Raw genomic sequence first — 220644 nt, forward strand, 5'->3', positions numbered from 1 at the left:
GGGGCGTTCCCGGCGGCGGCCGCCGCCGCGTACGAGCTGCGGCGCAGCAACGCCCGTACCCGCGCGAAGAGTTCGTCGAGTTCGAAGGGCTTGACCAGGTAGTCGTCGGCGCCCGCGTCGAGGCCGGTGACGCGGTCGCCGACCGTGTCGCGGGCCGTGAGCATCAGGATCGGGGTCGTCGTACCGGCGCCCCGCATCCGGCGGGCCGCCGTCAGGCCGTCCATGCGCGGCATCTGGATGTCGAGGACGACCAGGTCGGGCTGGTACGCGGTCGCCTTCTCCAGCGCGTCCGCGCCGTCCACGGCGACCTCGGTGTCGTACCCCTCGAACGCGAGGCTGCGCTGGAGTGCTTCGCGTACCGCCGGCTCGTCGTCGACGATCAGGATGCGCTGGGTGTCACGGTCGCCTTCGGCGGGGCTCATGGGCTGGATTCCTCGGGTGCGGTGGGGCGGGGGGACAACGATCGGCTGGTCGCAATCAGCCTCGCATGTTTCCCGGCCGGTGCGTGAAGAGGGGAGGAAGTGAGAAAAAGGGTGAGATCAGCCTCGCCCTCAATCCTCGATGAGATCAGCCTCGCATCGTCTGGAGGCGGCTCAGCGGCACCTTGCGGTGGTGCGGGCGGGCCGCGTTGGTGCGCAGCCCCATCAGCTCCGGGGCGGGCGCCAGTTCCGGTGCCCGCGCGGCCGGCGCGTGCAGTTCGTACGCCACCCCGAGGGCCAGGCCGAGACCGGCCGCTCCGGTGTCGGTCACCGTGTGCGAAACCTGCTTGATCATGACGTACTCCCTACTGATCACTGCTGATCACTACTGGCCACTGAACTCGGACCGCTGGACTACGGACTCAGCTGTCGGAGCCGCCCGCTCGCAGCGAAGCCAGGTCCGCCTTGACGGTGTTGATCGGGATGGCGAAGCCGATGCCGATGCTTCCGGCCTCGGACGACGAGGAAGAGGAGTCCGAACTGGACGAGTACATCGCGGAGTTGATGCCGATGATGTTGCCGTTCGCGTCGATCAGGGCGCCGCCGGAGTTGCCGGGGTTGAGGGACGCGTCGGTCTGGATCGCCTTGTACGTCGTCGTGGACGAACCGGTGTCGCCGTTGAACTGCTGGCCGCCGAACTGGAACGGCCACTGGCCGCTGCCGCCCGAGTCCTGGCTCTGGCTCTGGCTCTCGTCGGTCGAGACGGTCACGTCACGGTTCAGGGCGGAGACGATGCCGCTGGTGACCGTGCCGGTCAGACCCTCGGGGGAGCCGATCGCGACGACCGTGTCGCCGATCTGGACGCCGGCGGAGTTGCCGAGGGTGGCCGCCTTCAGGCCGGAGGCGTTCTCCAGCTTGAGGAGCGCGAGGTCCTTCTTGCTGTCGGTGCCGACGACCTTCGCGGTGTACGACTTGCCGTCGCTCGTCTTGACCTTGACCGAGGTGGCGCCGGAGATGACGTGGTTGTTGGTGACGACCTCGCCGCCGGAGGTGATGATCACGCCGGCGCCGGTCGACGAGCCGTTGCTCAGGGTGGCCTCGACCTCGACCACGCTCGGGCTGACGGTCGCGGCGATCGTGGCGACGTCGCCCTTCTTGCTGGAGGGCACGACGGCCGTGGTGGTGCTGGAGGTGGCGACGGTGTCCTTGCCGGTCAGCTCCTGGAAGGCGTACGCCGTACCGCCACCGACGGCCGCGGCGACGATCGCCACGGCGGCGAGCAGCGCGAGCGGACCCCGGGTGCGCTTCTTGGGCTTGGGCGCCTCGCCCTGGACGTGGGTGAGGAGAGCCGTGTCGCCGCCGCCGTGGCCGCTGCCGTCAGCGGCGAGAGCCCCGCCGTCACCGCCATACGCCCCGCCGTCACCGCCGTACGCTCCGCCGTCGGCGCCGAAGGCGGCCTGCGGGGCGGGCGAGGGGGCGGGAGCCTGAGCCGGCCAGCCGGTCGCGGCCGGCTGCTGCGTCTGCTGGACGGGCTGAGCCTGCGGTACCGGCTGAGCCTGCTGCGCCGGCTGGTAGGCCGGCGGGGGCGGCCACTCCGGGTTCACGGGAGAAGAGGCGTGCTGCTGCTGGGGGTACGCCTGCGGCTGGTCGCCCTGGGGGGTCTCGTACTCGCCGCTGCGGCGGAAGCTCTCGGTCATGGAACAGAGCCTGTCGCGGGATCATGAGAGGTACCTGAGTGCCCGCTGAGAAGCCCGACAGAACCTCGTATGCCCGATATAAAGACGCCAGATCCCCGGAAACTCGGGGAATCCAGAGGGTCTCAGCCCTCGCAGCCGCAGGACTGCCGTATCACCAGCCGCGACGGGAACACCTTCAGCCGCTCGCGCCGCGAACCCGCCACCCGCAGGCCGTCGTCGAGGACGAGGTCCACGGCCGCGCGGGCCATCGCCGGGCGGTCCGAGGCGATCGTCGTCAGCTTCGGGTCGGCCAGGGCCGCTTCCTTGATGTCGTCGAAGCCGATGACACCCAGCTCGCGCGGTACGTCGATGCGCAGCTCGCGCGCGGCCCGCAGCAGGCCGATCGCCTGGTCGTCGGTGGAGCAGAAGATCGCGGGCGGCCGCCGGGGTCCGGAGAGGATGCCCAGGGCGACCTGGTAGGCGTCGTAGCGGTTGTACGGGGCCTCGAAGAGGCGGTCCTCGGTGGGCAGGCCGGCCTCGGCCATCGCGCGCCGCCAGCCCTCGACGTGGTCGGAGACCGGGTCACCGACGGACGGCGTCTCCGCCGTACCGCCCATACAGGCGACGTATTCGTAGCCGTGCTCAAGGAGATGGCGTACGGCGAGCTGGGCGCCGCCGAGGTCGTCCGTGACGACGGCCACGTCGTCGATCGCCTCGGGGCGTTCGTGGAGGAGGACGACGCGGGCGTCCCACGCCTCGATCTCCGCGGCGGCGTTGTCGTTCAGCGCGTGGCTGACGAGGATCAGGCCGGAGACGCGCATTCCGAGGAACGCGCGCAGGTAGTGGACCTCGCGCTCGCCCACGTAGTCGGAGTTGCCGACCAGCACCATCTTTCCGCGCTCGGACGCGGCCTGTTCGACCGCGTGCGCCATCTCCCCGAAGAAGGGCTGGCGCGCGTCCGGCACGATCAGGCCTATGAGGTCCGTACGCCGCGACGCCATGGCCTGGGCCACCCGGTCGGGTCGGTACCCCAGTTCCTTGATCGCGGCGAGGACACGCTCGCGCGTGGCCGGGGCAACCGGCCGGGGTCCGTTGTTGATGACATAACTGACGACGGCAGTCGACGTCCCTGCCAGCCGCGCTACATCATCCCGAGTCACCTTGGCCACGCGCGGAGTCTACGCGGATGGACCCGCTCTGGGCAGGGCGTTTCGAAGCTTCTCTCAGCTTCCGCGCACCATCTCCGCGCGGAGGCGACACCGACAAGCGACGCCCTGCCCGGATGCGGTTACGCCTCGGCCGGGATCTCGGCGGCGTCCAGCGCGGCCGAATCGGCCGTACCGTCCGCATCCTCCGGCTTTGCGTCGGCGAGAGCGGCGCTTGCCTTGAGCTTGGCCTCCTCGCCGCCCCGGTCACCCTTCTCCGGGGTAACGAATCGATAACCGACGTTCCGGACGGTCCCGATCAGCGACTCGTGCTCGACTCCGAGCTTCGCGCGCAGGCGTCGTACGTGGACGTCGACCGTCCGCGTACCGCCGAAGTAGTCGTAGCCCCAGACCTCCTGGAGCAGCTGCGCGCGCGTGAAGACGCGGCCCGGGTGCTGGGCGAGGTACTTGAGGAGCTCGAACTCCTTGAAGGTCAGGTCGAGGACCCGGCCCTTGAGCTTCGCGGAGTACGTCGCCTCGTCCACGGAGAGATCGCCGTTGCGGATCTCCATGGGGGAGTCGTCGTTGACGATCTGCTGGCGGCCCATGGCCAGGCGCAGTCGCGCCTCGACCTCGGCCGGTCCCGCCGTGTCGAGCAGTACGTCGTCGATGCCCCAGTCGGCGGTGACGGCGGCGAGGCCGCCCTCGGTGACGACGAGGATGAGTGGACAGCCCGGACCGGTGGACCGGAGGAGCTGACACAGGCTGCGCACCTGGGGCAGGTCACGGCGGCCGTCGATCAGGATGACGTCGGCACCTGGGGTGTCGACGAGAGCTGGGCCTTCCGCCGGTGCCACGCGCACGTTGTGCAGCAGCAGGCCAAGGGCCGGAAGCACCTCCGTAGACGGCTGGAGGGCATTGGTCAGGAGCAGCAGAGAACTCATATGTCTGGTTCCTCCTCGGTCCCTGCGAGGACGTATGCGGCACTGCGGCATTGCGGCGATGCTCTGTGCTGACGGGGGCCTTGTATCACCGGCGGCCACCTGTGGTTTCCCGTGGTGTACCGCTTCGTATACAACGCTCCCGAAAGCACAAAAGGACCCGGGGGCTTCGCTGCCCGAGTCCTCTGTCCAGCAGAATAGCCCACATGAGCGCTGGTACGGCAGGTCATGTGGCACGATCCACCGTTCGTCCGAACTCTGAGACGATCAGACGTACACCTTTGCGGACGTTTCTGCACACCGACGACGGGGTGACGATCGATTCCGTATACGAACCGGGAGCGGCCGTATACGACGCCTCCCGGTCACCTTCCGGTGATCCGGTGTTCGTCGTGGCGCACGGTTTCACGGGCGATGTGGACAAGCCTCATGTACGCCGGGTCGCCGAGGCGTTCGCGCAGTACGGGGCCGTGGTCACCTTCTCCTTCCGGGGTCACGGCGCCTCCGGCGGACGCTCCACCGTGGGCGACCGCGAGGTGCTCGATCTGGCCGCGGCGGTCGCCTGGGCGCGCGAGCAGGGGCACGCGCGCGTGGTCACCGTCGGCTTCTCGATGGGCGGTTCGGTGGTGCTGCGGCACGCGGCGCTCTACGGCTCCCGGGCGCACGCCGACGGCCGGAGGCGCGAGGGGCGCACGGAAGCGCACACGGACGCGGTGGTTTCCGTGAGTGCGCCGGCCCGCTGGTACTACAGGGGGACGGCCCCCATGCGAAAGCTCCACTGGCTGGTGACCCGCCCCGAGGGCCGGCTGGTCGGCCGCTACGGCCTCAACACCCGTATCGAGCGCAGGGGTTGGGACCCGGTACCGGTCTCCCCGGTCGAGGCGGTCCCGCGCATCGCGCCCACCCCCCTGCTCATCGTGCACGGCGACCGCGACGGCTATTTCCCCGTCGACCACCCCCGGATGCTGGCCGAAGCCGCCGCCGACCACGCCGAACTCTGGCTGGAGCCGGGCATGGGCCACGCCGAGCACGCGGCCGCCGACGACCTGTTGGCCCGTATCGGGCGCTGGGGCAGTTCACAGGACAGTTAGCCTGACGGGTGTTGACGCCGAGTCCGTCGACACCGATCTACCGAGGAAGCGAGCACATGCCAAAGGTCACGGTGCGCTACTGGGCCGCCGCGAAGGCCGCGGCCGGCATCGCCGAGGAGCCGTACGACGCGGTCACCCTCGCCGAGGCCCTCGCAGCCGTCCGCGAGCGACACCCCGGGGAGCTCGCCCGCGTACTGCTGCGATGCTCGTTCCTCGTCGACGGTGACCCCGTGGGCACCCGCGGACATGAGACGGTACGGCTGGCCGAGGGCGGCACGGTCGAGGTGCTCCCGCCGTTCGCAGGAGGATGAGCGATGAGCAACCAGCCGTATGAGGGCTACGACGAGAACTACGACGCGTACGCCCAGCAACAGCAGCCCCAACAGGCCCAGGCGCAGGCACAGGCGTGGCCCGGGCACCAGCAGCAGGCGTACGACGATCCGCAGGCGGCCCAGCAGTACACCCAGCAGTGGCAGGGCCAGACCTGGGACACCCAGGTCCACCAGGCCATGCCGCCCGCGCCCGCTCCCGCCGCCGCGGACACCGCGTACCTGCCGCCGCAGAACCAGCAGGCACCCCAGGCCTACGACCCCTACGCGCAGGCCCAGGCGTACGCCCAGCCGCCCAGACCCGAGGTGCAGCCGCCGGCCGTCCCCGAGGCTCCTTCCGCCGGAGAGGGCTACGGCCCGCCCTCCCTCGCCGGCAACGCCCGGATCACCGACGCCCAGCGGGCCCGGCTTGAGGGCCGTTCGCCGATCATCGAGCCCGGGATGCAGCCGGCCGCCCTCACCGCCGTACTGGGACTGCTGCTCGCGGTCACCGCGCAGGCCGGGTCGTACGCCCTCGTCGTACCGCTCGTCATCCTTCAGGCGGTGACGGCCGCGGGCTGGTTCCGGCTGAACGGGATGTGGCCCGCCCGGCAGGGCATCGCGCTGGCCTTCGCGGGCGCGCTCGTCGCGGACGGGGCGCTGCTCGCGGCCGGGCGGGAGAACGGCCCCGCCGCGATCCTCGGCACCCTCGGTGTCTGGGTCCTGCTCTCCCTCGTCATGCAGCTGCGTTCGCACGCCGACCCGGACACCCGGATCACGAGCCTGATGGCGACGGTCGCCTCGGCGGCCCTGGCCATCGTCGCGGCCGGCCACCTCGCGGCCGAGCCGGACGCGGTGACGGTCGGCGCGGCCGCGGTCGCGGTGGCGATCCTGGCCCGCGCGCTGCCGCTGCCGACCGTGGCGTCGGTCGTCGTCTCGCTCCTGGCCGCGGCCGGTGCGGGTATCGCCGTCGGCGGGATGACGGGCATGGGCGCGAAGGGCGCGCTGCTCGGCGCGGGTGCGGCGGTCTGCGCGCTGATCGGCCACCGGGTGGCGAGCTACGACTACCCGTCCCGCTTCGTCCACTTCACGGCCGGTGTGGCCCTCCCGCTCGCCGCGGCGGCCCCGGCGGTGTACCTGCTGGGACGGGCGCTCGTCTAACGCGGGCGGTCAAGTGCCGTGTCGTAGGGGGTAGTTAAGAGCCCTGTCACAGGTGATCGACAATTTCGCGATACACGTGTCCGACAGGACTACTCTCGCGCTGGGCGGCCACTAGGTCGTCGTACCGCTTTCGTCGACGACCACCGGGTGGGGATCTCCGTACATGCGCGGGCTACGAATACTTCTGATCGTCGTGGTGATTCTGGGTGCCCTGTTCGTGGTCGTGGACCGGGTCGCGCTCCACTTCGCGGAGGAGGAGGCGGCGTCCAAGGTGAAGACCAGCGAGAACCTGGCCAGCACTCCCGACGTCTCCATCAAGGGCTTCCCCTTCCTCACCCAGGTCGCCTCCGGTGAGCTGGACGACGTGGAACTCGGCGTCGGCCAGTACGAGGCCCCGACCGGCAACACGGGCGCCTCCGGCGGTGCCACCACGATCCGGATCGACGACCTCAAGGCCGACATGAAGGACGTCAAGTTCTCCGGCGACTACAGCTCCGCCACGGCGGCCAGTGCGACGGGCACCGCGAGCATCTCCTACGACCAGCTGCTCAAGGCCGCCAAGTCCGCGCCGACGCCCGTCTTCACCGGTGTCACGGCCCAGATCGTCAGCCTCTCCGACGGCGGTGACGGCAAGATCAAGGCCGACATGAAGGTCACGGTCACGGGCGTCGGGACGACCACGTATCCGGTGCTCAGCACGGTCACCGTCGTGGGCAACACGGTGAAGGTGCACGCGGACAACCTGCCCAAGCTGGTCGTCGACCTCGCCGACTCCCGGGTCCGCTCGATCACCGACTTCCAGCAGACGCTCGACCAGCTGCCGGGCGGCGTGAAGCTGGACAGTGTGCAGGCCGCGAAGAGCGGTGTGGACATCAAGGTGAAGGGTTCGAACGTCAGGCTGGCCGGGTAGGTCGAGGTCCGGGTGGGCAGCTTCTGTCCGAGGGGCGAGACGTCGATGTCCGTGCGGCAGGGGAATTAACCGCCGCGCAGGCCCGGATTCCCGGTCGTAGGGCCTCCAGTAGCTTTCCCGTCTCACATGACGGACGATCGCGTCTCAAAATACGACACACCGGTGACATGTCCGGCGATCCGTCCCTACGATCGACCCTATGAAGCGCCAGGCGGACGACCTCACGAAGCGGCGGGCAGTAGACCTGTGCCGCGTCGCCGCCATGCTCTGTCGCACTTTCTGAGCGGAAGCGCAGGCTTCTGTCTTCCCCCCCCCCCGTGCCCCTGATCAGGGGCACCCGCGCGAGCGCGCACCCCTCTCTCACGCACCGCACCGCCGTAACTGCCCCGGAGGAGAAAAGCATGAGCCGCAGTGACGTCCTGGTCGACGCCGACTGGGTCGAGGCCAACCTCGACAACCCGAGCGTGGCGATCGTCGAGGTCGACGAGGACACGTCCGCGTACGAGAAGAACCACATCAAGAACGCGATCCGGATCGACTGGACGAAGGACCTCCAGGACCCGGTACGCCGTGACTTCGTCGACCAGGAGGGCTTCGAGAAGCTCCTGTCCGGCAAGGGCATCGGCAACGACACGCTGGTGATCCTCTACGGCGGCAACAACAACTGGTTCGCGTCGTACGCCTACTGGTACTTCAAGCTCTACGGCCACGACAACGTCAAGCTCCTCGACGGTGGCCGCAAGAAGTGGGAGCTGGACGCCCGCGAGCTGGTGGAAGAGGTCCCCTCCCGCCCCGCCACCGACTACAAGGCCAAGCCGCAGAACACCGCGATCCGCGCGTTCCGCGACGACGTCGTGGCCTCCATCGGTACGCAGAACCTGGTCGACGTCCGTTCGCCCGACGAGTTCAGCGGCAAGCTGCTCGCGCCGGCGCACCTTCCGCAGGAGCAGTCGCAGCGTCCGGGCCACGTCCCGTCCGCCCGCAACATCCCGTGGTCGAAGAACGCCAACGACGACGGCACCTTCAAGTCGGACGACGAGCTCAAGGAGCTCTACGCCGAGGAGGAGGTCGACCTCGCCAAGGACACCATCGCGTACTGCCGTATCGGCGAGCGCTCGGCCCTGACCTGGTTCGTGCTGCACGAGCTGCTCGGTGTCGAGAACGTCAAGAACTACGACGGTTCCTGGACCGAGTACGGCTCCCTGGTCGGCGTTCCGATCGAGCTCGGCGCCAACAAGTAAGCAACCGCACCACCGCTGCGACCTGAAGGAAACCAAGACATGTGTGGAGCGAAGGCCGGCGGCCCCGACGCCTCGACGATCAAGCCCGGTGAGACCACCATCCAGGGCCAGGTGACGCGCAACGGCGAGCCGGTGACGGGCTACGTCCGTCTCCTGGACTCGACCGGCGAGTTCACCGCGGAGGTCCCGACCTCCGCGACGGGCCAGTTCCGCTTCTACGCGGCCGAAGGCACCTGGACCGTCCGCGCCCTCGTTCCGGGCGCCACCGCCGACCGCACGGTGGTCGCCCAGACGGGCGGCCTGGCGGAGGTCGCGATCGCCGTCTGATCACCGTCTGACGGCAGAGTCTGACCGCTGAGGGGCCGCACCTGTTCTGGGTGCGGCCCTTTGGCGTGCTCAGGCCTACCCTTGAAGGATGCTGGCACGTCGTCGTCGCGTGTACTTCGTCATGATGGGCATCTGCATCGGGCTCTTCGTCCTGGCCTGGGGAGTCGTGCGGATCTGGTCGGTGCCCGCGGCCGTGGGGATGTGTGTGGTCGCGATGCTGATCCCGCCGGTCGCCGCCATGGTCGCCAACCGGCGCGGCCCCGACGACCGTTGGTGGGACGACCCGTCCGGCGACCCCAAGTCCGACGAGTGGTGGGACGAGCTGGACGGCAAGAAGCGCCGCCAGTAAGGGAAGCGGCGAGCGGGTAGAGGGCGGGAATGTCGCCTACGAGACTGTCCACCGTGGTGCTCGACGCGCGGGACGCGCACGAGCTGGCCGGCTTCTACCTGCGCCTGCTCGGTTACGTGATCCGGGCCGAGGAACCCGACTGGGTCCTGATCGGCCCGCCCGACGGCGGCACCGGCCTCTCCTTCCAGACCGAGCCGGAGTACGTCCCGCCGGAGTGGCCCACCAGGAACCCCGGCGAGCAGCAGATGATGCTGCACCTCGACATCGAGGTCGACGACCTGGAGGGCGAGGCCGAGCGGGCCGTACACGAGGGGGCCACGCTCCACGCCCACCAGCCGCAGGACGACGTACGGGTCCTGCTGGACCCGTCCGGCCACCCCTTCTGCCTGTGGCGACAGGAGCAGGGGGTGTGACCGAGGGGCGTCAGGCGGCTCAACCGGAGGCGGGCCGCAGGTTGTTCATGAGCAGGCCGAGGGTGAACTCGAAGCGGTCGGGGCCGGTGCCGGAGATCAGCTCGGCGGCATGGCGTCGGGTCTGCGGGAACTTCTCGGCCGGCAGTGCGGTGAAGCGGTCCAGCAACTCCTCGTGGCTGAGCACCCATTCCGGATCCTGGTGCCGGCGCCGTTGTCGGACCAGTGACTGTTCCAGTGCGTAGGCGCTGACGTAGAGGGACAGCGCGTCGCGGGCCCATCCGGCCGTCCTCGGTTCGATGCCGCCCGCGAGCAGGATCGCCAGGATTCCCTCGCCGACCCGCAGCGTGTCCAGGCTGGTCGGCACCATGGCCAGCGCGGCGCGCGAGACTCCGGGGTACTTCAGGTACAGGTCGCGGATCTGCGTGTACACCCCGACCAGTTGCCCGCGCCAGGCGGCCGGGTCCGGTTCGGGGAGCACGACCTCGGCGTAGAGCCTGCCGATCAGCAGGTCGTCGATGTCGTCCTTGTTGACGATGTGCGCGTACAGCGACGACGGGCCGGTGCCGAGCACGGCGGCGACCCGGCGGATGGTCAGCGCGTCGTACCCCTCGGTGGCGACGACCTCCAGGGCGGCGTCGGTGATCCGCTCGACGGTGATCGGCTTCTTGCGGGTTGCGCGGCGCTCACGGGGATCGCGGCGCTCGCGGGGATCGGCTGGCATGCCCACCACCCTACCTTGACACGAACTTAGTTCGTTGAGTAGAACTTAGATCGCAAGAACGAACTAAGTTCGTCAAAGAGGACTTGGTTCGTGTCGATATCCCGGAGGTACGTCATGCGAGTGTCCGTAGTCGGAGCCGGTCTGGGAGGCCTCGCTCTCGCGCAGGGGCTGCGTGGTGCCGGCATCGAGGCCGACGTGTTCGAGCGCGACCCGGGGATCGTCGCCCGGTTCCAGGGCTACCGGCTCGTGCTGAACCCGACCGGTTTCCAGGCGGTGCGCGACTGCCTGCCGACGCGCTGGCACCCGCTGCTGGACGAGATCGTCATGGACGCCTCCGCCGAGCAGCTGGTCCTTGACCCGCGGCTGAACGAGATCGGCAGGCTCGGCGCGGGCCGGACCGGCATCGTGGTCGACCGGCAGGTGCTGCGACACCTGTTGCTGACCGGCCTCACCGTGCACACCGATGCCGCGCTGACCGGCTACGACGTGCTGGCCGACGGCACTGTCCAAGCCCGGTTCGCCCACCGCGACCCGGCCACCGCCGACCTGCTCGTCGGCGCGGACGGCGTCACCTCCGCGGTCCGCGGGGTGCTGTCGCCGCGGACCGCCCCGACCGACACCGGCGTCCGGTTCGTCATCGGCCGCACCCCGCTGACCGACGAGTTCGCCGGCCTGTCCAAGGCGTACGGCTCGAAGATCGCGGGCGACGGCGTCAGCCTGCTGCTCGGCGCGATGCGCTTCCGCACCCCGCCGAAGCAGGCCGCCGAGCAGCTGGCCCCCGACGTCACGCTGCCCGACATCGGCGACTACGTGCGCTGGGCCATGATCCTGCCGTCGAACGGTTCGCTGGAGGATCTGACCGCGCAGGACGCCGTGCTGTCCAGGATGGAAGGCTGGCACCCGGAGCTGCGCGCGCTGATCGAGCAGGCCGACCCGGACAACAGCACGCTGCTGTCCATCCGGGTGGTCAAGCCCGGTGAGCGCTGGGCGTCCGGCCCGGTCACGCTGCTCGGCGACGCGATCCACGCGACCTCCCCGACCGGGGGCAACGGCGCGAACACCGCGCTGCGCGACGCCGACCTGCTGCGCCGCTGCCTGATCGATGCCGACGAAGGCCGCCGGGATCTGCTCGGCGCGGTCGGCGACTACGAGCGGCAGATGTTCGAGTACGGCGCGGATGCCGTGCGCAGCAGTCTTGAGAAGCTGCCCGCGTTCGCGCCTGAAGCGAAACTGTCCTGAGGCGTTCCGGGTGTTGATGCGGACGCCTACGCACTCACGTCGTCGCGATGATCGCCATCAGCAGGCCGCCGATGCACATCGCGGTGAGCGCCCCGGTCCAGAAGGCGTCCTCGCGCAGGGCCCGGGGTGCGCGGAACCGTCGTCGGCGGCGGGTGGGTACGGGTGTGGGTGTGGGTGCGGCTGGTGGTGCCGGGGGCTGCTGCTGTCGTACGACGGGCAAGGGCGGCGCGGGTGGCATGAGTGGGGGCGGTACCGCCTGGGCCGGGGGGACCTGGATCAGCTGGTGAGGGCGGGGACGGTTCATACGGGGTGGGCCTCGCTGCGGTGTTTGCGGAGCAGGACGTTCGCGTCGGTCTCGGCGCTGTAGTCACGCGCCGTGCGTGCGGCGGCCCGGACCTCGGCCAGTTCGGCGCACCCCGCGCAACCGGGCGCCGGCTGCGGCGGTACGGCGACCAGGAACGGGGCGTCGGTCCGCGCGCGGTGGTTCGCCGCGCGGACCCCGGCGCGTAGGCGCTCCGCGTCCGTGGCCGGGCGAAGTGACCCGGGGTCGGCCTGCCATTCGCGCCCACCGCCCACCGGACGCAACAGCGCGTAGGGCCCCGCCTTGTCCTGGTACTCGCCGACCGTGTCGGTCGCCGGGTCGTAGAGCAGCGTTCCGGGTTCCATCGGCGCCTCCTCCTCTTCCTTTTTGTGTAACTTCCATACAGAATGCGACAGTTGGGCTACTCTGTGCAGTCCTGGGTGTGTTACGAGGATGGCCCAGGTCGGAGGCGGACGCAGCGCCAACGGGTTCAACTTCCGCGCCTGGCGCGCCAAATTCCACAAATTCCACAGCATCAGGAGGTCGCGATGCCGCAACGGCTGGTGGTCACGGCGCTGAGCCATGAGCCCAGGAAGCGGTTTGCCGAGGAACTGGTGAGGTTGAGGCGTGAACGGGGCCTGAGTCTGCGGGAGTTGGGGAAGGCGTTGGGGTGGGACGCGTCGCAGTTCGGGAAGATGGAGCGTGGGGGCACGCTGGGTGGGCCCGAGGTCGTGCAGGCGTTGGATCAGTTCTATGGGACGGCGCCGCTGCTACTCACCTTGTGGGAGTTGGCAGTTGGTGATCCGACGCAGTTCAAGGAGCAGTACCGGCGGTACATGATTCTGGAGGCCGAGGCGATGAGCCTGTGGCACTACTCCGTGAGCGCCCCGCCAGGTCTGCTGCAAACGGACGGGTACGTGCGCGAAGCGCTCGCGGTGGGTTGGATCAAGAGCCACGAGTTGGACCAGCAGGTCGAGGCACGTGGAGGGCGGCGAATGTTGCTGGAGGGGGAGGATGCGCCCTCGTTCCGAGCCGTCCTCTCCGAGGCGGTACTGCGCACGCCTCTGCGTGATGTGAGGGCGTGGCGGGAACAGTTGGAGCACCTGGCGGAGATGGCGCAACGCCCGAACATCACCATCCAGGTGCTGCCGTTAAGCGTTGGCCCGCACGGCCTGATGAACACCGCCGTGAAGTTCCTGCGGCTGCTGGACGGTCGCACCATCGCCTACACCGAGAACGACCTGCGAGGCGAACTGATCGAAGAAAACGCCTCAGTTGAGGAGCTTCAACGTAGGTACGATTCGGTGCGTGACCTGGCGCTGTCTCCGGCCGAGTCGCGAACGTTCATCCTGAGGATGTTGGAGGAAGTCCCTTGCGAGCCATCGACCTAAACGGTGTGACGTGGCGGAAGAGCAGCTACAGCAACACGAGTGGCGGCGACTGCATCGAGGTGTCCGACGACTTCCTGATCGCCGCCGACTGGCACAAGAGCAGCTACAGCAACACGAGTGGCGGGGAATGTATCGAGTTCGCCCCCAACCTCCCCGCAGTCGTCCCCGTCCGTGACACCAAAAACCCCACCCACGGCACCCTGGTCTTCGGCGTGGACGCCTGGGCGGAGTTCGTAGGCTCGGTCAAGGGGCGGGCTCAGTAGACCAACGCCTGCGTACCGTCGGCCATAACCTCCTGTACGAACACCTGCGCCCCGGCGATCCGTACGCCCTCGATGACATCCTTCTCCGTGATGTCCCGCCGGGCCGCGCACTGCGTGCACAACGTGACGCGGCCCGCGGCCAGGATCGAGTCGATCAGGTCGGGCAGCGGGGCGGCATGCGGGAGTTCGAACTCGGCGGCGCGGCCCGGCAGGGCGAACCACGCGGACTCACCGGTGAGCCAGAGCGAGACGTCCACTCCGCTGGCAACGGCGACGGCAGCCACCGTAAACGCCTGTGAGCAGCGTTCGGGGGCGTCGGCCCCTGCCGTCACCTTGATCACGAGCTTCTTCGACATGACCGAATCGTAATCAACTCCCATACAACTCCATGCGTCGGCCACGGGTCTCCTGTGCGCGCATATGGAATGCGCACGTCATGTTCCGTGGGGGACGTCTTGGAAGTACCGGAAGAATCCATCGAAGAAGTACCGGAGCCGGAGCCGGAGTTGGGCCCGGAGACAGAGCCGGAGCATCAGCCGGAGACAGAGCCGGAGTCGGGGCCCGCGCCCCGCCCGCGCCGCCGGGGCCGTACCACCCTCCTCATCGCCGTCGCCGCCGTGCTCGGGGTCGTAGCCGGTACCTGTACGGGTTTCCTCGTCCAGGCGAACCGCGCACCCGACAAGCTGCCCTCGCTCTCGCAGGCCACGCTCACGCAGGCGAAGGGGCCGGCTCCCGAGCCCCTGTCCGCCGCGCAGGACCGCAAGGTCAAGGTCGACGGCGACCTGCGCAAGCTGCTGCTGAAGAAGCCGAGCGGGGCGAAGACCGCCACCTACTCGCTGGGCAGCGACGGGTGGCTGGACCTGGCCGAGTACTCCGAGATGTTCACGGAGCCCGACGAGGCCTTCGGCTACCAGGTCGACAAGGAGTTCCGGCGAGCCGCCGTCACCCAGTGGGGCGAGGGCACGCGCGACGTCCGGATCGTCCTGGAGCAGTACCGCCAGGTGACCGACCTCGGAGCCTCCGACACCGTCACCGACTCCTTCTACTGGGCCGAACGCAAGTCCCACACCAGCAGTTGGGCCATCCCCGGCACGGGCGACGGAATGGCGTACGTCCACGGCGCCTCGGCCGACGGCGTGTACAGCGCCGAGGCCCACGCCTGGCGCGGGGACGTCGCCCTGGAGATCTGGGTCTACGACACGAAGCCGATCCCGAAGAAGAAGATCATGGATCTGGCCGAGCGGCAGATGGAGCGGCTGTGACCGAGAACCAGTCCGGAGAGGTCGGAGAGTTCGGAAAGGCCGGCGAGGTGGGCGAGGTCGGCGAGGTCGGCGAGGTGGAGTTCGTGGAACCGCCCGCGCCCGCAGCCGCGCCCGAAGCCGAAGCCGTACCTGGAGCCGAGGCCGAGCCCGAGGCCCCCAAGAAGCCCGTCCGCAGGGGTCGTATCGCCGCGGTCGCCGGCTCCGTCCTGCTCGCCCTCGCTGTCGTCGGCGGGGTCGGATACACCGTCGTGACCGTGAACGGCGCCGACCGGGACGCGGGCGCCCCCGTGTGGAAGTTCCCCAAGGACCCGGCCGAGCACAAGGCCGCGCCGGCGAAGGGACTGCGGGGCGTGCTCCAGCCGTACACCGCCAACGGGTACGTCCGCGGGCCGGACATCGCCGAGTTCGGGAACGACGCCGAGCTGACCGGGCGCGAGGCCACGGCTCTGCGCAAGGAGGAGTTCAGCGGCCTGCCCCGCTCCCAACGGCTCCTGCTGGAGAAGCAGATCGACCGGGAGCAGATCAAGGGCCTGGCCATGCGCAGCTACCTCTATCCCGCCGCCGACGAGATCAGTACGTACACCGTCGAGGTCCAGCTGGTCCAGATGGACGAGAAGGCCGCACGGAGCCTCACCACGTACGAGAACGAACTCCTGGGCACGGTGACCGTGTTCCGCAAGGGTCCCGCCGTCCCGGGCCACAAGGACGCGAAGTGCTTCCTGCCGAAGTACGAGGCCGGGGAGAAGCTCAGCGACATGCTCTGCTTCGCGTCCGCGGGCGACGTCATGGTCACCCTCAACGCGTCCGGGACCAAGTCGATGGACACGAAGGAGATCGCGTCGTTCCTGAGCGATCAGCTCGACCGCATCAAGACGACGGGGGAAGCGGTATGACCGAGCAGCGAGACATGGCGACTCCAGAGGAGACCCTCGCGGCGACTCCGGTTGAGACCCTCGCGGCGCCTCCGGCGGAGACCTCGGTTGAGACCCCGGCCGCAACTTCGGCCGCGATCTCGGTGGAGACACCGGTGGAGACCTCGACGGAGGCTATGGTCGCGACCTCGGCGGAGACCCCGGCCGCGATCCCGGAGCCGACCTCGGCGGAGACCTTGGCCGCGACCCCGGTGGAGACTCCGGCCGCGACCTCGGCGGAGACCCCGGCCGCGATCCCGGAGCCGACCTCGGCGGAGAGCCTGGCCGCGATGCCGGCGGAGACCCCCGCCGCGACCTTGGCCGCGATCACGGCCGAAACCCCGGCCGTGATCCCGCCCATGCCGGAAGCGCCTCCGCTGGTGCCCGTGCCGCAGGCCCCGGTCCGGGTGCGCAAGGAGCGGCGGGTGCTGCGGGGCATCCTGCGCTGGACCGCGGCCGTCGTGGTGTTCGTGGCGGCCGGGGCGGGAACGGCGTACGGCATCACGCAGATGAAACGGACCGACGTACCCGGTCTCGCGACCGCGTCGGACGGGCGCTGGGACTACCCGGAGATCGTCATGCCGCCGCTGCCCTCCGGCAGCCCGGGTCCGTTCGCCGCGGACAACAAGGCGAATTCCCACTACGCGGACCTGCGCGCGCTGGTCCTGCCGGCGCCGAAGGGCGCCAAGGCGGACGCGTCGCTGCGCGGCACGGACGGCTGGCTGCCGACGAAGACGTTCCTCGCCCAGTACGCCGACGCGGACGACCGCAAGGAGCTCGGCCAGAAACTGACCGACGACGGCCTCCGCCACATCACGTCCCGCGGTTGGACCACGCAGGACGGCACGCACACTCGCATCTACCTGCTCCAGTTCGACACCGCGATCGCCGCCGACGAACTGTTCTCGCCGGGTCTCATCTCGTACGACAGCCCGGTCTACGCCCTGACCGGCGCCCCGGCCACCAGCTACAACGACGCGATCAAGACCGAGATCCTCGCCAAGAACGTCAAGGCCTCGGCATACACCGAGGACAAGCCGTACGGCGCCGAGGAGGTACGTCAGGCCTACCTCTCGGCCGGCGACACCCTCGCGCTGGTCGTCCAGTCCCACAAGGGAGTCGCGAAGGCGGTCCCGTTCGAGCAGACGCTGACGCTCCAGAGCCAGCTGCTCGACTAGCCGTACCTCACCGTGAGCACCGGGCCCCAGCCGCGTAAGCTGGGGCCCGGCCCTGTGTACATGCGTACCGCACCACGCTCATCCGAGGAGCACCCGTGTTGGAGATCTTCTTCGAAACCCTGCTTGTCCTGGTCTGCGTCGGCGTGCTCGCCTTCGCCGGACTGAGCGTGAAGAAGCTGTACCAGGGCCAGCGCTGACCCCCACCGAGGAACTGCTGACGTCATGATCGAGATCCCGTCCGACCTCCACAAGGACCTGGTCCCCCTCGTCTTCCTGCTCGGCGACTGGGCCGGCGCGGGCGTGCACGACTTCCCGGGCTCCGAGAAGTGCAACTTCGGCCAGGAGGTCTCCTTCAGCCACGACGGCCGTGACTTCCTGGAGTACCGCTCCCACACCTGGGTCCTGGACAACGACGGCAACAAGGTCCGCCCCCTGGAGACCGAGTCCGGCTTCTGGCGCATCGACGCCGACCGCAAGGTAGAGGTCACGATGACCCGCGACGACGGAGTCGTCGAGATCTGGTACGGCGAACTCGCCAAGCAGAAGCCCCAGATCGACCTCGTCACGGACGCCGTCGCCCGCACGGCCGCCTCCGGCCCGTACACCGGCGGCAAGCGCCTCTACGGCTACGTCAAGAGCGACCTCATGTGGGTCGGCGAGAAGCAGACCCCCGAGGTCGAACTCCGCCCCTACATGTCCGCCCACCTGAAGAAGATCGTCACCCCGGACGACGTCGAACGCTGGGCGAAGGCCCTCCCGGACGACATGCCGGACGACGGGATCGCTTTCTTCAAGTAGCTCTAGACTTCCAGTGTGGTGAGCACCGACTGGAAAAGTGATCTGCGGCAGCGCGGCTACCGGCTGACCCCGCAGCGGCAACTCGTGCTCGAAGCCGTGGACACCCTGGAGCACGCGACCCCCGACGACATCCTCATCGAGGTGAGGAAGACGGCGTCGGGGGTCAACATCTCCACGGTGTACCGGACCCTGGAGCTCCTCGAAGAGCTCCAGCTGGTCAGTCACGCGCATCTGGGGCACGGGGCGCCGACGTACCACCTCGCCGACCGGCATCACCACATCCACCTGGTCTGCCGTGACTGCACGAACGTCATCGAGGCCGATGTCGAGGTGGCCGCCGAGTTCCGGGCCAAGCTGCGGGACACGTTCGGGTTCGAGACGGACATGAAGCACTTCGCGATCTTCGGCCGCTGCAAGGACTGCGCGCTGAAGAATCCGACCGGTAAGACGTCAGCCGAGTCTTCAACTACCGAGTCGTAGGCTTACCCGTATGAAGAGCCCCCTGTTGTCCCTGCCCGGCGCCGTCTCCGCCGAAGGAGTGGACGAAGGCGTCGCCGCCCACTACGGCGACCTGTTCCGTGAGCAGCGCACCCTCGCCGACGGCACCGGTTTCGTGGACCTCTCGCACCGCGGGGTCGTCGCCGTCACCGGTGACGACCGGCTGAGCTGGCTGCACCTGCTGCTCACCCAGCACGTCAGCGACCTCCCCACCGGCGTCGCCACCGAGGCGCTGATCCTCTCCGCGCACGGCCACATCGAGCACGCCCTGTACCTCGTCGACGACGGCGCCACGGTGTGGATGCACACCGAACCCGACACCCAGGAGGCGCTCATCGCCTACCTGGAGTCGATGAAGTTCTTCTACCGCGTCGAAGTCACCGACCGCACAAGCGAGTTCGCGGTCGTGTACGTCCCCGCCGGCTCCATCGCCGAGGTCCCGTCCGGTGCCGTCGTACGCGAGACGCCGTACGGCCGCGATCTCTTCCTCCCGCGCGAGGACCTGGAGTCGTACGCCGAGAAGTCGGGCCCCGCGGCCGGCATCCTCGCCTACGAGGCGCTGCGCGTCGAACACCACCGCCCCCGCCTCGGCTTCGAGACCGACCACCGCACCATCCCGCACGAGCTGGGCTGGATCGGTACGGCGGTCCATCTCCAGAAGGGCTGCTACCGGGGCCAGGAGACGGTCGCCCGCGTAGAGAACCTGGGCAAGCCCCCGCGCCGTCTCGTCTTCCTCCACCTCGACGGCAGCGAGGTCCATCTCCCGGGCCACGGCACGGAGTTGAGGCTCGCGGAGGAGGGCGCGGAGGGCCGGAAGATCGGTTTCATCACGACGTCCGTACGCCACCACGAGCTGGGGCCGATCGCCCTCGCCCTGGTGAAGCGGAACGTACCGCTGGACGCGCCGCTGCTGGCCGACAGCACGGCGGCCGCCCAAGAAGTCGTCGTAGAACCGTAGGACCGTAGAACCTCAGGACCTTTTAGAGGCCGGCTTAGAGGCCGGCTTAGAGGTCGATCACCACGGTGAACGGGCCGTCGTTCGTGAGGGAGACGCGCATCTGGGCGCCGAAGCGGCCCGTCGCCACCGTGGCGCCCAGGGAACGGAGTTGGGCCACCACCTCGTCGACCAACGGCTCCGCGATGTCGCCGGGGGCGGCCGCGTTCCAGGTCGGCCGGCGGCCCTTGCGGGCATCGCCGTAGAGCGTGAACTGGCTGATGACGAGGAGCGGGGCGTCGATGTCGCTGCACGACTTCTCGTCGTGCAGCATGCGGATCGACCAGAGTTTGCGGGCCAGTTGGGCCGCTTTCTCCTTGGTGTCCTCGTGGGTGACGCCGACGAGGACGCACAGCCCTTCGCCCTCGATCGCCCCGACCGTCTCGCCGTCGACCACGAGACCCGCGCTGTCCACTCGCTGCACCACTGCTCGCATGGGCTCCATGATGCCGTGCGGGCGGGAAGGGCTCCGAGGCGGCCGTAGGAGGGCCTATTTTTGCTCCTTAACCCCCCATCTGGGGCCGTTCGGGGGCACTCGGTCACATAGCGGCCAGTTGGGGTGGCACGATGCTGTCCACACGCCGGTCGAGGGGACGGTTGAGGCACATGAGCACACCGAGTACCGGGCAGAGCCCCGGGCCTGTCTCGCTGATCCGCGCGGGAGGACCGGCCACGCGCCGTCCGCCCGTGCAGCGCGTCGACAGCCCGCTGCTGCCCGCCGAACCGCCCGCACCCGACCTGACCGTGCTACGGCTCCCGGCGCTGCGCGCGCTGCGCCGCGACGCCCAGCGCGACGAGGCCGACCTGAGTTACGTACGACGGCTCCTCCAGGGCCGGATCGACATCCTGCGCGCCGAACTGGCCCGGCGTTCCCCGGCGGGCGCGGCGTCGGTGGTCGACCGGCTGTCGGAGATTCTCACCGACGCCCCCGCCCGCCACCGCTCCTCGGCCCGGCACGTCACGCTGGGCACGCCGCACAGCGAGGAGTACCGGCTGCTGGCCGCGGAGATGCTGGCCGAGGTCGAACTGTCCGATCTGGAGGCCCGCACAGACCTGGAACTGACCACGGCGATGGGCCGCCTGGTGCGCTACGAACAGCAGGTGTCCCGGCGCCGCCAGCTCCTCCAGCACACGGCCGACGGCTGTAGCGCGGAGATCGCCCGCAGGTACCGTGAGGGAGAGGCACAGGTGGACGACCTGCTGACGTGAGGGGCCCGGTGTGACGACTGAGGATGCGGGTTTTACGCGGTTTGCGGGGGTTTCTGACACACCCCCTCCGGTGCTCGCGGAGGTCGTCCGCTCCGGCTTCGTGGAGAGCTGCCACCGGGGCAGCCTGGTGGTCCTGGCGGCGGACGGTTCGGTGGAACTGGCGCTGGGTGACGTGAAGACCCCCGTCTTCCCCCGCTCCTCCAACAAACCCATGCAGGCGGCGGGCGTCCTGCGCGCGGGCCTCGACCTGACCGGCGAACGCCTCGCGATCGCCGCCGCGAGCCACTCCGGCGAACTCTTCCACCGAGATCTCGTACGCCGCCTGCTCGCCGAACACGGCCTGGACGCGGGCCAGTTGCAGTGCCCGCCGGACCTCCCCCTCGACCCCGTCGAGCAGGAGACGTACCTGGCCTCGGGCGCCGTACGCGACCGCATCGCCATGAACTGCTCCGGCAAACACACGGCCATGCTGGCGGCGTCCGCCCAACGGGGCTGGCCGCTGGATTCCTACCTGGACCCCGAGCACCCGCTCCAAAAACTTATCCACAGGGTTGTGGAGGAAGCGTCGGGCGAGCGGGTCGCGGCCGTCGGTACGGACGGTTGCGGCGCCCCACTCCTGGCCATCACCCTGACGGGCCTGGCGCGCGCGTTCCGTTCCTTCGTCCTGGCGGAGCCGGGCTCGCCGGAACGCAGGGTCGCCGACGCGATGCGGGCCCACCCCGAGTACGTCGCCGGCACGCGCCGCCCCGACACGCGACTGATGCGCGCGGTACCGGGCCTGCTCTCGAAGATGGGCGCGGAGGCGGTCCAGGCGGTCGCCCTTCCGGACGGGCGGGCACTGGCGTTCAAGGTGGAGGACGGGGCGGGGCGGGCGTTGGGGCCGGTGCTGGGGCGGGCGCTGGATCTGATGGGCGTGTCGGCCGGGGTGTTGAGGAAGGTGGCTGTGCTGGGTGGGGGGCGTGAGGTGGGGGAGATTCGGGCGGTGTTTTAGGGGCGGGGGTTGGGCCACTCGCTTTTTTGCCAGTGTCGGGCTTCCGCGGCCCGAGTAAAGGGCGCTCCCTGCGGTCGCGTCGCCTGCGGCGATTCCGCTGCGCTCCACCCTTGACTCGGTCCGCTCCAGCCCGTTTCAGAAGCGAGCGAGCGGCCCGGAGGAACGGGTGGCCAAGGTGGGGAGGCCCTTGCCTGTACTGCGTTGGCGGGCCGGTGCGAGGGGTGCGCGGTCGCGTCTCGCCGGGTCGGCTCAGCGGCCAGCGGTGGGTGGGAGGGGGGTGCTGGAAGCCGGGGGTAAATCTAACCAGTGTCGCGGGCTTTGACTGGTTAGGGGCGGGGCGTGCTTCTGCCTTTCACCCCGGTCGCTTTTCAACGGCGCGAGCATCACCCAGCCCGTCCGCCTTTTGAGCCGGGCCGGCATCACTCAGCCCGTCCGGCGTTTGAGGACGAGGCCGTTCAGGCCGAAGGGGGGTCTGGGGGCGCAGCCCCCAGGGATGGGACGGGTAGGGGCGGCGGGGGCGAGAGAAAATCCCCGAGACACCCCGCCGCTCGTACACCTAGCGTGATCCCATGACCAGTCACCCCCAGGATCTCGCCGTCCGCCCCATCACAGAGCCCGAGATCCCCGACTGGATCCGCGCCCTGAACACCGGTTTCCTGCGCACCCCGTCCGTCTCCGACGAAGAGCTCACCGACCGCACCAGCTACATCGACCCGCCCCGCACCCTCGGCGCGTTCGACGGCACCCGCTGCGTCGCGACCTTCCGCTCCTTTCCCCAGGAGCTGACGGCGGTGGGCGGCAGACCGGTCCCGGCCGACGCCATCACCAACGTCACCGTCACCACCACGCACCGCCGCCGAGGCCTCCTGACCCGCCTGATGGCCCAGGATCTGGCGGCGGCGAAGGAGCGCGGCGACGTCGTAGCCACCCTCATCGCCGCCGAGTACCGGATCTACGGCCGCTACGGCTTCGGCCCCGCGACCTCGATGACCCAGTGGGAGATCGACGTCGCGAGGGCCGGCCTGGACCCCCGTTGGTCGGCCCCGGAGGACGGCGGCCGTATCGACCTGGTGGACGGCGAGGACGTACGCAAGCTCGGCCCCGAACTGCACGAGCAGCTGCGTCGCACCCAGCCCGGCGCGATCAACCGCGACGACCGCTGGTGGCAGGTCAACACCGGCGTCGTACTCCTGACGCGGGCGTCGTGGACGGAGCCGTTCTACGCCGTCTACCGCGCGGCGGACGGCGAGGTGCAGGGCCTGGCCGCGTACGTCTGCGACGACACCTGGAGCGACGCCAAGCAACCGCTCGACACGGCGACGGTGAAGGGGCTGATCGCCACGACGCCGGCGGCCGAGCGTGCCCTGTGGCACCACCTCTGCTCGATCGACTGGGTGGCGAAGGTGAAGTCGGGCTGGCGTGCCCCCGACGACCTGCTGCCCCTCCTCCTGCCGGACCCGCGCGCGGCCACGATCACGACCCAGGCGGACTGGCTGTGGGTGCGGGTCCTGGATGTCGTACGGGCCATGGAGGCGCGGTCGTACGAGGGGGAGGGCACGTTGGTGTTCGAGGTGCTCGACGGGGCCGGGCTCGCCGGTGGTCGCTACCGGCTGGATGCCTCGGCGCAGGGCGCGTCCTGTACGCCGACGACGGAGAGCGCCGAACTCACCCTCGATGTACGGGAGTTGGCGACGCTGTGGCTGGGCGACGAGTCGGCGGTGCGGCTCGCCGCGCTGGGCCGGGTGCGGGAAGAACGAGCGGGCGCCGCCCGTGTGGCCGACGCCCTGCTGCGTACGTCCAGGCGGCCATGGTGCCCGGACATCTTCTGATCCTGAACGACCTTTCCGCTGGTGCCGGTTGATGGGCTGGACTCATCCGTAGCTGTTCAGTTGTGGTTGTGGTGCCGGCCGCCGGGCTCTCGGCTCCCCTCCAGGAGAGAGACCCAGGCGGCCAAGTTAGCCAAGTTGGTGACCAACTCTCTTCTAGTTATCTCCTTTTGGGTACGTCTCATAACCACCTTTCCGTGAACTGCCCAAAGATGGCGGGAAGTTGTAGTGTTTGGTCGTGGACCCGGAACACGCCACCGTCAATGGACGGACGAGGTCACCACGGCCACAGTGGTCACATCGCGAGCTGGCCGACGAGCTGCGCACCCGGATCAGGTCCGGTGTACTGCGGCCCGGCCAGCGCATGCCCACCCAGGCCAAGCTGGCGGACGAGTTCGGCGTCGAGCGCGGGGCCGTACGGCAGGCACTGCGCATCCTTCAGTCCGAGCGTCTGCTCACCAACATGTCCAAGGGCAGCCCGGCGACCGTGTCCCCCGACCTCAACCTGGCCCTGACCGGCCCGGGAGCCCCGCCGCAGCCCACGATGGTGGGTCTGGGACCGCGCATATCGGAGGCCTTCGCGCAGCCGCACGTGGAGATCGAGGCGCTGTGCCTGACGGCCGTCTCGCTCACGCTGGCCATCGGCGAACCGCTGCGTCAGATCCACGCCGGACGTCTGAAACCGGCCAAGGTCGACGTCCGGGTGCTGCTGCCGAGCAGCGACATCGAACTCGCCTTCCCCTCCCGCGTGGACGCCCCGGCCGACGGCCGGCTGCAACGCCGTTGGCTGGCCCAACGCAACGCCCAGGGCCAGGTGTTGAAGCACAACCTGCTCGCGTTACGCGCGACGCACGGCATCGACGTGCACGTCACCTTCCGTGCCCTGCCCTTCACCCCGCCCGTGAAGCTGTACCTGCTCAACGGCTCGGAGGCGCTCTTCGCCTACTACACGCTGACCCAGCGCGAGGCGGAGATCGGCCACGAGCAGGTGGAGATGTACGACGCGGAGGGCACCCAGTCGATGCTGTTCGCCTTCGACCAGGGCGCCGGGCTGCGGGACACGACGTTCGTGGAACAGTCGCACCTGTGGTTCAACGCACTGTGGGAGACGATCAGTTCGGAGCTCACGCTGACACCCGCGAGCTGATCGCCTCCCGCAGTGGCTGACCTGACGTGACCTTGGGGGCGGCCTTCGGGTCGTACGGGTCGTCGTACGGGTCACAGGGCCGGACCGGTGACCAGCAGGGCCAGTACGACGGCCCCGATGGAGCTGATGGCCGGGCTCTTGGCCTTGATGCCGATGGAGAGCAGTAGCAGGCCGATGATCCCGGTGGCGCCGTACTTCCACTGGACGATCTGCTCGAAGCCGACGACGAAGACGGCGGAGAGGAGGGCGATGGCAGGCACGGTGGTTCCCCCTTCGGGCTGTGGAAGCAAAACTTCCACCAACTTGGAGAAGTTGGCAGCCAACTCTGCTTAAGTTGTTCCCGATTGGCACCTACTCACACCTACTTACAATCAGGTTCCAAACAACTCCCCTTAGATGGGGCAGAGTTATACCGTTTGGTCGTGACCCAGGAGAACGTGGCAGTGAACGGCAGCAGAAGCTTCTCGCCCCAGGAGATCGCCGACGCCCTACGCGACCGCATCCGCACCGGCGACCTCAAGGCAGGAGACCGCCTGCCCACCCAGGCCGACCTGGCGGAGGAGTTCGGGGTCGAACGAGGCGCCGTACGCCAGGCACTACGCCTCCTCCAGGAGGCGGGCCTCCTGACGAACGTGAGCAAGGGGAGCCCACCGCGGATCGCGGAGCTGAACCCTGTGCCGGGTGAGCCCCAGCCGACCATGGTGGCCCTGGCACCACGCCTGTCCGAGGCGTTCGCGGAGCCACACGTACGGCTTGACGCGGCCTGTCTGACGGCCGAGAACCTGATGCTGGCTGTGGGGGAGTCGGTCCGGCTGATCCACGAGGGCCGTGTCCGCCCGACGTCGGTCGACGTCCGTGTGCTGCTTCCCTCCAGGAAGATCGCCCTGGCCTTCCCGGTGTCGGTGGAGGACCACGGCGACGATGATCCGGTCCACCAGCGCTGGTTGACGATGCGCAACGCCCAGGCGCAGGTTCTCCAGCACAATCTCCTGGCCCTGCGGGCCACGCACGGCATCGACGTTCATGTCACCTTCCGTGCACTGCCGTTCACCCCGCCGATCAAGCTGTATCTGCTCAACGGGGAAGAGGCGCTGCTCGGTTACTACGTCCTCGACGAGCGAGAGGAGGAGTACAACAGTCAGACCCTGGAGATGTACGACACCCTCGGCTCCCACTCCGTCCTCTTCTCCTTCCTGCGGCAGGCCGGTCAACGGGACGCCGCGTTCGTGGAGCAATCGCAGAAGTGGTTCAACGCCCTCTGGGAAACCATCACTACGGACCTGACACTCTCCTAGTGACTCCTGATACGGCGCAGACTGAACCGGTGACAGCAGAGACCGAGAAAGAGACAGAGCGAGAGACCGAGAACCTGCGGGAACTGATCACGCGTGCACATGTGGTGCTCTGGGACTTCGATGGGCCGATCTGCCGGCTCTTCGCGGGACACAAGGCGGAGCGGGTGGCCGCCGAAGTGGTGAAGTGGCTGGCGGGCCGCGGCCTCCACAACCTGCTCACGGACGAGGAACGGAAGACCCTGGACCCGCAAGTGGTACTGCGAGCCGTGGACCGCCGGCATCCCGGCAGCGACTTGGTGGCGGAGCTGGAGGAGCGTCTCACCCAGGAGGAGATGAGAGCCGCCGCCTCCGCGATGCCCACCGCCTACGCCGACCCCCTGATCCGCACCTGGGCCGCGGTGGGATCCCGACTGGCGATCGCCACGAACAACTCCCCCCGGGCGGCCCGCGCATACCTGGCGAGCCGCGGTCTCCTCACCTGCTTCGCCCCGCACATCTACGGCCGCACCCAGAACCTCCACCGCCTCAAGCCCGACCCGCACTGCCTCAACCGGGCTCTGAGTGCCATGGGGGCCGCACCGGCCGCCGCTCTGATGATCGGCGACTCCCCCTCGGACTTCGACGCCGCGAGTGAGGCCGGGGTCCCGTTCCTCGGCTACGCGCGTAACGAACGCAAGGCGAAGCTGTTGAGGGAGGTCGGAGCGGAGCACGTTGTGGGCTCTTTGGAGCCCCTGCTGCTGATGCTCCGGCGATAGGCGGGTCGATGCGATTCCGTGTTCGCCTGACCGGAGTTGGTTTGCCGACCGGCGGGGTGCGGTAGCTACGGCGCGGGACGGGGACGGGGACGGACGAAGGCAACGGCAAGGAGTTCCGCCGGGTCGCGGAGGAGCTCCGGGTCCGGATGGCGGACGGGGTGTATCCGCTGGACTCCTGCCCGCCGACGCGGTCGGCGCTCGCGGCGGAGTTCGGGGTCTCCCGGAACACCGTTCAGCGGGTCATCAAGGAGCTGTGCAACGAAGGCTGGATCGAGTCCCGGCAGGGCACGGGTTCACGCGTCATCAAGAACCAGCGCATACAGTCCTGGTCGCCCAGGGCCAGCCGGTCACGCCACGCACTGACGCTCAGGCGGAGCGGATCCGCGCCAAGGACATCGCCCCTCAGCGCATCGCCCTGCGCGTGCTGCTGCCGACGGAGTCGATGACCCTGCCGTATCCGCGGGCCAAGGACGACAAGGACGATCCGCGTCTGCAGGACCGCCTGCACCGCATCACCAAGCGGCACACGGAGTCGTTGTGCGATGTGCTGGTGGCTCTGCGGGCCGAAAACCTGGTGCTGTCAGTCGAGTTGGAGATCCGGCACACGCCGCTGACGCCGACCTTCAAGCTGTACGTGCTCAACGGTGCCGAGGTATTGCACGGCGCCTACACGGTCATCGAGCGCGCGGTGGTCCTGGACAACGGAGACAAGATCACGGCGCTCGACGTCCTGGGTTTAGGCGCCACCCTCACCCACCACGTGAAAGACGGCGACCCGGCCTCGCCGGGGTCCGTCTTCGTGGAGGCCATGAAGACCTGGTTCGAGTCCGTCTGGACGCGGCTCAGCGAGTAGCTCTCCTAGGCCTGAGTCATCAGCAGAACGAAGATCACGGCTCCGGCGGACAGGCAGACCGTGTTGCGTTCCTTGAAGCCGACTCCGAGAAGGAACAGGCACAGGATGCCGAGCGCGCCGTAGCGCGTCTGGAGCAGTTGTTCGAGACCCAAGGCGCAGATGGAGCCCAGCAGTTGAAAGAAGATCACGACTCCCCCAAACCATCGCTTCCCGAGAAGCGATCAACTACCCGTCCAATTGGACTGGTTGACGTAATTAGGTTGTTCCCTGGCCTGCTGATCCCTTAACCGGCAGTCAAGTTGGCGGGGTGATTTGACTGGAAGTGGTTTGCTCGGAGGCGATGAGAGGTACGGTCGCGGTGTGAGTGACGGCACCCTGGGCGATGGCGGCGGCAGAGAGTTCGAGCGCGTCGCGGGTGAGCTGCGGGCGCGGATGAACGACGGCACCTACCCCAAGGGTTCGTTCCTGCCTCCGCAGCGTGAACTGGCCGAGGAGTTCGGGGTCTCTCGTGACACCGTGCAGAGGGTTCTCAGGGAGCTGAGGAGCGAGAGCTGGATCGAAACACGCCAGGGAAGCGGTTCCAGGGTCCTCAAGGGCCAGCAGGTCCAGTCCCCGACGAGCAGCGGGATCGTCGCGCTCCGCCCACTCATCGATCGCGCCTTCGAGCAGCCTGAAGTGACCCTGGACGTCTTCACGTTGACGTCTGAGTCCCTGGAAGGGCACATCCGCATGCAGGCGGAGCGGATACGGGCCAAGGGGATCGCCCCGCAGCGCATCGCCCTGCGCATGATGCTGCCCGCCGATTCACTTGAACTCCCTTACTGGCGTACCGGGCAGCCGGCTCAGGACAAGCGTCTGAAAGCGCGGTTTCTGAACATCGCAAGGTGGTACACCGAGTCTCTGCGCACCACGCTGAGAGATCTGCAGACGACGGAGCTCGTGCCCTCCGTGGATCTCCAGATCCGCCGGAGCCGACTGGTGCCGCAGGTCAAGCTCTATCTGCTGAACGGGGCAGAGGCGGTGTTCGGCCCGTACAAGGTGTATAAGCGGTCCATTGAAATGGAGGACGGTGAAGTGATCGAGGGCGTTCTCGATGTCGAGGGCTTGGGAGCGGGTCTCACTCACCACGTTAAAGACGCCGAAATCAACTCGCAGGGAACGGTGTTCGTGACGGACATGCAGGAGTGGTTCGACTCCGCATGGGAAAACCTCACCGACTAGCCCGAATCTTCTCGGCGGCCGCGATGACCGAAAGATGCGTGGAGACCACGGCGTCCGCGCCGCCCTCTTCCATTTCCCTGGCCCGCGTTTCTTTTCGGGTGTATCCGATGAACCAGGTGCCGGCCGAACGAGCCGCTTTCAGATCCGTGATCTGATCGCCGATCAGGATGCACGAGGAAGCGGGAAGACCGAGGTGTTCGAGGGCTCGGTCCACGCAATGGGGATCGGGTTTCATGCGGCGGGCATCAGACGGGTCGCGGCCGAATACGCCCTCGAACTTCCCCTGGAAATCGGGTTGTTCGAGATATCTGCGGATCGGGCCCTCGGCGTTGTTGCTCACGATCACCATGGGCATGCCGAGTTCGTGCAGCAGATCCACGAGAGTGACGACGTGCGGGGTGCGTACGGCGGTCCGGAGCGCGTCGGTCTCCTGCTCGGTGACGATCGTCTCCGCCAGCTCCAGCGGCTCCGGCGAGAACTTCTTCGCGGCCGGCTGTTCGTACATGTCCCTGAGGCGGCGGAGGATGTCGTGCGAGTCGTTGCAGGACTCGACATCCGGATCCAACCGGCCCTGGTCCCCCGGATCGCGCCAGCCCCAGTACGGCCGTGCCGCCTCCTTGACCTGCTCCGCGACCTCGTCCGTGGGTACACCGCGGAAGAGGTCGCAGACGGGTCCGTCGAAGTCGAACAGCACGGCACGGGTCTTGGTGAGCAGGCGCAGCAACACGTCCTGGTCGTCGGGCGCGTCGGCCACGTCGGTCATGGGGCTCCTAGTCGTCGCGACAGTCTGTCCCGGAGGGGGCCGCGTTCTCCACTGTTCCCATGTTCCAACGACCGGGATCCGGCCCGGGCACGTACTCCCAAGTCCGTCGTCGCGTCGAGTGAACGTACGTACCGTCGTCCGCGGCGGTTCAATGGGCGGGTTCTCCACCGGTGCTCGAAGCCGGTGGAGTAACGTGCCCCATCCCTTACCTCATCGGCTCCACCGGAACGGGCTGAACGCAACGAATGACATCCCAACTCTCCGGCGTTCGGCGGCGAGCCGACGAACTGGGCGGCGTGAACGGCGTGGTCAGAGGCCCTCTCAAGGGCTACCACCATGAGACCTATGTGCTGTTCATGCCTGGCGAGACGCGCATTGTGAAGTTCCGGGAGCCGCGCGAGGCGATCCTGTGGTTCGACCGCAGATGCTTCCGCTCCGAGGAGGATCTGCTGCGCGCGCTGCAGGGGAAGCTCGGTCGCATCCCCGCCATTCACGATGTCGAGGGCATGGCGCTGCAGGGGTTCATCGAGGGTCGGACCCTCAAGGCGCGTCCCTGGGGCGACCGGAGAATTCCTGAGGCGGTCCTCGACCAGATCGTCGATCTGTTCCAGGAGATGGCACGGATCACGCCGGGCATACTCGATGTGGAGCGGCGCTGTCAGCCCGAGGACAGGGCCGAGGACGGCGACTGCGACGGCTTCCTGGAACGTCTGATCTTCTTCGTCGAAAAGCAGGTCTACGAGAAGAACCACCCGGGTTTCGGGAGGCTCTTCGAAGACCTCGGTATCGGCGGTGAGGTGTTCGTCCAGCTGAGAAAGAACGTTTCCGGACTGAGGGAACGTGACTTCTGCCTTCTGCACGCCGATCTGCACCGGGAGAACCTCGTCCTCGACCTGTTCGGCCAACTCTGGGCCATCGACTGGGAGTTGGCGATGTTGGGGGATCCGCTCTACGACTTGGCCACCAACCTCCACCTGATGTCCTATCCGGCGGACCAGGAACGCCGTATCGTCGAGGAATGGGCCAGAGTTGTCCACCGGGTGCGGCCCCGCAGTGCACAGGGCTGGGAGCAGGACCTGGAACGCCTTCTCGGCTTCAAGAAGGCGCAGTCGGTATTCACCGATGTCATTCGGCTGTCGCTCTCCCTGCGTGACGGACCGAGAATCAACTGGGTCAGGCTTCCGTCGGTGGTCGGGAAACTGCAGGCCATTCTGACCGCTGCCGCAGGCCCGTTGGGGCTGGCCGAGGTTCCGAGCAGATCCCGGATCGCGGCGGCGCTCGTCCGCTAACATCAGAAGTCCGCGAGTCTGTGTCCGCGTATTGAGACCGCGAAGATCCTTCCTGAATCGTGCCTCTCCATCTGCTTCTATGTCTGTCCTGCTTCGTCAGCGGTACGAGCACACTCGGAGTATCCAGTGGGCATACCTCGTGATCCCCGCCGCCCTGACCTGGAGGCGTTCAAGACGAGCGCCGTGAATTTCGGACGGGCCGTGAGCGGCCACCACAACCAGAACTACGTGCTGGCGGTGACAGACGGTGTGGCGCAGTTGGTGGGCCGCCCGGTCGGCACGTCCGTGACCGTGCGGATACCGCGTACCGATGCTCTGCCGGTGGTGATCCGGACCTGGAAGAACGAGGCGGAGATCCTCCGGGCCATCAAGGACGTGCTGCCCCATGTGCCCGAGTGTCTGATCGAAGGGGACGGTTTCGCCGTCCACAGCTATGTGGACGGCGTACCGCTCTCCAGTGTCTGTGGGAACGGGAAGCCGGTCGACGCGCTGCTCAGGAAGGCGCTGGTGGGTCTCCTGGCCCAGATGGCCCGGGTCCGCAGTGGCGCGTTGCCGCCCAGGCCGTCGCTCTGGCCTGGCAACCACACGGACAGCCAGGGCTTTCTGCGCACGCTGTCCTTGATGGCGGACAGCCAGATTCGCAAGCCCAACTGGCCCCATTTCGGTGGCCTGTTCGCGGCCCTCGGTATTGCCGAGGACGCCCTGATCCGGCTGGCCGAACGGGTACCCGCCATGGCGCGGCGGCCGTACAGCCTGCTCCACGCGGACCTGCACCGAGACAATCTGATCATGTCGTACGCCGGTGATCCGCCGCTCATCTGCGTCGACTGGGAGCTGGCGACCTACGGCGACCCGCTGCACGATCTCGCGACCCACCTTGTCCGGATGCACTACCCGTCGTACCAGTGGGACGAGGTGGTCGACGCCTGGGCGCACGCCATGCACGCCGTCCAGCCCATGGCTGTCAGGGGTGTGGCGAAGGATCTACGGCACTACGTCGCCTTCGAGCGGGCGCAGTCGGTCTACCCGGACGTCATGCGGGCAGCGAAGTCCCTGGAGGAACTGTTCGACCAGAAGAGCCTGGACGTCGCGACGGCGGCGGTCCGACGGGCCTTGGAGGCGGGCGCGGAGCCGCTGAGGCTCAGTCATGTCCCGGGCGAGCGCGAGATCGAGCGGATCCTGTTCCGCTGGCAGGTGTCCGCAGTGGCCCGCGGGACCGCACGGCCGCCCGGTACGGCCGACAGAACGGCGATCGCCTGGAAACCGGACCCGCGCGTCCCGGAGCACGCCGACTTCCCCTACACCGCCGTCAGGGACGCCTTGTTCCTGGAAGGCGCGGCCCCCGCCGGCCGGGTGTTCAAAGGCACCGCGCATCTCAATACCGCGGTCCGCGTACCAGGTATCGAATTCCCCGTCGTGGTGCGGCGCAACGTGGGGAACGTCCACCGACGAGAGCGCTGCTTCCTCAGCGAGCACGCTGTGCTGCAGCTCATCGAGCGGTCGCACGCGGCGGTAGCGGTACCGAGGGTCCTGGCACAGGGTGAGAGCCACTCCGAATGCGCCGTCGACATCCGGACGTACTCCAAGGACCTGTTCGCCATCCATACCTACGAGGGGCCGGCCGACCCCCGTCAGCAGCCCAGCCACCCGGTGTACGGGCTGCTGCCCCACGAGGCGGACGGGCTCGTCGACCAACTCCGCGCCTTGACCGAGGTGGACTATCTGGCGGTCGATCCGGTCGCCGACGGTGGTGGGTTCTTCTGCTGGCTGACCGAGCAACTTGTCGATCTGGTAGGGAGCTTGCCGAAGGAGTCGCAGCAACTGGCCCGGTTCGTGGGCCTACCCGACGCTCTACGACTTCAGGAGATCCTCTCCCGGTACACGGTGAGCAGCCGGGCTTCTGCCCTGCTCCACGGGAACCTCAACCCGTGGAACCTGATACGTCGTGACGACGGTCTGGCGCTGACGATCATCGACTGGGACATGGCTGTGGTCGGTGACCCGCTCTACGACCTGGTCCGGCACATGCACCTCACGCCGACCCGGCAGGAGATCCGTGAACGGATGTTCCGTCGCTGGGACCGTCACCTGCCCGCCGCCTACACCAGAGACTGGCAAAAGGACTGGTGTGTCTATCGGTGGATCGAGATCGTGCGGTCCGCGTACGTGGATCTCGATCGTCTCGTCACAGGAGGAAGCCTGGACGCTCCCAACGTCCGCCGCGCCGTGGACTCTTACGCGATGACCCTGGCGGCGGCCACCGGTTCCCTCGGCCTGACCGTCCGCCGAGGAGCCAACCCCTATCTCGCCCGCGCATTGGCGTAGGGAGACGATGACTCCACCGGCGGCGCGCTGCCCAGCCTGCTCGGCTAGGGAGCCGCGTCGAAGAGCGGGATCAACTCCTCTTCCTCGTACGTCAGATGCGCCTCCAGCTCTGTCGTCAGCCGTTCCACCTCGGCGCCGATCGTCGTCGGGTCCGTGTTCGACGTGAGCGTCTCGCGCAGTTCCTCCACCAGCGCTGCGATCCGTTCGTGTTCTTCGCGGAGGCGGGTCAGGGCCGGGGCGGCGCCGGGGTGGCGTTCGGCGATGAGGGGGAAGAGGGCGGTGTCCTCGCCGGTGTGGTGGTTGTGGAGGCCTTGGCAGAACGTCAGGCAGTTGACGCGGAGTTGGGCGCCCAGGGTTGTTGTGCCGGTGGCCAACTCGCTGCGGATCAAGGACAGTTCGCGGCGGAACGCGTCGTGGACCACCTTGATGGCCTCGCCGAAGGACGTCGCGTTGATGTTTCCCGGGCCGCCCTGCGCCACGCTGTGGAGGGCTACGACCGGGATGATCCGGTCGGTCTTCTCCTGGTACGCCGCCCAGCCCGGGTCCGCCTCCACGGCTCGGGCGAAGAGCTGGTCGCGTTCCGCGCCGGTGAGGACCACGGCTCGGGCCTCGTAGGTGAACACGCCGCTCTCGACGGTGACTTGGGGGTGGGCGACGAGGTTGTGGAACCAGTCCGGGTGCCGGGCGGAGCCGGCCGCCGAGGCGATGACGAGGACTCTGTCGCCGCCGTCGGGGAGGTAGCCGACGGGGGTGGTGTGCGGGGTGCCGGTGCGGGCGCCGGTGGTGGTGAGGAGGAGCAGGCGGGCGCCCTCGAAGTAGCCGCCCACGCGGCCCCGGTTGGCGCGGAACTCGTCGATGATCTGCTGGTTGAAGTTGTTGGGCATGCGGTGGTGATCTCTTCTCTCTGTCGCTGCGCGGTGATGACTCGAATTGACTTCGACTTCGACGCAGTGACAGACGGCGGGCCTCTGGCCCGCCTCGGCCTCATTCAGAGGCCGGGTACCCGACTCGTTCACGGCACAGGGCCGACCCGGCAGTCATGAGGGGGACGATAGCGTCCGTCGTATGACTGATGCCATCGAATTCGAGGACATCCCTACGACCACCCTCGCCGATCTGCTCGGCCACGAGCAGGTGTTGGACCTCGGCATCCGGGCGTTGTGGGGTCCGGTGACGCGGCTCGCGGGGCCGGCCTTCACCGTGCGGTGCCCTCCTGGCGACAACCTCATGCTGCATGCGGCGATCTACCGTGCCGAGCCCGATTCGGTCGTCGTCGTGGAGTCGGGTGACGTGGAGTACGCGCTCGCCGGGGGGAATGTGTGTGCCGTGGCGCAGCAGCGGGGGATCGCCGGGTTCGTCGTCGACGGGGTGATCCGGGACATCGGGGAGGTGCGGGCGTCCGGGTTCCCCGTGTTCGGGCGGGGGGTCGTGCCGATCCCGGGGGTCAAGAAGGCCGTACTGCCGTTGAACGGGCGGGTGCGGTGCGGGGGAGTCGCCGTCGACGCCGGGGATGTCGTGGTGGCCGACGAGGACGGGGTGGTGGTCGTGCCGGGTGCGCGGCGGGCCGAGGTGCTCGCGGGGGCGTTGGCGCGGTTGGCCCAGGAAGGTGCCGAGAGCCTTGACGAGTGGGAGGCCGCGCATCGGGCGCGGGTCGACGGGATTCTGCGTGCGGGCGGGTTCGAGGAGTGACGTGCGTGGGTGGATCCGAGGGGTGACGTGCGTGGCGTAGGAGCGGAATGTGTCCGATCCTGTTGCCGATGCTTCTCTTCCTCGATGTCGACGGGACGCTGCTGCCCTTCGGTGCGTCACGGCCGTACCCGGTGTACGAGCCCGGCTTCGCGCCGCCGACGGCCGCCGCACCTCCCCTGCTGACCCGGATCGACCCCGCGCTCGGGTCGCGGCTCGCCGCGCTGCGGTGCGAACTGGTGTGGGCGACGACCTGGATGGACGACGCGAACGTGTGCGTCGCACCCTGGCTCGGGTTGCCCCAACTCCCCCTGGTGGACTGGCTCGACCCGGCCGAGGGAAGCGAGAGTACGACCGGCGGCCGTCTGCACTGGAAGACCCGGTCGCTCGTCGCCTGGGCCGCCGGGCGCCCTTTCGTCTGGGTGGACGACGAGATCCGGGACGCCGACCGCGACTGGGTGGACGCCCACCATCCCGAACGGGCGCTGCTGCGGCGCGTCGACCATCGGTACGGGATCACGGAGGCCGACTTCGACGCCATGGAGGCGTGGTTGGCGGTCAACCGGTAGGAGGGGGTGGGGGGTTGGAGGCAGGCTTGGAAGGGGCTTGGAGGGGGGCTCGTCGGCGTTCTTCAGAACGGGGGCTCTTCCGTTGCCAGTTGGAGCAGCCACTTCGCACTCTCCGTCGCGCCCGCCGCCCGCGTCTCCTCGGACGCGCCGGGGAAGTGCCGGCCCCAGGAGACCGCGCGGCCGATGACGCCCAGCCGTCCCGCCAGGGTCAGTGCGCGGTCAAGTTCCTTGCTGGTACGGCCGTTTCCGGTCCAGGGTTCCAGGTAGGCGTCCCGTAGGCGGGGCAGCGACTCGGGGCCGTAGCGCTCGGTGACGCGTCCGGCGGGGACCAGGAAACTGCAGAACGGGTGCGAGACGGCCGCGTCGCCCCAGTCGAAGAAGGTGAAGCGGCCGGGCTCCGGGTTGAACAGCTGGCCGTCGTGCAGGTCGGCGTGGTCGAGCGAGTCGGGGATGCCCAAGTCGGCCAGTTCTTCGCACCAGTTGAGCAGGCGCGGCCGTAGGGCATGCAGGCTCGCGGGGTCGACCGCCGTGACGGACCGGATGAACTCCACTGTCTCGTCGAAGACTTGGGGGAGTGCCGTCGTTCGGGCGCTGGGGACGCCGAGTTGTTCGAGGTCCTTGGTGTACGGGACGAGGGCGCGCTGCATCGTGGCGTACTGGCGCAGCGGTTCTTCCCAGGCCCGGGGGTCGGCGGGGGCGCGGTCGAGGACCTGCCGGAAGAGGTCGCCGCCGTCGGGGAGCAGGGACCAGCCGCGGTCGGCGTCGACGGAGAGGGGGTGCAGGACGTACTCCGGGACCCAGCGGGCGAGTGCGGCGGTGAGCGGCGCCTCGAAGGCGCTGGCGGGGGGATTGGCCTTCAGCCATACGGCGGCCGTGGTGGACTCGGGGGCGGTGGCCTCGGCGCCTTCGACCGGGATGCGGACCAGGACGGACCACGGGCGGAGGCGTACGCTCCGGCGGGCTGTCGCGCTCTCGCGCAGGCCCCTCGCCGCGAGTTCGCGGCCTGCCCAGCCGAGGGCCTCCGCCCGCCAAGTCGCCTGGTCCCAGGGTGTCTTGGCGTTCTCGTACTGGCCCCGGTCCGTGATCACCGTTGTGTCGTCGTGCATCGCGTCATTCCAGCAGCGGGGCCGCCCGGGTTCCATCGATTTCCGCGCGGTAGCGTGCCGATCATGGCGGACTGGGAGCTACGGCCCGCGTCGGCGGCCGACGTCGAGGCGATCGCCGAGCTGCGCGCCGTCGTACTGCGCGGTGATCTGGAACGGCTCGGGCGCTACGACGCGCGGCGCGTGCGGCAGCGGCTGCGGGACGGGTTCGAGCCGGGGTGCACCTGGGTGATCGAGGTGGGCGGGGCGTTCGCGGGGTGCGTGGCGCTACGGCCGGACGCGGACGCCCACTGCCACTGGCTGGAGCATTTCTATGTGGGCGCGCAACACCAGGGGCGCGGGATCGGTTCCGGGGTGCTGGCGGAGCTGCTGGAGCGGTGCGACCGTGACGGCGTCCGTGTCGTACGGCTGAACGTGTTGCGGGGGAGTCCGGCTCGGCGGCTGTACGAGCGGTACGGGTTCGTCGTCGAGGCCGAGGATCCGGTGGACGTGTTCATGGTGCGGAGGGAGCGGGAGACGGCCGCCTGAGCCGCGTCTTCGGCATCCGGCCCGGCCTGACATTCGCGGGGGCTGTGTCGTCGTACGGGTATGAACACAACAATCCGGTACGTCAGCCTCGGTCTGCTGGCCGTGGTCAGCCTGTACACAGGGCTGTGGGCCTATTTCTCGCCGACGGGGTGGTACGCGAACTTCCCCGGGCTCGGACTGAGCTGGCTGCCCCAGCTGGGCCCCTACAACGAGCACCTCGCCAAGGACGCGGGGGCGATGTTCCTCGCGCTGGCCTGTCTGACGGTCGTCGCGCTGCGACAGGTGCGGAACACCAGGCTGGTGCAGACGACGGGTGCGGTGTGGCTGGTCTTCAACGTGCTGCACTTCAGCTATCACGTGCAGCACCTCGACATGTACGGGACGCGTGACCAGGTGCTGAACGTGGTGTTCCTGGCCGTGCTCGTACTGCTGGCGGCGGTGCTGCTGGTGCCGGTGCCGGAGCGTTCCGGGCGGCGGGGTGACAACCGATGAAGGCGAGGGCCGGCAAGCGGGTGGCGGTGGCGGGCGGTACCGGGCTGGTCGGGCGGTACGTGGTCGAGGAACTGGTCGCCGCCGGGCGGGAACCGGTGGTGCTGAGCCGGTCGCGGGGCGTCGACCTCGTCGCGGGCGGCGCGGGGCTCGATGCCGCCCTGGACGGGGTGGACGTGGTCGTCGACGTGAGCAACGTGACGACCATGAGCGCGCGGAAGTCGGTCGCGTTCTTCGACGCCGTCGGGCGCAATCTGCTCGACGCGGGGGAGCGGGCAGGCGTACGGCATCACGTGGCGCTGTCGATCGTCGGCATCGACCGGGTCGGCCTCGGCTACTACCGGGGCAAGCTCCGCCAGGAGGACGTGGTGAGGGGCGGGCCGGTGCCGTGGACGGTGCTGCGCGCGACGCAGTTCCACGAGTTCGCGGAGCAGACCCTCGAACGGGTGCCGAAGCCGTTCGCGGTGGTACCGCGGATGCGGACCCAGCCGATCGCCGCGCGCGAGGTCGCCCAGCACCTGGTGAAGCTCGCGACGGGGCCCGCTCAAGGCATGGCCCCGGATCTCGCCGGGCCGCGCGTCGAGCAACTCGTCGACATGGTGCGGCGGTTGCTGCGGGTTCGGGGGGAGCGGCGGGTGGTGGTGCCGGTGCGGATGCCGGGTGCGGTGGGGGCGGCCATGACGGGGGACGGGCAGTTGCCGGTCGGGGGTGGGGCGCGGGGTCGGCAGACGTTCGAGGAGTGGCTCGCGCGTGATGTGACGCGGGGCGGCCGGCCGTCGGTACGGGGAGGATGATCGCCGCTGTGTCCACTTCGCCCGGATCGTCGCAGGATCCCACCCTCGGTTCCCTCATGGCCGAGCGTCGCCGGCTGCTCAACCTCGGCTACCGGATGCTCGGTTCGGTGCAGGATGCCGAGGACGTCGTACAGGAGACGTACGCCCGTTGGTACGCGCTGTCCGAGGAGGGGCAGCGGGCGGTCGACGCGCCGATGGCCTGGCTGACCCGGGTCGCCTCGCGGATCTGCCTGGACCAGTTGGGGTCGGCGCGGGCCCGGCGGGAGCGGTACACCGGTGAGTGGCTGCCGGAGCCGGTGCGGCATGGAGCCGGGTGGGCCAGTACGGGGGCTACGGGCGCCGACGATCCCGCCGACCGGATCACCCTCGACGAGTCGGTCAGCATGGGGATGCTGGTGCTGCTCGACTCGATCACTCCCGCGGAGCGCGTCGCGTTCGTCCTCCACGACGTCTTCGGCCTGCCGTTCACCGAGATCGCCGAGACGGTGGGCCGTACGCCCGCCGCCTGCCGCCAACTCGCCTCCTCCGCCCGCCGACGCCTGGCCCACCGCCCGCCCCGCAGCGGTACGGCGGAGGAACACGGCCGCGTCGTCTCCGCGTTCCGCGAGGCCTGCGAGACCGGGGACCTGGAGGCGCTGGTCGCGCTGCTCGACCCGGCCGTCGAGTCGCGCAGCGACGGGGGTGGCAAGGTGCGGGCGGCCCTACGTCCCGTCATCGGCCGGGACAAGGTGGCTCGCCTCTTCCTCGGGCTCATGCGGCGGGAACCCGACGTGGAACTTGTAGAGGAGGACGTCAACGGGACGCCTGGGGTGGCGGTGCGGATCGGTGGGACTACGTTCGCCGTGCTCGCCGTGGGGGTGGGGGACGGGTTGATCACCGATTTGTGGCTGGTGGTCAACCCGGACAAGTTGCGGGCTTGGAATGGGTACGGCGACGGCGAGGCGTAGGGAGTGGGGGTGGGGGCGGGTGGGAGAGGAAGTCATTGATCCGTGCGTTGTCGGGAGAGACAGTGCCGGTGTGGACATCGATTCCTTCTGGGAGCTCGTCGAGGAGTGCCGGCGGCAGACGCGGGGCCGGGACGAACGGCTCACGTGGTTGCGCGACGAACTGTCGCGCAGGCCGCTGACCGAGATCGTGCGGTTCCAGGTGTGTCTGGACGAGGTGACGTACGAGGCGTCCACCCGGGAACTGTGGGCGGCGGCCGACCGGATCTTCGGTGGCCGGTGCTCGGACGACGGGTTCTGCTACTTCGGGCTGTGGATGGTGGGGCTGGGCCGGGACGTCTTCTCCCGGTCGGTGACCGATCCCGACGCCTTGGCCGACGCCCCGGAGGTGCGCGGACTGGCCGTCCGCCCGCGGGAGTTGTGGGACGACGACTGGCCCGAGTGGGAGCCGCTCGACTACGTCGCCATGGAGGCGTACGAGATCACGACCGGCGTCGACGATGACGGCGACGCGTTCTATGACGCCGTCGAGGCGGAACAGAGCGAGGGGAACGGCAGTTCAGGGCTGCTCGGTGGACGGCGGGACGTGCGGAGCGAGGGCGAGGCGGCACGCGGGCTGCCGAGACTGGGCGTGCTGTTTCCTCCGAGGCCGCTCACGTCCGGCGCCGTGCCGGACGAGATCGGCGCCACGTGACGGTGCGGCGCCCCCACTCGAGGTGTCTGCTCGGCCGGGAACTGTCCGGTCTCGGACAAGTCCGGGTGAACGGCCTTCTTGGTCAGACGTGGAGTTCGGGCGGAAAGCCGGTCCAGCGCAGTTCTTCGGGGAGGTGCCGCATGTCGTTGTAGAACAGGACGGAGGACGGCCTGCCGGGTGCGTAACGGATGGCTGTCAGGGCCGCGTTGCCGTGGTTGAGGCCCATCCAGCGCCACTCGGGTGCGTCGAGGGCGGCTCGGATCAGCCAGCCGATGAGGAAGTTGTGGGTGACGACCAGTTCGTGGCGGGGGCGATCGCCGTCGACCGGGCCCGTGAACTCCGCGAGCGCTTCCCGGGCCAGTGCCGGACCGCGGTCGCGCTCCTCTTCCGGGACCTGGGCGAGGAAGCCGAGCATGGCTTCGGCCGAATCCGGCGGCAGTTCCTCCTTCGCGGGCAGGTGGGGGACGTAGTCGCCGGCCGGTTCCGACGGGTGCAGGGGTACGGCGTCGAGCTGTGCGCTGATCAGCTGGGCCGTCTGCCGCGCCCGAGGCAGCGGCCCGTGGTGTATCGCCGAGAGCGGGGCGCTCCGGAGCCGTTCACCGAGCAGAACGGCTTGGCGCCGGCCGCGTTCCGTCAGGGTCGTCTCGTCCGCCGACGCTTCACCGTGCCGAGCGAGGTAGAGGTATCGAGCGGCTGTGTGTGTCATGGTCCGGGCTCCGTCGTCATCCGTGATCTTGGTTTGTTCGTCAGGGATGGACGCTGAGTTCGCTGCGCGTAGTTCCGGCGCGGTTGTTGTGGCTGGCGCGGCTGCCCTGCTGTCACCGGTGGTCGGCAGCGCCCGGCCAGGATTCCTGGCATCGACGGTGAGTTGCCGTCATCCGATGCCTGACGCCTTGGTGAACCGGGTCACCAGGGAGACGAACCGGCCGGAGTCCTGGACGAGCATCGCGTGGCCGGCGTCAGGGAACATGACCAGCTTGGCGTGCTTGGCCCGCTGAGCGATGATGCTCGCGTTTTCGGGCGGGGTGATCTTGTCGAGGGAGCCGTTGGTGATCAGCATCGGGATGGTGCTGCCGGGCAGCTTGTCCCAGGTGCCCTCGAAGGACTCGTACGCCTGCCCGGCCTGGTATTGACGCAGCAGCGTCTCGTCGCCGACCTTCTCCGGCGGGATCAGGCCGAGCTGCTCGATGTACGCGGTCCGCGCGGCGGTGGCGTCGGCGGGGAAGAGCAGGTCCATCATCTGCGGCCCCGTGGTCCTGGGGCTGTTGAGCTCCTTGGCCACGGCGGGCGCCGTGTTGACGGCCTCGCTGCCGCCGAGGTCGCCGCCGGTGCTCACGAGCGCGCTGATCGCACCCGGGTGGAGCGCGGCGACGGTCAGGCCGATCTCGCCGCCCATCGACCAGCCGAGCAGTGCGGGGTGGCGTAGACCCAGCGCCTTGATCAGACCGACGGTGTCGTCGGCCATGAGCGGAATGGTGTCGGGGACCGAGGTGTCGTCGGTCGTGTAGCCGACGCCGCGGTTGTCGAAGACCGTGACGTGGTAGTGCCGGCCGAGCCGGCTCAGCAGGTCGACCGTCCAGTCGCTCATGGTGCCGGTGTCGCCCATGACCATGACGAGGTCGGGGCCGGAGCCGAACTGGCGGTAGCCGATCTTGATGCCGTCGACCGGGATCCGGCGCACGGGCCCGAGGAACGCGCCCGGCCCGCTCGGGGCGGAGTCCGGGAGGACGGTCGACGCCGCCGTGGTGGCGGTCATCGCCGTGGCCCGCGTGCTCGGCCTGCTGCTCGAAGCGCCGGTCGCGTGCCCGCCGCCGGACGAACAGGCGACCGCTCCGAGGGCCACCGTGGCGACGGCCACGGCCAGCCGGGGCAGGGTGCGGGCACGCGGTGTGCGGTGCGATGTGGACATGAGGGACCTCCGTGCTGATCGTGTGCGGGTGGGGGGTTGAGCAGGATGAGATGAGCTGGGGGGCCGGTGCGCGGGTCGAGCGCCGTGCCGCGGGCTTTTCCGTGGGCTGTTCCGCGGCTCAGGCGTAGGCGCCCGGGCGGTGGGCCGGCTTGTTCGCGTCGCGGCCGGCCCGTGCCTGGAGCAGCTGGCCGCGGATGACGATCGTGCCCAGGCGGACGACGACCTCGCCGACCGCCATCAGGAGCAGAGCGACGACCCAGGCCTGGGCGCTGGTGATGGTGTGCGCGGCGGAGAAGCTGGTCAGGTGCGCGGCGCCGGAGGCATGCGTGGACCACACCGCGAAGCCCAGGCGGAAGCCCATGCTGATGATCCAGAGTGCGGCCGCGCTGCGCGATGCCTTGATCAGCACGTGCCCGTCGGCGTGCCGGACGCGGGTGAGCAGACCGCCGGCGAGGCCGAGGAGGACCCCGGTGGTCGCGAAGATCACGGCCAGCGGCACGTCGTTGCCGGCGGTCGGGATGTCGGTCAGGTAGTTGCTTGCGGCCCAGGCGATCATGCCGAGCGGGAGCAGGATGGTGCGGGTGGTCAGCCGCTCCTCGCGCAGCTGGCGGAGAACGATGAGCAGGAGCGCGATGTCGATGAACCAGTCGGTCGTTGTCATGGGTAAGAGCATTCGCCGACGCGCCCCGAACTCCTTCAACCCAGGGGTGTAACCCGGGTTGAGGTCCGCGCCGCTACCGCTCGGTGTTGTCGACCAGGCCGAAGCGCCAGGCCCAGGCGATCAGCGCGCCGCGATCCTCCAGCGCCAGCTTGGCCAGGACGTGGTTGAGGTGCGTTTTCACCGTCGCCAGGCTGACGACCATCTCGCGCGCCACCTGCCGGTTGTTCAGCCCCTTCGCCAGGAGGCGTACGACGTCGACCTCCCGCCTGGTCAGCCCCTCGGCCTCGGGAGGAAGCGTCGCCGGCGAGGACGCGGGCGCGGCGGCGGGCGCCTTGGGCTCCGTCACGACGAGCTGCACGAGCCGCCGCTGCACGGCCGGGTCGAGGACGGTCCGACCGGCCGCCACCTCCCGGACCGCGGCCAGCACCGCCTCGCCGGTCGCGTCCTTGGTCAGGTAGCCGAGTGCGCCGGCCCGCAGCGCGGGCATCACCGCGTCGTCGTCGGCGAACGTCGTCAGGATCAGCACCCGTGTCCCGATGCCCGCCGCCAGTATCCCGGCCGTCACCTGCGCGCCGTCGAGCCCGGGCATCCGCAGGTCGACGAGGGCGACGTCGGGCCGCTCCGCCACGGCGAGCCGCACCGCCTCGTTCCCGTCGCCGGCCTGCCCGACCACCTCGATGTCCGCCGCCGAGGTCAGCAGCAGCACCACCCCGTCCCGCACCACCGCCTGGTCGTCCGCGACCAGCACCCGAATCGTCACGCGTCCGCCTTCCCGTCTGCCGTCATGCCGCCTGCGTTGGTACGAGGTGCGGTGGTGCCGCCCGCTGCGGCACCATCCTCGGAAGCGGTGTCCGCCGCGCCGCCATCGTCTTCTACGACCGGCACACGGAGCGCGATCCGCCAGCCCGGTCCCTCGGGCGCGGGTCCGGCGGTCAACGAGCCGCCGACGGCCTCGATCCGCTCGGCCATGCCGCGCAGCCCCGTGCCGCTGCCCTGTACTCCCGACGGGCCGCGACCGGCCGGCAGCCCACGGTCCCGTACGACAGCGCGCATCTCGGAGCCCTCCCACACCAGGTCCACGTCGATGGCACTGCCGGTCGCGTACCGCGCCGCGTTCGTCATGGCCTCCTGCACCGCCCGGTACACCGCGTGCCCGGCCTCGGGTGTGAGCCGACCGGTCCGGCCGCTGACGCGCAGCCGCGCCTCGCCCGGAAAACCGCTGGTCAGGGCGTCGATATCGGCCACGCCCCGAAGCGGTACGGAACGCAGCGCACCCACCGCCGCGCGGGCCTCCTGCACTCCGTCCCGCGCGAGCTCGGCGGCGCGGTCCAGCGGCCCGGTCAGCGTCGCCGGAGCACCGTCACGCCGCGCGATCGCCCTGACCGCCTGCAACTGCATGGACAGTCCGGCGAGGCTGTGCGCGAGCACGTCGTGCATCTCGTGGGCGATCCGCCTCCGCTCCTCAAGGGCCGCCGCCTCCTGCCGGGATGCGCGGGACGCCTCCACTTCGGCCAGCAGCGCGACCGCGCGGTCCCGCTCGGCCTGGAGCGCGGCGTGCTCGATCGAACGGTCGGCGAGCAGCCACACGCCGACGGCCGACAGCAGGCCGGCCACGCTGCCGAAGATCACCATGACCGCGACGCCGAAGCCGACCGCCAGCAGCGCGACGCAGGCGTTGCGCACCGGCCCGGCCGGGACGCACATCGGCAGCACGGCGGCGGCGGCCAGCACGGGAACCTCGCCGAGCCCGGCGGGCACGAGAGCCATGATGGCGAAGCCGGTCCCGATGGTCAGCGCGACGCCGAACCAGGTCAGCGGCGTCGGCAGGGCCCGGCCACTGAGCACCATGCCCAGCTCCGCGCAGAGCCCGAGCACGGCGACGACGACCTTCAGCGCCGTCCCATCGGCCGCGATCACCGAGACCACCACGCAGGCGATCAGCGCGCCCGCGCCGATCACGTCACCACGCTCGAAGATCCGGCGGCCGCCGGGACCGGCCGGGGACCGGATCAGGCCGGGCCACATACTCACCATTCCCGCGCTCCGTTCGCCATCGGCCCGCTCCCGCCGTCCGCGCACTGCGCGTCCCACACGTGACCACGGCTACGTCGAGCACGACCGACGCGGGTGCACTGACGGCCGGCGGCGCACGGCGGCGAGCATATACGTGGCGTCGGCACGCGCCTCGCCGCGCTCGGCGACCGGCCTGGAACGTGGCGTGGCGCACTTTTGCAAGCAGATGCTTGCAATAGTTAGCGGGGGTGGTGCAAGGTGGAGCCATGGCAACGCTCAACGTCGGCAATCTCGGGGAGTATCTGCGTGAGCAGCGGCGCAACGCGCAGCTGTCTCTGCGGCAGCTCGCCGATGCCGCCGGGGTGTCGAATCCGTATCTGAGCCAGATCGAGCGCGGGCTGCGCAAGCCGAGCGCGGAGGTGTTGCAGCAGGTCGCCAAGGCGCTGCGGATCTCCGCCGAGACGCTGTACGTGCGAGCCGGCATCCTCGACGCCGAGCGGGACCGGGACGAGGTCGAGACGCGTGCCGTCATCCTCGCCGATCCCACGCTCACCGAACGGCAGAAGCAGGTGCTGCTTCAGATCTACGAGTCCTTCCGCAAGGAGAACGGGTTCGAGATCGCCGACGGGAGCGAGGGCATGGGCCCCGGTATGACCGACGGCAGCGACGCCGAACCGCCGGAGCGGACGGACGGTCGGGGCGACGGCGGCGACAGTGCCGCGCCGCACGAGACCGCCGACTGACCCGCGGACGTACACAACACAAAACCCTCAGCTGATAGCAACCGGGAGGACCATCACCATGGCCATCACCGATGACCTGCGCAAGACCCTGAGCGACCCCACCCCCCTCTACTTCGCCGCCGGCACCGCCGACCTCGCGCTCCAGCAGGCCAAGAAGGTTCCCGGCCTGGTCGAGCAGCTGCGTGCCGAGGCGCCGGCCCGGATCGACGCCGTGCGCGGCACCGACCCCAAGGCCGTGCAGGAGAAGGCCGCCGCCCGTGCCAAGGAGGCCGGTGCCAAGGCCAAGGAAGCCGGCGCCAAGGCCAAGGAGGCGCAGGAGACCTTCCAGACCAAGGTCAACGAGTTCATCACCAGCCTCGACGGCGACCTCAAGAAGCTCGGCAGCACGTTCGACGCCGACCTGAAGAAGTTCGGCGAGTCCGCCCAGGACTTCGCGCTGCGCGGTGTCGGCGTCGCCGCCGAGTACGCCGTCAAGGCCCGTGAGACGTACGAGAAGGTCGCCGAGCACGGCGAGCAGGCCGTGAAGACCTGGCGTGGCGAGGCCGCCGACGAGATCGAGGAGCTCGCCGTCGCCGTCGAGCCCGACCCTGCGCCGGTCGCGCCCGTGTCCGAGCCCGTCGTGGTGAAGACCGAGACCCCGGCCCCGGCCGCGCCGGCGAAGAAGCCCGCCCCGAAGCCCGTCGCGAAGAAGGCCCCGGCGGCCCGCAAGACCACCGCCAAGAAGACGACTCCGCCCGCCAAGTAGCACGCGGGTACGGATCAGGCAGGACGCGGATACGGATACAGAACGGGCCGGGCACCTTCGGGATGCCCGGCCCGTTCTACGGGTACGGTGGCCGCGTAGGTGTCGGGAGAGAGCGGGCGGTGGGCAAGCATGCTGATGTTGGGCTTCGCGGGGTTCCTGGGTCTCTTGAAGATCCTCCTCATGGGCCTGGCCGCCTTCGGGCTGGCCGACGCCGCGTTCCGGCGTGAGGACGCCTTCCGCGCCGCGGGCAAGCAGAACAAGGTCTTCTGGCTGATCATCCTGGGCATCACCCTCGTGGTGAGCTACCTGTTCTCGGTGCTGGCGATGCTGCCCATCGCGGGCGCGGTCGCGAGCATCGTCTACCTCGTGGACGTCCGGCCGGCGGTGAAGCAGATCTCGGGCGGCGGGGGCCGCCGAAGCGGCGGCTCCAGCAGCGACGGCCCGTACGGCCCGTACAACGGCGGACGTTGACACCGTCGCCGTAACCCCGCCTACCAGGGCTGTTACGGCGTCCGGTCCAGCATCACTACGGCCACATCGTCCGTCAGCTCGCCGCCGTTGAGGTCGCGGACCTCGTTGACCGCCGCGCGGAGCAGTTCCTCGCCCCGCAGGCCCTCGGCGAGTTGGCGGCGGACCATGGCCACCATGCCGTCCTGGCCGAGCCGTTCGCGGCGGCCCTCGCCGACGCGGCCCTCGATCAGGCCGTCGGTGTAGAGCATCAGGCTCCACTCCGCGCCCAGTTCCACCTGCATCCGCGGCCAGCGGGCACCGGGGAGCAGGCCGAGGGCGGGGCCGTTGTTGTCGTAGGGGAGGAGTTCGGCCGGGCGGCCGGGGCGGGCGAGCAGCGGGGACGGGTGGCCGGCCAGGCAGAGGCCCGCGCGGCGGCCGTCGGGGGCGATGTCGACCGTGCAGAGCGTCGCGAAGATCTCGTCGTCAGAGCGCTCGTGCTCCAGGACCTGTTGCAGCGTGCCGAGGAGCTGGTCGCCGCAGAGGCCCGCCAGGGTGAGCGCGCGCCAGGCGATGCGCAGTTCCACGCCGAGCGCGGCCTCGTCGGGGCCGTGGCCGCAGACGTCGCCGATCATCGCGTGCACGGTGCCGTCGGGGGTGCGCACGGTGTCGTAGAAGTCGCCGCCGAGCAGCGCGCGGGAGCGGCCGGGGCGGTAGCGGGCGGCGAAGCGCAGCGGGGAGCCCTCCAGGAGGGGCGTGGGCAGGAGGCCGCGTTCGAGGCGGGCGTTCTCCTGGGCGCGCAGCTTGGACTCGGTGAGCTTGCGCTCCGCCCTGTCCGAACGTTTCCGCTCCACCGCGTAGCGGATCGCGCGGCTCAGCAGCCGGCCGTCCAGCTCGTCGCGGAAGAGATAGTCCTGGGCGCCGACCCGGACCGCCTCGGCGCCGCGCTCGGTGTCGCCGGACGCGGTGAGGGCGAGGACGGCGTGGTGGGGCGCGATCCGCAGTACGTGCTTGAGTACGGCGAGCTCGTCGTCGGTGCCGTCGCCGGCCCGGGCGGGGGCGGGCAGCGCGAGGTCGAGCAGGATGCAGTGGACGTCGTCGGTGAGCAGCCGCTCGGCCTCGGTGAGGTTGCGGGCGGTGCGGACCCGGATCGGCTTGCCGGTCGGGTCGAGCAGCTCGGGCACGACCGGCGAACCGCCGGGGTCGTCCTCGATCATCAGCAGGGTGAGGTGACCGGTCGGGGTGCCGTGGGCGTGGGCCTGGGCAGCGCAGGGCGTGGGGTCGGCCTTGGTGCCCGCCTTGTCGGTGGCGGCGGCCGTGTCCTCGTCGACCGTGTCCTGCGTGCGCGGAGCCTCGGTGGCTTCGGAAGAGGCTCCGGAAGTGGCTTCGGTGACGGCTGCGGAGCTGTCGCCGGAGATGCCTCCGGAACCGTCTCCGGAGGGGCCGCCGACCGCGGGTGCGGACTGCGCCGGCGTCTGCGCCTGACCGTTTTCCGCGGCCGGGATCGCTCTCTGCCGCGGTATGGGTGCGGGCATCGTCCTGGTTCCTTCCCTCCCCCCGAGGGCACGGCGGGGCGAGGGACCTCGACCCACCGACGGGGACCATAGCGGTAGTGGGCGCCGTAAAGGAATGGGGTGAGACACGTCGCCTGGCAGGCGGCCACTGTCATATGCCGTGTTCTGTACCGCAGTTGGGCAGGGTGGCCCTTGCCCGGGGATGACGAAGGTCACGCCGGGAGGGCGTTTGGCGCGGAAGCTGCGTGCGCCAGGTCACGTGGTCCGGGTCACCGGTGCCGTACGGAAGCCGTGCGCATCACCATGGACAAGCTGGGGACAAGTCACGCATCAGGGCGCACAACACCCAATATCGGCATCGAACCCGCCCCCGCGACCGTCACCGTCCGCCCCGGCCGCGGGGCGTGGATGATCGCGCCGTCGCCGATGTACATGGCGACATGGCTGGCGTCGTCGAAGTAGATGATGAGGTCGCCCGGGCGCATGTCCTTCACCGCGACGTGCGGGAGCTGCCTCCACTGCTCCTGCGAGGTGCGCGGGATCGGGTCGCCTGCGCTCGCCCAGGCCTGTGAGGTCAGCCCCGAGCAGTCGTACGACGACGGGCCCTCGGCGCCCCACTCGTACGGCTTGCCGAGCTGGGCCGTCGCGTAGGCCACCGCCGCCTTGCCCTCGGCGGACGCCTTGCCGCTGACGTCCTTGAGGGCGCCGGAGTCGAGCCACTCGGTCTGCGCCTTCAGCGCGGCCTGCCGCTCCAGCTCGGCCAGCCGCGCCTTCTCCTGCTTCTCCAGCTGGGACTCGAGCTTCTCGGCCGCCGCGATCTGGGTGGTGACGTTCTTCTTGGCGGTGGCCTTGGCCTGGCGGTTCTTCTCCAGCTTCTCCCACTGGGCGGAGGCGTCGGCGGTGTACTGCTTCAAGTCCTGCTGGGTGCGCGTCAGTTCCGCGATCAGGCCCTTGGTGGCGCGCTGGCCCTGGAGTATCCGGCCGGTACCGTCGAGGAACGCCTGCGGGTTGTCGCTCAGCAGCAACTGCGCCTCGTCCGGGATCCCGCCCGTGCGGTACTGGGAGCGGGCCGCGGCACCGGCGCGGTCCTTCAACTCGTCCAGCTTCTCCTGGCCCTTGACGATCTTCTTGGCCAGCTCGACGATCTCCGCGGACTGCTTCTGGGCCTGCTCCTCGGCCGCGTTGTACGCGTCCGTGGCGACGGCGGCGTCGTGATAGAGCGCGTCGAGCTTCTCGCGTACGGCCTCAAGGTCCTTGTTGGTCACGGGAGTTGGGGACGCGGTCGCGGACGGGGTTGGTGTCGGGCTCGCGAACGCGGTGGCGGGTGCCGCGAGTACGGTGACCGCGCAGACGACCGTGATGGCCGTCGTGATCAGGACGCGCCTGCCCGTGCCCATAACCCTGCCCCCACACCTGATTTACCGTCAGTAACTTACGGATGCCTGGGGGATCGTGCCATGTCCGCGCGCAAAGTGACAGAGGTAGTACTTCGGTACAGCTTCCGGCACTTCCCCCCTTCCCTGCCCGTCCCCGCCCCTGTCGTAACGATCTCCCCGTACATGTGACGAACAGCTCACGGAGATCGTTCCCCGCGGTTTCCCCGCAGGTCAGGGCGGTGCCCGGATTCACCCGCGCGGCGCCAACGCCCCCCAGGCCACGGTCACTTCGCCCTGCCGCCAGCGCACCGGCCCGTCCGTCACCGGCCAGTCGGCGGTGAGGTCCCGCACCGCGCGCATCCAGCGCTGGCGCGCGCCGTAGGAGGCGTAGGGCGCGGCGGCGGCCCACGCGCGGTTGAAGTCGCGGAGGAAGGCGTGCACCGGTTCGCCGGGCACATTGCGGTGGATGAGGGCCTTCGGGAGGCGCTCGGCGAGGTCGGACGGCCGCTCCAGGGAACCGAGCCGCGTCGCGAAGGTGACCGTGCGCGGCCCCTCCGGCCCGAGCGCGACCCACACGTGCCGCCGCCCGATCTCGTCACAGGTCCCCTCGACGAGCAGCCCGCCCCGGGAGCCACCCCCCGCCGGCGCGAGCCGTCCGCACAGCCGCGCCCAGACCTCGGCGACCTGCGCCTCGTCGTACTGCCGCAGGACGTTCGCCGCGCGGATCAGCGACGGCCGCTGCGGAACCGGGATCTCGAACCCCCCGTGCCGGAAGGCGAGCCCCTCCCGCTCGTACGGTTTCGCCGCCGCGACCCGCGCCGGTTCGATCTCGACACCGACCACGCGCGCGTGCGGGGCGACGGTACGCAGGCGCGCCAGCAGTTCTACGGCGGTCCAGGGCGCGGCGCCGTAGCCGAGGTCCACGGCGACGGGATCGCCGGCCCGCCCCAGCTCGGCGCCGTGCGTCGCCGCGATCCAGCGGTCCATACGGCGCAGCCGGTTGGGGTTGGTGGTGCCGCGGGTCACCGTTCCTATGGGGCGGGTGGCTGCGCGGGCTGTCATACCTAGAGGGTAGGCGGCGGCTTCTACGGAGGTGTCGCTGCGGGAGCCCGGCCGGGGTGGTCAGTGCGAGCCGCGTGCCGCCTTGCGGCGCAGGGCGACGACGATGCCGCCGCCGGCCGCGACCAGGGCGGCCGCCGTACCCGCGAGCGCCGTGGTGCCGTCGCTCGCGCCGGTCTCGGCGAGGCGGTCGCCACCGCCGGCGGGTGACGGGGCGCCGCTCGCCGCGGGCACGGGGCTGCTGCTCTCGGCGGAGGACGGGCTGGAGGTGGGGCTCGGGGTCGTAGAAGAGCCGGAGGAGGGTGTCGGCGACGTCGACGGCTGGGCGGACGCGGAGGCCGACGCGGAGGCGGAGTCGCCGCATGTCACGTCCGGGACGACGACCATCGGCGTGATGTCGTCGTCGACCTGGTCGCCCGCCTGGACGTGGACCCGGAAGGTCTCACCGGCGTACCAGTCCAGGGTCTTGAGGTCGACGCTGACGCCTTCGGCGGTCGGGTGCGCGATGGTCTCGGTGTCGACCCACCGCTCTCCGCCCGGCATGTTCAGCTGGACGTACAGGGTGATCTTGGCCGGGGTGCCGGTCGCGTCCTTGTCGGTGACGCGGATGACGCCGTTGTCCTGGGCGTCGCAGACGGGCGTCGCGGTGAAGTCGCCGATGCTGCACGCGAGCGCGGTCTGGGCGGCGGCGACGGAGAGCGCGGCCGCGGCGGCCGAGGTGCCTATGACGCGGGCCGCTCTGGCGGCGCGAGGAGAGAGGGACACGTTTGTCCTTACGTTGAGGAGCCCGGGGCCGGACATGCCTACAAGACCTGTGGGCCCGCTGTAAGGGTTGTATCGCCGCAGGTCAAGACGTGGCGAAGGAGTGGTCGGCGAAGGCTCTGGGGATGGTCAACCAACGGTCATGGCCATGATGTGCCGACCGTTCGGACGGTCCGCCGGTGCATAGGTGGGCCACGCAGCACGCGCTCGAACGGTTGAGCGATCCCCGGCAATGGCTCGGTAAAATCCTCATGCGCCGGAATGAGAATCCCGCCCCCCGATGTTGCACACGCGTGGAGGGAACCGCACACCCTCCCTCAGGCATGCCCGCAGCGAGGAGGAACGCCACGTGAGCCAGTACGGCAGCAGGCTCGGGCGGCGTTCCGCGGCCTCGTCCGCACGGCTGAGGCTGCACCGCAAGCCTCGCCGTGTTGCCATGCTCTCCGTGCACACGTCACCGCTGCACCAGCCCGGCACGGGCGACGCGGGCGGCATGAACGTCTACATCGTGGAGCTCGCGCAGCGCCTCGCCGCGATCAACATCGAGGTCGAGATCTTCACGCGCGCGACCACGGCCGTCCTCCCCCCGACCGTCGAGCTGGCGCCCGGCGTGCTCGTCCGGCACGTCGACGCGGGGCCGTACGAAGGTCTCGCCAAGGAGGAACTCCCCGCCCAGCTCTGTGCGTTCACGCACGGAGTGATGCAGGCGTGGGCCGGCCACCGCCCCGGGTACTACGACCTCGTCCACTCGCACTACTGGCTCTCCGGCCACGTCGGCTGGCTCGCCGCCCAGCGCTGGGGCGTCCCCCTCGTGCACGCCATGCACACCATGGCCAAGGTCAAGAACGCCAGCCTGGCCGACGGCGACACCCCCGAACCCGCCGCCCGCGTCATCGGCGAGACCCAGATCGTCGCGGCCGCCGACCGCCTCATCGCCAACACGGCGGAGGAGGCCGACGAACTCGTACGGCACTACGCGGCCGACCCCGCCAAGGTCGCCGTGGTCCACCCCGGCGTGAACCTCGACCGCTTCCGGCCGGCGGACGGCCGAGCCGCGGCCCGCGCCCGCCTCGGCCTCCCGCAGGACGCCCTGATCCCGCTCTTCGCGGGTCGCATCCAGCCCCTGAAGGCGCCGGACGTCCTGCTGCGCGCGGTCGCCGTGCTCCTCGACGAGCGGCCCGAGCTGCGCTCGAACATCGTCGTGCCCGTCGTCGGCGGCCCCAGCGGCAGCGGCCTCGCCAAGCCCGAGGGCCTGCAGAAGCTGGCCGCGCGGCTGGGCATCGCGGACGTCGTACGGTTCCGGCCGCCGGTCGGACAGGAGCAGCTCGCGGACTGGTTCCGGGCCGCGTCCGTCCTGGTCATGCCGTCGTACAGCGAGTCCTTCGGGCTGGTCGCCATAGAGGCGCAGGCGGCCGGTACGCCGGTGCTCGCGGCCTCGGTCGGCGGCCTCCCGGTCGCCGTGCGCGACGGTGAGACCGGCTTCCTCGTCCAGGGCCACGACCCCGCCGCCTATGCGCGCGTGCTGAGCACTCTCGCCGACGACCCGCACCTCGCGCCCCGCATGGGCGAGGCCGCCGCCCGGCACGCGCAGTGCTTCGGCTGGGACACGGCCGCCGCGGCCACGGCGGACGTGTACGCGGCCGCGGCGCAGGCCCACCGCCGTCACGTACGCTCGCACCATGGGTGAGGCAGCGGCGGATCAGGACCGGGCGGCGCAGGTCATCGAGGGTTTCCTCAAGGATGCCGAACTCGACTGGGAGAGCCCGGAGTCGGGCACGTTCGTCGTCAAACTCCCCGGCACCCGCAAGCTGTCGACGACCCTCTCCCTCCTCGTCGGCCGCCACTCCCTCTCGCTCAACGCCTTCGTCATCCGCCACCCCGACGAGAACGAGACGGCCGTCCACCGCTGGCTCCTGGAGCGCAACCTCAAGCTGTACGGCGTGAGTTACGCGGTCGACCAGCTCGGTGACGTGTACGTCACCGGGCGGCTGCCGCTGTCCGCCGTCACCGAGGCCGAGATCGACCGCCTCCTCGGCCAGGTCCTGGAGGCCGCCGACGGCAGCTTCAACACCCTCCTGGAACTGGGCTTCGCCTCCGCGATCCGCAAGGAGTACGCGTGGCGGGTGTCGCGCGGGGAGTCGACGCGGAATCTGGACGCGTTCACGAATCTGACCCAACGGCCGACGAGCTGACCTCGATCTGACCCCTGTTCGACCTCTTCCCTGCGACTGGGGCCTCGTGGCATGCTCACCGCCAGCACATTTCTGAACGTCGTTCACATCCATGAAGAGTCGCGTGGGAGGACGTACGTACATGAGCCACACCCGTCTCACCAGACGAACCCTGCTCGGAAGCGCGTTTGCCTTGGCGGTCCCCCTGCCGAAACAGGGACCCGAGGGATCTGGGGGATCCGGGGAATCTGGGGGATCCGGGGGTGAAGTCCCGTCCCTCTGGCGGGAGTTCACCCGCACCCCTTTCACCCACCCGCAGATTCCGTACATCGGCAGGGCGGGCTGCCGCACCCGGCACAGGGGAGGTCACTCGCCCGTCCTCGACGTCCGTCGCTACGGCGCGGTAGCGGACGGCGTGACCGACTCCGCTCCCGCGATCAACCGTGCCATCGCTGCTGCCGGCAGGGCCGGCGGTGGCACGGTTCTCATCCCGCCCGGCACCTTCCGCATCGACGACGTGATCCGTGTCGGGCACTCGAACGTGGTGGTCAGGGGCGCCGGCAGCGACCGTACGAAGCTCTACGCGACGAAAAATCTGACGGAGCTGATCGGCGTCTACGGCTCCCGTTACGGCGGCGACAAGTCGTCCTGGTCCTGGGCCGGCGGCCTCATCTGGCTTGCTCCTGCGGCCCGTTGGGACTCACTGGTCGGCGCGATCAGGGCGAAGGCCTGGCCCTTCGAGGGCTGGACCGGCAACAGGCGTGACGAATGGCGGCAGTTGACGACCGTCGAACCGGCCCGGCAGGGCGCGTGGACGGTGACGGTGGCGGACGCCTCCCAACTGAAGCCGGGCGGACTGGTGTTGCTCCGCCTCGCCGACGACACCGCCCACACCCTCCTCCAGCACATGGCGGGCGGCGGCCCCGGCCCCGAGGCGTACTACTGGGCCGACAAGACGAAGCTGCTGTCGTACGTCCCCTACGAATGGCCCGTCCGCATCACGCACGTCCACGGCCGGAGGGTCACGCTCGAACGCCCGCTCCCGCTCGACGTACGCCCCGAATGGAACCCCCAACTGACCACCCACGTACAGGAGTTGACGGGCTCGGGGGTGGAAGGCCTGACCCTGGAGGCCGTCGAGACCCCGCAGCAACCGCACCTCCTCGACAAGGGGTACAACGGCGTCGTCCTCCAATGCGCCTATGACTGCTGGCTCGACGACGTGACGGTCCGTCATGTGGACAACGGCTTCGGCCTGGTGGCGGCGTCGGCGTGCACGCTGCGCGGTACGACGGTGGCGGGCCGCGGCTCCCACCACCCCTACTTCTGCCGCGAGGGCTCGCACGACAACCTCGTCGAGGACTTCACGATCGAGGAGCGCACGGTCCCGGCTCCGGCCAACACCCAGCTCCACGGCATCAACGTCGAGGGCCTGTCGTCGTACAACGTCTGGTCGCGCGGCGACATGCGCATGGGCACCTTCGACAGCCACCGCGGCCTGCCCTTCGCCGACGTCCGCACCGACATCACCGTGCACAACGACGGCCGCCACGGCGGCGACGCGAACGCCGGTCCGCTCTTCGGCGCCCGCTTCACCCACTGGAACATCCGCGTCACGAACGGCCGCGCGGGCCTGATGAAGATCGACCAACTGGCGCCGTACAGCGCCACGGTGGGCCTCAACGCGGTCACCGAGTTCGACCAGATCGACGTCCCCGACTTCACCGGCGACCTGCACGCACGGCTGGAGCTCTACGGCACGACGGGGGTCGTACGGCCGCGGAACCTGTACGAGGCGCAGCGGGAGCTGTGACTCAGATCTGGCGCAGGACGTCGTAGCCGATGAAGTCGAACATGCTGGTGCCGGTGGGGAGTTGGCGGGGTTCGCCGGTGAAGCGGTGGGCGCCGACGGACTGGGGGATCGAGGGGTCGGAGACCCACAGGCGCTCGAAGCCGCGCTCCTCCAGCCAGGCGCAGACCTGGGGGACGAGGTCGGGGGCGATGTCGCGGCTGCGCGTCCACACGAGCGTGCCGCCCGTCCGGCACAGGGCGGTGCAGTGGTCGAGGACGCGCTCGACGTCGGCGTCGGAGATGTTGCCGAGGAGGCCGCACACGAGGACGAGGTCGGCGGGGGCGAGCCCGGCGTACTGATCCGTCAACGAGGCGTCCCCGGCGACGACTTCTACTCCGGAGAGGCCGGCGGCGCGGGCGGTCCGGGTCGCGACGTCCACGTTCCGCTCGTCCAACTCGACCAGCCGGGCGCGGACTTCGGGCCCGCGGGGGTGGTCCGCCAGTACGCCGATCAGGTCGTGGCCCTGTCCGGCGCAGAGGCTGATCGCGGTGAGCGGGCCCGCCGGGGCGGTGTCGAGGGCGAGTCGGAGGCGTTCCTGGATGAGGGCCAGGCGGCGGCTGAGGTAGGAGTCGGGGGAGTCGTAGGCGTCGTGCCATTCGTGCCAGTCCATGCGCGATTCCATGGGCCGAGGCTAGCCGCGGAGTTGATGTTCGTCGCGCGAATAACGCCCCGGCGTGACCCCCACCAACTTCCGGAAATGGCGGGTGAGATGGGACTGGTCGTAGAACCCGGTCACCGTCGCCACCTCGCCCGGCGGGCGGCCGTCGAGGAGGAGCCGGCGGGCGCGGTCGACGCGGCGGGACATCAGGTACTGGTGCGGTGCGATGCCGTACGCCCCGCTGAACGCCCGTACCAGATGGGCCGGATGGGCGTGCACGAGCCGCGCGGCCTCGTCGAGGGTGATGCCTTCGGTGACGCGTTCGTCGAGGAGTTCGCGGAGGGTGCGGGCGAGGACGGGGCCGGAGGCGGGGGAGGGCGCGGCGGACGGCCGTAGGTGGGCGTGCAGCCGTTCGGCGATGAGCGTCAGCCGGCTCTCGGCCTCCAGTTCGTCGCCGGGGTGGTCGAGCGAGGTGTGCAACTGGCCCACGCGCAGCCGCAGTTCGGGATCCCGGAGGTCCGGCTCGTCGACGGCCGAACCGATGAGGGTGTCCGGGAGATGCGTGCCGTCGAGATAGAGGACACGCTTGCGGAAGCCGTGCGGGGTGGCGGGCGAGCCGTTGTGCGGGACGTGCGGCGGCAACAGCGTCACCGTGTCGTGCGGGGTGCCGTGCTCGTGCCGGTCCAGGTCGTACCGTACGGCTCCGTCGTCCACGATCAGCAGCGTCCACGCGTCGTGCACGTGCATCGGGTACGCGTACTCGGTGAAGTGGGCGTGGAAGACCTCGACGACACCGGGGATGCGGGGCCGCCAGGCGGAGACTTCCTGTTCGGGGCGGCCTGGGCCGGGCTGGCCCGGGCCCTGTTGCGGGGCCATGCAAAGAACGTACAAGACGGGGGCGTGAGGCGGTCGGCAGTCTCGATGCATGAGCACTGACACGACCACTGCCCCGACCACCGACACGTTCACCGAACCGGTGCGCTTCGACACCAAGATCGCCGTCCTGCTGCGGGAGGACCTTGAGCCCTGGCAGCGGCTGAACGTCACGTCCTTCCTGGTCAGCGGCCTGGGATCACAGAGTCCCGAGGTGATCGGGGAGCCGTACGAGGACGCGGACGGGGTGCGGTATCTGCCGATGTTCCGCCAGCCGGTGATGGTCTTCGAGGCCACGAAGGAGGTCCTGGTGGCGGCCCACGGCCGGGCCCTGAGCCGTGCGCTGCCCCGGTCCGTCTTCACGTCCGACCTCTTCACCACCGGCAACGACCGGGACAACCGGGCGGCGGTACGGGCCGTCGCAACGGCTGAGCTGGATGTGGTGGGGCTGGCGGTGTATGGGCCGCGGAACGGGGTGGACAAGGTGGTCAAGGGGGCGCGGATGCATCCGTAGGCCTGCTTCTTCTTAGGCCGTGCTGACCTCGGGCTTCGTCGCAGCCGGTGTTTCCATTTCCACGGTTGCCGGTCCGCTCGCCGGAAGCCCCCGCATCAGCGCCCCGTACCCCACCGCCGCCCCCGTCCCCACGACCGCGCACAGCCCCCACAGCCACTCCGCCCCGAACCGGTCGATGACGAAACCGGACATCAGCGGGGCGATGAGCGCGGCGACCGCCCAGGACAGGGTGTACATGCCCTGGTAGCGCCCGCGTCCCTGGACTGGGGAGAGGCGGACCACGAGACCCGTCTGGGTCGGGGCGTTGATCATCTCGCCCAGGGTCCACACGCACACCGTGAGGGCGAAGACGCCGACCGAGCCTGCGAACGCGGTGAGCCCGAAGCCGTAGCCCGCGAGGATCGAGGAGACGACCAACAGGCGTTTGGCGTCGCGGTGTTCGATGAGGCGGGTGACCGGGATCTGGAGGACGACGATGAGGAAGCCGTTGACGGCGATCGCGGTGCCGTAGTCGGCGGGCGTGAAACCGGCCTCGCCCATCGCGACCGGCAGTCCGACCGAACCCTGCTGGAAGACGAGGGCGACGAGGAAGGAGAGGCCTACGACGCTCATGAACCGCCCGTCGCGCAGGACGGTCCCGAGGCCGACCGAGTCGGTGGCGCCCTTGGCGCCGTCCGTGGCGACGGTGGGCCGGGACTCGGGCAGCCGCAGGAACACGACGACCGCGCAGACCGCCGTCATCCCCGCCTCCAGCAGGAACCCGGCGCGGTAGCTGACCTCGGCGATGAACCCGGCGGCCATGGAGGAGATGGCGAAGCCGAGGTTGATGGCCCAGTAGTTGAGCGAGAACGCGCGGACCCGGTCCTCGGGGCGCACGATGTCGGCCATCATCGCCTGCACCGCCGGGCGGGACGCGTTGCTCGCCGCCCCGACGAGGCACGCTACGGCGGCGATGGCGACGGGGTCGTGCACGAAGCCGAGCAGCGCCACGGACGCGGCGGTCGACGACTGCGCGATGAGGAGGGTGGGGCGGCGCCCGAGCCGGTCGGTCATGACACCCGAGCCGATGGACGAGACGACCCCGCCGAGGCCGTAGAGGGAGGCGACGAGACCGGCGTAGGTGGCGGAGTAGCCGCGGTCGAGGGTGAGGTACAGGGCCATGAAGGTCGAGACGAACGCCCCGAGCCGGTTGACGAGGGTGCTGGTCCACAGCCACCAGAACTCGCGGGGGAGGCCGGAGACGGTTTCCCGGGCGGCGCGTCTCAGGGCGGCGAGTGACATGGATCGATCCCCCACGGTCGGACAGGTGGCTTGTAAGCGGCTACGGCCGCGAGCACAACTTACGAACGGGACGGCTCGGGGGACCACTCAATTAACAGAAGCCGTCAACTGTGGGGCTGGAAGGCAGGCGCCAGGCGGTGGCCCGAATGCGTGGATTACGCTCTGAGGCATGGCCGACGCACCGTACAAGCTGATCCTCCTCCGCCACGGCGAGAGCGAGTGGAACGCGAAGAACCTGTTCACCGGCTGGGTGGACGTCAACCTGAACGAGAAGGGCGAGAAGGAGGCGGTCCGCGGCGGTGAGCTGCTCAAGGACGCCGGCCTGCTCCCCGACGTGGTCCACACGTCCCTCCAGAAGCGCGCGATCCGCACCGCGCAGCTGTCGCTGGAGGCGGCGGACCGCCACTGGATCCCGGTCCACCGTTCCTGGCGCCTGAACGAGCGCCACTACGGCGCCCTCCAGGGCAAGGACAAGGCCCAGACCCTCGCGGAGTTCGGCGAGGAGCAGTTCATGCTGTGGCGCCGTTCCTACGACACCCCGCCCCCGCCCCTTGAGGACGGCACGGAGTTCTCCCAGTCGGGCGACCCGCGCTACGCGACGATCCCCCCGGAGCTGCGCCCCCGCACGGAGTGCCTGAAGGACGTCGTCGTCCGCATGCTCCCGTACTGGTACGACGGCATCGTCCCCGACCTCCTCGCGGGCCGCACGGTCCTGGTCGCGGCCCACGGCAACTCGCTCCGCGCCCTGGTCAAGCACCTCGACGGCATCTCCGACGCCGACATCGCGGGCCTGAACATCCCGACGGGCATCCCCCTGGCCTACGAACTGGACGCGTCCTTCAACCCGGTCAAGCCGGGCGGGACGTATCTCGACCCGGACGCGGCGGCGGCGGCGATCGAGGCGGTCAAGAACCAGGGCAAGAAGAAGTAGGGTTTGTGATCATGCCTCCCACCTGCGCAAACGGCGCTGGCGGGAGGCATTTTCATGGTCTGGGCCCACTGTGGGCCCTCAGCGCGGGGGCTCTTGCATCGGTCGGAGTGCCTGAGCGAGAGCCTTCCGGGCACGGTCCCGACTACTCGGCATGAGGTGCGCGTACACCTTCAGCGTCAGCCCCGGGTCGGAGTGCCCGAGGTACTCGCTCACGGCCTTGATGCTCTCTCCCGCGTCCAGCAGAACGGACGCGTAGAAGTGCCTCAGGGCGTGCATGCCGTGCTCCCGCGCGGCAGCGTGCTCGCGGCTCTTGGCCTTCGGGATGACGCCCGCCTTGGCGAGAGCGGGCTTCCAGTGGTCCTCGTTCAGCGACGTACGCCAGACGTGCCCGCCGTTGGGCCCGCTGAAGATCAGACGCTTCGTCACGGGCTGGCCGTTCGCTCGCATCCACGGCAACGTGATCTCCACGGGCGGGAAGCGCTTGATGTGTTCCTTGAGCGCTTCCGCCACAGGATCGGGCAGAGGCACGTCACGGAGCTTGCCGCCCTTCGGGGGCGCGAACACCGCCTTGCTCAGGCTCAGTTTGAGCTGCTGCACCACGTGCAGGATGCCGCTCTCGAAGTCCACCTCGTCGACGCACAGCCCGAGGATCTCGCCTTGCCGTAGTCCGCAGCCGGCGCCCATGTCCACCATGGGCCGGAAGCGTTCGACCATCGCGGCCCGCATGGCGACGACGCGTTCCGGCTGCCAGGGGACGACGCGGCGCATGCCCATCTCGGGGAGCGCCACCGTGCGCGAGTTGCAGGGGTTCCGGCGAAGGTAGCCGTCCTCTACGGCTGCGGAGAGCACGGCGCGGACGTTGGAGAAGATCACGCGGGCGTAGGCGCCGGACATGCCGGACGCTTCGAGCTGCGTCACGAACTCGCGGATGTGGCTGGGCTGGAACGACCCCAGCGCACGCGACCCGATGCGCGGGAAGGCGTGCAGCTTGAGTTGGGACTGCATCGAGGCGCGGGTGTTCGGGTCTCCGCTCTGGCTCGCGAGCCACCCTTCCGCGAACTCCTGAAACGAGGTCTTGGACGCGTTCGGGTCGATGTAGTCGCCGCGAGCCACGTCCGCAGTGGTTTTGCTCAGCCACTGCTCAGCGAGCCGCTTCTGTCCGTCGGGGAAGGATTTGCCCTTGCGCTTGCCGTCGGGGGCGAAGTAGCGGGCCCGGTAGCGCATGCCGGTTCCGTAGCGCTCGGTCTTGGCTCGGGTGGTCTTGCCGTTGGTGTCGGTTTCGGTCTTGTACCAGCGGTCTTGGATGCTGCCTGCCATGGGGGCTGACTCTCTTCTCGGTAGCAGGGCGGGGCGGGACCAGGTGGGCGCCGTCCGGCCGGTTTTGGGGTGTGCTGGGCCAGGCCCGCTACTTGCTACGGGCCTGATCACTGGGGGTTTGGGTTGCTAGTGGGGTTGCTACCGGTAGCGGGTGGGGGTGCTACCGGTAGCGACCTTGGGGGCGTCTCGCCGGGCGCGAGTTGGGCCCGTTTCGTGGTGCGGCCCGGCGGGGTCGCTTGTTGCTTCGCCGCTGATCAGTGCGGGTTCGGGTCGCTAGCCGGGTCGCTTGCGCAAGCGAGGTCCGTCGCTTGCGCAAGCGGGCTTTGGCGGGGTGTCAGGGAGGCTGAGACATGGGCTGTCGGGTGGCTTCCTGAAGGAGGTTCGGCGGTGTCGGGGGTGCGCCTCCCTGCCTCCCTGAGGGGGCGTCTGCGCTGATCAGGCAGAGGGAGGCGGGCCAGGGAGGCGGTGAGGGAGTTCTCCCTGCCTCCCTTGGCCGGCGGGATGTGCCTCCCTGCGCTGACGGCCGGACTTCTAGCAACGGGAGGTGACCTCTCCGGGGGTGTATCCGGGCCGGATGACGGTTCCGCGGAAGGGGGTTGCTAGGTGCTAGACCGCAGGCCGGGGGCGGTTTCGGTTGCTAGCCGGGGTGCTAGGTCTAGCAGCGGAGGGTGCTAGACCTAGCAGCCGTTCAGGCCGCGTCTTCGAGGGCGGTCCGTTCGGCTTCCCACGCTCGTACGGCGGCCGGGTTGAAGCGGAGGTAGCGGCCGACGCGGAAGCCGGGCGGTCCGATGCGCTTGCGGCGCCACTGGTAGACGGTCTCGACGCTCGGGAGGCTGAACAGGGTGACCAGGTCTTCGGGGGTGAGGTAGCGGTCCGGCAGGCCGCCGCGCAGAGTGGCGCGCGGGTCGGCCGGTTCGTCGGTGGTGGCCATGGATTTGGTGACTCCTCGTGTCCGTGGCGGGGTGCGTGGGAGTGGTGCCGGTCGCCGTACTAGAGAGTTGGTGTATCGCAGCGTCCGCAGCGCCCTAGCGTCCGCACGGTCGCGTTGCCGCAGGCCAGATGGGGTGAGAGATGCGGACGCTGGTGCGGACGCTGTGGACGCTGGACGGCTCTAGCGTCCGCAGCTTCGACGTGTCCGGGCCGCTGGTGTGCGGCCCGGCCCGGCAGGTGTTCCGGCTACGTCAGGGCTGTTCAGGCGGGGTTCTGCCCTCCCCGAGCGGGGCCGCCTCCGGCCACAGTGGGCCCTGTTCGGGTGCGGACGCTGTCTCGTCCTCGGGTGCCGCACGGGCCAGGGTCAGCAGCTTGTGACGGGTCCGGTCGCGGCTACGCTGCGTGTCGTCCACCGTGATCCCGATGGAGCGGAGCAGCGGGGCGAGGCGCTTGACGCGTCCGCTGGCGCGGGTGGCGTCCTTGGGCCAGTTCGGCGGCCGGACCGGCGGCGCGGGCAGTGCCTCCAAGAGCGCTCCGGCGGTGCCCTGCCAGGTACCGGCCTGGTCGACCAGGTGGGCGATGGCCATCGCGAACAGGTCGCCCTCCAACGCGTCTGTGGCGACGTTCGCCGAGGTCGCGAGGTAGTCCGCGAGGGTGTTCCAGCCCTGGGTTTCGTCGACCGCAGCGAGGACGCGGGCGAAGTCGGCCATGCGCGGCATCGTGTCCAGCCGCACCGACGGCAGGACCGCGAGGACGCAGGCCAGCACGTCGAACAGGGCCCCGAGCACGGCGGGCCGGACGGCCGCGAAGGTGGCGTCCAACTCTTCCTCGGAGCGGCGCCGGTCGTCGTCGATGAGCTGCAAATCGAGCAAGAGGACGCGTTCGGCGAGGTCGCCCGCGAGAGCTCCCGCGTCGATCGTGGTCAGGGCCAGCACCCGCCGGAAGGTCAGCACCACCACGTCGTCATCGGTGTACAGGGCCCGGTCGACGACTCCGTCACCCGTCACGGCCTTGCACAGGGTGTCGGAGAGCCACGGCGGGATGGTGCTGACGTTGTCCAGGCACAGCGCCCATGACGCGAACGCCTGCGTGTTCCAGGCCTTCGGGTCGCGCGGCTGGCTGCGCTTGGCGGCCGGGGACGGGTCGACGAGGTTGATGAACAGTTGTGCCGCCTTGGACTTGCCCGTGCCCTGCTCCCCCTTGCACACGAGGGCCGGGTGCGGGATATCGGGAATCCAGGCCGCGACCAGCCACGCCACCAACTGGTGGAAGGTGGGTGTGTCCATGTTGAGGAGGGCGTGCAGTTTGGCCAGGCCGTCGCCGTCCAGCACGGGCGGGGGCATCGGGGCCATGGCTCCGGAGCGGCGGAAGAGCACCGGGGCCCGGTCGACGACGTTCCAGCCGGTTCCGGTGACGACGACCGTGCGGCCGTCGGTGCTGCCGAGGTCGACCACGACCGCGCCATCCTCAGCGCGTCCTACCCGCAGGTGCACGGGCACCGGGTCGCCGTCTTCGGCGAGGCCTTCCAGGACGGTCATGGCGTCCGCGAGCGCGGACTGTGAGGCGACCTCGCCGGGGTAGGCGTCCGCGAACTGCCGGGCCAGCCGCTGGCGCAACCCGCCCTTGTTCCGCAGTGGGAGTGCGGTGTTGGGGCCGTCCAGGGCGACCGCGTAGGGACGGCCGTCCGGCGAGGTGACGAACCGGTACTGCTCACGCGCCATGGCCACGATCCGCGCGGCAGCGGGAGGCGGCTTGCCCCCACCGTCACCGTGCTCGGGTCGACGCGGCGCCGTACGGGTCGGGTCGACCGTGGCCCGACTCTTGCCGGGGTGGGCGTGCCCGTTGACGGGCCGGTCGGATCGGGTGCTCGTCACGCGAACACCGCCTCTCCGGTCGGGCCCACGCACGACCGCACGGGGCGGGGCGCGCGCAGGCAGTCGGGTCGGATCGAGGGATGGCGCACAGCCGCACGGCAGACCGGTCGGGCCCCGTGGCCGGTGCCGTGACGTTGGGTGTGACGCAGCTCGTCACGCAGGTCACGGGTAGACCGTTCGGCGATCGGGTCGGGCGACCACACCGCCTCAAAGGCCGACTGGTTGGCGTGCGCGAGTCGGGCCAACAGGCGCCAGTCGATCGGGCCAAGGGTCGGCCGACCCGAGTCGGCCGACTGCGTGAGAAGCAGCGCGATCGACAACGGCAACCGGTCGGCCTTGGCGTTGTTGCACGGGGCGCACGCCAGTACCAGGGCGGCGGCCGACCATGTGCGCCACAGCGAGAGGGGCGCCACGTGGTCGAGGGTGGCCTCGCTCAGGTCCGCGAACGGGCGGCGGCAGTAGGCGCACCGCTGCCCGTGACGGCGGGCGAGTTGCTCCTTGCGGACGCGGCGGCGAGTGGAGTTGAGCATCGACTTGTGCGCCACGGCTACCACTCCGCCCGTACCGGCCGCTGCCACATGCCGTCAGGACCGGCCGGCGGGGTCAGCCCAACCAGGTAGCCCCCGCCGTCCAGGCGCACGATGAGCGGCGCGGGCTGTTCCCGGTTCCACTGCACGAGGTTGAAGGCGAAGAGGCGACGGAGGTAGTTGGGCAGTGCCTGCTTGTACAGCCACTCCCGATCCCGGTCGCGGTCGGTCCCGCCCAACTCGCCGGACATGACCGCTCCCAGCCGGATCAGGGTCTCCGTCGGCACGGCCGTAACTCCCTCATGGATGGCGCGGCCCAACAGCATCTTCCGGAGCGGGAGTTGGCGGAAGTCGTCCATGCGGTAGCGGTCCAGGCTGGACAGGTAGACAGCCACACCGACCTCCCCCGCCGTCATCGGCCGGGAACGGGCGCCCTCGTACCAGAACGACAGGGCCAGCCGGTAGGCGAAGCGGCGGCACGCGGCCACCTCCGGCCACTCCACCGGATCGGCGTCCAGGCTCTCGAAGGTGTCGGTCACCTCTGCGATCCCGGCCGGACCGAGCGTGTTCACGGCGGCCGTCAGCGCGGCGTACAGGGCGTCATTGCTCGGCACCGGCAGCGCCAGGTTGTCGGCGCCGGTCTCGAACAGTGCGGCGGCGACCTCGTTCGGGGTCAGTTCCAGCCCGGCCACGGGGACGGTGGGGAAGTCGTCGCCTTCCCGGCGCCGGTCGATCTCCGTGAGGGAGACGACCGGCATCGGGGCAGGCTGCACCTGCGCGTACAGCGCGTCCAGGGTGCTGGTCACGCGACCACCCCGAAGATCCGCGCGATCGTGCGGCGCAGCTTGGGCAGGTACCCGGCGGGCAGCTCCGGGCCCGTGGCCGGGTCGGCGAACATCTCGCGGATGCGCTGCGCCCACGTGGCCACCTCACCGGCGCCGCCGTAGGCCAGGGCGAAGCGCACGGTCTCGGTCACCGCAGCGTCGTCGTCCAGCTCGTCGGGGGTGAGCACGCCCGTTCCGGCGAAGACGACCAGGCCCATCAGTTCATCGGCGGTCGGATGCACGGCAACGCGGATCTCAACCCGCGTCTGCCAGTCCTGCGGCTCGGGACCGCCGAACAGGTCGACCTGCGTGCGCAGACGCGGCGCAGAGACCGGCTCGCCCGGAACCCCGGTCACCTCGGGGAAGAGACCGAGGACGGAGGCGCCGAACAGGTTCGCGATCAGCGGCTTGTAGAAGGTGCCGGGCATGGTCTTGCCGGACTCCCAGCGCTTCCACTGCCGGATCATCGTCTCGTCGTCCGGCAGCGGTTCGGCCGACACCGTCCGCAGCTCACGGACCGCGTCGCCCTGCGACCACTGACGAACCTGCCGAGCGGCAAGGATCTGCTGAGCCCACACGGGCCGCTCGTCAGTCGCTGCCTCGGATGCGAGCGGAGAACCAGCGAGTACAGGCATCATGGGTGTGCCCCTTCGAGGGTCAGGGAGCGGCTATCTGCTTGGCGGTGGAGGCCGCTCCTTGCTGTTTCCTGGCGTTCACCAGGACTTTTCGCGTTCAGTGCACACCGGACAGCGGACTCCGATCGACCGATCCGACCGGCGGGCACATCCCTAAGGTTCCCTAGGGCACCCTATGGTGTCAAGGGGTACAGTAGGCAACGCGTCCGCTGAGGCAAGGGAGACAGAGAGATGTCGGATCAGGCCGACAATCGAGCGCCGTACGCGCAGATTGCCGCCCACTACACGGAGCTGATCACGTCCGGCGAATTGGAACCGGGCACGCTTCTGCCGAGCATCAAGAACCTCGCGCAGGAGTGGAAAGTCAGCACCGCGACCGCCGAAAAGGCGTTGCGGAAGCTCCGTACTGAAGGGCTTGTCAGGGGGATTCACGGCATCGGGACCGAGGTACTGGACCGGCCCTCTCCGATGTCTTCCGGAGCCCAGCGACAGGACCGAGGCCGCCACAGCGGTTCAAGCTGGGGATCCGGCGAACGGTCCGACTCCCACCAAGCCGCAGTGGTGTCGGCCCCCGCAGATGTGGCGCGGGCACTGGATGTCGCAGCCGGTTCGGACGTGATCAGGCGCCGTCGCGTGTATCGCGACCGGCACGGGATCGTCGCGCACTCCACGTCATGGATTCCCACGCGGTACGGGGACTTGATCCCGGCGTTGGCGAAGAGCGAGCGCTTGACTGGCGGAACGTCGCTACAGCTCATCGCGCAGGCCACCGGCCGGCCGATTACCCATCGGATCGACACCGCGTCGGCGCGCCTACTCACGGCCGAGGACGCGCAGCTCTTGGAGTTGAATCCCGCGAGGCCGCCGACGGAGCCGGTAGTCGTGATGACTGCGAAGTTCGTCGACAGCGAGAGCAACGTTGTGGAGTACGGCGTTGACCTCGGGGGTCCTGGCCGCACCTGGCGCACCGAATCGGAAGTCACCCAGTGACGGCCGACGACGACGCCCCACGGCCGTTCTGTGTCCTGATGGCAGGACTCCCCGGCTCAGGCAAGACGACGCTTTCCCGCGCTCTCACAGCCCGCGACTTCGTGAGGCTTTGCCCCGATGAAGAGATGTTCCGCCGACATGGCGTGTACGGGGTCGACTTCCCGCGAGGCGTCTTTCCGACCCTCGAACGCCCGATCCTCGAAGAGATCTCCGGGGAATTGCGCGAGCTGCTCTGGTACGGGCATGACGTGGTGGTCGACCACGGCTTCTGGACACCTGACGACCGCGCCCATTGGCGTTCGATCGCGACCGACGCCGGAGCAAGCACGGTGCTCGTCTACCTGGAAGCGAGCCACGAAGAACTCTGGGCCCGTGTGAGCGAGCGCAATGCGCGGCATGCGGCCGATCCAAACTCGATCTACTTCGCCGAGAGCGACCTGATCCGCTACCGAAACCGCTTCGTTCCTCCGGGGTCAGACGAGCCGCACCTCTTGTACGACGGTGACCCTGATTCGGTGCTGAAGGCACTGGACGAAGCCGCTCAGCAGGACAAGGGATAGAAGGTGCGGCCTACGGCCGCGCGACCTTTGGCAGCGCGCTGCGCTCGCGCGCGACGATCGGCGCCGGGGCAGGGCGCCGTTGTGCTCGCTGCGGCGGCTGCTCTGCGCAAGCAAGAGGAGCACGGCGCGGCGTGGTGCTCCTCTTGCTTGCGCAAGCGCTGAAGAGACCACCCTGGCGCGGGCGGGGGTGGCCTCTTCAGCGCTTGCGCCCCGCAGCGTCCGCTAGCGTCCGCAACCGATCCTCCCCTAAGAGCGGCCCTGAGCTGCGCAAACGCACTCTTAGTAACAGAGCGTGTCCGGACGCTGCGGACGCTAGCGGACGCTAAACATTTTGTTTAGCGTCCGCAGGAACAGTGCAGGTCAGACGGGGTGCGCGATGCCCGGCGGACGCTGCGGACGCTATTTTCCTCAAATCTCTAGTAAGAGAGAGAAGGAAGGCTCTTCAGGAAGGGGCAGGATCGCGGTGCAAACGCCCACCCGCCCCCACCTGAAGAGCCGTGGTGAGCCACACAGAACGGGACGGGCCCGGCGGCATTCACCCGCATCTACGGCCTGCCCCTTGGAAGGCCTACAGGGCGGCCTTTACCGGCGGGGCGGTCGAGGTTGCCCCATAGGTACAGGCCGCCCTCACTCGCGCTCAGGACGGCCTTCCAAGGGGGGACGGCGCTGGCCCAAACGACGGCCCCCGCGCGAGCGCAGCGAGCCGCCAAGGAGTGTGCGGCCGTAGGCCGTTCCTTCTCGCTCTCCCCCGCGACGGACCGACAGCCGGGCACTCACGGCCCGGCCCGATAGCGATCTAGCGGCGCTCCTCCCAGAGGCGCCGTACGGCCCGTTTCCGGGGTCTGCCCAGATGGCTCGCTAACCACTAACATGCTGGTCATCGGCGGTTTTGGCCGCTATCAGTGCCGCTATCGTTAGCACCCCCTGCCGCTATCGATAGCGGCAGACCGGGCCCGAGTGCTGGGCCCTCTGTGGGCCCTCCGAGGACGACAGACAGCGACAGGTAACGACCAACAACGACCGCCCGACCGCAGGTCAGTTGGGGACGTGACCCCCTGACCAGGGCCGAAAAACGGGCCCGCCAGACCCAGGGCAAGAAGAAGTAGGTTCCATGATCCAAGTTCCGTGATCATGCCCCCGACCTGCGCACGCGGCGCTGGTCGGGGGCATTTTCATGGTCGGGTTCGCGGCGGTCCGCGCAAGGAGTTGGCCGGCAGCCGGTGATTCCAACAACCCCCGGAGAAGCCGGAGTTAAGTGTTGGGGCGGGTCGGCGATCATGTACAACCACCCGCCCGTCCTCTCTGTCTGACGCGGGTGAAGTCACCACTCGGTTCACTAACTCGGTGCACCAACCGGGTTCGCCAACCGGTTCGCCAACTGTGGGGGGAAACCACACCATGCGCAGACGCACCACCGTCGCCGTCGTGACCGCCGCTGCCCTCAGCGCCGCCCTGGCCGTCACCATTCTCGCCCTTCCGGCCGCCGGTGCGGCTGGCCAGGACGACTCGGCCACGGCGTTCTGGAACATCGACGTCAACCACAACCTCGACTACACCGTCGGTGTCGAGGCCGCGAAGAAGAGGGTGTTCTCGGTTTCCGCGACGGTCAGTGATCCGTCCGGTGTCAAGAGCGTGTCGTACGAGCTGTGGCACGGAGAGGAGCGGGCCAAGGCCGACGGGGTCATGGTCGGGGCCGCCCAGTGCCACAAGCTCAACGAGTTCACCTCGTACTGCGAGGCCCTCGTGACCGCCGACCCGAACGTCAACCTCCGTAGCAACGCCCTCGCCGGTCTCTGGTACATGACCCCCGTGGCCGTCGACGGCGCCGGCGACGTCACCCACGGGGAAGGCATCTACTTCGCACGCGTCGAGCGCCAGACCTCCCTGTCCCAGACCGTCGTCACCCCGGACCCGGTGAAGAAGGGCAGGAACATCACGGTCAAGGCCCAGATGACGGTGGCCAGTTGGGAGCAGAAGAAGAACGTGCCCCTCATCGGGCACCAGGTGCTGCTCCAGTACCGCAAGGGCACGAGCGGCCCCTTCGTCACCCTGAAGAAGCTGAAGACCGACCGGAACGGCTGGGCCACGGCCACCGTGAAGGCGACGGCGGACGGCGCGTACCGCTACGACTTCGCGGGCACGAGCCTCACCCAGCCGACGACCGGCTCCGCCGACTACGTCGACGTGAAGTGACCCCGGACCGTTGAACCCGGCCCGCTGCCCCTTGCCCGCTGACGCCTGACCCCTGCCCCCTGACGTCTGACCGTTGAAGTGCCCGTCCCCTGCCCGCGCCATCGGTGGGCGGGGGACGTCACGGTCAAGGAGTCGGGAAGCCCGGCGGCGGCTGCCACTGCCTCGTCTCTGCCCTCGTCTCCACTCGCGTCTCCGCCCGCGCTCCCGCCTCACGGAGCGCCGCGACCGCCGTCTCGGCGTCCGCCTGCGGTACGCCGTCGAGTACTACGGCCGGAATCTCCGTCACCAGCACTTTGCTGCGCCAGAGTCCGAGCCCCGTCAACCGGCGTACGACCTGGGCGACATCGAGCATCCGGGCGCCCGGGTCGGTGACCACCACGTCGTAGTCCACGTGGTCGCAGACCAACTCGAAGTACTCGGTGTGCTCGGTGTGTTCGACGTACTCGGTGTGCTCAGTCACCATCGCTCGCCCCGGAGATCCACAGCTTCAGCTTCCCAACTCCCCCGCCCGCGCGCCACCATGGCGTCGCAGGAACTCAGAGGCAGGGGGTGCCATGGGGATGGGGAACAAAGAGACGGAACAGGCCGCGATCACACACGTGTTGGCCTTGGAACGGGCCGCCGGGCGCGAGCCCAGGGATGTTCGCACGTCAGGCCTGCCGTACGACGTCGACAGCGCGCCCCGCATGATCGAGGTGAAGGCGTTCAGCCGGTCGGCGCGCAGCGAGCCGGTGCCGTTGGAGCACCGGCAAGTCGTGGCCGCCCAGGCGAATCCCGAGCGTTTCTACCTCTACGTGGTGGACAACCTCGCCGGCCTCGACGGGGCCGAGGTCGGCGTACGCGTTCTGCACGGCGAGGTGCTCCGGGCGATGATCGAGCGCTCCCAGCCACAGGTGACTTACTGGCCCACCTTCAGGGCGGCGGAGTACGACGAGGCCGAGCGGCTGGGGCACTGAGCAACCGCTGCGTCAGGGCGACGAACACATCCTTGGCAGGAAGCCCGTCCCCCTGTCACGACCAAGCCGTGGACGACCTCCCGAAAGTCATGTGGTGGCTGGATGTCCTCTCCGACCTGATGGGTCCGCCGGTCAACGTCCTGTTGCTGGTGGTGGGGATCCAGACCTACCGCGACGGAGGCTCCATCGGCTGGCCCGTCGGGGGACTGGTGCTGCTCCTGATCAGCCTCTACACGCTCGGGCGTCGGCTCGCCCGGTATCGGAAACGGGCGGCGACGTCGTCGACTTCGGCGTCGTCCTCGTCGTAACTCCGGCCGTGGCTGGATATTTCTCGCCATTACGTAGATACGGGATGTGACCGAGCGGGAGGATGAACGCACGGCGCGACCCGCTCGCCCTGTGGGCCTGCCGTCGCCGTCGTCCATACGCACTCTCGGGGGGAAGAGCACCCATGGCGAACCAGTACCCCGGCCCACCGCCGGAACAGCCGCCCGGACAGAACCCGTACGGCACTCCGCCCGGCACTCCGCCCGGCACTCCGCCCGGGACTCCGTCCACCGGCCCCTACGGCGAGGGCGGTTACGGCTACCCCACGGTCCCCGCAACCCCCACCTACGGCTACCCGCAAGCCGTACCGCAGCCGCAACCCCAGCTGTACCCACAACAGCAGCCCCAGCCCCAACCCGCCTTCGGCGCACCGCTGTTGACCCTCGGCGACATCGCGGTCAACGGTGACACCATCGTGAGTCCGGCCGGGCCGATGCCGCTCAGAGGCGCGGTGTGGACGGCCACCGACATGTCACGCACGGAGGAACGGATCCCGCCGCACGCGATCGTGCTGGCGATTCTGTTCTTCCTGCTCTGCTTCATCGGGCTGCTGTTCCTCCTGATGAAGGAACGCGTCACCACCGGCTTCGTGCAGGTCAGCGTGAACAGCGGGGGTCGGCACCACTCCACGATGATCCCGGTGCAGTCGCGCGACCAGGTCGTCTACGTGCTCAACCAGGTCACTTACGCCCAGTCCATCAGCGTGTGAACCGTGTGAACCGCGTCAACAGGAGGACGGCCCAGGCGTGTTGTGCCTGGGCCGTCTCAGGTTGGGTCAGCGCCGGCTGGCCCGCGCCAGCGCCGGTACGAACCGCAGCGCGTCCACCGTGCCCACGCCCGTCGCCATGTCGTAGCCGTTGACCGCGGTGTAACCGGTCACGCCCGCATACGAGTTGTTCGTGCCGTCGTTCACGTCGACGATGCCGTTGCCCTTGGCGCCGTGCTTCGCGAGCGCGTACAGCGCCGAGTTGATGTTGCCCACCCGGTGCCCCGCCGCCTGGTCCGCGAGGGCGACGATGCCGGAGAAGAGCGGGCTGGCCTCGCTCGTGCCGCCGTAGACGTCCCAGCCGACGGCCGTCGGGTCGAAGCTGGAGTACGTCCACGCGCCGCCGTTGACCGCGGCGGCCATCGAGACGTCGGGGGTGGCGCGTTGGGTGCCGACGATGCTCTTCACGCCGTTCTGGAACGACGGGCGGGCGAACACGTGGGACTGGCCGCCGCCGCCCGCGCCGTAGTCGTTGTAGACGCTGTCCGGGGTGACGCGGTCGCCCTTGTCGTTCAGGTGGAGCTGCGTGCCGCCGATCGACGTGACCAACGGGTCCGAGGAGGGCCAGGAGTTGACGGGCTTGTCGTAGAAGGCGGAGCCGTCCGCGTTGTAGTCGGTGGCGCCGCCGTCGCCGGAGGAGGCGAGGACGGTCACGTGCTTGCGGTTGGCGGCCTCGAAGGCGTAGCGCAGCTTCTTGATGCTGGAGAAGTTCCCCTGGTCGAAGCCGGGGAAGGTGTTCTCGGTCGCGCCGAAGCTCTGCGTGATGACGTCGCCGACGCCGTGGTCGATCAGGTACTTCTCGGCGTTCATCATCTCCGGCAGACCGGTCACGCCCTCGGTCTCGGCGACGGCCGTCTCCACCAGCACGATCTTCGCGTCGGGCGCGACCGCGTGCGCCATCTCGACGTCCAGCGTGGTCTCGCCGGCCCAGCCGGTCATGTCCGCGTTCGTGGGGTCGAAGACCGGGACCTTGCCCCACTTGACGACATTCACCTTGGCGCTGTGCATGCCGAACTGCTTGCTGTACGTGTCGAGATCGTGCTGGATCGTCGGCGAGCCGAACGAGTCGACGATGACGATCGTCCGCCCCTTGCCCGTAATGCCCTTCTTGTAAAGCGAGTTGAGGTTGTACGCGGTGCGGTACTGCAACGGGCTGTAGCAGGCGATCTGCCACTTGGCCTCGCACTGCGCGCTGGTGAGCGGGGTCGGCACGTCGCGCGCGAGGGTGTGTCCGGTGATGGCCGGGATCGCCTTCGTCTGCGGTACGGCGGCGGGCGCGGCGCCGGCGACACCGCCCAGCGGCGCGGTCGCCAGCGCGGCGACGGCGAGGCCGGCGGTGGCGGCCGTGGCGGCGGCCATGTTCAGTCTCGTGCGGGCTATGCGCATGAATCCCCCCTGAGTGCTGCGGAGTCCGCCCGGCCGTCAGCCGGACGAAGAGGTCTCCGCGCATCTCATCGAGTGAGACATGCACAGGACAAGACTGTTGAACTGTCGATGCCGAACCCTTTGCCCAAACAGCACCAAAGGCTCGAACGCCCCTGCCGATCCGACCTGTTGACACCGGATGCGACCTGTTGACCGAGGCTGCGGAACCGGCCTGTCGACGGACGCTGCAGACCCGGCCTGTCGACTCAGGCCGCGGACCCGGCCCCCGCCCCGGCCAGCCGCCGGAACGCCTCGGTCGTGCCGGGGTGCGCGATCTCGTCCAGCAGGTGCCGCCACTCGGGGTCGCCCGTGGCGGGGTGCGCCAGGTCCCACGCGGCCAGCAGCGGCGCGAGGGCGTTCTCGCCGGGGACCGTGGTGGAGCCTGCGTTCGTGAACTGCGGCGATTCCATGGGACGTTCCTTCCAGGCGGACGGGCGGGCGATCGGCTCTCGTTGTCTGGCTTCTACGATGCCTCCGCCCACCTACAGGAACCATGGAGCGCCCCACCCGACCGGAGGTAGGGCTGACCGCACCCCCGATCCGGTGGAACGCCGGCCGTCAGATCGAGTACGGCACCGCGTGCACCTCGTCCGCCCGGTGCCCCGCGCGCTCGTGGACACGCTGGACCGCCTCGGGCGACGGCGCCTCCGACAGGCAGTAGACGGTCCCGGTCTCGGGGTCCGCCCAGGCCCGCTCGAAGTGGACGCCCTCGTCCTTCTCCACGGCGAGATCCGCCTTGTGGGCCTCCATCAACTGGTCGGCCGTGATGCCCTTCATTCCGTGGTGTACGTCCATGTACTGAGCCATGTCCGCGCACCTCCTTCCCTTCCGAGTCTCCCCTCCATGCTGCGCCCGTACGGCGTCCCCGGCTACCGTGCGGAACGATCAAGGGGAGGGGCGAGGGTCACCCGTTCGGGCGCGCGGGGCGTGCCCTGCGTGACGCCCTCGTCCGGGCCCGCCGGAGTGAGCACGGCGAAGGGGCCCGGTGCCGTGAAGCACCCGGGCCCCTTCGACGGAATCAAGGGCTCTGTACGTCGGTCAGCCGCACTGGCACGGATTGCCGGACTGGCACCCGCACCCGCAGCCCGAGCCGCAGCCGCAGGCGCCGAAGAGCGGAAGGCTCTTGATCTCGGCGGGCTGCTGCGTCTCGCGCTCCTGCGTCGGGTCCGGCGTCGTGGCGGGGGATTCGGCCATGGGTCCTCCTAGAGGCTGGTGCCTGTGCCCATTGGATGCCCGCTTCGCCGGGCGCATCAACGGCGCATTGAGGCTTCCCCGCAAGCCCCCCGGGCCGGAGGCCCACACCTCCCAGTCCCGCTCCCAGCCCCCTCTACAGGCCGGGCCAATTCCTAACCACTCACAGGCCAAGGCAGCGGTTAGTTTTTCCCCGGCCTGCAACGCCCCCCACCAGGCAGACGCAGGCGTTCGGGGCGGGGGCACCTGGGCCAGGGGCTGTGCCCTCTTGCTCCGGCCGGAGGCCTGAGCCGGGTCCCCTACGTCGTCGCGCCCCCGCCGAAGGCCTACGCGCCCTCCGCCCCCGTGACCGGCTGGATGTCCGGCTGGAGTTCGTCCGCGTGCTCTCCCGTCACCAGGAACACCACGCGCTTGGCGACCGACACCGCGTGGTCGGCGAAGCGCTCGTAGTAGCGGCCGAGCAGGGTCACGTCGACCGCGGTCTCGATGCCGTGCTTCCACTTGTCGTCCAGCAGGTGCTGGAAGAGCGTGCGGTGGAGGAGGTCCATCGCGTCGTCGTCCTGCTCCAGCTGGAGCGCGAGGTCGACGTCCTTCGTGATGATGACCTCGGCCGCCTTGGCCATCAGGCGCTGGGCGAGCTGGCCCATCTCCAGGATGGTCGCGTGCAGGTCGTGCGGAACCGCGCGCTCCGGGAAACGGAGCCGGGCGAGCTTCGCCACGTGCTGGGCGAGGTCGCCGGAGCGCTCCAGGTCGGCCGACATGCGCAGCGACGTGACGACGATGCGCAGGTCCGTCGCCACCGGCTGCTGCCGGGCCAGCAGGGCTATGGCCCGGGCTTCGAGGTCGTGCTGGAGGTCGTCGACCTTCTTGTCGGCCTCGATGACGCTCTCGGCCAGCTTCAGGTCGGAGTCCAGGATGGCCGTCGTGGCGCGTCCGATCGCCGACCCGGTCAGCCGGGCCATCTCCACCAGACCGTCACCGATCGAGTCAAGTTCCTCGTGGTACGCGTCCCGCATCAGGGTTCCCTCTCCTACGTTTGCTTCGGGGGTCAAGGGGGCTCAGGGGGCCCGGGCCCGTCTGCGTGTCCAAATACCGGCCCTTCCACCCCACGCTCCCACGTTCCCTCTCCTACGCGACGGTTTCCGCCAACCCAAATGAACCAATACTGGCTCCAAGGTGAACTCTGGGCGACGAGTGTTCGAGGTCGCACTCCGATGGCTGTGGCCAGGAGGTATCCCATGCCTAACCTGGGGGCATGGACGTGAACGCGGCGGTCGCCGCAGCGGCAGCGATCGCCGGGGTGCTCACCGGCGTCATCGCCATGCTGGCGTTCCGCTGGAGCGAACGCGACCAGAAGCGACCGACCAGGACCTCCCTGCATACGGACCCGGTGCTTCCGCCGGGTGTGGACACCGTCCTCTCGGTGCTCCGCTCCTCGGCCGTCGTCCTCGACGAGGCGGACGCCGTGGTCAAGGCCAGCTCGGCGGCGTACGCCCTGGGACTGGTCCGCGGCGGGAAACTCTCCGTCGACCCCATGCTCAAGATGGCCCGGGACACCCGCCGCGACGGCGAGATACGCCAGGTCGAGCTGGATCTGCCCCGGCGCGGCACCGGCCGCGGGGAGGCCCTCGCGGTCTCCGCCCGGGTGGCGCCGCTCGGCTCCCGGCTCGTCCTGCTCCTCGTGGAGGACCTCACCGAGGCCCGCCGTATCGAGGCCGTACGACGTGACTTCGTGGCGAATGTCAGCCACGAACTGAAGACCCCGGTCGGCGCGCTCTCCCTCCTCTCGGAGGCGGTCATGGACGCCTCCGACGATCCTGAGGCGGTGGAGCGTTTCGCCGGCAGGATGCAGATCGAGGCCACGCGCCTGACCAATCTCGTGCAGGAGCTCATCGACCTGTCACGGGTCCAGAACGACGACCCCCTCGAAGACGCCGAACCCGTCCGCGTCGACGAACTCGTCGCCGAGGCCATCGACCGCTGCCGGCACCAGGCCGGCACCAAGCAGATCACCATGGCCGCCGGCGGCACCGCCGACCTGCACGTCTACGGGAACCGGGGCCAGCTGGCCGCCGCCCTCGGAAACCTGGTCGAGAACGCCGTCAACTACTCGCCCGCCCGCACCCGCGTCGGCATAGCCGCCCGCCGGGTCTCCGCGGGCGGCGGCGACCACATCGAGGTCGCCGTGACCGACCAGGGCATCGGCATCTCCGAGAAGGACAAGGAGCGCGTGTTCGAGCGCTTCTACCGTGTCGACCCGGCCCGCTCACGGGCCACCGGCGGTACGGGTCTCGGACTGGCGATCGTCAAGCACGTGGCCGCCTCGCACGGCGGGGAGGTCACGGTGTGGAGCTCCGAGGGACAGGGCTCCACGTTCACCCTGAGGCTGCCGGAGGCGGGTGCGGCCCGAGATCGTGCCCACCAGCACCCCGACCTCGACGACGAGGTCGAGGAGTCCCCTGAACCATCCCCGTACGAACCGCTTCCCGCCCCGGAGGTCCTTCCGTGACCCGAGTGCTTGTCGTCGAGGACGAGGAGTCCTTCTCCGACGCCCTGTCGTACATGCTCCGCAAGGAGGGCTTCGAGGTCGCCATCGCGACCACCGGGCCCGACGGACTCGACGAGTTCGAGCGCAACGGCGCTGATCTCGTCCTGCTCGACCTGATGCTGCCGGGCCTCCCCGGCACGGAGGTCTGCCGCCAGCTGCGCGGCCGCTCCAACGTCCCCGTCATCATGGTGACGGCCAAGGACAGCGAGATCGACAAGGTCGTAGGCCTGGAAATAGGAGCCGATGACTACGTCACCAAGCCCTTCTCGTCCCGTGAGCTCGTCGCCCGTATCCGGGCCGTCCTGCGCCGCCGCGGCGAGCCCGAGGAGGTCACCCCCGCCGCCCTCGAGGCAGGTCCGGTCCGCATGGACGTGGATCGCCACGTGGTCACGGTCTCCGGCTCCAAGGTCGACCTGCCCCTCAAGGAGTTCGACCTGCTGGAGATGCTCCTGCGCAACGCGGGCCGCGTACTGACCCGCATGCAGCTCATCGACCGCGTCTGGGGCGCCGACTACGTCGGCGACACCAAGACCCTGGACGTCCACGTCAAACGCCTCCGCGCCAAGATCGAACCAGACCCGGGCGCGCCGCGTTACCTGGTGACGGTGCGCGGCCTGGGCTACAAGTTCGAGCCGTAAACCGAACCGCGGGCCTGACGGGCTCTACGGCGAAGGGCGGGACCTCTCCGTGAGGTCCCGCCCTTCGCCGTACGCGTACGACTGCTGTTGCTACGGCCGCTCAGCCGGTCGTGGTGCCCGTCTCCGTGGCCGTCGCGCTCGCGGAGGCCGAGTCGGTCGGGGTGGCCGACGTGCTCTTGCCCGGCTTCGGCGAGGCGGAGCCGGTCGCGGTGGAGCCCGCGGCCGGCGTCGAGGGGATCGAGGTCGGGCCCCACTTGGTGAAGTAGCTGTCGGCCGGGACGACGAACGCGCTCAGGCTCACGCCACCGGTCGTGCTGAAGGTGAAGGTGACCTTCTGGGCGTTGCCGTCCGTGATGCCGGCGGGGTCGGACAGCGCCGCGGAGGCGTTGCCCTTGCCGCCCAGGACGAGCGAACCGCCGGCCGGGACGACCAGCTTGCCCTTGCCCTTCGCGGGGGTGAGCGTGACGCTGCCCGCGCCGTCGACGCTGACGGAGTCCAGGGTCTGGGCCTTGATGCCGGTGTTGAACAGGGTCGCGGCGATCACCGCCGGGCCCGCGGCCTCGGAACCGGACTCGGTGAGGGGCTGGGTGATGACGAGTGCGTTCTGCACCTTGATGTCGCCGACGGAGACGGCCGCGTTGTCCGGCTTGACCTCCAGCGTCTGGGCGTCGTTGCCGGCACCGCACGCGGCGAGGGAGGCGATCGAGAACGCGATGGTGGCGGCGGCGAGGGCGCCGCGTCGAAGGCTGCTGCTCACGGCGGCGGCTACTCCTTGAACGTGGGCGGAGCAGGGCGACTCCTGAATAAAGCCGCCCTAAGTGTCTGTCAGCGGCCTTAGGTTACCGAGCCGTTCCCGCACCACCGCACCCGACCCTCCCTCAACCGGGTACCCGTGTGCCTCAAGTGACTCGCGGGTCACTTGCGGCCGACACTCGTCCGGCATTCACATAAGCAGCTCAGACGTCTGTCGGCGGATTTTCGGTGAAGAATGCACGGCACCTCGGATAATTGATCACCGGGATCTCGGCGGGCTTCGGTGATCAATTCCGGATTCGCCTCGCACCGGGCTCCGGCCACCGAACGGAGTAGCGGAAGTCGAGCACTTGGAACCAGACATTTGGGGACGTTCGTCCGCTTGGGGGCGCCTCCGGATGTGTGTAACGTACGCGTTTCACCTCGCCCGGAGAGCTGCTCCGACCTGCGAATACCCTCTTCCGCTCGGCCTCCGCAGCACGTTCCTGTTGCTGTTGTCAAGCCCCGAGATGTGCCCTGACCTGCGAAAACGCCATTCAGAACCCGCAGTTTCCGTGTTACCCTGGATAGCCACGGAAGGGGTACCTGTCACATGACGTTCAAGGTTGGCGACACCGTGGTCTATCCCCATCACGGGGCCGCGCTGATCGAGGCTATCGAAACTCGCCAGATCAAAGGCGTGGACAAGACCTATTTGGTGCTGAAGGTCGCTCAGGGTGACCTGACGGTGCGTGTGCCAGCGGACAATGCGGAGTTCGTCGGCGTACGTGATGTGGTCGGTCAGGACGGGCTGGACCGGGTCTTCGAGGTGCTGCGCGCTCCGTATGCCGAGGAGCCCACGAACTGGTCGCGTCGTTACAAGGCAAATCTGGAGAAGCTCGCCTCCGGCGATGTCATCAAGGTCGCGGAAGTCGTCCGTGACCTGTGGCGTCGTGAGCGCGAGCGCGGACTCTCCGCAGGTGAGAAGCGCATGCTCGCCAAGGCTCGCCAGATCCTGGTGAGTGAGCTCGCGCTCGCGGAGAACACGAACGAGGACAAGGCCGAGGCCCTGCTCGACGAGGTTCTCGCGTCCTGACGCAGGCGACTGGTACGCCCTGCTCAGCACACTGAAATGCCGTGGTGCCCGATGACAGCTCCCTTGTCGCCGGGCGCTTCGGCATGTTCAGGGGATTTTTCCGAGTCTCCGACCGCGACTCCGTCGAAGGCTCCGAGACCTGAGACTCCGACTCCGTCGAACGTCGGAGAAACATCCCCCGATAATGGTGTGCCGGGCCCGGGCAGCTGGCTCGACCGGTGTCACGGAAGGGTCCGGTCAAGGCGTCGCGCCCGGCACTCCTGAGGCCATACCCACGTAGGTCGAGCACACAAACCTGACAGGAACCGATGTCTGACGATTCGCGCTCATCGCCGGCGCAGTCCTCCGTCGCCGCCGTGATCCCGGCCGCCGGACGGGGCGTACGCCTCGGCCCGGGCGCCCCCAAAGCGCTCCGCGCGCTGAACGGCACCCCCATGCTGATCCACGCGATCCGCGCACTGGCCGCGTCCCGCGCGGTCTCCCTGGTCGTCGTCGTGGCCCCGCCCGACGGCGCAGCCGAGGTGAAGACCCTCCTCGACGCCCACGCACTCCCGGAGCGCACCGACTTCCTCGTCGTCCCCGGCGGCGACTCCCGCCAGGAATCGGTGAAGCTCGGCCTGGACGCACTGCCGCCCGGCCACGACATCGTCCTCGTCCACGACGCGGCCCGCCCGCTCGTCCCGGTCGACACGGTCGACGCGGTCATCGAGGCCGTACGGGACGGAGCACCCGCCGTCGTACCGGCCCTGCCCCTCGCCGACACCGTCAAGGAAGTCGAGCCGGCCGCGCACCCCGGCGACCCGGAGCCGGTGGTCGCCACCCCCGAGCGGGCCCGCCTCCGCGCCGTACAGACACCGCAGGGCTTCGACCGCGCCACCCTGGTCCACGCCCACGAGACGGTCACCGACAACGTCACCGACGACGCGAGCATGGTCGAGCAGCTCGGCCTCACGGTCGTGGTCGTCCCCGGCCACGAGGAGGCCTTCAAGGTGACCCGCCCCCTGGACCTGGTCCTCGCGGAGGCGGTCCTGGCCCGCAGGAGGCTGAACGATGGCTTCTGAACCGCACCCGCTGCCGTACCCCCTGCCCCAGGTCGGCATCGGCACCGACATCCACGCCTTCGAGGAGGGCCGCGACCTCTGGTGCGCGGGCCTGAAGTGGGAGGGAGAGGGCCCCGGCCTGGCCGGCCACTCCGACGCGGACGTCGTCGCCCACGCGGCCTGCAACGCCCTCTTCTCGGCGGCGGGCCTGGGAGATCTCGGCCAACACTTCGGCACGGGCCGCCCGGAATGGTCCGGCGCATCCGGGGTCACCCTCCTGACAGAGGCCGCGAGGATCGTCCGCGAGGCGGGCTTCACCATCGGCAATGTCGCCGTACAGGTGATTGGCCCGAGGCCGAAGATCGGCAAGCGAAGGGACGAGGCCCAGAAGCTCCTCTCGGAGGCGGCGGGAGCCCCGGTCTCGGTATCAGGCGCGACAACGGACGGCTTGGGCTTCCCGGGCAGGGACGAGGGCCTGATGGCAGTGGCAACAGCGTTGGTGGTCAAACACGGCTGACTGGGCCGGCGTTGTTTAGGGGCGCGGGGCTGTATCGATTTGCGGCTCCGCCGCGTGGGCGCGACCAGCCCCCACCGGCCCGCAGACAACAATCGACCCAACCGTCTGAGGCACAGCCATACGCCCACTACCCTTGTACCGTGACCATTCGCCTGTACGACACCAGCGCCCGGCAGATTCGCGACTTCATCCCGCTCACAGCGGGCTGTGTCTCGATCTACCTCTGTGGCGCCACCGTGCAGGCCGCTCCCCACATCGGCCACATCCGCTCGGGCCTGAACTTCGACATCCTCCGCCGCTGGTTCGAACACCGCGGCTACGACGTCACGTTCATCCGCAACGTCACGGACATCGACGACAAGATCATCGCCAAGTCCCGTGAACAGGGCCGCCCTTGGTGGTCGATCGGCTACGAGAACGAGCGCGCGTTCAACGACGGTTACAGCGCACTCGGCTGCCTCCCGCCGACGTACGAACCGCGGGCGACCGGTCACGTCCCCGAGATGATCGAGATGATGCGCGGGCTGATCGAGCGCGGTCACGCGTACGAGGCCGACGGCAGCGTCTACTTCGACGTGCGGTCGTACCCGGACTATCTCCAGCTGTCCAACCAGGACATCGACGACCTGCGCCAGCCCTCCGAGGAGGGCATCACCGGGAAACGCGACCCGCGCGACTTCGCGATGTGGAAGGCGACCAAGCCGGGCGAGCCCGACTGGGAGACCCCGTGGGGCCGCGGCCGCCCCGGCTGGCACCTGGAGTGCTCGGCGATGGCGCACAAGTACCTGGGCCCCGCCTTCGACGTCCACGGCGGCGGCCTCGACCTGATCTTCCCGCACCACGAGAACGAGATCGCCCAGGCCAAGGCCTACGGCGACGACTTCGCGCAGTACTGGGTGCACAACGCCTGGGTCACCATGAGCGGCGAGAAGATGTCGAAGTCGCTCGGCAACAGCGTCCTCGTCTCCGAGATGGTCAAGCGGTGGCGCCCGATCGTCCTGCGTTACTACCTGGGCACCCCGCACTACCGCTCGATGATCGAGTACAGCGAGGAGGCCCTGCGCGAGGCCGAGTCCGCGTTCGCGCGGATCGAGGGCTTCGTGCAGCGGGTCGTCGAGAAGGCCGGGGGAGTCGTCGAGCCCGCCGCCGAGGTGCCGCCGGCCTTCGCCGAGGCGATGGACGACGACCTGGGCGTCCCGCAGGCGCTCGCCGTCGTACACACCACGGTCCGGCAGGGGAACTCCGCCCTCGCCGCCGACGACAAGGAAGCCGCGGTGGCGCGGCTCGCCGAGGTGCGCGCCATGCTCGGGGTGCTCGGCCTGGACCCGCTGGACCCGCACTGGGTCGGCGAGGGCGGCGACCGGGGCGAGGACCTGCACGGTGTCGTCGACACCCTGGTCCGCATGGTCCTCGACCAGCGCGAGGCCGCCCGGGGCCGTAAGGACTGGGCGACCGCCGACGGCATCCGCGACCAGCTCAACCAGTCCGGACTCAACATCGAGGACGGCCCGCAGGGCCCGCGCTGGACCCTCGGCCCCCGCTGAACCCACCCCGATCGCACCCGGTCAACGAAGATCGACTGTGCCGCCCGGCCTCCCGGGCGGCACACTGCATAGACGTACGTACGCACCACACCCCCAGACGGGTCACACAGACAGGTAGGTCATGGCAGCCAACAACCGCCGCATGTCCGGCAAGAAGGGCGCGCAGGTCGGCAGTGGCGGCCAGCGGCGCAGGGGCCTCGAAGGCAAGGGCCCCACCCCGCCCGCCGAGGCGCGCAAGGGCCACAAGAAGAACCGCGTCGCCAACTCCAAGGCCAAGCAGATCCAGCGCCGTCCCGCGCCGCGCGGCCGCGGCGGCAAGGGCACGTCCGAGATGGTCGTCGGCCGCAACCCGGTCGTGGAGGCGCTGCGCGAGGGCGTTCCGGCGGTCACGCTCTACGTCCAGCAGTTCATCGACAACGACGAGCGGGTGCGCGAGGCGCTCCAGCTCGTCGCCGAGCGCGGCGGCGTCCACCTCATGGAGGCCCCCCGCCCCGAGCTCGACCGCATGACCAACGGCCTCAACCACCAGGGCATGGTCCTCCAGGTCCCGCCGTACGAGTACGCGCACGCCGAGGACCTCGCCAACGCGGCCTACGACAAGGGCGAGGACCCGCTGATCGTCGCCCTCGACGGGATCACCGACCCGCGCAACCTCGGCGCGATCGTCCGCTCCGTCGCCGCGTTCGGCGGCCACGGCGTCCTCGTCCCCGAGCGGCGCGCGGCCGGCATGACCGCCGGTGCGTGGAAGACGTCGGCCGGTACGGCGGCCCGTACGCCCGTCGCCCGCGCCACGAACCTGACGCGCGCGCTGGAGGCGTACAAGAAGGCGGGTCTCGCGATCGTCGGTCTCGCGGCCGACGGTGATCACGAGGTCGGTGAACTCGCCGCGCTGGAAGGCCCGGTGGTCATCGTGGTCGGCAGCGAGGGCAAGGGCCTGTCCCGACTCGTGGGCGAGACCTGCGACTTCAGGGTCCGCATCCCGATGCCCGGTGGCGCGGAGTCCCTCAACGCCGGTGTGGCGGCCGGAGTTGTGCTCTACGAGGCGGCACGCAAGCGCTCCTGAACGGACGTTCGGCACCGTCCCCCACTCGGGGCAATCTGGGCGCCGGGCACACGCTTGACGCGGTCCGGACACTTCCGGCGAGTCAAAGCAGTGTCCTAAACACACGTCACTCGGTTAGATGAGTGTGGACACCAGAACACCCCGCACACCCACGGGGGACGGCCCGTCGGGCTTCGACGACGCTCCCGCGCTGAGCATGGTGAAGGTGCCGAGCGATCCGGCGCAGATCATCGTCAATCATGCGAGCTTCCGCGTGCAGTTGGGCGCCTCGACGCGTTCCCCGTCGCCGCGGATCGCACGGCACCTGAGCGCCACCGAGGTCCCCGGCCGGATCCCCGCCGCCGGCGCGCGTCGCCGGCCCGTCGTCTGGAGCGGCAAGTCCGCGCCGGACGACACCGGCGCCCACCGGCTGCTCCAGGCCGTACGCGGCACGGGCGTCCGCCACGGCGACGAACCGGCCGGCGACGCAGGAGCCACGCAGGTCATCCCCCGTATCGGCAGCGGCGGTTACGACGACGACCTGACCGCGCAGACCATCGAGACCCCGGTCGTCGGCGCCCAGCGCGGCGGCGACCACGACACCGGCGAGACCCGACTCCTGCCGCCCATGCGGACGGTGGGCAGCGCCTACGACGAACCCGCCTACGGAGACCCGGAGTTCGAGGACTTCGAGGGCACGGAACGCGAGCGCCGCACCAGACGCAACCCCAACGAGCCCGTACGGCACGCCTATTACCCGGGCCGCCGCATGAACCTCGGGGTCGTCCTCCTCCCGCTCCGCATCTTCCTCGGCTTCATCTCCATCTACGCCGGCATGGGCAAGCTGTGCGACCCCGTCTACTTCGACGGCGGCAAGCGCGGCTCCATGGTCAAGTGGCTCAACACCCTGCACCCGTGGGAAGTCGCCGAGCCACTACGGCAGTTCGCGCTCCAGCACCCGGTCGGCTCCGGGCTCGTCATCGCCTTCGCCCAGGTCATCGTGGGCGTCCTCACGATCCTCGGCCTGTGGCAGCGGGTCGCCGCGGTCTTCGGCGCGCTGCTCTCGGCGGCACTGATCGTCACGGTCAGCTGGAAGACCGTCCCGGCCTACGACGCGCCCGACATCATCTACCTCGCCGCCTGGTCCCCGCTGATCATCGCGGGCGCCCCGGTCTACTCCGTCGACGGCCGCCTCGCGGGCAGTGCCTGGCGCCGCCTCGGACCCCGCGTGGACATCTGGGAGTTGCGTCGTTACGTCCTGCGCCGCGGCGCCCTCGTGACGGCCGTCGCCATCGGCCTCACCCTGCTCGTCGGCTCGCTGCTCGGCGGCGCGGTCCGCGACTCCAGCCGCGTGGTCGTCCCCGGCCCCGGCGAGGCCCCGCGCAACGAACTGCCGGGCACCCCGCTCCCCGGAGAACCGACCAAGAGCCACAGCAGCAGCCCCAAGGCGTCCAAGTCGCCGTCCCAGCACGCGACTTCGGCCAAGCCGTCGGGCGCCGCGACGACCCCGGGCGCGACCCGCTCCTCCTCCGGTACGGCCACCGGCGGCGCCCCCAGCCAGACCCAGGGCACCGCGGGCCGTACCCAGCCCCAGCAGTCCTCCCCGGCCGGCCAGGCCCCCAGCACCACCTCGGGACCCACGTCCAGCGGCGGTACCGGCGGCGGCACCGGCTCCAGCGGCGGCTCCAGCACCGGGGGTTCGTCCTCCTCCGGCCAGCCGGGCCTGGTGGGCGGCCTGTTGGGGTAACTGGGCCGGTGGGGGGCTTGTTGACCCGGCCACCTACCGGCTGACACACAGAGAGAGAGGGCCTGCACTTTTCAGTGCAGGCCCTCTTGGTTACCCCAGGGGCGTGGGGCTGTGACATTGGCGGCTCCGCCGCGGGGCGCGCCCAGCCACGACGACAGCCGTGCTCAACGACCCAGCGCAGCAAGCTCCTTGGCGGCTTCCCTGAGGTCCTTCGCGGTGTCGATGGCCCGCCAGTAAGCCCCCTGAGGAATCGGGAACCCGGCCAGCCGCCGCTCACGCGCGAGGTGAGGGAACGTCGTCCGCTCGTGATCCCCCCGCTCCGGCAACAACCCCGCGAACTCGGGCGAGAAGACGTACACCCCCGCATTGATCGCGTACTGCGTCGGCGGCGACTCGATGAAGTCCGTGACGCGTCCGAAGCCGTCCGTCTGCACGGCCCCCCAGGGGATCCGCGGCCGAGCCAGCGCGATCGTGGCGACCGCGTCGCGCTCGGTGTGGAAGTCGGCCATGTCGCGCAGCGAGAAGCGGGTCCAGATGTCCCCGTTCGTGGCGTACCAGGCCTTGTCCGGCCGGGGCAGGTGCGCGGCGGCGTACTTGAGGCCGCCGCCGCGGCCCAGGGGCTCCGTCTCGACGACCGTGGTCACCTCGACCGGCAGGTCGGCCGTCTTCAGCCAGTCCTGCAGCACCTCGGCGAGATGCCCGCAGCTGACCACCACGTCGGTCACGCCCTCCTCGGCGAGCCAGACGAGCTGGTGGCCGATGATCGGCGTCCCCGTGCCGGGGATCTCGACCATCGGCTTGGGCCGGTCGTCGGTGTACGGGCGCAGCCGGGATCCCTGGCCACCGGCCAGGATCACGGCTTGGGTGGGGCGCGACGTGGCGTTCGGATCGGTCATGACCCGAACTGTACGTGGCGGCCCCACCGTGTCTTTCGGCTGCAACCGTTCCTTAATCAGCCGTTACCGACCTCCTACTCCGACCTGCTCCTGCGGGCACCGGCTCCGGTCAGCTGTGCGCGGCCATGACCCCGGAGGCGAACGCGGTGTCGCACACGGGGCGGGCGTAGGACTGGGCGCGCGCGGCGCCGTAGATACGGACCGCGGCGCGGCCCAGTGCGCGGGCGATGGAGGTGCAGTGCGTGGCGAGCGACGGGTGGCCGTTCACCGCCTCCTGGAGGTGCGTCAGGACGACGCCGGGGTTCTTGTCCTGGAGCTCGGTCATGAGCTGGTCGCGCAGGATGTCCTGCGGGGCGCGTGCGGCGGCCCGGGAGGAGGCTCCGGCCGCCGTGACGTCCGTCGCGGTGAGCATCGAGCTGGAGGGGCTCCCCGACCAGTTGACCCGGGTGACCGCGAGGGTCCCGGAGAGCACCATGACGACGGGCAGGACGAGGGCGAGCGTGCGGCCGACCCGGCGGGCGGGGCCCCGGCCGCGTCGCGGCTGTTGGTTATTGGAGTGCTTCACGCGTGTGAGGGTAGCGTCCGGTAATGATTTGGCGACATTTAGTCACCAATTCGGGGGATGGATTGGTGCCTCGAATTGGGTAGGGCGTTGACGAACACTGCTCGAAATGACGGGTCTGCCGGGGTATTTGTCGACAGGGCCGGGCGTGATCCGGCGGCGATGCCCAACGGAAAGGGCCCCGCGGCGAACCGCGGGGCCCTTTCCTCGAACGTTTGATCAGTCAGTGAGATCTGATCGGCCGGTGAGACCTGATCAGCGGGTGAGACCTGATCCGTCAGTGGGATCTGATCAGTCGGTGAGTCGCTCGCCCGTGGAGGTCGAGAACACGTGGATCTCGCCCGGACGCGGGACCACGTGGAGCGTGGAGCCCTTCTCCGGCACCGAACGGCCGCTGACGCGGACGACCAGGTCCTTGAGGACGTCGTCGACCTTGGCGCTGCCGTAGACGTACCCGTCGGCACCCAGCTCCTCGACGACGTTCACGGAGACGGCGAGACCGGCCGGGGCGTCCTCGGAGTCCTTCGTGAGGGACTTCGCGGCCTCGCCGTTGTGCTCCTCGATGTCGAAGTGCTCGGGGCGGACGCCGACGGTCACCGTACGGTCACCCTTGTCGGAGGCGGCCTTGAGGGCCTCGCGGTTGACCGGGACGACCGAGTTGCCGAACTTCACGCCGCCGTCGGTGATCGGGACCTCGATCAGGTTCATGGCGGGGGAGCCGATGAAGCCGGCCACGAAGAGGTTCTTGGGGCGGTCGTACATGTTGCGGGGGCTGTCGACCTGCTGGAGCAGACCGTCCTTCAGTACGGCCACCCGGTCGCCCATCGTCATGGCCTCGACCTGGTCGTGGGTGACGTAGACGGTGGTGATGCCGAGGCGGCGCTGGAGCGACGCGATCTGCGTACGGGTCGACACACGGAGCTTGGCGTCGAGGTTCGACAGCGGCTCGTCCATGAGGAAGACCTGGGGCTCACGCACGATGGCGCGGCCCATCGCGACACGCTGGCGCTGACCGCCGGAGAGCGCCTTCGGCTTGCGGCCGAGGTAGTCCGTGAGGTCGAGGATCTTCGCCGCGTCCTCCACCTTCTGGCGGATCTCGGCCTTGTTGACGCCGGCGATCTTGAGCGCGAAGCCCATGTTGTCGGCGACCGTCATGTGCGGGTACAGCGCGTAGTTCTGGAACACCATGGCGATGTCCCGGTCCTTCGGCGGCAGGTGCGTGACGTCGCGGTCACCGATGCGGATGGCGCCGGCGTTGACGTCCTCGAGCCCCGCGAGCATGCGGAGCGAGGTGGACTTGCCACAGCCGGACGGACCGACGAGGACGAGGAACTCGCCGTCCCCGACCTCGATCTCCAGACCGTCTACGGCGGGCTTCTCGGTGCCCGGGTAGATCCGGGTCGCCTTGTCGAACGAAACAGTGGCCATGATGAAGGGCCCCCTTCTACCGGCAGGAACGTGCCGGACGATCCGTTGTAGGAAGGTGGTGGTGTAGTCCACGCGAGTGAACTGGGTCAGGACGGTACCTGGCGTTTGCCTGGTCTGTCAGTACCTGGGCCCATGTGAACTTCGAGGAAATTTTCGACAGGGGGCGACGGGGACCTGGGTACACTGCTCGGGCACGTGATCGCGGGCGCCTCGGGGACGCACGTCGGGTATGTCCCGTCGGGCCTACCCCGCCGGGTACGCACGCATCGCGCAGGCCTCCTTAGCTCAGTTGGCCAGAGCAACGCACTTGTAATGCGTAGGTCGTCGGTTCGAATCCGACAGGGGGCTCCTTCGAAGGCCAGGTCACATAGCCCGTGACCTGGCCTTTTGTGTTGCTCGGGCCGTGACGCGTCACACGGCTGGGGTGCCGTGGGACGGCTTGCGTGAGCGATGCGTGAGCGGAGCGGCTCGGTGCCCTACTTCTTGGGCTTCTTCCGTGCCTTGTTCTTCTTCGCCTTGGCCTGGGCTTTCGCCTTCTCTTTGGCCTTCTGGGCGGCCTTCGCGGCCTTGCGGGCCGCCTTCTCCGCCTCGGACTTGCGCTGGAGCGGGACCAGCTTGGCGGTGGCCTCGGCGGAGCTCTTGCCGACGTGGGGGAGGACGCTCTGGTAGATGTCCCGCGTGATGCGGGTGTCGCTGTGCCCGAGGGTGTCCGACACGATCTTCACGTCGATGCCGGCGGCGAGCATGAGGGTGGCCGCGCCGTGGCGCAGGTCGTGCAGCCGGATCGGCGGGAGATCGGAGGCGGCGACGAGCCGTTCGAAGAGGTCGGTCACTTTGCCGGGGTGCAGCCAGGAGCCGTCTTCCTGGGTGAAGACGAGACCGGTGTCGACCCAGGCCGGTCCCCACTCCGCGCGGTCGGCCGCCTGCTGCTTGCGGTGCCGCTCCAGGACGACGACGGTGTCGTCGTCCAGGGCTACGACGCGGAAGCCGCTGTCGGTCTTCGGTTCGGACGCCTCGACGTCCCAACCGTCCTGGATGAGCTGGCCGGTGACGGTGAGGGAGTGCCGGTCGAGGTTGGTCTCCGACCAGGGCTGGCCGCACGCCTCGCCGCGACGCAGGCCGCGGAAGGCGATCAGGTGCCACATGGCGTACAGCCGGTCCGCGGCGACGAAGTCGAGGAAGGCGCCGGTCTGTTCGGGCGTCCAGACCATGACGGGGGAGGGCTTCTCGCCGGTCTGCTGCCACCGCGCGACCCGCTCGTCCGTCCAGACGAGGGCCTTCGGCTTGCGGACGGGGTCGATCTCGACGTGGGCCGCAGGGTTGAACGTGATGATCTGCTGGCCGATCGCCTCGTTCAGGGCAGCGCGGAGCGTGGCCTTGACGTGCTGGCGCGTGGACGGCCCGGTGACGCGGCGGAAGGGCGGCATCGCGTCGATCGCCGTCTTCATGGCCTTACGGCGGGCCCGGTTTTCCATGCCCTTCCACGGCACGGACGCCAACTCCTCTACCGCCGCACGCCGTTGGGCGTTTTGCTCCAGGATCTCGGCGTTGGCGTCGGTGATGGCGGTGAACATCTCGCTGAGGTGGCTCACGCGCAGACGGTCGAGGCGCCGGTCGCCGATGTGGGGCTTGAGGTGGACGCGGACGTCGGTCTCGTAGCGGCTGACGCCCGACTTCCGGATGCGCTTGCCCGCGAGCCACCGGTCCAGCCACTCGCTCACGGTGAGGCTGCCGACGAGGTCCTGGCCGGCGTTGAGGCGACGCCGGGTCTCCTCCACGTCGGGGAGCGGAAGCTTGTCGCGGCTGACCTCGGAGAGCATCTCGGCGATCAGCTGGACGCCTTCGGGGTCGTCGGACTCGGCGAGCGCCATGAGGGCACGTACGTGATCGAGGTCGGCCTGGGCCGCCTTGAGGCTGGTGTACCCGCCACGGGCGAAGGAGCGTCGGCTACCGTCCTCGCGGGGCGGCAACTCTTGGCGTATGGAGTAGGTGCAGTGGTTCCTGCTGTTGCGCTTCGGGCAGGAGGAGCCGAGTTCCTTGCCGGTCTTTGGGTCGCGGCAGGAGCAGCGGCGGTAGGTGGAGCCCTTCAAAGATCGTTCTCCTCGGTGGTGCCGGTGTCAGGTTCGGGTGGGTCGATGTCGGCGAGTGGCGAGGGCAGACGGGGTGGGATGCCGCCGCCTTCGCGGATGGCGTCGCGGTGCCGGCGCAGCTCGTGCTTGGCCCTTGTGGCCTGGTCGGTGTAGCGGGCCAAGGCGCGCTCGGCTGCTTCCCGTTGGACACGGTTGGCGGCGGTCTTCACCTTCCAGAGCTCGTAGTCCTCGCTTTCCACGGCGGCCAGGGCCGAGCGGAGTTCGAGGTCGTGGGCCAGGAAGTGGTCGAGCATGTAGTCGGTGGCGTCTTCGGCAGCTGAGTTGCCGACGAACCACTGCAGGGCGTCCCAGGTCGGTTGCGGGTCCTCGTAGGGGAGTTCGCGGACTTCGGTGACGTAGCCGACGGGGTAGATCAGGCTGATCGGGGACACGCGCAGGGCCTTCCCGAGCACCATGATCTCGACCAGCGGCAGGACGGCGCGGCGGCCGGACTCCATGTTGGCGATCACGTTGCGGGGGATCGGGTAGCCGATCTCCTCGCACCTGTCGGCCACGTCCTGTGCGCTCCACCCCAGTTCCTTCCGTCGTCTGCGGACCTCGCCGGCCACGGTGGCCATGACGTGGTCCTCCCATTCGAGGACGTCGTTCTCGTCGTCCTTCTCGTATCCATGGTCGGAACGGCTTTGTGTCATGAAGACACATTAGCTCGCTTAGCGTTGTTTCCATGGCCTGGAGACGAGCGCGATTGCTGTGTTCGCCGAGGGCTCAGTCATGGATGGAGCGCGTATGCGTGCGAACGAACCCGCCGACCGGGTGAAGGGCATGAGCCGCGAGGAGCTGCTGGAGCTTCCTGCCGCTGTTGACCTGGAGACGGGCAACCGGGCATTGGGGCTCGGGCGTAGCAAGGGGTACGAGTTGGCGAAGCGGGGCCTGTACCCGTGCAAGGTGCTGCGGCTGGGCAACGCCTATCGGGTGGTGACCGCAGATCTCCTGGCCCTCTTGGGCCTGGCCGCGTGAGGGGGCGGGCGCGTAGCAGTTGTTTCTGCGCTGAGCTGACACAGAAACGCTGGACTGTGGACAGGCGTGACCGTACTGTCCGTGGTCCCTCGCGGTACCCGAACGCCTGCGAGATGAGGGAGAGCCCCCGGCGGTGCAACGCCGGAGGCCCCAAAGCTCCCCAGCAATCCACTGCGAACCGACCCGGCGGCACGGACATACACGTCCGCTACCGCCAGACGAGGAGCTGCCGAGTGCAACCCGAGAACCCCGAGCCCTATTCCGCCCCCGCCAAGGCGAGCTGGCCCACGACCGCCGTCCCCGGCCAGCCCGGCGCCCACCTCCGCGCCGCGCAGGCCGGCGACGCCGATCCGGGTCACGGGGGCAATGCGACCGCCCGTAGCGCCGATGAGACGGATGCGTCGAACGGGCTGGAGGCGATACCCGATGCGGAGCCGACCCACGGCTCGAAGCTGCTGGACGAACTGCGGTCGCAGATCGCCCAGTTCGTGATCGCGCCCTCGCCGGAGGCACTGGACGCGATCACCTTGTGGGTGGCGGCGACGCATCTGCAGCCCGCGTGGCAGCACGCCCCGCGCCTGGCAGTGGTGGGCCCTGCGAAGCGGTGCGGCAAGTCGCGGCTGCTGGACGTGCTGACCGAGACGGTCCATGAGCCGATGCTGACCATCAACACCACGCCTGCGGCGATCTTCCGCTCCATCGATGAGGATGATCCGCCGACGCTGCTGGTGGACGAGGCGGACACCATCTTCGGCACGCCGAAGCAGGCGGAGCGGAACGAGGAGACGCGCGGTCTGCTGAACGCCGGTCACCAGCGGGGCCGTTACGTCACCCGGGTGGTCGGCAACGACCACACCCCGCACAAGTTCGCCACCTTCGCCATGGCGGCCATCGCAGGGATCGGCGACCTGCCGGACACGGTCATGGACCGGGCGGTGGTGATCCGGATGCGCCGTCGGGCCGAAGGGGAGAAGGTCAAGCCCTTCCGCTCCCGCCGCGACATCCCGGCCCTGCACGATCTGCGCGACCGCATCCACGCGTGGGCCAGGCCCCTGCTGGACGAGGCCGCGAACCAGGAGCCGGACATGCCGGTCGAGGACCGCGCCGCCGACACCTGGGAGCCCCTGGTGATCGTCGCCGACCTGGCCGGTGGCTCCTGGCCGCGCCGGGCCCGTGTGGCGTGCGCGCGGATGGTCGCCGCCGAAGCGGCGGCCGAGGAGGACCACCCCAGCGGCGCGCGGATCCTCGCCGACATCCGTCGGGTCTTCGCCGCTCAGCGTGAGGTGGACAGCCTGTCCACCGAGGAACTCCTCCATCAGCTGCGTCAGGACCCCGAGGCTCCCTGGGCGGAGTGGGGGCGCGGCGGGCTGACCGCCCGCGAACTGGGCAGGATGCTGCGGGACTTCGACATCAGGCCGGGGAACGTCCGGATGGCCGACGGAACCCAGCGCAAGGGGTACATGCGCAACAAGTTCCTCGACGCCTGGCGGCGGTACTGCCCCACCGTCCACCCTGTTCCCCCGGGGAACGCCCAACCTGCTCGCCCGAGCGAGGGCTGAGCCCCGACGCCGCTGGTTGCCGTCCGTGCCGTCCCTGCCGTGATCTCGCAGGTCAAACGGCCTGCGGCCGAGACGGCAGTCGGGATCAAGACGGCAACGTGATCACGACCAGCGAGTTGCCCGCCCAAGACGCTGCCCAGATCCGTCTTACGACGTCTTAGGCGTCCTTGCCGTATCAGCGCTGGTCACGGCCCTGCCCGTCGAGACGGGAGACGCAACGGCATCGTCCTGGCTCGACAGGGCCACCCGAGCCGGGGTTCAGGCACGACGAACTGCCTGAACCCCCCTTGCCGCAGGGCTGAAGACGCCGACGGCACCCACCGGGACGGAAGACCGAAGCCGCTGCCGTACCTGCCCTGACCTGCGCTTGCAACGGCCAAGACGCCCAAGACGCACCACATCGCTAACCCAGGAGTGCCTCGCTTGACCCCCCTGTCCCTCGCCCATCCACCACTTCACCAGCCGCCGGGCGACCGGTCGGGCAAAGGGCGGCTGGCGATGACCAAGCACGATGCCGAGCGATACGTGCTCGGCGCGGCCGGCATCGTCATTGTTGCCCTGACCGCCGGAGCGTTCTGGCTCTCCTACGCGCACTTGGCCGACGTCGCCGGCCAGCACGGGCTGGGAACGTCACCGGTTCGCCGCTGGGCGTGGCCCGCCACACTGGACGCGTTCATCGTCGCGGGCGAACTGCTCATGCTCCGCGCGGGTCTGCGCCGGGTCACCGACGGCTGGGCCATCGCCGTGACCGCCATCGGGTCGGTCGGCTCCATCGCACTGAACGTCGCCGGGGTCAGCGGCACGGGTAACGTCGGCACCGTCCCGCGCCTCGACTACGTGGTCGCCGCAGTGCCACCGACCGCCGCGATGGTGGCTTTCGGCGTGCTGATGCGGCAGATCCACCAACTCGTCGAGCAGCCTGGCGACCACTCGGACCCGGTCCCCATGCAGGTGCCGGAACCACCGGTCACGACATCCGTCCAGCCCGCCGAGCCGTCGTCCGTCGCGGTCGCGCAGTCTGCTGAGACTCCGGGCGAGCGCGTCCAGCCTGCCGAGCTACCGCGCCAGCCCGTCCAGGCCACTGACCTACCGGCCGCCGGATCCGTCCAGTCGCCGGAACCACTTTCCGATACTGCGGAGAGCAAGCCGCGCGGTGGCCGTCCACCCGGCGCCCCGCTCGACGTACTCGTGGAGATCGGACGGGCTGCTGCCGCTGAGCAGGGCAAGCTCACCCGAGCCGTTGTCCGAACGGCAGTTGAGGACAAGGGGCTGACGATCGGCAGTAAACGGCTGACCGAGGTGATGGACACCCTCCGGGCCCAGCCCGAAGCCGCCTCCGACACCAGTCTGGCCAGCGGCTGACCGGAACCTCTGCCGGGTGACCCGATCCCTTTCCGGTCACCCGGCCTGCGGGTCACCGCCCCACGCGCCCCCTGCTCATCCACACCTGTGGACGGGGCGGTGACCACCCGTGCTCCACCGGACCCTCCCGACCACCTGCCTGCCCTAGCGCCTTTGCCGGAGAACCGCCCATGACGCACGACCCGCACCACCCCGAGGACGCTCCTGACGAGCCGTTGTCGCTGAGGAAGTCACTTACGCTGATGGGGCGTTTGCGCCGCGCGTTCGGACGGGCTGCCCCTGGCGGAGCCAGTAGTACCCCGAGTCCGACTCATGGCCGGTCTTCGGTGGTCTCCGCCCCGGGGGTGGCGGAGACGGTCCAGCGCCAGGGGACGCTGGACCAGGAGGTCGGAGCCGACGGCGGCTCCGACCCGGACACACTCCACACCGTTCAGTGCGAAGTGCTCCTTCCTGTCCGCTCCGCCGAGACCGCCGCCGGCGAGCCCGCTGCGCAGAGCGTGCAGCCCACGATCCGCCGCTTCACCGGCACCAAGCGCGTCGTCCGCGTTGGCCCCCTGCGCTTCACTGGCGACGAGCACACGCTGCTCCAGGAGGCAGCCGCCGAGCACGGCTACAAAGGCGACTCCGGATTCGCCGCCGACATTGTCCTCGCCTTCGTCACCGGCCGGTTCACCGCCAACCTGCCCCTGTCCGAGGACCGCCGCCGCACCCACATCTTCCGCGCCCAGGTCCTGCGCCAGCTCAACCGGATCGGCGTGAACGTCAACCAGATCGCCCGCGCCCTCAACAGCGACTACACCCCACCCGACATCAGCCAGCGCCTCACCGAACTCCACGACCTGCTGGAGTTGATCGCCGAAGCCCTGCGCCAGCCCGTCGACCCGGAGACGGAGGCGTCCGCGTGATCGCCGCCATCAAACAGGCCGGGTCCAACACCCGCGGCCTGCTCGCCTACCTCTTCGGCCCCGGCCGCCAGGACGAACACCTCGATCCACACGTTGTGGCGGGGTTCGCGATGCTCGGCATGCCCGACCCAGGCCGCGACGAGAACGCCACCCTCACCGAACTCGCCCGCCATCTCGACGAGCCCGTCCGGCTGCGCAACAACGAGTTCGGTAAGAAGGTCACCGACCACGTCTGGCACTGCCCCGTCCGCGCCGCACCCGAAGACCGCTACCTCTCCGACGCCGAGTGGGGCGAGCTCGCCCAGCGCATCGTCGAGGCGGCCGGCATCGCCCCCGCCGGTGACGACCTGGCCTGCCGCTGGATCGCCGTACGCCACGCGGACGACCACATCCATATCCTCGCCACCACCGTCCGCGAAGACGGACGCCGCCCCAAACTCCATGACAGCGGCCTCCGCGTCGGCGACGCATGCCGTGAGATCGAAAAGGACTACGGCCTGCGCCAGTTGAAGAAGGGCGATCGCACCGGCACCCGCCGACCCACCCAGGCCGAGATGCACAAGGCCCAACGCCTCGGCTGGGAGCAGACCAGCCCCGCGTGGCTCGAAGACCGCATCCGCGCCGCTATCCCTCACGTCAAGAGCGCTGAGGAACTGCTCGGCTACCTCGAAGCCGACGGCATCCTGATCAAGGCCAGGCGCGGCCCGTCGGGGGATCTCCTCGGCTACGCTGCCGGCCGTCACGGAGACCTCAACGGAAAGGGCGAACAGATCTTCCACCCGGGCAAGAGGATCGCCCCCGACCTCACCCTGCCCAAGCTCCAGGCCCGCCTGGAAAACGTCGTACCGGAGGAGCACCCCACCGCCCGCCGCAGCCGCCCCAGCACCCCCTGGCAACAAGCCACCGATGCCCTCGACACCCTCCACACCGATCTCACCGACGACGCCCACGTCCAAGCCCACATCGCCGGCCTCGGCGAGTTGATTGAGGCCACCGCCCAGAAGGCCCCCGACAACCTGCACCCACAACTCCAAGCCGCCTCAAGGGCGTTCGCCCGAGCCCAGCGGTCTCAGGTCCGGGCAGAAGACCGTGCTGCGCACGCCTTGCGCAGTGCGGCACGTGACATCGTCCGCACCGCCACAGGGTCCGACGGCAGCGCGCTGGCTGCCTTGATCGCAGCCCTGGTCTGGGCCGTGATTGTCGCCGGGCGCTGGCACGAAGCGCAGAACCACGCTCAGCAGACCGACGCCGCCCGCCAGGCCGTCCAGCACCTCCAGACAGCCGCCGACCGTGCGCTCACTCCGACGCTCGCCGAACTCGCAGCCCGACCGCCAAGGGAGGAGGTGCGTCGTGTTCTGGTCAGCGATGTACGAGCAGCTGTCCCCGACCACGCCGAGCGGATCCTCACCGATCTGGCCTGGCCAGCACTCGCCACCGTCCTCGCCGACGCCGAAGCCCGCGGCCACCAACCCCATCAGCTCCTCAAGGAGGCCGCCGCTCAGCGCGAGTTGGACACTGCCCGCCAACCCGCCCGCGTGCTCATCACCCGCATTCAGCACACCGGCCGAAACCCGGCACCCAACCGCCGTGCGGAGGCCGCCCGCCGACGCTCGACCATGGCAAGCTCGACGCCTGTCCAGCAGAGCCGGGGGCCCCAGCCCTCACCGGTAGCGGTGACGACTGCTGAACAGCGGCATCAACAGCGCCGGTAGGCGGGAAACGCTTCGTTTGCCGAGCCAGCACTGCCAAGCCGAGATAGCGCCCTCGCCTTTCGTGGTGGCGAGGGCACGAGCGCGTCCTGCGGCTGGTCCCCGTGGCTATGCATGTGAGTAGCGATGCCGTTTCGACGCGAGCTGTCCCGTCTCAAACGACCTGGCCTCGACTCAGGTCTGTGACCTGCGGTGACCAGATCGGTTGAGACGCACAAATGCCGGAAATCTCGGTCGATCTGGCTCTGGGCGACCGGATGCCGAGGCGGCCTCAGTTGATCTAGTCCGGCTCCGCCGTTTCGAACTGATGCCAAGCCAGGTGGTCGCCTACGACTGGTAGCGTCATCCCAGGTTAGGTCGCCGAAGGGCTGCGGGACGCTGCACAGATGCTTTCAAGGGGACAGAGATCCACCGGTCGGTGCGGATCTGGCCGGGGCACCTGAGGGAGAGCGTTGAAGGACTGGATACCTTTTCTGCAGGCTTTGATCTGGCCAAGCGTGGTATTGACGCTCACCCTCACGTTCCGCGCTGGGCTGGGGCGACTCATCGAAGCGATTAACAGCCGAGTCGAGCGCGGCGACTCCTTCGAGGCAGGGGCGTCAGGAATAAAGCTCGGACCCTCATCCCCGCAGACCCCAACCGGGGCCGAGCCACAGCCGGGCGCGCAGCCCGTTCTTGAAGTGCCGCCGCCGCTGGCCGAACTGACCGAGGACTCGACCAATGCCGCACCCAGAGTTCATCTGGTTCACACGGCGCACCGCGACAGCGCGCTCGACAAAAGCGGCTACCGGTACTTCCGGCTTCGCATTGCCCTTGAGGGCGACAGGGACTCCGATCTCGACCGTGTCGCCAAGGTCGTCTACCACCTGCACCCGACGTTCCGGGATCCCAACCGCACCGTCACGAATCGCTCGACCAGCTTCGAGCTGACCACGGCGGCGTGGGGGAATTTCAACCTGACTGCCGATGTCTACGTGAAGGGCGGCGCTGAGCCCATCCGACTCGAGCGGTACCTGGATTTCTGACCGGCGCGCATGGATGTGCCTCTTCCCTAACGGCCATCTCCGTACCACCGATCCTCGGCCACCACATCACCCTCCAACTCGCCGCCGATCACGACTGCACGTTCCTCCGACAATGGCTCGACCGGCCTGAACCTGGTCCCCTCAGCCTGCGGCCGAATCAGACCAGACCATGTGAGACGGGGACCAGATCCGCAGAAACGGGACGCGAGCCGGGGAGTCGCACACCTTTGGGGGCTGGGCGATGTGCACGAGAACGGGAGTCACCCGCGCCCCGGTTGGGGGAACCGGCGAAATGAGGTGCTCGGGTGACGGAATGCGCGGGGCGCAAGGTCGGTCGGCTGGGCAACTTCGGCTCGGGCGGGACTCGCGGTGATGGGTCGGCGCCCCGTTAGCCGAGCTTCCGTAGCACCTCGGCGATGGTGGCCCGGTATGTCCGCAGCGCCTGCAGCCCGGCGGCGTAGCGGTCGCGGTGCTGTGCGATGTCCAGTGCCTGCTGTTGCGCCCGTACGGAGTGCCAGAGTTCGGCCGTTTGGTGGCGTTGCTTGCAGGTGACGTCTGCGACGGCGGTGGCCCGTTCGCGCTGCGTATGGCGGGTGTTGCCGTCGTTGCTCCGTTGCCAGGCGGTGTCCGTGTACGCCGCGACAGGGTCGGGATAGCGCGTGAATCCTTGTTCTGCGACACAGCGGGACCACACGTCCCACGCCGCGCGGAGGCGCGGGTCGCGCTTGACCGCCTTGTCGACCTCGATCGCCCGTGTATTTGCGTAGAGCCAGTCCCGTTTGAGGTCGATGCCGCGCAGCAGCCGCTGGCTTTCCTGAGCGTTGCAAGCGGGGAAGTCCGCGTACTCGGCGTTGGTCATCCGGCGGCCCTTCGGCTGGAGGACCAGGGGCTTGGCCGGGTCCCAGCCGTAGCCCCAGCGGCGTGCGGCGGCGAGATCCAGGGCGCCGTAGTCGGTGCTGACCGCGGTGGCGACGAGGGGGTCGCTGGGGTAGCGGGGGGCGAGCGGGAAGTCCCGGTGGCCGCGCTCCGCCATGCACTGGCGGACCAGCAACGCCGATGCCTGCTGCGATCGTTGGTAGTCCTGGGGCGTGTAGTCGTAGCGGTCGGCCGGCAGGGGGCCGAGGTCCGACGCCGTGTGGATGACGTCCGGGCGCTCGGGACCGGAGATGCAGATCGCCGCCAGCACCGCCACGACACCCAGTCGCCACCCCCGCCTCGTCATGCGGAGAGATGTTAGCGGGCGGCGTGCAGCGGTCGGCCCTGGCCCCAGCAGTTCCTCCAACAGGCCGCCGACCAACGCGCCTTGGACGACGCCGACTCTCCCGCACGAGTCCTGACCTGGCGTATCCAACGCTTAAGCACACGACCAGCACCCAGCGCACGAGCCCGAGCAGCACAGGCCCGCAGCACCACCGCACAACACATCGCAGCCCAGGCCCAACACGGCAACAGCCGCCCCAGTCCCGCAACAGCCGACACAAGCGCGGCGGCGCTGATCACGGTCGCACGGACAGGCTGGGGATAAGCAGCTCCAGCGCCTCCTCCCAGCCATCTAATCGTCCGAAAAGGAAGCCCTTGGCCCCCTGGCCATCGAGATCGAGTTTCTCAGCCGCTAGGCATGACGAGACTTGTGCTTGATCCCTAGGGCCGCCTTAGAAATCTGGCCGATCCGACCCCATACCGGAGGGGATCTTCCTGGCTACCGTGATGGCCCGGATCTCGGGCCTGGGCAGAATCTCAACGGGGGAACCATGACCGAACAACAGCGGCAGGGCTGGCGGCACGCAGAAGAGCCCGAGCCTCCCAGAATCAGGGAGACCCTGAGCGAAATCGGCCGTGACGTCCGCACGATTTACTACCCACAGTCCAAGGAGGCTCTACGGGAGTTATGGGCCGACTTTCGGAAAGGCGTCGCTGCCTGGCCGCAGGGACGCCTGCGTGAGCTGTGGCTGCTCGGGGAGCTGCGGGCTATGGAGCTGGGAAGGCTCACCGATCTGGACGAAGCCACACGCGACCGCACCGCACCCCATGTGGCGGCGGCTGCTCGATCCCAGGAGATGCGCTCCAGTTGGAGCCGCGCGCTCAGCCGCCTGTCCTTTGACTTCCCGGCACTGCACTTCGGGCTGGTCGTCCTCTACACCATCACCATCGGCTTGGGGATCTTCCGCTGGGTCGGAGACGGCGCTCCCGCGGCCTTCCTCGGCACCCTCTTCACGGTGACTGCGGTCCTGTTCTGTATCTGCCTCATCGTGGTCCGCTTCGTCACATTCCTCTTCGGGTTTCTCTTCGGCCCGGCAGCGAATCTCCTCACGAAGCTTCTCCTGTCGGTCGGGTGCGCCGGTCTGGGCCGCAGTCCCGACTGGTGGCAGGACCCCCTCGACCGATGGAAGCAACAGCCCGACATTGCTTCCTGGGAGCGCAACGGGACCTCCGTCGCCGATTTCAAACTCGACGGCAGCATCGTCAATGCCCTGGGCATCCTCGCCGCGCTCTACGGCTGCGTCGTCCTCTATCGGCTCATCATCACAGCGGCTCAGGTCTTCGGCCCTCGCGAGCCCCGCCGCGACCTGGCCTGCGCTGTGATGCTGGACCGCTTCCTCGACATCGCCCTCGCACTGCAGCCACCCGCAGACAACTCCCAGGAACTCGCAGAACAGCAGGAACCACCCTCATCCCGAGCCCCCGGCACAGCCGACGACGAAGAAGACGAAACCGACGACGATTCGACGTTCACGGACGCCGGCACCGGCCTACGCCCCTATATCGCCAGTGCTGAACGACGACTGCTCGTGCGTGAGTTGGAAGAACTGGCCGAGTTCGTGGAAGGCCGATGGCGTCGGGCCATACGCACCGACGACCACACGGGCGACGTCGAGGCGAATCGCGTGGCCGACGGCATCGCGGCACGGATCCGCCACTGGAAACCCGTCGCGGCCATGGGCGGCCCGGAACTGGAAGACATGCGCAAAGCCTTCACCGTGGCCGTGGTGAACATCGCCGACGAAGACTGGCGCATCATGGCGGCGGACGTCTCCAGCCGCGACCTGCTGAGCCGGCGCCTCATCCGCTGGACCCGGCGCCTCGCCGCTACGATCGTGCTGCTCGGTACCTGGGCTGTACTGACGACCAAGCCCTTCGCCTGGGTGACGACAGCGGACGAGACAGGCATGGCGCCCGTGCTCTACGTGCTGGCCATCGCCGTGGCGACCACACTGGACCCCGCGGCCCACGACCGGGTCATCGGCGCCATCCGGCAAGCCGGAGAACTCAAATCGAAAGCCGGCTGACCTGAATCCGGCCTTCGGCGACCGCAAGCTTCCTCAAGCAACGCAGTCACTGCTCGTAGCCATGGGCATCTCCTGGGCGGCGAGGACCCGGCAGCCATCGCCGCGTTCTACTCAGGAGGGCGTCGGTGCCTGCCTCTTGGCCGGCCAGGCGCTTCCTGCAGCCTTATCGCTGTTATGCGGCCCTGGCTGAAGCGTCTGGAACACCGGCCCGTGTGACGGGCAACAGCGCTGCCCACGCCAGGACTTCGACCAGGTGCTCGGCCAGGAGCCCGACGTGGGGGTCAGGCTGAACCAGGGTGGTCGCCTGGCCGCGGGCGCTGCGTTCCGCCGCCCATTCGTGGTCGCGGCTGGTGAAGTCGTCGTCGACCCAGATGGCTGGCGCGTCGCCGAGCCAGGTGTCGACGTGATCGCGTTTCCACAGATACCCGTTGGGGTGGCTGGTGGTGATCTGCGGGCGTGGGAGGTCGACGAACGGCAGGGGTGGGAGGCCGAGGAGCGGTCCGATCAGAGTGGTGGCGTCGCGGCGCCAGCTGGTGCACCAGACGGGGGTGACCAGGCCGGTCCGGATCACCTGCATGAGCAGGGTGCCATGCGCAGGGTTGAGCCAGATGGTGACCGGGTCGTCTGCGCTCCGGTCAGCGGGCACGACCTCGTGCCGGTTGTGGGTTGCCGGACTGGCCCCTTCGGCATCCGGAAAAGGTATGAGGACGCCGTCGACGTCGAGCAGTAGGTAGGGCGGGCGCATCGGGTTCTCCCTGGGGAGCCGAGGTGGGGGGGGGTGCCTCTATGTTCTTCGTCAAGGGTGTGGGCAGCATCGGCCCGGGGTTCGATCTTCTCCGTGGGGCATGAGACTGTCTGGTCGTGCCAGAGATGATGGGTGGGTTGGAGGCGGCCTTGGCTGAGGCGTCGTCTCTTTCGTGGACGCAACGTGTTCGTGCCGGGCGTGGCCTTGCTTCCTTCACTGATGTCCCTGAGGCTGCCGAAGCGCTGGTGGGGCTGCTTCTCGACGTCGAGGACACGGCGGTGGCTCGACAGACGGCAGAGGCCCTGGCCCGGGTGGGGACGGTGGGCGCCATAAGGCTCATCGCTTTCGCGGTTGCAGAGGCTGACGACAACCAGGCCGACTGGCTGCAGACCGGTATATATGACGCGCTTGCGGGACCGGACGTCGCAGCGGCCTGCGGAAAGCTCGCCCTGGACCCGGAAGAAGCTGTCCGTCGGGGTGCCGCAGATATCTCGGCGTGGACAGACGGCACAAGGTGTTGATCTGAATCAACCTGCCTGTGGGCTGGTTCATGTAGCCGTCGTATGAGGGTGGCGGGGTTCGTAGAAAGTGCCGTCGCGGAGCATCGCGAAGAGCACGCTGATCCGCTGTCGGGCGAGGCGGAGAAGTGCCTGCGTGTGTGTCTTTCCGCGGGCTCGGCAGCGGTCGTAGTAGGTGCGGGAGGCGGGGTCATGCAGGGCGGCGAACGCGGAGAGGAACATCGCGCGTTTGAGTTGCCGGTTGCCGCCTCTGGGGGCGTGTTCGCCGTGGATGGAGGTTCCCGATGACTTGGTGGTCGGGGCGAGGCCGGCGTAGGAGGCGAGGTGGGCGGCGGTGGGGAAGCTGGTGCCGTCGCCGACGGTGACCAGCAGTACTGCGGCGGTCCTGACCGCGACCCCCGGCATCGAGGTCAGGACCTTGGAAAGAGGGTGGTCCTCCAGCAGGGCTTTGATCTGGGTTTCCAGGGCCCGGCGCTGTTCATGGACGGCCGCGAGGGAGCGGGCCAGGGACGGGATCACGACGTCGAGGGTGCCGGTCCCGGGGACGACGACGGTCTGCTCGTCGAGCGCGTCGAAGACGTCGTCGATCAACCGGGTGGCCATGCGCGGGGCCTTGGGCCGGATCACCTCGACCAGCTTGCGGCGTCCGGCTTTTCGCAGGGCGGCCGGAGATCCGTGGCGTTCCAGCAGCCAGGTCACGGCCGGGTGGTCCAGGCGGGGCCCGAGGACGCGCTCCAGGCTGGGGTGGAACTGGGTGAGCAGGCCGCGGATCCGGTTGGAGGTGCGGGTGGCCTCGGCCGCGAGGTCCTGGTCGAAGCCGGTCAGGACGGTCAGTTCGGCGGTGATCTCGTCGGTCAGTTCCAGCGAGCGGAGGGTGTGCGGCATCGTCCGGGCCGCGTCGGCGATCACTGCGGCGTCCTTGGCGTCGGTCTTCGCCTCGCCCGGATACAGGTCGGCGATCCGCCGCATCGCGAGTCCGGGCAGGTAGGCGACCTTGCAGCCTGCGTCCCGGGCGACCGCGAGCGGGAGGGCGCCGATGGAGGCGGGCTGGTCCACGATCACCAGCACGGTGCCGAACTTCGCGGTCAGCTTGTCGAAGACGGCCCGCAGTTGCGGCTCGCTGTTGGGCAGCTGCTTGTCGAGGACCTTCTTCCCGGTCGGGGTGAGTCCGTGGCCGTGGTGAGCACTCTTGCCGACGTCCAGGCCGAGGAACACGCCCACGTCTTCGGTGTCGAACATCGCGCCTTCCAGGGGAGTCGAACGGGCCGGCCTCGGCGGTGGTGTCGTACGCGCGCATCCACGTTATGCAGACCTGTCGCCCGCGAGCTGTCCGGCATTGCGCCGGACCGGGTGGTGGCCGGGCCTCTGATCAGCGTCTCCGACGGCACCTCCCGGGCCCGGTGACACCACCCCCCAGGTCATCTGTTCGACAGGGGGGAACAGTCATGCCGGGCCCGGAGGCCAGCGGCCCTCTTGCAGGACCGCCAAGAAGATAACGGGGGGGGCAGAGTTTGCGCGCGGTGATGAGGAGAGTGGTGGGCCAGCGGCCACCGTGGCGCGCGTCATGGAACTCCTCGGCCGAGGTGAGCCAGAGCCCGGCGCGGTCGAGGTGTTTCTCCCAGCGGTTGGTGTCGAAGTCCCAGCGGGCGATGGGTAGTTGGCTGCGGTCGGGGAGGGTGACGTAGTCGCGGCGGGGCCGGTCGTCGGTGGCGGGGCGTAGGCCGCCGCGTTGGGGGTGGGGGACCGAGAAGGCGAGAGTGCGCCGGGGTTTGAGGTGCTGGGCGATGGCCGGGAGCAGAAGCTCGGGGGCGACGAGACCGATGGCGCCGAAGACTGAGTAGACGGCGTCGAACTGCTCGTCTGTGGCTTGCAGGTAGTGCAGGGCGTGGCCGGCGACGAAGGTGAGGTTGTTCAGTCGGCCGTAGTGGGAACGGGCTCGGCGGACCTGGAGGCCGACGAGGTCGACGCCGGTGACCTGGGCGCCGTAGCGGGTGGCGAGGTGGGCGGCGTTGTGGCCGGGGCCGCAGCCGAGTTCGAGGAGTCGCTTGTGGCGCAGGTCCGGGCCGAGGATTTCGGCGCCGGGCCCGCGGCCGGGCCGGGTGGTCCATTCCATCCGGGCGGGCACGGCCAGCGGTTCGGCGGGGGCAGCCGTGGTGCGTTGCAACGCGTGGACGTACCAGGGGGAAGCCTGGGCGGCGAGCACCTAGACCTCCAGGAGGTGGAGGACGTCGGTGAGGTGACGGCGTACGGCCTTGATGTACGCGGGGTCGGTGGCCGGGTCGTTGATCCAGCGGATGGACTGCTCCGTGAACCACTCGACGGCCCACATGCGGTGCCAGCCCAGTGCCCACTGCTCGGCGGGCAGTCCGCCGCGTTCGGCGAGGGCGTCGGGGGTGCCGCCTTCGGTGACGTAGGTGTCCAGGAAGACCCGCAGGCGCACGGGGCCAGGGGTGTCGAGGGTGCCGTGCCAGCTGGCGAGGTCGAGCAGGCCGGGACCGGTGAAGGCGCGGGCGAAGTCCAACAGCCGCCAGCCGTGCCGGCCGATGTGGAGGCTGGTGGGGTGGAACTCGGAGTGCACCCAGCCGAACGGCGCCACCGTCGTACCGGCCGAGCGGGTCTCGGCGGCCTGGGCGATCTGGTCGAGTGCGTCTTCGACGTCGTCCGTGTCCTGCCACCGGTCGGCTTTGCGGAGTTGACCGAGGTGTTCCAGGGCTCGGGTCGGCAGGGCGCGCAGCCGTTCCTGGTCGAGGACGGGCAGGGCGGAGGCGGTGCGGGTGGCGTGCAGGACGACGGCTGCGGCTGTGCCGTCGAGGTCGTCGGCCTCGCGAATCGGAGCGCCGAGGTCTTCCAGCAGCATGCCGAGCCAGCCGTCCAGTACTGCGGAGGCGTGAACGGTGGGCACCGGGACACCGAGGGTGTGGGCCAGCCGGAGGGCTTGGTCCTCGCTGTCGAAGGGCCTCTTGGCGTACTTGAAGATGGCGGTGGTGTTGTCGGGGAAGGTCAAGCGCTCGACGCCGGACATGGACCACACGCGCACCTCCTCGCGAACGGCGGTGGTGCGGCTGGCCAGGGTGAGCAGGTTGTCGAGGAGTTCGGTGCTGGGGTTCGCGGTCACGTGGGGGCTCCAGGGGGTTGGTGGCGTCCGGGGCGGGCGAGAGGTGCCGGCCCGCCCCGGAGCCGGGATGGTGGTGTTACGCGGCCGGGGCCACGCGGTGGGCGTAGACCTGCTCGATCCAGCCGGACTTGAAGGCGGCGAGGTCGTCGCGGAAGGCGGTCATCGAGGCACCGTAGGGCGCCACGACGCCCCCGCTCTGGTCGGGCACGGACTGGCAGCCGTGCACGAGACGTCCGCCGAGGGCGGCGTGGGCCTTGATGGCCTCGATGCGGCGGTGCTCGTTGAACCAGCCGCCGTGGTAGACCTCGTCGAGCATGCCGCCCGTCTCGTCGTCCAGGTCGAAGACCACGGAGGTGGCGGCGGGGAAGAACCAGCACGGGCCGACGTTAGAGACGTGTCCGTCCAACTCGACCTTGTTCAGCGCCATCAGCGTGGCCGCCTCGCGCAGCATCCTCAGGTGGTCGGCGGTGAACTGCGGCAGGCCGAGGCCGGCGAGGTGCTCGTCGCGGAAGAGGTACGCGTACACCTCGTAGGCGGTGGCGAGTACCTGGGCGGCGTCCGAGGTGGACTTGGCGTGGGTCTTGATGAACTCCAGCGCGAGCTGCTCGACCGCGCTCTCGGTCGTCTCCTCCACGTTCAGGAGCTGGGACTTGACCAGCTCCCAGTCGGCGACGAGCCACGTGCTGGACTCGAAGCGGAAGAAGTACTCGGCCGGGTTGATGGTGATGCGCCGGCCGTCGATCTGGATGCCGGGCAGGCGGCTCCAGCGCTCGTCGAACGCCTCGGGCAGTACGACCGTGATGGCCGTCGTGTCCGTCGTAGCTGTGGTGTCGATGGTGGTCACCGTGTCTCCGTCTCTGATCGGCCGGGTCCGGGCACAGGAATGCCCGAACCCGGTGTAGGCGTACGGAACTTCGGGGGCCGCCCGGCCGAAGGGGGAGCCTGGTCTCGGTGTCGGACCGGGGCCGGGCGGCTGATGATTAGTGAACCCTCCGTCACGCACAGTGGGTACGGTGAGAGGCAGTTGAAGCGGTATACGCGGTTTACAGCCCCGGACGGGAGGCGAGCGTGGCAGCGCCGAGAGACCCCAACTCCCGCCTGCGCGAAACCATTTCCGCGACCGGCTGCACCTACGAGGCCCTGGCGAGAGACGTCCGTCGCATCGCGGCCGAGAACGGCGAGATCCTCCAGACCAATAAGTCGGCCGTCTCCCACTGGGCCAACGGCACCCGCCAGCCCACCGGCCGGACCGGCCAGTACCTCGCCGAAGCCCTGTCCCGCCGAACGGGCCGCATCATCACTCAGACCGAGATCGGTCTACGCGCACCTGATGGCGAGGAGCCGGCCGAAGGGGATCCCGTTCTGGCCGCAACTGACCTCGGCCGGGCCGACGTTGAGCGCCGCCGCTTCCTCGCGGTGGCCGCCTTCACCACCGCCGGCGTGGCCATGCCGCTCGCCCACGACCACGAAGCCACCGCCCGCATGCTCCGCGCCCGCACGGGCACGTCCGTGGTCGGAGCAGAGGACGTGGACGTCGTACGCCAGATCACCGCTGCCTTCAGCGCGGCAGACGAGCGCCTCGGCGGCGGCCACGGTCTGACCACGGTGACCGCGTACCTCGCCGACACCGCTGCCCCCATGCTCCGGGGTCGCTTTTCGAGCGAAGGCTTACGACGGGGAGCATTCGGTGCCGTGGCTGAACTTGCCTACCTGGCAGGGTGGAAGCACCACGACCTCGGTCAGGAAGGCGCAGCCCAGCGCTACTACCAGGTCGGCTACCAGCTTGCCTGGGAAGCCGACCCGCACGGCCACGCCGCCTGGATGATGCGCGCCCTCGCCCACCAGGCGCTGAGTCTCAAGCAGCCCCATCACTGCGTCGATCTCGTTGAAGGCGCGCTCGTCCGCGGCCTGGGCCACGTCGACGGCCAGACCGAAGCCCTCCTGCACATCACCCACGCCCGCGCCTTCGCCGCCGTCGGTGAGAGGCCCGCAGCGGCCCGTGCCCTGCTCGCCGCCGAAGACGCCCTACTGCGGGACGATGACCTCCAGCCCAGCTACTCCAGGGTCAGTGGCCCGGCCGCCGGCACCGTCGCCAGCCACACCGCCCGCACGCTCACCGACCTCGCCGACCACATCGGCACCGAACAGCAGCACCGAGACGCGCTGATCCGCTGGGACCCCGAGAAGTACAAGCGCGTCCACGCCCTCACCTACGCCGACCTCGGCGACAGCCTCGCCGCCCAGGCTCGCGCCGACGAGGCTGTCGCCGACCTCGGCGACAGCCTCGCCGCCCAGGCTCGCGCCGACGAGGCCGTCGCCGCCTGGGCGCAAGCCCTGACCTTCATGGAGGGAATGACCTCCGACCGCACCCGTAAAGCGATCACCTCGCTCCGCTCCACCCTCTCCATCTACCAGCGCCGCAAAGTGCCCGGAGCCGCCGAACTCGCCCGCCGCGCACGCGAAGCACTGGCCTAAGCTGCCCACCAACCGGCCGACGAAGGGACACCAGCCGTGGCTCAGCGGACAACCGACGACCAGCCCAAAGCCCTACCACCCGCCATCGAATCCATGACCCTGCTGGTCGCCGCCGTCATCGTCCACGACAAGGCCACCAACCGCGTCGTCCTCCTCCAACGCAGCCAGAACGCCAAGTTCGCCCAGGGGATGTGGGATCTTCCCGTCGGCAAGAGCGAACCCGGGGAACCCATCACCGAGACCGCCGTGCGCGAGTTGTACGAGGAGACCGGCCTGACCGTGAAACCTGAGGCTCTGACGGTCGCCCATGTCATTCATGGCGCCTGGGGCGTCGAAGCTCCCAACGGCTTCCTCACCGTCGTCTTCGCCGCCCACGAATGGACTGGCGAACCCGAAAACCGCGAACCGCGTAAACACGCCCAGGTCAGCTGGGTCGACGCCGACACCATCCCGGAGGCATTCGTAGATACAACTGCCAGCGCCCTCCACCGTTACCTCAGTAGCGGGCCTCAGGTGTCACTTGACGGATGGGATTAGACGGACCTTTTCGCAGGTACAAGGTCTCCCCTGAGCACATCCGCTGGGCCGTTCCGCTGACCAGCAAGTTTTTCCGCACTCGCGACGGCCAACCACTGACAGAGGCGCGTCATGCCCTGCGTGGACTGACGCTCGCTTGAGCGTCAGCAGCAGGCAGTACCTGCTCGGCGCCCGTGGTGTCGCAAGGGTAGCGGTGCCAGGCACCGGAGCCCGGGCGAAGGACATCGTTCTCCCCGCCCGGGCACTAGGGCCCACGCCTGCTGGCTTGGTGAGGCTGACACCTGGTTATGCTGCCGCCAGGATATCGACGGCGAAGACGAGGGTGGACCGTGCCGGAATGCCCTTTCGGGCCTGAGTGCCATAGCCGAGGCCAGGTGGGACAACAAGCAAAAATCTGCTGCCTACTTTTGCGCCGACCAGGGCCTTGTCCCAGCCCTTGAGGACGTTACCGCGGCCGATGACGACCGTGATGGGGTGGTGCTGCGCCCAGGAGGAGTCGAAGAGGGACGCCCGGTTCTTTGCGCGGTTAGCCTCCCAGACCGCGCCGGAGTACTGGAGAACGACTGTCTGACCGGTCTTCACCTTCGGGCCTGGCCCGCTGACGAGCGACCTGGAGACGAGGCGCCGGGGTGCGGCGGTGTCGGGTACCGAGATCGTGGCAGGCGAATGCCCCACCTGAATCTCGGGCAATTTGCCAGGTACTGAGCGTTGCTCCCCGGAGACGATGGCATCCGCGGCCAGGACCTTCGCGACATCAATGACGAAGACGACGGTCTCGGTGGCCGAGACACCCAGAACGGCATTGCCGGTCGTGCCGTAGGCGGCAGCCGGCGGGGCCACCACCAGCACTCGGCTACCGGCCTGCTGTCCTTGGACGGCGAGGTCCAATGCGGGTATCACCGCCCCCTCTCCCACAGGGAACACCTTGGGGGCGACTTCCTTGCCGTACGTGTTGGGCAGGTTCTTTCCACCGTTCCAGGTTTTCGCTGTGTAGTTGACGACCACCACGTCGTCATTCCCCGCCTTGCGGCCATGCCCCGTCGTCAGAAGGGCGACGACGAACTTCCCGCTCGGCTTGGCCTTGGGAATGGTGATGGCGGCCTCATGCCCGACAGCTCCGGCGACCGCAGGCAACACCGCGTCCGAATGCACAGCCGCCGGTAGTGAGGGCCGGGATACCGACACCGTGGGGGCAGGCAAGGGACGGTGGCCACCGTTCGGAGGTGTCGAGGCATGTTCGCCACTGCAGCCGGTCAGCAGTACCGCGCTCATCAGGAACAGGTATGCCACAGGTCGCGCCATCATGAATTCCAGCGTCCATTCGGAGGTTGCACCGAGAGGAAAGTCGTTACTTCGAGGGGGTGACAGCTCTACCAGAACTCGCCCCCGAGTTACTGTGTCCGCCGCGACTCACGTGTGAGGAAGAGGCGCAGCGCCGCAAATACCCATGCGCCGACGAGCAAGGCACACGCGCTCTCGAGAAACGCTGTATTCCGGTCCCCGTCTTTCAGCAACTCCGTTACGTATATCGCCGCCTGAAAAGCGCCGATGACGAAGAGAACGATGGATCCGGCGGCAAGCCCGGAAGGTTTTTTCATGGGATTCCTCTCCTGACGTGTGGACTGCCTGGGGTTGGCAGCCCTGGTCGGCGGCCCCAAGGGGACCGCCGACCAGGGGCTTCTTTCATACCCTGCACTCGGCTGTGCGGCGCTCAGCCGATCAACAGTGGGCTTACGGGATCAGCAGTTGTAGTAGACCGGGTATGAGTACTCGGCCCAGTAGTACGCCACCCATTTGGCCGTTGCGAAGACCTTGAGGCACTTATTCCGCTCTTTGGCCCGGTAGGCCCACCATGCGATGAGGGCTGCGTAGGCACCCAGGAGGGCGGCGAAAAGCCCCACGTACACATTGATGGCGGCGAGGATGGCAGCGAAGAACCCGTAAAACGTCAGAGCGTAGGGGCCTTCGTTCGCGATCTTCTTGGTGGCCCACCAGTTGAAGTAGACCCGCACCGACGATCCGACGTGCCACCCCGCGTCCCAGCCATACCAATCCCAGTAGGACCAGCTGTGGCCGATGATCTTACCGAAGAACCGGTACGAGGTATGCCACCGGCTCCACCTTCCGTCGAGGTCGACCCGGTTGACGGGGTCGGCGAGGGAGTAGTCGTAGGCATTCGCGTTTCCTCCAGCGACCGGGTCGACCGAGAGGAAACGCCCCAGAGTCGGATCGTAGAGCCGGGCACCCATGAGTACTGCTCCGCTGGGAGTCTCGCTGGAGCGCTGCGCGCCGCCGAGCCAGCCGTACGCGGTGGTGGGGCTGTCGGCCACGACGTTGCCGTACTCGTCCTGACGAAGGACAGTCGGGCTCTTGGTGGTGTCCAGCGGGAGCTGGAGGTTCACGTCGCCGTGGAGGTTGGTGAGTTGGAGCACGGTGTCGCCCGTGGCTGTGGTGATGGCCTGGAGTTGACCGTCCATGCCTCGGACATTCCGGGCGATGGTTCCGCTGGTGTTGTCAGCCGTCCACGACGGGCTGTCGCTGTCCGAGCCGTAGTGGTTGGTCTTGCTACCGCTCTGGCTCCAACTGGTGTCGGAGTTCTGGGTCTCTGTGGTCCAGGAGGCGAGACGGCCTGCGGCGTCCAGGTCCCAGGTCTGACGATTGGTTCCGAGAGTCTGCTGGTGGACCAGGTCGTTGACGTAGTAGCCGATGACGGTGCCGTTTGCCTCGGTAGAGGTGCGGCCGAAGGCGTCATAGCTGACGCCGGTGGCGCTCAGTCGATCGGCACTGTCGTAGGTACTGCTGGTGGTGGTGGCATCAGTGTCGGTGCAGGCTCCGCCAGGTGTGCTGGTGCTGGTCGCCAGACCGGTGCGGTTGGTGTTGTTGTCGAAGGTGTAGGCCCTGCGGGTGCAGGAGCCGTCCGCCGCGGTGTCGTTCGTCTGGGTCAGTCGGCCGACCTTGTCGTAGCTGTATCCCTGTTCTGTCGTGTCGCCGACGGTGCCGGTGTGATGGACGACCTGACCGTGGACGGAGTAGTCCGCCTCGTCGGCGAGAAGAACGGCGCCGTCGCTGTCGCGGGTGTAGGTCCGCGAGGTGTCCGAGCCGATTTCGTCGTACCCGCTGGTGACGGTGTATCCGCCGGGCAGGTGCTCGGTGAGCGGTTCCCCATCGGCCCCGTAGGTGACGCTGAAAGTTCCGGCGACTGAGTCCGTCATGGACGTGGGCAGACCGCGTGGCTCCGTCGCGGAGTCGTAGGCGAAGGTGGTGGTGGACGGCGCCGAGTCGGTGAACTTGACCGGTCGGTCGAGTTGGTCGTACTGGGCGCTCTGGGTGTTGCCCGCGCCGTCGTTGTAGCTCAGCTGGCGGCCGAGCATGTCGAACACGGTGGTGATGGTCTTGCCGTTGGCCGACCTGGTTGCCACCTGGCCGTTGGTCGGGTCGAAGGTGGTGGTGGTGTCCGGCACTGCTGTGCCCGTGCCACCGGTGAAAGTGGTTCCGGTGATCCGGCCCGCCGCGTCAGTAGTGCTGGAGGTGGTGCGGGTGACGCCGTTGGCCGTCTCGATCACCGTGACCGCCTGACCGTACCCGTCGTACTGGAGGGTCTTGGTGGGCAATTGGCTGGGGTTGGAGCCCCCGCCGGTGATGGCCCCGGCCGGGCCGATGGAGCAGATCAGATCGGCCCACTCCGGCCGCCCATTGCAGGCGCCGGTGCCGCTCGCAGACCAGTACGTGGTTACCGTGGCGCCGGCGTCCGTGCCGGTCGACTTGGGCAGAGTGGTCTTGACCGCCCGACCCTGGGCGTCGTAGGAGGTGGTCTTGGTGATGTTCAGGCCGCCGGCGTCCTCGATCGTGCTGAGGGGCAGGCCCTTGACCCAGTCGTAAGTGGTCTTGTCGGTGCGGGTGTCGCCATCGGACGGATAGCCGTCTAGCCGTACGCCCGTGGTGACCGTGGTCGGCACGTTGGAGATCTTCGCGGTGCCGTCGGTGGGACGGCCCTCGTCATAGCTGGTCACGGTGTGTTGGCGAGCCGCGACCTCGCTGCCTGCCGCCAGGTCCGTGCCACCGCTGCCGGCAGGGAGAGCCCCGACCAGGGTGACCAGGTGCAACGGGCCCAACGCCTCCAGCTCGCGCAGCCCGTCGGTGCTGTACACGTGGGTCGTGGACAGCGCCTGCGCGCGTTCTGCGGTCGTGACGTCGCTGATGCCCAGACGGGTGAGTTCGGCCAGGCCGTCACCGTCCGTTGCCAGAGACAGCTCCCGGTTGGCGGCAGTCAGCTCCTGCACCACGATCCCGAGGTGGTTGAACTCCGTGGTCGTGATGTGCCCACCTGGGGCAGCGGTGTTGACGTCGCGCCCGGAGGCGTCGGCGTAGCTGATGGTGGCGCGCTGGTACGCCGTGGCGGTGAGATCGCGGCCGTCGTGCGAGGCCGGGACCGCGTCCGGCGGGAAGATGGCCGTGGCATCGGTCGGCACATCCGTCTGACCCCAGGCCGCGACGTCCGTGGTACCCATGGCATAGGGGGCCGTGCTGCCGCTGACTGGCACGTCGTACACCAGGTTGACGGCGGCGGTTCCGCCGTCGGTCTGGGTCGCGGACCCCGCCACCAGCGTCGGGCGAGAAGCGGACAGGAGCATGCCGCTGCCGGCAGTGGCGGCGTTTCCGGCGGTGCCGTAGGCGAAGGTCCACGGCAGCTCGCCAGGCGGAGTGAGCCCGGTGACCCGGCCAGCGCTGTCATAGCTGTACTGGGTCTTCAGGGCCGGACTGATCTGCGGATTCCATGCCTCGCGCAGTCGTCCGCCGTCGTCGTAGCGGTACATCTCCACGGACTTGGCGGTCGACGCAGCCGCACCCGGCTCGGTCGACCACAAGCGGATCTCCTTCACCTGCCCGGCGAAGTCGCCCAAGACGGTGGAAGTCGCAGTGGTGGTGGAGGCGTAGATGAACTCCAGCGCCCGGCATCCCTTGGTCGCCAGGTTGGTGGCGCATGTGCTGGAGGAGACCGCGGAGTTCGGGGCGATCACCGACTTCGGGCGGGCCAGGGTCTGGTTCCCGGACACCACCTTCTCCGAGACGATCGTGACGGTGGAGTCGGATGTCGCCCGGTACGAGGTGGCGGCCTGCCAGGCGGTAGCTGCCGGATCCACCTTCGCGAAGGTCGTGGTCGTACCGTCGTGGTCCTTCAGTGTGAAGGAGCCGCTCAGCGAACCTGTCAGGGTCAGGTCCTCCGACCCCGGCGCCGCCTGCCATCCGCCGCCGCTGGTGGCGGTGAAGCCGACGCCGACCCCGCTGGAGTCGAGCAGTTCCACAGAGGTCGAGGACGTCTGGCGGACACTGCTCCAGTCAGAGCCGGTCACGTCGGAGGTGATGCCTGAGATCCAGTCGGGGCCGAAGATCGCCGCCTCCCCCTCGATCCCCGTGTCATTGGTGGCCCGACGGGACGAGGTGGTGCGCGTGGCGCTCAGTCCGAACGCCGAGGTGTCGGACTCGGTCAGGACGAAGTCTCCGGTGAGCGTGTTCACCTCACCCGGGCCCACCTCCTGTGTGGGAGCGTCTCCCGCCTCGCGGTCGACATTCACCGTGACCGGCTGGGAGTAGCCGGTGGTGGTCCCGTCGGTGAAGGAGGCCCGGATGTCGATGGGGCCGTCTTCTGCCAGGCTGGTGGTGATGTTCCAGGTCAGCGCCGGAGGCTGCCCGGTGGGTGCGGCAAGCGGCCAGGCGGTGACCGGGGAGCCGTCGGAGTTCTTCGTCACGTCGGCCAGCGGCACAGTGGTCCAGCCGTCGGTCTCGCCCCGCCGGTACTGGTAGGTCACGCCGGTGTAACTGGTCTTGCCGGTCGCGGCCAGTGCCACCCGTCGCGCCGGGCGGTCGCCGTCGGCCGGGGTGATTATCGCGGCACCGTCGGCGCCGACGCCGAACTTGTACTCGGTCGAGGTGGTGGACAGGTTGCCGCCGGAGTCGACGGTCTTGGCGTACAGCGTGTGCCAGTCTTCGCCCGGCTTGATCGTGATCGTCAGCGGGTCACCGCCGTTGCCGTCGGTGGTGTCGTAGACCCGCTTGGGCATGGAGGAGTCATCCAGGCCCCAGTAGAAGCCCATGCCGTCCGTCGAGGACGTGTCCAGGGTGCAGGTCGCACCGTTGTCAGCCGTTGCCGTCCAAGTGTTCTCGCTGTAGGGGTCACAGGAGATCGTCGGGGCGGTGGGCTTGGCGACGTTCGGCACGAAGTAGATGTAGGACGACCAGGCCCCGTAATCCGTGCCGTCGTAGCCGCGCACCCGCATGCGCAGGTGCGCTCCGGCTAGCTGGCTCGCGCTGGGGATGGTCAGCTTCGCGGTGCCGCCGGAGGCCACCGAGGCGGAGGTTCCGGTATAGGAGTAGGAGGTCTCACCGCTGTACGACGGGTCGTTGGTGATCTCGAACTGGCCCTTGACCGTGGAGCCGTCCGCGTCGGTCACCTTCGCCGACACCGTCGGAGTGTAGGTCGTCACATACTGCTTGCCGCTGTAGGCGTTCACCGAGCTCGGCGAGATCGCCAGCGCGCTCGTCGTCGCGTACGAGTTGTAGGTCACGACCAGCTTCGGTGCATAGCCGGAGGTCGTGTAGTTCGCCGAGCGGAAGCGGCGCCAGGTGGTGGAGTCGGTCTCGTCCGCGCTGCGGATCTGCAGGCCGTAGTTCGTGGAGCCGTCGGCCCACGCCTGCGTGATCGTCTGCAGGTTCCAGTTGGACCAGTTGGCGGCGCAGGACGAGTCGTAGCCCCAGTGCCCGGTGTTGGTCGCCATTCCGGTCGTGGTGGTCGACGGCTGGGCTGCCCAGGTGATCGACGACGAGGACCAGGTGGAGGTGATGCGGCGGGCCTGCGTGGCGGCTCCGGAGGTGGAGCAGGTTGCCGAGTAGTAGTTGTACAGCGACATGGTGGCCGCGGTGATGTGCTTGCCGGTGAACTTCGACACGTCGAACTTCAGGTACGAGTGGGCCGTGTCCGTGCCGCCGTCGTAGGTGCCCGACTTCAGCTCCTGCGAGGAGACCTGCGAGTCGGGGTAGTCCGGGGTCTGCACCCAGGTGTCCGTGGTCACCGCGAGCGTCGAGGTCGGGTCCACCGTCACTGGGTAGGTCGCGGTCGCCAGGAAGTCCTTGTCCGGGGTGAGGACGAGGGTCTGCGAACCGTCCGACGCGGCCTCGACCTTTGTGGAGACCTGCTCCTGGTGCGCAGATTCACCCGATGCTGCGTCCTTCGAGGCGTCCCACATCATCGGGGCCGGCGCCTCAGCGACCAGATCTCCGTCACCGTTCTTGAGCAGCAGGTGCCCGGAGTCGGCCTGGGACAGCTCCAGCCCGTCCAAGTTCAGCGGGATCCGGTACGACACCGCATCCCCGTCCGGCTGCTGGGCGAGTGCGATGTTCTCCGAGAAGCCCTGAGCCAGTGCGGTGACGGACAAGGTTTGGCCGCTGCCCAGGTCGTAGGAGGCCGTGCTGTCCTTCACCTCCGGGGTGGGCAACTTGTCCTCCCAACCCAGCCCGAAGGACTCCTTGCCTTTGGTCACCGATGCCAGCTGCGTGTCCCCGCCGTCGGAAACCGTGATGTCCGCGGCTGCGGCCTGAGGCGTCAAGTCCGCACCCGTGTCGGACAAGGACGTGTCGATGTCCTTCCAGACACCGTCCCGCTTCACCCGCACCGGACCCGCGTACGCTTCTGTCTGCAGCTCGCCGCTGGGCAGGGCATACGTGGTCGAGTCGGTCGCACGCTCGGACAACACCTCGATCTTCCGGTCCTGCAGACGGGCCATCAGCACTGCCGACGCCTCATCCTGCGCCTCCGCAGGACCAAACGCCGTGGCGGAGTCGGACGCGGTGGACTCCGATGCCGTGCTGGCTGTGGTGGCAGCGAATGCGAGCCCGCTGTCTTGAGCTACTAAGGCTGTCTCGGCAGCCATGACCATCACGATGCCGATGGCTATCTGACGCAGACGGTGCGACCGGCGCACACGTCTGGGACGTGATCTGACGAGGATCACGGGTCTGTGACGCAAAATCAGTTCCTTCCTGGCATGTTCACGCTCTAGGTCAACAGAAACGAACTGAATCTTCACGGAGGGCAAAGGCCGTTGTCTGGCAAGGGTCGCCTGGGTTGGGGTAAACCCATGACCAAGTCAAGTAGCCATCAAATCAATGGGATTGCCGGTCCGTCGAGATGTCGCAAACACGACTAATGTCCAAATTTGAAACTGCATCTCGCTTGTCGTGAAGGCATAAAGATGGCTTCAGAGGCGCATAGAAACTTTTCCAAGATATAAAGGGAGACCTGGCTAAAATGTAATGAATCCGAAGCTCCTGGTTGCCGACACCGCTCCCACTCCGTACTCAGGTTGGTCATGTGGAAAGTCCGGAGGCGCGAGGCTCTGCCCGAGGAAGAGACTTGAACCCAGAGGCCAAGCCCAGGGGCGGTGGTGCCAAGTGCTAGGCGTCTCAGGTTCGCCGAGCATCGCCGTAGGCTTCGAGACATGAGTCTGCGCTTGCACACCGTGTTCCTCCCGTGTCGCCGCTGAACGAGGGGAGCCGCGTGGCGTGCGCTCGGCCAGTAGCTGTGGACGCCGCGCGAACGGGCCGACCGCTTCGGTGAGTTCGTGCCGCTCCTCGACCGGCTGCTCCACCTAGGACTCGGTCTCGTAGGGCGGGGACTTTTACTCGGCGCACGAGGCGGGGAATATCCCGGGATGTGTTCAGAGGCCCCGACTGCCGTTCGCGGTGGCGGCCACCGGCCCGCGCGGGCTGAAGCTCGCGGCCCGGCACGGGCAGGCATGGGTGACCACGGACGACCCGAAGCTCTTCGAGTCAGGCACGCCTGTGGAGTCCCGCAGGTCGATCGGGGACCAGATCGAGAAGCTGGGCAAGTCGTGTGCCGACATCGGGCGCGACTCCGACGCCATACTGAAGATCCTGCTCACCGGTTTCACGCCAGACCGTCAGCGCCCCGTTGGAGTCCCTTGACGCGTTCGTCGACTTCGTGGGTACGCACGCTGAAATGGGCACGGAGATCGCCATTCACTGGCCCGTCTCGGACTCGGACTTCGCGGCCGACGAGGCGGTCTTCGAGCTCACCGCCGCCGAGGGACTTTCGTAGTTGCACTGACGCAGTGCTGCATTCTTGCGCATGCAGTTAGGGATGGACCTTGACCGGCTCGTTACTGACACTGCAGGTCAGTGCGTCTGTCTGCGTGAGCGATGCGTGAGCGGACGGTGTGGCAGGAGCTGTCCTGAGGTGGACCGCGCCCCATAGTGAATCTGTCCTGACCTGGTGGTTTCGGACACCAAGTCAGTGTCCAGAACTACCCAGCAAGATCCCGCCCGGACTTGTAATGCGTAGGTCGTCGGTTCGAATCCGGCAGGGGGCTCCATGGAAAACCCCGGGTCAGGACTCTGACCTGGGGTTTCTTGTTTGTGGTGCCTTGGGATCCGGGTTCGGCGTGGTGGTCGAGCGTGCAGCGGTCGTGCGGATGGGTTCCGATCTGCCGTGCGGTCACAGGCGTACTTGGGGCCGCGGGCTTGTGGCGTCCGGACAATGCCGCGATGACCAGACGAAACGTCAGGCTCCGGCGGCTCAGCGGCCGTCGATGTCCCGGTGGCCTGCCGTCGCGCCCGGCGGCAGGGCTTCCTGTCTCTGTGGCGCATGCGGCGACGTCAACCAGCTGAAAACGGACTGAGTCACGAGCCGTCGCGCAGTTCGTGCAGGCGCTCGCGGGTGAAGTGGATGTCGTCGAAGGTGACCGCACAGCCGTCACCGGTCGGCGACTGTGCCTCGAAGCCGATGGAGGCGGGCGTGGATGTGCCGTCGAGGGTGAAGAAGCGGATCATCCGCCAGGTCTTGCCGTCGAGGGATGCGTGGTAGGCGAAGGCGTGATCGATTCGGGAGACGCGCAGCCACACCGTCCGGCCGTCGACAACGAAGGCGTTGGCGTCATCCGCGACTCCGCGGGCGACCACGGAGACGATCATGGGTTCGCGGTCGGGAGAGAATTCGAAGCAGAGCTTGCCCCAGTTGCGGTCATCGAGCCACAGGAGCAGTACGCCGGCGTCGAAGGTGGACTCGAAGTCGACGGTGACGCGTGCGCTGAACTGGAAGTCACCCTCCGGTGGGACGCCGAGCAAGGTCGCGGCGTTGAGCATGGACTCGGCGTTGAGCTGAGAGTCCGCTCCCGGGTCGATGAAGATGTCGCTGTGAGCGGCCGCCGCGGCTGTCAGCGTGGCGGTCGCCTCGTCGATGGTCCACGCCTCGTCGGACGACGGCGAGAGGGTGAAGGGTAGGCCGGGCACGGTACGGGTGATGGTCATGTCGTTTCCTCCTGCGGGCTGACCATGGGCAAGCCGCAACGCCGGAACGCGGATGTCCGGTTCAAGGCGTGCGGGCCCTGTGTGCTTCGGGAATGAGGTCGTGGAGGGTGCGGCGGACGACGTCCTCGGTGAACTCCTGTGGCAGGAAGTACCGTTGAAGGCCGATGCCTTCCTGCACGGCGTCGATGACGTGACCGCTGACGCCGTGGACGTGGCGGGAGATGGCGTCCTTGGCACGTCGCATCCACTGCCGCATCAGTTCGGCGTAGCGGTCGTCGCGGATCGCCAGAACGTACAGTTCGGCCAGCAGGACCATGTCGCGCCTGCGGTCGCGGGAGTCCGTGACGATCATCCGGACGAGGCGCTCACGAGGGTCCTCGCCGGGTTCGAGATCTCCCATGGACTCGTCGAGCGGTGAGAAGAGATCGTTCGCGAAGCGCTCGAACGCGATGAAGATCAGATCGTCCCGGTTCGGGAAGTGGTAGGTCATCGACCCGAGAGGCACGTCGGCTGCCGCGGCGATGGTGCGGTACGTCGCGCCGCTCAGCCCCCGCTCCTCGATGGTGTCCAGTGTCACGGCCAGGATGCGGTCTCGTCGTTGCGGCTCGGTTCGCCGCGATACGGCACTCATCGGCTCGGAACTCCCCGCGATTGGCACCCTGCTGCGACTTGCCTCACCGGACCATAAGAACGTTCGTACGACAAGGCCGGATCTGACGGCGGTGTGATGCGCAGCATCAAACCCTGTCCATGTCGGCCGTGAGGATGCGCAGGTCTCATCGCCGATCCGCTGCGCGTCGACGCCCAGTACAAGGCCATCCCATCGTCGTCGACCGCGGCACCCGCACCGGCCGCCCAGACGGCGTCGCGCATGCCGATGAGATGGCCGCAGTGGGGTCCGGTCCGGCTCATGGGAGTCCATGAGGTGCTGGTCAGTTCCCCTCTGTCTCCGTCTCCGTTTCCGTCTCAGCCTCCGCCTCCGCGACCAGCGCATCGAGTGCCGTACGTAGCGCGGCCAGTTCGGCTGGTGTGGGATCGGCCGGTTCGTGCGGCATCAGCGCGGCGGGGTTGATCACGGGGGTGGTGCCCTCTGGACCGGACGCGGCTGTGGCGCGGGCCAGGAGCGGGCCGTTGTCGGGTGGCAGGGTGCCGAGGCCCTCGCGGAGTCTCGTCAGCGCGACCGCGAGCGGGGGCTGAGGGAAGGGGAAGTCGGTGGGGAGCAGTCCGGCCTGCTGTGTGTGGTCGTCGCCGCGGAAGTCCAGGGCCCAGTCCTCCCAGCCCGGCAACGGCCAGTTGTGGATGCCGGCCACGGTCTGTACGGCCCAGAGCGAGACGGTGCGGGTCTGCGGGTCGAAATGGGCGCCGCCGTACGGCATTTCCGTGGGCGGAGGCGTGGTCGGCGATGCGACGAGCAGGCCGATCAGGCCGGGGCCGTCGGCGACGTGTTCGACGGGCTCCCGACCGCTGCCCCACGCGCGCACCCTTCCGTCGGGCAGGCGCAGGGAGACGACGGACCAGGGCTCGGTGCTGTCGGTGTCCGCGTACCAGGAAGGTTCGAAGGTCTCGAACCAGCCCGGCGAGCGGGTCAGGTCCCGGCCGAGTCCCAGGTGGTGGGTCAGATCGCCCATGCCGTCGTGCGCGAAGCGGACGTCCCAGCCGGGCCAGGTCCGGGCCAGTACGGCGCGGGCGGCCATGCAGTCGGCCCAGCTGTCCGCGAAGGCGAACCAGAGCAGGATGTGGCGGTCGTGGTCGACGAGTGCGGCACCCTCGCACCACACGTCGTCGAGCCATTCGTCGATCTCCCGGTTGGCGCGGAAGCAGCGTGTCGCCGCGGCCGGACCGGGCAGCAGATCGTCAACCACACGGTTGGCGGCCCAGTGCGAGTAGTACCGCTGCCAGGCGCCGTCCTCGACCACCACGTACTGCGCTCGTGCTCCCATGACCGGCGAGGCTAGCGGCGCTGGACGACGGGTGACGAACGCTTTCCAGGCGACCGACTCCGGCTGGTCGCCGGCGACTCGGGCGCCTTGCTGGTGATCTCCCGGCGGGCATCCTCCGAGACTTGTAGGGCTGCCACAACCGGTATGGCGGGCACCTGAAGGCGCCACAGGAAAACCAACCAGCCGTACATCCTCTGATCAGGCCGAACATCACTCAGCAGCGCGGCGCGGCACCAGAGAGCATGATCACTCGTGGTCTTGTAATGCGTAGCTCGTCGCTTCGCATCCGACAGGGGGCTCCGCGAGAAACGCACAGGTCAGGCTCCATCCGGCCCGGGCTTTCGTATGGCGTCGGGGAGTTCTCTCAAGGTCGGGTCCGTGATGCGGGCCGTGAGGGCTCTGGTGAAGCGGTCGGCGTGGAGGACGCGGAACGGTCTGGAGTGGTACGGGCGGGTGGTCGGGTCTACGCGGTCGGTCAGGTTCAGTTGGTTGTGGATGCCTGCTATCGCTTCGTAGGCGTAGGTGAGGTGTTTTTCCCTCGTGTGCCAGTCCGTGGCCGAGAGGGCTGCCGTGAGGACGGGGATCAGGCGGTGGCCGGCCGTTGTGCGGGAGAAGGCGGTGCCCAGCCATTTGTTGTACGGGGGGTAGCGGCGGTCCATCAGGAGGCACAGGCGCATCAGGTGGCGGGTGAGGTGGGCGGCGACCGTCGCCGAGCCGAGTTCGTCGCCCACCTCGCCGCAGCGGCCTACGAAGGCCTCCTCCTGGGCGATGTGGTTCCACTGGCGGGCCAGGGTGTGGAGCCAGACGTCTCGGGGGTACCAGCGGAGGGTGTGGCGCAGGGGGCCCAGTTCGTGCAGGCCGTCGTGGAAGACCGCTCCTCCTGTGACCTCGGCCAGAAGTTGGGTGGGGGTCGTCAGCCAGTCCGATGTGGTGATTTCGTGGGTTGGGTCGAAGCCCAGCGTCGCCTTGAACCATGCCGTGGTGTGGGTTACTTCGACTCTGTGGTGGACCGGGCCGGTCGTGGTGCGCATGACTCGGACGTCGCCGTCCGGCGTCGGGGCGAAGTTCGTCGGGTAGCCGTGGAAGGTTTTCGGGAGGTGCTCGGCCAGGTGGTGTCTGATGCGGCCCGCGTGGCGGGGGACGTCCCGGGGGCGGAGGAACAACTGGAGACGCGGGCCCCATTCGTGGTCCGTCGAGCGCGGGGTGTCGTAGCCGAGGACCTCGGAGCCGCTGCCGATGCGGGCGGCGGAGTGCGGGATGTCGGGGGCGGCGTCCTCAAGGAGGGGGCGGACGGCTTCTGTGTAGAAACGGCGGGAGAGTTCGAGGCCCGGTAAGAAAGGTGGCATATTCGTGAAGCTCATGCCCCGACCCTGCCCAGTCTTCACATGATCGTGCGCGCGAATTTCCGCCGTCGCTCATCAACTCCCGGACGCGGGCGCCCAGTCGGGCAGGCGGGCAGGTGGACCACCGGTCACCGGTGCTGTCCCAACTCCCTCAACGCGCCGTCCGTCAGCCGGTACACCGTCCACTCGTCCTGGGGCCGGGCGCCCAGCGCCTCGTAGAAGTCGATGGCGGGGCGGTTCCAGTCGAGGACGGACCACTCCAGGCGTTCGTAGCCGCGGTCGACGCAGATGCGGGCGAGTTCGGTGAGGAGGGCCTTGCCGTGGCCGGCGCCGCGGGCCGTGGGGCGGACGTACAGGTCCTCCAGGTAGATGCCGTGGACGCCGCGCCAGGTCGAGAAGTTGAGGAACCAGAGCGCGAAGCCGATCGGGTCGCCGGTGGTGTCGTCGGTCGCGATGTGGGCGTAGGCGCCGGGGTGTTGGCCGAAGAGGGCCTCGTGGAGCTGTTCCGGGGTCGCCCTAGCCTCCTGGGGTTCCTTTTCGTAGGCGGCGAGTTCGCGGATCAGGGCGTGGATGACGGGGATGTCGGTGGGGGTCGCGGTGCGGATCATGCCGAGAGGGTAGACGGGCTCGGGTCCTTGCCGGGCTCGGTGGGGGGAGTGTGCTCGCGGCGGGGGAGGAGGAAGGGGCTGGCCAGGAGGAGGACCCCGGCCAGCGCGATCGCCGTGCGCGGGGTGGTCGCCGCCGCCAGCAGTCCCCACGCGGCCGTCAGCGCCGCGATCGCCGTGCTCGTGCTGATCGACCAGGCGGTCAGGGTGCGGGCGACCCGGTCGGGGGCGGTCTGTTCGAGGCGGCTGGTGGCCAGCAGCGGGTTGAAGACGCCGATGCAGGTCACCAGGCCGAGTTGGACGGCGATCACGAGGAGCATCCCGGGGACTCCGGGGCGGACGAACGCCAGGCCGACCGGCCAGCAAGCGCGCAGTACCCCGGAGACCAGCATCACCCTGTGCTGCCCGAACCGGGCCGCGAGCGGGCGGGCGAGGCGGGAGCCGACGAAGCCTCCGACACCGGAGGAGGCCGCGAGCGCGAGGGCGTACTGCCAGGGAGAGAAGCCGAGGTGACCCAGCAGGAGTACGGCGAGCAGCGGTTCGGCGGCCATGATCAGGCCGTTGACCATCATCGCGTTGAGGAGCAGCGGGCGCAGGGTGGGGTGGGCGAGGATGTAGCGCCAGCCGTCGAGCAGATCGCCCGCCCGCAGCCGCGGCGCACCGCTCCGCTCGGGGCGCGGTTCCGTGCCGCCGATGGCGCGGATGCCGAGGGCCGAGAGCAGATAGCTGACCGCGTCGGCGACCACCGTCGTCACCGGGCCGAACAGTCCGATCGCGACCCCGCCGAGCGGCGGTCCGAGCATGGTCGACGTCCAAGTCGTCGACTCGAAGCGGGAGTTCGCGACCAGCAGGTCCTCCCGTGGCAGCAGCGACTTCAGGTACGAGCCGCTCGCCGCGTTGAAGGCGATGTTCGCCGCGGCGACCGTGACGGAGACGACGAGGAGCTGGACGAAGGTGAGCCCGCCGAGCGCGTAGGCGACGGGGACGGTCAGCAGCGCCGCGAACCGGGTCAGGTCCATCGCGATCATCACCGGCCGCTTGCGGCGGAACTCCACCCACGGCCCCAGCGGTACGGCGACCAGGGCCCCCACCGCCCGTCCCGAGGCGGCCAGCACCGCGACCTGGGTCGGCCCGGAGTGCAGCACGAGGATCGCCATGAAGGAGAACGCGCCGAACCCGAGCCCGGTGCCGTACGAGCTGACCGCGAACGACGCCCACAGCCAGCCGAACCGGCGCCCGAGCGCTCGCCTGCCCACTCGCACTCCCTTGGTCGAACCACCCCGCGTTGACCTCAGGGATCCAACCCAGGGGCACCCTCGCCGGTCAAACAACCGACGCGCCGCGAGGTTACAACCTCTGGTTGTGTCGGCTGGTGAGGAGTGATTGTCAGTGGGCGCCAGTATCGTCGCCGACGTGGATCTCGACGCTGTGCGCACCTTCGTGGCCATCGTGGACGCGGGCCGTTTCCAGGACGCCGCCGTGGAGTTGTCGATCACCCAGCAGGCCGTCTCCAAGCGGGTCGCCGCGCTGGAGCGGGCCGTAGGCGTACGGCTCTTCGCGCGGACCCCGCGCGGGGCCGAACCGACCGTCGACGGGCGGGCGTTCCTGCCGCACGCCCGCGAACTGCTGCGCGCCGAGGCGCGGGCCTACGCCTCCGTCCGGCCCGGCCACCGCGCGCTGCGCGTCGACGTCATCGGCCGAGGACTCGCCCCGGCCGGCCTGCTCCGCGACTTCCATCGCGCCCGCCCCGAGATCGAACTCGACGTCGTGACCCTCTTCGACGCCGACACGGCCGTGGACGCCATCCGCTCCGGCACGGTCGACGCGTCCTTCCGCGCCGTCACCATGACCGGCCGCCGGCTCCCCGACGACATCGAGGTCAGCCGGGCCTTCGACGAACCCGTCCAGCTCCTCACCGGCCCGGCCCACGCACTCGCCGCCGCGCGGACCGTCACCCCGGCCGATCTCGTCGGGCAGCGGATCTGGATGCCCGGCCTCGTCCCCGGTACCGAGTGGGCCGCGTACTACGACGCGCTCGCCGCCGCGTTCGGGCTCACCATCGAGAGCACCGGGCCCGACTTCGGGGTGGAGCCGCTGCTGGACACCATCGCCGGTTCGCGTTCGCTGGCGACGTTCGTGGGCGAGCAGACCCGCCTGGTCTGGCCCGCCGGTCACGACCTGCGGCGCATCGCCGTACGGAATCCGACCCCGGTCTACCCGCACTCCCTCGTCCGGCACCGCGACAACCGGCATCCCGGGCTCGCCGCCCTCCGCGATCACCTCGGCTCGACCCGCTCTGACCTCTCCGACGCCGAGACCTGGACACCGGCCTGGGCATAGGCGCCCCGGGTCAGTCGCGCAGGCGCCGGGCGATCTCCAGGTGGTGCGGCGCGGGTGGGCTGTCGTCCTCGATCGCCCACAGCGCGTTCTGCAGCACCCGGCCGAGCGTCCAGGCCCGCGCCCGCGACCGGTCGAGGCCCATCACGTCCGTCATCGCGTCGAAGCGCCAACGGATTTCGTCGGGGTCGAAACGGTTGTCCAGGGCCGGGAAGAGTTCGAACCCGGGGTCGCCCGACAGCGGCTTGGGGTCGATGGCGCGCCAGGGGGCGCGGTCGGCGGAGAGTGCGGGGAGGGCGGAGAGCGCGGGGAGAGCAGAGAGGTCGGGGAGGGCGTCGTCGTAGCGCGGGCTCCGGAGCACGTTGTCGTAGTGCAGGTCCCAGTGCAGCAGCCGGTCGCCGGGCTCGGTCGCGACCTCGCGCACCGCCGCCGCGCAGTCCTCGATCAGGCGGCGGTCGGCCGGGTCGGGGAGGTGGGGGAGGGCGGCGGGGAGCTGCTCCAGCATGGCGGCCGTGATGTCGCCGAGGTGTCGGCGCAGCTCCGGCGGTGCGGATACCGCCGTCAGCCGGGCGAGCAGGCGGGCGATCACGAGGGCGGCCGCGCGGGAGTCCGGTTCGTGGGTGAGGGCGCGGGACGCGTCCAGGCGTTCCAGGAGCAGGGTGCCCGTTTCGTCGTCGTACTCCAGAAGTCGTACGGCGCCGTCGCCCGCCCAGGTGCGCAGGGCGATCGGCTCGCCCGCGGTCTCCTCGTCGAGGTACTGGAGTTTCAGCGCGGCCCGGGTGCCGTCGGTGCGCAGGACGGGGAGGACCAGGGCGCACATGCCGTACATCGAGGGGCCGTCGAGCCGTAGTGACCAGTGGTCGAGGAAGTCGGCCGTCCGCTGGGGGAGTTCCGCGACGAAGGCGCGTCCGGCCGCTCCGTTGAACGTCTCCTGGGAGGCGACCAGTCCGGCCGGAATGTCGATCACGGCTCCGACGATACTTGCGTGCGTGAATCGGCTCATGCGAATTACCCGGGGCCTCCACAGGGTGTGGGCGTACGTGCGCAGCGCCCCCGGCACCTACGTCTGGCTGGGGATCCTGTTCTTCACCACGGTCGCCATGCACCACATGTCGCCGGAGTTCGAGCAGGAGTTCCTGCGGCAGCGGTCCACCAACATCCACGAGCTGTCGAACAACCCGGTGCGGGTGCTGTTCGCGAGCGCGATGTGGATAGACGGGGGGCGCTGGCTGCCGTACGCCGCGCTGTACACGGTGTTCCACGCGCAGGCGGAACGGTGGCTCGGTACGGCGCGGTGGCTGATGGTGTGTGTGGCCGCGCATGTGCTGGCCTCGCTGATCAGCGAGGGCGCGCTGCTGGAGGCGATCAGGCGGGGCGTGGCGCCGCAGCCCGCGGTCAACACCCTTGATATCGGGGTGAGTTACGCGCTGGCGGGGGTGGTTGGCGTGCTGGTGTACCGGATCGCGGTGCCGTGGCGGTATCCGTATCTGGTGGTCGTGCTGGCGGTGTACGGGGTGCCGTTGGCCACCGGGCGGACCTTCACCGATCTTGGGCATTTCACGTCCGTGGTGATCGGGCTGGCGTGTTATCCGCTGGTCAGAGGGTGCGGAAAAGCATGGAATCCGAAGGAGACAGTCGCCGCGCTCAGGGGTTAGCGTCCGGATATGAGCAGCTCGGTGAGCCGTATTACGGACGGTGTCGTGATGGACGGTGTCGTGAACGGTGGTATCTCCTTCTGGTACGCGGACGACGGCATTCCGGTGCGACGGGAGCCCCTCGCGGGTGACGCCTCCGCCGATGTCGTGATCGTCGGCGGCGGATACACGGGACTGTGGACCGCGTACTACCTGAAGAAGGCGGCGCCCTTCCTCCGGGTCACCGTCCTGGAGCAGAAGTTCTGCGGATACGGCGCCTCGGGGCGGAACGGTGGGTGGCTGTACAACGGGATCGCGGGGCGTGACCGGTACGCGAAGCTCCATGGGCGGGAAGCCGCGGTACGGCTGCAGAAGGCTATGAACGACACCGTCGCCGAGGTCGTCAGGGTCGCTGAGGGGGAGGGGATCGAGGCCGATATCTCTGTGGGTGGGGTGCTCGAAGTCGCTTGTACGCCTGCTCAGTTGGCGCGGCTGAAGGCATTTCACGAGCACGAGTTGTCGTACGGCGAGACTGATCGTGAGTTGTACGGTGCGCGCGAGACCGGTGAGCGGATTCGGGTCGTGGACGCGGTCGGGTCCACGTGGACGCCGCATGGGGCGCGGCTGCATCCGGTGAAGCTGGTCAAGGGGCTTGCGGCTGTGGTGGAGGCGTTGGGGGTTGTTATCTATGAGTCGACGCCCGTGACCGAGATCCGGCCCAAGCACGCGGTCACGCCGTACGGCACCGTTCGCGCGCCCTATGTTCTGCGCTGTACGGAGGGGTTCACCGCGAGTCTCAAGGGGCAGCGGCGGACCTGGTTGCCCATGAACTCCTCGATGATCGCTACCGAGCCGCTCAGCGATGCGCAGTGGGAGTCGGTGGGGTGGGGTGGGCTGGAGACGCTGGGGGACATGGCGCACGCGTACATGTACGCGCAGCGCACCGCCGATGGGCGGATCGCGTTGGGTGGGCGTGGGGTGCCGTATCGGTTCGGGTCGAAGACGGACAGCGACGGGCGGACGCAGGCTTCGACGGTCGAGGCGTTGCGGGAGATTCTCGTGCGGTTCTTTCCGTCGCTTGCGGGGGTGCGGGTCGAGCATGCGTGGTCTGGGGTTCTGGGGGTGCCGCGCGACTGGTGCGCGACGGTGACGTTGGATCGCTCTACGGGGCTGGGGTGGGCCGGGGGTTACGTCGGGTCGGGGGTGGCTACGACGAATCTCGCGGCCCGGACCTTGCGGGATCTGGTTCAGCTGGATTCGGGGCAGGCGGGGGCGACTGATCTGACCGGGCTTCCGTGGGTTGGGCACAAGGTGCGTAAGTGGGAGCCGGAGCCGTTTCGTTGGCTTGGGGTGCAGGGGATGTACGCGACGTATCGGGCGGCTGATCGGCGTGAACTTGGTGGGCATAGCGCGGAGTCGTCGCGGTTGGCGCGGTGGGCGGATCGGGTGGCGGGGCGGAGCTGAGGTTTGGGGTGGGCTGTCGTCTGCGGGTGCGTGGGGGCTGGTCGCGCCCACGCGGCGGAGCCGCACATTGATACAGCCCCGCGCCCCTGGGTGGGTGGGGGTGCGGCTTTGTGGCTGGGTGCGGGTGCGTTTCGGCGCCTGCGGTTCGTTGTGGGGCGGCGCCGCGCCGGGGGGTGTCCGTCCTCGGATTGGCGCGGGGGGTGTCGGTCATCGGCTCGGGCGTGTTTGACGCGCCAACCGCTGCGGGCGGACACCCCCCGACACGTCACCTTGCCGCCGTACGCGGCCTGCGGGCCGCTCGGTTCAGCTCACCGACTCCGGTACCGGTGACTGTGCCGGTGTCCCGTGTTTGGGTGCTCGGGCTGTCACCATCAGGCCCGCTACCAGGCCTGCGAGGAGCATGACGGCTACGGCCCACCAGATGGCGACCGTGTAGCCGTGGACGATGCCCTTGCTGGTGATCAGGGCCTTCTGGGCCGGGGTGTGGAGGTGGGCGGCGATGTAGGCCGTGCTGCTGGTGGTGGCGATCGTGTTGAGGAGGGCCGTGCCGATCGAACCGCCCACCTGCTGGGCGGTGTTGACGGTCGCGGAGGTCACGCCCGAGTCCTGCGGGGCGACTCCGGCCGTGGCGGTGGCGAAGACCGGCATGAAGATCAGGCCCATGCCGAGGCCCATCAGGATGAGGCCGGGGAGGAGTTCGGTCGCGTAGTCCGAGGTAACGGTCAGGCGGGTGAAGAAGGACATGCCGGCTGCCGCGAGGATCGCGCCCGGCACCATCAGGGTGCGCGGCGGGACGTGGTGCATCAGGCGGGCCGAGATCTGGGTGGAGCCGATGATGATCGCGACCGTGAGGGGCAGGAAGGCCATGCCGGTCTTCACGGGTGAGTAGTCGAGGATGACCTGGAGGTAGTAGGTCATGAACAGGAACATGCCGAACATGCCGATGACGGCCAGGCCCATCGTGAGGAAGCAGCCGGCGCGGTTGCGGTCCTTGACGATGTGGAGGGGGAGGAGAGGGCTGGGGGCCCGCGTCTGCCACCACACGAAGGTTGCGAGGAGGACGACGCCGGCCGCGAACAGGCCGAGGACCAGGGAGTCCGTCCAGCCGCGTGGTTCCGCCTCGCTGAAGCCGTAGACGATTGCCACGAGTCCGCCGCAGCCCAGTAGTACGCCGGGTACGTCGAGGCGGGCGCCCTTGTTTCCCGGGCGGTCGTGGAGGAGGGCGAAGGCGCCGAAGACGGCGATGATCGCGATGGGGATGTTGACGTAGAGGCACCAGCGCCAGTTCAGGTACTCGGTGAGCAGGCCGCCCGCGATGAAGCCGATCGCCGAACCGCTGCCCGCGAGCGCGCCGTAGATTCCGAAGGCTTTTCCGCGTTCCTTCGGGTCGGTGAACGTTGTGGTGAGGAGGCTGAGGGCGGAGGGGGCCAGTACGGCGGCGAAGACGCCCTGGAGGGCTCGGGCGCCGAAGAGCATGCCCGAGGTCGTGGCCGCGCCGCCCAGTGCGGAGGCGCCCGCGAAGCCGATCAGGCCGATGATGAACGTCCGTTTGCGGCCCACCAGGTCGGCGATCCGGCCGCCCAGCAGGAGCAGGCCGCCGAAGGCGAGCGTGTACGCGGTGATGACCCATTGCCGGTTGCCGTCGGACATGCCCAGGTCGCGCTGTGCGGAGGGGAGCGCGATGTTCACGATCGTCGCGTCGAGGACCACCATGAGCTGTGCGAGAGCGATGATCACCAGGCCCCACCAGCGGCGGGGATCGGGGCCCGCGGCCGTGTCTGATTCACCTGTTCGGGTGACACTCATCTGGTCAGAAGACCATGAATCGGCCGGTATCGCATCCTCAGTTGTGTTCGTGTGTTTGTTCGGTGCCGTCATGGCTCCAGGACTACCTTTCCGGTTGTCTTCCGGTTCTCCAGTGCCCGGTGCGCGTCCGCCGCCGCTGCCAGTGGGAATCGTTGGACGATGGGTGTCAGCCGTCCCTCCGCTGCCTCGGCGAGTGCGCGCAGTTCGAGGGTTTGGATGGGGTTTGGGCCAGCGGTCTTCCGCATCATCACGGGTCCGAGAACCTGCTCGGACAGTCCCGTGGCGGTGTACGGCTCGCCGCTCGACCATCCGAAGACGAGGTGCTGACCGCTTGGACCGAGCAGGTCGACTGCTTGTTTTGCTACGGCCCCTCCCACGCCGTCGAAGACGACCGTCGCGTGCCGTCCGCCCAGCCAGGCCCGTACCTTTCCCGGCCACTCCGGATCCGTGTAGTCGACGGCGAGATCGGCGCCGTTCGCCTGTACGAGGGCGACCTTCTCCGGGCCGCCCGCGAGACCGATGGCAGTGGCACCTGCGTGCTTCGCGTACTGCACGAGCAGGGTGCCGAGTCCGCCCGCGGCCGCCGGAACGACGACCACGGAGTCGGCGTCCAGCTCGCTGAACTGCACGATCCCCATCGCCGTACGGCCTGTCCCGATCATCGCGACGGCCTGCGCGAAGTCCAGGTTCGCCGGGATCTCGTGCACCCGGTCGACATCGGTCACGGCCAACTCCGCGTACCCGCCCGGCGCGAACCCGAGATGCGCGACAACCCGCTTGCCGAGCCACAGCCCGGTGACCCCGTCCCCGAGCGACTCGACGACACCGGCGACTTCGCGGCCGGGGACGGTCGGGAGGGTGGGGAGTTCGGGGAGCGGGCCCTGTTCTCCCGCCCGGAGGACGGTGTCCAGGAGGTGGACTCCGGCTGCGGCGACGGCGATACGGACCTGGCCGGGGGCGGGAGAGGGATCGTCGATGGATTCGTAGGTGAGGTTTTCGGCGGGACCGAAGGTGTGGAGTCGTATGGCGTGCATGGGGCCCCCATGGCGATGGATTGCTTGGTGTTTGTCGGTCGTTGTTTGTTCGGGGGCCTCACTCTTCGACCTCAAGCGTGCTTGAGGTCAAGTGTTCGTCGGGTCGGTGATGTGAGGGCCAGGGATACGGCCGTCAGGGCGCTGTTGAAGGACACCTCGGAGAGGACACCGGGTGCCGCGACCTGGTCGCCCGCGAGGTAGACCCCGTCCCCGCGATCGACGGCGGGGCGGTCCCGCCAACTGCTGCCGGGCAGATCGACGGCTCCGGTACGGCCGCTCGCGACCCCGGTGCGCCGCCAGATCAGCCGGTCCCGCCAGCCCCGGAACCCCAGGTCGAGCAGCTCCTCGGCGCGGGCGACCCCGTCGGCCTTCGTCTCGTACGGCGCGATCGGGATCTGTGCCTGGAGCAGTTGCTCTCCGGCCGGGGCGAGGGTGCGGTCCTGTGCGGTGAACCGTTCCACCCAGCCCGGCGAGTCGAGGTCGGAGACGACGAAGGGGTCACCGCGCCGGGTCCGGATGGCCATGTCGACGAGGGCCGTACGTCCGCTCGTCCACGTCAGCGAGTCGTCGCCGAGGAGGCGGCGGGCGGCGTCGAGGGAGGTGGCCACGACGACGGGTGTGTCCGTGGGCAACGTGTCGACGCGGGACAGCGTCTCCACGCGTACGCCGAGCTGCCAGGCCCGGGCGGCCATCCGGTCGACGACGTTCGCCCAGCCGCCGCGCGGGTAGCGCGCCTCGGCCGGCAGCCGCGCCGCACGCCGCAGCCGTTCCTGCACGAAGGCGGCGGACAGCGCGCCGGGGTCGTGGTGGAAGAGGGCGACGGCGGAGTAGTGCGCGGCGGCCCGGGCGGCCTCCTCACCGGCGACACCGGTCGCCCACGTCATGAAGTCGACGTCCACGGACGCCTGTTGGCGGACGGAACGGCGGAGGAGGGTGAGCATCGGGAGGGGCGGCGTGCGGCGCAGGGCGCCGTGGTGACGCAGCCGGAAACGGGCCGCCGCCGACACCGGGACCGGGGCGAGCGGCCCGAGCAGCCCGCGCTCCCGGAGCCAGGTCCAGTGCGGGCCGCGGCTGTAGAGGGCGTGCGGTCCGTCGTTCGTCCGGTACGGCCCCTCGGCGGTCCGCGCGCGCCCGCCGAGGGTGTGGTGCGCCTCGTACACGGTGACCTCGGCGCCCGCCTCGGCCGCGGCGATCGCGGCGGTCAGCCCGGCGAGGCCGCCACCGATGACGGTGATGGGGGCGGGGGAGGGGGAGGTTGCGGGGGCGGGGATGTGGTGCATGGGGGTCTCCCTCGGATCGGCCCTTGGGGTGGGTGCCTTGGGTGCGCCTTTCTGTGAGTACGACGGGTCGAGGGGGGTGGAATGTGACGTCGTCGGGGAGGGGGATTGCGTCTGTGCAGGTCAGGTGGATTGTCAGTGGTGGGGTGCAGGATGGGGGCATGGCGAGGAGAGCGGCGACGGGTGGGACGAGTGGCACGGGTGGCGCGAGTGGGTCCCGTGGTGCTGCGGGCGGGGTGAAGGGGGCGCGGCGGCCGGAGGTGCGGTTGCCGGCTCTGGAGGCTTACGAGGGTGGGGAGTTGGAGCCGGACGGGGACTACGACGGGCTGCAGTTCCGGGACGAGGACTTCGTCGGGCAGGACGGCGGGGGCGCCCGTTTCATGGACTGCGCGCTGACGGACTGTGCGTTGGACGAGACGCGACTGCATCACGCGCGTGTGCTGGACTCCGTCCTCACCGGCATACGGGGTGTCGGCACCGACCTCGCCGAGGCGACCCTGCGTGACGTCGAGGTGATCGACGCGCGCATGGGTGGGGTGCAGTTGCACGGTGCCGTGCTGGAGCGGGTGGTGATCCGGGGCGGCAAGATCGACTACCTGAACCTGCGCAAGGCGAAGCTCCGGGATGTTGTTTTCGAGGGGTGCGTCCTCGTCGAGCCGGACTTTCTCGATGCCCGGCTGGAGCGCGTCGAGTTCGTGGACTGCGCGCTGAAGGGGGCGGACTTCACGGGGGTGACGTTCACGGACGTGGATCTGCGGGGGGCCGCGGAGTTGGAGATCGCGCGGGGGGTGGATCGCTTGTCCGGGGCCGTGATCAGCATGGGGCAACTGTTGGATTTGGCGCCGGTGTTGGCTGTGCAGATGGGGATTCGGGTGGAGGGGTGAGGGGGGCGGGGGCCGTCCAGGGCGGGGGGCATCTTTTCAGGGGCTGGCTGGTGTTGGGGGCGGGGGTTCTTCGAGGGGAGTGGACGGGGGGTTCGGGGGCTCTTCGAGGGGGAGCAGACGAGGGGGCGGGGGTTCTTTTTCGAGGTGAGGGGGGTTCTTTTCAGTGCAGGCTGGCATCCTCCAGCCCGTCCGGCGTTTGAGGACGAGGCCGTTCAGGCCGATGGGGGTCTGGGGGCGCAGCCCCCAGGGACGGCGCCATCAGTTCAGGGCGACCAAGTAGTCCAGGCGACAAGGAAGTTCAGGGAGACCGGGTAGCTCAGGGAACCCTGGGGAACCTCGCCTGCAACGTCCAGATCGCCGGGTTCTCGCCCAGGTCCTCGTGGAGATCAACGAGGTCGGCGATCAGATCGTGCAGGAAGTCCCGCGCCTCACGCCGGAGTTCGGAGTGGGAGAAGGTCAACGCCTCCTCGTCCCGCCGCATCCAGTCCGCCTCGACATCCACCCACCCGAACCGCCGCTCGAACAGCATCCGGTCGGTGGACTCAGTGAAGTCCAGTTCCGCGCGTTGCGGCCGCGCCGCCCGCGACCCCGCCGGGTCCTGGTCGATCCGCTCCACGATGTCGCACAACGCCCACGCGAAGTCGAGCACCGGTACCCATCCCCAGGCCGTGGCCACTTCCCGGTCCGCCTTGGTGTCGGCGAGATAGACGTCACCGCAGAACAGGTCGTGCCGCAGCGCGTGGACGTCCGCGCGCCGGTAGTCGGTCTGCGGGGGGTCGGGGAAGCGGTTGGAGAGGGCGTAGCCGATGTCGAGCACGTAGGAGATGGTGTCACGGTCGGGGAGGTCCAAGGTCAGCCGGAGTTACCTCTCACGGCGCCCCCTCGTCACGCTCGTCGTCACGCCCTTCACCACGCTCGTCATCATGCTCGTCATCCCGCCCGTCACGATGCCCCTCACCGGGGTCCGCGGGACGCTCACCGCCCCTGCCCCCACCCCGCGCGGCGGCGGCAGCCTCCAGCAGGGTCCACCCATCGACCTCCACCGCGCGCGACGCTCCCGGTCCCGGCAGCCACCCGCGGTCCGCCGCCGCGTCGAGCAGGGCGCGGACGCCACCGGGTTCGTGCAGATTGAGGGAGGCGCCCCGGACGTACCCCACGTCCCCGGAGCCGAAGGGGGCTCCGCCCGGGACGTACCGCCCCGGCCCCGAGGTGAAGACGATCCGCAGCGGACCGCCCGTGCCGGCCGGTTGCGGGGACAGCGTGAGGGTCTGGACACAGCCCACGGTCCAGCCGGCGTCGTCCCTGGCCGGCCCGGAGTGGTCGTGACCGTGACGCAGCCACCACAGGTACACGCGCCCGTCGACGACAAGGCGGCGAGGCTTCTTGGAGGAACGGGGCACGGACCCGAGCGTACGAGGGCCGCCGTACGCCAAGACGAGGAGCCTCGAACCCTGAGCCCCGAACCTCGAACCCCGAACTCATAGGATCGCGCACGTGTCCCGATCCGTACGGCTTGTTCCCACGGTCACCGCGTGCGCGCTGGCCCTCGTCCTGACGGCGTGCGGTGGAACGGGAGGCGTACCGGGCACCGCCGGCAGCGCGGGCGTAGCCGACCCGTACTTCCCGAAGGCGGGCAACGGCGGCTACGACGTGACCCACTACGCGCTGACCCTCGCGTACGCCACCGACACCCACCACCTGACCGGCACGGCGGAGATCACGGCCCGCGCCACCCACAACCTCTCCGCCTTCGACCTGGACCTCAAGGGCATGAAGGTCGACGCGCTGGCGGTGGACGGCAAGAGCGCCTCCTGGACCCGCTCCGGCCAGGAACTGGCAGTCCACCCGCGCTCAACCGTCCGCCAGGGCAAGACGTTCAGGACGACCGTCCGCTACTCCGGCACCCCCGAGACGATCACCGACCCGGACGGCTCGGACGAGGGCTGGGTGCGCACGGCGGACGGCGCGCTCGCGCTGGGCGAACCGACCGGCTCGATGGCCTGGTTCCCGGGCAACGACCACCCGTCCGACAAGGCGACGTACGACATCACGATCACCGTCCCGAAGGGCCTCCAGGCGGTCTCCAACGGCGAGTTGAGCACTGAGAGGACGACGGACGCCGGCCGTACGACGACCTACACCTGGCGCACCGCGCACCCCATGGCGACCTACCTGGCCACGGTCGCGATCGGCCACTACGACATCACCCGCACCACCACGAAGAACGGCCTCCCCGTGTACGTGGCGGTGGACCCGGAGGAGGCGGCGGCGAGCCGCAGGGTGCTGGCGAAGATCCCCGAGATCATGGAGTGGGAGGAGTACAACTTCGGCCCGTACCCCTTCGACTCCGCCGGCGCGATCGTCGACCGCCGGGGCGACGCGGGCTACGCCCTGGAGACCCAGACCCGCCCGTTCTTCCCCGGCGCCCCTGACACCGCCACCCTCGTCCACGAACTCGCCCACCAGTGGTACGGCGATTCGGTCACCCCGAAGACCTGGCGCGACATGTGGCTCAACGAGGGCTTCGCGACCTACGCGGAGTGGCTCTGGAGCGAGGACCACGACGGCGACACCGCCCAGCAGACCTTCGACGCGCTCTACAAGGGCACTTACTTCGACGACCAGTCCGACGACGAGGCGATCTGGGCCTTCCCGCCGGCCCGTCCCACCTCCGCCGCCCACATCTCCGACAGCCCCGTCTACGAACGCGGCGCGATGGTCCTCCACAAGATCCGCGAGACGGTCGGCGACGCGCGTTTCTACGACATCCTCCAGGGCTGGGCCGCCGCCCACCGCTACGGCAACGCGAACACGGCGGACTTCACGGCGTACGTGGAGAAGATGGCACCAGGGAAGGACTTCACCGGAATCTGGAAGGCCTGGCTGTACGGGAACGGGAAGCCGGCCCGCCCCTGACGGGCGAACGGTCCGCCGGTACCCGTGGGTCGGCCACGAGGTCAGCCACTCCCTGTCCCCGTCCCCTCTCCCGCCCCTTCCTCCAACTCGTCGAGCAGCTGGGGGAGTTCGGCCGGCCATACGGTTTCCGGCGTCCCGTGCAACTCCTCCCGTGTCCACCACCGCCAGGCGAGGATGCCGTCCTGGGCGTGGGCGGCGGCGAGGTGGGCGCCGGTGGGTTCGCGGTGGGGGCCGTGGGCGACGTAGATGTGTTCGTGCTGGTGGACGGGGACTCCGGAGAAGGTGGCGTCGACCTCCCTGGTGTGCAGCAGGGGCCCGGGCTCCAGATCGGTCCAGCCGGTCTCCTCGCGCAACTCCCGGAGGGCACCCTCGCGTGGGGTCTCGTCCCCTTCGAGGCCGCCGCCGGGCAGGGCCCAGAAGCTGCCGGTCTCGGCGTCGTCGTACCGGAAGAGGAAGACGGATCCGGCCGGGTCGAGCACGGCGACGCGGCCGGCGTGCCGGAGTCTGCGCAGCTGCTTGCGCAACACCGTGCAGGGGCGCCCCAGTTGACGGTCGTGCCGGTGGTCGATGACGTCGTAGCCGAGGGTGGTCCAGAAGGTGAGGGCGGCGGGATTGTTGTCAAGGACGGCGAGGCGTACGGCGGTTCGGCCGGCCTCGCGGAAGCGGGCCTCGACGAGGGACGCCAACTGCCGTCCGTGACCCTGCTGTTGCTGCGTGGCGTCGATCATCAGCAGGCCGATCCAGGGGTCCTCGTCGTCCGGGTCGGGATGTGTCCCGAGGGTGATCGCGATCCCGACGAGCCGCCCGGCGCTACGGGCGAGCAGGACTTCCGTGTCCGGGTCGGCCAGTTCGTCGGCCAGCGCGGTCGCCACCTGCTCGGGCCGGATGTCCTCCGGGTCGGGGAAGTCACCGCTCAGGGCGTGGAACGCGTGGTTCGAGGCGTAGAGGGCGGTCAGCTCGGTGAGCAGCTCGCCGGGGAGCGCGCCGGCCTCGGTCGGCGTGAGCGGTTCGAGGAACATGGGGGCACGCTAGCGGCCGCGGGGTCCGCCGAGTGCGAACCGGATGAGGGCGCCGATACGGCACGGGGTAGGTGGGGAGTGGGGAGGGGGGCTGTCCGGGGACTGGTCCCAAGCGGTGGCCCCTACGGTTCCGGCCCGTCAGCGTCGGCGCTATGAGCGGCGTGGCCGCCCGTGCCACTCCCGGTACGGCGGACGCGGCGACGGTGGCGCCGAGGGCGGTGACGAACGCACGTCTTCGCAAGGCTCAACCTCCGGGAATGCAACGGATCTTCGCCAGGTACGGATCCACGTCAGGTGTGGATCTTCGTCAGGTTACGAGGCGAACTTCCCTACCGGAAAGGGATGTTCAGCCAAGGGCTCCCCGCCTCCGACATTAGGATCCGGTGCGCCGAGACCATGTCCTGGTACCAGTCGCCGAACTCCTCCTCGTCGAAGTGCAGGCAGCGGCCGAGGATGTAGCCGGCGGAGAAGTCCGGCCAGGAGCGGTAGGCGAGGGCGGCGGACCGGCCCGCGCGGATGATGGCGGCCTCCGTCTCCGGCAGGGTGGCGAAGCGGGCGCCCAGGCCCCAGCGGGCCATCTTCGAGGCGCGGCCCAGGTCCCAGGCCTCGACCGACGTGACGTAGCGGTTCTCGGGGAGGATGCCGTCGGCGCGCATACGGGCCTCGTAGCGGGTGATGCGGCCGATCAGGCGTTGTACGCCCTCGATGCGGGCCTCGGTCTCCGACGCCGGGCGCGGGTCCGTCTTCGTCACGCCGTCCTCCGTGATCACCGTGGTGCCCTCGGAGTTGGCGCGTATGACGGTGGCTACGGCCTGGCGCCAGTAGCCGGTGTCGACGTGGCCGCCGAAGTCGCGGGCGATCGTGCGGCGCAGACTCAGCGCGAACTCCCATACGGAGCTGGACGCTTCGCAGGCGAGCAGGTTGCGCAGGTGGTACTGCCACTCGGCGCGGGTGGTGATGCCCCACCACTCGCGCAGCCGCCGGCGCTCACCGTCGTAGCCCTGTCCGTGCCAGGCCGGCGCGTTCCACAGGGAGCCGTTGCTGACGCAGAGGAGGGCTCCGCAGGCCAGGCCGTGGGCCACGGGGCCGTGGAGCGCGCCGCCGACGTGGAGTGCGCGCAGCCGCATGGAGGTGGGCACGGTGCCTGTTCGTTCCGCCGCGCGTGACCAGTCCGTGGTGCCCGGGGGGCCGTAGGGGAGGGCGAGTTCGCAGGGGGTGCCGGGGTTGACGACGATGGCGGGTGGGCACCGCGGGTTCCAGGCGTCCGCCGCCCAGCGCAGTGAGGCGCTCGAGTACACCAGGTCGTCGGGGCGCGGTGCGGGCAGCATGCCGTCGGTGAAGAGTTCCCAGCGTTCCGCGCCGGTGCGGGGGTCGCGGGTGAACGTGCGGTGGATACGGTCCGGTTGGGCGTCGTAGGCCTCGCGCGACATCACGTAGTAGAGGCGGACCCGGGCCAGTACGTCGTAGTACGCGGGCCGGTCGCCGCGCGCCCGCGCCTCGGACAGTGCGCGTTCCGTCTCGGTCGGCGGGGTCCAGGCGGGCGGTGGGGGAGGCCCGAAACCGGCGGGGGACGGTCCGAACGACATAGGGCTCGCGGTCCTTCCAAGTCCGTCCAGGGGCAGCCCGACCAGGCACGGCCGGGTCGACACCGCTGCTGATTCCGGCACATTGCCATACCTGGCTAGGACATCCCTGAGTGACCCCGCACAGACCGGGGCCCCCGGCCGCAACCGCGGCCAGGGGCCTCACAGACGGCACTGCGAACGCGGCGAACGTCAGACGTTCACGCCGAGAACGTCAGACGTTCACGCCGAAGTCCTGCGCGATACCGACCAGGCCGGAGGCGTAACCCTGGCCCACCGCGCGGAACTTCCACTCCGCGCCGTTGCGGTACAGCTCGCCGAAGACCATCGCCGTCTCCGTCGCCGCGTCCTCGGAGAGGTCGTAGCGGGCGATCTCCGCGCCGCCGGCCTGGTTCACGATGCGGATGTACGCGTTGCGGACCTGGCCGAAGTTCTGCGAGCGGGTCTCCGCGTCGTAGATCGAGACCGGGAAGACGATCTTCTCGACGTCCGCCGGGAGGCCGGCCAGGTTGACGTTGATCGCCTCGTCGTCGCCCGCGCCCTCGCCCGTGCGGTTGTCACCGGTGTGGACGATGGTCTGGTCCGGGGTGGACTTGTTGTTGAAGAAGATGAAGTGACCGTCCGAGTAGACCTTGCCCTCGGGGTTGACCGCGATCGCCGAGGCGTCGAGGTCGAAGTCCGTGCCGGTGGTGCTGCGGACGTCCCAGCCGAGGCCTACGGTGACGGCGGTCAGGCCCGGGGCCTCCTTGGTGAGCGAGACGTTGCCACCCTTGGACAGGCTTACAGCCATTGTTGGGAGTCCTTCCCTCGTTGCGGTGCGGGCTTCGTACTGAGGACGAAGCTACCGGTACCTCTATGAACGCCAAGAGGGGTACCGAAGGTTCCAGGTGACTTTACTTTCTTTACCCACGCCTCCCTCGGGACTCCTGTGGAAATAGGAGTGACGTGGACCGGACAGACGCGCGACCATGGGGGCATGTCCGGTCCCTATCCCGTCCGCGGCTCCGTCTCCCTGCCCGAGGCCGAGCTCATGTGGCGTTTCTCGCGGTCGTCAGGGCCGGGTGGGCAGCACGTCAACACCAGCGACTCCCAGGTGGAGCTGCGTTTCGACCTCGCGAAGACCGAGGCCCTGCCCCCGGTGTGGAAGCAGCGCGCGCTGGAACGGCTCGCGTCGCGGCTCGTCGACGGCGTCGTCACCGTACGGTCCTCCGAGCACCGGTCCCAGTGGCGCAACCGCGAGACCGCCGCCGTACGCCTCGCGGCGCTGCTCGCCGAGGCCACCGCGCCGCCGCCGAAGCCGCGCCGGGCGACCCGTATTCCGCGCGGTATCAACGAACGCCGGTTGCGGGAGAAGAAGCAGCGCTCCGACACGAAGCGGGGGCGGAACGGGCAGGGCTGGGGATAGTTCCGCGCCGGGTGCCCGTTGTCACATTCCGCTGCCGTCGTCCGTCCAGTCAGTGAAGGCGACGGACGGCGAAGAGGAGCGTGGCCCATGGGTGACTTCGAATTCCCCGAAAAGAACGAGCCCGAAGTGAACGGGAACGGGGATGGGGACGGGAACGGAAACGACGGTGAATTTCTCGCCGCCCGATTCGAATCCCACCGCTCCCGCCTCCGCGCCGTGGCCTATCGCATGCTCGGCTCCTCCGCCGAGGCCGACGACGCCGTGCAGGAGGCCTGGTTCCGGCTGAGCCGTACGGACAGCGGGCGGGTGGAGAACCTGGGCGGCTGGCTCACCACCGTCGTCGGCCGGGTCTGCCTCGACATGCTCCGGTCCCGCAAGTCCCGCGCGGAGGAACCCCTCGAAGCCGCTACGCCCGCTCCGGCACCCGGCCCCGATCCCGAACAGGACGCCCTCCTCGCCGACTCGGTCGGCGTCGCGCTCCTCGTCGTCCTGGAGACCCTCACCCCCGCCGAACGCCTCGCGTTCGTGCTGCACGACCTGTTCGCCGTCCCCTTCGAGGAGATCGCGTCCATCGTCGGCCGTACGCCCACGGCGGCACGGCAGTTGGCGAGCCGGGCCCGGCGCCGGGTGCAGGGCGCGCCCGCGCCGGACGTGGATCTCGTACGGCAACGGGCGGTCGCCGACGCGTTCCTCGCCGCCGTGCGCGAGGGCGACTTCGACGCGCTGGTGAAGGTGCTCGACCCGGACGTCGTCGCCCGCTCCGAGGGCGCCGTGACCGCGGGCGCCGCCTCCGTGGCGGCCGGTGCGACGAGCTTCGCCCACTTCGCCGCCTTCGCCCGCCACGCCCTGGTGGACGGCGCCACCGGCATCGCCCTGATCATCGACGGCCACCCCGAACGCACCCTGACCTTCACCTTCGTACGCGACCGCATCGCGGTGATCGACATCGTGACGGACCCGGAGAGGGTGGCTCTGCTGGACGTACGGCTCGTCTGAGGCGCGGCTACGGCAGTTCCAGCACCCCGACCGTCTCGCCCTCGCTCAGCTCCCCGTTGGGCCGGAAACCCAGCCCCAGATAGAACTTCTCCGGCCCCGACGGGCCGCCGTGCCACGTCACATACAGCTCCTTGCCGCCCCGCCGCCGGATCTCCGCGGCGACCGACTCGACCGCGAACCGGCCGTAGCCGCGCCCCTGTTCGTCCGCCGCGATGTTCAGCCGCCACAGGCCGGAACGGATGACGGAGCCGTCCAGGTTCCAGTCGATGTCGAAGAAGGCCATGACGAAGCCGACGGGCCGGTCCTCGTCGACGATCAGGCGCGGCCAGGCGGTGCCGGGATGGACGTAGGCCTCGGCGAGGGACTTCACGACGGGGGAGACCGCGAATTCCTGGTCGGGGCGGACCCGTATGCCCATGGCGGCATCGATGTTGAGCCGGGTGATCTCTTCGAGGCGGGGCCCGGGCCCGTCGGTGGTGATCGTCGTCATGCGTGCACGGTAAGCGGGCGGATCACCGGTGAGCGACCGAATTCACCTCACCCCAACTGCCGGTACCTCCCCCGGAAGTACGACAGCGGACCCCCCTCCGCGCTCCCCACCTCCGCCGTCAGCACCCGGCCGATGACCAGGGTGTGATCGCCCGCCGGGATGCGCTGTTCCGTCCGGCATTCCAGGGTGGCGAGGGCGCCGCGGACCAGGGGGGCGCCGGACGCCTCCCCGTGGGCGTAGGGAATGTCGTCGAAGAGGAGACGGTCGCTGATGCGGCCCTTCATCGCGAAGCGGCCCGCGATGTGGCGTTGGCTTTCGGAGAGGACGGAGACCGCCCACAGGGGCTGTTCGTCGAGGAGGTCGTCCATGCGGGAGCCGTTGCGGAGGCTGACCAGGACCAGGGGCGGGTCCAGGGAGACCGACATGAAGGCGGTCGCGGTCATGCCGACGTCCTCGCCGACCGGAGCCTGGGGGTCGTCCGGGTCGTACGGCTCCTCGTGCGCGGTCACCAGGACCACGCCCGCGGCCAGCCGCGCGAGGGCGGCGCGGAACTCGTCGTTGCTCACCCCCACAGCATGCCCGGAGGGAACGGTCTTCGAAGTCGGCACGGTCTTCAGCACGCTCGAAACGCTAATCTCCGAGTTCCGCGCATCGCATCGGACCTTGGTACCGACAAGGTCCTAGGACCAACGGACCACGCGGCGGAACATCGTCGTGCATCATGTCCACACACCCGCACAGTGTGCGTTCAGTTAACGCACAGGGAAAAAGCAGAAACTCCACTCAATTGTTCATCTTCTGCTGTGACTTGAGTCACAAGGGGTAGTAATTGTTGACCCTGTGTACCGAGTGGGCAGCGCGCTGTGATTCAGTGGCGGGGAAGATGACCCTTGATTCACTGCGAGGTCTCGGGGGGAGGGCGAGTATGGAGACCGAGTCGGAACCCTACGTCCGTCTTGCGACCCTGCGACAACTGCACACGGTCATGGCGGACATGAACACCGCCCGCAGCCTGGCGGACACCCTGCAGACCGTCGCCGACGGCGTCGTCAACGGTCTCGGGTACGAGCTGGCATGCGTCAACCTCGTCCGCCCCGACGGCGACCTCGTGGTCGCCGCCTTCGCGGGCAACTCCGCCGCCGAGGCACTCATCACCGGCCGCGTCGGCTCCCGCACCTCCTGGGAGCGCCGCCTCGGCATGGGCGAGTCCTGGGGCGACCTGAGGTTCATCCCGCACACCGAGGGCTGGGTCCTCGACGAGGACGACGTACCGCAGTGGTACACCGACGGCCCCGCACCCCGCTTCGAGGACGAGTGGCACCCGTCCGACCGGCTCTTCGCGCCCATGTACACCCCCGGCGTCTCCGGCGGCTCGTGCGGCGAGCTGATCGGCGTCCTGTCCGTTGACCGCCCGCGCAACGGCCGGCGGCCGGGCGCGTGGGGGCGCGAGGCGCTCCAGATGTACGCGTTCCAGGCGGCCATAGCGATCAGCAATGCCCGGCTGCGCGCCAACATGCAGCGCGCCCTGGTCAGGCTGGAGCGCGAGCAACAGGCCCTGCGCGCAAGCGAGGAGAGCTTCCGGCAGGCCTTCGAGTACGCCCCCTCCGGCATGGCGATAGCCGAGATGGGCGGCGACCAGCACGGCCGAATACTGCGCAGCAACGACGCCTTGTGTCGGCTGCTGGGCCGCCCGGCCTCCGCGATGCGCCGCTACTCCTTCTCGGACCTCGTCCACCCCGAGGACATAGGCACCCTCCTCAGAACATCGGCGGAGGGCGGACGCGCGGAGCTCCGCCTGGGCCGCCGGGACGGCACGTACGTCTGGGTCTCGCTCCGCAACTCCGTCGTCGCGGACGCCGCCGACGGACCGCGCTTCCTCCTCTCCCACGTCGAGGACATAGAGGACCGCAAGCGCCGCGAGCTCCAGCTCGCCCACCGCGCCGCGCACGACGCGCTGACCGGCCTGCCGAACTCGGCGGAGCTGCGCACACGCCTCTCCGCCCGCCTCTGCCAGCGCCCGCAGGCCACCCACCCCGGCGAGATCGAGTCCATCGACGCCGCGTACGGACACGCGGCCTACGACGCGAACGGCCACGGCTTCGACTTCCGCCCCGGCGCCGATCTCCTCGACGCCTACGACCACCACGTCCACACCATCGCCCCCGAGGGCGAGCGGGACGACGGCACCAAGGGGCTCGCGGTCCTCTTCTGCGACCTCGACGGCTTCAAGTCGATCAACGACCGGTTCGGGCACAACGCGGGTGACGCGGTCCTCATCGAGGTCGCCCGGCGGCTCGGCCGGGCGGTGCGCGACGGCGACACGGTGGCCCGGCTCGGCGGCGACGAGTTCGTCGTCCTGGCCGACGGACTCGGCAAGGCCGACGCCGCCGACCTCGCCGTACGCCTGCGGAACGAGATCATCCAGCCCATCCGGGTCGACGGCCGGGCCATGCGGGTCGGGGCCAGTTTCGGTATCGGGTGGGCCCACTGCGGCATGACGGCGGACGAGGTCCTGAAGTCCGCTGACGAACGGATGTACATCGAGAAACGATCTCGTCCCAAACAGCACAGACGCGCGGGATGATCTCCAGGTCAGCGATCTGATGCGGTCCGAGTCACCCGTTTGGACGACGTGGAGCGGGTAGGCTCGCAGTTCTCCAGATGTATCGAAGACATGTCTGAAGACGTATCTGAAGCTGACGTATCTGCACCCGCACCTGTTGAGGAGTACCTAGGGATGACGCCCGGCAACAACGGCGCGAGCACGCCCGAGGACGACGACCCGTTCGGCTACCTGTACGAGGACGGCCAGGCCGCCGGCGCCCAGCCGCCGTCCGGTGGTGGCTACGGCTACCCGGGTTCGGTCAACCGAGTGCGCCCGGTGGGCGAGCGCCAGTACGGCGGCCAGCAGGCCGCCGCCCCCACCGCCCAGTACCAGCAGCAGCCGTACGGCCAGACCGTCCCGCAGCAGCAGCCCTACGGCGCCCAGCCGAACGCGCACTACCAGGCCCCGGAGACCTTCCCCGGCGGCCCCCCGGCCGGCCAACAGCCCCCGTCGTACAACAACGGCAACGGCCGAGGCCGGGGCCCCAACACCAAGGGCCTGCTGATCGGCGCGATCGCGGTCGTCGCCGCGGTGGTCATCGGCATCAGCGTGGCGATGATGAACGGCGACGACGACAAGAAGACGGGCAACGAGGCGGGTTCGACACCGCCGGCGTCACAGAGCGCTTCGTCGAGTCCGTCCAGCACCGGCTCGACCTCGGCCTCTGGTGAACTGCCGAAGACAGACGCGAAGGCGCTGCGCCTGGACGGTGGCACCTCTCTGACTTCGGAGATAAAAGGTGCCAAGGCTGACGGTGGGATTTACGTGACCGGCTTCAACCAGGTTGGTGCCAAGGTCACTTGGACGGTCAACGGCATTGAGAAGTCAGGGAACTTCCGGTTGTACGCGCGTTACAGCGTCCCCGGTGCCGATGCCAATGCGACGCTGTCGGTGAACGGCAAGGCGAACAGTCAGCCCATAGGTCTGAAGAACTTCATTGGCTCCCCGAAGGGGGACTATGAAAAGGGCTGGCAGAGCACCTGGGCTCCGGTCAGCCTGACCAAGGGCACCAACGTCATAGAGATCGCCTGCAATCAGGGCAATCAGTGTGACGCCCTCTTCGACCAGCTGTGGCTGACCGACGGATCGTGACGCGCTTGACGCCCCTGCTGAGACTGAGAGCCCTGAGCGCGATGCTCCGCCCGTGACAGGCGGAGCATCGTCAGTGTGACTCAGTTGCGGCCGCCGATATCACGGCCCGTAGACGGCGATCCCCGTGACGGTGCCGGGATTGTCCGAGTAGGTGCCCGGCTTCAGAGTGATCAGCCGGGTGCCGACGTCGCAGCCGGTGCCGGGGGTGATGTGCCAGAACTCGATCTTGTAGGACGTCTGGTTCGAGACGGACTTGGCGGTGTCGAAGGGATAGCAACCGGGCGTCACCGTCATGACGTGCCTGGTTCCGGTCCTGTTCTTCCCCGTCCATCCACAGACCTTCCCCTTCGGGCAGGTATTGGGATCGGCCGCCGAAGCCGGTGTGGCGAAGATGCCGCCCACCAGGACGCCGGCCACAGCGGCCGTCGTCAGGCTCTTCCTGAGCATGCTCATAAGAGGTTCCCCCTTGTGTCTTTCGCTGCTGGTCAGTGCAGCGAACGGGTGATCATCTGATCATCCGGCCGGGAGTGGGGGAAAGGGCTTTTCTCGGCCAACCTCGATGTCACGCCGCGGTGGCGTCCCCCGTCACCGCGACCCGCCCCAGCAGCTCCTCGTACGCCGCGCGGTCGAACTCGCCCGCCACAGGCGCCAGTACGGTCGCCGCCGACAGTGCTACGGCTCGTGCCAGGCGGTCCGGCCACGGTAGGCGCTCGACCAAGCCCGACAGCAGGCCCGCGACCGCCGAGTCGCCCGCGCCGGTCGGGTTGCCGTGGACGCGGGCCGGGGGTGTCGCGTGCCAGGTGCCCTCCGGGGTTGCCGCCAGCAGGCCTTTCGCGCCGAGTGAGGCGACCACCGTGCGCGCACCCCGGCGACGCGCGTCCTGGGTGGCGCGCAACGGGTCGTGGGAGCCGGTGAGTTCGGCCAGTTCGTCGGTGTTGGGCTTGACGATGTCGGGGCGGGCGGCGACTCCTCGGCGCAGGGGTTCGCCGCTGGTGTCGAGGAGGACCGGGACACCGGCTGTTCGCGCGGTGCGGATCAGGCCGGCGTACGCGCCCACCGGCACTCCCGGCGGCAGGCTTCCGCACAGGGCCACCGCCGAGACCCCGCCGCCCAACAGAGCCTCGTACGCCTCCTGGAAGGCCGACCACTCCGCCGAAGTGACCGTCGGGCCGGGCTCGTTGAGTTGGGTCGTGTCACCAGTCAGCTCGTCGACTATCGCTGTCGTGCGGCGGGTCGCGCCGGAGACCGGGATGAGGGCGTCCAACACGCCTGGGGTGTCGGTGAGTTGCTCCTGGACCATGCGTCCCGTGGCGCCGCCCGTGAAGCCGGTGACCGTCACCTCGTGGCCCAGGGCGGCCAGGACCCGGGCCACGTTCAGGCCCTTGCCGCCGGGGCGTTCGGTCACCTCGGAGACGCGGTGCGAAGCGTGCGGTCGCAACTCCCGCACCCGGTAGGTGATGTCGAGAGCGGTGTTCAGCGTCACCGTGAGGATCACCGGGCCGACCTCCCCCGAAGTGTGTGTCCGCCGTCCAGTTCGGGCTCGATGATGCCAAAGAGGCGGCGGTCCTCCCAGTCTCCCGGGACAACCGCCACCTCAACAGCGGTACATTTCAGCCCAGTTGGGGATCGACCACCCAAGTGCCGCGCCGCATGACGCCCTTGAGGTCGAAGGACGAGTCCAGCAGCACCAGGTCGGCGTACTTGCCCGGCTCCAGAGAGCCGATCTCGTCGTAACTCCCCAGCAGCCGCGCCGGGTTGGCCGAGATCGCGGCGACCACGTCCTCGACCGGCAGCCGGTCGACCGTCACCGCACGCTTGAAGGCCCGGTCCAGGGTGAGGGTCGAGCCCGCGATGGAACCGCCCTCCACCAGCCGCGCCACGCCCTCGCTCACCTCGACCTCCAGCGGGCCGAGCATGTAACGCCCGTCGCCGAAGCCCGCCGCGTCCATCGCGTCCGTGATGAACGCGACCCGCTCCGCACGGGCGTGATGGAACGCCAACTCCAGTGCCGCCGGGTGCAGATGCGTACCGTCATTGATCAACTCGACGGTGATCCGCTCGTCTTCGAGCAGCGCCGCGATCGGACCGGGGTCACGGTGACCGAGCGGCGGCATCGCGTTGAACAGGTGCGTGGCGACCGTCGCGCCCGCGTCGATCGCCTCCACCGTCTGCTCGTACGACGCGTCGGTGTGCCCGATCGCCGCGATGACGCCGTGTTCGGCGAGCAGGCGTACGGAGTCGAGGCCGCCGGGGAGTTCGGTCGCGAGGGTGACCATCTTGGCCTGGCCGCGGGCCGCGTCGACCAGCTTGCGGACGTCCGCCGGGTCGGGGTCGCGGAGCAGGGCCTCGGAGTGGGCGCCCTTGCGGCACGGGGAGATGAACGGGCCCTCGAAGTGGATACCGGCGAGGTCGCCCTGCTCGGCCAGTTCGGAGAGGAGGCCGGCGCGGTGGGCGAGGAAGTCCATGTCGCCGGTGACGGTGGAGGCGACCAGGGTGGTGGTGCCGTGGAGGCGGTGGGTGTGGATGCCCTGGAGGACGTCTTCGATGGTGCCGGAGGTGAAGGAGGCACCCCCACCTCCGTGGTTGTGCAGGTCTACGAATCCCGGTACCAGCCAGTGGCCGGTGACGTCGAGTACCTGGGCGTTGTTGGGGGCGGCGCCGGTGATGCGGGTGCCGTCGATGATGAGCCGGCCGTTCTTGACCGTTCCGGTGGGCAGGACCAGGTTGGCACCGGAGAGGATCAGGGGCGCATTGGCCGTTGCGGGCTGCGGGTGCGTTGTGGCTGGTCGCGCAGTTCCCCGCGCCCCTGAGGTGGGTGCCATCAGCGTGCTACCTCCGTGCGGTCGGTTGAGTTGAGGAGATCCCAAGCCAGCAGGCCTGCGCCCAGGCATCCCGCTGTGTCGCCCAGGGCCGCCGGGACGATGGACGGCAGTTTCTGGAAGGTGATCCGGTCCCGGACCGCCTCTCGGAGTGGTGTGAACAACGTTTCCCCCGCCTCCGCCAGGCCGCCACCGATGATGATCGTGCGGGGGTCCAGGAGGGTGAGGGCGGTGACGAGGCCGTCGGCGAGGGCGTCGACGGCTTCCTGCCAGACCTTTTCCGCGCGAGGGTCCCCGGAGGCGACCGCCTTCGCGCAGTCCGCCGCGTCCGCCCCGGGGGCGCCGGAGACGGCCGCCCACGCCTCCGTCACCGCCGCCGCGGACGCGTACCGCTCCAGGCAGCCGGTCTGGCCGCAGGGGCAGGGGGTGCCGCCGGGTCGTACGACGATGTGGCCGATCTCGCCGGCGAAGCCGTGCGCGCCCGCCTCCACCCGGCCGTCGATGCCGATCGCGCCCGCTATACCGGTGCCGAGCGGGACGAAGAGGAACCGGTCGGCGCCCTTGCCCGCGCCGATGCGGCCCTCGGCGAGGCCGCCGGTGCGGACGTCGTGGCCGAGGGCGACCGGGACACCGCCGAGGCGGGCGGCCAGCAGGTCGCGCAGCGGTACGTCGCGCCAGCCGAGGTTGGCCGAGTACGCGGCGATGCCCCGCTCGGCGTCGACGATGCCGGGGACGGCGACGCCGGCGGCGGACGCGGGCTCGCCGTAGTGCTCCTCGCCGTACGCGCGCAGCTCGGCGGCGAAGCCGAGGATGTGCTCGACGACCGCGTCCGGTCCGCGCTCGCGGCCGGTCGCCCGGCGGGCCCGGTGGAGCAGCTCGCCCTCCGCCCCCACTAGGGCGGCCTTCATCCCGGTGCCGCCCACGTCGAGGGCGATGACATGTCTCACGGGGGACAGTGTGGCCCGTCTACCCGCGAGAGGTCTAGTCCACTTACGTGGTGTAGACCTTATGGGTTCGCAGAGCGAACGTCACGACAGCAAAGGTTGGGGATTCGGCAGTGCAGCGGCGCAGGACAGGAATGATCGCGGTGACGTCCGTACTGGGCATGACGGCGGTCCTCGGTGGCTGCGGCCTCGGCGGGGGCTCGGGTGATGTCACCCTGAGACTCGTCGCCGCGGACTACGGCGACTCCGCGTCGAACGGTTCGCAGAAATACTGGGACGGACTGGTCAAGGCGTACGAGGCGAAGCACCCGAACGTCAAGGTCGAGGTCAGCGTCTACTCCTGGAACGACGTCGACCGCAAGGTCAAGGAGCTGGTCGCGGCCGGCAAGGCGCCCGACATGGCGCAGATCGGCGCGTACGCGGACTACGCCGACGCGGGCAAGCTGTACTCCACGGCCGACCTGCTCTCCATCCCCGTAGAGGCCGATTTCATGGAGCCGTTGCTGGACGCGGGGCAGGTGAACCACATCCAGTACGGCATGCCGTTCGCCGCGTCTACGCGCGTCCTCTTCTACAACAAGACCCTCTTCACCGAGGCCGGGCTCACCCCGCCGAAGGACTGGAGCGAGCTGGCCGCCGACGCGGAGGCGTTGAAGGAGCGGGGCGTGAAGTACCCGTTCGCGCTGCCGCTCGGGTCCGAGGAGGCGCAGGCCGAGACGATGCAGTGGCTGCTCGGCGGGGGCGGTGGCTACACCGACGACATCGGCACGTACACCCTCGACTCCACGCAGAACATCTCCACCTTCACCTGGCTGCGCGACAACCTCGTCGCCAAGGGTCTGACCGGTCCCGTCGCGCCGGCCAAGCTGAACCGCGCGGACGCGTTCGCCGCCTTCGCCAACGGTGACGTAGGCATGCTCAACGGCCACCCGACCCTCATGCAGCAGGCCGCCAAGAAGGGCGTCAAGTTCGGCACGGTCGCGATGCCCGGGCGCACCGGCAAGGCCAAGACCACGATGGGTGTGGCCGACTGGATGGCCGCGTTCAAGCAGAACGGCCACCGCGAGCAGATCGGCGACTTCCTCGACTTCGTCTACAGCGAGAAGAACGTCCTCGCCTTCTCCCGCGAGTACGACCTCCTGCCGGTGACCAACTCCGCGTCCGAGGCGATGGAGGAGTCGAAGCAGGACCGGGCGCTACGGCCCTTCCTGGAGGAACTCCCGCTGTCCACGCTCTATCCGGTCGGCAACACGTCCTGGTCCGCGGTCAGCGCCGACATCAAGAAGCGGATAGGTCAGGCGGTGGCCGCGAACGGGAGCCCGGGGGCGGTGCTGGGGCAGTTGCAGGCGTCGGCGTCGTTGGCGGAGAGCGGAAAGTAGCGGCCGGGGCCGTTGTCGGTGGCGGGGGTTACCGTGCAGGGCATGGACAAGGACCGGCCCTCGCGGCTTCCCTCGCTGGACCGGAGGGAACAGGACATCCTCGCGCTGGAGCGCCGCGGCTTCCCGGGCCCCGGCGTGAAGGAACGCGCGATACGCGAGGAACTGGGCCTGGCCCCGGTGCGCTACTACCAGCTGCTCAACGCCCTGCTGGACGACGAGCGGGCCCTGGCCCACGACCCGGTGACGGTGAACAGGCTGCGACGGGTGCGGGAGACACGCCGGTCGGAAAGGTGAGGGTCCCGGCCGCGCGGCGCTGAGCGAGGGGTGGGACCGGCGCCGCCCGGATAGGGTCGTTGACATGGGCAGCCCTCAGGACTCCACCGATCCCGTGCACACACTGCCGACCCCCGTCACCCGCGCCGGTCGCGAGGCTCTGGAGGCGATCCTCGCCAAACCGGCCTCCGCGGTGATCGGGCTCGACTTCGACGGCACACTCGCCCCGATCGTGCCGGACCCCGAGCAGGCGCGGGCCCACCCGGGCGCGGTACCGGCGCTGGCCGCGCTCGCCCCGAAGGTGGCGTCCGTGGCCGTGATCACCGGCCGCCCGGCGGGCGTCGCGGTCCGCAACGGCGGCTTCGCGGGCGTACCGGGCCTGGAACACCTGGTCGTGCTGGGCCACTACGGCACGGAACGCTGGGACGCGGTGAGCAGCACGGTCAGCGCCCCCGCCCCGCACCCCGGCGTCGCGGCGGTCCGCGCCGAACTCCCGGGCTTCCTGGACGGCATCGGCGCCTGGCAGGGCACGTGGATCGAGGAGAAGGGCCGCGCCCTCGCGGTCCACACCCGCCGGGCGACCGACCCCCAGGCCGCCTTCGAAGCCCTCCGCGCCCCCCTCACCGACCTCGCCACCCGCCACGGCCTGATCGTCGAACCCGGCCGCATGGTCCTGGAGTTGCGCCCGCCGGGCATGGACAAGGGCGTGGCCCTCCTCGACTACCTCCGCGAAACCGCCGCCGAGTCCGTCCTCTACGCCGGCGACGACCTGGGCGACCTCCCCGCTTTCGCCGCCGTCGAAAAACTCCGCTCGGACGGCGTCCCGGGGTTGCTGGTGTGCAGCGGCAGCAACGAGGTAGCCGAACTACGGGAGCGGGCCGACCTGGTGGTGGACGGCCCGGCAGGGGTCGTGGACCTGCTGTCGGCGCTCGCGGCTCAACTCGGCTGATGGGCAACGGGGTTGGCGGGCGCCGGACCGGGGTGTCGTAACTGCCCGGCCCGCCCCGGCCGCGGGCGCTGGAGCCGCCACGGCGATGCGGTCGGCGCTCGCCGCTCAACTGGGCTGAATGCCCAGCCGGGTTGGTGAGGTGGTCCGGAGTGTTAAGCCCGTAGTCCGCGCCCGTCGCTCAACTCACCTGATCCCGCAGCGCGTTCAGCTGTTCCAGGAACCACTGGGCCGGAGGCAGGGCCGTGGCCGCGGCGGTCAGCCTCTTCGTGCGCTCGGCCCGTTCCTCGGGCGGCATCGTCAGGGCCTCGTGGAGCGCGGCGGCCGTGCCGATCACGTCGTACGGGTTGACCGGGATCGCGTCCTCGCCCAACTCCTCGTAGGCGCCCGCCTCTCGGGAGAGGACCAGGACGCAGCCCTCGTCGGAGACGACCGGGACCTCCTTGGCGACGAGGTTCATGCCGTCGCGGATGGGGTTCACCAGGGCGACGTCGGCGAGGCGGTACGCGGCCAGGGAGCGGGCGAAGTCGTCCTTGACGTGGAGGACGACCGGGGTCCAACCGGGCGTGCCGTAGCGGGAGTTGATCTCGTCGGCGACCCGCTGCACCTCGGCCGTGTAGTCGCGGTAGACGGCGAGGTCCTGCCGGGAGGGGTAGGCGAACGCCACGTGGACGACCCGCTCCAGCAACTCCGGGTGGTCGTCGAGGAGTTGGCGGTACGCCAGGAGGCCGCGCACGATGTTCTTGGACAGTTCGGTGCGGTCGACGCGGACGATGGTCCTGCGGCCCGCGCCGATCTCCTCGCGCAGCGCGACGATGCGCTCCTCCACGTCCGGCTCGTGCGAGCGGGCGCGCAGGAAGTCGGCGTCGGCGCCCAGGCCGTGGACACCGATCCGCGTGTCACCCGGGCCGCCGGCGAACTCCGTACAACAGGCCGCGAACGCGTCCGCCCAGCGGTGGGTGAGGAAGCCGAGCCGGTCCGCGCCGAGCATGCCCGTCAGCAGTTGCTCACGGATGTCGTCCGGCAGCATCCGGAAGTAGTCCGCCGGTGCCCACGGCGTGTGCGAGAAGTGGCCGATACGGAGATCGGGGCGCAGCTCGCGCAGCATCCCCGGCACCAGGCACAGGTGGTAGTCCTGCACGATCGCGATCGCGCCCGCCGCCGCCTCCGCCGCCAGCGCTTCCGCGAACGCCCGGTTGTACGTCTCGTAGGACGCCCACTGGCGCCGGAACTCCGCGTCGAAGACCGGCTCCAGCGGGGTCTGGTACAGCATGTGGTGGACGAACCACAGCACGGAGTTGGCGATGCCGTTGTACGCGTCGGCGTGCACGTCGGCCGGGATGTCCAGCATCCGCACGCCGTCCTCGCCGACCCCGCGCCGTACGGCCTCGCGGTCGCCGTCGGACAGCGCCGAGCACACCCACAGCGCCCCCGCGTCCGGCCCGATCGCCGACAGCCCGGACACCAGCCCGCCGCCACCCCGCCTGGCGCGCAGCGAACCGTCGCCGCCCACCTCGTACGAGACGGGACCGCGATTGGACGCGACGAGCACCTGAGCAGCACCGCGAGGGGGCGTGGAAGCCGTAGAAGCCGTGGAAGCCATACGCCACAACCTAGCCCGGCCCGGAAACGCTCAAACGTGCGGACGGCCGCCGGCGGACCGTACGGGTCCGTATACGACCGTCCGCGACCGTCTGCGTGACTGACTACGACTGTCTAAGGCCGCACTACGACCGCGCCGGTCATGCCACCTTGCGGGACTGGTACTCGGTGATGTCCGCCATCGGCGGCCGTTCCTCCGTGTCCACGGAGTACGTGCGCGGCTCGAAGCCGTCCGGACCCCGTTCGAACTGGGTGAGCGACGGCCGGATCAGATGCCCTCGGGCCAGCCTCAGCTGTGCCGTGCGGTAGATCTGCGCGGCCATCCGGCCCAGCGCCTGCCCGTCCTGGTGCCGGTGCTTGCGCACGCCCACGTCCACCTGCGCGAGGGCGTCCAGGCCCACCAGGTGGAGCGCGTCGACGAGCATGCCGAGCTCGATGCCGTACCCGACGGGGAACGGCAGTTGTTCGAGCAGGGAACGGCGGGCCGCGTACTCGCCGCCCAACGGCTGGACGAATCCGGCCAGTTGAGGCCAGTGCATGTTCAGCAGCGGGCGGGCCATCATCTCGGTGACGCGGCCACCCTGGCCGGCCGCGCCGCCGAGCGGGCGGTCGTACATCGCCTTGACGAGGTCGACGCCGGGGTCGGTGAGCAGCGGGCCCACGATCCCGGTGACGAAGTCGGAGGAGAACTCCTTCAGGTCCGCGTCGATGAAGCAGACGATGTCGCCGCTGGTGACCAGCAGCGAGCGCCACAGCACCTCGCCCTTGCCGGGCACGGCGGGGATGCGGGGCAGGATGTCGTCACGGTGCACGACCCGGGCGCCCGCCGCGGCGGCCACCTCGGAGGTGCGGTCGGTGGACCCGGAGTCGACGACGACGATCTCGTCGACGAGCGGGACCTGCTGCATGAGGTCGTGGCGGATGATCGCGACGATGTCGCCGACCGTCGCTTCCTCGTTGAGCGCGGGGAGCACGACGGAGACCGACTGGCCCGTGCGGTGCTTCGCGGCCAGAATCTTGTGGAGCGGCCGGTCGGTCATGGACCAGGAGCGGGTGCTCAGCCAGTGCTCGACTTCCTTCAGCACGTTGCGCGGCTCCTCTGCGTTCTCTCGGCGATCAGTGATCACGGAGTGTGTGTGATCCATCTCGCGGTTCGGACGGCTCACTCAACTGTCCTGGCCTTCGGTTACAGTCTTGAACAACGCTGATGACCATCGCATGTCGGGGGTCGTCAACGCTCACGCAAGTGACACAACCGCATACACAACTGAACACCGCTCATCCAGAGGGGCAGAGGGATACGGCCCGATGAAGCCCCGGCAACCCTCCAGCCGGTCTTGGCACGCAGCTACACGCTGACGTGGTGAGGCTCCCGGCTCGGGAAGGTGCCAAATCCGTCTCACGGCGAGATGCGTCGTGAGGAAGATGAGGAGAAAGGGCCTCCCCTCCATGGCTGCGCAGACTGTCGCAAGCACCACGAACTCCGCGAACACGGACACGACCGCCGCGGACATCGCCAACTCCGTAGACCTCGGCCCCGCCACCGCGCTGTCCTGCCGCGAGTGCGGACACCGCGTCCCGCTCGGCCCGGTCTTCGCCTGCGAGGAGTGTTTCGGCCCGCTGGAGATCGCCTACGACTTCTCGGCCTACGACACCGAAGAGCTCCGCAAGCGCATCGAAGCGGGCCCGGCGAACATCTGGCGTTACGCGCCCCTGCTGCCCGTCCCCGCCGACGTGGCCGACAAGCCGAACATCAACCCCGGCTGGACCAAGCTCGTCCAGGCCGACAACCTCGCCCGCGAACTGGGCGTCGACGCGGGCAAGTTGTTCGTCAAGGACGACTCCGGCAACCCGACGCACTCCTTCAAGGACCGCGTCGTCGCCCAGGCCATCGAAGCGGCTCGCGCCTTCGACTTCACCACCCTCTCCTGCTCCTCCACCGGCAACCTCGCCGGCGCCGTCGGTGCCGCCGCAGCCCGGGCCGGCTTCCGCTCCTGCGTGTTCATCCCGCACGACCTGGAGCAGGGCAAGGTCGTGATGGCCGCGATCTACGGCGGCGAGCTCGTCGGCATCGAGGGCAACTACGACGACGTGAACCGTTTCTGCTCCGAGCTGATCGGTGACCCGGCGGGTGAGGGCTGGGGGTTCGTCAACGTCAACCTGCGCCCGTACTACGCCGAGGGCTCCAAGACCCTCGCGTACGAGATCTGCGAGCAGCTCGGCTGGCGGCTTCCGGACCAGCTGGTCGTGCCCATCGCCTCCGGGTCGCAGCTCACGAAGATCGACAAGGGCCTCCAGGAGCTGATCAAGCTCGGGCTCGTCGAGGACAAGCCGTACAAGATCTTCGGCGCGCAGGCGGAGGGGTGTTCGCCGGTCTCCGTCGCCTACAAGGCCGGTCACGACGTCGTACGGCCGCAGAAGCCGAACACGATCGCGAAGTCCCTCGCCATCGGGAACCCGGCGGACGGTCCCTACGTGCTGGACATCGCCCGGCGGACCGGTGGGGCTGTCGAGGACGTCAACGACGAGCAGGTCGTCGACGCGATCAAGTTGCTTGCCCGGACCGAGGGGATCTTCGCGGAGACCGCGGGTGGGGTGACCGTCGGTGTGGCGAAGAAGCTGATCGAGAACGGGCTGCTGGATCCGACGCTGACCACGGTGGTTCTCAACACCGGTGATGGTCTGAAGACGCTGGACGCGGTGGCCGGTACGGGGCTCACCGCGACGATCCGGCCGAACCTTGAGTCGTTCAGGGAAGCTGGACTCGCGTCCTGAGAGTCGTTCTTTGACTGCGGGCCGGTGGGGGCCGGCCGCGCCCACGCGGCGGTAGCCGCAGATTCAACACAGCCCCGCGCCCCTGAGGGCATCACCTGACCGGAGGTCTCATCGTGAGCGTTAGCGTCCGCATCCCTACCATTCTCCGCACCTACACCGGCGGGCAGGCCGAAGTCACCGCCGAGGGCACGACCCTCGCCGAGGTCATCAGCGACCTTGAGAAGAACCACACCGGGATCTCCGCCCGCGTGCTCGACGATCAGGGCAAGCTGCGGCGGTTCGTCAACGTGTACGTGAACGATGACGACGTGCGGTTCGAGCAGGGGCTGGAGACGGCCACTCCGGACGGGGCCGGCGTCTCGATCATTCCGGCCGTCGCCGGCGGCTGATAATTACCCTCGGTAACGCCGATTACCAAGAGTTCATCGAATTGCCCCCTCCGTGAGAGAAGCGGAGGGGGCAATTCTGTAGGGTTGAGCGGGGTACAGTTGGGGAACCCGCTCCACTCCGCATGCCGGACGCATATGAGTACCGGCTCCGCGTGCGATGAGAAGTAGCCAAAGTGTGCAGGTCTTTTGCGCCTTATGTTCCCTTTATCGGGCCCGAGTTGCCCTGAAGTCGGACTAATTATCCGTAAATTCCCGACCGGTCCTGCCCTGAATTCTCGTCGGATTGACCTGTTGCAGACGGCAGTTGGGCGGATACATTCGGCCGCGGTCGACGCGTTCCGGCGCACGCCCCCAAACCTGTGGGGGGTGAGGTCTGACCCGGATCCGCGAAGTGCGGGTCCGTGCAAGGGCCAGTAATAGGGGAGTTAGGCATGGCTCAGGGCACCGTCAAATGGTTCAACGCGGAGAAGGGGTACGGCTTCATCGCGGTCGACGGTGGTGCGGATGTTTTCGTCCACTACAGCGCGATTCAGATGGACGGCTACCGCACCCTGGAAGAGGGTCAGCGGGTCGATTTCGAGATCTCGCAGGGTCAGAAGGGGCCGCAGGCGGACATGGTCCGGCTCGCGACCAGCTGAAGCACGCGCCGACGAACAGCAGCGACGTTCTTCGTTCCTCATCGAAGGGCTCGTACTCCTGGGGGGTCACCTCCTGGGGTACGGGCCCTTCGGCATGCCCGGAGCCGGAGGTCGGAGCCGGAGGTCGGAGCCGGAGGTCGGAGCGGGGCCGGCGAGGGGGCTGGAGTGGGTGCCAGAACCCGGGAGCCGCTTGCACTCGACCATGCCGAGTGCTAATCATTGGCGTTAGCACTCTGAAGGTGAGAGTGATAACGAAGGACCGGGTGGGTGAGGCCCGCAGGCCAGGTGGTGCAAGGAATCACAGGGCAGGCAGGCCGTCCGTCGCGGGCGCCAGCGCGGTCCGGAGCAATCCACCCCAGTCCGGGAGGACCACTTCACATGGCCAAGATCATCGCGTTCGACGAGGAGGCACGGCGCGGTCTCGAGCGCGGGATGAACCAGCTCGCCGACGCCGTCAAGGTCACCCTTGGCCCCAAGGGCCGCAACGTCGTCCTCGAGAAGAAGTGGGGCGCCCCCACGATCACCAACGATGGTGTTTCCATCGCCAAGGAGATCGAGCTCGAGGACCCGTACGAGAAGATCGGCGCCGAGCTGGTCAAGGAAGTCGCCAAGAAGACGGACGACGTCGCGGGCGACGGTACGACCACGGCGACCGTGCTCGCCCAGGCCCTCGTCAAGGAGGGTCTGCGCAACGTAGCCGCCGGCGCCAACCCGATGGCCCTCAAGCGCGGTATCGAGAAGGCCGTCGAGGCCGTCTCCGGTGCCCTGCTGGAGCAGGCCAAGGACGTGGAGACCAAGGAGCAGATCGCTTCCACGGCCTCCATCTCCGCCGCCGACACCCAGATCGGCGAGCTCATCGCCGAGGCGATGGACAAGGTCGGCAAGGAAGGCGTCATCACCGTCGAGGAGTCCCAGACCTTCGGGCTCGAGCTTGAGCTCACCGAGGGTATGCGCTTCGACAAGGGCTACATCTCGGCGTACTTCGCCACCGACATGGAGCGTATGGAGGCCGTCCTCGACGACCCGTACATCCTGATCGCCAACTCGAAGATCGCCAACGTCAAGGACCTGCTCCCGCTCCTGGAGAAGGTCATGCAGTCGGGCAAGCCGCTGCTGATCATCGCCGAGGACGTCGAGGGCGAGGCCCTGTCCACGCTGGTCGTCAACAAGATCCGCGGCACCTTCAAGTCCGTCGCCGTCAAGGCTCCGGGCTTCGGTGACCGTCGCAAGGCCATGCTCGGCGACATCGCCATCCTCACGGGCGGCGAGGTCATCTCCGAGGAGGTCGGCCTCAAGCTGGAGAACGCGACCGTGGATCTCCTCGGCCGCGCCCGCAAGGTCGTCATCACCAAGGACGAGACGACGATCGTCGACGGCTCGGGCTCGGCGGACCAGGTTGCCGGTCGCGTCAACCAGATCCGCGCCGAGATCGAGAACAGCGACTCGGACTACGACCGCGAGAAGCTCCAGGAGCGCCTCGCCAAGCTCGCGGGTGGCGTCGCCGTCATCAAGGCGGGCGCGGCCACCGAGGTCGAGCTCAAGGAGCGCAAGCACCGCATCGAGGACGCCGTTCGCAACGCGAAGGCGGCCGTCGAGGAGGGCATCGTCGCCGGTGGCGGCGTCGCGCTCATCCAGGCGGGCCACGTCTTCGAGAAGCTTGAGCTCGAGGGTGACGAGGCCACCGGTGCCGCGATCGTCAAGCTGGCCCTTGAGGCCCCGCTGAAGCAGATCGCCGTCAACGGTGGTCTCGAAGGCGGAGTCGTCGTCGAGAAGGTCCGCAACCTGCCCATCGGTCACGGCCTCAACGCCGCCACCGGTGAGTACGTGGACATGATCGCCGAGGGCATCATCGACCCGGCGAAGGTCACGCGCTCTGCCCTGCAGAACGCCGCGTCCATCGCCGCGCTGTTCCTCACCACCGAGGCCGTCATCGCCGACAAGCCCGAGAAGGCCGGTGCCGGCGCGGGCGCCGGCGGCGGCATGCCGGGCGGTGACATGGACTTCTGATCGACCTCTGGTTGATCAACGGTCTTACCGAGGGCGGTACTTCCTGTTCCGACAGGGGGTACCGCCCTCGGGCGTGTCCGGGATCACAGGGTGCGGCGCCGACCGGTCGGAATGAGGGGCTTGGCCGGGAGGTTGTTGTTGACGCATGATCGATGCATACGCACATACCACCTGGTACCTGATGTCCGGTACCTGATGGCTGATACCTGGTAATCCCGAGGAGCCCCCACTCGTGTCTACGACCGCCCCCGCCTCCCGAGCGGCCGAAATCCTCGCCCGCCCGATCACCCTCAACGGCCTGACCGTCCCGAACCGGATCGTCATGGCGCCGATGACCCGGCAGTTCTCGCCGGGCGGGGTGCCCGGCGAGGACGTGGTCGGGTACTACGCCCGCCGCGCCGCCGCGGGCGTAGGCCTCATCGTCACCGAGGGGACCTACGTCGGTCACGACTCGGCCGGGCAGAGCGACCGCGTCCCGCGTTTCCACGGCGAGGAGCAGCTCGCGGGCTGGGCGAAGGTCGCCGAGGGCGTGCACGCGGCGGGCGGCACGATCGTGCCGCAGCTGTGGCACATCGGCATGGTCCGCGAGCAGGGCCAGCCGCCGTACGCGGACGCCCCCGCGGTCGGCCCGTCCGGGCTGCGCATCGGCAGCGACGAGGTCACCGGTACGGCCATGACGCAGCGGGACCTGGACGACGTCATCGGCGCCTTCGCGGAGGCCGCGGCCGCCGCCGAGCGCATCGGCTTCGACGGCGTCGAACTGCACGGCGCGCACGGCTATCTCCTCGACCAGTTCCTGTACGCGGGCACCAACCGCCGTACGGACGCCTACGGCGGTGACGCGGTCGCCCGTACGAAGTTCGCGGCGGAGATCGTGGCCGCCGTACGCGAGACGGTCTCCCCGGAGTTCCCGATCATCTTCCGCTACTCGCAGTGGAAGCAGGACGTCTACGGCGCCCGTCTCGCCGAGAGCCCGGAGGAGCTGGAGGCCATCCTGACCCCGCTCGCGGCGGCCGGTGTCGACGTCTTCCACGCGTCCACCCGCCGTTACTGGCTCCCCGAGTTCGAGGACACCGGCTCCGACCTGAACCTCGCCGGCTGGACCAAGAAGCTCACCGGCAAGCAGACCATCACCGTCGGCTCGGTCGGCCTCGACGGCGACTTCCTCAAGGGGTTCCGGGGTGAGGGCGCTCCGGTCAAGGGCATCGACGACCTCCTCGACAGCCTGGAGCGGGACGAGTTCGACATGGTGGCGGTGGGCCGCGCGCTGCTCCAGGACCCGGAGTGGGCCGCGAAGGTGCTTGCGGGGCGGGTGGAGGAGCTGGCGCCCTATGACGCGGCGGCGCTGAAGTCGCTGAGCTGAGCGCTGAGTTGTGGGTGCGGGTCGGTGGGGGTGACCGTCCCTGGGGGCTGCGCCCCCAGACCCCCATCGGCCTGAACGGCCTCGTCCTCAGACGCCGGACGGGCTGAGTAATGCCGGCCTGAGTTTCAAGTTGCGGCCGACGGGCTGGATGACCCCGGCCGGGACTGGGTGATGGTGGCCAGGCGGAAACGATGCGTACCGTGCGTCGTATGACCTCTGTCCGTGTCGCCACCTCCACCGATCTCGACGCCATCGTCACCACCTTCACCAGCGCCTTCTTCCACGATCCGGTCTGGGGGCCCGCCTTCCCCGACGAACGGCGGCGGGCCGAGCAGGCGGCCGTGATGTGGCGGGTCTATGCCGGTTCCGCGCTGCGTTATCCGTGGACGCTGGTGACGCCGGAGGTGGAGGCCGCGGCGGTCTTCATCCCGCCGGGCGGGGTCGAGTTGACCGAGGAGGAGGCCGCCGGTCTTGAGGGGCGGCTGGCCGCGGTCACGGATGTGGGGACCGCTCGCGCGATCATGGTGGTGGGGGAGCAGTTCGAGGCGGTGCATCCCACTGAGCCGTTCTTCTACCTCACGATCCTCGGCGCGCACGCCGACCACCGGGGTAAGGGCCTGGGCATGGGTCTGGTGGCGGAGGGGCTTGCCCGGATCGACGCGCTCGGCGCCCCGGTCTACCTGGAGTCGACCAACCCGGCCAACAACAAGCGGTACGAGAGCGTCGGCTTCGTGGCGCGCGACGAGATCGTCACCGCCGGCGGCCAGGTGGTCACGACGATGTGGCGGTCGCCGGCCACGCGGTGAGCCGTGGCTCCTGGCGTGTAGCTCTTCGTGTGTGGCTCTTCGTGTGTGGCTCTTGGTGGGGGTCCCAACTCGGGCTAGCGTGCCGGAACATGAGGATTCTGCACTTGTCCGACACCCATCTGGAACGCGCCGACGCCCCCAACCGCCATGGCATCAACGCGACCGACTCCCTGCGGCTGATGCTCGCCGAACTGCGGCACCAGCGTGGGGTGGACGCGATCGTCGTCACCGGGGACCTCGCCAACGACGGGGCGGTGGAGGCGTATACGGCCGTACGGGAGCTGGTCGGAGGCTTCGCGCGGAGGATGGGCGGTGTGCCGGTCTTCTACACGACCGGGAACCATGACGAACGCGAGGCGTTCGGGAAGGTGTTGGGGAGCGGGCACCTGGCCGCCGACGGCACGGATCGGGTCGTGTCCGCCGTGTTTCCCGTGGAGTTCGCGTGCGCGGCCGTGAGCGACGTGGGCGGATACAGGTTCATCACGCTCGACTCACTGGTGCCGGGAAAGGTGTACGGGCGGCTGAGCGGGGCCCAACTGGACTGGTTGAAGGAGGAGTTGAGCACGCCGTTCGGGAACGGGACCGTGCTCGCCTTCCATCATCCGCCGATAGCCCTCGACGTGCCGACCCAACAGGCCTTCGGGCTGCGGAATCCCGGGGAGCTGGCGGACGCGATCCGGGGGAGTGACGTACGGGCCGTCCTCACCGGGCACTTCCACCTCCAGCTCTTCGGCTTCCTGGAGGCGACGCCGGTGTGGGTCACGCCGGGTGTCGTCAACCGGATCGACCTGACGACCGCGCCCGGCACGGAGCGGGCGGTGCGGGGCGCCTCGGCCTCGCGGGTCGAACTGGGCGGTGAGAGCGGGCCGTTGTTCCACACCTTCCACGCACGGGACCCACGGGCGCACGAGACGGTGTACCAACTGGACGCGGAACAGACCCGGTTGGTCATCGAGCGGGAGCGGGAGCCGGAACAGGAAGGGGAGCGGGAGCAGGAGCAGGAGCAGGAACAGCAGGGCGGCTAGCGGGACTTGAACCAGGCGGCCAGTAGGTGTTCCTCCACGGCCGCGGACCCCACGTCAGAGGTTCCCCAGCGGCTCGATCTCCACGTGTACCGGTGTGCCCCAGACCCGGAGCACCTCGTAGTCCGTGAACTCGTGCACGAGGCGGTACGCCATCGCCGGGCGGGAGCCGCGGCGTGCGGCGGCGATGTACAGCTCGGCCTCGTGGCGGTCGCGGCGCGGGGTGCCGCAGAGCTGCCAGGCCTGGCCGTTCCACAGCTCGGGGAGCCACCGCTGCTGGGCCTGCGGGCGGTCTTCGCGGACGCCGTAGCGGGACGGGGTGGTGTCGGTGGGCCGGGTCGCGGCCGGGCCGTTGAACTCGGAGCGGCGGGCCGTGCGGCGCCGGGTCTCGCAGAGCAGGCAGAGGTCGGGGGCGTCGGCGTCGACCGGGCCGTTGGGGTGTTCGGGGCAGCGGGTGGTGGGCGCGGCGCCGCTGACGCTGTCGTCCAGGAGGTCGAGGGCGCGTTTGAGGTCCGCCTTGACCTCGTGCAGGCGGCCGTCGGGGGTGTCGGAGTTGAGCGCCTCGCCGTGCTCGCCGATGAGACGGAGGGCACGGCCTAGGGCGGTCTGCTGGGCGTGGTTCATGGTCGCTCGGCGCCATCCTTGATCTGCGGGTGCTCGGCGGTGCGGTGCGGTGCGGTGGAGTGCGGTGGAGTGCGGTGCGGTGCGGGGGCATGGTGTCGACTCCCACGCTCCATGGTGCCTCCTCCATGGTGCCCGGGGCGGTGTCGGTCGATCGGAGGACGGTCACACACGCGCCCTTTCTCGTCCTTTCTCCCCGGCCCCGCCGCCCCGATTTCTGGACTTGCAAGTCCATTTTCATCGTCGCACAGTGGCACTCCACCGTGGAGAACCGACCGGACGACGGAGTGAACCGAACCATGTCGATGAGGCTTGTGGGCAAGACCGCGCTGGTGACCGGAGCGACCAGCAACATCGGGCGGGCCGTCGCGGAGGCGTTCGCCGCCGAGGGGGCGTACGTCGCCGTCTCGGGCCGTAGCGCCGAGCGCGGCAGGGAGGTCGTCGACGGGATCCGCGCGCGCGGCGGCCGTGCCGAGTTCGTACGGGCCGACCTGGACGGCACCGCCGCCGCCTCGCAGGCGCTGGCGCGGGAGGCGACGCGGGTGCTCGGCGGCCGTATCGACGTCCTCGTCAACAACGCCGGCATCTACCCCGGCGACCGCACCGCGGACACCGACGAGAAGACCTTCGACCAGGTCTACGCGGTCAATGTGAAGGCCCCGTTCTTCCTCACGGCGGCCGTCGCGCCCGCCATGGTGGAGGCCGGCGGCGGGGCGATCATCAACCTGGGGTCCTGGATCGCCCGCCTGGGCATTCCGATCGGCGCGCTCTACAGCTCCACCAAGGGAGCCATGGAGACGCTGACGCGGGCCTGGGCGGCGGAGTTCGGGCCGCAAGGGGTACGGGTGAACGCGATCTCCCCGGGGGTCGTGCTGGACACCGCGCCCGGCGATGCCGATGCCGGCGAGGCCCACGCCGGTGAGGCCCATCCCGCCGTGGTCATGATGAAGGGCACCCCCGCGGGCGGCCCGGGAACCCCCGACGCCGTCGCGAACGCCGCCGTGTATCTGGCCGGTGACGAGTCCGCCTTCGTGCACGGCATCGTGCTCGACGTGGACGGCGGCCGGACCGCTGTCGCCGTCATCGCGGGCTGAAGCGCGGGCTGAGAGGGTTCGCGGGGCGGGCGTTGCGGTGGGGGTCGAGCGGCGGTCCCGTGGCGGGGTGTGACGTGTCCGTCGGGCGGTCGGGCCGTCCGGCGCCGGGTCACGTCACAGTGGAGCCCTCGCGGCGCAGGTCTGCGATTCCCTGGTCGAGGGCGGCGCGCAGGTGGTCGGAGCGGCCCGTCGCGAGGAGGATCGACACGCCGCCTTGGATCGCGGCCAGCAGGGCCGCGGATCGCGACTCGACGTCGACGTCGGCGGGGAGTCGGCCGCTGGCCTGGAGCGAGCGGATGCCCGCCGCCAGGCTCCCCTGCCACTGTCGCGTCAGCTCGATCATGATCGCCCGTGCTCCGGGAGTCGAGCGCCCGATCTGCTGGAACAGCGACCCGAGCGGACACGCGTCGCCCTGGGCCTCGTAGCGTTTGATCACCGTGTCCCGCCAGCGCGCCCACGCCTCCCACGAGTCCAGGCAGCTCAGATACGGCTGCTGGTCCTCCAGGATCTGATCCGCCTCGAACTGGGCTACCGCGACGAGCAGTTCGTCCTTGCCGGCCGGGAAGTAGTGGAACAGCTGGCTCTTGCTGGTGCGGGTGCGGGCCATGACGTCGTCCAGCGTCGCCGAGGCGACCCCCTTCTCCCGGAGCACCGCGGCCGCGCCTTCGACGATCCGGTTCCGGGTCGCCTTCCCCTTCGCCGTCAGCTGCCCAGGCACGGTTCGCCTCCTTGGAGTGGACTCTACGGTCCACAGTAACCCGGGCCGACCCCCACGAGGTGTTCTCTCAGGCGGTCGGGTACACCTCCCGCGTCGAGAGCTTGTGGGCGAGATGGCCCAGCAGTACGGCGTTGCAGAGGCCGCACAGGGCCGTGACGGTGGTGAAGAGCAGCGGGCTCAGCCAGGCGAGAGGGCTGGAATCCGAGGGGACCGAGAACAGGAGGGCGAGGATGCCGAGCGGTGCCGTGGCCATGGTCGGCCAGAGCGCGGCGAACCCCGGGTCGGGCGACACGTAGACGGCGTAGAGGAAGAACGCCAACGCGGCGGCGACCAGGGCGAGATACCCGCGCGCGAGCCAGTTGTCCACGGCGGGTGCCAGCAGGGTGCGGATGCGAGTGCGGGTGCGGTTGGGAGGTGCCGGGGTCGTGCTCTTCCGCGCGTTGGGCGTCGTGGATCTCTGCACCAGGGCGCCGACCACGGCGGCGTTCACGAGGGCGCAGAGCAGGAGCCATATCACCCAGAAGCCGAACGCCAGCGCCTGCGCCGGTCCCTCGGTACCGGGACCGAAGGGGAGGAGCACGCTCAGGAGGGAGAAGGGCGCCGTGAGGATCAACGGGCCTGCGGCGACAGGACTTTCCGGGACGATGAACATCGCCGCGACCGAGACGCCTACGACGGCCAGGTAGGCCCGGGCCGGCCAGTTGTCCGTGGCGAGGGCGAGGAGCCGGCGCGGGCGGGAGGCATGCGGCATCGAGGGCACGTCCTTCGGGTCGGTCCGGGTTGGTGACCCAACGGTGGACCGGGGAGCGCGCCCAGGCATGAGTACGGGTACCCATGGGGAGGCGCGGAAGGACTCAGTTCGTCAGGCTGTCGACGAACGCGGACCATGCGTCGGCCCGGAAGACGAGCTTCGGGCCGAGGGGGTTCTTGGAGTCACGGACGGGGACGAGGGCGGGGTGGCCGTCGGCGACTTCCAGGCAGTCGCCGCCGTCGCCACCGCTGTGCGTGGACTTACGCCAGCGGGCTACTTCGAGGCAGTTGTCGCCCCCGCCGCCGCTGTAGCTCGACTTGTGCCAGGTAACAGTGCTCAGGTCGCAGTCAGGAAAGTTCCTCATGGGCGTAATCCTGCGCCAACGCCTCGATCATGGCCAGGGACTTCTCCGGCGAGAGCGCGACGGCTGCGAGGAGTTCGAAGGTCAGCCTCAGCTGGGTGACGGTGGCCGGGTCGTCCTCCAGGCGCCCGGTGCGAACTCCCTCCAGGTAGACAAGGGGAGGCGCGTCAGCGAAGTCCATCAGCTTCATGGCACCCTTCATCGCTGTGTGTGCGCCTTCTTTGAACGGCAGTACCTGAGTGATGACGCGGCCCCGGCGGCCCAGGTCCACGACGTGGCGCAGAGCCTCGGCCATGACTGCCCGGCCACCGGTCTCCCGGCGTAGCGCCGCCTCATCAAGCACGGCCCACAACAGAGGCGTTGTTGGGTGGTCGAGTAGACGGGTCCGTTCCATCCGGCCGCCCACCCACTCATCGATCGTTCCCTCGGGTGCCGTCGGGTCGTAGGCGCGGTTCACGGCCCGTGCGTATGCGGGGGTTTGGAGCAGCCCGGGGATCAGCATGGGGGCGTACTCGCGGATGGCCGTAGCCCTCGTCTCCGCCTCCGCCGCCTCCGCGAAGTGCTCCGGATACTGGGACTTCGCCGCCGCCCCACAGTTCCGCGCGAAGAAGTCCCCCGTCCCCAACTCCGCGTCCAGCATCCGCGCGTACTCCGGCAACATCCGCCGCGTCCCCGCCTCCAACTGCCCGATGAACGACCCGCTCACGAACAGCCGTTGCCCCAACTCGTCCTGGCTGAGGCCCGCCTTCTCGCGGGCGTGGCGGAGTTCGGCGCCGAGCAGGGCTCGCGGTGAGGACGACGGGTCGAGGTCTTTGTGTCCTGCCACAGCAACTCCCTGTCCTGACACCCGAGTTTGTTGGGACTCCCCGTATGGCCAGGTTAGACACGTTGCCGCCACGCTGTGTTGCGAACAGCAAACTCTGTGTGGAGGTGTCAGGCATGCTGCGGTCGACGGAAGAAGTCGTCGCTTCGCTCCGGGAGGCGCTCACCGGTGTCGGTGTCGTCCTGCCGTCCCTGTGCGTGGACCCGGTGACGGGTGCGAGCGACGAGAAGTTCGCGCTGGTCGTGCTGGGGCGCTGCAACGTCCGTACCGCCGAGAAGCTCGCGTCCGTGCTGCGCGGCGAACGGCCCCCGGTCGGAGCACACGCCGTGGACGTACGGGACGGGCGGATCGGCGAGGTGATGGGACACGTGGGCGGCAACGTGCAGTTGCGGCCGGTCGGCGGGGGCCGGGAGTGGGACTGCCCGCCGGAGTCGACAGGGCCCGCCGCACAGGAGGAGGTACTGCGGGCCCGGGTACGGGAACGCAACCGCGAAGCCCGCCTGCCCTGACCCGCCTGCCCTGAGCCGCCCGCCCTGGTGCCGCCGTGGTCGACTGGTCCCATGGCCGTGATCCCGCCCCGACTCCTCCGGGCCCTCGAAGCCTTCAACTCCGCCCACCCCTGGAGTCACAACGCCCACTACCACCCGTGGCTGCTACGGCAGTTGCCCCGCAGGTTCGGGCGAGCACTGGACGTGGGCTGCGGGAGCGGTGACCTGGTGCGGCTGCTCGCCGTACGGAGCACGGGTGGTGTCGAGGGGATCGACTCCGATCCCCACATCATCGCCTGCGCAAGGGAGTTGACCCCGCCCGGTGTCCCCGCGGGCTTCGCCGTCGTCGATGCCCGGGCCGGAATCCCCGCCGGTCCCTACGACGTCATCACCTGTGTGGCCGCCCTCCACCACCTCCCGTTCGCCGAGACGTTGACCCGCTTCCGCGATCAACTCGCCCCGGGTGGAACCCTCGTGGTCGTCGGCTGCGCCCGCGAGGAGGGTGCCGTCGACTCACTTCTCGGAGTCGTCTCCGTCGCCCTGAACCTCGTCGTGGGCTGGGTGAAGAACCGGGGCCGTAGGGCCGTGTCCCGCCCGGTGGCCATGACCGCTGTCACCCGGCCCCCGGAGATGACCTTCATGGAGATCCGCCGGGAGGCCTGCCGCATCCTGCCGGGGGCCCGCCTGCGGCGGCGGCTGTTCTGGCGGTACACGCTGGTGTGGCGGACGACCGGGGCCGGCTCCCGGCACTCGGGAGCCGGCCTGTGAGTCGGGCCGGTGGTTACTGCTGGTGCCATCGGTCGTACTGGTCGGAGGGGTCGCAGGGCGTCGTCTGGATGAGGGTGCCGTTTCCGACGCTGGGCGTGGAGAGGCAGTACCCGCTCGACGCGTTCTGCCAGACGTCGTACCAGCCCGAGGGCGGCCCGAGCGGGTTGTCCGCGTAGTAGACGCGCCACTGCTGGTTGGCCGCGGCCGCGTTGCAGAACGCCATCGTGACCGTGCCCGTCCCCGATGCGGGCGCGGTGATGCACCGTCCTGTGTTCTGGTTGGTGAACGTGAACAGGCTCGTCTGGGTGTTGAACCCTTCGAGCCACTTCTGCTCGGCACCGCCGGTGCACGACCACATCTGGAGCTTCGCGGCGTTCTCGGTGGCGTTGTCGAGACAGTGGCTGGAGTTCCAGACGTTGATCGGGGTGAAGCCCGCGGCCTGCGCGGGTGATCCACCGGCCCAGGCCAGGGCCAACGTCGCCAGCACCGCGGTGACGAGCGCGAACAGTCTGCGTCGTTCGAACATGGCTCTTCTCCGTTCTTCCGTGCGGGTTCGCTGCGTTTTCCGTGCGTGCCGGGCAGCCTGGCGGGCCCGGGGACGGGTGTCCTGCGCTGTTCCGTTCAGCGGACCCGCTCGGTGTCGGTGTCGACGTCGACACCGGAGCGGTCGGAAGAAGCAGCCGATCCCGTGATCCCGGTGAGGCCGAAGGCGTAGGTCGCCACGAAGCCGACCAGGTAGCCGGTCAGCAGGCCTCCCGCGTAGATCGCCGCCGTCAGTGGCAGGGAGTTGTTCCCCGCCAGCAACGGGAACAGGGCCCACCCCGACGGTCCGATGGCCGTCGCCCCCACCTTGTCGCCCAGCGTCGCGAAGAACCCGACGAACGCCCCGCCCGCCGCCCCGCCCGCGCAGGCGGTCAGGAACGGGCGGCCCAACGGCAGTGAGACGCCGTAGATGAGCGGTTCGCCGACGCCCAACAACCCTGCCGGGAGCGCCGACTTGATGGTCGTACGAATCGAAGTGTCGTGGCGCAGGCGGAAGTAGACCGCCACCGCCGCACCCACCTGGCCGGCGCCCGCCATCGCCAGGATGGGCAACAGGACGGTGTAGCCCTGCTGTTCGATGAGGGTGGTGTGGATGGGGATGAGGGCCTGGTGCAGGCCGAGCATCACCAGGGGGAGGAAGAGGCCGCCGAGGATCAGACCGGCGAAGGGGCCGGTCGTGGACAGGAGCCAGTTCGCGGCCGTGCCGATCGCGGTGGAGATCTCGCCGGCCGCGTACATGAGGCCGTAGAGCGTCGCCAGGCCCGCGATCAGGACCGTCAGGGTGGGGGTGACGAGGACGTCGAGCGTCGCGGGGACCCAGGTGCGGCACCACTTCTCGACGTACGTGCCGAGCAGTGCGGCGGCGAGTGCGCCGAGCACCCCGCCCTGGCCGGGGGAGAGGGCGACCCCGAACGCGGTCACCTTCGCGACCCCGGGATACACCACGACCGCCGCCACCGCACCGCCCAGCACGGGCGTCCCGCCGAACTCCTTCGCCGTGTTGTGGCCGACGAAGACCGCGATGAGGGCGAGGAACGCGGAGGCGATGGCGGAGAGGGCGCCCGTCACTCCCGGGAGCCAACCCATGTTGATCAGCAGCCCGTTGAGGCCTGCCAGCACTCCGCAGCCGATCAGCGCGGGGATGAGGGGGACGAAGATGTTGGCGACCCGGCGGAGGAGCAGCTTGCCGGGGGTGGAGTTGCGGGCCCGCTGGTCCTCCTTCAACTCGGCGCCACGAGCGGCCAGTTCACCGGCAGCGCCAACGACCAGCTTCTCGAACTCCGGGGTCACTCGGGCCACCACCCCCGGCCCCAGCACGATCTGGTACGTGTCGTCGTCCACGACCCCGAGCACGCCGGGCAGTGCCCGTAGCGCCTCCTCGTCCACCAGCGACCTGTCCGCCAGGCCGAGCCGGAGGCGGGTCATGCAGTGGGCCACGGAGGTGACGTTCGCGGGGCCGCCGACGAGGGGGAGGATCGCGGCGGCGGTGGCGGCGGGAGAGGGCGAGGTGTTCACCCCACGAGCGTGCTGGTCAGCCGTCTGCCGCCGTCAGCGCCGCGCGCAGCCGGCCGCCGGACTCCTCCAGAAGGCGGGCGGCCGTCGGGCCGTCGACCCCGGCGAGGACCACCAGGATCGCGTTCTTCACCTCGCCGTCGGTGGCCGCGAGGGCCCGCTCGATCTCCGCGTCGTCCGCGCCGGTCGCGAGCGCGACGATCCGCCGGGAACGGGCGCGCAGCTTCTCGTTCGACGCCCGTACGTCGACCATCAGGTTCCCGTACGTCTTGCCCAGCCGGATCATCGTGATCGTCGACAGCATGTTGAGCACGAGCTTCTGGGCCGTGCCCGCCTTCAACCTCGTTGATCCGGTGAGGAGTTCGGGGCCCACGACGACCTCGATGCCGTGCTCCGCGGCCGCGGCGAGCGCGCTGTGCGCATTGCAGGACAGGCCGATGGTCAACGCGCCCTGTCCGCGCGCGTGCTGTACGGCGGCGATCGCGTACGGGGTCCGTCCGGAGGCGGAGATGCCGACCACCGTGTCGTCGGCGGTCAGCGCGAGCGCGTCGAGGTCGGCCTCGGCCAGTTCCCGGGAGTCCTCGGCGCCTTCGATGGACGTGACCAGGGCCGCCGGGCCGCCGGCGATCAGTCCGACCACCTCGGAAGGGTCCGTGTTGAAGGTCGGCGGACACTCGGACGCGTCCAGCACGCCCAGCCGGCCGGCGGTACCCGCGCCCATGTAGATGAGCCGGCCTCCTCTTCCCATGCGTTCCGCTACGGCGTCGATCGCGGCGGAGATCTCGGGGAGGCGTTGCGCGACCGCGGCGGCGACGGTGGCGTCCTCGGCGTTCATGAGGCGGGCGATGTCGAGGGTGGGGAGCTGGTCGATCCCGGCGAGTTCGGGGCGGAAGGCCTCGGTGGTGAGTGACTCCAACTCGGCACGGAGGTCACGGGGGTTGGACGTTGAGGTCATGGATCAGCGGCTCTTTCTGTTGTTCCTCGTCTGCGGGTGCGTTGTGGCTGGTCGCGCAGTTCCCCGCGCCCCTAAAAACATGGGCCAGCCTGCGTCTTTAAGGGGCGCGAGGAACTGCGCGACCAGCCCCCACCGGCCCGCAGACAGCCATGAACCGTCAGCGCCTATGCCGATGTGCCAGTGCCTCATAAGACGCCGACAACGCGGGCGCAGCCTGCTCATACGTCTGTTGCGCGACCCCGATGAACAAACAGTCCACCACCAGCAACTGACTCGTCCGGGACGACATCGCCGCCGGCCGAAGCTCACTCTCCCGCGCCGTGGACGTCGTAAGAATGTGATCGGCGTACTGGGTCACCGGCCCGTCCGGCCGCCCCGTGATCGCAACGGTCGTAGCCCCATGCTCAAAAGCCACCCGCAACGGCTCGATGACGTCACCGGTGGACCCGGAGTGGGTGATCGCGATCGCCACGTCCCCCGCCTTCAGCTGCACCGCGTTCGTGACGGCGAGGTGCGGGTCGCTGTGGGCGTGGGCTATGAGACCTATCCGCAGCAGCTTCTGGGTGAGGTCCTGGGCGACGAGCCCGGACGCCCCGACGCCGTAGATGTCGGTACGGCGGGCCGTGGCGAGCGCGGTGACGGCGGCGCCGAGCTGGACGGTGTCGAGTCCGGCGGCGGTGTCGGCGAGGGTCTGCTGCTCGTCGTAGGCGAGCTTCGCGACGACGTCCGCGATGGGGTCGTCGACGGCTATGTCGGTGGTGAGGGCGGGCGCCCGCCCGGACTGCTGCTGCGCGGCGAGTCCCGCCAGCGCGAGGCGCAGGTCGCGGTAGCCGAGGTAGCCGAGGATGCGGGCGGTGCGGACGACCGTGGCCTCGCTGGTGCCGGTGAGTTCGGCGAGGCCGGTGACCGTGAGGGCCGCGCAGCCGGCCGGGTCGGCGGCGACGGTCTCGGCGACGCGCTGCATCGAGCGCGTCATGGAGGGGGCGAGGGTGCGCACCTTGGCGGCCAGTGCGGCGGGTGGCGTACTCCCGGAGGCGCTTCCGAAAATTTCCTTCACTTCCTGGGTCACCTCTGAAAGATATTTTCGGACCGTGGTCCGGTCAAGAGTGCGCACAATGGGTGCATGGAGCCCAGTAGTGATCCCATAAGCCCCCTGGAACAGGCGCTGCACGCCGCCCGCGCCCTCGTGCTGGCCGATCTGGCCGCCGGTGAGGTCGTCGCGGCGGACGTGGTGTCCATGGTGGAGGAGTCCATCGTGCAGCGGCGGTGGTGGGTGGAGCAGTGGCCGGAGGGCGTGGAGTACGTCGCCGGGCTGGTCGCTCAGGACGTGCAGGACGCGCTGCTGGAGGCGTACGGACGCTGGCCCCTCTGCCCGGTCTGCGCGGCCGGCGACCCGCACGCCCTGGAGGTCGAACCGGAACTCGGACCCGACCCGCACTGGGTCTGCCACAAGGCGGGCGTGAAGGTCGTGGCCGTGGGAAACCTGGGCTCCCTGTGACCGTGTACATCGACCCACCGGCCTGGCCGGGGCACGGACGCCTGTGGTCCCACCTCGTGAGTGACGTCTCGTACGACGAACTGCACCTGTTCGCCGAGGAGTTGGGCGTACCGCGCCGGGCCTTCGAGCGGGATCACTACGACATCCCGTCGCATCGTTACGCGGACGCGGTGGCCGCCGGTGCGGTGGAGGTCAGGAGCCGGGAGGTGGTCCGGCTGCTGACGGCGGCGGGGCTGCGCAGGCCCAAGGGGCGGGCGCAGTGACGGAGTTGCCGCGCGCACAGTAACGGAGTTGCCGTGGACGCGGTAACGGAGTCGCTCAGCGCCCCAACTCGTAGGCGAACTCGCCCTCGACCTCGTCCTCGCTCACCTTCCTGAACCCCGCCCGGGTGACGACGGCCTGCGACGCGAGGTTGTCCCGCTCGATCGTCGCGAAGACGGTCCGTACGTCGTCCCGGGCCAGCGCCCACTCCGAGAGCGCGCGGAGCGCCTCCGTCGCGTAGCCCTGGCCGCGGGCGCCCGCCACCAGGTCGTAGCCGACCTCCGCGCGGCCCTCCTCGTCGGGGACGCCGTGGAAGCCCAGGCCGCCGACCGCGCGGCCGTCCTCGCGGCGGACGAGGGCGAACACGCCGAACTCCGGGCGGTGCACGCCCGATATGTAGGCCTTCAGCAGGAAGGTCGCGGCCTCCCGGGTGCCCTCGTACGGGCCGCCCTCGATCCACTCGAACCCGCCGTCGCCGCCCGAGACCAGGTCGCCGGCGGCCGCGGGGGTGATGCCCTGGAGGGTGAGGCGGTCGGTGGTGTGGACGAGGTTGTTGTGCCAGCGCCAGCCGGTGACGGGGGCGCGGCCGGGGAGGTCGCCGCGGCCGGTCGCCCACAGCAGGGTGCGCCAGTGGTCGGCGCCGGGGCGGACGTGCGGGAAGATCCGGCCGAGCACGAACTCGCTGAGTTCCGGGGCCGGTTGATAGGTCAGGCCCAGGCCCTCGGCGATGTCGTGCGTGTGCAGCAGCACCTCGGCGATGCCCATCGCGGCGAAGCCCTCGCGGTTCGCGCTGCGGAACGGGTACGGGTGGAACGCGCGTACCTCGCGGGGCGTGGTGCGGATCGCGGCGGCCAGCAGGGCGCCGGTCGTCTCGATGACGTCCAGGGCACCGGAGTTGTCGGTGCCCTCGTCGAAGGTGATGTCGAAGGGGACGTACGCGTGCTGCGCGCGCCCGGCCAACTGCCCCGCGTACGAGATGAGATCACCGGCGATGTGCTCGGCGGTGTACCGGCAGCTCCACTCCAGCCGGCCCGCCGTGGCCTTCTCCCAGTCCTGGCCGGTCGCCGTCCGGAGCAGTGCCACGGCCTCCGCGACGGCCGCCTCCACCTGTTCCCCACCCATGTCTCGCATGCGGGCAGGCTAAGTGGTGCGGGCCGGTCAGGGCGACAGCATTTCCAGCTCGCCGCGCAGGTTGTACCGCGCCGTCGCCTCCCACTCCGCCGCCCCGTACGGCGTCCTGAACAGCCTCGGCAGGTCGAGGAGTTGACGCAGGATCGCCGAACGGCCCGCCCGGAACGCGTCGTTGGGGACGAAGTGGTACTCCTCGCGGACGGCGGCCGTGTACGCGGCGTACGCCGACGGCGGCGCGGCCAGGATCGCGAGGTCCGCGTCGCACAGCACCTGGCCGTCGCGGTCGTCGTCGGCGGGGTCGTGCGTGACGGTGAGCCGGACGAGGCGGGCGACCTCGTCGGTCTTCGCCTCCGGCACGCCCGCCTCGGCCAGCGCCCGCTCGGCCAGCCGCGCCGACCGCTCCTCGTTCTCGGAACGGTCCGGGAGGTAGACCGCGTCGTGGAACCAGGCCGCGAGCCGTACGACGTCCGGGTCGTCGGCGTGTTTCTCCAGCACGTCGACGTGGTCGAGGACCGAGGTGAGGTGCGTGAGCGTGTGGTAGTGCCGCTGCGGCTCCTGCCAGCGGCCGAGGAGATTCTCGGCGTACGGCACGGGGTCGGGACCGCCGTCGGGTGTGCGGGCGGGCGTGCGGGCGCCTTCGAGGGCGTGGGTCCAGCGGGCGCGGAGGGCGTCGAGATCGGCCATGCCCCTCATTTTCCTCCCGCGTTCCCGCCATGCCGGAGGAACCGAACATCTTCGGGCGCGGGTGACGGTGTGACGGGGGTGATCTCGCGGCCCCCTCCCCGCCCGCGTACCCTGAGATTGGACTAGACCTGTAGCCGCTCCAGGGAACACGACGGAAGGGGTCCTATGAGCACGCGTGCAGTCCTGGAGGTGATCGCCCTCGGCGCCGAGGACGCGATCGCCGCCCAGGCCGGAGGCGCGGACCGTCTCGAACTGGTCACCGACATGGCGGCCGACGGACTCACCCCGCCGGTGGAGACCTTCGCCGCGATCCGCGCCGCCGTCGACATCGACCTGCGCGTGATGCTGCGCCTCGCGGACGGCTTCGCCGCGGGCGACGTGGACCGGCTCGTCCGGGTCGCCGGGGAGCTGCGGACCGCCGGCGCCGACCAGTTCGTGCTCGGCTTCCTCGCCCCGGACGGCTGCGTCGACCTGGACGCGGTGGAGCGGGTCGTCGCCGAACTGGACGGCTGCGCCTGGACGTTCCACCGCGCGATCGACCGCGCCGCCGACCGTGACGCCCTGCGCAAACAACTCGCGGACCTGCCGGGCCTGGACGCCTACCTCACCGCCGGTTCGCCGGACGGCGTCGACGACGGCCTCCCCACGCTGCTCCGCGAGGCGGCACTACGAGGGGAACCCGGGTACGAGCAGCGCATCCTGGTCGGCGGCGGCCTGCGCCTCGGCCACGTACCGACTTTGCTCGCCGCCGGGGTCGACGCCTTCCACATCGGCGGGGCCGCCCGTCCGGAGGGCTGGGAGCGGCCGGTGTCGGCGACGGCGGTGGGCGAGTGGCGGGCGGTGCTCGACGGAGCGTGAACCGCCCTTACGGTCAGGTGAGCTGGGCGGGCAGCGGAGCCGTGTGCGTGACGATCAGGCCCGACACCGCTCGGGTCAGGGACACGTACAGGCGGCGCAGGCCGGTGCGCTCGTCCGGTTCGCCGTCGACCACGGCCTGCGGCTCGTCGAGGACCACGTAGTCGTACTCCAGGCCCTTCGCGAGCGAGGCCGGGACCAGGGTCAGGCGGGTGTCCACGGTCGTCTCCTCACCCGGGTCGATGTAGCCGATGCCGGCCGCGGTGAGGGCCGCCGCCAGTTCGGGGATGCGGGCGTCGGCGGCGATCAGGCCCGTCGACCCCTCGTTGCGCAGCAACTCCTCGCAGGCGGCGACCACTTCGGCCGTACCGGTGATGGAGCGGAGGTCGAAGAAACCGGGGTTCTCACGGACCGAGGCGACGGGGGTCAGCCCCGGGGCGATGTGAGGGAGGAGCCGGGAGGCGTACGTGATGACGTCGGTCGGTACGCGGAAACCGGCCGTCAACTCCTCGATCACGCCGTCGGATTTGCCGAGGTGGGCCAGCGCCTCGTCCCAACTCCGGGTAGCCCAGGGCGTGGTGCCCTGCGCCAGGTCGCCGAGGACGGTCGCGGAACCGGTGGTGCAGCGGCGGCCGACCGCCCGGTACTGCATCGGGGAGAGGTCCTGCGCCTCGTCGAGCACGACATGCCCGAGCGAGTGCGTCCGCTGCACGAGATCGGTCGCCTCGTCGATCAACACGGCGTCCGCGGCCGACCACTTGGCGGCCTTCACGCTCCGCACCGCCTTCGCCCAGAGGATCGTCTTCTGCTCGTCCTCGTCGAGGATGCCGTCCGCGTGCGTGGCGAGGAAGTCCGCGTCGGTGAGCAGCCGCAGCACGAGCCTCGCGGGCTCGACCGGCGGCCACACCGCCTTGACGGCCGCCTTCACCGCCGCGTTGCGGGCCACGGCGTCCTGCACCCGGTCGTCCGGCGCCTCCCCGGACCGCTCCATCTGCACCAGCACGACATGCGCGATGCGCTGCGGAAGCGCATCGCGGGCGGCGCCGTAGCGGATGTCGCGGTCGAGCAACTCCCGCACGATGGCTTCGAGTTCGTACGCCGGGATGCGCCAGCGGCGGGAGCCGCGCACCACCATCACCGGCTCGGTCGGCACGGTGACGTGCGAGTAGATGGCCTTCCTCAGCACCTCGGCCATGCGGGCGTCGCCCTTGACGACGGCGGCCGGTGCCTCGTCGGTGCCCTGTACCTCGACGTGCGCGACCAGGTCGTCCACCGTGCCCTGGCGGACCGCCAACTCGCCCAGCGCGGGCAGCACTTGCTCGATGTAGTGCAGGAAGGACCTGTTCGGCCCGATGACGAGGGTGCCGGTACGGGCCAGCCGCTCGCGGTGGGCGTAGAGGAGGTAGGCGACGCGGTGCAGGCCGACGGCGGTCTTTCCGGTACCGGGCCCACCCTGCACGCACACGGTCCCGCCGAGTCCCGACCGTACGATCTCGTCCTGCTCGGGCTGGATGGTCGCGACGATGTCGCGCATCGGGCCGACGCGGGGCCGCTCGATCTCCTGCTGGAGCAGCTTGCTGGTGGCGGCGGCCTCGGCCGGGTCCATGAGGTGCTCGTCCTCGTACGCCGTGAGGTCGCCGCCCGTGTAACCGAAGCGGCGGCGCAGCGAGACGTCCTGCGGGTCCTTCTTGGACGCCCGGTAGAACGGCTGCGAGACCGGCGCACGCCAGTCGATGACCATCGGGTCGCCCTCGGAGTCGTGCACATGCCGGCGCCCGATGTAGAACTGCTCACCCTCCGCGCCCTCGGCCAGCTCGACGCCGGGTGCGTGCAGGTAGTTCAGGCGGCCGAAGAACAGCGGGGTGTCGCTCAGGTCGGCCAGCGCCTTGATGCGGTCGTCGATCTGGCGGGCGAGGACCGCGGCGTTGACCCAGTTCGCCGTGACGTCCTTGATGTCGAGCGACTCGGCGTCCTCGCGCATGGCGCGCAGCGCGGAACGGGAGGAGGCGAGGTGGGAGCGTTCGCGGGAGAGGGGATCGTCGGTCGGCGTGGACAAGGCGGTGCCTCCGGAGGACCTGCTGTGGCTGCTGGGTGGGTGGTGCCGACCGGTTTCCGTCCGGGCGGCGGCACTCCCTGCGGGGAGGCGGGCAAGAGCGGAGATTCTAGGTGAGGGCAACTGGCGGAGGCGAATGGTTTTACGGCCGCGTTGACGCCCGCGCCGATGGCCGCGTTGACGCCCTGCTCCGACGGCCGCGCGCGTGTCCCCTAGGGGACGACCCCTCCACCCAGGAGGGGAACGGGTCCGCCCGGAGGCGTACACGGGCGGCCCGCAGGTTGGCTCTCTGGACCGATGCCGACCTTATGTCCCAAGACGCACCATGGAGTCATGAGCGCAGCAACCATTCATCCGGCCCCCGTCCGCCCGTCCGGTGCCACACCGGTCGCCGGCGGCACCCACCCCCATCGCCTGGGCAATGCCCTCCGCGCCATAAAAGTGTTCGCGGGCGCCGCGTTCAGCGTGGTCGTCCTCGGTGAGTACGGCGAGGAAGCGGGCATACGCCGTAAGTGACCACCAGGGTCACCTACGGCCGGTGCTCAGCTCTCCGCGAGGATCTCGTCCGCGTCCATGATCCGGTACGCGTACCCCTGCTCCGCGAGGAAGCGCTGGCGGTGGGCGGCGAAGTCCTGGTCGATCGTGTCGCGCGCGACGACCGAGTAGAAGTGGGCCTTGTGACCGTCGGCCTTTGGCCGCAGCACCCGCCCGAGGCGCTGTGCCTCCTCCTGACGTGAGCCGAACGTGCCCGACACCTGGATGGCGACGGTGGCCTCCGGCAGGTCGATGGAGAAGTTGGCGACCTTGGACACCACGAGCACGCTGATCTCCCCCTCGCGGAAGGCGCCGAAGAGCTTCTCCCGCTGCGCGTTGGAGGTCTCGCCCTTGATCACGGGCGCGTTCAAGTGCTCGCCCAGCTCGTCGAGTTGGTCGATGTACTGCCCGATGACGAGGATCTGCTGACCGGCGAAGCGCCGGACGATCGCCTCCGTGACCTTGCGCTTCGTGGCGGTGGTCGCACAGAAGCGGTACTTCTCCTCGGCCTCGGCGGTGGCGTACGCGAGCCGCTCGGAGTCCGTGAGGTTGACCCGCACCTCGACACAGTCGGCGGGCGCGATGTAGCCCTGCGCCTCGATCTCCTTCCAGGGCGCGTCGAACCGCTTCGGCCCGATGAGGGAGAACACGTCCGACTCCCGGCCGTCCTCGCGCACGAGGGTCGCGGTCAGCCCGAGCCGCCGCCGTGCCTGGAGGTCGGCGGTGAACTTGAAGACGGGCGCGGGCAGCAGGTGCACCTCGTCGTAGAGGATGAGCCCCCAGTCGCGGGAGTCGAAGAGCTCCAGGTGGGGGTAGACGCCCTTCCGCCTGGTGGTCAGCACCTGGTACGTGGCGATGGTGACGGGCCGGATCTCCTTGCGCGTCCCGCTGTACTCGCCGATCTCCTCCTCGGTCAGCGAGGTCCGCTTGATCAGCTCGTGCTTCCACTGCCGGGCGGAGACGGTGTTCGTGACGAGGATCAGCGTGGTCGACTTGGCCTGCGCCATGGCCCCCGCGCCGACCAGGGTCTTCCCGGCACCACAGGGCAGCACGACAACGCCACTGCCGCCGTGCCAGAAGTTCTCCACGGCCTGCTTCTGGTAGGGCCGCAGCGCCCACCCGTCCTCGTCCAGCTCGATCGGGTGCGCCTCGCCGTCGACGTACCCGGCGAGGTCCTCGGCCGGCCACCCCAGCTTCAGCAGCACCTGCTTGATCTGCCCGCGCTCGGAGGGGTGCACGGCCACGGTGTCGGGGTCGAGCCGGTTGCCGACGAGCGGGGCGACCCGCTTCGACCGCAGGATCTCCTCCAGCACGGGCCGGTCGGTGGTGGTGAGGACGAGCCCGTGCGCGGGGTGCTTGCTCAGCGTGAGCCGGCCGTAGCGGTCCATGGTCTCGGCGATGTCCACGAGCAGCGCGTGCGGCACGGGATACCGGCTGTACTCCACGAGCGCGTCCACGACCTGCTCGGCGTCGTGCCCGGCGGCCCGCGCGTTCCACAGCCCCAGCGGTGTCACCCGGTACGTGTGGATGTGCTCGGGCGCCCGCTCCAGCTCGGCGAACGGCGCGATGGCGCGCCGGCAGTCGTCGGCTCGCTCGTGATCGACCTCAAGGAGAAGGGTCTTGTCGGACTGGACGATGAGGGGGCCATTCACGCGCGACTGCCTTTCTGCGGGGCTCGCCGGGCCTGGAGGACTCGGGACGGCCAAACGTCCAGTGTGCACTACCGGCCGATGATCACAGCCGGGCTCTGAGAGGGTGAGGCCATGGGCGAACTGGTGGACCGGGTGGACGAACAGGACCGGATAATCGGGACCGTGGACCGGGGCGAGGCCATCGCGCAGCACTGGCTGCACCGCGTCGCGACGACCGTCTGCCGGGACCGGGAGGGCCGCATCCTGGTGCACCGGCGGGCGGCGGACATGTCCCGGTTCCCGGGGCAGTACAACTTCATGGTCGGCGGCGCCGCGGAGGCCGGGGAGTCCTACGAGGAGGCGGCGGCCCGTGAACTCACCGAGGAACTCGGGGTGCGGGTGCCCGTCCGGTTCGCCTTCAAGTACCTGTGCCGGGGCGAGATCAGCCCGTACTGGCTGGGCCTTCATGAAGCGGTGGTCGACGAGGAGATCACCCCCGACCCGGACGAGATCGCCTGGCACGCGTGGGTCACGGAGGACGAGCTGCGGGAGATGGCCGGCCGCCCGACGTTCGTGGCGGACTCCGTCCACGCGCTGGCCCGCTACCTGAGCTGACCCCCGCGCCCTACTCCTCCGCCAGCTCGGCGACCCCCGTCACCCGGTGCAGCGGATACGTCCGCGTCTCCTCCGCCGTGTGGTCGTACGCCGTGACGAAGCCGCCCTCCACGCGGATGGGGGCGATGACGCGCTGGCTCGCGGCGCCCTCGGCGTTGACGTAGCCGATCCAGAGGGTGGCGCCGGTGAGGACGGCGGCCTGCATGGTGGCGAGGGTCTCGGCGGAACTGGTGCGCGGGAGTTCGCCGTTCGGCGAAGTCGTCGTGGTCGTTTTGAGGGGCGTCGTGGAGGCGCGGTCGCCCGCCCTGATCGCACGGACCGCCGCCGACAGGAGGGTCGTGTCCGGGGTCGGCGGGCCGTCCGGTACCGGTTCGGGGGCTGTGCGCGGCGGGGTGCGGTGGGCGTGGGCGCGGGTGATGACGACATCGCCGTCCGCGGACTCGGCGGCCGGCGCGAAGCCCATCGCGCGCAGCCCGTCGAGGAGCGCCGCCGGGTCGGCCTGCGCCGCCAGCACGGTCGGCGCGATGCGGCGCAGCCGCAGGCCGGCCGACCGTTTGTCGGCCAGGATCTCGCTGAGCACCGCGTCGTCGTCGCAGCGCACGTACGCCGAGGCCACGCCGATCCGCAGATGCCCGTGCCTGCGGGCCACGTCGTCGATCAGGTAGGCGAGGGGCTGCGGGACGGGCGTACGGGAGTGCGCGGTGAGGAAGTCGTGCAGGTCGGAGGCGGACCGCCCCGCGTCCAGCGCGCGGCGCACCGAACCCGGCGTGAAGCGGTAGACCGTCGCCCCGCCCTTCGACTCCACGTCCGCGAGCACGTCCAGCATGTCCGCCAGCGGCCGCTCCAACGGGCCCGGCGCCACCGCCGTCAGGTCCGCCTGGAGCAGCACGTGGTCCAACGGCTCGGGCAGGAGCGGGGCAAGCAGCCGAGCGGCGGCGGCACTTGCGGCGGCCTGCTCGGCGGGGGAGAGGGGGTCGGGGGGAGTGGGCGGGCGGTGGTGATGATGATGGACGGGGAGCTTGTCACCGGGGCCGGAGTGGTCGGTCGCGCCGGCCGGGTCGACGACACCTGCCGGGTCGGCTGCCGCACCCCGCGGCCCCAACAACGCCCGCCCCTGCGCCGACAGCGCTCCCCGCCCCGTCACCCCCAGCATCTCCGCCTCGCCCAACGTCCACCGGGCAAGGCGACTGCGCAGATCGTCGTCCCCCTGAGCACCCGCCGGAGAGCCCTCGGTACTTCTCTGCGCACCCCCCGCCCCCCGGACCGGCCGCTCCCACCGCAACCGCGCCAGCACCGACTCGGCGGACGGCGAGGCGCCCTCGGGGAGCCCGGCGAGAAGACCCAGCACCCGGTGCCGTACCTCCGGAGCCGCCGACCGGTCCAGACCGGGACCCAGCGCGGACAACGTCCGTTCCTTCGTGTCCCGCCCGCCCACCAGCCCCGACGTCCGGGTCGCCGTCAGCCACGCCTCCGCGAGCACGGCCCAGCGCTGCGCGGCGGGCAGCTCCAGCCACTCGTCGTGGGCCGGGGTCGCCGCGTACCGTTCGTCCGCGTTGCCGTCGGAGGCCAACAGGCCCGCCGCATAAGCGAGTTCGACCCAGAAGGCGGCGACGGGCTCCGCCACGTCCAGCGCGACCGCCGTCCGCTTCAGGTCGCGGACGCTGAGGCCGCCCGCGCGCATCACCGTCGGCCCGCCCTCGTCCCAGTCCTTCAGCAGCTCCTCGACCGTCGCCAGCGCGGTGTACGCCTGCCCGGCCGCCGTCGTGTCCACAACCTGTGGACGGTGCGTCGCCTTCGCCTCGACCACCGGCGCCACCGGCTCCGTCTCGCGGTGCGCGCGCCCGGCCCGCAGATGCAGGGCCACCTCACGCGGGAGTACGACCGTGCCGGGCGCGGTCGGCAGCAGCAGCCCCCGGTCGATGAGCCAGCGCAGCCGGGCCGCCGGCTCGGCGGTCACCTGGCCGTACGGCGGCCCCCAGACCAGCCGGTTCAGCACCTCCAGGGACTCCTCGGGGGCGCGGGCGAGCAGCGCCTTCATCCGCCTGCGGCCCGTGAACAGCTTGGTGAGCGAGGCCACCGCTGACACCGGGTCATGCGTGGAAGGCAGGCCGGCCGCCGTCACGATCTCCTGGACCCGGCCCGGCGACATGCCCGCCGTGGCCTCCGCGACCGTAGGACCGAGGCCGGTCGGCGACGGATGCTGCGGCGACGGTGCCAGCAGCTCACGCGCCGTCCGCACCAGGCGCAGCCGGTCGTCCGCGCCCCACACCAGCGCCTGCTCGCGCAGGGTCGTAAGGGCGCGCGGCAGCGCGTGCACGACGGCGGCGTCGCGCGCGTCGCCCGCCATCAGCCCGACCAGCTCGTCGTACGACGCCGGGTCCGCCGCCACGGCCAGGGCCTCCGCCGTCTGCAACGCGAAACGGTCGAGCCGCTCCAGCGCCCGGACGACCGACCCGCGGGTACCGGCCCGGGTCGCGAGCTGGGTGAGGTCGGTGGGGACGGGCGTGATGAGGTCGGGGCGGCTGCGCAGCAGCGCGGCCAGGGAGGTGTCGTCCCTGGTTCGGAGTGCCTCCGCGAGCGAACGGGGCGGCGTGGCCGGGGTGCTCATCCGACCCACGGTAGCGGGTGCGGCGCCCGGGCCGGTGTCGCCCGCGCTTCCGCACCCGGACACGACCCCGCCTCACGACCCCGGACGAGGGCACCCGCGCGCGTGCGGCGACACCCCGTGCGGCGGCGACAGAACTCCCTTCGGCTGAAGCATCTCCGCGCGCGGGCTGCGACTCCCTGCCCCTGCCGGCGGGCACCGGGTGCGCGGACGATGACTCCCCGCGCCTTCGCCCGGGGCACCCGCGCGAGGACGGCGACCTCTTCCGCCCCCGGCCGAGGACAACCCCGCGCACCTACGGCGACCACCCACATCCCCTTGCCCCCACCCCGCCCCGCCGTACACCCCCGATGCGCGGGCCGACGTGAGCCCCGACCTGCGCTACGGTCGTTCCGGCGGGGTATCCAACGCACCCGCCCCGGAGGGGACTTCGTGGGTATCGAGAGCGACCAGGTCGTCTACGAGTATCTGAGCCGCGTCGGTGACGTGGCGCAGCAACGGCAGCTGCCCTCGGTCACGCGCATGCGGCTCGTGTCCGAGCTGCGCAACGAGATCGACCGACGGCGTGCCGGGTCCACCGTCGACACCCCGGCCGCCGTCCAGCGCATCCTCAAGGTGCTCGGCAGCCCGGACGAGGTCGTCGCCGCGGCCGGCACCGGCGCCGGCGTCCCCCAGGCACCGACCGCCTCCGTCCCCGTACAGCGGGACCACGAGGACGATCTACGGCCCAAGGGCCTGCGCCGGGTCGTACCGCTCCCGCGTACCCGCCTCACCAAGTCCGCGCCCGAACCGGCGTCCCCGCCCGACAACTCCGCCTCCTCACCGCACCTCGCGAGCGCGTCCGACCTCGGCGCGAGCGTCATGCAGCCCGACTGGTGGCGGGTGGAGAACGGCAACGGGTTCGCGCTCGGCGACAGCGTGCCCGGGTTCACCGGCGGGGTCGAGATCCCCGAACTCCTCAAGCCCCCGCCGCCGAAGGAACCGCTGAAGGAGACCCCGAAGGAGACGGCGAAGGCACCGGAGCAGGTGGCCGCACCGGTGATCGAGCAGGCGCCGGAGATCCCGGCCCGCCGGCGCCGCATGGTCCCGCGGCTCCCGGCGGGCCGCTGGTCCAACCCTCTCCTCCTGATCGCCGCCGCGCTGCTCGTCGTGGGCGCCGTACTCGGCAACTGGTTTGCGCTGCTGCTCGGTTGGCTCATCGCGTACGCGTCCCGGCGACTGTCCGACGCCGAGACGAAGTGGGCGGTGATCGGCCTCCCGACGGCGGCCGTCGCGGCGGGAGTCGTCTGGCTGTGGGGCAGGAACACCGGCCGCTGGGGCACCCACATCGCGCAGGGTCACATGAGCGACGCGATCGCCGGGACCTGGCCGTGGGTGGTGCGCGGGGCTGCGGTGGCGTCGGCGCTGTACCTGGTGTGGCGGTCGCAGCGGCTGCGGTAGGGCGCTCGCGAGACCGGTGGGCCCGGTGGGATTGTCGTAGCGACTGGGCACAATGGCCCATATGACCTCGCGCGCCCAGAACAGTGATCAGCCAACCGCCCCTCCCGCCCTGACCGTCGGCTTCGACCTCGACATGACCCTCATCGACTCCCGGCCCGGTATCCACGCCTGCTATGTGGCGCTGGCGGAGCGGACCGGGACGTACGTCGACGCCGATCTGGCGGTCACCCGGCTCGGGCCGCCGCTCGCGGACGAGTTGATCAACTGGTTCCCGGCGGACGAGGTGCCCGCCATGGCGGACCTGTACCGCGAGATGTACCCGTCGATCGCCATCACCGCGACCCTCGCGATGCCCGGCGCCCCCGAGGCGATCGCGGCCGTGCGGGCGGCCGGTGGGCGTGCGGTCGTCGTCACCGCGAAGTACGAGCCCAACGCGAAGCTGCACCTCACGCATCTCGGCATCGACGCCGACGCCGTGATCGGCAACCTGTGGGCCGAGCAGAAGGCGGAGGCACTGCGCGAGGAGGGCGCGAGCGTCTACGTCGGCGACCACGTCGGAGACGTGCGCGGCGCCCGCACCGCCGAAGCGCTCGCGGTCGCGGTGGCGACCGGCCCGTGCGACCCCGACGAACTGCGGGCGGCCGGGGCGGACGTCGTGCTCGGCGATCTCACCGAGTTCCCACGATGGCTTTCGGACTACCTTTCGGCACGCGCCTGACGGCGTCCCGCGGCGACGGACTGGAGCACGCCCGCGGCGGCGAGCAGGAATCCGACGCCCATGAGCATGCTCAAGAGGTACATGTACGTCGGAAAAGGCGTCGTGTGGAGCAACAGCGGTACCACGGTGACGAGTGTGGCCACCGCACCGATGAAAAAGACGATGGCACCGGCACGGATCAGTCGGTCACCGGCCGCGGCGGAATTCGTTTGGGTTTTGTCGCGCACTGGACCAGGGTAGTTCCCTGCGCAAAGGAACAACCCGGCGACGTCTTGTCACCGGCCTGAAGACCATTAGCCTTGGTACCGGCGGGTCCCGACGACCCGCCGGTCTGCTATCCGAAGCAGTTTTCCGACGAGTACGAGGACGAGGACAGACGTGCCTACCGGCAAGGTCAAGTGGTTCAACAGCGAGAAGGGCTTCGGCTTTCTCTCCCGTGACGACGGCGGTGACGTCTTCGTCCATTCCTCGGTTCTGCCCGCCGGAGTTGATGCCCTGAAGCCCGGACAGCGCGTGGAGTTCGGGGTCGTCGCCGGTCAGCGCGGCGACCAGGCCCTCTCGGTGACCCTGCTCGACCCGACCCCGTCGGTCGCGGCGGCCCAACGCAAGAAGCCGGACGAACTGGCCTCCATCGTCCAGGACTTGACGACCCTCCTCGAGAACATCACCCCGATGCTGGAACGCGGCCGCTATCCCGACAAGCCCGCGGGCGCGAAGATCGCGGGCCTGCTGCGCGCGGTCGCCGACCAGCTGGACGTGTAGAAGTCCGGGAGATTCAGCGGAACTTGAGGGTCCAGGAGAACCGGGAACCTAGGGAAATTCGAGCGAGTCAGGGCCGAGGGGCGGCACCAGCCCCTCGGCCGCCGCACGCGTGAGCAGACCCCGGATCGCCGCGTACCCGTCGTCCCCCAGGTCCGCCGTGAACTCGTTGACGTACAGGCCGATGTGCTGGTCGGCGACGGACGGGTCCATCTCCTGGGCGTGGTCCATGACGTACGGGCGGGAGGCCTCGGGGTCGTCCCAGGCGGCGCGGACCGACGTACGGATGGAGTCGGCGAGCAGGTTCAACCGCTCGGCGCCCAGCGACCGCTTCGCGATGATCGCGCCCAGCGGGATCGGCAACCCGGTCGTGGCCTCCCAGTGCTCGCCCATGTCCGCGAGCTTGTGCAGGCCGTAGTTCTGGTACGTGAAGCGCGCCTCGTGGATGACGAGCCCCGCGTCGACCTTCCCGTCCCGCACGGCCGGCATGATCTCGTGGAACGGCATGACGACGATCTCGCCGACCCCGCCCGGAATCGTGTCCGCCGCCCAGAGCCGGAAGAGCAGATACGCCGTCGAGCGCTCGCTCGGCACGGCGACCGTGCGCCCCGTCAGATCGCCCGGCCCCCGGGTGAGGACCAGCGGCCCGCACCCCCGGCCCAGCGCACCCCCGCAGGGCAGCAGCGCGTACTCGTCGAGGACGTAAGGCAGCACGGCGTACGACACCTTCAGGACGTCCAACTCACCGCGTTCGGCCATGCCGTTGGTGATGTCGATGTCCGCGAAGGTCACGTCGAGCGCGGGCGCGCCCGGCACCCGGCCGTGCGCCCAGGCGTCGAAGACGAACGTGTCGTTCGGGCAGGGGGAGAAGGCGATCTGTAGGGGCTCAGTCGAAGGGGTCATGCCTGTTCCAACTCTCCAGTACGGGCGCGCACTTCCCGAACCCCTCCGTCAGGGCCGCGAGCGCGTCGCCGATGCGCCAGGCGGCGCGGTCGCGCGGGCCGACGGGGTTGGAGACCGCGCGCAGTTCCAGGACGGGGATGCCGTGTGCGGCGGCGGCCTCGGCGACCCCGAAGCCCTCCATCGCCTCCGCGAGGGCGCGGGGGTGGCGGGCGCGAAGTTCCGTGGCGCGGGCGGCAGTTCCGGTCACCGTGGAGACGGTGAGTACGGCTCCGGTGCGGGCGCCGGTCGCGGCCGCGAGATCCCGTACGAGTGCACTCGGCGGACGGTGGGTGACGGCGCCGAAGCCGAGTTCGGTGACCGGCAGGAAGCCGTCGGGGGTCTCGGCGCCCAGGTCGGCGACGGTGATCTCGTCGGCGATCACGAGGGAGCCGACGGGCGCCTCGGGCTGGAAGCCGCCGGCGATCCCGGCGGAGACGACGAGGTCGTAGGAGGCACCGGCGAGGGCGGTGGCCGTGGCGGCGGCGGCAGCGGCGGGACCCACCCCGGCGGCGATCACGTCACAGGTGAAGCCCATGGAAGGTGTGAACGCCCGTGCCACCGCGTCCCGTTCGGCCGGGACGGCGGTGGCGACGAGGATGTGCGGGGCGTTCGTGGTCAGGAGTCCTTCTTGAACTTGAAGGACCACAGGCCCTTGACCGTCTTGTCGCCCTCCTTGATGGAGACGACGGTCGAGTTGCCGGTCGCCCCGTACTGGGTGTTGAAGAACACGCTGCCGGGGATCGTGCGGTACGTCTTCTTGCTGGAGTCGGTCAGCGGCTGACCGTTCATCAGGATCGTCCAGCCGTTCTCGGCGATCTTCGGGTCGACACCGAAACGCACGGTGTCGTCCGGGTCCACCGAGATCGACGTCGAGGCCTTCAGGCACTTCGCCAGGTCCGCGGTCTTCACCGCGTCGCCGTCGTTGTAGCAGGTGGCCTCGGTGTGGACCGAGTTCCTCCCGACGGTGATCGTCGAGACCGGCGTCGGCTTGTCGCACGCCGACAGGACGAGCAGTCCGGCGGAAACGGCGCCGGCGGCGGCGACGGCGCGGCGGCGTCGCACAGCGGATTGCATGGTCATGGGGCGAAGGTTATCGGGCCCGTCCAGTCCTCCCCCCACGTGGGGTGCGGCGCGGCGGGCCGGGTGGTGCGGGTTAGGCCACTCGCGGGCGTCCGCCGGTCCCGTGACGTGCCGAGGCGAGCAGCCCGCGCAGGGTGGTCAGCCAGCCCAGGGCGATGACTCCGGCGGCGAGGGTGAAGCCGAGGGCGCCGTTCAGCGGCATGACGATGCCGATCGCGCCGCCGAGCACCCAGGCCATCTGGAGCATCGTCTCGGACCGCGCGAACGCCGAGGTGCGCACCAGCTCGGGCACGTCCCGCTGGATCAGCGCGTCCAGGGACAGCTTGGCCAGCGCCTGGCAGAACCCGGCCGTGGCCGCGAGACAGGCCACCAGGACGGCGCCGAAGAAGATCGCGGCGGTGATGGCCGCGCCCAGGACCAGCGCGACGACCGTCACGATGATGAGTTCCGGGGCCCGTTGCCGCAGCCAGGACCCGACCGCCGTGCCGAGCGCGTTGCCCACGCCCGCCGAGACGGCGACGATGCCCAGCGACACGGCCGCGCTCTGCCCGGTCATCGGGTGCTCGCGCAGCAGGAACGCGAGGAAGAAGGTCAGGAAGCCGGAGAGCCAGCGCAGCGCCGCGTTGGCGCCGAGCGCGTGGGTGACGGCGATGCCGACCGTGCGCAGCCCCGGACGCTTGACCTCCTTGGGATGCGGGCCGTGCAGATGGTCCTCGTCCGCCGCGAGCAGCGCCGTGTCCTCGCCCTTGGCCGAGTCGACCTTGGGGTCCAGGGAGAACGACAGGACCGTACCGGCGACGAAGATCACGAAGGCGCCGTAGAGCGGCCAGGGGTCGCCGATGGCGTGCAGGCCGCCCGCGATCGGGGCGGCCACGCCGGTGGCGAGGAGCCCGGCGAGGGTGACTCTGGAGTTGGCCTTGACCAGGGAGATGCGGGGTGGCAGCAGCCGGGGCACCACGGCGCTTCTGACGACGCCGTACGCCTTCGAGGCGACCAGAGCGCCAAGGGCGGCCGGATACAGCTCCAGGCTGCCGCTGGCGACCGCGCCGGAGATGATCAGCGCGAGGAGGGCGCGGGCCAGCATCGCGGCGGCCATGGCGGCGCGCCGCCCGTGCGGGAGTTTGTCGAGGAGGGGCCCGATCACCGGCGCCAGGACGGTGAACGGAGCCATGGTGATCGCGAGATAAAGAGCGACCCGCCCCCGCGCCTCATCGGTCGGGACGGAAAAGAAGACCGTCGAGGCGAGGGCGACGGTGATCATGACGTCGCCGGCGCCGTTCACCGCGTGCAGTTCGATGAGCTTGCCGAGGCCCGACTCGCCCGCGCCGTGCGCGTGGGTCGCCTTGCGGATGCCGCGGGCGGTACCGGTGACGGGGAAGTGCAGGGCACGACCCATCGCGCGGACGGAACCGCTCACCCGGCCCGAACCGCCACCTCGGATGTTCCCCTTCGTGCCACCGATCCCGGTGGCACCTTGGGGCGACCTCGCGGCTGCCACCCCGTCATAGTGCCCCGAGAACGGCGCGAGTAGTGCGGTTACCGCACGTATGGAGGCGTACAGGGGTGGATTCAGTGCCCTTGCACAGGTCTCGGTACGACCGCCGCACAGGTCTCGGTATGGCCGCCGCACAGCGCCCGAGGGACCGTCGGTGTGGGCGCATGGCGCGGGAGAAGGTAGCGTGCGTAGCGCGCCGTGGCGATTGTTCTCGGCCGCGCGCCTCTCGGCCATCCCGCAGAATGGATGGCGTAGGCGTGCCCGAGCGCGATCGGGCGCGGACGTCGACGCGGCCCTCCACCAGTGCCTCCAAGGGCCTGGTACATGTCTTTCAGCCGCTCCGTCCGCTCCCTTCGCCACAACAGGCGCACCCGTGAGACGGCGTAGGAGAGAAGCGATACCTGTGAGCGCAGCGACCACGCGAAGCCGCACCCCCGACCGCCTGTGTGCCGAGGCCGTCGACCTCGCCCGTGCCGCAGCCGAGGAGGCCGCCGCGCCCGGCGTGGTCGGCGAGCATGCCGGCTTCGAATCCGAGGGCGACCGTGTGGTCACGCACTTCTTCGAATGCAAGGAGTTCGGCTACCGGGGCTGGCGCTGGGCGGTGACGGTCGCGAGGGCGTCCCGCGCGAAGCTGGTCACCCTGGACGAGGTCGTCCTCCTCCCCGGCCCCGACTCCCTCCTCGCCCCCGAATGGGTCCCGTGGAGCGAGCGCCTCCGCCCCGGCGACATGGGCCCCGGCGACCTGCTCCCCACGGACGCCGAGGACCTGCGCCTGGAGCCCGGCTACACGGGCGAGGACGAGCCCCCGCCGAACTCCGCGGTCTCCGAGGCGATGGCGGAACTGGTCGAGGCGGAGGACGCGGAGGTGACGGCCGGGGTGCCCGCGGCGCTCCCGTTCGCGCCGACGCGCGGCTCGATCGCCTCGGTGGCGGAGGAACTGGGCATCCGCCGCGCCCGGGTCCTCTCCCGCTACGGCCTCCACGTCGCCGCCGACCGCTGGGAGGACGGCTTCGGCCCGAAGACCCCGATGGCCCAGGCGGCCCCCGCGGCCTGCGTCAGCTGCGGCTTCCTGGTCGCGATCGGCGGCTCCCTGGGCCAGGCGTTCGGCGTCTGCGCGAACGAGTTCTCCCCGGCGGACGGCCACGTCGTGTCCTTGGCCTACGGCTGCGGTGGCCACTCGGAAGCGGCGATCATGCCCAAACCGCCCCAGCCGCCGCCGCACGTGATCGACGAGACGATGGTCGACCCGTTCCCGCTGCGACCGGCGCCGGACTCGGGGTCGGTCTCGGTGGGGGCGGACGAGGAAACGGCGGAGTTGGGGCACTCGTAGCAGCCGCGGCGGGCGCGGCGAAGGTGGCTCAGAAGCCCAGATACGTGATCTGGACGACGTAGACCCGCTCGCTGCGCACGACGACCTGGTACGTGAACATTCCGCCGGGGACGACGATGTCGCTGCCCTTCGGGTCGATCCCCGCGTGGGCCCGGCCGTGGACGTGGAGAGCCTCGGCGGCCCTGACCAGTTCAGCGGCCTTGCGTTCCACGGCGGCGAGGAAATCGGCGGGAGCGGTGCGGGCGGCCTCTTCGGCGCCGAAGGCGTACTCCCATTTCCAGCTCACCCGCGAACAGCCTTCATGGCTTCGTCGAGGACCGCGCTCAGTTCCCCGAGAGCTTCCCGCGCGACGGCCGGATCCTCGTGCTCCAGGTTGCTCTCCGCGCGGGCGTAGCGGGTCGACAGATCGGGGCGGCGGGCGATCTCGATCTCCCTGGCCCAGATCAGGACCCAACTCTGCACTGGGCTGAGGGACTGCCACTCGACTGCCTTGGCGAAGGCGTCGTCCTTCATGGCCTGCATCTCGTCCAGCCGACCCGGCGCGACGACGGCAAGGGCGGCACGCAGGGCATCGGGCGTCAGCTCGGGGCGGGGGATCAGCTCGTGCCCGTGGTCGGCCTGAGTGCTCATGGTGTCCTCCAGTGGGTGCCCCGGCCAGAGTATCGAGCCCGGATGCAGCGAACAGGACAGAACGGTCTCAGGCGGCGGCGACCGGAGTACGGCAGTCATGGCAGTGTCCCGGGGTCGGTGAGCGGAAGGCGCGGTCGCAGCCTTCGCAGTTCTGGAGCGGATGCCGTACGGCTGGTGGCGGGGCCGGGGCGCGGAACGGTGGCGGGGCCGGGAGCCGGGCCGTCAGACGGTGGGCCAGGAGGGCTGCGGGTTGGCGGAGGTGGTCGGGCGGCAGGTCCGTGGTCAGCGCGTGGCGTACGGCCGTGGGGACCACGTCCCGCTTCAGCCACGCGGCGACTCCCTGCGCGAGGTGGGCGGTGTCGCAGGCCGACAGGAGCAGGCGGGGGTCGTGACGCCGGAGGCCCGTGAGGAGGTCCGTAGCCTGCTGGATGAGCGCGGGGGAGGGGTGGGCCGGGCGCGGTACGGGAGGCAGCGCCTTGCGGGGTGTGTGCTTCTTCGGCTGCTTCAGTGCTGCCGGGGCATGGCTGTCCCTACGGCCGCTGCCGGGCTGGTTGCACGAGATCGTGCGGGTGATGATGCGGCCGTCGGGGACCCGGTGCCGTTCGCGACGCAGGTAGCCGTGGGTCTCCAACTCCCGTAGCGCGGCGGCGATTCGGGTCGTGCCCTCCGGGAAACGGGCCGCGAGCGACTTGATGTCGACGCGGGCCCCTGCCGGGAGGGACTGGATGTGGACGCCGAGTCCGATCGCGAGCCCCGACAACTCCGGGTGCTGGGCGAGGTGGTTGCCGATCACCGTGAAGCGGGCGGTGTGGCGGGCGTTGTCGTGCGTGAGTCCAACGCCGGAGTGCCCTGAACGGGGGTGCCGCTGGTTCGGGTGTTTGTCGGCGGCGTGCCGGGACTGGGCGCGCGGGGGCGCGGTAATGTCGCGTGTATCCATCGGGAAGCTCTTATCTTCCTTGGTGGTCAGGCCCTCGCCTTGGGATTGCCGTCCCGGCGAGGGCCGTCGTATGTCTGGAGTTGTTTCTGATGTGCCGAGTTGGTGTCGCGCTGAGCGTAGATCACGCAACCTGCCCGGAATCCAGCCCAGTTGATGATGTTCACCCGGATGGGTGAATCGCGAGCCTCGCTGCCGGGAGGGTGGGGTGGGGCTTGGTGGAGGTTCTTTCACCGTCGTGGTTCTTGGGGAAAGGCGCCCCTTGCACCGGAGTTCGGGTTTCCGGGGTTCGGTGCGCGGTCCAGTACCAGTTCGGCCCAGACCGTCTTGCGGGGGCGCGGTCCCGGGTCCCAGCCCCAGCGGTCGGCGAGCGCCTCGACGATCAGCAGACCCCGGCCCGACTCCCCGTCCTGCGTGGGGTCTTGGGGGAGCGGCGGACGGTCACCCCGGGTGTCGGAGACCTCGATGCGCAGGATGCCGGCGACGACGTAGAGGGTGAGTCTGAAATCCCGGCCCGGTACGCGACTGTGCGTGGCCGCGTTGGTGGCGAGGTCGGCGACGATCTGGCGGGCCGGGTCCAACGGGATCGCCCAGGACCGGAGTTGTTCGGTGGCCAGGAGACGGGCGAGGCGGGCGCCGCGTCGGGTGGGGGACAACTGCACCGTGAAGTTACGCACGGGGTTGTCGAGTTGGGGTTCGGGCTGGGCTTCGGGCTGGGCTTCGGAGGCGGCGGTTTCTTGGATCACGTCACTCAGCGTGGCCGCGCGTGCTTACCGTGAACAGTGACATGGCCGTTGCGTACGGTGACTGTCCAGGCGTTGTCCGGTCGTGTCCAGGCTGTCGGGACGGGTCGCGCGGGTAGGGGCGTCGCGGCACGGTCGTACGGATCAGGAGGGGTGCGGGATGAGCGAACCGGAGCGGGTCAACGGCGAGGCGGATGAGCCGGGTTGGGAGGTGGACCCGGACGACGAGTGGGGGTTGGCGGTCCTCGCGACGGTGGGGCGGCAACTGAAGCTGCGGCGCGAGGCGGTGGGGATGCGGGTCCCGGAGTTCGCGGTGGCGGCCGGGTACGGAGAGGACCTGGTCTACAAGGTCGAGGGTGGGAAGCGGATCCCCCGGCCCGAGTATCTGGACAAGGCGGAGGAGGTGTTGCGGGCGGATGGGCTCATCTCGGCGATGAAGGAGGACGTCGAGAAGGTCCGGTACCCGAAGAAGGTGCGGGCGCTGGCCAAACTGGAGGCACGGGCAGTGGAGATCGGGGTGTACGAGTCCAGCAACATTCCCGGCCTGCTACAGACTCCCGAACACGCCCGAGCCCTACTGGAGTCATGGCAACCAGCCTATTCACCGGAGGACTTGGAAAGTCGAGTGGCCGCTCGCATCGCCCGGCAGAGCGTCTTCGATCGGTCACCTGCGCCCGCGCTCGGCTTCGTACTGGAAGAGGCAACGCTCCGCCGCAAGGTTGGAGGCACAATGGTGCGGCGACAGCAGTTCGAACGTCTGCTGGAGGTGGGGCGGTTGAACAACGTCACGCTTCAGGTGATGCCGATGGACAGCGCGGCCCATCCCGGCATGAGCGGCAGGATCGAAGTGCTGAAGTTTGAGGACGGCACGGCGGTGGGGCGTTCCGATGGTGCGTTCAATGGTCGTCCGACCTCAATTCCGAAGCAGCTTCGCATCCTTGAGCTGCGGTATGGCACCATCCGGGCGCAGGCCCTCCCGCCACGGGAGTCGCTGGCGTTCATCGAGCAACTGCTGGGAGAGACATGATCCGCGAGCCCGAACTGGCCTGGTTTAAGAGCAGCTACAGCAGCGGTCCCGATGGCGACTCGTGTGTTGAGATCGCCACCGTCCCCGGCACCGTCCACGTTCGTGACTCCAAGACCGTCGAGGGCCCTCGGTTCACCGTCACCCCGGCCGCGTGGACGGGTTTCGTGCACCAGCTGGGAGAGGTGTGACGGCACCTGAACTGACCTGGCCGACTTAGTCCCCACCCCCGACACTCACCCTCAAAAGGTGTGACACCTCCCGCCGAAGTGGCCTGGACGGAGTTCGTCACGCGTCGGTGAACGGGTCGCCCAGGACGCCGGCCAGGCGGATGAGTCCCGGGCCGTCTTCGTCGGGCGTCACCGCCGCGTAGACCGTGTAGGTCCAGGCCCGCTCCGCCGCGTATCGGGGCGCCCAGGTGAGGACTTCGTCGACGTCGACCTCGCCCAGGACCTCGTACTCGTACGCCGTCACCGCCGCCACGTCCCAGAAGTAGACGCGGTAACGGGCATGGTCCTGCTCCCACGCGGTGTCACGGGGATCGATGCCGCGAATGTCCATGAAGCGAGCTTAGGGACACGAACGCATCCATCCCGCCCCCGCGCCCTTCCGCAGGTGGGAGTCTCCCCAGCCTCCGGCGACCCCCCGCACCGGACACCCTCCCCGGCAACCCCACCTCCCTCCGCGCGGTACCTTCGTCGCGACGTCGATGAGGAGAGTGAACGTACGTGAGTAAGTTCGTGCGGCCCGCTGCCGAGGGTGCCGATCCGTTCGGGACCGCCCGTCTGCGGCGTGGGGTGCTCGATGCCTGGGCGACCAGTCCGGCCCGGTTCCGGGAGGACGCCAACGCCGAGGAGGATCTCGTCCTCGGCGGGTACCGGGACCGCCTCGTCGTCGAGCTCGCTCAGAACGCCGCCGACGCCGCCGCGCGTGCGGGCGTGGCAGGCCGGCTGCGGCTCACCCTCCGCGACGGCGTCCTCTGCGCCGCCAACACGGGCGCCCCCCTCGACGCCACCGGAGTCGAATCCCTCTCCACCCTCCGCGCCTCCGCGAAACGCGACGCCGGTGACAGCGCGGTCGGCCGTTTCGGCGTCGGGTTCGCCGCCGTCGTCGCCGTGACCGACGAACCCGCCGTCGTCGGGCGGCACGGTGGTGTGCGCTGGTCCCTCGCCGAGTCCCGCACCCTCGCCGACGACACCGCCCGCCACAGCCCCGGACTCGGCACCGAGATCCGCCGCCGCGACGGCCATGTCCCCCTTCTCCGCCTGCCGTTCGCCGCCGAGGGCACCGCCCCCGACTCCTACGACACGGTCGTCATCCTCCCGCTGCGCGACACCGCCGCCGAGGATCTCGCCGAGCGCCTCCTCGGCGCCGTCGACGACGCTCTCCTCCTCGCCCTCCCGGGGCTGACCGAAGTCGTGGTCGAGGTGGGGGACCAGGCGCCCCGCACCCTCCTGCGGCGCACCGAGCGCGCCGACACCGTCGTGGACGACAGCCGGGACGGGACCACCCGGTGGCGTACCGTCGCCGCGCACGGGGAGCTGGCCAAGGAGCTGCTCGCCGACCGGCCCGTCGAGGAGCGGCTGCGGCCGTACTGGTCCGTCACCTGGGCCGTACCCGTCGACAAGGACGGCACTCCCGCCCGCCCCCGCACCAGCCCCGTCGTGCACGCGCCCACCCCCAGCGACGAACCCCTGGGCGTACCCGCCCTGTTGATCGCTTCCCTCCCCCTCGACACCACTCGCCGCCATGCCGCCCCCGGCCCGCTCACCGACTTCGTGGTGGAGCGCGCGGCGGACGCGTACGTCGAACTCCTCGCCGCCTGGCGGCCGGTGACCACCGGCATCATCGACCTCGTCCCCGGCCCGCTGGGCAAGGGGGAGCTGGACGGCACCCTGCGCCAGGCGATCCTGGAGCGCCTCCCGCGCACCTCCTTCCTCCCGCCCGCCATCGAGCCCGACGGCCAGGGCGACGACGACTCCGACCTGCCCGAGTCGCTACGGCCCCGGGACGCCGAGGTCGTCGAGGGCGCCGGTTCCGACACCGTGCGCGTCCTCGCCGAGGTGCTGCCCACCCTCCTCCCCGCAGGGCTCGAACGACGCGTGGAACTACGGACGTTGGGCGTCGCCCGAGTCCCCCTCACCGACGCCGTCGACCGGCTGGCCGGACTGGAGAAGGACCCCGGCTGGTGGCGGCGGCTCTACGACAGCCTCGCGGGCGTCGACCCCGACCGGCTGTCCGGGCTGCCCGTCCCGCTCGCCGACGGCAGGACGACGATCGGGCCACGCCAGGTCCTCCTCCCCACTCCCGACTCCGCCCGGGTCGAACCCGAAGTCCTCGCCCGGCTCGGCCTCAAGGTCGCCCACCCGGACGCCGCGCACCCCCTCCTGGAGAAGCTCGGCGCGCTGCCCGCCACGCCCCGCGCGGTCCTCACCACACCTCAGGTACGGGCCGCCGTGGCCGCCTCCATCGACGACGAGGGCGGCGCCGTATGGGACGAACCCGCCCCCGACGCCGAGGAGTTGGCGGACACCGTCCTCGCACTGGTCCGGGACGCGGGTCTCGAACCCGGTGACGAACCCTGGCTCGGCGCCCTCGCCCTGCCCGACGAGGAGGGCGAACTCGCGCCCGCCGGTGAACTGGTGCTGCCCGGCAGCCCGTTCGCCCAGGTGATGCGGGAGGACGAACTCGCTTTCGTGGACTCCGAGTTGGCCGACCGCTGGGGCGAACAGCCCCTCGCCGCCTGCGGAGTCCTCGCCACCTTCGCCCTCGTCCGGGCCACCGACGTCGTCCTCGACCCGGACGAACTGGAGCCCCGGGACAGCGACTTCGCGGAACCCGACGACCCCGGCCTGCTGGACTCCGTGGACGTGTGGTCGGAGGACGTCCTCGACCGCTTCCCCGACACCCCCGTACCCCCCGTCGCCACCGAACTCGTCGCCGTCCGCGACCTCGACCTCGTCGACGACGACCGCTGGCCCCAGGCCCTCGCCCTCCTCGCCCAGCCCCCGCTCCGCGACGCGATCACCCAACAGGTCCGCGTCCTCCTGCCCGACGGCACGCACGAGCTCGTACGGCCGTACACGGCTTGGTGGTTGCGCGGCCACCCGGTGCTCGACGGCCGCCGCCCGGCCGGCCTGCTGGCAGCCGGCGGTGACCCCCTCCTGCGCGGTCTCTACGACGAGGCCGACGCGACCGGGTTCGACGACGAGCAGGTGCTGCGGGCCCTGGGCGTACGGACCTCCGTCGCCGCGCTGCTCGAAGAGCCGGGTGGGGCGGCCGAGTTGCTCGACCGGCTCGCCGACCCGGACCGCGAGGTCACCGGCACCCAACTGCACGCCCTGTACAGCGCGTTGGCCGACCTCGACCCGGAACAGGTGACCCTCCCGGACGACCTGCGCGCCGTGGTCGACGGCGAGGTGACGGTCGTGGACGCGGCGGACGCCGTGGTCGTCGACTCACCCGACCTGCTCCCCTTCACCGCCGGCGTCCCCCTCCTGCCCGTACGGCCCTCCAGGGCGGCCGAGTTGGCCGAACTCTTCCAGGTACGGCGGCTCAGCGAGTCGGTCACCGGCGAGGTCACCTCCGAGGGTGCCGAGCACGACGTACCGGAATCCGTCCGGGTCCTCCTCGGACCGCTCACCCCCGCGACCTACGTCGAACACGACGAGCTCGTCATGGACGGCGTGGAGATCGACTGGCGCCGGACCCGGGACGGGGTGCTGCACGCCTCGACCCTGGAAGGCGTGGCCGCCGGCCTGGCCTGGGCGGCCGGACAGTGGCCCCGCCGCTTCGAGGTGGCGGCCCTGCTGGAGGACCCGACGCGGACACGGGAGCTGGCCCGGGACCGGTGGTTCGACTGATTCGACCGAGCGGACCGGCGATCTTCCCGGCGATCTTCACGGCCGTTCCGAAAAAAGTTCACGAGTCGTACAACCATTCCCTTTCGTCGTGAATCTGATCAGCTGAGCCAACAGGCTCCACGATCACTTCTCTACCTGGGGACCCCATGCGTATGCGTGCCATCCTCGGCGTCGTCACCGGCGCCCTGGCCCTCTCCGCCCTCGCCGTACCTGCCGCGCAGGCCGACGAGGTGCAGGGGGACACCACGATCTCGGGCGTCGTGGTGAACGGCGGCAAGGCGGTCGTCGTCGGTGCGACCGCGAAGAAGACCATCACCGTCAGCTTCACGGTGAAGGACGCCTCGGGCGTCGGCTGGGCGCAGGCGATCCTGTACCACGGCGCGAACATCGACTCGGCCGACAGCGGTGCCGTCGCCAAGAGCAGCGACGGCCGCTCCACCTGCACCAAGGTCAACGCCACGACGTCGACCTGCAAGTCGTCGTACGACCTGGAGCCGGGCTCCAACCTGATCAACTCCGTGGCCGGCGGCTGGAAGGTCTGGGCGATCGCCACGGGCAAGGACAACGACTACGTCCAGAAGGACAACGCGAAGACCTTCCAGGTCCAGCGCCTGTCCAAGCTGACGGTCAACGCCGCCCCGGAGCCGGTCAAGAAGGGCAAGACCATCACGGTCACCGGCAAGCTGACCCGCGCGAACTGGGACGCCGGTACGTACTCCGGTTACTCGACCCAGCCGGTGAAGCTCCAGTTCCGCAAGAAGAGCGCCAGCACGTACACCACGGTCAAGACCATCAAGACGAGCTCGACGGGTGCCCTCAAGACCACCGTCAAGGCGACGGTCGACGGCTACTTCCGCTACAGCTTCGCGGGCACCTCGACCACCCCGGCGGTCAGCGCCGCGGGTGACTTCATCGACGTGAAGTAACCCGGACGCCCTGCGGGGCCTCCGCACTTCACCATCAGTTCGCAATACCCGTACAAAAACTGATTCCGGCGTACAACCCTCACCACCGGTCGCGAATCAGAACACGTGAGCCAACAGGCTCCGCCATCACTTGGGCCCCGGCGCCGACGACGAGCCGTTCGGAACGACCAGCGCGCCGGGGCCCCCTTTCCCACTTGGGGAACGCATGCGCATAAGCGCCACCGTGGCCGCCGTCTCCGGCGCCCTGGTCCTCTCCGCCTTCGCCGTACCGGCCGCGCAGGCCGCGGGCTCCGACGCCGGCTCGTACCGCTCGGACGTCGCGAAGATCCGTGCGGCCGCCCACGCCGCCTCCGGCAAGAACGCCCTCGCCGGCTCCACCGTCGCCACCCCCGCCGACGACCAGCCGTACGCGCTGGACGTCACCTTCTCCAACCTCAAGGTGCACGGCGGCAAGCCGATCGTGGTCGGTGCCGCCGCCCACGTCTCCGTCCCGGTCACGTACACGCTGACCCACGGCGCCGACGTCGACGTCACCGCGTCGGACTTCTGGACCGACCTGTACCTGTACAAGGGCTCGTCGACCGAGCCGACCAACATGATCTTCGACGACGACCTCGCCACCTGCACGGTCACCTCGGCGACCGTCGCCTCCTGCAAGGGCTCCCTCGACATCTACCCGGACCTGGGCGACCTGTCGAGCACCGACGCCGGTGCCTGGAAGGCCGGTGCCGAGGCCATCGCGTGGAACGGCCAGGACCCGACCAGCGACAGCATCGACATCACCAAGGTCGGCTACGCGGACAAGAGCGGCTTCGCCTCCCCGAACGTGCAGCGCCTGTCGAAGCTGACGGTCAACGCCGCGCCGGAGCCGGTCAAGAAGGGCAAGACCATCACGGTCACCGGCAAGCTGACCCGCGCGAACTGGGACACCAACAAGTACGCCGGTTACTCGACCCAGCCGGTCAAGCTGCAGTTCCGCAAGAAGAACTCCAGCACGTACACCACGGTCAAGACCATCAAGACCAACTCCACGGGCAACCTGAAGACCACCGTCAAGGCCACGGCCGACGGCTACTTCCGCTACAGCTTCGCGGGCACCTCGACGACCCCGGCGGTCAACGCCGCGGGCGACTACGTCGACGTCAAGTAGTCAACTCCGGTAGCTCCCCGCGCCCCTGCTTTTAGGCTTTTAGGGGCGCGGGGCTGTGTCAATATGCGGCTCCGCCGCGCGGGCGCGACCAGCCCCCACCGGGCCCGCAGCCGACGAACCGCCTGTCAGACGGAGCCTTCACGCGGGTACACGGCGATCGACCAGCCTCCACACCAGCTCCAACACAACCCCCGCCACCCCCGAAATCCCCACAGCAACCCAGGGCATGGTCACCCCCACCAGCTTCAACGCGAAGAAGTGCTGAAGCCACGGCACGACCAGCACGACGACGAACGCCGCCCCCATCGAGGCGACCAGGGTGATCCGCCACCAGGTGTACGGCCGCGCAATGATCGCCAGCACCCACATCGAGATCAGGAACAGGGTCAAGGTCGCAGCGCTCGTCTCGGCCTCCAACGACCCCTTCCCCGTGTAGTGGTGACGGGCGATCAGATACGTCACGAAGGTCGCCGCCCCGGCAATCACCCCACCCGGAATCGAGTACCGCATCACCCGCCGCACAAAGTGCGGCTTGGCCCGCTCCTTGTTCGGCGCCAGCGCGAGAAAGAACGCCGGAATCCCGATCGTCAGCGTCGACAACAGCGTCAAGTGCCGCGGCAGGAACGGATATTCAACCCGCCAGCACACCACCAGCACAGCCAACAGCACCGAGTACACCGTCTTCACCAGAAACAGCGTCGCCACCCGCGTGATGTTCCCGATGACCCGACGCCCCTCCGCGACCACCGAAGGCAGCGTCGCGAAGCTGTTGTTGAGCAACACGATCTGCGCGACGGCCCGGGTCGCCTCGGACCCCGAGCCCATCGACACCCCGATGTCGGCGTCCTTCAGGGCGAGTACGTCGTTCACCCCGTCCCCGGTCATCGCGACCGTGTGCCCGCGGGACTGCAACGCCCCCACCATGTCCCGCTTCTGCTGCGGAGTGACCCGCCCGAACACCGTGCCCTCGTCGAGGGACTTGGCCATCTCCCCCTGATCCGAGGGCAGTTGACGGGCGTCCACGACCTGCCCGCTGAGCCCCAGCTTCCCGGCCACCGCCCCGACGGACACCGCGTTGTCCCCGGAGATGACCTTGGCCTGCACATCCTGCTCGGCGAAGTAGGCCAGCGTCTCGGCCGCGTCGGGCCGCAACCGCTGCTCCAGCACCACCAGCGCCGTCGCCGAGGCCCCCCGCGCGACCCCGGGATCGTCCAGCTCACCCGAGACCCGCGCCAGCAACAGCACCCGTAGCCCTTGCTCGTTGAGCCGCCCGGTCTCGGCCAGCGCGGGATCGTCCGCACCCAGCAGCACATCAGGGGCGCCGAGCAACCACGTACTCGACTCCCCGTTCCCCTCGCTGAAGGACGCCCCGCTGTACTTGCGCGCCGACGAGAACGGCAGCGACTCCACGCACCGCCACTCCTCGCTGTCCGGATAGGCGGTGATGATCGCCTGAAGCGACGCGTTCGGCCGCGGGTCAGACTCGCCCAATGCGCCCAGGACTTTGCGTACGTACGTCTCGTCGGCCCCGCCGAGCGGACGCAACTCGGTGACGTCCATGCCGCCCTCGGTGAGCGTGCCCGTCTTGTCGAGGCAGACCGTGTCGACGCGGGCGAGGCCCTCGATGGCCGGAAGTTCCTGGACGAGGCACTGTTTCCGGCCAAGCCGGATGACACCGATCGCGAAGGCCACCGAGGTGAGGAGGACCAGCCCCTCGGGCACCATCGGGACGATCCCCCCGACCGTCCGCGCGATCGAGTCCTTGAACCCGTGCTGTTTGACGACGAGTTGGCTGATCACCAGGCCGATCGCGGTCGGGATCATCATCCACGTCACGTACTTGAGGATCGTCGAGATACCGGTCCGCAGCTCGGAGTGGACGAGCGTGAACCGCGAGGCCTCCTCGGCGAGTTGGGCGGCGTACGCCTCACGCCCCACCTTCGTCGCCTCGAACGCGCCACCGCCGGCGACCACGAAACTCCCCGACATGACCGCGTCCCCCGGCCGCTTGACGACCGGATCCGCCTCACCTGTGAGCAGCGACTCGTCGATCTCCAGCCCGTCGGCCTCGACGCACTCCCCGTCGACCACGACCTTGTCACCGGGCCCGATCTCGATGAGATCACCGAGGACGATCTCGGAGGTGCTCACCTCCACCGCGGCCCCGTCACGCCGTACGGTCGGCTTCGACTCACCGATCACCGCGAGGGAGTCGAGGGTCTTCTTCGCCCGCCACTCCTGGAAGACCCCGATCCCGGTGTTGGCGATGATCACGTACCCGAACAGGCTGTCCTGGACCGGCGCCACGAACAGCATGATCAGCCAGAGCACGCCGATGATCGCGTTGAACCGGGTGAAGACGTTGGCGCGGACGATCTCGCCGAGGGAACGGCTGCTGCGCACCGGGACGTCGTTGACCTCCCCGCGCGCCACCCGCTCGGCGACCTCGGCGGTGCTGAGTCCATGGGCCCGCCGTGCCGGGATGGGCACGGGGTGCACAGGATCGAGTTCGGCGCCCGCGTCGGTGTGCGTCATGCATTCGACGGTACGTGCGGATTTACGGCTTCACCCGCCGAGTGCCCGGAAGATCCGACCAGGGGAGGACGGCGCGTGGGGCGGGGTGATGCCTGGGGTGTAGGGGAGGGTCCTCGCTCCGCAGCAGGAACTTCTCAATCCGCAGCAGGGGAGGGGGTCTCCGTGGCCGAGACAGCCGCCTCGGCCGCCAGCCGCTTGAGCGCCGCGTCACGCCCCCGGACGTACCAGATACCGATCAGCCCGAGTCCGCTCCCGGCGAGGCAGGTCCACAGCCACCACAGATGACCGTGGTCGTCGAACCAGCCGTAGAAGGGGAGCTGTACCAGGAAGAGGACGAACCAGAGGATCGTGAGGCCGATGATCGTCGGGACGATCGGGCCCTCAAGGGGCTCAGGTGCCTCGTGTGTCGGTGTCCACTTCGCCATGCCCCCAGCTTACGAGGCGGGACAAGACCCGTGGATCTCCGTGTGTCTACGCGCGGAGATAGCGCCTGACGTCTTCATATGTTCATACTGAAACGGTTTCCGTCTGTCCACTTCTGCTCGTAGGAACATCCAATGCAGACCGCCCTCGACCGCTACTTCAAGATCTCCGAACGGGGCAGCACGCTCCCCCGCGAGATCAGGGGCGGGTTCGCCACCTTCTTCGCGATGGCGTACATCATCGTGCTGAACCCGATCATCCTCGGCAGCGCGAAGGACATGTACGGGCACCACCTCGACAACGGCCAGCTGGTCACCGCCACGGCGGTCACGGCCGCGTTCACCACCCTCCTCATGGGCGTCATCGGCAACGTGCCGATCGCGCTCGCCGCCGGACTCGGCGTGAACTCCGTCGTCGCCCTCCAGCTCGCGCCGCGCATGACGTGGCCGGACGCGATGGGCATGGTCGTGCTGGCCGGCCTGGTCGTGATGCTGCTGGTCGCCACCGGGCTGCGCGAGCGCGTCATGAACGCGGTGCCGTACGGACTGCGCAAGGCCATCTCGATCGGTATCGGCCTGTTCATCATGCTGATCGGGCTCGTGGACTCCGGGTTCATCTCCCGCATCCCGGACGCCGCCCAGACCACCGTCCCGCTCCAGCTCGGCGCCGACGGTCACCTCAACGGCTGGCCGGTCCTGATCTTCATCCTCGGCGTCCTGCTCACCCTCGCGCTGATCGTCCGCAAGGTCTCCGGCGCGATCCTCATCTCGATCGTCACGATGACCGTCCTCGCGGTGATCGTGAACGCGGTCGCGACGATCCCCTCTTGGGGCCTGACCACCCCGAAGTGGCCCGGAAACCCGCTCGCCACCCCGGACTTCGGCCTGATCGGCAAGTTCAGCCTGTTCGGCGGCTTCTCCAAGGTCGGCGTGCTGACCGGCGTGCTCTTCGTCTTCACGGTCCTGCTGTCGTGCTTCTTCGACGCGATGGGCACGATCATGGGCATCAGCGACGAGGCCAAGTTGACCGACGGCGAGGGCAACATGCCCGGCATCAACAAGGTCCTCTTCGTCGACGGCATCGCGGTCGCCGCCGGCGGCGCCAGCTCCTCGTCGGCGACCACCTGCTTCGTGGAGTCCACGGCCGGTGTCGGCGAGGGCGCCCGCACGGGCTTCGCGAACGTCGTCACGGGCGCGCTCTTCGCCGTAGCGCTGTTCCTCACGCCGGTCGCCACGATGGTCCCGTCCCAGGCGGCCACCCCCGCGCTGCTCGCGGTGGGCTTCCTGATCCTGGCGGGCTCCGTCAAGGAGATCGACTGGGCGGACTACACGATCGCGATCCCGGCCTTCATCACGATGGTGATGATGCCGTTCACCTACTCGATCACCAACGGCATCGGCATGGGCTTCATCACGTTCGTGGTGCTGCGGCTGGTGGCGGGCCGGGGCCGGGAGGTCCCGGTGCCGATGTACGTCGTCGCGGCGGTGTTCGGGTTCTACTACCTGATGCCGGCGCTGGGTCTGACGTGACCCGCGTTTCCACGGGCCGTCACGTGACGCCGTAGAACTTCTCCGTCTCGTCGACCGCGGTCTGGAACCGCTCGTCGAAGTCGTCCCGGATGAGCGTCTGGACCACATAGTCCTGGACGCTCATTCCCCTTTTCGAGGCATGGTGTCGGAGCCGTTCGAGCAGCTCCCCGTCTATCCGCAGGCTGAGCACGCTGGTCCCCATATGGACGAGGGTCCGGGGCGGTTCCGGGTGGTGGGTGACGTTCCGCGCCGCTATCACTCATATGGGTGACGCGATGTTTGCCGGGGGGTGCCCCCGGGCCCCCAGGTTCAGTGGCCAGGGTCACGGGCATCTCGGCGTGTCGCCATTGGTCTTTAGCGAGAGTAATGAGTTACGCTAAAGAACATGCCGGACCTAACCCATGGCGACGACGCTGCCGCTGTGAACTCCCTGCGATCAGCCGTGATGCGGTTGTCCCGTCGACTCAAGCACCAGCGGGTCGACGAGTCACTGAGCCCCACCGAGATGTCGGTGCTCGGCACCCTGTCCACCTGCGGCAGCGCGACCCCTGGCGAGCTCGCTCGCAAGGAGCATGTGCAGCCGCCCTCGATGACCCGCATCGTGGCGCTGCTCGAAGCGAAGGGTCTGGTCCAGCTGGAGCCGCACCCCGAGGACCGGCGCCAGAAGGTCGTCACCAAGACCCCCCAGGCCGAGGCGATGCTCGAAGAGAGCCGCCGCAAGCGCAACGCGTTCCTGGCCGGCCTGGTCGACGGCCTCGACGAGGACGAGTGGGCGAAGATCGTCGCCGCCGCCCCCGTGCTGGAGAAACTCGCACACCTGTAAATCCCCCTAGCAGCGAGTGAGTCGTAGGGGCGCCCGGTGTCGAGAGGGCGAGCGCGCGGAGGCCCGAAGGGCCGAGCACGGTCGAGCTCTCGACACCGACAGAAAGCGCCCCGTAGGCGAACGAGCAAAAGAAAGAGGAGGCGACCTTTTGAGTTCGGGAACCGGAGCAGACTCCGCACCCGCGCCAGCCACCCCCGACTCCCCGCCCGCCCCATCCGGTAAATCCTCGATGTTCAGCTCGCTGAAGATCCGGAACTACCGCCTGTTCTTCATCGGCCAGGTCGTCTCCAACACCGGCACCTGGATGCAGCGCATCGCCCAGGACTGGCTGGTCCTCAGCCTCACCGGCTCCTCCGCCGCCGTAGGCATCACGACCGCCCTCCAGTTTCTGCCGATGCTGCTCTTCGGGCTCTACGGCGGTGTCCTCGTCGACCGGCTGCCCAAGCGGCCCACACTGCTCGTCACGCAGTCCGCGATGGCCCTCACCGGCCTCGCCCTCGCCTTCCTGACCCTCTCCGGCCACGTCCAGGTCTGGCACGTCTACGTCGCCGCCTTCGCCGTCGGCCTCGCCACGGTCGTCGACAACCCGGCCCGCCAGTCCTTCGTCTCCGAGATGGTCGGCCCCGAGCAGCTGCAGAACGCGGTCAGCCTCAACTCGGCGAACTTCCAGTCCGCCCGCCTGGTCGGCCCCGCCGTCGCGGGCGTCATGATCACCGGCGTCGGCACCGGCTGGGCGTTCCTCTTCAACGGCCTGTCGTTCGTGGCGCCGTTGGCGAGCCTGTTCCTGATGCGCAACCGCGACCTGCACTCCGTCAAGCGTGCCCCGCGCGGCAAGGGCCAGCTCCGCGAAGGCCTGCACTATGTCGCCGGCCGCCCCGACCTGATCTGGCCGATCGTCCTCGTCGGCTTCATCGGCACGTTCGGCTTCAACTTCCCGGTGTGGCTGTCGGCCTACGCGGACGACATCTTCCACGCGGGCGCCGGCGCGTACAGCCTCTTCAACACCCTGATGGCGGTCGGCTCCCTGATCGGCGCCCTCCTCGCCGCCCGCAGGGGCACTACCCGCCTACGCGTCCTGATCGCGGCGGCGGCGGCCTTCGGCCTGCTGGAGGTCGTAGCGGCCGTGGCCCCCTCCTACTGGCTGTTCGCCCTCCTCATGATCCCGATCGGCATCGCCGGCCTGACGGTCAACGTCACGGCCAACACCGCCGTCCAGATGGGCACCGACCCGGCCATGCGCGGCCGCGTCATGGCCCTGTTCATGATGGTCTTCATGGGCGGTACGCCGGTGGGCGCACCGATCGTCGGCTGGATCACCGACGCCTACGGCCCCCGGGTGAGCTTCGCCCTCGGCGGTGTCATCGCGGCCGCCGCGGCAGCCACGATCGGCGTGATCCTGGCCCGCATCGGCGACCTGCGGCTGTCGTTCGACTGGAACCACGGCCATCCGAGCGTGGCCTTCGTCCCGCGCGAGCGGGAGCAACTGACCGCGGCGGCCTGAGAGTTGGGGCGCGGCCCCGGAGGGTGATGGCTACATCTGGCTACACCCTCCGGGCCAGCACCTGTCCCGGCCACTGGTCGTCCCCGACGACGAACGCCTCGGTCGCCGTGAACCCGTTGCCCTCGTAGTAGGCGACGAGCTTGCGGTCGCCCCCCGCGTAACAGTCCACCCGCAGCAGGGAGATCCCGGCCCGCCGCGTCTCCTCCACCGCGTGCGCGAGCAGCGCGCTGCCGACGCCGTGACCCTTGAACCGGCGGTCGGAGGCGAGGAGATGGACGTACCGCTCGGGCTCGTCCACGGCGTCGACGTACGACCCGGGGGAGTCGGTGAGGGTGAGCGTGCCGGCGGCCACCCCGTCGACCTCGGCGATGTAGGGCGAACCCTGCGCCACATACCGCTCCACCATCGCCACGGCCTTCGGATTCGCCGACCACGGCGTGTTGCCCCACTGCCCGGTACGCCCCTGCGCGACGAGCCACGCCACCGAACTGTCGAGCATGCCGAGTATCGCGGGGATGTCGTCGGGCCCGCCGTCCCTGATGCCGATCGCCATAGCCATGACCCCATGGTGCCAGCGGGCAGTGGCAGTCTGGTGCGCATGAGACTCTTCGCCGCCGTACTGCCCCCGGAGGACGTGACGTCCGAACTCGCCTCGGTGGTAAAGGAGTTGAGAGGCCTCCCGGGCGCGGACGAACTCCGCTGGACCGGCCGCCCGGGCTGGCACTTCACCCTCGCCTTCTACGGCGAGGTCGACGAGGACGTCGTACCCGAACTGTCGGCCGGTCTGGAACGGGCGGCGCGCCGGACGGAGCCGTTCGGGCTGGCGGTGCGCGGGGGTGGGGAGTTCGGGCAGGGGCGGGCGTTGTGGGCGGGGGTGGAGGACGCGGGGGCCTTGCGGGTGCTGGCCGACCGGTGTGAGGCGGCGGCGCGGGAAGCGGGGGTGGCGATGGCGGAGCACCGGCGCTATCGCGCCCACCTCACCCTGGCGCGGAGTCGGGAGGCGGTGGACGTACGGCCGTATCTCGACCGCCTCGACGACTTCGCGGGGCGGGCGTGGACGGTGGGCGAACTGGCGTTGGTCCGGAGCAACCTGCCGAGGTCGGGCGTACCGGGGGAGCAGCCGCGGTACGAGGCGGTCGCCCGCTGGGGTCTGGGAGCGGCCGGTTAGGCTCGGGTACGTGGACCCGAAAACCCGGAACCGGATCATGGCCGGTGTGCTTGTGCTGTTGTTCGTTGTCGTGGGGCTTGCGGCGGCCCTCGGTAAGTGAGGACTGGGGAACTGCGGGTCGAAAGTCGGCTGCGGGCCGAGTGTGGCTGGTCGCGCAGTTCCCCGCGCCCCTTAAGGGGCGCTGTCCTCACGGCGTTTGCCACCAGCGGGAGCTGGTCGCGCCCACGCGGCGGAGCCGCAAATGTCACAGCCCCGCGCCCCTTACGGGGCGCTTGCCTGAACGGCGTTTACCAGGCGAAGGCCTCCGGGGACGGCCCAGGACCCGGGAAGATCTCGTCCAGTGACCCGAGGAGTTCCTCGCTCAGTTCCAGCTCTACGGCCCTCAGCGCGCTGTCGAGTTGTTCGGCGGTGCGGGGACCGACGATCGGGCCGGTGACGCCGGGGCGGGTGAGGAGCCAGGCCAGGGCGGCCTCGCCGGGCTCGATGCCGTGCTTGTCGAGGAGGTCCTCGTAGGCCTGGATCTGGGCGCGTGAGGTCGGGTTGGCGAGGGTGTCGGCGGCCCGGCCGCTCGCCCGGCGCCCGCCCGAGACCTCCTTCTTGATGACCCCGCCCAGCAGCCCGCCCTGGAGCGGCGACCAGGGGATGACCCCGAGGCCGTACTCCTGCGCGGCCGGGATGACCTCCATCTCGGCGCGGCGCTCGGCGAGGTTGTAGAGGCACTGCTCGCTGACGAGCCCGATGGTGCCGCCGCGGCGGGCCGCGATCTCGTTCGCCTGGGCGATCTTGTAACCGGGGAAGTTCGAGGAACCGACGTAAAGGATCTTGCCCTGCTGGATGAGGGTGTCGATCGCCTGCCAGATCTCCTCGAAGGGGGTGGCGCGGTCGACGTGGTGGAACTGGTAGATGTCGATGTAGTCGGTCTGGAGCCGCTTGAGGCTGGCGTCCACGGCGCGCCGGATGTTCACGGCGGAGAGCTTGTCGTGGTTGGGCCAGGCATCGCCGTCGGCGGCCATGTTGCCGTAGACCTTGGTGGCGAGGACCGTCTTGTCGCGGTGGTCGGGGCTCTTGGCGAACCAGCTGCCGATGATCTCCTCGGTCCGCCCCTTGTTCTCACCCCACCCGTACACATTGGCGGTGTCGAAGTAGTTGATACCGGCGTCCAGTGCCGCGTCCATGATCGCGTGACTGTCCGCCTCGTCGGTCAGCGGACCGAAGTTCATCGTCCCGAGGACGAGCCGGCTGACCTTGAGTCCCGTGCGTCCGAGCTGCGTGTACTTCATGAGTGTCTAGCCAACGACTTTGAGTGCGCTCTATGCAAGGGGGGTCAGTCGCGGGGGAACTTGTCGGTCTTGAGGACGAGGTCGACCACCGTGCCGGTCAGGTCGACGTCGGTGCCGAAGTCCACGCGTACGGGGTCGGCGTAGTCGCCGTCCTTGGGCTCGGTGTAGACGTGGCAGCGCCCTTGGTAGGGGTCGGCGATGACATAGACGGGGACCTCGGCTTCCGCGTACGCGGTCCTCTTCGGGCCGTAGTCGTTGGCGGCCGTGCCCTTGGAGATCACCTCGGCGACGAACTCCACGTCCTGGTAGCGCCAGTGGCCTGTGTCGTCGGGCTTCGCCCCGTCCTTGAGCATGGCGATGTCCGGGCAGAAGCCGTTCTCGAAGCCGGGGAAATCGACACGGACGTCGGTGAAGACCAGGACATCCTCCCCGAACCTTTTTTCCAAGGCTCGCAGGATCCGGCGAATGATCTGCCAATGCGTGTTCCGCTGCGGCGTCATGTGAACGTTGCCCTCGACGATCTCGACCCTGAATCCTTCGGGGACGGGCATACGCTCAAGCCGCTCGAACCACTCGTCCAAGCGCTGGGTGTTGGCGTCGGCGTCGGCCATCGCGATCCTGTCTTCAAGGACGGTCATCCTGGCGCTCCTCCCCGGCCGCCCTCCACACGAGTGCAGCCGCGCGGTACAACGATACGCACGGTGACCGGGATACGTAGTGATCACGCCATCGTCACCGTCGGTATTCGGTTGCCGCCAACAACGCCACCCCCAACTGCCCCCCCCCGTTCAAGGGGCGTTCGGAGACGGTTACCTAGGGCGGCGCGATGACCGGTGGGAGGACCTTCTCCCCGAGGTGCGGGACCGCGCCGCGTCCCTCGTCTCAGTCATCGAGGGCATCGGCGGCATCGAAGACATCGCGGGCATCGAGAACCCCGAGGCCGTAAGGGACCCGGCGTCGTCGTCGGCGGCATCCTCGTCGCCGTACTCCTCACCCACCCCCCACGCCTGATGCATCGCCCCCGCGAACGCCCCCGCGATCTTGTGCTCGCCGGACGCGTTCGGGTGGGTGCCGTCGTATGTGTCGTGGGTGACGTCGTACGACTCCGGGAGGGAGGCCAGGAGGAGAGGGGAGCGGGGGTCGTCGAGGTCGGCGACCGCCTTCGCCTGGAGTTCGTTGAAGAGGGCGACCTCGGTGGCGAAGGGGGCGTCCGTCTGGGCGCGGACGTTCGGGATCACCGGGAGGAACACCATGCGGACGGACGGTCTCGCGATGCGGGCCGCCGCTACGAAGGACCGCATGTTGTCGGCCGTCTGCGCCGCGTTCGTGTAGAAGCCCAGGTCGATCAGGCCGAGGGAGACGAGGAGCACGTCCGCCCGGTGCGCGCGCACCGCCTCGCCGATCAGCGGGGCCATGTGCAGCCAGCCCTCGCCCCAGCCGGCGAGGTGGAAGTGCGGGAAGTCGGGGTCGGCGTACTCGTACGACGTGGGCGTGTCCGTCGCCTTGTCGTACAGCGTCTCGCGCGGGCCGACCACGGCGAACGGGCCGCCGTAGGTCGCGCGCAGGTGCTGCCACATCCGGTAACGCCATGTGTGTTCGCCCGCGCTCCCGATCGTCATGGAGTCGCCTACGGGCATGAACCTGAGCATCCGCTCATGATGGACGATCAACCACCCGTCGACGGAACGGGTGAGGTGTGAGGCCCACCACGCCGACCGGCGCGCGGTGGGGGATGGCAGGCTTGGGGCATGCGTCGCTTCCTCGCGTTCCTCGGCGCCGGCTTCCTCGTCGGCGCGCTCGCCCTGCCCGCAACCGCAGCACCCTCCGACGACGGTGACGGCAAGGGCGACAAGGGGTTCACGATCACCGACTCCCGGATCACCGAGTCCAGCGGGCTCGCCGCCTCGCACCTCCACCCCGGCATCTACTGGACGCACAACGACAGCAACGACGGCCCGTACATCTACGCCGTCGACAGCAGCACTGGCAAGACGGTCGCCACGGTCACCTTCAGCGGGGTCGGCAAGCCGCGTGACGTCGAGGCGATCTCCATCGGGCCGCACAACGAGATCTACATCGGCGACATCGGCGACAACCTCGACGGGACCTGGCCGTACGTCTGGATCTACAGGCTGCCCGAGCCGAAGGTGCTCAAGGACCAGACGATCCGGGCGACGCAGTACGTCGTGAAGTACTCGGACGGCGCGCGCAACGCCGAGTCGCTGATCGTGCACCCCAAGACCGGGCGCGTGTACATCATCGACAAGAAGGAGGACGGCGGGCATCTCTTCGAGGGCCCGGCGAAGCTCTCCACCTCCGGTACCAACTACTTCAAGCCCATCGCCGCCGTGGACCTCTGGGCCACCGACGCCGCCTTCTCGCCCAACGGCCAACAGCTCGCCGTACGCGGCTACTTGGGCGGTATCTACTACGACTGGAACGGCGGGAAGATCAAGCGTGAGGGGCGCCTCGACGTGCCGTTGCAGGGGCAGGGGGAGTCCGTCAGCTACTCGGCGGACGGCACCAAGCTCATGTACGGGAGTGAGGGAACCGACAGTCCCGTGCAGGCCGAGGACGCTCCCGGAGGCGGTTCGGACTCCTCCAAGTCGCCCTCGGGCGGCGGGAGTTCGGCGAGCGGCGACAGCGACGGCGGCTCGGGGAGCAAGGTGAAGATCGGTGCGGTGGCCGTAGTGGTCGTCTGCGGTGCGGTCTTCGGGCTACGGCGACTCACGCGTCGTAAGAGCTGAACTCACCCGTTTCTCGGATCCGTTGGCCCTCGCCGCGCTGGTGGACCACGACCTCCAGGCCGTCCAGGATGCGCCCGAGTCCGAACTCGAAGTGGTCGAAGCCGGCGGTGAAGGTGTCGGGGGAGAGGGACGCGAGCGTCGGGTAGGCGCCGGTCGCCATCGCCTTCTCCAGCGCCGGGACCTGGGCGCCGTAGAACTCCGCGTCGGTCAGGCCGGTGCTGCGGGCCGCCTCCTCCTGGTGGACCTGGGTGCGGGCGGCGCCGACGACATAGCCGTCGATCATGACGACCGTCGAGACGAGTTCCGGGTCGGTCAGGCCCATCGGGCGGATGCGGCCGAGCAGGTGTTCCAGGGTGGCGAGGGCGCGGGGCCCGAGGAGCGGGCGGGACTGGTTGACGCGCAGCAGCCAGGGGTGGCGGCGGTGGACGGCCAGGGCCTCGCGGGCGGCGGTCTCCAGCACCGTGCGCCAACTACCTCTGCTCTCCCGGTCGTTGGGGCGGTCCGGGAAGCGGACGCGGTCCAGCATGAGGTCGAGGAGTTCGGCCTTGCCGGGGACGTACCGGTACAGGGACATCGCGCCGGTGCCGAGGTCGGTGGCGACCCGCCGCATGGATACGGAGTCCAGCCCCTCCTCGTCCGCGATGCGGATGGCCGCGTCCACGATCCGGTCGACGGACAGCCCCGGTTTCGGCCCGCGGCTGGGGCGGGGGCCGGTGTCCCACAGCAGTTCGAGGGTGCGGCCGATGTCACCGCTGCCGCTGGACTCCGTCGAGTTCGAGGTCGCATTGGGGGGCTTGCTCGTCATGTGGGGGAGTCTAGGTCGCCGGGCGAAAACCGAGTACACCGTACGCGCAATCGGATACGGTGCACGCAGTTCGGTACGGGAGGGAGGGATCGGTGTGAGCGACGGCTATGTCGTGGAAGCCGAGGCGCTGCAGAAGCGCTACGGCGACAAACACGCCCTCGACGGCTTCGACCTGGCCGTCCGCGAGGGCACCGTGCACGGTCTGCTCGGCCCGAACGGCGCCGGCAAGACCACCGCCGTCCGCATCCTCTCCACGCTGGTCCGGCTCGACGGCGGCCGGGCGACCGTCGCCGGTCTCGACGTGGCCCGGCAGCCGCGCCAGGTGCGTACCCGGATCGGGCTCACCGGCCAGTACGCGGCGATCGACGAGATCCTCACCGGCCGGCAGAACCTGGAGATGTTCGGCCGCCTCTTCCATCTCGGCCGCAGACGCGCCAAGTTGAGGGCGGTCCAACTCCTGCGCCAGTTCGACCTGGAGGCCGCGGCGGACAAGGGCGCGGGCGGCTACAGCGGAGGCATGCGCCGCCGCCTCGACCTCGCGGCCTCGATGATCCTGGCCCCGGCCGTCCTCTTCCTCGACGAACCGACCACCGGCCTCGACCCGCGCAGCCGGGGCGAAGTCTGGGAAGCGGTACGGCAGTTGGTGGCCGACGGCACCACCGTTCTGCTGACCACCCAATACCTGGAGGAGGCCGACCGGCTGGCCTCCCGCATCACCGTCATCGACCAGGGCCGGGCCATCGCCGACGACACCCTCGACGGACTCAAGAACCGCGTCGGCGGCGACCGTATCGAGGTCGTGCTGTGCGAACCGGCCCACATCCCCTACGCGTTGCAGGCGGTCGCGAGGGTCGCCCACGGCGGCCAACCGGAGGCCGACATGGGGGAGTTGCGGGTACACGCGCCGGTGGCCGACCGGGTGGGCTCGCTCACCGAGGTCGCCCGGTACCTCCACCACTACGGCATCCCGGTCGAGGACATCGGCCTGCGCCGCCCGAGCCTGGACGACGTGTTCCTACGGCTCACGGGCCGCCGTACGGAAGAGGAACCGACCGCCCGGGAGCCGGAGTTCGAGCCCTCGGAGACCGAGGGGGCGGCGGCATGAGCAGCGGCGCGTCGACGGCGCCCGCGTCCACGTCCGCGTCGGAGGGGACCGGACGGACGTACCGCAGACGACCGCAGCACGGCCGCTTCTTCTGGACGATCGCCGACTGCTGGAACGTCGTCCGGCGCGGCCTGACCCACTACCGGCGCCAACCGGTCAGCATCCTCTGGCAGTTGGGCTTCCCGATCCTGTCCGTGCTGCTGTACGGCTATGTCTTCGGCAAGGCCATGCGGGTGCCGGGCGGCGGCGACTACAAGGCGTTCCTGATGCCGGGGATGTTCGTGATGACGGTGGCCATGGGCTTCGTGTCGACGGCGACGATCTTCGTGAACGACGCGAAGAAGGGCGTCATCGACCGGTTCCGTTCCATGCCGATGGCGCCGTCGGCGGTGGTCGCGGGGCGCGGCGCGACCGATCTCATCGTCGCCTGCGCGGAGTTGGGCATCATGATGGCGACGGCGTACGGCATGGGCTGGCGCCCGGAGTTCGGCGCCGGGCCCCACCTGGGCCTCGGCATCGGTATCGACATCGGCCTCGGCCTGGACTTCGTGAAGGCGGTGGCGCTGCTCCTGGCCCTCCGCTTCGCGCTGATCTGGGTGGGCGTGTGGCTGGGGCTGTTGCTCCCGGGCCCCGAGCAGGTGGGCGGCCTGTTCGCGATCGTCTTCCCGCTGACGATGATCTCCAGCATCTACGTCTCCCCGACCCAGATGCCCCACTGGCTCGGCCAGGCCGCCCTCTGGAACCCGCTCTCGTCCACGGCGGGCGCGACACGGGCGCTCTTCGGGGCGCCGACGGGGCAGGGCACGTCCTGGCCGGAACAGCACGCCTTGCTGCTCGCGGGGGCATGGCCGGCGGCGCTGACGCTGCTGTTCCTTCCGCTGGCGGTACGGAGGTTCCGCAGGCTGAGCCGATAGCCGTAGGCGACTGTCGGCGTCCGTTGCCTTGACGTGTCCACGTTAGGTGGCTTCCATGGGAGGCGCAGGGTGGTGGGAGCGCTCCCACCGGTTCCGGGCCCGCGCCTCCCGAGAGGAAGCAGCGAGATGTCCCTCATGTCTCCCATGTTCCGGTTCCGCGGGTTGAGTAGAACGCTGTGTGTGGTCGCCGCGGCGCTGTTGCTGCCGCTGGCCGGTGTCCGCACGGCTCACGCGGCTGATTCGGCTCACGCGGCTGATGCGGTGAGTGCGGCGGACGCGCCCGGCGCCGGCTATTGGCACACCAGCGGCCGCCAGATCCTGGACGCGGCCGGGCAGCCGGTCCGTATCGCCGGGATCAACTGGTTCGGCTTCGAGACCGCCAACTACGTTGTGCACGGCCTCTGGTCACGCGACTACAAGAGCATGATCGACCAGATGAAGTCGCTGGGCTACAACACCATCCGCCTCCCCTACAGCGACGACATCTTCAAGTCCGGCACGGTCCCCAACAGCATCGACTTCTCCAGCGGCAAGAACGCCGACCTCCAGGGCCTCAACTCCCTCCAGATCATGGACAAACTCGTCGCCTACGCCGGCCAGGACGGCCTGAAGGTCATCCTCGACCGGCACCGCCCGGACGCGTCGGCCCAGTCGGCGCTCTGGTACACGTCGGCGGTACCGGAGTCGACGTGGATCGCCAACCTCCGCTCCCTGGCGACGCGTTACGCGGGCCAGCCCACGGTCATCGGCATCGACCTCCACAACGAGCCGCACGATCCCGCGTGTTGGGGCTGCGGTGACGTCGCGACGGACTGGCGCCTGGCGGCGGAACGCGCGGGCAACGCGGTGCTGTCGGTCAACCCCGCCCTGCTGATCTTCGTCGAGGGCGTGCAGACGTACGCCGGCGTATCCGGTTGGTGGGGCGGCAACTTGATGGGCGCGGGCCAGTACCCGGTGGAGCTGAACGTCCCGAACCGGGTCGTGTACTCCGCCCACGACTACGCGACGAGCGTGGCCCAGCAGAGCTGGTTCAGCGATCCGACCTTCCCGGCGAACATGCCCGGGGTGTGGGACAAGTACTGGGGCTACCTCTTCCGGCAGAACATCGCGCCGGTGTGGGTGGGCGAGTTCGGCACGACGCTGGCGTCGACGGTGGACCAGAAGTGGCTCGCGGCGCTGGTGAGTTACCTCCGCCCGACATCGACGTACGGCGCGGACACCTTCTCCTGGACCTTCTGGTCGTGGAACCCCAACTCCGGTGACACGGGCGGCATCCTGAAGGACGACTGGCTGACCGTGGACACGGTGAAGGACGGCTACCTGGCGAGCGTCAAGGCGGCCGGGTTTCCGAGCACGGGGACGGGGACGGGCGGGGGAGACGGAGGCGGCGGCGGAAGCACGGCCGCCTGCTCGGCGACCTACACCGTCACCAGCGACTGGGGCAGCGGCTTCAACGCCGGCGTGACGGTGACGAACACGGGCACCGTGGCGCTCAAGTCCTGGAAGGTGACGTGGACTTGGACCGGAGCTCAGCAGGTCACGAGCATGTGGAACGCGTCGTACACCCAGAGCGGGGCGAGCGTGACCGCGGTGAACGCGGATCACAACGGGAGTGTGGGGGTGGGGGGTTCGGCGAGTTTCGGGTTCGGGGGTGCTCCGGGGGGTGGGGGTGTGCCGGGGGTTAGTTGTACGGCGGGGTGAAGGGGTGAGAGGACTACGGGACGGGGTCCTCTTCAACCACTTCACCGGCGTTGGCGAATGGGCCGACCCGGCGCAGGAGTTGCGCGGCGAGCCGAGCATCGCAAGCACCGCCTATTCGCCCAGCGCCCCATGCCGCCACGCCAGCAGATCAATGCAGTCGCGCAGTTCGGGCCGCGGCAGGCCGGTTCGTTCGCGCATGACCATGATGGCCTGGATGTTGCGGCCCGCGGCGATGAGCCCGTCCACCTCGGCCTGGGCCTTCGGCGGCAGTCTGTTCCACAGCGTGTCGTCCACGTTCGGATCCAACCAGGCGAACGGCCTTGGCTCGCGGGGTGGTTGGTGCGACTTCTTGGCTTGTTGCCTCGGGCCCGATGGGCTGGTGGGCGGCGCGTGCACGCTCATCTATATGTTCATGACGTGGCTGAGGAAGGCCCACGAGAGCGAGGGCAAGGACGTCATCGAGTACGTGGTGCCCACCCTCGTGGCCACGATGCGGATGATGCCCAGGAGTTGTCCCCCCGAGGTCATCCCGATGATGGCCGGCCTGGTGATCGCCGCGGGTACCGAACTGAGCCCCAACCTGTGGCGTCAGCAGTACGGCGACTGGACCAAGGAGGAGATGACTCCGCTGGAGGCCACGGCGTTCCTGCTCGCGGAACACATCAACCGCATCGCCGACAACCCCGACTTCGCCACCCGCATGATCGTGGACGCGCTGACCAATGCGGGTGGCGAGGGCTAGGGTCTGTTGTGAAAGTGCTGGTCACAGCCACTCGTTGAGGACTGCGACCAGCACGGTCGCCTCGTAGCGGACCGCGAGCTTGTCATACCTCGTGGCTACGGCCCGGTGGCGCTTGAGGTGGTTGATCCCGCACTCGACCGTGTGCCGCTGCTTGTAGTAGTCCTTGTCGGACTTGGGCGGCCGTGTTCACGTCCCAGGTGATCAGGCGCTTGGCATCCGCCTCGGCCTCCAGCTGAGTGACGATCCGGGCCCAGGTGCCATCGCGCTGCCGGCGCCGGAACAGGTCATTGACCCGGTCCCACGGCCCGTGGCGTTCCGGCACGTCACGCCAGGGAGCACCCGTCCGGCGGACGGCCCGACTTGATGCCTCGCGGCAACAGCGGCTCAAGTCGGGCCCACTGGCCGTTCGTCGGATCCCCACGTCCCGCAGGACATGATCACCAACGATCGAGACCAACTTCTGCAACAGACCCCAGGCGGGCTACGCGGTTGTGGCGATGCCGCCGTCGACGGGGATCACGGCGCCCGTCAGGTATGCGCCTGCCCGGCTGGCGAGGAACACGGCGACACCCGCCATGTCGTCGTCGCGGCCGATCCGGCGTAGTGGGGCCGACGCCGCGATCGCCTCGCCGAACTCATCGAGGGTTGCGGCCATCATCGTCGACGGGAACGGTCCCGGCGCCACGGCGTTCACGGTGACGTGCTGCGGTCCCAGTTCCTTGGCGAGCACTCTGGTGAGTTGATGCAGTGCGGCCTTGCTGCTGGAGTACGAGTAGTTGTGCCGCTGGGGGATGTGGATGGCGGCGATGCTGCCGATGTTGATGATCCGCGCGGGATCGTCGGCGCTGCCCGCCTTGCGAAGCGCGGGCAGCAGCGCCTGGACCAGCCAGAACGGCGACTTCAGGTTGAGGTCGACGACCGTGTCCCAGGCCGCGTCCGGGAACGTCGCCAGCGGCTCGTCCCATATGGCACCCGCGTTGTTGACGAGGATGTCGAGACGCTCCGAGTCGGCGGTGACGAGGTCGGACAGTCGCCGACACTCGTCGTGGCGGGACAGGTCGGCGGGGATGGCCCGCACCTCACCGAATGTGGACAGCTGTTCCTGCGCCTGAGCGCACGCTTCCGCGTCGCGTGAGCTGATGACCACGCGGACGCCCGCCTGGAGAAGGCCACGCGCGATCATCATCCCGATGCCTCTGGTGCCACCGGTGACGAGCGCCCGCTTTCCACGCAGATCGAAGAGTTCTGCATGTGTTGTGAATTGGTTGTCCACCACTTGCCGTCTTTCTCGTTGGTCGTGCGGGATGACGTGTCGACGCGTCGGGTGTTCGGTTCAGCTGTCTCGACGCTATGGCCGTGGAGTGCACTCCAAGCAAGCGGATCAGCCCCTGCCCTCGCCCGTACGACGCGCCCGCCGAGCCGGTCACCACGCAGGGAGCCGACGAACACCTGCTTGTGATGGCGAGTAAGCGGTCCTTGGCCTTCAGCGGGGCGCGACCCGCTCCCCGCGACTGGTGAAGTCCGGGGTGTCATCTAGGGCGTCAGCAAGGGCGCCCGTAGCCTGCCTGGCGGCGCTGTTCGTCGTTGTCGGCAGGGGAGTTGACCGTGGAGAACATCCTGGCCGTGGCCATCGGGGCTGCCATCGGACTCATGGGGGCGGTGTTCGGTTCGTGGTTCAGTGCGCGCCGGCAGGACCGGATGTGGCTCCGCGAGCAGAAGCTCAGAGCCGGGATCGGCTTCAACACGGCCGTGGTTCAGCTGCTGGACCACCTGAAGGACACACGGCTGAGCGACGACGGTCCCGGGGCCAACGAGTTGGCGAACCAGCTCCAGGAAGCGCGCTCGGCCCTCTACCTGCTCTGTGCCGACGACACCGTCGAACTCGCCGATGCTCTCGCGCGCCGGGTCTGGAGCACCCGGCCCACCGACGGCAGGGACGACCGCCGGGCGGAGTTCCGGGAGACGTTGGACCTGCTGCGCCGCTTCACCCACCGGCTCCGGCAGGAGATCGCCAGATCGTAGTCCGTAGTCCGTAGTCCGCAGTCCGTCGGCGTCCGCGTCGGCCTGTGCGTCATCGGTACCAACACCCCTTGCAGGAAAGGGTGTTCGGATCGGTCATGCCTCCATGGGCGCGCTGTAGGCCCGGTTCGTCACGGCGCGGGGCTCGGGTACGTCACCCACGCCGCCGTCCCGCTTCGCCCCCACGCACAACCAGACGTAGACCAGGTCGAGCACGCCGCACATGATGCCGAGCCCGAGCAGGAACCCGTTGTGCTGGAGGGCGCCGAAGAGGATCGTCGGCGCGAGCGTGCCGAGCCACTTGGCCACCGCGATCGTCACCGACTGTCCGCGCAGCCCGCGCCGTGCGACGAACATCGCGATGAACAGGGCGGACATCAGCAGGTTCTGGAGGAACGCCGAGTAGCCGGCCCCGTCCTCCGCGCCGAACTTCGCCAGGAACAGCCACTGCACGGCGAACGACATACCGAACAGCAGCACGCTCAGGCCGGCGAACATCCGCGCCGTGACGAACGACGGGAACTCGGCGCGCCCGTACCGGAAGAACGTGTACACGATGACCGCGTCGGCGATGCCCCACACCAGGTTGATGCCGCCCTGCACCGACGGATCGAAGGCCAGGTTCTGCACCGCGTACGTCCACTCCCACGCGAAGTTCAGACCCAGCACCACGGCCGGCATGGCGTAGGTGCGGTCGCGGAACCCGACGCGGATCGCTTGGATGTACACGATCGTCCAGGCGATGCCGCTCGCGAGGATGAGGGCGATATCCATCTGCGTCTCCTGTTACGGATCTTCGAGGGGTCGCGCGGACGCTAACAGACACGTTCGGGGAAGCGGGCGATGCCTGTCTTACGGAAGTGTGACGGGCGGGAGCCGCCATACGTAGGGGTCGGGCGCCCGGACTTCTTGCGCAAACTCCTTGTCGCTCAAGGGAGTTGGGCGCGTGAGCAGGCGGGTCGTCGCCTCATGAAGTCGCCGGAACATGGCCGCGCCATCCGCGACAGCAAGCACCCGGAAGACGGCGCCCCCCTCCTCACCGTCTCCCGCGAAACCTGGCGCAGCTTCGTCCGGCACCTCTGAACAGGGCAGGGGCCCCAACTACCCCCGGGGCAACGACGTATTGGTGATCGGCAGCTTCTGTACAGCCCCGGCCACGTACAAATCCGTCGGAGCCGAGCGCAGCGTGAACGTGTCGTCGTAGCTGGAGACGCGTACCGACATCACGAAGAAGCCGTCGTCCTCGGCCGTCACCTTCACGTGGGACTGCTGCTCCCAGTAGGTCTGCAGGAAGACCTCCGTGCCCTGGGGCTCGACGCCCTTGGGGAGGGTGACCTTGCCCTGGACGGTGAGGATGTCGCCCGCCTTCACCTTCTTCTTGTTGACCGAGTAACTGAGCGAGCTGGAACGGGTGTTGGCGGCCACCGTGGTCTCCGCGAAGTAGCCGTCCTGCGGGGTGTTGAGGTCGCCGTCCTCGTCGTAGAGGGCGGTGATGTGCACGTCGTGCTGGACGTTGAGCAGGCTGCTGCCGCCCGTGTGGTCGATGTCGACGTCAGGGATCGTGAACTTCCCGTTGGCGTCGGTGACCGGCTTGCCCAGGTCGCGGGGCTCGTAGTAGTTGGGGTCGATCGGGTCGCCCCACGGGTTCCAGGTCGTGAACTGGACGACTTCCTGGAGAGTGACGGGGATGTTGGGCGCCGGGGTGCCGTCCGCCTTGGTGACGGTGCCGGTGACGTCGACGTGCCGTTCCTGGTAGTTGGTGCCGGCCGGGTTGGTGGTCACGGTCAGCAGGTACGCGTCGCCGGGGGAGGCGTCCGAGGGTGTCGCGGAGGCGGCCGGCGCGGACAGAGCGCCGGTGGCGAGCAGCAGCGCGGCGGTGGCGGCGAGCCGCGTCGGCAGGGACTTCCTGGGCATGGGGCAACTCCAACTTCGGTCGGGAGGCGAGGAGTTGCGCCGCAGGTGTGCGACGCGTCGAGTTCGACCGGCGG

The 220644-nt window shown here is 69.5% G+C and carries 224 protein-coding genes, 1 tRNA gene, 7 pseudogenes and 1 riboswitch (1 of these 233 running past the window's edge); of the genes and pseudogenes, 118 read left to right on the forward strand and 114 right to left on the reverse strand.

What is annotated here, in order from left to right; all coding sequences use genetic code 11:
• From OG714_RS27505 to OG714_RS27525, 5 genes are all read right to left on the reverse strand, one after another.
• Positions 1 to 422, reverse strand: the 5' portion of a protein-coding gene (locus OG714_RS27505; RefSeq protein WP_019064547.1) for a response regulator transcription factor. Its footprint begins 316 nt before the window's first position; the window shows 422 of its 738 coding nt (coding positions 1-422); it begins with the start codon at positions 420 to 422; the stop codon falls past the left edge of the window.
• A gap of 145 nt (positions 423 to 567) precedes the next feature.
• Positions 568 to 774, reverse strand: a complete 207-nt coding sequence (locus tag OG714_RS27510) for a hypothetical protein (protein WP_406124870.1) — start codon at positions 772 to 774, stop codon at positions 568 to 570.
• Positions 775 to 841: 67 nt separating this feature from the next.
• Positions 842 to 2116 carry a S1C family serine protease gene (locus tag OG714_RS27515; RefSeq protein WP_406124872.1) on the reverse strand — a complete coding sequence of 425 codons (1275 nt, stop codon included), beginning with the start codon at positions 2114 to 2116 and terminating at the stop codon, positions 842 to 844.
• Between the two features lie 122 nt (positions 2117 to 2238).
• Complete coding sequence (locus OG714_RS27520; protein WP_406124874.1) at positions 2239 to 3264, reverse strand: LacI family DNA-binding transcriptional regulator; 1026 nt, start codon at positions 3262 to 3264, stop codon at positions 2239 to 2241.
• A gap of 119 nt (positions 3265 to 3383) precedes the next feature.
• Entirely contained in the window at positions 3384 to 4184 is an 801-nt protein-coding gene (locus OG714_RS27525) for a response regulator transcription factor (protein ID WP_406124876.1), read from the reverse strand.
• A gap of 203 nt (positions 4185 to 4387) precedes the next feature.
• On the opposite strand from OG714_RS27525, the gene OG714_RS27530 reads away from it, so the two are divergent.
• The 9 genes from OG714_RS27530 (at position 4388) to OG714_RS27570 (ending at position 9981) form a co-directional block, all read left to right on the forward strand.
• Entirely contained in the window at positions 4388 to 5272 is an 885-nt protein-coding gene (locus tag OG714_RS27530) for an alpha/beta hydrolase (RefSeq protein ID WP_406124878.1), read from the forward strand.
• Between the two features lie 56 nt (positions 5273 to 5328).
• Complete coding sequence (locus OG714_RS27535) at positions 5329 to 5583, forward strand: MoaD/ThiS family protein (RefSeq protein WP_406124880.1); 255 nt, start codon at positions 5329 to 5331, stop codon at positions 5581 to 5583.
• 3 nt (positions 5584 to 5586) lie between these two features.
• Complete coding sequence (locus OG714_RS27540) at positions 5587 to 6741, forward strand: hypothetical protein (RefSeq protein ID WP_406124882.1); 1155 nt, start codon at positions 5587 to 5589, stop codon at positions 6739 to 6741.
• A 163-nt stretch (positions 6742 to 6904) separates the two neighbouring features.
• Positions 6905 to 7651, forward strand: coding sequence for a DUF2993 domain-containing protein (locus tag OG714_RS27545; RefSeq protein ID WP_406124883.1), 747 nt, complete (start codon positions 6905 to 6907; stop codon positions 7649 to 7651).
• A gap of 199 nt (positions 7652 to 7850) precedes the next feature.
• Entirely contained in the window at positions 7851 to 7934 is an 84-nt protein-coding gene (locus OG714_RS27550; protein ID WP_366433785.1) for a putative leader peptide, read from the forward strand.
• Positions 7935 to 8052: 118 nt separating this feature from the next.
• A complete protein-coding gene (locus OG714_RS27555; RefSeq protein ID WP_406124885.1) occupies positions 8053 to 8892 on the forward strand; it encodes a sulfurtransferase in 840 nt (279 codons plus the stop codon).
• A 39-nt stretch (positions 8893 to 8931) separates the two neighbouring features.
• Positions 8932 to 9219: a DUF1416 domain-containing protein gene (locus OG714_RS27560; protein WP_019064558.1), complete on the forward strand. Its 288-nt coding sequence runs from the start codon at positions 8932 to 8934 to the stop codon at positions 9217 to 9219.
• A gap of 88 nt (positions 9220 to 9307) precedes the next feature.
• Entirely contained in the window at positions 9308 to 9568 is a 261-nt protein-coding gene (locus OG714_RS27565) for a DUF3099 domain-containing protein (RefSeq protein ID WP_327403047.1), read from the forward strand.
• A 29-nt stretch (positions 9569 to 9597) separates the two neighbouring features.
• Positions 9598 to 9981 carry a VOC family protein gene (locus tag OG714_RS27570; protein WP_406124887.1) on the forward strand — a complete coding sequence of 128 codons (384 nt, stop codon included), beginning with the start codon at positions 9598 to 9600 and terminating at the stop codon, positions 9979 to 9981.
• A gap of 19 nt (positions 9982 to 10000) precedes the next feature.
• Here the strand turns inward: OG714_RS27570 and OG714_RS27575 are convergent, their stop codons facing one another.
• On the reverse strand, positions 10001 to 10702 hold the full coding sequence (locus tag OG714_RS27575) for a TetR/AcrR family transcriptional regulator (protein WP_406124889.1): 702 nt from the start codon (positions 10700 to 10702) through the stop codon (positions 10001 to 10003).
• Between the two features lie 114 nt (positions 10703 to 10816).
• Between OG714_RS27575 and OG714_RS27580 the strand changes: the two genes are divergently transcribed.
• Positions 10817 to 11941, forward strand: a complete 1125-nt coding sequence (locus tag OG714_RS27580; protein ID WP_406124891.1) for an FAD-dependent oxidoreductase — start codon at positions 10817 to 10819, stop codon at positions 11939 to 11941.
• Positions 11942 to 11975: 34 nt separating this feature from the next.
• Here the strand turns inward: OG714_RS27580 and OG714_RS27585 are convergent, their stop codons facing one another.
• Complete coding sequence (locus OG714_RS27585) at positions 11976 to 12179, reverse strand: hypothetical protein (protein ID WP_406124893.1); 204 nt, start codon at positions 12177 to 12179, stop codon at positions 11976 to 11978.
• 62 nt (positions 12180 to 12241) lie between these two features.
• Positions 12242 to 12607: a hypothetical protein gene (locus tag OG714_RS27590; protein WP_406124894.1), complete on the reverse strand. Its 366-nt coding sequence runs from the start codon at positions 12605 to 12607 to the stop codon at positions 12242 to 12244.
• 183 nt (positions 12608 to 12790) lie between these two features.
• Between OG714_RS27590 and OG714_RS27595 the strand changes: the two genes are divergently transcribed.
• Together OG714_RS27595 and OG714_RS27600 are read left to right on the forward strand one after the other, a co-directional pair.
• Positions 12791 to 13633, forward strand: coding sequence for a helix-turn-helix transcriptional regulator (locus tag OG714_RS27595; RefSeq protein WP_406124896.1), 843 nt, complete (start codon positions 12791 to 12793; stop codon positions 13631 to 13633).
• The gene (locus tag OG714_RS27600; RefSeq protein WP_406124898.1) at positions 13615 to 13896 is read left to right on the forward strand and encodes a DUF397 domain-containing protein; all 282 of its coding nucleotides are present in this window, start codon (positions 13615 to 13617) and stop codon (positions 13894 to 13896) included. The genes OG714_RS27595 and OG714_RS27600 overlap by 19 nt, the downstream gene beginning before the upstream one ends.
• On the opposite strand, the gene OG714_RS27605 is transcribed toward OG714_RS27600, so the two are convergent.
• The gene (locus tag OG714_RS27605) at positions 13890 to 14252 is read right to left on the reverse strand and encodes a DsrE family protein (protein ID WP_406124900.1); all 363 of its coding nucleotides are present in this window, start codon (positions 14250 to 14252) and stop codon (positions 13890 to 13892) included. The genes OG714_RS27600 and OG714_RS27605 overlap by 7 nt on opposite strands.
• An 87-nt stretch (positions 14253 to 14339) precedes the next feature.
• Between OG714_RS27605 and OG714_RS27610 the strand changes: the two genes are divergently transcribed.
• From OG714_RS27610 to OG714_RS27635, 6 genes are all read left to right on the forward strand, one after another.
• A complete protein-coding gene (locus OG714_RS27610) occupies positions 14340 to 15158 on the forward strand; it encodes a hypothetical protein (protein WP_406124902.1) in 819 nt (272 codons plus the stop codon).
• Positions 15155 to 16051 (forward strand): hypothetical protein, encoded by an 897-nt coding sequence (locus tag OG714_RS27615; protein ID WP_406124904.1) that lies wholly within the window; start codon positions 15155 to 15157, stop codon positions 16049 to 16051. Before OG714_RS27610 ends, OG714_RS27615 begins: the two co-directional genes overlap by 4 nt.
• Positions 16048 to 17247 carry a hypothetical protein gene (locus OG714_RS27620; protein WP_406124906.1) on the forward strand — a complete coding sequence of 400 codons (1200 nt, stop codon included), beginning with the start codon at positions 16048 to 16050 and terminating at the stop codon, positions 17245 to 17247. The genes OG714_RS27615 and OG714_RS27620 overlap by 4 nt, the downstream gene beginning before the upstream one ends.
• A gap of 222 nt (positions 17248 to 17469) precedes the next feature.
• Positions 17470 to 18045 carry an FABP family protein gene (locus tag OG714_RS27625; RefSeq protein WP_363098002.1) on the forward strand — a complete coding sequence of 192 codons (576 nt, stop codon included), beginning with the start codon at positions 17470 to 17472 and terminating at the stop codon, positions 18043 to 18045.
• A gap of 15 nt (positions 18046 to 18060) precedes the next feature.
• Positions 18061 to 18525 (forward strand): Fur family transcriptional regulator, encoded by a 465-nt coding sequence (locus OG714_RS27630; RefSeq protein ID WP_406124907.1) that lies wholly within the window; start codon positions 18061 to 18063, stop codon positions 18523 to 18525.
• Between the two features lie 10 nt (positions 18526 to 18535).
• Positions 18536 to 19501, forward strand: a complete 966-nt coding sequence (locus OG714_RS27635; protein ID WP_406124909.1) for a YgfZ/GcvT domain-containing protein — start codon at positions 18536 to 18538, stop codon at positions 19499 to 19501.
• A gap of 46 nt (positions 19502 to 19547) precedes the next feature.
• On the opposite strand, the gene dtd is transcribed toward OG714_RS27635, so the two are convergent.
• Complete coding sequence (gene dtd / locus OG714_RS27640) at positions 19548 to 19973, reverse strand: D-aminoacyl-tRNA deacylase (RefSeq protein WP_406124911.1); 426 nt, start codon at positions 19971 to 19973, stop codon at positions 19548 to 19550.
• Between the two features lie 170 nt (positions 19974 to 20143).
• On the opposite strand from dtd, the gene OG714_RS27645 reads away from it, so the two are divergent.
• The 4 genes from OG714_RS27645 (at position 20144) to OG714_RS27660 (ending at position 24710) form a co-directional block, all read left to right on the forward strand.
• Positions 20144 to 20746 carry an aerial mycelium formation protein gene (locus tag OG714_RS27645; protein ID WP_406124912.1) on the forward strand — a complete coding sequence of 201 codons (603 nt, stop codon included), beginning with the start codon at positions 20144 to 20146 and terminating at the stop codon, positions 20744 to 20746.
• A 10-nt stretch (positions 20747 to 20756) separates the two neighbouring features.
• Positions 20757 to 21737, forward strand: coding sequence for an asparaginase (locus tag OG714_RS27650; RefSeq protein ID WP_406124914.1), 981 nt, complete (start codon positions 20757 to 20759; stop codon positions 21735 to 21737).
• Positions 21738 to 22306: 569 nt separating this feature from the next.
• Positions 22307 to 23566: a GNAT family N-acetyltransferase gene (locus OG714_RS27655; RefSeq protein WP_406124916.1), complete on the forward strand. Its 1260-nt coding sequence runs from the start codon at positions 22307 to 22309 to the stop codon at positions 23564 to 23566.
• 229 nt (positions 23567 to 23795) lie between these two features.
• Positions 23796 to 24710, forward strand: coding sequence for a winged helix-turn-helix domain-containing protein (locus OG714_RS27660; protein ID WP_406124917.1), 915 nt, complete (start codon positions 23796 to 23798; stop codon positions 24708 to 24710).
• Positions 24711 to 24781: 71 nt separating this feature from the next.
• On the opposite strand, the gene OG714_RS27665 is transcribed toward OG714_RS27660, so the two are convergent.
• A complete protein-coding gene (locus OG714_RS27665) occupies positions 24782 to 24970 on the reverse strand; it encodes a hypothetical protein (RefSeq protein ID WP_019062567.1) in 189 nt (62 codons plus the stop codon).
• A 156-nt stretch (positions 24971 to 25126) separates the two neighbouring features.
• Here OG714_RS27665 and OG714_RS27670 point away from each other — a divergent pair, with 156 nt between their 5' ends.
• The 4 genes and pseudogenes from OG714_RS27670 to OG714_RS27685 all read left to right on the forward strand — a co-directional run bounded on the left by OG714_RS27670 (position 25127) and on the right by OG714_RS27685 (position 27613).
• Positions 25127 to 26005 carry a GntR family transcriptional regulator gene (locus tag OG714_RS27670; protein WP_406124919.1) on the forward strand — a complete coding sequence of 293 codons (879 nt, stop codon included), beginning with the start codon at positions 25127 to 25129 and terminating at the stop codon, positions 26003 to 26005.
• On the forward strand, positions 25954 to 26760 hold the full coding sequence (locus tag OG714_RS27675) for an HAD family hydrolase (RefSeq protein WP_406124920.1): 807 nt from the start codon (positions 25954 to 25956) through the stop codon (positions 26758 to 26760). Before OG714_RS27670 ends, OG714_RS27675 begins: the two co-directional genes overlap by 52 nt.
• A gap of 146 nt (positions 26761 to 26906) precedes the next feature.
• Positions 26907 to 27005 (forward strand): annotated as a pseudogene (locus OG714_RS27680) (GntR family transcriptional regulator); the annotation flags it as partial.
• 8 nt (positions 27006 to 27013) lie between these two features.
• A complete protein-coding gene (locus tag OG714_RS27685; RefSeq protein WP_406132250.1) occupies positions 27014 to 27613 on the forward strand; it encodes a hypothetical protein in 600 nt (199 codons plus the stop codon).
• 5 nt (positions 27614 to 27618) lie between these two features.
• Here the strand turns inward: OG714_RS27685 and OG714_RS27690 are convergent, their stop codons facing one another.
• Complete coding sequence (locus OG714_RS27690) at positions 27619 to 27801, reverse strand: hypothetical protein (protein WP_406124922.1); 183 nt, start codon at positions 27799 to 27801, stop codon at positions 27619 to 27621.
• Between the two features lie 172 nt (positions 27802 to 27973).
• On the opposite strand from OG714_RS27690, the gene OG714_RS27695 reads away from it, so the two are divergent.
• Positions 27974 to 28834, forward strand: coding sequence for a GntR family transcriptional regulator (locus tag OG714_RS27695; RefSeq protein WP_406124924.1), 861 nt, complete (start codon positions 27974 to 27976; stop codon positions 28832 to 28834).
• Here the strand turns inward: OG714_RS27695 and OG714_RS27700 are convergent.
• A complete protein-coding gene (locus tag OG714_RS27700; RefSeq protein ID WP_406124926.1) occupies positions 28824 to 29597 on the reverse strand; it encodes an HAD family hydrolase in 774 nt (257 codons plus the stop codon). The genes OG714_RS27695 and OG714_RS27700 overlap by 11 nt on opposite strands.
• Positions 29598 to 29893: 296 nt before the next feature.
• Between OG714_RS27700 and OG714_RS27705 the strand changes: the two genes are divergently transcribed.
• Both OG714_RS27705 and OG714_RS27710 read left to right on the forward strand, forming a co-directional pair.
• On the forward strand, positions 29894 to 30886 hold the full coding sequence (locus OG714_RS27705; protein ID WP_406124928.1) for a phosphotransferase family protein: 993 nt from the start codon (positions 29894 to 29896) through the stop codon (positions 30884 to 30886).
• 132 nt (positions 30887 to 31018) lie between these two features.
• Positions 31019 to 33211: an aminoglycoside phosphotransferase family protein gene (locus tag OG714_RS27710; protein ID WP_406131978.1), complete on the forward strand. Its 2193-nt coding sequence runs from the start codon at positions 31019 to 31021 to the stop codon at positions 33209 to 33211.
• 44 nt (positions 33212 to 33255) lie between these two features.
• Here OG714_RS27710 and OG714_RS27715 read toward each other — a convergent pair whose 3' ends face one another.
• Positions 33256 to 34095 carry a nitroreductase/quinone reductase family protein gene (locus OG714_RS27715; protein ID WP_406124929.1) on the reverse strand — a complete coding sequence of 280 codons (840 nt, stop codon included), beginning with the start codon at positions 34093 to 34095 and terminating at the stop codon, positions 33256 to 33258.
• A gap of 181 nt (positions 34096 to 34276) precedes the next feature.
• On the opposite strand from OG714_RS27715, the gene OG714_RS27720 reads away from it, so the two are divergent.
• Positions 34277 to 34900 (forward strand): RraA family protein, encoded by a 624-nt coding sequence (locus OG714_RS27720; RefSeq protein WP_406124931.1) that lies wholly within the window; start codon positions 34277 to 34279, stop codon positions 34898 to 34900.
• A 68-nt stretch (positions 34901 to 34968) separates the two neighbouring features.
• The gene (locus OG714_RS27725; RefSeq protein ID WP_406124933.1) at positions 34969 to 35466 is read left to right on the forward strand and encodes an HAD domain-containing protein; all 498 of its coding nucleotides are present in this window, start codon (positions 34969 to 34971) and stop codon (positions 35464 to 35466) included.
• 62 nt (positions 35467 to 35528) lie between these two features.
• Here OG714_RS27725 and OG714_RS27730 read toward each other — a convergent pair whose 3' ends face one another.
• On the reverse strand, positions 35529 to 36572 hold the full coding sequence (locus OG714_RS27730; protein ID WP_406124935.1) for an aminoglycoside phosphotransferase family protein: 1044 nt from the start codon (positions 36570 to 36572) through the stop codon (positions 35529 to 35531).
• A gap of 63 nt (positions 36573 to 36635) precedes the next feature.
• Between OG714_RS27730 and OG714_RS27735 the strand changes: the two genes are divergently transcribed.
• From OG714_RS27735 to OG714_RS27755, 5 genes are all read left to right on the forward strand, one after another.
• Entirely contained in the window at positions 36636 to 37097 is a 462-nt protein-coding gene (locus tag OG714_RS27735) for a GNAT family N-acetyltransferase (protein WP_406124937.1), read from the forward strand.
• A gap of 60 nt (positions 37098 to 37157) precedes the next feature.
• Positions 37158 to 37589 (forward strand): hypothetical protein, encoded by a 432-nt coding sequence (locus tag OG714_RS27740; RefSeq protein WP_406124939.1) that lies wholly within the window; start codon positions 37158 to 37160, stop codon positions 37587 to 37589.
• A complete protein-coding gene (locus tag OG714_RS27745; RefSeq protein WP_406124940.1) occupies positions 37586 to 38380 on the forward strand; it encodes an SDR family oxidoreductase in 795 nt (264 codons plus the stop codon). Before OG714_RS27740 ends, OG714_RS27745 begins: the two co-directional genes overlap by 4 nt.
• Positions 38377 to 39327 carry an RNA polymerase sigma factor SigJ gene (gene sigJ / locus OG714_RS27750; protein WP_406124942.1) on the forward strand — a complete coding sequence of 317 codons (951 nt, stop codon included), beginning with the start codon at positions 38377 to 38379 and terminating at the stop codon, positions 39325 to 39327. The genes OG714_RS27745 and sigJ overlap by 4 nt, the downstream gene beginning before the upstream one ends.
• Before the next feature lie 70 nt (positions 39328 to 39397).
• Positions 39398 to 40018, forward strand: coding sequence for a DUF4240 domain-containing protein (locus OG714_RS27755; RefSeq protein ID WP_406124944.1), 621 nt, complete (start codon positions 39398 to 39400; stop codon positions 40016 to 40018).
• Positions 40019 to 40100: 82 nt separating this feature from the next.
• Here the strand turns inward: OG714_RS27755 and OG714_RS27760 are convergent, their stop codons facing one another.
• From OG714_RS27760 to OG714_RS27780, 5 genes are all read right to left on the reverse strand, one after another.
• Positions 40101 to 40724 (reverse strand): histidine phosphatase family protein, encoded by a 624-nt coding sequence (locus OG714_RS27760; RefSeq protein WP_406124946.1) that lies wholly within the window; start codon positions 40722 to 40724, stop codon positions 40101 to 40103.
• Between the two features lie 168 nt (positions 40725 to 40892).
• Positions 40893 to 41927: an alpha/beta fold hydrolase gene (locus OG714_RS27765; RefSeq protein WP_406124948.1), complete on the reverse strand. Its 1035-nt coding sequence runs from the start codon at positions 41925 to 41927 to the stop codon at positions 40893 to 40895.
• Positions 41928 to 42045: 118 nt separating this feature from the next.
• Positions 42046 to 42588, reverse strand: a complete 543-nt coding sequence (locus OG714_RS27770; RefSeq protein WP_406124950.1) for a hypothetical protein — start codon at positions 42586 to 42588, stop codon at positions 42046 to 42048.
• A 73-nt stretch (positions 42589 to 42661) separates the two neighbouring features.
• Positions 42662 to 43348, reverse strand: coding sequence for a response regulator (locus OG714_RS27775; RefSeq protein ID WP_406124952.1), 687 nt, complete (start codon positions 43346 to 43348; stop codon positions 42662 to 42664).
• Complete coding sequence (locus tag OG714_RS27780; protein WP_406124954.1) at positions 43345 to 44622, reverse strand: sensor histidine kinase; 1278 nt, start codon at positions 44620 to 44622, stop codon at positions 43345 to 43347. The genes OG714_RS27775 and OG714_RS27780 overlap by 4 nt, the downstream gene beginning before the upstream one ends.
• A 245-nt stretch (positions 44623 to 44867) precedes the next feature.
• Between OG714_RS27780 and OG714_RS27785 the strand changes: the two genes are divergently transcribed.
• The 3 genes from OG714_RS27785 to OG714_RS27795 all read left to right on the forward strand — a co-directional run bounded on the left by OG714_RS27785 (position 44868) and on the right by OG714_RS27795 (position 46560).
• Positions 44868 to 45344 (forward strand): helix-turn-helix domain-containing protein, encoded by a 477-nt coding sequence (locus tag OG714_RS27785; protein ID WP_406124956.1) that lies wholly within the window; start codon positions 44868 to 44870, stop codon positions 45342 to 45344.
• Between the two features lie 58 nt (positions 45345 to 45402).
• Positions 45403 to 46089 (forward strand): hypothetical protein, encoded by a 687-nt coding sequence (locus tag OG714_RS27790; RefSeq protein WP_406124958.1) that lies wholly within the window; start codon positions 45403 to 45405, stop codon positions 46087 to 46089.
• Positions 46090 to 46218: 129 nt separating this feature from the next.
• The gene (locus OG714_RS27795) at positions 46219 to 46560 is read left to right on the forward strand and encodes a DUF2516 family protein (RefSeq protein WP_406124960.1); all 342 of its coding nucleotides are present in this window, start codon (positions 46219 to 46221) and stop codon (positions 46558 to 46560) included.
• 32 nt (positions 46561 to 46592) lie between these two features.
• On the opposite strand, the gene OG714_RS27800 is transcribed toward OG714_RS27795, so the two are convergent.
• The 4 genes from OG714_RS27800 to OG714_RS27815 form a co-directional block, all read right to left on the reverse strand.
• A complete protein-coding gene (locus OG714_RS27800; protein ID WP_406124962.1) occupies positions 46593 to 48071 on the reverse strand; it encodes a PP2C family protein-serine/threonine phosphatase in 1479 nt (492 codons plus the stop codon).
• A gap of 302 nt (positions 48072 to 48373) precedes the next feature.
• Positions 48374 to 49447, reverse strand: coding sequence for an NlpC/P60 family protein (locus tag OG714_RS27805; RefSeq protein WP_406124964.1), 1074 nt, complete (start codon positions 49445 to 49447; stop codon positions 48374 to 48376).
• Positions 49448 to 49675: 228 nt separating this feature from the next.
• The gene (locus OG714_RS27810) at positions 49676 to 50488 is read right to left on the reverse strand and encodes a class I SAM-dependent methyltransferase (protein WP_406124966.1); all 813 of its coding nucleotides are present in this window, start codon (positions 50486 to 50488) and stop codon (positions 49676 to 49678) included.
• Positions 50489 to 50548: 60 nt separating this feature from the next.
• Positions 50549 to 51250 carry an LAETG motif-containing sortase-dependent surface protein gene (locus OG714_RS27815; protein ID WP_406124968.1) on the reverse strand — a complete coding sequence of 234 codons (702 nt, stop codon included), beginning with the start codon at positions 51248 to 51250 and terminating at the stop codon, positions 50549 to 50551.
• Between the two features lie 346 nt (positions 51251 to 51596).
• Here OG714_RS27815 and mshA point away from each other — a divergent pair, with 346 nt between their 5' ends.
• The 3 genes from mshA (at position 51597) to OG714_RS27830 (ending at position 55231) form a co-directional block, all read left to right on the forward strand.
• Positions 51597 to 52934 carry a D-inositol-3-phosphate glycosyltransferase gene (mshA, locus tag OG714_RS27820; protein ID WP_406124970.1) on the forward strand — a complete coding sequence of 446 codons (1338 nt, stop codon included), beginning with the start codon at positions 51597 to 51599 and terminating at the stop codon, positions 52932 to 52934.
• Entirely contained in the window at positions 52927 to 53439 is a 513-nt protein-coding gene (locus OG714_RS27825) for a YbjN domain-containing protein (protein WP_406124972.1), read from the forward strand. Before mshA ends, OG714_RS27825 begins: the two co-directional genes overlap by 8 nt.
• Before the next feature lie 121 nt (positions 53440 to 53560).
• The gene (locus OG714_RS27830) at positions 53561 to 55231 is read left to right on the forward strand and encodes a glycosyl hydrolase family 28-related protein (RefSeq protein ID WP_406124974.1); all 1671 of its coding nucleotides are present in this window, start codon (positions 53561 to 53563) and stop codon (positions 55229 to 55231) included.
• Position 55232: 1 nt separating this feature from the next.
• On the opposite strand, the gene OG714_RS27835 is transcribed toward OG714_RS27830, so the two are convergent.
• Positions 55233 to 55880 (reverse strand): methyltransferase domain-containing protein, encoded by a 648-nt coding sequence (locus OG714_RS27835; RefSeq protein ID WP_406131980.1) that lies wholly within the window; start codon positions 55878 to 55880, stop codon positions 55233 to 55235.
• A 21-nt stretch (positions 55881 to 55901) separates the two neighbouring features.
• Complete coding sequence (locus tag OG714_RS27840) at positions 55902 to 56744, reverse strand: AraC family transcriptional regulator (protein WP_406124976.1); 843 nt, start codon at positions 56742 to 56744, stop codon at positions 55902 to 55904.
• A gap of 49 nt (positions 56745 to 56793) precedes the next feature.
• Between OG714_RS27840 and OG714_RS27845 the strand changes: the two genes are divergently transcribed.
• Positions 56794 to 57255, forward strand: coding sequence for a DUF2000 family protein (locus tag OG714_RS27845; protein ID WP_406124978.1), 462 nt, complete (start codon positions 56794 to 56796; stop codon positions 57253 to 57255).
• A 12-nt stretch (positions 57256 to 57267) separates the two neighbouring features.
• Here the strand turns inward: OG714_RS27845 and OG714_RS27850 are convergent, their stop codons facing one another.
• A complete protein-coding gene (locus OG714_RS27850; protein WP_406124980.1) occupies positions 57268 to 58536 on the reverse strand; it encodes an MDR family MFS transporter in 1269 nt (422 codons plus the stop codon).
• Between the two features lie 169 nt (positions 58537 to 58705).
• On the opposite strand from OG714_RS27850, the gene OG714_RS27855 reads away from it, so the two are divergent.
• Positions 58706 to 59467, forward strand: coding sequence for a phosphoglyceromutase (locus tag OG714_RS27855; RefSeq protein ID WP_406124982.1), 762 nt, complete (start codon positions 58706 to 58708; stop codon positions 59465 to 59467).
• A 78-nt stretch (positions 59468 to 59545) separates the two neighbouring features.
• Here OG714_RS27855 and OG714_RS27860 read toward each other — a convergent pair whose 3' ends face one another.
• From OG714_RS27860 to OG714_RS27885, 6 genes are all read right to left on the reverse strand, one after another.
• The gene (locus OG714_RS27860) at positions 59546 to 60784 is read right to left on the reverse strand and encodes a tyrosine-type recombinase/integrase (RefSeq protein ID WP_406124984.1); all 1239 of its coding nucleotides are present in this window, start codon (positions 60782 to 60784) and stop codon (positions 59546 to 59548) included.
• A gap of 688 nt (positions 60785 to 61472) precedes the next feature.
• Complete coding sequence (locus tag OG714_RS27865; RefSeq protein WP_406124986.1) at positions 61473 to 61715, reverse strand: helix-turn-helix transcriptional regulator; 243 nt, start codon at positions 61713 to 61715, stop codon at positions 61473 to 61475.
• Between the two features lie 250 nt (positions 61716 to 61965).
• Complete coding sequence (locus OG714_RS27870) at positions 61966 to 63588, reverse strand: ATP-binding protein (RefSeq protein WP_406124988.1); 1623 nt, start codon at positions 63586 to 63588, stop codon at positions 61966 to 61968.
• The gene (locus OG714_RS27875) at positions 63585 to 64133 is read right to left on the reverse strand and encodes an HNH endonuclease (protein WP_406124990.1); all 549 of its coding nucleotides are present in this window, start codon (positions 64131 to 64133) and stop codon (positions 63585 to 63587) included. Before OG714_RS27875 ends, OG714_RS27870 begins: the two co-directional genes overlap by 4 nt.
• Positions 64134 to 64135: 2 nt before the next feature.
• A complete protein-coding gene (locus tag OG714_RS27880) occupies positions 64136 to 64921 on the reverse strand; it encodes a hypothetical protein (protein ID WP_406124992.1) in 786 nt (261 codons plus the stop codon).
• A complete protein-coding gene (locus OG714_RS27885) occupies positions 64918 to 65517 on the reverse strand; it encodes a hypothetical protein (RefSeq protein ID WP_406124994.1) in 600 nt (199 codons plus the stop codon). The genes OG714_RS27880 and OG714_RS27885 overlap by 4 nt, the downstream gene beginning before the upstream one ends.
• A gap of 288 nt (positions 65518 to 65805) precedes the next feature.
• Here OG714_RS27885 and OG714_RS27890 point away from each other — a divergent pair, with 288 nt between their 5' ends.
• The 3 genes from OG714_RS27890 to OG714_RS27900 all read left to right on the forward strand — a co-directional run bounded on the left by OG714_RS27890 (position 65806) and on the right by OG714_RS27900 (position 69317).
• Positions 65806 to 66564, forward strand: a complete 759-nt coding sequence (locus OG714_RS27890; RefSeq protein WP_406124996.1) for a GntR family transcriptional regulator — start codon at positions 65806 to 65808, stop codon at positions 66562 to 66564.
• Positions 66561 to 67124 (forward strand): AAA family ATPase, encoded by a 564-nt coding sequence (locus OG714_RS27895; RefSeq protein ID WP_406124998.1) that lies wholly within the window; start codon positions 66561 to 66563, stop codon positions 67122 to 67124. Before OG714_RS27890 ends, OG714_RS27895 begins: the two co-directional genes overlap by 4 nt.
• 1398 nt (positions 67125 to 68522) lie before the next feature.
• The gene (locus OG714_RS27900) at positions 68523 to 69317 is read left to right on the forward strand and encodes a hypothetical protein (RefSeq protein WP_406125000.1); all 795 of its coding nucleotides are present in this window, start codon (positions 68523 to 68525) and stop codon (positions 69315 to 69317) included.
• A 124-nt stretch (positions 69318 to 69441) separates the two neighbouring features.
• Here the strand turns inward: OG714_RS27900 and OG714_RS27905 are convergent, their stop codons facing one another.
• The gene (locus OG714_RS27905) at positions 69442 to 69780 is read right to left on the reverse strand and encodes a ribosomal protein L7/L12 (RefSeq protein WP_406125002.1); all 339 of its coding nucleotides are present in this window, start codon (positions 69778 to 69780) and stop codon (positions 69442 to 69444) included.
• 97 nt (positions 69781 to 69877) lie between these two features.
• Between OG714_RS27905 and OG714_RS27910 the strand changes: the two genes are divergently transcribed.
• From OG714_RS27910 to OG714_RS27920, 3 genes are all read left to right on the forward strand, one after another.
• Positions 69878 to 70273, forward strand: a complete 396-nt coding sequence (locus tag OG714_RS27910; RefSeq protein ID WP_406125004.1) for a DUF3883 domain-containing protein — start codon at positions 69878 to 69880, stop codon at positions 70271 to 70273.
• 68 nt (positions 70274 to 70341) lie between these two features.
• A complete protein-coding gene (locus tag OG714_RS27915; protein ID WP_406125006.1) occupies positions 70342 to 70581 on the forward strand; it encodes a hypothetical protein in 240 nt (79 codons plus the stop codon).
• A 143-nt stretch (positions 70582 to 70724) separates the two neighbouring features.
• The gene (locus OG714_RS27920) at positions 70725 to 71309 is read left to right on the forward strand and encodes a hypothetical protein (protein WP_406125008.1); all 585 of its coding nucleotides are present in this window, start codon (positions 70725 to 70727) and stop codon (positions 71307 to 71309) included.
• 66 nt (positions 71310 to 71375) lie between these two features.
• Here the strand turns inward: OG714_RS27920 and OG714_RS27925 are convergent, their stop codons facing one another.
• From OG714_RS27925 to phoU, 5 genes are all read right to left on the reverse strand, one after another.
• The gene (locus OG714_RS27925) at positions 71376 to 72752 is read right to left on the reverse strand and encodes a S8 family serine peptidase (RefSeq protein ID WP_406125010.1); all 1377 of its coding nucleotides are present in this window, start codon (positions 72750 to 72752) and stop codon (positions 71376 to 71378) included.
• 245 nt (positions 72753 to 72997) lie between these two features.
• The gene (locus OG714_RS27930; protein ID WP_406125012.1) at positions 72998 to 73201 is read right to left on the reverse strand and encodes a hypothetical protein; all 204 of its coding nucleotides are present in this window, start codon (positions 73199 to 73201) and stop codon (positions 72998 to 73000) included.
• A gap of 148 nt (positions 73202 to 73349) precedes the next feature.
• On the reverse strand, positions 73350 to 73598 hold the full coding sequence (locus OG714_RS27935; RefSeq protein WP_327403109.1) for an SCO4226 family nickel-binding protein: 249 nt from the start codon (positions 73596 to 73598) through the stop codon (positions 73350 to 73352).
• Positions 73599 to 73829: 231 nt separating this feature from the next.
• Positions 73830 to 73985, reverse strand: coding sequence for a hypothetical protein (locus OG714_RS27940; RefSeq protein WP_019062518.1), 156 nt, complete (start codon positions 73983 to 73985; stop codon positions 73830 to 73832).
• Between the two features lie 323 nt (positions 73986 to 74308).
• Positions 74309 to 74998 (reverse strand): phosphate signaling complex protein PhoU, encoded by a 690-nt coding sequence (gene phoU, locus OG714_RS27945; protein ID WP_266858549.1) that lies wholly within the window; start codon positions 74996 to 74998, stop codon positions 74309 to 74311.
• Positions 74999 to 75237: 239 nt separating this feature from the next.
• Between phoU and OG714_RS27950 the strand changes: the two genes are divergently transcribed.
• Both OG714_RS27950 and OG714_RS27955 read left to right on the forward strand, forming a co-directional pair.
• The gene (locus OG714_RS27950) at positions 75238 to 76491 is read left to right on the forward strand and encodes a sensor histidine kinase (RefSeq protein WP_406125015.1); all 1254 of its coding nucleotides are present in this window, start codon (positions 75238 to 75240) and stop codon (positions 76489 to 76491) included.
• Complete coding sequence (locus tag OG714_RS27955; RefSeq protein WP_009340348.1) at positions 76488 to 77168, forward strand: response regulator transcription factor; 681 nt, start codon at positions 76488 to 76490, stop codon at positions 77166 to 77168. Before OG714_RS27950 ends, OG714_RS27955 begins: the two co-directional genes overlap by 4 nt.
• 100 nt (positions 77169 to 77268) lie before the next feature.
• Here the strand turns inward: OG714_RS27955 and OG714_RS27960 are convergent, their stop codons facing one another.
• On the reverse strand, positions 77269 to 77925 hold the full coding sequence (locus tag OG714_RS27960; RefSeq protein ID WP_406125018.1) for a DUF461 domain-containing protein: 657 nt from the start codon (positions 77923 to 77925) through the stop codon (positions 77269 to 77271).
• A 588-nt stretch (positions 77926 to 78513) separates the two neighbouring features.
• On the opposite strand from OG714_RS27960, the gene OG714_RS27965 reads away from it, so the two are divergent.
• The 6 genes from OG714_RS27965 to OG714_RS27990 all read left to right on the forward strand — a co-directional run bounded on the left by OG714_RS27965 (position 78514) and on the right by OG714_RS27990 (position 84886).
• Positions 78514 to 78996: a CarD family transcriptional regulator gene (locus OG714_RS27965; protein WP_003953493.1), complete on the forward strand. Its 483-nt coding sequence runs from the start codon at positions 78514 to 78516 to the stop codon at positions 78994 to 78996.
• A 308-nt stretch (positions 78997 to 79304) separates the two neighbouring features.
• The gene (gene ispD, locus OG714_RS27970; RefSeq protein WP_406125020.1) at positions 79305 to 80057 is read left to right on the forward strand and encodes a 2-C-methyl-D-erythritol 4-phosphate cytidylyltransferase; all 753 of its coding nucleotides are present in this window, start codon (positions 79305 to 79307) and stop codon (positions 80055 to 80057) included.
• Positions 80047 to 80553 carry a 2-C-methyl-D-erythritol 2,4-cyclodiphosphate synthase gene (gene ispF / locus OG714_RS27975; RefSeq protein ID WP_406125022.1) on the forward strand — a complete coding sequence of 169 codons (507 nt, stop codon included), beginning with the start codon at positions 80047 to 80049 and terminating at the stop codon, positions 80551 to 80553. The genes ispD and ispF overlap by 11 nt, the downstream gene beginning before the upstream one ends.
• Before the next feature lie 140 nt (positions 80554 to 80693).
• The gene (cysS, locus tag OG714_RS27980) at positions 80694 to 82097 is read left to right on the forward strand and encodes a cysteine--tRNA ligase (protein ID WP_406125024.1); all 1404 of its coding nucleotides are present in this window, start codon (positions 80694 to 80696) and stop codon (positions 82095 to 82097) included.
• Positions 82098 to 82218: 121 nt separating this feature from the next.
• Positions 82219 to 83160 (forward strand): 23S rRNA (guanosine(2251)-2'-O)-methyltransferase RlmB, encoded by a 942-nt coding sequence (rlmB, locus tag OG714_RS27985; protein WP_406125026.1) that lies wholly within the window; start codon positions 82219 to 82221, stop codon positions 83158 to 83160.
• A gap of 118 nt (positions 83161 to 83278) precedes the next feature.
• The gene (locus OG714_RS27990) at positions 83279 to 84886 is read left to right on the forward strand and encodes a DoxX family protein (protein ID WP_406125028.1); all 1608 of its coding nucleotides are present in this window, start codon (positions 83279 to 83281) and stop codon (positions 84884 to 84886) included.
• 164 nt (positions 84887 to 85050) lie between these two features.
• On the opposite strand, the gene OG714_RS27995 is transcribed toward OG714_RS27990, so the two are convergent.
• From OG714_RS27995 to OG714_RS28005, 3 genes are all read right to left on the reverse strand, one after another.
• Positions 85051 to 85782 (reverse strand): NDP-sugar synthase, encoded by a 732-nt coding sequence (locus OG714_RS27995; protein WP_406125030.1) that lies wholly within the window; start codon positions 85780 to 85782, stop codon positions 85051 to 85053.
• Positions 85783 to 85891: 109 nt separating this feature from the next.
• Positions 85892 to 86347: a hypothetical protein gene (locus tag OG714_RS28000; RefSeq protein ID WP_327403119.1), complete on the reverse strand. Its 456-nt coding sequence runs from the start codon at positions 86345 to 86347 to the stop codon at positions 85892 to 85894.
• 288 nt (positions 86348 to 86635) lie between these two features.
• Complete coding sequence (locus tag OG714_RS28005) at positions 86636 to 87772, reverse strand: sn-glycerol-3-phosphate ABC transporter ATP-binding protein UgpC (protein ID WP_366093243.1); 1137 nt, start codon at positions 87770 to 87772, stop codon at positions 86636 to 86638.
• A gap of 274 nt (positions 87773 to 88046) precedes the next feature.
• On the opposite strand from OG714_RS28005, the gene OG714_RS28010 reads away from it, so the two are divergent.
• Positions 88047 to 88120, forward strand: a tRNA-Thr gene (locus OG714_RS28010).
• 128 nt (positions 88121 to 88248) lie between these two features.
• Here the strand turns inward: OG714_RS28010 and OG714_RS28015 are convergent.
• Positions 88249 to 89862 (reverse strand): tyrosine-type recombinase/integrase, encoded by a 1614-nt coding sequence (locus OG714_RS28015; protein WP_406125031.1) that lies wholly within the window; start codon positions 89860 to 89862, stop codon positions 88249 to 88251.
• On the reverse strand, positions 89859 to 90554 hold the full coding sequence (locus OG714_RS28020) for a helix-turn-helix domain-containing protein (RefSeq protein ID WP_406125033.1): 696 nt from the start codon (positions 90552 to 90554) through the stop codon (positions 89859 to 89861). The genes OG714_RS28015 and OG714_RS28020 overlap by 4 nt, the downstream gene beginning before the upstream one ends.
• A 94-nt stretch (positions 90555 to 90648) precedes the next feature.
• Here OG714_RS28020 and OG714_RS28025 point away from each other — a divergent pair, with 94 nt between their 5' ends.
• The 6 genes from OG714_RS28025 (at position 90649) to OG714_RS28050 (ending at position 97439) form a co-directional block, all read left to right on the forward strand.
• Positions 90649 to 90879 (forward strand): hypothetical protein, encoded by a 231-nt coding sequence (locus OG714_RS28025; protein WP_019064588.1) that lies wholly within the window; start codon positions 90649 to 90651, stop codon positions 90877 to 90879.
• A 233-nt stretch (positions 90880 to 91112) separates the two neighbouring features.
• Entirely contained in the window at positions 91113 to 92438 is a 1326-nt protein-coding gene (locus OG714_RS28030; protein ID WP_406125035.1) for a DUF3631 domain-containing protein, read from the forward strand.
• 498 nt (positions 92439 to 92936) lie between these two features.
• Positions 92937 to 93800 carry a DUF2637 domain-containing protein gene (locus OG714_RS28035; RefSeq protein ID WP_406125036.1) on the forward strand — a complete coding sequence of 288 codons (864 nt, stop codon included), beginning with the start codon at positions 92937 to 92939 and terminating at the stop codon, positions 93798 to 93800.
• A gap of 344 nt (positions 93801 to 94144) precedes the next feature.
• Positions 94145 to 94705, forward strand: coding sequence for a MobC family plasmid mobilization relaxosome protein (locus tag OG714_RS28040; RefSeq protein WP_406125037.1), 561 nt, complete (start codon positions 94145 to 94147; stop codon positions 94703 to 94705).
• Positions 94702 to 96417, forward strand: coding sequence for a relaxase/mobilization nuclease domain-containing protein (locus tag OG714_RS28045; RefSeq protein ID WP_406125039.1), 1716 nt, complete (start codon positions 94702 to 94704; stop codon positions 96415 to 96417). Before OG714_RS28040 ends, OG714_RS28045 begins: the two co-directional genes overlap by 4 nt.
• 449 nt (positions 96418 to 96866) lie before the next feature.
• A complete protein-coding gene (locus OG714_RS28050) occupies positions 96867 to 97439 on the forward strand; it encodes a pYEATS domain-containing protein (protein ID WP_406125041.1) in 573 nt (190 codons plus the stop codon).
• A gap of 388 nt (positions 97440 to 97827) precedes the next feature.
• Here the strand turns inward: OG714_RS28050 and OG714_RS28055 are convergent, their stop codons facing one another.
• Positions 97828 to 98661, reverse strand: coding sequence for a hypothetical protein (locus OG714_RS28055; RefSeq protein WP_406125043.1), 834 nt, complete (start codon positions 98659 to 98661; stop codon positions 97828 to 97830).
• 42 nt (positions 98662 to 98703) lie between these two features.
• On the opposite strand from OG714_RS28055, the pseudogene OG714_RS28060 reads away from it, so the two are divergent.
• Positions 98704 to 98935: pseudogene (locus OG714_RS28060) on the forward strand (mobilization protein); the annotation flags it as partial.
• A 255-nt stretch (positions 98936 to 99190) separates the two neighbouring features.
• Positions 99191 to 100726, forward strand: coding sequence for a hypothetical protein (locus tag OG714_RS28065; RefSeq protein WP_406125045.1), 1536 nt, complete (start codon positions 99191 to 99193; stop codon positions 100724 to 100726).
• A 172-nt stretch (positions 100727 to 100898) separates the two neighbouring features.
• On the opposite strand, the gene OG714_RS28070 is transcribed toward OG714_RS28065, so the two are convergent.
• Positions 100899 to 101471 carry an HAD domain-containing protein gene (locus OG714_RS28070; RefSeq protein ID WP_406125047.1) on the reverse strand — a complete coding sequence of 191 codons (573 nt, stop codon included), beginning with the start codon at positions 101469 to 101471 and terminating at the stop codon, positions 100899 to 100901.
• 125 nt (positions 101472 to 101596) lie between these two features.
• Between OG714_RS28070 and OG714_RS28075 the strand changes: the two genes are divergently transcribed.
• The gene (locus OG714_RS28075) at positions 101597 to 101992 is read left to right on the forward strand and encodes a hypothetical protein (RefSeq protein ID WP_406131684.1); all 396 of its coding nucleotides are present in this window, start codon (positions 101597 to 101599) and stop codon (positions 101990 to 101992) included.
• Positions 101993 to 102019: 27 nt separating this feature from the next.
• On the opposite strand, the gene OG714_RS28080 is transcribed toward OG714_RS28075, so the two are convergent.
• The 4 genes and pseudogenes from OG714_RS28080 to OG714_RS28095 form a co-directional block, all read right to left on the reverse strand.
• On the reverse strand, positions 102020 to 103228 hold the full coding sequence (locus OG714_RS28080) for an IS110 family transposase (protein WP_406117882.1): 1209 nt from the start codon (positions 103226 to 103228) through the stop codon (positions 102020 to 102022).
• A gap of 268 nt (positions 103229 to 103496) precedes the next feature.
• A pseudogene (locus OG714_RS28085) lies at positions 103497 to 104192 on the reverse strand (class I SAM-dependent methyltransferase); the annotation flags it as partial.
• Positions 104193 to 105104, reverse strand: a complete 912-nt coding sequence (locus OG714_RS28090) for an aminoglycoside phosphotransferase family protein (protein ID WP_406125049.1) — start codon at positions 105102 to 105104, stop codon at positions 104193 to 104195.
• A gap of 76 nt (positions 105105 to 105180) precedes the next feature.
• Positions 105181 to 105948, reverse strand: coding sequence for a hypothetical protein (locus tag OG714_RS28095; RefSeq protein WP_406125051.1), 768 nt, complete (start codon positions 105946 to 105948; stop codon positions 105181 to 105183).
• A gap of 224 nt (positions 105949 to 106172) precedes the next feature.
• Here OG714_RS28095 and OG714_RS28100 point away from each other — a divergent pair, with 224 nt between their 5' ends.
• Both OG714_RS28100 and OG714_RS28105 read left to right on the forward strand, forming a co-directional pair.
• Positions 106173 to 107579, forward strand: coding sequence for a tetratricopeptide repeat protein (locus OG714_RS28100; protein ID WP_406125053.1), 1407 nt, complete (start codon positions 106173 to 106175; stop codon positions 107577 to 107579).
• A 36-nt stretch (positions 107580 to 107615) separates the two neighbouring features.
• Positions 107616 to 108116, forward strand: a complete 501-nt coding sequence (locus OG714_RS28105; protein ID WP_406125055.1) for an NUDIX domain-containing protein — start codon at positions 107616 to 107618, stop codon at positions 108114 to 108116.
• A 285-nt stretch (positions 108117 to 108401) separates the two neighbouring features.
• Here the strand turns inward: OG714_RS28105 and OG714_RS28110 are convergent, their stop codons facing one another.
• From OG714_RS28110 to OG714_RS28120, 3 genes are all read right to left on the reverse strand, one after another.
• Positions 108402 to 109406 (reverse strand): FKBP-type peptidyl-prolyl cis-trans isomerase, encoded by a 1005-nt coding sequence (locus OG714_RS28110; RefSeq protein WP_406125057.1) that lies wholly within the window; start codon positions 109404 to 109406, stop codon positions 108402 to 108404.
• Positions 109407 to 109507: 101 nt separating this feature from the next.
• Entirely contained in the window at positions 109508 to 109714 is a 207-nt protein-coding gene (locus tag OG714_RS28115) for a hypothetical protein (RefSeq protein ID WP_406125059.1), read from the reverse strand.
• A 141-nt stretch (positions 109715 to 109855) separates the two neighbouring features.
• Complete coding sequence (locus tag OG714_RS28120) at positions 109856 to 115894, reverse strand: DNRLRE domain-containing protein (RefSeq protein ID WP_406125060.1); 6039 nt, start codon at positions 115892 to 115894, stop codon at positions 109856 to 109858.
• 798 nt (positions 115895 to 116692) lie between these two features.
• Here OG714_RS28120 and OG714_RS28125 point away from each other — a divergent pair.
• A pseudogene (locus OG714_RS28125) lies at positions 116693 to 117228 on the forward strand (LLM class flavin-dependent oxidoreductase); the annotation flags it as partial.
• 581 nt (positions 117229 to 117809) lie between these two features.
• Here OG714_RS28125 and OG714_RS28130 read toward each other — a convergent pair.
• The 6 genes from OG714_RS28130 to OG714_RS28155 form a co-directional block, all read right to left on the reverse strand.
• Entirely contained in the window at positions 117810 to 118436 is a 627-nt protein-coding gene (locus OG714_RS28130) for a DUF1349 domain-containing protein (protein ID WP_406125062.1), read from the reverse strand.
• 61 nt (positions 118437 to 118497) lie between these two features.
• Positions 118498 to 119067 (reverse strand): TetR/AcrR family transcriptional regulator, encoded by a 570-nt coding sequence (locus OG714_RS28135; protein ID WP_406125064.1) that lies wholly within the window; start codon positions 119065 to 119067, stop codon positions 118498 to 118500.
• A 301-nt stretch (positions 119068 to 119368) separates the two neighbouring features.
• Complete coding sequence (locus OG714_RS28140; protein ID WP_406125066.1) at positions 119369 to 120376, reverse strand: hypothetical protein; 1008 nt, start codon at positions 120374 to 120376, stop codon at positions 119369 to 119371.
• Positions 120377 to 120693: 317 nt separating this feature from the next.
• On the reverse strand, positions 120694 to 121722 hold the full coding sequence (locus OG714_RS28145; protein ID WP_406131981.1) for a DUF4037 domain-containing protein: 1029 nt from the start codon (positions 121720 to 121722) through the stop codon (positions 120694 to 120696).
• Between the two features lie 125 nt (positions 121723 to 121847).
• Positions 121848 to 122327 carry a GNAT family N-acetyltransferase gene (locus tag OG714_RS28150; protein ID WP_406125067.1) on the reverse strand — a complete coding sequence of 160 codons (480 nt, stop codon included), beginning with the start codon at positions 122325 to 122327 and terminating at the stop codon, positions 121848 to 121850.
• On the reverse strand, positions 122324 to 123580 hold the full coding sequence (locus OG714_RS28155) for an MFS transporter (RefSeq protein ID WP_406125069.1): 1257 nt from the start codon (positions 123578 to 123580) through the stop codon (positions 122324 to 122326). Before OG714_RS28155 ends, OG714_RS28150 begins: the two co-directional genes overlap by 4 nt.
• Before the next feature lie 157 nt (positions 123581 to 123737).
• On the opposite strand from OG714_RS28155, the gene OG714_RS28160 reads away from it, so the two are divergent.
• The gene (locus tag OG714_RS28160; RefSeq protein ID WP_406131982.1) at positions 123738 to 124664 is read left to right on the forward strand and encodes a LysR family transcriptional regulator; all 927 of its coding nucleotides are present in this window, start codon (positions 123738 to 123740) and stop codon (positions 124662 to 124664) included.
• Between the two features lie 10 nt (positions 124665 to 124674).
• Here OG714_RS28160 and OG714_RS28165 read toward each other — a convergent pair whose 3' ends face one another.
• Positions 124675 to 125664 carry an aminoglycoside phosphotransferase family protein gene (locus tag OG714_RS28165; protein WP_406125070.1) on the reverse strand — a complete coding sequence of 330 codons (990 nt, stop codon included), beginning with the start codon at positions 125662 to 125664 and terminating at the stop codon, positions 124675 to 124677.
• Here OG714_RS28165 and OG714_RS28170 point away from each other — a divergent pair.
• Together OG714_RS28170 and OG714_RS28175 are read left to right on the forward strand one after the other, a co-directional pair.
• The gene (locus tag OG714_RS28170) at positions 125663 to 126316 is read left to right on the forward strand and encodes a rhomboid-like protein (protein WP_406125072.1); all 654 of its coding nucleotides are present in this window, start codon (positions 125663 to 125665) and stop codon (positions 126314 to 126316) included. The genes OG714_RS28165 and OG714_RS28170 overlap by 2 nt on opposite strands.
• A 9-nt stretch (positions 126317 to 126325) precedes the next feature.
• Positions 126326 to 127759 (forward strand): NAD(P)/FAD-dependent oxidoreductase, encoded by a 1434-nt coding sequence (locus tag OG714_RS28175; RefSeq protein WP_406125074.1) that lies wholly within the window; start codon positions 126326 to 126328, stop codon positions 127757 to 127759.
• 303 nt (positions 127760 to 128062) lie between these two features.
• Here the strand turns inward: OG714_RS28175 and OG714_RS28180 are convergent, their stop codons facing one another.
• The 3 genes from OG714_RS28180 to OG714_RS28190 form a co-directional block, all read right to left on the reverse strand.
• Positions 128063 to 129565, reverse strand: coding sequence for an MFS transporter (locus tag OG714_RS28180; RefSeq protein WP_406125076.1), 1503 nt, complete (start codon positions 129563 to 129565; stop codon positions 128063 to 128065).
• 68 nt (positions 129566 to 129633) lie between these two features.
• Positions 129634 to 130599 (reverse strand): zinc-binding dehydrogenase, encoded by a 966-nt coding sequence (locus OG714_RS28185; protein WP_406125078.1) that lies wholly within the window; start codon positions 130597 to 130599, stop codon positions 129634 to 129636.
• A 71-nt stretch (positions 130600 to 130670) separates the two neighbouring features.
• Positions 130671 to 131879 carry an FAD-dependent oxidoreductase gene (locus tag OG714_RS28190; RefSeq protein WP_406125080.1) on the reverse strand — a complete coding sequence of 403 codons (1209 nt, stop codon included), beginning with the start codon at positions 131877 to 131879 and terminating at the stop codon, positions 130671 to 130673.
• A 233-nt stretch (positions 131880 to 132112) separates the two neighbouring features.
• Between OG714_RS28190 and OG714_RS28195 the strand changes: the two genes are divergently transcribed.
• Positions 132113 to 132760 (forward strand): pentapeptide repeat-containing protein, encoded by a 648-nt coding sequence (locus OG714_RS28195; RefSeq protein WP_406125082.1) that lies wholly within the window; start codon positions 132113 to 132115, stop codon positions 132758 to 132760.
• 316 nt (positions 132761 to 133076) lie between these two features.
• On the opposite strand, the gene OG714_RS28200 is transcribed toward OG714_RS28195, so the two are convergent.
• The gene (locus OG714_RS28200) at positions 133077 to 133577 is read right to left on the reverse strand and encodes a hypothetical protein (RefSeq protein ID WP_406131984.1); all 501 of its coding nucleotides are present in this window, start codon (positions 133575 to 133577) and stop codon (positions 133077 to 133079) included.
• 157 nt (positions 133578 to 133734) lie between these two features.
• Positions 133735 to 134112: pseudogene (locus OG714_RS28205) on the reverse strand (hypothetical protein); the annotation flags it as partial.
• A 142-nt stretch (positions 134113 to 134254) separates the two neighbouring features.
• Between OG714_RS28205 and OG714_RS28210 the strand changes: the two are divergent.
• Positions 134255 to 135676 (forward strand): M1 family metallopeptidase, encoded by a 1422-nt coding sequence (locus OG714_RS28210; RefSeq protein ID WP_406125084.1) that lies wholly within the window; start codon positions 134255 to 134257, stop codon positions 135674 to 135676.
• Positions 135677 to 135717: 41 nt separating this feature from the next.
• On the opposite strand, the gene OG714_RS28215 is transcribed toward OG714_RS28210, so the two are convergent.
• From OG714_RS28215 to OG714_RS28225, 3 genes are all read right to left on the reverse strand, one after another.
• The gene (locus OG714_RS28215) at positions 135718 to 136695 is read right to left on the reverse strand and encodes a GNAT family N-acetyltransferase (RefSeq protein ID WP_406125086.1); all 978 of its coding nucleotides are present in this window, start codon (positions 136693 to 136695) and stop codon (positions 135718 to 135720) included.
• A 329-nt stretch (positions 136696 to 137024) separates the two neighbouring features.
• Entirely contained in the window at positions 137025 to 138281 is a 1257-nt protein-coding gene (locus OG714_RS28220) for a DUF1266 domain-containing protein (RefSeq protein ID WP_406125088.1), read from the reverse strand.
• A gap of 211 nt (positions 138282 to 138492) precedes the next feature.
• Complete coding sequence (locus tag OG714_RS28225; RefSeq protein ID WP_366496745.1) at positions 138493 to 139068, reverse strand: TerD family protein; 576 nt, start codon at positions 139066 to 139068, stop codon at positions 138493 to 138495.
• Between the two features lie 186 nt (positions 139069 to 139254).
• Here OG714_RS28225 and arfB point away from each other — a divergent pair, with 186 nt between their 5' ends.
• Positions 139255 to 139683, forward strand: a complete 429-nt coding sequence (arfB, locus tag OG714_RS28230) for an alternative ribosome rescue aminoacyl-tRNA hydrolase ArfB (RefSeq protein ID WP_406125091.1) — start codon at positions 139255 to 139257, stop codon at positions 139681 to 139683.
• A gap of 87 nt (positions 139684 to 139770) precedes the next feature.
• A complete protein-coding gene (locus tag OG714_RS28235) occupies positions 139771 to 140679 on the forward strand; it encodes a sigma-70 family RNA polymerase sigma factor (protein WP_406125092.1) in 909 nt (302 codons plus the stop codon).
• Between the two features lie 7 nt (positions 140680 to 140686).
• Here OG714_RS28235 and OG714_RS28240 read toward each other — a convergent pair whose 3' ends face one another.
• The gene (locus tag OG714_RS28240; protein WP_406125094.1) at positions 140687 to 141169 is read right to left on the reverse strand and encodes a GNAT family N-acetyltransferase; all 483 of its coding nucleotides are present in this window, start codon (positions 141167 to 141169) and stop codon (positions 140687 to 140689) included.
• A 47-nt stretch (positions 141170 to 141216) separates the two neighbouring features.
• The gene (locus OG714_RS28245; RefSeq protein ID WP_406125096.1) at positions 141217 to 141789 is read right to left on the reverse strand and encodes a flavin reductase family protein; all 573 of its coding nucleotides are present in this window, start codon (positions 141787 to 141789) and stop codon (positions 141217 to 141219) included.
• Positions 141790 to 142094: 305 nt separating this feature from the next.
• Here OG714_RS28245 and cdgB point away from each other — a divergent pair, with 305 nt between their 5' ends.
• Positions 142095 to 143753 carry a diguanylate cyclase CdgB gene (gene cdgB / locus OG714_RS28250; RefSeq protein ID WP_406125098.1) on the forward strand — a complete coding sequence of 553 codons (1659 nt, stop codon included), beginning with the start codon at positions 142095 to 142097 and terminating at the stop codon, positions 143751 to 143753.
• A 153-nt stretch (positions 143754 to 143906) separates the two neighbouring features.
• Positions 143907 to 144866, forward strand: coding sequence for a carbohydrate-binding protein (locus tag OG714_RS28255; protein WP_406131985.1), 960 nt, complete (start codon positions 143907 to 143909; stop codon positions 144864 to 144866).
• A 99-nt stretch (positions 144867 to 144965) separates the two neighbouring features.
• Here the strand turns inward: OG714_RS28255 and OG714_RS28260 are convergent, their stop codons facing one another.
• The 4 genes from OG714_RS28260 to OG714_RS28275 all read right to left on the reverse strand — a co-directional run bounded on the left by OG714_RS28260 (position 144966) and on the right by OG714_RS28275 (position 148632).
• Positions 144966 to 145319 (reverse strand): peptidase inhibitor family I36 protein, encoded by a 354-nt coding sequence (locus OG714_RS28260; protein WP_406125100.1) that lies wholly within the window; start codon positions 145317 to 145319, stop codon positions 144966 to 144968.
• 109 nt (positions 145320 to 145428) lie between these two features.
• Complete coding sequence (locus OG714_RS28265; protein ID WP_406125102.1) at positions 145429 to 146361, reverse strand: 1-phosphofructokinase family hexose kinase; 933 nt, start codon at positions 146359 to 146361, stop codon at positions 145429 to 145431.
• 115 nt (positions 146362 to 146476) lie between these two features.
• Positions 146477 to 147688, reverse strand: a complete 1212-nt coding sequence (gene nagA, locus OG714_RS28270) for an N-acetylglucosamine-6-phosphate deacetylase (protein ID WP_406125104.1) — start codon at positions 147686 to 147688, stop codon at positions 146477 to 146479.
• The gene (locus OG714_RS28275; RefSeq protein ID WP_406125106.1) at positions 147688 to 148632 is read right to left on the reverse strand and encodes an ROK family protein; all 945 of its coding nucleotides are present in this window, start codon (positions 148630 to 148632) and stop codon (positions 147688 to 147690) included. The genes nagA and OG714_RS28275 overlap by 1 nt, the downstream gene beginning before the upstream one ends.
• A 131-nt stretch (positions 148633 to 148763) precedes the next feature.
• Between OG714_RS28275 and OG714_RS28280 the strand changes: the two genes are divergently transcribed.
• The 3 genes from OG714_RS28280 (at position 148764) to otsB (ending at position 151230) form a co-directional block, all read left to right on the forward strand.
• Positions 148764 to 150008: an extracellular solute-binding protein gene (locus tag OG714_RS28280; protein WP_406125108.1), complete on the forward strand. Its 1245-nt coding sequence runs from the start codon at positions 148764 to 148766 to the stop codon at positions 150006 to 150008.
• 42 nt (positions 150009 to 150050) lie between these two features.
• Positions 150051 to 150302 carry a DUF3263 domain-containing protein gene (locus tag OG714_RS28285; RefSeq protein ID WP_406125110.1) on the forward strand — a complete coding sequence of 84 codons (252 nt, stop codon included), beginning with the start codon at positions 150051 to 150053 and terminating at the stop codon, positions 150300 to 150302.
• 64 nt (positions 150303 to 150366) lie between these two features.
• Entirely contained in the window at positions 150367 to 151230 is an 864-nt protein-coding gene (gene otsB, locus OG714_RS28290) for a trehalose-phosphatase (protein WP_406125112.1), read from the forward strand.
• A gap of 178 nt (positions 151231 to 151408) precedes the next feature.
• On the opposite strand, the gene OG714_RS28295 is transcribed toward otsB, so the two are convergent.
• Both OG714_RS28295 and OG714_RS28300 read right to left on the reverse strand, forming a co-directional pair.
• Complete coding sequence (locus OG714_RS28295; protein WP_406125114.1) at positions 151409 to 152830, reverse strand: trehalose-6-phosphate synthase; 1422 nt, start codon at positions 152828 to 152830, stop codon at positions 151409 to 151411.
• 139 nt (positions 152831 to 152969) lie between these two features.
• On the reverse strand, positions 152970 to 153914 hold the full coding sequence (locus OG714_RS28300) for a glucosyl-3-phosphoglycerate synthase (RefSeq protein ID WP_405948757.1): 945 nt from the start codon (positions 153912 to 153914) through the stop codon (positions 152970 to 152972).
• A 190-nt stretch (positions 153915 to 154104) separates the two neighbouring features.
• Positions 154105 to 154261, forward strand: a riboswitch (SAM riboswitch).
• 17 nt (positions 154262 to 154278) lie between these two features.
• Here OG714_RS28300 and thrC point away from each other — a divergent pair.
• The 7 genes from thrC (at position 154279) to OG714_RS28335 (ending at position 161832) form a co-directional block, all read left to right on the forward strand.
• Positions 154279 to 155604 carry a threonine synthase gene (gene thrC, locus OG714_RS28305; protein WP_406125116.1) on the forward strand — a complete coding sequence of 442 codons (1326 nt, stop codon included), beginning with the start codon at positions 154279 to 154281 and terminating at the stop codon, positions 155602 to 155604.
• A 113-nt stretch (positions 155605 to 155717) separates the two neighbouring features.
• Complete coding sequence (locus OG714_RS28310; protein WP_318017077.1) at positions 155718 to 155993, forward strand: MoaD/ThiS family protein; 276 nt, start codon at positions 155718 to 155720, stop codon at positions 155991 to 155993.
• A 431-nt stretch (positions 155994 to 156424) separates the two neighbouring features.
• Positions 156425 to 156631, forward strand: coding sequence for a cold-shock protein (locus OG714_RS28315; protein ID WP_019057200.1), 207 nt, complete (start codon positions 156425 to 156427; stop codon positions 156629 to 156631).
• 378 nt (positions 156632 to 157009) lie between these two features.
• Entirely contained in the window at positions 157010 to 158638 is a 1629-nt protein-coding gene (gene groL / locus OG714_RS28320; protein ID WP_200690012.1) for a chaperonin GroEL, read from the forward strand.
• A 232-nt stretch (positions 158639 to 158870) separates the two neighbouring features.
• Complete coding sequence (locus OG714_RS28325) at positions 158871 to 160001, forward strand: NADH:flavin oxidoreductase (RefSeq protein WP_406125119.1); 1131 nt, start codon at positions 158871 to 158873, stop codon at positions 159999 to 160001.
• A 209-nt stretch (positions 160002 to 160210) separates the two neighbouring features.
• A complete protein-coding gene (locus OG714_RS28330; RefSeq protein ID WP_406125121.1) occupies positions 160211 to 160807 on the forward strand; it encodes a GNAT family N-acetyltransferase in 597 nt (198 codons plus the stop codon).
• Between the two features lie 89 nt (positions 160808 to 160896).
• Complete coding sequence (locus OG714_RS28335; RefSeq protein ID WP_406125123.1) at positions 160897 to 161832, forward strand: metallophosphoesterase; 936 nt, start codon at positions 160897 to 160899, stop codon at positions 161830 to 161832.
• Positions 161833 to 161886: 54 nt separating this feature from the next.
• On the opposite strand, the gene OG714_RS28340 is transcribed toward OG714_RS28335, so the two are convergent.
• Positions 161887 to 162453: a hypothetical protein gene (locus OG714_RS28340; protein ID WP_406125125.1), complete on the reverse strand. Its 567-nt coding sequence runs from the start codon at positions 162451 to 162453 to the stop codon at positions 161887 to 161889.
• Positions 162454 to 162749: 296 nt separating this feature from the next.
• On the opposite strand from OG714_RS28340, the gene OG714_RS28345 reads away from it, so the two are divergent.
• Positions 162750 to 163544 carry an SDR family NAD(P)-dependent oxidoreductase gene (locus tag OG714_RS28345; protein ID WP_406125127.1) on the forward strand — a complete coding sequence of 265 codons (795 nt, stop codon included), beginning with the start codon at positions 162750 to 162752 and terminating at the stop codon, positions 163542 to 163544.
• Positions 163545 to 163653: 109 nt separating this feature from the next.
• Here OG714_RS28345 and OG714_RS28350 read toward each other — a convergent pair whose 3' ends face one another.
• The 4 genes from OG714_RS28350 to OG714_RS28365 all read right to left on the reverse strand — a co-directional run bounded on the left by OG714_RS28350 (position 163654) and on the right by OG714_RS28365 (position 166200).
• Positions 163654 to 164262: a TetR/AcrR family transcriptional regulator gene (locus OG714_RS28350; RefSeq protein WP_406125129.1), complete on the reverse strand. Its 609-nt coding sequence runs from the start codon at positions 164260 to 164262 to the stop codon at positions 163654 to 163656.
• 67 nt (positions 164263 to 164329) lie between these two features.
• Positions 164330 to 165013 (reverse strand): SCO4225 family membrane protein, encoded by a 684-nt coding sequence (locus OG714_RS28355; protein ID WP_406125131.1) that lies wholly within the window; start codon positions 165011 to 165013, stop codon positions 164330 to 164332.
• 103 nt (positions 165014 to 165116) lie between these two features.
• Complete coding sequence (locus tag OG714_RS28360; RefSeq protein ID WP_406125133.1) at positions 165117 to 165377, reverse strand: DUF397 domain-containing protein; 261 nt, start codon at positions 165375 to 165377, stop codon at positions 165117 to 165119.
• Positions 165361 to 166200: a Scr1 family TA system antitoxin-like transcriptional regulator gene (locus OG714_RS28365; protein ID WP_406125134.1), complete on the reverse strand. Its 840-nt coding sequence runs from the start codon at positions 166198 to 166200 to the stop codon at positions 165361 to 165363. Before OG714_RS28365 ends, OG714_RS28360 begins: the two co-directional genes overlap by 17 nt.
• 113 nt (positions 166201 to 166313) lie before the next feature.
• On the opposite strand from OG714_RS28365, the gene OG714_RS28370 reads away from it, so the two are divergent.
• Together OG714_RS28370 and OG714_RS28375 are read left to right on the forward strand one after the other, a co-directional pair.
• Positions 166314 to 166706, forward strand: coding sequence for a hypothetical protein (locus OG714_RS28370; protein WP_406125136.1), 393 nt, complete (start codon positions 166314 to 166316; stop codon positions 166704 to 166706).
• Positions 166707 to 166757: 51 nt separating this feature from the next.
• Complete coding sequence (locus OG714_RS28375) at positions 166758 to 167453, forward strand: class I SAM-dependent methyltransferase (RefSeq protein ID WP_406125138.1); 696 nt, start codon at positions 166758 to 166760, stop codon at positions 167451 to 167453.
• Between the two features lie 13 nt (positions 167454 to 167466).
• Here OG714_RS28375 and OG714_RS28380 read toward each other — a convergent pair whose 3' ends face one another.
• From OG714_RS28380 to OG714_RS28395, 4 genes are all read right to left on the reverse strand, one after another.
• Entirely contained in the window at positions 167467 to 167979 is a 513-nt protein-coding gene (locus OG714_RS28380; RefSeq protein WP_406125139.1) for an RICIN domain-containing protein, read from the reverse strand.
• A gap of 95 nt (positions 167980 to 168074) precedes the next feature.
• Entirely contained in the window at positions 168075 to 169511 is a 1437-nt protein-coding gene (locus tag OG714_RS28385) for a PTS transporter subunit EIIC (protein ID WP_406125141.1), read from the reverse strand.
• A gap of 16 nt (positions 169512 to 169527) precedes the next feature.
• On the reverse strand, positions 169528 to 170463 hold the full coding sequence (murQ, locus tag OG714_RS28390) for an N-acetylmuramic acid 6-phosphate etherase (protein WP_406125143.1): 936 nt from the start codon (positions 170461 to 170463) through the stop codon (positions 169528 to 169530).
• A 157-nt stretch (positions 170464 to 170620) separates the two neighbouring features.
• A complete protein-coding gene (locus tag OG714_RS28395) occupies positions 170621 to 171532 on the reverse strand; it encodes a MurR/RpiR family transcriptional regulator (protein WP_406125145.1) in 912 nt (303 codons plus the stop codon).
• A 54-nt stretch (positions 171533 to 171586) separates the two neighbouring features.
• On the opposite strand from OG714_RS28395, the gene OG714_RS28400 reads away from it, so the two are divergent.
• Both OG714_RS28400 and OG714_RS28405 read left to right on the forward strand, forming a co-directional pair.
• A complete protein-coding gene (locus OG714_RS28400; protein WP_406125147.1) occupies positions 171587 to 171961 on the forward strand; it encodes a hypothetical protein in 375 nt (124 codons plus the stop codon).
• Positions 171958 to 172224 carry a DUF4031 domain-containing protein gene (locus OG714_RS28405; protein ID WP_406125149.1) on the forward strand — a complete coding sequence of 89 codons (267 nt, stop codon included), beginning with the start codon at positions 171958 to 171960 and terminating at the stop codon, positions 172222 to 172224. Before OG714_RS28400 ends, OG714_RS28405 begins: the two co-directional genes overlap by 4 nt.
• 55 nt (positions 172225 to 172279) lie before the next feature.
• Here the strand turns inward: OG714_RS28405 and OG714_RS28410 are convergent, their stop codons facing one another.
• The gene (locus OG714_RS28410) at positions 172280 to 173353 is read right to left on the reverse strand and encodes a GNAT family N-acetyltransferase (RefSeq protein WP_406125150.1); all 1074 of its coding nucleotides are present in this window, start codon (positions 173351 to 173353) and stop codon (positions 172280 to 172282) included.
• 27 nt (positions 173354 to 173380) lie between these two features.
• Positions 173381 to 174037, reverse strand: a complete 657-nt coding sequence (locus OG714_RS28415) for a hypothetical protein (RefSeq protein WP_406125151.1) — start codon at positions 174035 to 174037, stop codon at positions 173381 to 173383.
• Positions 174038 to 174202: 165 nt separating this feature from the next.
• Between OG714_RS28415 and OG714_RS28420 the strand changes: the two genes are divergently transcribed.
• Entirely contained in the window at positions 174203 to 174895 is a 693-nt protein-coding gene (locus OG714_RS28420; RefSeq protein ID WP_406125152.1) for a copper homeostasis protein CutC, read from the forward strand.
• A 13-nt stretch (positions 174896 to 174908) separates the two neighbouring features.
• Here OG714_RS28420 and OG714_RS28425 read toward each other — a convergent pair whose 3' ends face one another.
• Positions 174909 to 176948, reverse strand: a complete 2040-nt coding sequence (locus OG714_RS28425) for a HelD family protein (RefSeq protein WP_406125154.1) — start codon at positions 176946 to 176948, stop codon at positions 174909 to 174911.
• Positions 176949 to 177278: 330 nt separating this feature from the next.
• On the opposite strand from OG714_RS28425, the gene OG714_RS28430 reads away from it, so the two are divergent.
• Positions 177279 to 177461 (forward strand): hypothetical protein, encoded by a 183-nt coding sequence (locus OG714_RS28430; RefSeq protein WP_406125155.1) that lies wholly within the window; start codon positions 177279 to 177281, stop codon positions 177459 to 177461.
• 26 nt (positions 177462 to 177487) lie between these two features.
• Here OG714_RS28430 and OG714_RS28435 read toward each other — a convergent pair whose 3' ends face one another.
• Positions 177488 to 179131: a DNA repair helicase XPB gene (locus OG714_RS28435; protein ID WP_406125157.1), complete on the reverse strand. Its 1644-nt coding sequence runs from the start codon at positions 179129 to 179131 to the stop codon at positions 177488 to 177490.
• A 111-nt stretch (positions 179132 to 179242) separates the two neighbouring features.
• On the opposite strand from OG714_RS28435, the gene OG714_RS28440 reads away from it, so the two are divergent.
• Entirely contained in the window at positions 179243 to 179725 is a 483-nt protein-coding gene (locus tag OG714_RS28440) for an NUDIX hydrolase (RefSeq protein WP_406125158.1), read from the forward strand.
• Between the two features lie 10 nt (positions 179726 to 179735).
• Here OG714_RS28440 and OG714_RS28445 read toward each other — a convergent pair whose 3' ends face one another.
• On the reverse strand, positions 179736 to 182333 hold the full coding sequence (locus OG714_RS28445; RefSeq protein ID WP_406125160.1) for a helicase-associated domain-containing protein: 2598 nt from the start codon (positions 182331 to 182333) through the stop codon (positions 179736 to 179738).
• Between the two features lie 429 nt (positions 182334 to 182762).
• On the opposite strand from OG714_RS28445, the gene OG714_RS28450 reads away from it, so the two are divergent.
• Together OG714_RS28450 and OG714_RS28455 are read left to right on the forward strand one after the other, a co-directional pair.
• Complete coding sequence (locus tag OG714_RS28450; RefSeq protein ID WP_406125162.1) at positions 182763 to 183770, forward strand: hypothetical protein; 1008 nt, start codon at positions 182763 to 182765, stop codon at positions 183768 to 183770.
• A gap of 52 nt (positions 183771 to 183822) precedes the next feature.
• Positions 183823 to 184488 carry an HAD family hydrolase gene (locus OG714_RS28455; RefSeq protein ID WP_406125164.1) on the forward strand — a complete coding sequence of 222 codons (666 nt, stop codon included), beginning with the start codon at positions 183823 to 183825 and terminating at the stop codon, positions 184486 to 184488.
• Here the strand turns inward: OG714_RS28455 and OG714_RS28460 are convergent.
• Positions 184467 to 184715, reverse strand: a complete 249-nt coding sequence (locus OG714_RS28460; RefSeq protein WP_406125166.1) for a hypothetical protein — start codon at positions 184713 to 184715, stop codon at positions 184467 to 184469. The two genes, OG714_RS28455 and OG714_RS28460, sit on opposite strands and share 22 nt — an antisense overlap.
• Before the next feature lie 151 nt (positions 184716 to 184866).
• Here OG714_RS28460 and OG714_RS28465 point away from each other — a divergent pair, with 151 nt between their 5' ends.
• Complete coding sequence (locus OG714_RS28465; RefSeq protein WP_019057239.1) at positions 184867 to 185250, forward strand: cold-shock protein; 384 nt, start codon at positions 184867 to 184869, stop codon at positions 185248 to 185250.
• 48 nt (positions 185251 to 185298) lie between these two features.
• Here the strand turns inward: OG714_RS28465 and OG714_RS28470 are convergent, their stop codons facing one another.
• The 4 genes from OG714_RS28470 to OG714_RS28485 all read right to left on the reverse strand — a co-directional run bounded on the left by OG714_RS28470 (position 185299) and on the right by OG714_RS28485 (position 188767).
• Complete coding sequence (locus tag OG714_RS28470; RefSeq protein WP_406125167.1) at positions 185299 to 186150, reverse strand: 1,4-dihydroxy-6-naphthoate synthase; 852 nt, start codon at positions 186148 to 186150, stop codon at positions 185299 to 185301.
• Positions 186134 to 186835, reverse strand: coding sequence for a futalosine hydrolase (locus tag OG714_RS28475; RefSeq protein ID WP_406125169.1), 702 nt, complete (start codon positions 186833 to 186835; stop codon positions 186134 to 186136). The genes OG714_RS28470 and OG714_RS28475 overlap by 17 nt, the downstream gene beginning before the upstream one ends.
• Complete coding sequence (locus OG714_RS28480) at positions 186805 to 187269, reverse strand: DUF2771 domain-containing protein (protein WP_406125171.1); 465 nt, start codon at positions 187267 to 187269, stop codon at positions 186805 to 186807. The genes OG714_RS28475 and OG714_RS28480 overlap by 31 nt, the downstream gene beginning before the upstream one ends.
• Positions 187270 to 187342: 73 nt before the next feature.
• Positions 187343 to 188767, reverse strand: coding sequence for an MFS transporter (locus tag OG714_RS28485; RefSeq protein WP_406125173.1), 1425 nt, complete (start codon positions 188765 to 188767; stop codon positions 187343 to 187345).
• A gap of 400 nt (positions 188768 to 189167) precedes the next feature.
• Between OG714_RS28485 and OG714_RS28490 the strand changes: the two genes are divergently transcribed.
• Positions 189168 to 190094: a DUF3027 domain-containing protein gene (locus tag OG714_RS28490; protein ID WP_406125174.1), complete on the forward strand. Its 927-nt coding sequence runs from the start codon at positions 189168 to 189170 to the stop codon at positions 190092 to 190094.
• 28 nt (positions 190095 to 190122) lie between these two features.
• Here OG714_RS28490 and OG714_RS28495 read toward each other — a convergent pair whose 3' ends face one another.
• From OG714_RS28495 to OG714_RS28510, 4 genes are all read right to left on the reverse strand, one after another.
• Positions 190123 to 190380 (reverse strand): hypothetical protein, encoded by a 258-nt coding sequence (locus tag OG714_RS28495; RefSeq protein ID WP_366496792.1) that lies wholly within the window; start codon positions 190378 to 190380, stop codon positions 190123 to 190125.
• Complete coding sequence (locus OG714_RS28500) at positions 190377 to 190724, reverse strand: hypothetical protein (protein WP_406125176.1); 348 nt, start codon at positions 190722 to 190724, stop codon at positions 190377 to 190379. Before OG714_RS28500 ends, OG714_RS28495 begins: the two co-directional genes overlap by 4 nt.
• A 67-nt stretch (positions 190725 to 190791) precedes the next feature.
• Positions 190792 to 191661, reverse strand: coding sequence for a helix-turn-helix domain-containing protein (locus OG714_RS28505; RefSeq protein ID WP_406125177.1), 870 nt, complete (start codon positions 191659 to 191661; stop codon positions 190792 to 190794).
• Between the two features lie 227 nt (positions 191662 to 191888).
• Positions 191889 to 192404: an ATP-binding protein gene (locus OG714_RS28510; protein ID WP_406125179.1), complete on the reverse strand. Its 516-nt coding sequence runs from the start codon at positions 192402 to 192404 to the stop codon at positions 191889 to 191891.
• Between the two features lie 157 nt (positions 192405 to 192561).
• On the opposite strand from OG714_RS28510, the gene OG714_RS28515 reads away from it, so the two are divergent.
• Together OG714_RS28515 and OG714_RS28520 are read left to right on the forward strand one after the other, a co-directional pair.
• Positions 192562 to 193428, forward strand: coding sequence for a helix-turn-helix domain-containing protein (locus tag OG714_RS28515; RefSeq protein ID WP_406125181.1), 867 nt, complete (start codon positions 192562 to 192564; stop codon positions 193426 to 193428).
• On the forward strand, positions 193425 to 193616 hold the full coding sequence (locus OG714_RS28520) for a DUF397 domain-containing protein (protein ID WP_406125183.1): 192 nt from the start codon (positions 193425 to 193427) through the stop codon (positions 193614 to 193616). The genes OG714_RS28515 and OG714_RS28520 overlap by 4 nt, the downstream gene beginning before the upstream one ends.
• A 97-nt stretch (positions 193617 to 193713) precedes the next feature.
• On the opposite strand, the gene OG714_RS28525 is transcribed toward OG714_RS28520, so the two are convergent.
• Positions 193714 to 193986, reverse strand: coding sequence for a hypothetical protein (locus OG714_RS28525; RefSeq protein ID WP_406125184.1), 273 nt, complete (start codon positions 193984 to 193986; stop codon positions 193714 to 193716).
• A 167-nt stretch (positions 193987 to 194153) separates the two neighbouring features.
• Here OG714_RS28525 and OG714_RS28530 point away from each other — a divergent pair, with 167 nt between their 5' ends.
• From OG714_RS28530 to OG714_RS28540, 3 genes are all read left to right on the forward strand, one after another.
• Complete coding sequence (locus OG714_RS28530; RefSeq protein WP_406125186.1) at positions 194154 to 197288, forward strand: sacsin N-terminal ATP-binding-like domain-containing protein; 3135 nt, start codon at positions 194154 to 194156, stop codon at positions 197286 to 197288.
• A 146-nt stretch (positions 197289 to 197434) separates the two neighbouring features.
• The gene (locus OG714_RS28535; RefSeq protein ID WP_406125187.1) at positions 197435 to 198214 is read left to right on the forward strand and encodes a calcium-binding protein; all 780 of its coding nucleotides are present in this window, start codon (positions 197435 to 197437) and stop codon (positions 198212 to 198214) included.
• Between the two features lie 205 nt (positions 198215 to 198419).
• Positions 198420 to 199364 (forward strand): hypothetical protein, encoded by a 945-nt coding sequence (locus OG714_RS28540; RefSeq protein ID WP_406125189.1) that lies wholly within the window; start codon positions 198420 to 198422, stop codon positions 199362 to 199364.
• A gap of 138 nt (positions 199365 to 199502) precedes the next feature.
• Here the strand turns inward: OG714_RS28540 and OG714_RS28545 are convergent, their stop codons facing one another.
• Both OG714_RS28545 and OG714_RS28550 read right to left on the reverse strand, forming a co-directional pair.
• On the reverse strand, positions 199503 to 201899 hold the full coding sequence (locus tag OG714_RS28545; protein ID WP_406125191.1) for a cation-translocating P-type ATPase: 2397 nt from the start codon (positions 201897 to 201899) through the stop codon (positions 199503 to 199505).
• A 134-nt stretch (positions 201900 to 202033) separates the two neighbouring features.
• A complete protein-coding gene (locus tag OG714_RS28550) occupies positions 202034 to 202324 on the reverse strand; it encodes a DUF2530 domain-containing protein (protein WP_406125193.1) in 291 nt (96 codons plus the stop codon).
• 132 nt (positions 202325 to 202456) lie between these two features.
• On the opposite strand from OG714_RS28550, the gene OG714_RS28555 reads away from it, so the two are divergent.
• The gene (locus OG714_RS28555; protein WP_406125195.1) at positions 202457 to 203851 is read left to right on the forward strand and encodes an NCS2 family permease; all 1395 of its coding nucleotides are present in this window, start codon (positions 202457 to 202459) and stop codon (positions 203849 to 203851) included.
• Between the two features lie 19 nt (positions 203852 to 203870).
• Here the strand turns inward: OG714_RS28555 and OG714_RS28560 are convergent, their stop codons facing one another.
• Positions 203871 to 204053 (reverse strand): ribbon-helix-helix protein, CopG family, encoded by a 183-nt coding sequence (locus OG714_RS28560; RefSeq protein WP_393047307.1) that lies wholly within the window; start codon positions 204051 to 204053, stop codon positions 203871 to 203873.
• 183 nt (positions 204054 to 204236) lie between these two features.
• Between OG714_RS28560 and OG714_RS28565 the strand changes: the two genes are divergently transcribed.
• Positions 204237 to 204674 carry a MarR family winged helix-turn-helix transcriptional regulator gene (locus tag OG714_RS28565; protein ID WP_026150457.1) on the forward strand — a complete coding sequence of 146 codons (438 nt, stop codon included), beginning with the start codon at positions 204237 to 204239 and terminating at the stop codon, positions 204672 to 204674.
• 229 nt (positions 204675 to 204903) lie between these two features.
• Positions 204904 to 206175 (forward strand): MFS transporter, encoded by a 1272-nt coding sequence (locus OG714_RS28570; protein WP_406125197.1) that lies wholly within the window; start codon positions 204904 to 204906, stop codon positions 206173 to 206175.
• A 40-nt stretch (positions 206176 to 206215) separates the two neighbouring features.
• Here OG714_RS28570 and OG714_RS28575 read toward each other — a convergent pair whose 3' ends face one another.
• Positions 206216 to 206728 (reverse strand): GNAT family N-acetyltransferase, encoded by a 513-nt coding sequence (locus tag OG714_RS28575; RefSeq protein WP_406131986.1) that lies wholly within the window; start codon positions 206726 to 206728, stop codon positions 206216 to 206218.
• Positions 206729 to 206773: 45 nt separating this feature from the next.
• Here OG714_RS28575 and thpR point away from each other — a divergent pair, with 45 nt between their 5' ends.
• On the forward strand, positions 206774 to 207343 hold the full coding sequence (thpR, locus tag OG714_RS28580) for an RNA 2',3'-cyclic phosphodiesterase (protein WP_406125198.1): 570 nt from the start codon (positions 206774 to 206776) through the stop codon (positions 207341 to 207343).
• Between the two features lie 287 nt (positions 207344 to 207630).
• Here the strand turns inward: thpR and OG714_RS28585 are convergent, their stop codons facing one another.
• The 3 genes and pseudogenes from OG714_RS28585 to OG714_RS28595 all read right to left on the reverse strand — a co-directional run.
• Entirely contained in the window at positions 207631 to 208623 is a 993-nt protein-coding gene (locus OG714_RS28585) for an aldo/keto reductase (RefSeq protein ID WP_406125200.1), read from the reverse strand.
• Between the two features lie 44 nt (positions 208624 to 208667).
• Positions 208668 to 209261 (reverse strand): Uma2 family endonuclease, encoded by a 594-nt coding sequence (locus OG714_RS28590; RefSeq protein ID WP_406125202.1) that lies wholly within the window; start codon positions 209259 to 209261, stop codon positions 208668 to 208670.
• A gap of 345 nt (positions 209262 to 209606) precedes the next feature.
• Positions 209607 to 210272, reverse strand: a pseudogene (locus tag OG714_RS28595) (SGNH/GDSL hydrolase family protein); the annotation flags it as partial.
• Between the two features lie 99 nt (positions 210273 to 210371).
• Between OG714_RS28595 and OG714_RS28600 the strand changes: the two are divergent.
• Complete coding sequence (locus OG714_RS28600; protein WP_406125204.1) at positions 210372 to 211370, forward strand: WD40 repeat domain-containing protein; 999 nt, start codon at positions 210372 to 210374, stop codon at positions 211368 to 211370.
• On the opposite strand, the gene OG714_RS28605 is transcribed toward OG714_RS28600, so the two are convergent.
• A complete protein-coding gene (locus OG714_RS28605; protein ID WP_406125205.1) occupies positions 211351 to 212175 on the reverse strand; it encodes a TetR/AcrR family transcriptional regulator in 825 nt (274 codons plus the stop codon). The two genes, OG714_RS28600 and OG714_RS28605, sit on opposite strands and share 20 nt — an antisense overlap.
• A gap of 94 nt (positions 212176 to 212269) precedes the next feature.
• On the opposite strand from OG714_RS28605, the gene OG714_RS28610 reads away from it, so the two are divergent.
• The 3 genes from OG714_RS28610 (at position 212270) to OG714_RS28620 (ending at position 215895) form a co-directional block, all read left to right on the forward strand.
• The gene (locus OG714_RS28610) at positions 212270 to 213280 is read left to right on the forward strand and encodes an ATP-binding cassette domain-containing protein (RefSeq protein ID WP_406125207.1); all 1011 of its coding nucleotides are present in this window, start codon (positions 212270 to 212272) and stop codon (positions 213278 to 213280) included.
• Positions 213277 to 214194, forward strand: a complete 918-nt coding sequence (locus OG714_RS28615) for an ABC transporter permease (RefSeq protein ID WP_406125209.1) — start codon at positions 213277 to 213279, stop codon at positions 214192 to 214194. The genes OG714_RS28610 and OG714_RS28615 overlap by 4 nt, the downstream gene beginning before the upstream one ends.
• Positions 214195 to 214338: 144 nt before the next feature.
• Positions 214339 to 215895 carry a cellulase family glycosylhydrolase gene (locus tag OG714_RS28620; RefSeq protein WP_406131988.1) on the forward strand — a complete coding sequence of 519 codons (1557 nt, stop codon included), beginning with the start codon at positions 214339 to 214341 and terminating at the stop codon, positions 215893 to 215895.
• Between the two features lie 111 nt (positions 215896 to 216006).
• Here OG714_RS28620 and OG714_RS28625 read toward each other — a convergent pair whose 3' ends face one another.
• A complete protein-coding gene (locus OG714_RS28625; protein WP_406125210.1) occupies positions 216007 to 216189 on the reverse strand; it encodes a hypothetical protein in 183 nt (60 codons plus the stop codon).
• Positions 216190 to 216256: 67 nt separating this feature from the next.
• Here OG714_RS28625 and OG714_RS28630 point away from each other — a divergent pair.
• Positions 216257 to 216637, forward strand: a pseudogene (locus OG714_RS28630) (hypothetical protein); the annotation flags it as partial.
• An 82-nt stretch (positions 216638 to 216719) separates the two neighbouring features.
• Here OG714_RS28630 and OG714_RS28635 read toward each other — a convergent pair.
• Together OG714_RS28635 and OG714_RS28640 are read right to left on the reverse strand one after the other, a co-directional pair.
• A complete protein-coding gene (locus OG714_RS28635) occupies positions 216720 to 217058 on the reverse strand; it encodes a transposase (RefSeq protein WP_406131989.1) in 339 nt (112 codons plus the stop codon).
• 60 nt (positions 217059 to 217118) lie between these two features.
• The gene (locus OG714_RS28640; protein WP_406125212.1) at positions 217119 to 217913 is read right to left on the reverse strand and encodes an SDR family oxidoreductase; all 795 of its coding nucleotides are present in this window, start codon (positions 217911 to 217913) and stop codon (positions 217119 to 217121) included.
• A gap of 329 nt (positions 217914 to 218242) precedes the next feature.
• Between OG714_RS28640 and OG714_RS28645 the strand changes: the two genes are divergently transcribed.
• Positions 218243 to 218659 carry a hypothetical protein gene (locus tag OG714_RS28645; protein WP_406125213.1) on the forward strand — a complete coding sequence of 139 codons (417 nt, stop codon included), beginning with the start codon at positions 218243 to 218245 and terminating at the stop codon, positions 218657 to 218659.
• 93 nt (positions 218660 to 218752) lie between these two features.
• Here OG714_RS28645 and OG714_RS28650 read toward each other — a convergent pair whose 3' ends face one another.
• A complete protein-coding gene (locus OG714_RS28650; RefSeq protein WP_406125215.1) occupies positions 218753 to 219430 on the reverse strand; it encodes a hypothetical protein in 678 nt (225 codons plus the stop codon).
• A 195-nt stretch (positions 219431 to 219625) separates the two neighbouring features.
• On the opposite strand from OG714_RS28650, the gene OG714_RS28655 reads away from it, so the two are divergent.
• Positions 219626 to 219739 carry a DUF397 domain-containing protein gene (locus tag OG714_RS28655; protein WP_406125217.1) on the forward strand — a complete coding sequence of 38 codons (114 nt, stop codon included), beginning with the start codon at positions 219626 to 219628 and terminating at the stop codon, positions 219737 to 219739.
• A gap of 18 nt (positions 219740 to 219757) precedes the next feature.
• On the opposite strand, the gene OG714_RS28660 is transcribed toward OG714_RS28655, so the two are convergent.
• The gene (locus OG714_RS28660) at positions 219758 to 220570 is read right to left on the reverse strand and encodes an acyl carrier protein (RefSeq protein ID WP_406125218.1); all 813 of its coding nucleotides are present in this window, start codon (positions 220568 to 220570) and stop codon (positions 219758 to 219760) included.
• Positions 220571 to 220644: the final 74 nt, after the last annotated feature.

The sequence above is a fragment of the Streptomyces sp. NBC_00989 genome (genome assembly GCF_045162655.1).
Classification (GTDB): Bacteria; Actinomycetota; Actinomycetes; order Streptomycetales; family Streptomycetaceae; genus Streptomyces.

What these genes read in the sequence shown, in the direction of transcription:
- OG714_RS27510 (WP_406124870.1), bottom strand. Translation starts at nt 774, where the DNA reads ATGATCAAGCAGGTTTCGCACACGGTGACCGACACCGGAGCGGCCGGT.
- OG714_RS27515 (WP_406124872.1), bottom strand. Translation starts at nt 2,116, where the DNA reads ATGACCGAGAGCTTCCGCCGCAGCGGCGAGTACGAGACCCCCCAGGGC.
- OG714_RS27525 (WP_406124876.1), bottom strand. Translation starts at nt 4,184, where the DNA reads ATGAGTTCTCTGCTGCTCCTGACCAATGCCCTCCAGCCGTCTACGGAG.
- OG714_RS27530 (WP_406124878.1), top strand. Translation starts at nt 4,388, where the DNA reads ATGAGCGCTGGTACGGCAGGTCATGTGGCACGATCCACCGTTCGTCCG.
- OG714_RS27535 (WP_406124880.1), top strand. Translation starts at nt 5,329, where the DNA reads ATGCCAAAGGTCACGGTGCGCTACTGGGCCGCCGCGAAGGCCGCGGCC.
- OG714_RS27540 (WP_406124882.1), top strand. Translation starts at nt 5,587, where the DNA reads ATGAGCAACCAGCCGTATGAGGGCTACGACGAGAACTACGACGCGTAC.
- OG714_RS27545 (WP_406124883.1), top strand. Translation starts at nt 6,905, where the DNA reads ATGCGCGGGCTACGAATACTTCTGATCGTCGTGGTGATTCTGGGTGCC.
- OG714_RS27550 (WP_366433785.1), top strand. Translation starts at nt 7,851, where the DNA reads ATGAAGCGCCAGGCGGACGACCTCACGAAGCGGCGGGCAGTAGACCTG.
- OG714_RS27555 (WP_406124885.1), top strand. Translation starts at nt 8,053, where the DNA reads ATGAGCCGCAGTGACGTCCTGGTCGACGCCGACTGGGTCGAGGCCAAC.
- OG714_RS27560 (WP_019064558.1), top strand. Translation starts at nt 8,932, where the DNA reads ATGTGTGGAGCGAAGGCCGGCGGCCCCGACGCCTCGACGATCAAGCCC.
- OG714_RS27565 (WP_327403047.1), top strand. Translation starts at nt 9,308, where the DNA reads ATGCTGGCACGTCGTCGTCGCGTGTACTTCGTCATGATGGGCATCTGC.
- OG714_RS27570 (WP_406124887.1), top strand. Translation starts at nt 9,598, where the DNA reads ATGTCGCCTACGAGACTGTCCACCGTGGTGCTCGACGCGCGGGACGCG.
- OG714_RS27575 (WP_406124889.1), bottom strand. Translation starts at nt 10,702, where the DNA reads ATGCCAGCCGATCCCCGCGAGCGCCGCGATCCCCGTGAGCGCCGCGCA.
- OG714_RS27580 (WP_406124891.1), top strand. Translation starts at nt 10,817, where the DNA reads ATGCGAGTGTCCGTAGTCGGAGCCGGTCTGGGAGGCCTCGCTCTCGCG.
- OG714_RS27585 (WP_406124893.1), bottom strand. Translation starts at nt 12,179, where the DNA reads ATGCCACCCGCGCCGCCCTTGCCCGTCGTACGACAGCAGCAGCCCCCG.
- OG714_RS27590 (WP_406124894.1), bottom strand. Translation starts at nt 12,607, where the DNA reads ATGGAACCCGGAACGCTGCTCTACGACCCGGCGACCGACACGGTCGGC.
- OG714_RS27595 (WP_406124896.1), top strand. Translation starts at nt 12,791, where the DNA reads ATGCCGCAACGGCTGGTGGTCACGGCGCTGAGCCATGAGCCCAGGAAG.
- OG714_RS27605 (WP_406124900.1), bottom strand. Translation starts at nt 14,252, where the DNA reads ATGTCGAAGAAGCTCGTGATCAAGGTGACGGCAGGGGCCGACGCCCCC.
- OG714_RS27620 (WP_406124906.1), top strand. Translation starts at nt 16,048, where the DNA reads ATGACCGAGCAGCGAGACATGGCGACTCCAGAGGAGACCCTCGCGGCG.
- OG714_RS27625 (WP_363098002.1), top strand. Translation starts at nt 17,470, where the DNA reads ATGATCGAGATCCCGTCCGACCTCCACAAGGACCTGGTCCCCCTCGTC.
- OG714_RS27635 (WP_406124909.1), top strand. Translation starts at nt 18,536, where the DNA reads ATGAAGAGCCCCCTGTTGTCCCTGCCCGGCGCCGTCTCCGCCGAAGGA.
- dtd (WP_406124911.1), bottom strand. Translation starts at nt 19,973, where the DNA reads ATGCGAGCAGTGGTGCAGCGAGTGGACAGCGCGGGTCTCGTGGTCGAC.
- OG714_RS27645 (WP_406124912.1), top strand. Translation starts at nt 20,144, where the DNA reads ATGAGCACACCGAGTACCGGGCAGAGCCCCGGGCCTGTCTCGCTGATC.
- OG714_RS27655 (WP_406124916.1), top strand. Translation starts at nt 22,307, where the DNA reads ATGACCAGTCACCCCCAGGATCTCGCCGTCCGCCCCATCACAGAGCCC.
- OG714_RS27700 (WP_406124926.1), bottom strand. Translation starts at nt 29,597, where the DNA reads ATGACCGACGTGGCCGACGCGCCCGACGACCAGGACGTGTTGCTGCGC.
- OG714_RS27715 (WP_406124929.1), bottom strand. Translation starts at nt 34,095, where the DNA reads ATGCCCAACAACTTCAACCAGCAGATCATCGACGAGTTCCGCGCCAAC.
- OG714_RS27720 (WP_406124931.1), top strand. Translation starts at nt 34,277, where the DNA reads ATGACTGATGCCATCGAATTCGAGGACATCCCTACGACCACCCTCGCC.
- OG714_RS27725 (WP_406124933.1), top strand. Translation starts at nt 34,969, where the DNA reads ATGCTTCTCTTCCTCGATGTCGACGGGACGCTGCTGCCCTTCGGTGCG.
- OG714_RS27730 (WP_406124935.1), bottom strand. Translation starts at nt 36,572, where the DNA reads ATGCACGACGACACAACGGTGATCACGGACCGGGGCCAGTACGAGAAC.
- OG714_RS27735 (WP_406124937.1), top strand. Translation starts at nt 36,636, where the DNA reads ATGGCGGACTGGGAGCTACGGCCCGCGTCGGCGGCCGACGTCGAGGCG.
- OG714_RS27740 (WP_406124939.1), top strand. Translation starts at nt 37,158, where the DNA reads ATGAACACAACAATCCGGTACGTCAGCCTCGGTCTGCTGGCCGTGGTC.
- OG714_RS27745 (WP_406124940.1), top strand. Translation starts at nt 37,586, where the DNA reads ATGAAGGCGAGGGCCGGCAAGCGGGTGGCGGTGGCGGGCGGTACCGGG.
- sigJ (WP_406124942.1), top strand. Translation starts at nt 38,377, where the DNA reads ATGATCGCCGCTGTGTCCACTTCGCCCGGATCGTCGCAGGATCCCACC.
- OG714_RS27760 (WP_406124946.1), bottom strand. Translation starts at nt 40,724, where the DNA reads ATGACACACACAGCCGCTCGATACCTCTACCTCGCTCGGCACGGTGAA.
- OG714_RS27765 (WP_406124948.1), bottom strand. Translation starts at nt 41,927, where the DNA reads ATGTCCACATCGCACCGCACACCGCGTGCCCGCACCCTGCCCCGGCTG.
- OG714_RS27770 (WP_406124950.1), bottom strand. Translation starts at nt 42,588, where the DNA reads ATGACAACGACCGACTGGTTCATCGACATCGCGCTCCTGCTCATCGTT.
- OG714_RS27780 (WP_406124954.1), bottom strand. Translation starts at nt 44,622, where the DNA reads ATGGTGAGTATGTGGCCCGGCCTGATCCGGTCCCCGGCCGGTCCCGGC.
- OG714_RS27785 (WP_406124956.1), top strand. Translation starts at nt 44,868, where the DNA reads ATGGCAACGCTCAACGTCGGCAATCTCGGGGAGTATCTGCGTGAGCAG.
- OG714_RS27790 (WP_406124958.1), top strand. Translation starts at nt 45,403, where the DNA reads ATGGCCATCACCGATGACCTGCGCAAGACCCTGAGCGACCCCACCCCC.
- OG714_RS27795 (WP_406124960.1), top strand. Translation starts at nt 46,219, where the DNA reads ATGCTGATGTTGGGCTTCGCGGGGTTCCTGGGTCTCTTGAAGATCCTC.
- OG714_RS27800 (WP_406124962.1), bottom strand. Translation starts at nt 48,071, where the DNA reads ATGCCCGCACCCATACCGCGGCAGAGAGCGATCCCGGCCGCGGAAAAC.
- OG714_RS27805 (WP_406124964.1), bottom strand. Translation starts at nt 49,447, where the DNA reads ATGGGCACGGGCAGGCGCGTCCTGATCACGACGGCCATCACGGTCGTC.
- OG714_RS27810 (WP_406124966.1), bottom strand. Translation starts at nt 50,488, where the DNA reads ATGACAGCCCGCGCAGCCACCCGCCCCATAGGAACGGTGACCCGCGGC.
- OG714_RS27825 (WP_406124972.1), top strand. Translation starts at nt 52,927, where the DNA reads ATGGGTGAGGCAGCGGCGGATCAGGACCGGGCGGCGCAGGTCATCGAG.
- OG714_RS27830 (WP_406124974.1), top strand. Translation starts at nt 53,561, where the DNA reads ATGAGCCACACCCGTCTCACCAGACGAACCCTGCTCGGAAGCGCGTTT.
- OG714_RS27835 (WP_406131980.1), bottom strand. Translation starts at nt 55,880, where the DNA reads ATGGACTGGCACGAATGGCACGACGCCTACGACTCCCCCGACTCCTAC.
- OG714_RS27840 (WP_406124976.1), bottom strand. Translation starts at nt 56,744, where the DNA reads ATGGCCCCGCAACAGGGCCCGGGCCAGCCCGGCCCAGGCCGCCCCGAA.
- OG714_RS27845 (WP_406124978.1), top strand. Translation starts at nt 56,794, where the DNA reads ATGAGCACTGACACGACCACTGCCCCGACCACCGACACGTTCACCGAA.
- OG714_RS27850 (WP_406124980.1), bottom strand. Translation starts at nt 58,536, where the DNA reads ATGTCACTCGCCGCCCTGAGACGCGCCGCCCGGGAAACCGTCTCCGGC.
- OG714_RS27855 (WP_406124982.1), top strand. Translation starts at nt 58,706, where the DNA reads ATGGCCGACGCACCGTACAAGCTGATCCTCCTCCGCCACGGCGAGAGC.
- OG714_RS27860 (WP_406124984.1), bottom strand. Translation starts at nt 60,784, where the DNA reads ATGGCAGGCAGCATCCAAGACCGCTGGTACAAGACCGAAACCGACACC.
- OG714_RS27865 (WP_406124986.1), bottom strand. Translation starts at nt 61,715, where the DNA reads ATGGCCACCACCGACGAACCGGCCGACCCGCGCGCCACTCTGCGCGGC.
- OG714_RS27890 (WP_406124996.1), top strand. Translation starts at nt 65,806, where the DNA reads ATGTCGGATCAGGCCGACAATCGAGCGCCGTACGCGCAGATTGCCGCC.
- OG714_RS27900 (WP_406125000.1), top strand. Translation starts at nt 68,523, where the DNA reads ATGCGCAGACGCACCACCGTCGCCGTCGTGACCGCCGCTGCCCTCAGC.
- OG714_RS27905 (WP_406125002.1), bottom strand. Translation starts at nt 69,780, where the DNA reads ATGGTGACTGAGCACACCGAGTACGTCGAACACACCGAGCACACCGAG.
- OG714_RS27910 (WP_406125004.1), top strand. Translation starts at nt 69,878, where the DNA reads ATGGGGAACAAAGAGACGGAACAGGCCGCGATCACACACGTGTTGGCC.
- OG714_RS27920 (WP_406125008.1), top strand. Translation starts at nt 70,725, where the DNA reads ATGGCGAACCAGTACCCCGGCCCACCGCCGGAACAGCCGCCCGGACAG.
- OG714_RS27925 (WP_406125010.1), bottom strand. Translation starts at nt 72,752, where the DNA reads ATGCGCATAGCCCGCACGAGACTGAACATGGCCGCCGCCACGGCCGCC.
- OG714_RS27930 (WP_406125012.1), bottom strand. Translation starts at nt 73,201, where the DNA reads ATGGAATCGCCGCAGTTCACGAACGCAGGCTCCACCACGGTCCCCGGC.
- OG714_RS27935 (WP_327403109.1), bottom strand. Translation starts at nt 73,598, where the DNA reads ATGGCTCAGTACATGGACGTACACCACGGAATGAAGGGCATCACGGCC.
- OG714_RS27940 (WP_019062518.1), bottom strand. Translation starts at nt 73,985, where the DNA reads ATGGCCGAATCCCCCGCCACGACGCCGGACCCGACGCAGGAGCGCGAG.
- phoU (WP_266858549.1), bottom strand. Translation starts at nt 74,998, where the DNA reads ATGCGGGACGCGTACCACGAGGAACTTGACTCGATCGGTGACGGTCTG.
- OG714_RS27950 (WP_406125015.1), top strand. Translation starts at nt 75,238, where the DNA reads ATGGACGTGAACGCGGCGGTCGCCGCAGCGGCAGCGATCGCCGGGGTG.
- OG714_RS27965 (WP_003953493.1), top strand. Translation starts at nt 78,514, where the DNA reads ATGACGTTCAAGGTTGGCGACACCGTGGTCTATCCCCATCACGGGGCC.
- ispD (WP_406125020.1), top strand. Translation starts at nt 79,305, where the DNA reads ATGTCTGACGATTCGCGCTCATCGCCGGCGCAGTCCTCCGTCGCCGCC.
- ispF (WP_406125022.1), top strand. Translation starts at nt 80,047, where the DNA reads ATGGCTTCTGAACCGCACCCGCTGCCGTACCCCCTGCCCCAGGTCGGC.
- rlmB (WP_406125026.1), top strand. Translation starts at nt 82,219, where the DNA reads ATGGCAGCCAACAACCGCCGCATGTCCGGCAAGAAGGGCGCGCAGGTC.
- OG714_RS27990 (WP_406125028.1), top strand. Translation starts at nt 83,279, where the DNA reads ATGAGTGTGGACACCAGAACACCCCGCACACCCACGGGGGACGGCCCG.
- OG714_RS27995 (WP_406125030.1), bottom strand. Translation starts at nt 85,782, where the DNA reads ATGACCGATCCGAACGCCACGTCGCGCCCCACCCAAGCCGTGATCCTG.
- OG714_RS28005 (WP_366093243.1), bottom strand. Translation starts at nt 87,772, where the DNA reads ATGGCCACTGTTTCGTTCGACAAGGCGACCCGGATCTACCCGGGCACC.
- OG714_RS28020 (WP_406125033.1), bottom strand. Translation starts at nt 90,554, where the DNA reads ATGACACAAAGCCGTTCCGACCATGGATACGAGAAGGACGACGAGAAC.
- OG714_RS28025 (WP_019064588.1), top strand. Translation starts at nt 90,649, where the DNA reads ATGCGTGCGAACGAACCCGCCGACCGGGTGAAGGGCATGAGCCGCGAG.
- OG714_RS28035 (WP_406125036.1), top strand. Translation starts at nt 92,937, where the DNA reads ATGACCAAGCACGATGCCGAGCGATACGTGCTCGGCGCGGCCGGCATC.
- OG714_RS28055 (WP_406125043.1), bottom strand. Translation starts at nt 98,661, where the DNA reads ATGACGAGGCGGGGGTGGCGACTGGGTGTCGTGGCGGTGCTGGCGGCG.
- OG714_RS28065 (WP_406125045.1), top strand. Translation starts at nt 99,191, where the DNA reads ATGACCGAACAACAGCGGCAGGGCTGGCGGCACGCAGAAGAGCCCGAG.
- OG714_RS28070 (WP_406125047.1), bottom strand. Translation starts at nt 101,471, where the DNA reads ATGCGCCCGCCCTACCTACTGCTCGACGTCGACGGCGTCCTCATACCT.
- OG714_RS28075 (WP_406131684.1), top strand. Translation starts at nt 101,597, where the DNA reads ATGATGGGTGGGTTGGAGGCGGCCTTGGCTGAGGCGTCGTCTCTTTCG.
- OG714_RS28080 (WP_406117882.1), bottom strand. Translation starts at nt 103,228, where the DNA reads ATGTTCGACACCGAAGACGTGGGCGTGTTCCTCGGCCTGGACGTCGGC.
- OG714_RS28115 (WP_406125059.1), bottom strand. Translation starts at nt 109,714, where the DNA reads ATGAAAAAACCTTCCGGGCTTGCCGCCGGATCCATCGTTCTCTTCGTC.
- OG714_RS28120 (WP_406125060.1), bottom strand. Translation starts at nt 115,894, where the DNA reads ATGGCCCGTCTGCAGGACCGGAAGATCGAGGTGTTGTCCGAGCGTGCG.
- OG714_RS28130 (WP_406125062.1), bottom strand. Translation starts at nt 118,436, where the DNA reads ATGACCATCACCCGTACCGTGCCCGGCCTACCCTTCACCCTCTCGCCG.
- OG714_RS28135 (WP_406125064.1), bottom strand. Translation starts at nt 119,067, where the DNA reads ATGAGTGCCGTATCGCGGCGAACCGAGCCGCAACGACGAGACCGCATC.
- OG714_RS28140 (WP_406125066.1), bottom strand. Translation starts at nt 120,376, where the DNA reads ATGGGAGCACGAGCGCAGTACGTGGTGGTCGAGGACGGCGCCTGGCAG.
- OG714_RS28145 (WP_406131981.1), bottom strand. Translation starts at nt 121,722, where the DNA reads ATGCCACCTTTCTTACCGGGCCTCGAACTCTCCCGCCGTTTCTACACA.
- OG714_RS28150 (WP_406125067.1), bottom strand. Translation starts at nt 122,327, where the DNA reads ATGATCCGCACCGCGACCCCCACCGACATCCCCGTCATCCACGCCCTG.
- OG714_RS28170 (WP_406125072.1), top strand. Translation starts at nt 125,663, where the DNA reads ATGCGAATTACCCGGGGCCTCCACAGGGTGTGGGCGTACGTGCGCAGC.
- OG714_RS28165 (WP_406125070.1), bottom strand. Translation starts at nt 125,664, where the DNA reads ATGAGCCGATTCACGCACGCAAGTATCGTCGGAGCCGTGATCGACATT.
- OG714_RS28175 (WP_406125074.1), top strand. Translation starts at nt 126,326, where the DNA reads ATGAGCAGCTCGGTGAGCCGTATTACGGACGGTGTCGTGATGGACGGT.
- OG714_RS28180 (WP_406125076.1), bottom strand. Translation starts at nt 129,565, where the DNA reads ATGAGTGTCACCCGAACAGGTGAATCAGACACGGCCGCGGGCCCCGAT.
- OG714_RS28185 (WP_406125078.1), bottom strand. Translation starts at nt 130,599, where the DNA reads ATGCACGCCATACGACTCCACACCTTCGGTCCCGCCGAAAACCTCACC.
- OG714_RS28190 (WP_406125080.1), bottom strand. Translation starts at nt 131,879, where the DNA reads ATGCACCACATCCCCGCCCCCGCAACCTCCCCCTCCCCCGCCCCCATC.
- OG714_RS28215 (WP_406125086.1), bottom strand. Translation starts at nt 136,695, where the DNA reads ATGTTCCTCGAACCGCTCACGCCGACCGAGGCCGGCGCGCTCCCCGGC.
- OG714_RS28220 (WP_406125088.1), bottom strand. Translation starts at nt 138,281, where the DNA reads ATGTCGTTCGGACCGTCCCCCGCCGGTTTCGGGCCTCCCCCACCGCCC.
- OG714_RS28225 (WP_366496745.1), bottom strand. Translation starts at nt 139,068, where the DNA reads ATGGCTGTAAGCCTGTCCAAGGGTGGCAACGTCTCGCTCACCAAGGAG.
- arfB (WP_406125091.1), top strand. Translation starts at nt 139,255, where the DNA reads ATGTCCGGTCCCTATCCCGTCCGCGGCTCCGTCTCCCTGCCCGAGGCC.
- OG714_RS28235 (WP_406125092.1), top strand. Translation starts at nt 139,771, where the DNA reads ATGGGTGACTTCGAATTCCCCGAAAAGAACGAGCCCGAAGTGAACGGG.
- OG714_RS28240 (WP_406125094.1), bottom strand. Translation starts at nt 141,169, where the DNA reads ATGACGACGATCACCACCGACGGGCCCGGGCCCCGCCTCGAAGAGATC.
- cdgB (WP_406125098.1), top strand. Translation starts at nt 142,095, where the DNA reads ATGGAGACCGAGTCGGAACCCTACGTCCGTCTTGCGACCCTGCGACAA.
- OG714_RS28255 (WP_406131985.1), top strand. Translation starts at nt 143,907, where the DNA reads ATGACGCCCGGCAACAACGGCGCGAGCACGCCCGAGGACGACGACCCG.
- OG714_RS28260 (WP_406125100.1), bottom strand. Translation starts at nt 145,319, where the DNA reads ATGAGCATGCTCAGGAAGAGCCTGACGACGGCCGCTGTGGCCGGCGTC.
- nagA (WP_406125104.1), bottom strand. Translation starts at nt 147,688, where the DNA reads ATGGCACCCACCTCAGGGGCGCGGGGAACTGCGCGACCAGCCACAACG.
- OG714_RS28280 (WP_406125108.1), top strand. Translation starts at nt 148,764, where the DNA reads ATGATCGCGGTGACGTCCGTACTGGGCATGACGGCGGTCCTCGGTGGC.
- OG714_RS28285 (WP_406125110.1), top strand. Translation starts at nt 150,051, where the DNA reads ATGGACAAGGACCGGCCCTCGCGGCTTCCCTCGCTGGACCGGAGGGAA.
- otsB (WP_406125112.1), top strand. Translation starts at nt 150,367, where the DNA reads ATGGGCAGCCCTCAGGACTCCACCGATCCCGTGCACACACTGCCGACC.
- OG714_RS28295 (WP_406125114.1), bottom strand. Translation starts at nt 152,830, where the DNA reads ATGGCTTCCACGGCTTCTACGGCTTCCACGCCCCCTCGCGGTGCTGCT.
- thrC (WP_406125116.1), top strand. Translation starts at nt 154,279, where the DNA reads ATGGCTGCGCAGACTGTCGCAAGCACCACGAACTCCGCGAACACGGAC.
- OG714_RS28315 (WP_019057200.1), top strand. Translation starts at nt 156,425, where the DNA reads ATGGCTCAGGGCACCGTCAAATGGTTCAACGCGGAGAAGGGGTACGGC.
- groL (WP_200690012.1), top strand. Translation starts at nt 157,010, where the DNA reads ATGGCCAAGATCATCGCGTTCGACGAGGAGGCACGGCGCGGTCTCGAG.
- OG714_RS28330 (WP_406125121.1), top strand. Translation starts at nt 160,211, where the DNA reads ATGACCTCTGTCCGTGTCGCCACCTCCACCGATCTCGACGCCATCGTC.
- OG714_RS28335 (WP_406125123.1), top strand. Translation starts at nt 160,897, where the DNA reads ATGAGGATTCTGCACTTGTCCGACACCCATCTGGAACGCGCCGACGCC.
- OG714_RS28340 (WP_406125125.1), bottom strand. Translation starts at nt 162,453, where the DNA reads ATGAACCACGCCCAGCAGACCGCCCTAGGCCGTGCCCTCCGTCTCATC.
- OG714_RS28345 (WP_406125127.1), top strand. Translation starts at nt 162,750, where the DNA reads ATGTCGATGAGGCTTGTGGGCAAGACCGCGCTGGTGACCGGAGCGACC.
- OG714_RS28355 (WP_406125131.1), bottom strand. Translation starts at nt 165,013, where the DNA reads ATGCCGCATGCCTCCCGCCCGCGCCGGCTCCTCGCCCTCGCCACGGAC.
- OG714_RS28360 (WP_406125133.1), bottom strand. Translation starts at nt 165,377, where the DNA reads ATGAGGAACTTTCCTGACTGCGACCTGAGCACTGTTACCTGGCACAAG.
- OG714_RS28370 (WP_406125136.1), top strand. Translation starts at nt 166,314, where the DNA reads ATGCTGCGGTCGACGGAAGAAGTCGTCGCTTCGCTCCGGGAGGCGCTC.
- OG714_RS28375 (WP_406125138.1), top strand. Translation starts at nt 166,758, where the DNA reads ATGGCCGTGATCCCGCCCCGACTCCTCCGGGCCCTCGAAGCCTTCAAC.
- OG714_RS28380 (WP_406125139.1), bottom strand. Translation starts at nt 167,979, where the DNA reads ATGTTCGAACGACGCAGACTGTTCGCGCTCGTCACCGCGGTGCTGGCG.
- murQ (WP_406125143.1), bottom strand. Translation starts at nt 170,463, where the DNA reads ATGACCTCAACGTCCAACCCCCGTGACCTCCGTGCCGAGTTGGAGTCA.
- OG714_RS28400 (WP_406125147.1), top strand. Translation starts at nt 171,587, where the DNA reads ATGGAGCCCAGTAGTGATCCCATAAGCCCCCTGGAACAGGCGCTGCAC.
- OG714_RS28410 (WP_406125150.1), bottom strand. Translation starts at nt 173,353, where the DNA reads ATGCGAGACATGGGTGGGGAACAGGTGGAGGCGGCCGTCGCGGAGGCC.
- OG714_RS28415 (WP_406125151.1), bottom strand. Translation starts at nt 174,037, where the DNA reads ATGGCCGATCTCGACGCCCTCCGCGCCCGCTGGACCCACGCCCTCGAA.
- OG714_RS28420 (WP_406125152.1), top strand. Translation starts at nt 174,203, where the DNA reads ATGAGCACGCGTGCAGTCCTGGAGGTGATCGCCCTCGGCGCCGAGGAC.
- OG714_RS28430 (WP_406125155.1), top strand. Translation starts at nt 177,279, where the DNA reads ATGAGCGCAGCAACCATTCATCCGGCCCCCGTCCGCCCGTCCGGTGCC.
- OG714_RS28440 (WP_406125158.1), top strand. Translation starts at nt 179,243, where the DNA reads ATGGGCGAACTGGTGGACCGGGTGGACGAACAGGACCGGATAATCGGG.
- OG714_RS28445 (WP_406125160.1), bottom strand. Translation starts at nt 182,333, where the DNA reads ATGAGCACCCCGGCCACGCCGCCCCGTTCGCTCGCGGAGGCACTCCGA.
- OG714_RS28455 (WP_406125164.1), top strand. Translation starts at nt 183,823, where the DNA reads ATGGCCCATATGACCTCGCGCGCCCAGAACAGTGATCAGCCAACCGCC.
- OG714_RS28470 (WP_406125167.1), bottom strand. Translation starts at nt 186,150, where the DNA reads ATGACCCCTTCGACTGAGCCCCTACAGATCGCCTTCTCCCCCTGCCCG.
- OG714_RS28480 (WP_406125171.1), bottom strand. Translation starts at nt 187,269, where the DNA reads ATGACCATGCAATCCGCTGTGCGACGCCGCCGCGCCGTCGCCGCCGCC.
- OG714_RS28500 (WP_406125176.1), bottom strand. Translation starts at nt 190,724, where the DNA reads ATGAGCACTCAGGCCGACCACGGGCACGAGCTGATCCCCCGCCCCGAG.
- OG714_RS28505 (WP_406125177.1), bottom strand. Translation starts at nt 191,661, where the DNA reads ATGGATACACGCGACATTACCGCGCCCCCGCGCGCCCAGTCCCGGCAC.
- OG714_RS28515 (WP_406125181.1), top strand. Translation starts at nt 192,562, where the DNA reads ATGAGCGAACCGGAGCGGGTCAACGGCGAGGCGGATGAGCCGGGTTGG.
- OG714_RS28520 (WP_406125183.1), top strand. Translation starts at nt 193,425, where the DNA reads ATGATCCGCGAGCCCGAACTGGCCTGGTTTAAGAGCAGCTACAGCAGC.
- OG714_RS28525 (WP_406125184.1), bottom strand. Translation starts at nt 193,986, where the DNA reads ATGGACATTCGCGGCATCGATCCCCGTGACACCGCGTGGGAGCAGGAC.
- OG714_RS28535 (WP_406125187.1), top strand. Translation starts at nt 197,435, where the DNA reads ATGCGTATGCGTGCCATCCTCGGCGTCGTCACCGGCGCCCTGGCCCTC.
- OG714_RS28540 (WP_406125189.1), top strand. Translation starts at nt 198,420, where the DNA reads ATGCGCATAAGCGCCACCGTGGCCGCCGTCTCCGGCGCCCTGGTCCTC.
- OG714_RS28545 (WP_406125191.1), bottom strand. Translation starts at nt 201,899, where the DNA reads ATGACGCACACCGACGCGGGCGCCGAACTCGATCCTGTGCACCCCGTG.
- OG714_RS28550 (WP_406125193.1), bottom strand. Translation starts at nt 202,324, where the DNA reads ATGGCGAAGTGGACACCGACACACGAGGCACCTGAGCCCCTTGAGGGC.
- OG714_RS28555 (WP_406125195.1), top strand. Translation starts at nt 202,457, where the DNA reads ATGCAGACCGCCCTCGACCGCTACTTCAAGATCTCCGAACGGGGCAGC.
- OG714_RS28560 (WP_393047307.1), bottom strand. Translation starts at nt 204,053, where the DNA reads ATGGGGACCAGCGTGCTCAGCCTGCGGATAGACGGGGAGCTGCTCGAA.
- OG714_RS28565 (WP_026150457.1), top strand. Translation starts at nt 204,237, where the DNA reads ATGCCGGACCTAACCCATGGCGACGACGCTGCCGCTGTGAACTCCCTG.
- OG714_RS28570 (WP_406125197.1), top strand. Translation starts at nt 204,904, where the DNA reads ATGTTCAGCTCGCTGAAGATCCGGAACTACCGCCTGTTCTTCATCGGC.
- OG714_RS28575 (WP_406131986.1), bottom strand. Translation starts at nt 206,728, where the DNA reads ATGGCGATCGGCATCAGGGACGGCGGGCCCGACGACATCCCCGCGATA.
- thpR (WP_406125198.1), top strand. Translation starts at nt 206,774, where the DNA reads ATGAGACTCTTCGCCGCCGTACTGCCCCCGGAGGACGTGACGTCCGAA.
- OG714_RS28585 (WP_406125200.1), bottom strand. Translation starts at nt 208,623, where the DNA reads ATGAAGTACACGCAGCTCGGACGCACGGGACTCAAGGTCAGCCGGCTC.
- OG714_RS28590 (WP_406125202.1), bottom strand. Translation starts at nt 209,261, where the DNA reads ATGACCGTCCTTGAAGACAGGATCGCGATGGCCGACGCCGACGCCAAC.
- OG714_RS28600 (WP_406125204.1), top strand. Translation starts at nt 210,372, where the DNA reads ATGCGTCGCTTCCTCGCGTTCCTCGGCGCCGGCTTCCTCGTCGGCGCG.
- OG714_RS28605 (WP_406125205.1), bottom strand. Translation starts at nt 212,175, where the DNA reads ATGACGAGCAAGCCCCCCAATGCGACCTCGAACTCGACGGAGTCCAGC.
- OG714_RS28615 (WP_406125209.1), top strand. Translation starts at nt 213,277, where the DNA reads ATGAGCAGCGGCGCGTCGACGGCGCCCGCGTCCACGTCCGCGTCGGAG.
- OG714_RS28620 (WP_406131988.1), top strand. Translation starts at nt 214,339, where the DNA reads ATGTTCCGGTTCCGCGGGTTGAGTAGAACGCTGTGTGTGGTCGCCGCG.
- OG714_RS28650 (WP_406125215.1), bottom strand. Translation starts at nt 219,430, where the DNA reads ATGGATATCGCCCTCATCCTCGCGAGCGGCATCGCCTGGACGATCGTG.
- OG714_RS28655 (WP_406125217.1), top strand. Translation starts at nt 219,626, where the DNA reads ATGAAGTCGCCGGAACATGGCCGCGCCATCCGCGACAGCAAGCACCCG.
- OG714_RS28660 (WP_406125218.1), bottom strand. Translation starts at nt 220,570, where the DNA reads ATGCCCAGGAAGTCCCTGCCGACGCGGCTCGCCGCCACCGCCGCGCTG.